Origin of the sequence: Chryseobacterium sp. G0162 (genome assembly GCF_003815715.1) — a bacterium.
In the GTDB taxonomy this organism is placed as follows: Bacteria; Bacteroidota; Bacteroidia; order Flavobacteriales; family Weeksellaceae; genus Chryseobacterium.
In genome coordinates this window covers 4,744,338-4,975,023 of the sequence record NZ_CP033922.1, presented here as the reverse complement: position 1 = coordinate 4,975,023, position 230,686 = coordinate 4,744,338, and the positions used below count along the sequence as shown (strand labels likewise).

Below are 230,686 nucleotides of genomic sequence, written 5' to 3'. Positions count from 1 at the left end.
AATCTGTTGTCATTTTTATAGATTATCGCCTCGCTCCGGAACATCCTTTTCCCGCAGGTTTAAATGATTGTCTTGATACGGTACAATGGGTTGTAGAAAATGCAGATTCTTTAGGAATTGATCAGAACCAGATTGGAATTATTGGCGACAGTGCCGGAGGTGCATTATCAACCGCAGTTTCTACTCAGATTGGAGAACGGTTTAAGTTTCAGGTTTTGATTTATCCTGCTGTGGATAATCAGCTTAATACAAAAACCTGGGACACTTATGAAAACGGACCGGTACTTAATAAACAAGGTGGAGTAGACGCCTGGAATTGGTATCTTCCCAAAGAAGAAAGTAATAATCCGTTGGCAATTCCTGTTTTAATAAAGGATTTCAAAAATACCCCACCAACACTTATCATGATCGCAGAACATGATCCTTTGGCTGATGATGCTAGAAATCTTTCTGAAAACATGAAAAATGCAGGAGTATCTCTTACCACAAGCTTTTATAAAGATATGGTTCACGGATTTATGCATATGGGAGAAATTTTGGAAGAAACCCAGCTGGCCATCAATGAAATGGGAAGTTTTGCACAACAGCATTTTAAATAAATCAACCTACAGAAATAGCCATGAAAAAGTATGCCTATATTGGATGTTTAGGGTTTGTTGCTGTTATTACTACAGAGTTTGGGATCATTGGGATCCTGCCACAGCTTGCAGCGTATTACAAGATCAGTATCGATAAAGCAGGATATCTTTTAAGTGCTTTTGCTTTGATTATTGCTCTTACAGGACCTTTTATGACTTTATTTACCTCAGGAATTGACCGCAAGAAGATCATGGCAGCAGCTATCTTTATGTTTCTGTTCACCGGGATTGTTTCTTCTTTTTCACCACCATTTTGGTTACTGATGGTCGTGAGAATTCTTCCTGCATTTTTACAGCCCGTATATATTGCAACCGCATTGTCTGTAGCGGTATCCGAAGCCGATCACACTAAGAAAAATGAAATGATGAGCATTGTTTTCAGTGGTGTGGCTATAGCAATGGTTACTACGGTTCCTTTTGCTACCTGGATTTCAGCACTTTATTCGTGGGAATATTCATTTATGATACAGGCAGTCGTGAGTTTGGTTGCGTTGGGGACCATTTATTTTCTTCTTCCATCAATGCCTGTCAAGGAGAAAAAGTCATATGGAAGCCAGATCAGCATTTTAAAACAGCCCCCGTTTATTTTAAGTACACTCACTAATTTTTTTATGATTACAGCCTGGTTTTCCACCTATAGCTATTTTGCAGATTACCTGGGTAAAGCTAAGGGAATGGATACCACCATGGTAAGTTATATGTTATTTTTATTTGGAGTTATAGGCATTATTGCCAACAGGATGGCGGGTAAAATGCTTAATAAAAATATAACAGCAACATTGGCGTTTTTTCTTTCCGGGACAGTATTAATTCCTGTATTATTATTTGTTTCGGATGGAAATTTATGGGCTACTATTATTGTCATCGCAGTTTGGGGATTCCTATATTCACCAAGTTTCCTGAATGCTTCTACCTATATGATCTCTGCAGCACCTGATGCTTTGGAATTTGCCAATAGTCTCGCCACTTCTTTCGGTAATCTGGGAGTTACTTTAGGAACGACTATTGGAGGATGGATCATTATCACCCAAGGAGTAGCGTACACACCTTGGATAGGTTTTGTATTTGGGATTCTTGCGTTCCTTATGATGGTATTGAGAAGTATATTTGAAAAGAAGAGACCACTTCTTCAAAGTTGTCCGGAATAAATGTAACAAATTTTATTACATTAAAATAAATTCGTATCTTTGTTATACTCAATTCGAATTAAAATTAAATAGAATGAAAATAGAAATCTGGTCGGACGTGATGTGTCCGTTTTGCTATATCGGGAAAAATAACTTTGAACAGGCCTTGGAAAAATTGCCATTTAAAGATGAAGTGGAAGTAGAGTGGAAGAGCTTTCAGCTTGACCCAACTTTAGATTCTGATAAGACTCAAAATACGATTCAATATTTTAGAGAAAAAAAAGGAGTTCAGGAAGCTCAGGCTAACCAAATGCTGGCTCAGGTTACGCAAATGGGAAAAGGAGCCGGAATTGATTTCAATTTTGAAAAAGCATTAATTACCAATACATTCAGTGCTCACAGACTTCTTCATTTGGCTAAAAAGCATAACAAATCCAATGAAATGGAAGAAGCATTATTTATCGCTCATTTTATTGATGGCAAAAATGTAGGAGATCCTGAGGTATTGATTTCCCTTGCTGAAAACCTGGGCATTGATAAAGAAGAAGCCAGAGAAGCCATTACTTCTGACCAATTGGATTATGAAGTAAATCAGGATATTATGGAAGCAAGAAACAATGGAGTTTCCGGAGTTCCTTTCTTTGTTTTGAACGGAAAATATGCCGTTTCCGGAGCACAGCCTGTAGAAGTATTTGAAAATGCATTGCAGCAGACTTATAAAGAGACGGTAAGTCCTTTTAAAGATCTTTCAGGAAGTAACGGTGCTTCCTGTGATACAGATGGATGCAGCATTTAATCATATAAACCCCAAGCTATTTTAGTTTGGGGTTTTATTTTTATTATAATCTTGTGAAAGGCTATTTATTTTAATGCAAAAGATTAAGAAACTTTATAATGATTTGTATCTTTGTAAAACAGTATAAATCTATATTTTTCAATGATTAAAATTAATAATGAATTTCATTTTCCTATTGCAGACAGTCTTTTTGTTTTTGCACTGGATTCTGAAGCAGGAACGGTATTTGACGGGAAAAATAAATTAATAACAGGCATCGGGAAAGTAAATGCAGCGATAGAATTGACAAAGGAAATTCACCTTAGAAAACCTAAATTAATTGTGAATCTGGGGTCTGCAGGAAGTAAGGGTTTTCATAAAGGAGAAGTGGTTTGCTGTACCAAGTTTATCCAGAGAGATATGGATGTGAGAGGCCTAGGTTTTAAACTGTATGAAACCCCATTATCCGGGGTTCCGCCTGTTTTGGAATATGGTCTTAAAATGGACACTTTAAAAGAAGGAATCTGCGGAAGTGGTGACAGCTTTGAAATGAACCATTCTGAAACGGATTATAATATTGTAGATATGGAAGCCTATCCTTTAGCATTAATTGCACAAAAAGAAAACATTCCATTTCTATGTTTAAAGTATATTTCTGATGATGCGGGAAGTGATGCTGCCGATGATTGGAGTGTACAGGTACATCTGGCATCTGAAGCATTCAGAAAAATATTATTTTCATAAAACTTTTTAAAAATGGCCTCAATTATCATCAATAAAGCCTCTGCGGAAGATATGGATATTATCCAGAAGCTTGGTGTCCAGACATTTTCTGAAACGTTTTCAGAAAACAATACGGAAGAAGCCATGGAAAAATATCTTAAAGAAAGCTTCAATATTGAAAAAATAACTTCTGAACTTAAGAATCCTGATTCTCATTTTTATATTGCCTGGGAAGAAGATGATCCGGTAGGTTATCTGAAAGTGAATTCCGGTAAAGCACAGACCGAATTACAGGATGATACCAGCCTTGAAATTGAACGGATCTATGTAAAGAAAAGTCATCATGGTAAGAAAATTGGGCAGCTCCTTTACGATCAGGCATTGAAAACCGCTCAACATCTCAAAAAATCATATCTGTGGCTGGGAGTCTGGGAAGAAAACCTGAAAGCCTTACATTTCTACAAAAAGAACGGTTTTGTTGAGTTTGATAAACACATTTTCAGGCTTGGAGATGATGAACAAACAGATCTGATGATGAAGAAAACTCTGGAGTAAAAGTTTCTATACATACTCTAAAGTGCTTTGCTAGCCTTCCTGTAACCAACATGTTATTTCTTTGATACAATGAACAATTCAGAATTCCTACATCAAATCAATACCTATTATCCATTATCAGAGGAAACAACCAAAGCCTTAGTGGAAATCTGCAGTGAGGAAAATTTTCAAAAAAATGAACTTCTTCTGGAATCCGGGAGTATGGCCAGATATTATTATTTCGTTAAATCCGGTTTAATAGGGTACTACACAACAGATGAAGAAGGAAATAATATCTATAAGATCTTTTTTGAGGAAAACAGTTTTGTAGCTTCCACTTCTGCCATTATTAAAAATGAACCCAGTGATTTCAGCATCATTGCCCTTGAAGACTGTTCCGTTATTAAATATCCGGTTAAAACTTTTCGCGAACTAGTGGAAAAGCATCATGATCTTGCGTTATTTCAAATTAGATATCTGGAAAAGAACTGGGTGGTAAAAAAGGAGCCGCTTGAAGTTTCCTTGAAATTTGAAACCGCAAAACAACGGTATATACTATTGCTTGAAAATAAATCTCTGCATGATAGACTAAAGCAACATCATATAGCTTCCTATTTAGGAATAACTCCTACACAATTGAGCCGTATAAAAAAGGAAATCAACAAATAATTTTATCAACTTTCATAGTTATATCTTAGATATAATCTTTTACTAATAGAATAATTTTTCTTAATACAGCTTTTGTATGGTATATTTTATTAATTTTACATTAAATCCCTATAGTGGGAAATAAATGAATTTAATAAAACCAAAATCATGAAATTAGGTCACACTTATTTTTATCATCCGGAACATGCGGAAACCAATGAGTTTGTTATTGAACAATTTGAACAGAAAAATGTGTCTATGCAAAAAATTCAAAATGCATTAGGGCGAAGCAATCGATTTATTGCAACTGAAGATTCGGAAGAGACAACATTATCTATGGGAATACATGCAGCAAAGGGAGCCCTCAGAGAAAGCAATACTTCCATTTTGGATATTGATATTATTGTATTTGTAACCAGCACTTCAGAACATCTCATCCCCTGTGATGCGATCAAGATTCATCAGGCATTACAGGGAAAGGCGAATACACTGTGTTATGATATCAATGTCAATTGTATCGGAGCTTTTGTAGCCTTGGACCAGATTACAAAATATCTATCGGTATCTGATACAGCTCAAAAAGCATTGATAATATGTTCTGAGAAATTATCAAGTATATTGGACTCTGAGAATCCTGTAACAGCATTTTGTTTTTCTGATTCATCTTTTGCTTTTATTGTAGAAAAAGATGATTCTACTTCAGGATTAATGGATGTTCTTTACCATACAGACAGTAGTATTTGTAATACGGTATTGTTTCCTCCTAAAGGATATTCTTGTTACCATCCGAATGATGTTACTTTATGGGATAATAGCTTCGATGGAAGTGGTAGTGTCAATTTTGCACTGAATGATATGAACGGTTTTTTAGAACGTAATCATTTAAATATTGAAAAAATCGACCTGTTTTTATTTTCTCAATTTTCATTAAAAAACATCAATATTATTGGTGAACATTTTAATTTACCGCCAGAAAAAATTCCGTTCTATTCAAGAGAAGTAGGGTATACCGGCTCTTCCAGTCCATTTCTGGCTTTGCATCAATATCAAAAGAATGTAAGAAAACTCCAGCAAGGAGAACATATTCTGATTTGGACATTGGGGGCAGGCTATCAGGCAGGATTAATGCTATGGAAATACTAATTCCAGCAATAGTATAAGAAATCAATTGACAAAAGCTTCAACATTTGTTGAGGCTTTTCCTTTTTTTCCGGTGCAACTTTGTATTGTTATAAGATCACACGGATGCATTGATTATGTAAACAAAAAATCTTAAATTTAGGTAACATGTATCTGATGGTCAGTCATTATTAATTAAATATTTTTAAAGCATGAAAAAGTTAATCAACATTGTTGTTGTTCTGACTGCCTTTGCACAGTTTTCAGCACAGAAGATCATTCATCAGGAAGTTTTCAGTCCTAAGATGAATAAAAAGATCAAAACGATCATCATCACTCCAAACGTACAACCCAATACAACATATCCATCGGTATATATTCTTCATGGTTTCAGTGGTAATCCAGACAGAATACTAAAGGAAGATATTCCAGATATCGTTAAGAAAGCTCAGGAGTATAAAACCATTTATATATTACCTGACGGAAATTACAGTTCCTGGTATGTAGACAGTCCGATCATTAAAGACTCCCAGTACCAAACCTTTATCGGAAAAGAATTGGTTGATTTTATTGACAAAAATTATCCGGTAAAAGCTGAAAAGAGATTTAGGGGAATTTTGGGATGGAGTATGGGCGGTTATGGAGCTACAAATATTGGGGTCACCTATAACAAGACATTTGGAATTGTAGGAAGTTCATGTGGCGCTTTAGATTTTAATGCTTTTGGAGAAGGCTATAATAAATATATGGTTAATAAAGTAATAGGACCATTGGAATCTATAAACTCTAATTTCTTTACAGACAACAAGATTAAATTAATGGCTACAGCCGGACAACGTTATATTTTCGACTGTGGAACGGAAGATATTCAGATGATCGGACAAAACAGAAAATTCCATGCAAAACTTACTGAACAAAAGATACAACACCTGTATACAGAATCCCTAGGAGCTCACGATAATCAATACTGGAGCCGCTCACTTTCTGAACAATTAACCCTGTTTGATAAATACTTCAAATAGTACAGATCACGAACACTTCTTGCTACAGGACTTATTATTTATTTAAAACCGAAAGAAGAAGAAACTTCATATCAACAATAAATAAATACCAAGCCTCTATCATTGTAGAGGCTTTTTTATCTTTATCTAAAATGGAGGATATTCTGGGAAAGGATCTCTATACTTTTATCCATCTCCTCAAAACTCAGATCTCCAAAGCCCAGCCTCATCGCGGTAAGATTTTTATTCTGATAAAGCAGGGTTTTAGGAATAAAAAGATTATCCTGAGCACATTTCCGGCTCAGTTGCATCAGATTAATCGGAATATTCCATTCCATCCAGATGGCGAGACCTCCGGAAGGTTTTTCAAAAGCAATCACATCACCAAGGTTTTCTTGGAGCAAAACACTGAAATAATCCCGCCTTTCCTGATAAACTTTTAAGGATTTTTTCAGATAACGGTTGATTTCTCCTTCTTCAATCATTTCGCCCAGTGTTCTTTCCATCAGAATATCACCTTGGCGGTCAATAATTCCAAGGTGTTTCCGCATTTCCACCATCAGATTTTCAGGAGCTACAATAAATCCGGTTCTGAATCCCGGCGCCAATGATTTCCCGAAAGATCCTATATAGATCACCATTCCGTTTGTATCAGCACTTGCCAAAGGTAAGATTGGACTTTTATCATAATGAAATTCATAATCATAGTCGTCTTCGAGAATAACAAATCCATATTCATTCGCTAAGTCCAGCAGTTCCAGCCTTCGTTGCGCACTTAAAGCTACAGTAGTAGGATAGTGATGGTGTGGAGTAAGATACAACATCCTTATTTTCTTCTTATGACAAGCTTCCCTTACACTTTCTACGATAATTCCATCTTCATCAATCGGAAGTGTGACAATATTTACTCCTGCTTTCTGGAAAATCATATTCACTGAGAAATAACTCAGATCTCCAACCAGTACGGTATCACCTGGAGACAAAAGAATTTCGGAAACAATATAAATACTCATTTCCGTACTTCGGGTAATCAGAAGGTTGTTCTTAGAAATGGGTAATCCACGGGATAAGTTGAGATACCTTGACAAATGTTCTTTAAAAAATTCACTTCCGTCATGATTATAATGTCCAAGTCCTTTTTGGCTAGACTTTCTCTTAAGAATAGAACTATAATATCGTGAATGTTGCCCGATTTGGGTAAGTCTGATATCCGGAACCCCATCATTAAAAACATATTCACAATCCGAATGTTCAAAAGGGTTATCCAGAATATTGGAAGTCTTAAAAGTAAAGCCTGTCAATTGAGGATAGTTCTGAAGACTATTATCCTCAAAATCTTTTACTTTTACGGGTTTTTCCTGGTCTTTCCCGATGACAAAAGTTCCTTTGTTAGGAAAACTTTCCACCCAGCCTTGTGCAGACAGTTCATCATATACTGCCACGGCCGTATTTCGATGCACATCCAGTATTTCACTAAAAGCTCTGGTTCCGGGAAGTTTTGTACCAAAAGGCAAAAAACCTCTTTGAATCGCATTCACCAATTGATTAGCTATTTGTAAATAGATAGAAGTCTCTGATTTTCTATCTATTTTAATAAAACTTTCATAAGGAATCTTAACCGGACTATCCATAATATAAAAACTGGCACCATAGAACCATCCGGCAATATACTACTTTTGACATCAAAATAAAAATCTATGGAATTTCATCAACTCCTCAAAAAAATAGTACTGGATGGCAGTACCCATGCCAAATGGCTGAATACCCTTTCCTTTATGGAAAATGCCGGTGCAAGAAAAATATCAAAATGTGAACATCCGGTAATGGTTACCCTAATTCAGCTGAAACATGCTGCTGAAGAACATCGCCATGCTTATTATCTTAAAAAACAGATCGGAAAAATAGATCCGGAACTTTGCAAAACTTATGAAAATAGAGAGCTGCTAGCTCCCACAGCAACAAGACAATATCTGCATTCATTGGATATTAAAGCCTGCAGATATCTTCAGGGTGTTTTCCGGCTTACAAAAGAAGAACTGAAATATGCTGCTTATCTCTTTGTTACTTATGCTATTGAAGTTCGAGCTGATGAGCTTTATCCGGTTTATCAGGAAATCCTGACAGAAGAATCTTCAAAAATAATGGTAAAATCTATTATCCTGGAAGAAGAAGGTCACCTCGAAGAAATGATTCATCAGCTTAATGAATTCTCTGAAGACTGGCAATTGCATGCAGATCATATTCTGGAAATAGAAAATGACCTGCACCAGCAATGGATTAATGCTATTACGGAAGAAGTAGCTCAATTGAATTATGCTTAAAAACATCAATCGCTTTCAGGAGGAACTCTACAAAAGAGAACAGAACGGAACATTAAGAACTTTAAAGCCAAAAGCTGAAGGGATTGATTTCTACTCTAACGATTATTTGGGATTAGCAAAAAATAAGGAACTCCAAAAGATAATATTGGAGAAAATCAATGAATGTCCTCAATTGCTTTCAGGAAGTACAGGCTCCAGATTGATTAGCGGAAACAGCGGAATAACAGATTTTACAGAGCGTTTTATCGCTGAAAAACATCAGTTTCCTTCTGCATTGCTTTTTCCTTCCGGTTATAATGCCAATTTAGCGTTGTTTTCAACGCTTCCCAACCGTCATGATATGATTATTGTGGATGAACAGATTCATCGTTCCGTACATGACGCTTGTAAAATGTCAAATGCTCGAAAATTAAAATTCAGGCATAATGATCCGGAACACCTGGAAAGCATTTTAAAAAAACAGGAAGGACATTGTTATATCGCTATTGAAAGCCTTTACTCCATGGAAGGAGATATTGCCCCTATCAAAGAGATCGCTGCACTGGCAAAGAAATATGAAGCCGGTTTAATCGTTGATGAAGCTCATGCTTTTGGAGTTTTTGGATATGGATTGGTAGAAAGATATGGCTTAAAGGATCAGGTTACAGCCAATGTAATCACTTATGGCAAAGCATTGGGTGCTCATGGTGCTGCCATCCTTTGCAATGACACTTTAAAGTCTTATCTGGTTAATTTTGCATCTCCCTTTATTTATACTACTTCCGCACAGGATTTCCAATGGATGAGGATCAAAACAGGATATGATTTTTTAGAAAATAATCAGCAGTTATCCATACGCCTTCAGGAAAATATAAAAACATTCCGGAGCCAGGGATTAGCATCTCCATCTTCTGTAATAAGTCCGGTTCAGGCCATTATCATTCCCGATAATCAGAAACTAAAGTCTTTACAGAAAGAACTATCAGATGAAGGATTCTTAACCTATGCCATATACAGCCCAACGGTAAAAGAAGGAAGTGAAAGACTCCGGATCTGTCTCCACAGCTTCAATACAGAAGAGGAGATCATCAAACTCACAGGAATTATCAAAGATTTCATGTAAAGAAATTTATAAAATATTGTTTTACACTTCGTATTACAAAACCCTAGAAACCTAATGAAACTATTTATAACAGGAATAGGAACCGAAATTGGAAAAACCGTCTGTTCCGCCATTTTAGTGCAATATTTCAAAGCTGATTACTGGAAGCCCATACAATCAGGAGATCTGCATTATTCAGACAGTCATAAAATTGAAATCTGGACAGACCATACATTCTGCCATCCTGAAACGTACCGCCTACAATTGGCTGCTTCTCCACACCAATCCGCAAGAGAAGAAAACATACAAATCAATCTTGATACGTTCCAATTGCCGGAAACTCAAAATTCTTTAATCGTAGAAGGAGCAGGAGGACTTATGGTTCCGCTTTCAGATGATACTTTTATGATTGATCTGATTGAAAAGTTAAAACTTCCCGCTGCATTGGTTGTGAGAAACTATTTAGGTTGTATCAATCATACCTTACTATCAATAATAGCCCTAAAGCAAAGAAATATCCCACTGGAATACCTGGTTTTCAACGGAGATTTTCCAGAAGATACAGAAAGAGTAATCTCTAATTCCATCACAGAAGAAACAAAAATTATCAAAATTCCTGAAATCGAAAGTACGGATAAGGAACATATTACAACGACTGCAAAACAATTAAAAATAACAAAACTATGATAATGGATAGAACAACAATCAGAAACAACTGGACTAAAGAAGAAATAGAAGAAATTTATCATTTACCGCTTATGGAACTTATTTATAAAGCGGCAACCGTACACCGTGAATGGCATGATCCATCCGAAGTACAGATCTCCACTTTATTATCAATCAAAACCGGAGGCTGTCCCGAAGATTGTTCATACTGTGGACAAGCAGCGCGTTATCATACGAATATCAAAGTACAAGCTTTGTTACCTACTGAAACGGTAATTGCTCATGCTCAAAAAGCAAAAGACAGCGGCTCATCCCGTTTCTGTATGGCTGCTGCATGGCGTGAGGTACGTAACAACCGTGATTTTGACAGGGTTATCGATATGGTAAAAGGAGTAAATGAACTTGGCCTGGAGGTGTGCTGTACACTGGGAATGTTGACTGAAGAACAGGCTATAAGGCTTCAGGAAGCAGGATTATATGCTTACAATCACAATCTTGATACTTCTGAGCAGTATTATGAAGAAATCATTTCCACCAGAACATTTGATAATAGAATTAATACGATCAATAATGTTCGAAAAGCAGGAATCACGGTATGTTCAGGAGGAATCATCGGACTTGGAGAAACACACAGAGATAGAATTTCCATGTTACTCACTTTAGCAACAATGCCTAAACATCCGGAATCAGTTCCTATCAATGCATTGGCTAGAGTAGAAGGAACTCCGTTGGAAGATAACGAGAAAGTGGATACATGGGAAATGGTAAGAATGATTGCCACCGCAAGGATTGTAATGCCTTCTTCTATGGTAAGGTTGAGTGCAGGACGTATTGAGATGACCGAAACAGAACAGGCATGGTGCTTCATGGCAGGGGCAAACTCTATCTTCACAGGAGAAAGAGAAACATTACTGGTAACTCCTAATCCCGGAGTTTCTGAAGACATGCAAATGCTGGAAACCCTGGGGTTAAAACCAATGATGAAAAAAGAAACCTGCTGTTAAACAATTATAAAGAGATGTTAGAGTTTCTGGGTTTTAATACACAGCATTTTCTATAGAGCCCTTGCAAACGTTGTATTAAAAACAGAAACTCTTATCTCAAAATCATCAATATATGGATACAATAACACCAACAAACCTCCAACAAAGAGATAAAGCCGTCAACTGGCATCCTTATACGCAAATGAAGTCTGCTGACAATATCATTCCTATTGTAAGTGGAAAGGGTCTTTATCTTTATGACAATGAAGGTAAAAAATATATGGATGTGGTTTCTTCATGGTGGGTAACCCTGCATGGACATTCACATCCTTATATTGCTCAACGCCTATTTGAACAACTTAATACCTTGGAACAGGTTATTTTTGCCGGATTTACCCATGAGCCCGCTACTCAGCTTTCAGAGAATTTATTGAAGCTTTTACCTGACAATCAGAAAAAAGTGTTCTATTCTGACAATGGATCTACCGCTGTGGAAGTAGCTTTGAAAATGTGTATTCAATATGCCCACAATCAGGGAAAAGAAAAAACCAAAATCCTTGCTTTTAAAAATGCCTACCACGGTGATACCTTCGGAGCAATGTCTGTAAGTGGAAAAAGCTATTGGACGAAACCTTTTGAAAGCAGACTGTTTGAAGTAGTTTTCATTGATACTCCTACTCCAGAAAACCTGCAAAATTTACAATCACAAATTGAAGCTATTGCTGATGAGGTAGCTTGTTTTATTTATGAACCTTTAGTTCAGGGGGCAGCAGGAATGCTTATGTATAATGCAGAAGATCTTAATACCCTGATGAAATTCTGCAGAGAACAGAAAATTCTGATGATTCAGGATGAGGTTTTTACAGGGTTCGGAAGAACCGGGGAGCTTTTCGCGGCCAATTATCTTACCGAACAACCGGATATCATGTGTTTTTCAAAAGGACTGACTGGGGGAACCATGCCTATGGGAATTACAACATCTTCCAAAGCAATTTATGATGCTTTCTGGTCTGATGACAAACATAAAACTTTATTCCATGGACATTCATTTACAGCCAATCCTTTAGCCTGTACCGCAGCTTTGGCCAGTATGGAATTATTACTAAAAAAAGAAACCCTAATGAATATTAAACGTATCTCCCAACAGCATTCAGCGTTTGTAAAAGTTTTGACTGAACATCCTAAGGTTGAAAATGCCCGCCAGATCGGAACTATTTTGGCCTTTGATTTTAAAACCGGACAGGGAACTTCTTATTTTAATGAAATCGGAAAAAAACTTTATAATGAGTTTTTACAAAGGGAAATTATCATGCGGCCTTTAGGAAATGTTCTTTATCTGGTGCCTCCTTATTGTATTTCTACTGAAGAACTTGATACAGTCTACCACAATATTCTTGAAGTTTTGGATCTGTTTAAAGACTAAAAGCCATTCTAAGAATTTAATTCATTTCCCCAGGCATGAAGCTCGAAAAGGATAGGCCCCAGCTTTTGCCCTTTCTCTGTCAGTTGATAATAGACTTCCGGAGGAAAATTATACACTTCAATCCGTTGAACAATATGATCTTCCTCCAGTTGTTTAAGCTGTTCTGCAAGAACTTTTTTGGATACTCTTGGCATATTCCGCCATAATTCCACAAAACGGACCTGATTTTCTTCAAAAAGATTATGGAGGATTAATGGTTTCCATTTTCCCGAAAGAATATTCAGACTTCTTCTCAGTCCACAGTTTTTAAACTCTTCAAAATTCATAGGTTACTTAGATGTAAATGAATAACCTTTTGGTAACCTTCGATTGTTTTGCCTGAGTTAACCAATAGATTTGCTTTACAAACTTAAGCAAATGAAATTACAATTATGGCGCAATGCAACATTGCTATTGACTATTGGTGACCTCTCCATTCTGGTTGATCCGATGCTTGGAAAAAAAGGTTCTTTGGGAAAATTCCCAATGACAGATAATGAATTACTGAACCCTTTGCTGGATCTTCCTTTCAGCCGGGAAGATTTAATCAAAAAGCTACAGATGGTAGATGCAGTTGCCATTACTCATTTACATCCGGATCATTGGGATTCTGCAGCCATAGAGATGATTGATAAACAAACAGTAATTCTCTGTCCTTCTGTGATTTTAGATCAGATCGAAAAACAGGGTTTTCAGAATGTTATCGCAGTCAACGAGCAACTTCTCTGGAACAATATTGATATCTCCTTAACAAAAGGACAACATGGAACCGGAGAAATTGGTGATAAAATGGGAGTAGTCAACGGATTTGTTCTTAAAAAAGACAATCAATCCGTTTATATTGTGGGAGACAGTATCTGGTATGATGGTATCGCAAAAGAAATTGAAAAACACGAGCCCAGGCATATTATTGTAGCAGGAGGAGCCGCTACATTTTCTGTAGGAGATCCTATTATTATGACTAGTGAAGACATTTTCAAAGTCTGCGAACATGCTCCGGAAGCAAAAGTTTGGGTAACCCATTTGGAAGCTGTAAGCCACTGCAAAGAGGACAGGGCATTTATTCAGGAAAAGATTTATGAAAAAGAATATGAAAATCAATGCTTCATTCCTGAAGATGGTGAAGAAATAAATTTGTCCATTTATTAGAATAATCTGATTACAGGAGAAAGTATTTCCTTTTTAAAACTGGGTTTTCAATAAAAAATGAGGCTTTTCAAATAGAAAAAGCCTCATTTTATTTACAATTAAAACTAAGAACAATTAATCCTCTACACATTTATTTCTCGCAGCCCTCAATCCAAAGTAAAGCATAATCAATACTGCAATGCTCAGAAAATAGAATGAAGTATTCCAGGAAACATCCCAATCATGCAGCTTCCCAAATACCGGAGGCCCGAATGCAGCAATCAGATAACCTACTGACTGTGCCATTCCTGAAATTTTCACTGCATTGATGCTGCTTTTCGTTCTTGTAGAGAAAAACAGAATGGATAAACTGAAAGACAATCCATTGGAAATCCCGATAATGACAGCATTTACATAGATCCATTGAGATTTCAGAAAGACAAACATCATGGTACTTCCAAACATTAGAGCACATATAAACAGAATCATAATTCTTTGATCCTTCATTTTGCTGGCGATGATCGGGCAGCAGAAGGTGATAGGAATCATAGTGATCTGAATGACAAAAAGGACCCATCCCGAACTTTCACCCGGCATATTGTAATCTGTAAGAAATGAAGGTAACCAGGCAACCATACAGTAATAAAACAAGGATTGTAATCCCATAAAAATACTGATATTCCATGCTTGGGAAGACTTAAACATATTAAAATCAGAAGTTGCCAAAGCCGTTTTAGGCTGGTTAGAATTCTTTTTGTTAAATAAAATTTCAAGAATCAATACGACAAATCCAAGTGCGGCAATCACCAGCCATATACCCAGAGAGCCACGCCATCCAAATCCGGTCCATTCACCGATTCTCACACTAAAACCGGAAGCCAAAGCAGCTGTAAGGTTCATAGAAACAGCAAAAATTCCTGTCATTAAACCAATTTGTTTCGGAAAATTATTCTTAACATATCCGGGAGTCACTACATTTCCGATACAAATTCCCAAACCGATAAATACCGAGCCAACAAACAACAGCCAAAGTGAGCCTGAAATTCTCAGAAATAATCCAAAACTTAAAATAATTAATGAATACATCAACAGTTTGCTGATTCCAAACTTATTAGAAAACCTGCTCACCAAAACCGAACAGACGGCAAACATAAAAAGTGGAATAGAGGTTAAAAGACTTACCTGGAAATTATCCAGCTTCAAAGCATCTCTTACATCTCCCAGGACCGGGGATACAGCGACAATAGGCGACCGAAGATTGCTGGAAATTAATATAACCACCAACACATTCAGAAACATTAAAACATAAGAAGCATTCTTTTTGACTTCGTTCTTCATCATAGTAAAAACTTTTGTACAAAATTAGTATAGTAATTTTGTTTAATTTTGCCAAAGTTTTAACCTGAAACGACATGAATGCTAACGACAGTATAAAAATAGATGACCTTAATAAACCCTATTTTGTATGGTTTGAAGAAAACTGGATTCATGATAATGTTCTCCATCAGCATGAAAAGGGCCAATTGGTATACGTAGAAAGCGGATTTCAGTATATCACCATTGAAGAACGTATTTATCTTCTTCCTCAAAACCATGCAGCCTGGATACCTCCGAATGCCATTCATAAAACTAATTCCCATTCTGAAAAGATCAAACTGATGATTATGTTTGCAGACACAGATCAGAAAAATTCATTTTATGATGAGGTGAACGCATTTTCAGTTCCTTCCGTATTGAGAGAAATGATAAAGTATGCTGAAAAATGGTCCAAGCTGATGAAAAAAGATGCGGATGAAATGGTATTTTTAAAAGCATTATTTAATGAGCTTCCTCATTTTGTAGAACATTCCCTGAAACTTCATCTCTGCCTGCCTAAAGATAAACGCTTAGAAAAAGTCATTGAACACCTTCATCATTTTTACAACACAGAAATTAAAATAGAAGGGCTGGGAGAGTTGGCATTGCTCTCTTCCCGAAGTCTGGAGCGCATATTTAAAAAGGAAACCGGTCTCACCTTGAGTAAATATCAGCAAATGCTCCGTATCATTAAAAGCCTTGAACTTTTGAGTTCAGGAAATCTGACCATTTCAGAAACAGCTTATGAAGTAGGGTATAAGAGTGTACAGGCTTACACTAGAAGTTTCCAGGCGGTGATGCAGTTCAGACCTACAGATTTTATGAAAAACATTAACTTAGGTATAGGAAAAGGGATTTATTAACAATTAAAAATCACTGTATTCATCTATGGTAAGGTATTAGAAAATTATTTTATAATAAATAATTCCCCTTTTGTCCATTTATCATATCAATAGTATATTCTTTATTATATAGCTTATAAAAGCAAAAAGGCCCCCAGTACTGGAGACCTTAAAAAAACACAAATGATGAAAAAAAATTATTTCGATTCACAAATATAAGCAAAATTTATATTATGCAGCGCATCGTATGTGCTTTTTAATTAAAAATTATTTATTTTAATTAAAAATTATCATTCATTAATAGATACTGGTTTTTCTTAACATTTTGAAATTTAACCCTATCATATAAATGACTCCACCAAACACAATCCATTCTATAATAGCACTTACAACATAAATACTTCGGATTCCATACAACATTGGTATAATAAGAAGGGCAGGAATATATAATACCAGTTGTCTTAAGATACTGATTACGGTAGCAGGTCGGGCATTTTCTACAGAAGGAAACCAGACCATTGCCATAAAAATAAATGGTAAAGCTGGTAAAACGCTCATATAAATCCTGAAATCAGTTAGCTGGCTTGGCTGAAAAGATACATTGGGAATCATTACAGACAATACCTCTGATGGACAGAACATCACAAAAAGCCAGAAAGGAATCAAAATGATAAGCCCTGTAAAAGAGAAAAGACGGTATGCCTTGATGCTTCTCTCATATTTTTCGGCTCCGAAATTCATGCCTGATACAGGCTGCAAAGCTCTCATCAATCCCCAAAGTGGAGTATTTAAAAGAATATAAAACCGGTTGACTGCCGTAAAAAAGGTGATATCTGTATCTTTTCCATATTTGGCAATTACATTGAAGACTACAATATTCTGAACCACAATCATAACCATCATGATAAACCCGGGCATTCCCAGGGAAAGAGCTTCCCTTATAATGGCTTTGTCATACTTTAAGGACCAAAATCGGGTAACAAAAGAAGCCTTTCCGGATGCATAATACCAAACCCCTAGTACCGTATAGATCATCATGGAGATATTGGTAGCCCAAGCTGCACCGCTTACTCCACCACCAAAAGAATCAATAAATAAAGGCTTTAATGCCACATCTACAATCAGACCTACGGCAATCATCCAGGCAGCAGTTTTCATTTTTCCTTCTGCGCGGATCAACATGTTCAGTGCCAGCCCATGAATCCAGAAAAAGCTTCCAAGAATGGTGGCTCTGAAATATTCCACCCCTAACGTTAGAATTTCGCCTCTTCCTCCCATCATATACACCAGATCTTTGGCGAAAATATAACAGGGAATTGTAATGACAACAGAAAAGAGCAGGGTAAGAAAATTAACGGTTCCCATAGCTTTGCTTAGTTTATCCTTTTCACCTGCACCAATCCAAATACTTACGGCAGCTCCTAAACCTGTACCAATCAAGGTCCCAAATCCCTGGGCAAATTGTGCCAGGGGATAGGCGACGCCTACTGCTGCCAAAGCTGTATTGCTAATTAAATGACCTACAAAAATTCCGTCAAGAAAATTATTCAATCCATAAAGTACCATTGCAATAACTGCCGGCCAGGACATCTGCCACATTACTTTATGCATTTTTCCGTTTAAAATAAGCTGTTTCTGTTGTTCCATTGTTGATTATAAATGAGTTGAATAGAGTGCATAATATAAAGGAAGCCAGAGCTAGGAAGAAGGAAATTATAAGGTATAAAAACCATTAAATCTACATTACTCATTATCAACAAAAATAATCTCAAACTTCTTTCTTCTGACTTCCCATGAACACTCACTTTAACAATTAAATTAGTGATATTTATCTATGTAAGAATTATTCTCAATAACTTTAAACAAACTTAGTCTTCAAAATTCTAACTCGAGATCCCTAAGACGGAATAAAAACTCCGCAAAAAGGAATATTGATTAATTAAGTATAAACTCAGCAAGTATTAAAGCGAAAATTTTTAACACTTTAAGCATTTATTTACTCCATTGTGATTCTACTCATAAAATAAAATGGATAAATTCTTTTAATTTGAATAAAAAGAAGTATGAAGCCAAAACAGATTAAAGGGGTTCCCAATCAGCAATCAGGTGGCTTTCATGATACAGAAAGTTATGCAAAATTTGACCCTGAATTCCTTTCATTGAAATTTGAGATATTAAAAACAAGGTTTTTCTCAATTAATCAATGGAAAAGTTATTGTGGAGAAGCATTTGCTGCTTTTAAACTCTATGATCTCAAAGGTATTCCGGTTGAACGGGAGCCACAAAAAGGGGACTTTGTAAGAATTAATATTCCGGGACCCGGAGAAATGGAAGCCAAAGGATTTGACTGGGTCGAAATTACCGATATCTGTTATTTTGAAGATACTTATTCTGAAAGTATTCTAATGACCTGCCGGCCTTCTCAGAACCCTACCCAAAAAAGTAGTCATATTGCTCACTTTTATAGCTCAAAAGCCACTTCTACATTCATGATTCAAAGAAATGCCACTTATTTAAAAGCCGCTGTGTACGGACGGAATGAATCACCCAATTTTAACGCTACCTTTATTGATATCAGCAGGAACCTAATGATTGCAATAGGAGGTATGATGGGAGTTGCTAAAATTCAATGGAAACAACTCACTGATGGATTGCTAGATTTTGATTGAATTTTCACTTAAAATACGAGCGAAAACAATAATGGATTAAGCCCGAGAATATTTTCCATTAATGAGATTTGTTTTGCTGCCATCCGGTAAACTTTATCACTTTTTGATCCTTCCCAAAAGTTTATTCAGACCGTAGAAGATTTTGGAATACAGATAAAAGACCCAAAAACCTCTTTATTAAACAAAAATTAATCTTCTTGTCTTTTCTCAGGAAAAATTTAAGCCTTATATTTGCAGGGATGTTAAAATGGTTCTCCATAATATGTTCAATGATGTATGTACTGGCTACCACCAATGCGGGGGAAGTATTGAAGGTGCCTATGTTTGTAGAACATTTTATAGAATATGAAGGGAATCTTTCGGAATTCGTCATGGAACATTATGACAACCATAAAAAAGATGCTGACTGGGATCTGGATCAGAAGCTACCATTTATCAATCCTCCCATTGTATTGACAGTACATGCCCAGCTTCCTGATTACACCTTTGAAATCAAAAAACCTAAAGAAATCAGAATTCCTCAAAAAAATAGCATTTATCAGGAAAAGGATTTCTCAAACCTTTACCTTTCCAATATTTTCCAGCCTCCACGGCTTTCTTAATTGATGTTGAAGTAAAAATGAATACTTTAAGTTTTACTTAAGGTAATCAATTGTTATTGTTTATCAATCAATTTTGTAGTACAATATTATTCTGCTTGTTTTTTTAATAAAAAGTACAATTAGAGTTGTGAAATTCTTTGATTTTACTCTTTTGCAAACTTTTTATCTGGTATTATTTTAAGCTTAAGTAAACATTCTAAAGTATTTAATAGCTTTTGTAACTTTTGTGGTTCAGATACAAAATATAAGCAGTTTATAAAAGACTACAGATTTACCCATTAATAATTTTTCATGTTAAACAAAATTATTGAGTTTTCTGTAAAGAATAAACTCATCATTGCTCTGTTCACCATAGGCTTAGTCCTTTTCGGAGTATATGAAACCACTAAACTACCTATTGACGCTCAGCCTGATATCACCAATAATCAGGTACAGATTATCACCACCGCACCGTCTTATGGAGCCGCAGACATTGAGCGTCTGGTAACATTCCCCATCGAGCAGGCAACCAGTAACATCAGTGGAATCACCGAGCTTAGAAGCCTTTCCAGATTCGGGTTGTCGCTGGTCACTGTAGTTTTCGATGATAATACCGATGTGTATTGGGCCCGCCAACAAGTTCAGGAACGTCTACAGCTCGTTCAGGATAATATTCCGGACGGAATTGGAAAGCCCGAACTAGGACCTATTTCTACAGGATTGGGAGAAATCTTCCAATATGTGGTAAGGGCCAAGAAAGGCTATGAAAATGTGTATGACGAAACAGAACTGAGAACTATTCAGGACTGGGTTGTGAGAAGACAGTTATTAGGAACCAAAGGAGTGGCAGATGTCAGCAGTTTCGGGGGAAAACTGAAACAGTATGAAATTGCTATTAATCCTAATAAGCTTCAGGCTTTTAATATCAATATCAATGATGTTTTTGCCGCTTTGGAAAAGAATAACCAAAATACAGGAGGAGCTTATATTGAAAAGAAGGAAACGGTTCTTTTTATCCGCAGTGAAGGTCTTTTGGGAACAGCAGAAGATATTGGAAGTATTCAGGTAGCAGAAACCAAAGAAGGAATTCCGGTTCACATTAAAGACGTAGCGTCTGTAAAAATCGGATATGCGACAAGGTATGGTGCTATGACCTATAACGATACCGGAGAAGTATCCGGAGCCATTGTATTGATGCTTAAAGGAGAAAATGCTAACGAGGTAATAGGCAATATTAAACAAAGACTAGAGAAAATCCAGGAATCTCTGCCTGAAGGTGTTGTAATTGAGCCTTTCCTTGACCGCGCTAAAATGGTTAATAATACCATCAGTACAGTAAAAACCAACCTGATGGAAGGGGCCCTGATTGTAGTCTTCATTCTTGTTTTATTCCTTGGGAACTTCAGAGCCGGATTATTGGTTGCTTCCGTAATTCCTTTAGCCATGCTGTTTGCCATTATTATGATGAATATCTTTGGTGTTGGAGGTAACCTGATGAGTCTTGGAGCGCTAGACTTCGGTCTTATTGTAGATGGAGCAGTTATCATTGTGGAAGCCGTTCTGCATCAATTGGCTCATAAAAAGCATTTTGGAAAAGACAATATATTAAGCAAAAAAGAAATGGATGGGCAGGTTTCCAGTTCAGCCACCAAAATGGTTAACAGTGCTGTTTTCGGGCAGATCATTATTCTTATTGTGTACCTTCCGATCTTTACTCTACAGGGAATTGAAGGAAAAATGTTTAAACCAATGGCCCAAACCGTAGCATTTGCACTTATTGGAGCGTTTATTCTTTCCCTTACTTATATTCCTATGATGAGCTCATTGGTATTAAGCAGAAAGAAAAAGGAAAAGGACAATATTTCCGATAGAGTAATGGCTAAAGTAGAATCAGGACACCAAAAGTTCCTGATGAAAGCATTGAAATACAGAAAAACAATCATTCTGGGAGTTCTTGTGCTTTTTGCAGGTGCTGTTTTCACATTGTCAAGAATGGGTGGAGAATTTATCCCATCGCTGGAAGAAGGAGATTTTGCTGTTGAGATGAGAATTCTTCAAGGTAGTAATATCAATGAGACCAAAAAAATAACGACGCAGGCTTCCGGTATTCTTTTAAAACAGTTTCCAGAAGTACAAAAGATTGTTGTAAAGATCGGAAGCGCAGAAATTCCAACAGAACCAATGCCAATGGATGCGGGAGATATGATTATTGTTTTAAAGCCTAAAAAAGAATGGACTTCTGCAAAATCATTCCCTGAACTTTCGGAAAAGATGAGCAAGGCATTACGTGTCATTCCCGGATTAACAACAAGTTTCCAGTTCCCTGTACAAATGCGTTTTAATGAATTGATGACAGGAGCCAGACAGGATATAGTTTGTAAAATTTACGGGGAAGATCTTGACAGTCTTACTACATATGCCAAAAAACTGGGAAGTATCATTAATACGGTAAAAGGAGCTCAGGATCTTTATATAGAGCCCGTTGAAGGAGCTCCACAGGTAGTTATTGATTACAACCGTTCTGAATTATCAAGATACAATATTTCTGTTGCCGAGATCAACAGAGTGATCAATATGGCTTTTGCAGGACAAACTGCCGGAGCATTGTATGAAGGAGAGAAAAAGTTTGACATCGTTGTTCGTATGGATAATGATTATAAAAAAGATATTACCAGCATCCAAAATCTATTGGTTCCGACAGCTTCCGGAGAGCAGGTGCCCTTATCCCAACTGGCGAAAGTAGAACTTAAAGACAGTCCGAACCAGATCCAGAGAGAAGATACCAAAAGAAGAATCATCATTGGATTTAATGCCAGAGATAGAGATGTGCAGAGTATTGTGGAAGAACTTCAGCAAAAAGTAGGAAAAAACCTGAAATTCTCGCCAGGATATACCATTGCTTATGGAGGAACTTTTGAAAACTTAAACGAAGCCAAAGCAAGATTAGGAATTGCTGTTCCTATTTCTTTAGTCATGATTTTCTTACTGTTATTCTTTGCATTTGGATCTGTAAAACACAGTTTATTAATCTACACTGCCATTCCGCTATCAGCCATTGGAGGGGTGTATTTTCTCGCCCTGAGAGGAATGCCTTTCAGCATCAGTGCCGGGGTTGGATTCATTGCCTTATTTGGGGTAGCTGTACTTAACGGAATTGTTTTGATATCAGAGTTTAACCGTTTAAAAAAGAATGGAATAACCAATACCAGCAGAATTGTACTAATGGGAACAAGAATCAGACTTCGTCCGGTTCTGATGACTGCCTTTGTAGCTTCATTAGGATTTCTGCCAATGGCTATCAGCAATGGAGCAGGAGCTGAAGTACAAAGACCTTTGGCTACAGTAGTAATTGGTGGATTGATGTTGGCCACCCTTTTAACCTTATTTGTTCTCCCAATCCTTTACGTCTTATTTGAACATATTAATAAAGATAAAATGAAATTCTCTAAAAAAATACACTATAAAAAACTGTCTGTTTTCTTACTATTCGTTTCTTTCGGTAGTCTTCAGGCTCAGGAAAACATAACGTTTGAACAGGCACTGGAAAAGGCATATCAACAAAACGGAACGCTTAAAAGTTCAAAACTCATCACTCATTATCAGGAGAAACTGAAAGCCAGTTATCTTGACCTTCCACAGCTGGAAGTTACAGGAGCAATCGGGCAGATTCAGGGAGAAGAGACCGACAATTCATTTGGAATTTCACAAAGATTCAGCTTTCCAACTGTTTATTCGAAAAGAAAGCAGATGCTGGATGCGGAATGGACAGCAAGTATTATCAGTCAGAACCTTACAAAAACACAGCTCACCAAAGAGGTTACAGATGTTTTCTATAGAATTTTAGTCCTTCAGGAAAAGAAAAAAGTATTGGAATACATCAGTCAGCTATACTCCAATTTTGCAGATAAGGCTGGTTTAAGATTAAAGAAAGGAGAAGCCAACATTCTAGAAGAATCCACCGCAGAAATTCAAAAAGAACAGGTAAAAGTACAACTGAACTCCCTTGAAAATGATCTGAATATTGCAAAACTTCAGCTTCAGTTGCTCCTGCAGTCTGATATTACCTATCAACCCGTTGCCAATAAACCCACAATGGATGTAGGACTTCAGATTTCAGAGGAAATGGTAAAACAACACCCTGAACTGAAGTATCTGCAACAGCAGATCAAAGTAGGAGAGGCTGAAGTACAGCTTGAAAAGAGCAGACTGCTTCCTGAACTTTTGATTGGCTACACCAATCAGAGTATGAAAAACATTAACAATAACCGTTTTAATTCTGTACAGGTTGGAGTAGGAATTCCATTGTTTACCAAAGGTCAGAGAGCTTTAGCCAAAGCCGCACAGGCAAAAATTGCTATTTCTGAAAATCAATACCAAAGAAAAGAAATTGAACTTAAAAACAGATTGGGACAACAACTCAGTAACTATATAAATCAGCAGAGGATCATTGAAAATTACGAGCAAAAACAGCTTCCAAAATCTGAAACGATCTTAAAAACAGCGCAAAAGCAGATGGATGTAGGAGAAATTGATTATTTAAACTGGGTAATACTGGTGAATCAAGCCGTCAAGACCAAGGCAGATTACATCGACAGCCTGGAAAGACTGAATCAGATCGGAGCAGAACTTAATTTCTTAATTTCAAAATAACAGCGTCATGCAATTCAAAATAATATCAATATACAGCCTGGCTTTAGTATTTGCTTTATCATCCTGTTCAGGCAAAAAAGAAGAGGAAAAAACAGTCTACGAAAATACAAAATTTGCAAAGGGAGAGGAGAACACGGTTCATCTCACCAATCAGCAAATTCAGTCTGTAGGAATTTCGATTACATCTCTTCAGGACAGGAACATGGAGAAACTGGTACGTCTGAATGGGAAAGCAGAGATAGCCCCATCTCATATCAGCTCTGTTTCAAGCATTATGGGCGGACATATCAAAGCGATCAATGTCATTAATGGAAGCCGCTTCAGCAAAGGTCAGGTACTGGCAATTGTAGAAGATCCGCAATTCATACAACTTCAACAGGATTATCTGGTAACCAAAGCACAACTTGATGCTGCAAGACTCAACTTTAACCGCCAGAAAGACCTTAATACAAGCAAAGCAAGCAGTGATAAAACGCTACAAACCGCTCAGGCAGATTATTCAACTCTCAATGCCACTTTAAGAGGTCTTGAAGAAAAACTAAGGATCATCGGAATCAATGCGAAAGGTTTGAATACAGGAAATATAAGAAGTAAAATTAATGTTTATGCGCCATTCAGTGGTTTTGTAAGCAAAATTCTGGTCAATAACGGGCAATATATTAACCCCGCAGATACCTTATTTGAGCTAATTAATCCGGCTGGATTGCTTCTGGAATTAAAGGTATTTGAAAACGATGTTAATGATATAAAAGTAGGACAGGAGATTCTGGTTTATAATAATCAAAATCCTGATATGAAGTCCAATGCTAAAATTGTAAGTGTAGTTCCAAGTATTGAAAATGGAGGTTCTGCAACGGCTGTAGCTAAGTTATCATCTGTTAACTCTGAATTTGTAAAAGGAATGTACGTCAATGCCGAAGTCAATATCAGCAGCCGATATACCCAAGGACTTCCCAATGATGCTGTAGTTTCTTTTGAAAATAAAAATTATGTTTTTGAAGACCTTGGAAAATCAAAATATAAGATGATTCCTGTAGTCACCGGAATTTCAGACGACCAGTTTACAGAAGTTTTAAAAGCAGATTTCTTACAAGGTAAAAAGATTGTACAGAAAGGAGCGTATAGCCTTCTGATGATGCTGAAGAATAAGGCAGAGTAATGGCTTACTATCCATACATTTAATCGAAAAGGTTTTGTTTACTAAGTAAATGAAACCTTTTTTTATATTAATACCGTACTAGATTTTACTGATTACGCGGATGATTGTCATGTTTTTATCACCACGAATTCACGAATAATTTTAATTTATGTGTAAACTCTATGTGGCTATGGGGTAAAAATTAAATTATTATTTAAACCACATAGTCACATAGAATATTGTAGTAGGAAAAGTGGCTAAAAAAACTGTTTGGATAAAGTCTATAATATTTATGCATTTTTGAAGAAAATAACACCCTGATAAAATGATTTTTAGCATATTTTCAATATTACAGATGCTATTTAATGCATAATTAATTAAAAAAACAATACTTTTAAGCAGTGAATTAGTTGAAAGAATTTTTAGTTGCATTAAGTAAAGAACTTTTATTGAAACATAATGACAACTAAACCGTTACACAATTTCCATATTCCGGTAATGGGATTGGCTTATACCATAGACAGCCCGATCCGCGTTGCACAATATGGAATTTCTTCTGTGATTTCCATCATTGACGATGAAATTCTGGAAAAAATGAAAAACTTTTACAACAAAAAGTTTAATCTTGATTATTCTGGAATTTCAACAAAAACAGAGGATTACAGAGCCAAAAGAATTACTGCTTATCTGGACATGGTAGATGATATCGTGAATGAAAAATTCGAAGCTTTCAAACAGGAAATCAGTAAAAATAAAGAGGCACTGAAAGACTTTGTGGCCATGTTACCCAATACTTCAGATCTGAAAAACAGTCTTCAAAACCTTATTGTACAAAAAGATAACTGGAGTGACAGTATCAAACACTTTATTGAAACAAATCTGCTACCCGGAAGTATTGATGTCAATATCATGACAAAAGTTGATAAAGACAACTATAAAAAGAACGAGCAACTTCCTGTAATGTACAATGATGCTCATGCTTCGCTGCGTGGATTTGCAAAGAGTAAATTATCTTCCTCAATGGTTCTTTCGGCAGGAATGAATCCCCGTCTGTACAGTTACATGGAAGAATTTGATGATTTTTTCCCTGATGAAAACGGAATTCTGAAAAAGAAAATCATTCTTAAAGTAAGTGATTTCCGCTCTGCGATGATTCAGGGAAATTTTCTGGCTAAAAAAGGCTTATGGGTTTCAGAATACAGAATAGAATCAGGATTAAACTGCGGAGGCCATGCATTTGCTACAGAAGGAATGCTTTTGGGACCTATTATGGAAGAATTCAGACAGAAAAAGAATGATCTGATCCAGTCTGCTCATTCATTAATGATAAGTGCATTAGAGCAAAAAGGCAAACCTGTTGTCTCCAAACCTTTAGAAATGAAAATTACCGTACAGGGAGGTGTAGGTACTTCTGAAGAACATGATTTTTTATTGTCCAATTATGACGTAGACAGTGTGGGATGGGGCTCTCCATTTTTATTAGTTCCTGAAGCCACTTCTGTAGATACCGAGACCAGAAATCTTCTTTTAAATGCTAAGGAAAATGATTTTTACCTAAGCCAAATTTCACCTTTGGGTGTTCCTTTCAACACTATAAAAGGAACTTCTAACGAATTATTAAAACAGCAGAAAGAAGCCAAAGGAAGGTATGGAAGCTCATGTCCAAAGAAATTATTAGCATTAAGCAAAGAATATTCTCCTGAAGGCACCTGTACTGCTTCTAAGAAATATCAGGATATGAAGTTGAACGAACTTTATCATCAGAAAGAAACACTTTCTACAGAAGAGTTTGAAAAGAAAAAAACTGAAATTACAGATAAAGCCTGTCTTTGTGTAGGACTTGTAAACGCTGCTTACATGGAACAGGGAATAGAGATTAAGGGCGAAAAGCAAGGTGTTGTCATCTGTCCGGGACCCAATATTGCCTTTTTTGATAAAGAAGTTTCTCTTTCGGAAATGGTAAAACATATTTATGGCAATACCAATATTCTGCCTGATAACAACCGTCCTAATATGTTCATCAATGAACTGAAAATGTATGTAGAGTATCTGAAAAAGGAAATCGAAAACACTTCCATACAAATTACCCAGTCTCAAACAAAGAAATGGAATGCATTCAAAAAGAATATGCTGGAGGGAGTAGAATATTATCAAAACCTATTCAACACATCTGCATTCTTTAAACAAGGATTACAAACGATTAATCTTCAATTACAGGAATACAGACAAATTCTGATAGCACTTGAAATTCCTCAGATTGAAAAGCAATAGATTATCTCGCAGATAGTTTGAAAAATACACCACAATGAATGGATTAATTATTTTATTTACTTGAATTAGCTTGCATAACTCTATGTCTCTATGTGGTTTTAAAAATTTAACCACAAAGTCACATAGAATTAGTACGAAAAGAATACTAGAGTTATCTTGTGTAAAAAAAATACACAATACAGATAAAACTTGTGCCTTTACGTTAATCCAACAATTACAGCAGAAACAGTCTTCTATAAGACTGTTTTTTTATTATCGCATTCTGCAAAATAAATGAGGAATCATCGGCTTTTTCATTTATAATAACTATAGAGCATATGGCTATTTTGAATAGTGATGAAGAATAATATTTGCTACCTTAGATTTCAGTTAGTAAAATTATTTTTATGGAAAAAAGAAAGATCAAAAACACGGATTTAGAAGTAGCTCCTATTAATTTCGGAGGAAATGTTTTCGGATGGACACTGGACGAAAAACAATCCTTTGATATCCTGGATCAGTTTACAGCAGCCGGATTCAATTTTGTAGATACCGCAGACACCTATTCATGGTGGGTAAACGGAAGAGGTGGACAATCTGAAGAGATCATCGGAAAATGGATGAAAAGCCGTAACAACCGTAAGGATATTGTTCTGGCTACCAAAGTAGGTTCTGAGACGAAGGAGCATGGCTACGATATCAGTAAAAAACATATTTTAAGGTCTGTAGATGAGTCTCTGCAAAGACTTCAAACTGATCATATTGATCTTTATTATACGCATTTTGACGATCATACCACTCCGGTAGAAGAAACACTTTCTGCCTATGATGAAATTATCAAAGCTGGAAAAGTACGTTATATCGCAGCATCTAACCTTTCTCCTGAACGTTTAAAAGCATCCTTTGAAGCCTCTGAAAAGAATAACCTTCCTAAATATGTTGCATTACAACCCCATTATAATTTATTGGAAAGAGAAGGTTTTGAAAAAAACTATGCTCCTTTAGTTGAACAATTTGATCTGAGTGTATTTCCTTATTGGTCACTGGCAGCAGGATTCTTAACCGGGAAATATCGTGATGAAGCAGATCTTGCCAAAAGTGCACGAGGAGAAGGGATAAGAAAATATTTAAATCCAAAAGGAACAGAAGTGTTAAAAGCACTGGATCAGGTGAGTGAAAAACATCATAGCAATCAGGGGACAGTGGCTTTAGCATGGCTGTTATCCAATCCATTGATTACTGCACCTATTGTAAGTGCTACCAGTTCTTCACAACTTGAAACGTTATTCAACGCTCCGAAACTTACTTTAGATCAGGAAGATATTGACTTGCTTAATAAAGTGAGCCATTAATTTTTAAACTTCATTATTAGATTAAAAAATCCGTTCAGTATTTGAACGGATTTATTTTTTAACGCAGAAGGCATAAAAGTTTTTAACAATAAGTTATTTTAAGATACTACTACTGTTTGAAAGGTGGTTTAACTCTTTAATCTGAATACTCCTTCAACAATTTTCTATAACTCATCAGAATAGAAGACTTGGAAATAAACCCAATAAAAACATTATTTTCATTGACAACAGGAAGATTCCATACTCCGGTGTCATCAAAAATTTGAAGGATTTGAAGAGGCTTATTTTCAGGATGGACTATCGCAGGAGGAGCCTTGATAATCTGAGCAACCGTTTGGCTAGTGTCAATTTCTTTATTAAAAAGATAGGGCCTGATATCATCCAGCGTTAAAACACCTTTTAATGCTCTGGTCTCATCTACGATAGCAAAAATATTTTTATCTCCGTTCTTTACCAATTCAAAGAGGTCTGTAATAGAAGCATTTTCCTGAATCGTCTGAGAATATTTATCGATAAAATCCTCTGTTCTTAGAGCAAAAAGTAAGTTTTTATCATGTTTATTGGTAAATATCTTTCCTTCATCTGCAAGGGATTTCAATTCCGGAGAAATAGGAGAGAACCATTTGGCAATAAGATATGAAATGATGGAAACAATCATCAAAGGAATAAACAGATCATATCCAAAGCTGGATTCTGCGATCAGGAATATTGCTGTAAGTGGGGCATACATTACGCCACTCATGGCTCCGGCCATTCCTACCAGAACAAGATTGGTAACCGGGACATCTGTAAATCCAATATGCTGGCAAACCAATGCAAATAAATACCCTAAGGTTCCACCGGCAAAAAGAGAAGGAGCAAAATTTCCTCCATTTCCGCCACTGAATATGGTGAATGAAGTAGCAAAAGCTTTTAATAGCAGTACGAGTACCAAAAAAACTATAATCGTCCAATCTCCAATTTCAAAATACCTGAAAAAGCTGTTTTCTATAATTGAATGTGTATTTCCGTTGGTAAAAGCCTTCACCGTTTCATATCCTTCACCAAATAAAGGAGGGAAAAGTACACAAAGCAGGGAAAGAACAGCTCCTCCAAACATGGCTTTACGCATTTTTGAAAGCTTAAGTCCTTTTATAAAATGCTCCACTTTTTGGGAGATAATCACAAAATATCTTGCATAGAGTCCTGTTACAAGGCCTAAAATAAGATAATAAGGCAGATTTTTATAGTTAAAAGCTTCTCTGGTATAAAATCTGAAAAGGACATCCTCCTGAAGCAGTATCCTGGACAAAAGACTTCCACAAACTGCTGCAACGACCAATGGAATAAAGTCTGTAAAAACCACTCCAGTCAGGAGAATTTCAAAGGCAAACATGATTCCGGCGATAGGTGCATTGAAAGCCGAAGCTATTCCGGCTGTGGCTCCCGCTGCCAGTAATAATGTACGTTCCTTATAATTGAGTCGGTAAGTCTGTGCATAATTTGATCCTATGGCAGCTCCGGTAACTGCAATGGGGCTTTCCAGTCCGGCAGAACCTCCCAGTCCAACGGTAACTGCACTTTGGATCACCTGTGAGTACATTTTTACAGAAGCTACGATGCTTGAATTTTGAGCAATTTCGTACAGTATTGCTCCAATTCCTTTTCTATCCTGGCCTTTAAACAATGTTAAAACAATCATTGTGGTCAGAACAATTCCTAAAAACGGAAAAACGATATAGAATAGGATCTGATATTCAAAATGAACTTTATTGGTAATAAAATAGTGAATATTATGTACCAGTGTTTTCAGAATAACTCCGGCTAAACCTGCTGTACATCCAACCAGGATTCCGGAAAGCACAAGAAACTGATTCCGGCTCAGCCTATTGTTTAGCCAATGCAGAATAAGCTCATAACTGCGTGCTTTTTCCAGTCCATATTTTTGGAAATCTCTTTTAAATTTTAGAAAACTTAGGTACTTTTTTTTGTTGTGAATTTTCACCTGGGAAGAATTTTAATGCGAGCCTCAATTTGAAACTGCTGTGTAAATTTATGAAATATCTTAGAGAAACTTACCCAAAACACGTTTTAAAAACTTCCCTAAGATCAGGAAAAGATTCTTATTTTCTATTCAGAATATCTTAAATTACTCATTTAATCTATTAAAAACCAGCTGTAATATTGATTTTCACATCCCTTATTACAGCTGATTTATATGATGTTACTGAGCTTCATTAATTTTTCTAGACATTCCTGAAAACAGAAATTTGGCAGCTGCTATTCCTAAAATTCCGGCGGCAGTCCATATCAATGGTTTTGCAGAAATAGTGAACAGTGATTTTCCATCAATTCCCATATTTCCTTTGGAGGGTTCTAATACATTTCCTTTTGATTTTTCATCTTTATTGGCTTTTTTCATCACCATTCGCATTGCTGCTGAAGAAACATACCGAACAACACCGGGAAAAATTTCATAAATACTTTTAAAAGCCACTGCTGACCAGTCCGGATAAGATGCTTCAGTAGGATTTTTTGCTGTTCTTACAATAGAAGCGGCCAGTTTTCTTGGGTCAAATGATGGAGGAGGAGTACTGAGTTTGATTCCTGAATAATTAGCGGCATGTTCTATTCCTGAAGATTTCTGGAAACCGGGATACAACGCACAAATATGGATATCCGGAAAATCTGACACTTCACCCTGCAATGTTTCAGTCATTCCCCGGATACCGTATTTTGAAGCAGTATAAGCTGTTCCATAAGGAGCCGGCATCCATCCGCCAATCGAAATATTATTAAGCAATACTCCTTTTTTCTGCCGTTTAAAAACGGGAAGTACCGCATGAGCTGCATGCATATATCCTAAAAGATTTGTTTTAATAATCTGATCGGTAACATCTACTGGAATTTCCTCAAATTTTCCAAATGCCAGTACTCCTGCATTATTCACCCAATAATCAATTTTACCACTGAACTGAATGGCTTCATTCACAAGATGGGCTACTTCTTCCGCTACAGAAACATCAGTAGGAACAGTAATAACATTAACTCCCAGGCTTCTGCATATTTCTGCAGTTTCTTTCAAAGCTTCTTCATTACGGGCTGCAAGAACAAGATCAGCTCCCTGCTCAGCAAAGGCTTCTGCGGTGGCCTTGCCAATTCCGCTTGATGCTCCGGTAATGACAACTGTTTCTCCAAAAAATGGAGGTTTTCTACTATTTTTCATATCAATATATTTAAGTGTGATTCATTTTATCTGGATTCAGGAAGAACCATTATCCGTATTTCTTTTGGGATACAAAATCAGTCTGATAGATGGATTATTCGTTATAAATAAACGGAACCAGTCAAAAGCCAGTTGAAGTTTATTTTTAAAGCCAACCAAAGGAATAATATGGATAAAAAGCCAGGTAAGCCAAGCTATAAATCCTTTGAAAGAATGCTTCGGAAGATCCACTACAGCATTATATTTCGAAATAATAGCCATACTTCCTTTATCATTATATTGGAAAGACTTCAATACTTTTTCATCTTCTATCCTCTTAAAGTTTTCTGCAATATTTTTCCCCTGCTGGATGGCTACCTGAGCAAGCTGAGGGTGCCCGTTAGGATATTTTTCTTCAGAAAGCATAAGGCAAATATCTCCTAATGCATAGACATTTTCCATTTCATCTACTTTATTGTAAGCATCTACCAATATTCGTCTTCCTTTACCAATACTTTTTTCGGGCAATCCAGCAACTTCACGACCGATTACTCCGGATGTCCAAATCAGGGTTTCTGTTTCAATTGTTTTACCATCACTTAAAATAACTTTACCATCTACATAATCCTTCACAGCTACATTCAGAATAATTTTCACTCCCAGCTCTGTGAGCTTTTTATAAGCAGTTTCCTTGGCCATATCGCTCATAGGAGAAAGGAGAGAAGGAAGGGCATCTACCAAATAGAGATGGGAAAGTCCAAATTTTATTTCCGGATATTCTTTCTGGGCAATGTATTTTCCCATTTCAGCCAGCATTCCTGCAAGTTCAACACCTGTAGGACCACCACCGGCAATGACGATATTCTGAAGCTTTTCAGCTTGTTTTACATCCTTATTGCGGGCGGCTTCTTCAAGGGTTAACAAGATATGGTTTCTCAGATAGAGCGCCTCTTCTATATTCTTCATTGGAAGAGCATGCTTTCTCACATTTTCCATTCCGAAGAAATTAGATTCCGTACCTAAAGCCAGAACAAGATAATCATAAGACAAAGTTCCTGTATCTGTTTCTATAATTTTTTCGTCAGTTTTGATCCTGATCAGGCTCCCCATATGAAATTTTACATTTCTATTATTGGAAAATAGTTTCCGGAAAGGATAACTGATATTGGAGGCTTCTATAAAAGAGGTTGCCACCTGATAAATCAATGGTGGAAAGAAGTGATAATTATTTTTATCAACCAGGGTAATTTTGAATCTGTTGTCGCTCCTGAGGGATTTGATAAGATTAATACCTGCAAACCCTCCTCCTACGATTAGAACATGCTTTTTCATATTAAGTGGATATTGAAGTGGTGTAGTCTAATTCATTCAAGAACAAGACCAAAGGCTTCAAAACATAAAATATTTAACATAATATAAGAAATCCCAATATCTCTATAATAGAAAGGATTTCAATGATAGAACTTACTTTTTCTTTTGAGGTCTGCATGATGTTTGCAGCGGTATAGATAACACCATAAAAATATTTTAATATGAAAACGCCGCTTTTAACAGACAAACACAGGTTAGGAATAGGAGGAGTTGCTATAGGTACTGCTTTTGAAAATATAACGGATGAAGAAGCTCATAATATTCTTCAAACTGCCTGGAATTCAGGAATTAGATATTATGATACCTCTCCCTGGTATGGGCTCACCAAAAGTGAAAGAAGATTTGGAGATTTTCTTAAAAATCAGGATCATAATGAATTTATATTTTCCACAAAAGTAGGAAGACTCTTTCATCAGGTTCCTGAATCTGAGGTACCGCCTACCATGTGGAAAAATCCTCTGAACTTTGATTTCGAACATAATTATACTGCAGATGCTGTAAAAAAATCTATTGAAGAGAGTCTGCAAAGAACCGGATTAAGCCATATCGATATTGTTTACATTCATGACCTGTCTGAAGATCAGGTAGGTGACCGCTATCCTTATTTCTTGAAGCAGGCTAGAGAAGGAGCTTTTAAAACTCTTTCCGAATTGAGGGATCAGGGAGTTATCAAAGCATGGGGAATGGGAGTCAATAAAATTGAGCCTATTCTAGACTGTATTGAATCTGCAGACCCTGATATTTGCCTTTCTGCTACCCAATACTCTATATTGGAACATGAAGATGCAGTGGACAGACTTCTTCCGGCAGTAAAAAAAGCAGGAGTAAAACTGGTTTCTGGAGCAGGATACAATTCCGGATATATTACAGGACGTGAACGGTATAATTATACAGATGTGATTCCAAAAGGTATGGAACAAAAACGGGCAAGAATAATGGCCATTGCAGAGAAATATAAAATCAATATTGTTGATGCAGCTCTTCATTTTGTACTTGCTTCAGAAGATTTTGTTTCTATTATTCCCGGTGCCAGTAAACCTGCACAGGTACAGAGTAATCTGGAAGCACTGCACACTCAGATTCCTCTTGGTTTTTGGCAAGAATTGAAAGCAGAAGGATTGATTTATGAAAAAGCAGAGGTTCCTCAATAGAACATCAATTTGTTTTTCATTCAATGTATTCTCAGGCTTATTTTGTTGGAAATTCAAAATTTCTTCAAAATTTAATCATAGATTTATCGCATGAAAATTCTAATTATTGAAGACGAAGCAGAACTCGCCAAGAGTATTTCCGAATATTTATCTGTGGAAAATTATCTCTGTGAAAATGCTGCTACTTTCAGTGAAGCCATGACCAAAATAGATATGTTCGAGTACGACTGTATCTTATTGGATATTATGCTGCCCGATGGAAATGGGCTTAAGATTCTGGAGGAATTAAAGAAGCAAAATAAACAGGACGGTGTTATTATCATATCTGCCAAAAATGCTCTGGATGACAAGATTGAAGGTTTAAAATTGGGCGCGGATGATTATCTTACCAAGCCTTTTCACCTTTCTGAGCTGATGGCAAGAGTCTATTCTATTATTCGTAGAAAACAGTTCAGCAGTTCTAATGTTGTAAAGCAAAATGAACTTCAGATTGACCTTCTGGCAAAAACAGTAGCAGTAAATGATGAAATTATTTCTTTAACCAAAAAAGAATTTGATCTCTTAATCTATTTTATAGGGAATAAGAACAAAGTAATCTCTAAAAGTACTCTTGCAGAACATCTCTCTGGTGATTTTGCCGACATGCTTGATAATCATGATTTTGTATATGCTCATGTAAAAAACCTCAAGAAAAAATTATATGATGCGGGATGTGGGCATTATCTTAAAACGGTCTACGGGACGGGGTATAAGTGGGAAGCTTAAATGAGTCGCGGGATTCATGGTTCGTGATTTGGGATCTAAAAAATAAGTTTCCAGCTCCATTCGAAGTGAAAAAATAATAAAATATTTTCAACCTTTTAACGGGTAAGATCACAACCAATAAAATACTAAATTGCATACAGTAAAAATAGATCTCCATGTCAAAGTACACCAACTTTACATGTTAAACATTAAACCTTGAACTACACCATTTGAAACCTCTACTTAGCAAAACCACCAAACCTTTTATCATCTACGTCCTTATCGTTCTGATGATAAGTATTCCTGTGTATTATTTTGTAGTGGATACCATCTGGCAGGATGAACTGGATGAACATAATCAGATTATTGTAGAGAAAACGGCCTATAAATTCAATCATTTACAGCTTTCCGATGAAAAACTGGAACAGAGTATAGATCTTTGGAATCATATTCAACCTGAAACCGATATTGAGAGAATTACCAAAGATCAAATAAAGAAAGACAGTGTTTATATTACAGAAAAACATCTGCCATTTATCTCTGAGCAAAAAAAAGAACGTTATCGATGCCTGAAAAAGGTAGTATATATTCATGATAAACCTTATCTGTTTACTGTAGAAACCAATATTGAAGAGTCTCATGAAACAATTGGGATCCTTGCAATGGTCACGGTATTCTTCTTTGTAATAATATTGGTAGGAATTCTTTACCTGAACAGAAAGTTCTCCGCATCAATCTGGAAACCTTTCAGAAGTACTCTTAACCAGCTAAAAACCTTTAATCTTAACAGCCAGAGTAAAATAGATTTCCCAACATCTGATATCACAGAATTTCAGGAACTGAATCAATCTGTTCAAAAACTGATAGAACGTAATATCTCTGTCTATAAAACTCAAAAAGAGTTTACGGAAAATGCGTCTCATGAACTACAGACTCCACTTGCCATTATTAAAAACAAGCTGGATCTTTTGCTGCAGGATCAGGATCTTACTGAAAAGCAATACCGCATTGTGGAGGATATGAATAAAGCACTTACCAGAAGTTCCCGTATTAATAAGAACTTATTGTTGCTTGCCAAAATAGACAATCATCAGTTTGATAATTCTGAAAGTATTTCATTTGACCATATCCTAACACAAAGTATTGACATTCTTGAAGAACATTTTGAGCAGAAAAATATAGCTCTGGAGAAAAATATAGCCTCTAATGTTAAGGTAAATGGTAATAGCAGTCTCACTGAGGTTATGATTAATAATCTTATCATCAATGCTATCCGACATACCACTCCTAATGGATTGATCTCAATAAGGTTGACGGATTCTGTCTTTGAAGTTTCCAATTCGGGAACTCAACAACTGGATGAAGAATTATTATTTAAACGGTTTTCAAAATTATCAGCGGATAGTAATGGAAGTGGGCTAGGTTTATCTATCATCCAGGAAATCTGTAAATTTCATCACTGGATCATCAGCTACAGGTTTGAAAACGGCTATCATATTTTTTCTGTCAGTTTATCATTTTCTTAACATTTACAATCTAAAAATTCAAAATTAATTCTAAATCGGTTGGCATCTTTGTACTGAAAATATATACGTACTGAAGTGTAAATTTTATTTAGAAATGATTTTAAAAATTGCCCTTTTATTCGCAGGAACCATTCTTGCATTCTGGATCAGCGCTATCTGTGGAGGCGGTGCAAGTCTCATTCTGATTCCGATCCTGAATCTTTTGCTTCCTACCTCGTTAGTTCCTTTTTCTTTAACAATCGGAACGTTTACCAGTTCAGCTTCTCGTATTGCAGTATTTAAGCAGCATATCAACTGGAAAATATTTTTATGGTTTGTTCCATTTTCTATTCCGGCAGTGCTGTTGGGTGCTTATTTGATTAAATATGTAAACCCTAATTATCTGCAGTTAATCGTAGCATTCTTCCTGATTGCCAATGTGCCCCAACTCTTTGCTTCTAAAAACAAAACTGAGGAAACTGGAAAAGAATATCCAAAATCGGCATTGGCACTTATTGGTTTTTCTGCAGGTTTCATTTCGGGAATCACAGGCGCTGTAGGATTGCTTTTTAACCGTTTTTATCTAAAGTTCGGACTTAAAAAAGAAGAAATTGTAGCCACCCGTGCCGCCAATGAAATTTTTCTTCACCTTATTAAGCTTATCATTTATATTTCATTAGGATTATATTCTAATATGGCTCTATGGCTGGGAATTGCCATTGCAGTAGCTGCTATTGTTTCTTCTTATACCGTGAAATATATTCTGCCTCACCTTAGTGAAAACTTGTTTAAAAAGATAGGATACGGTGCCATGGTAATTTCTGGAATTACTTTATTTACAAGCACATCGGGAAAAATTGTTCAGCAGGATCAAATTGAGATCAACTCTTCATCTACAGCAAATAAAAATGTTTACACCATGTCCTGGAGAAACACGCGTGTGGTTATGGAATATAAAGCTCAAGGAGGAATAGAAATAGAAAAGAGTGTGCAACCTGACGAATTGTCCGGACATCTGAAAGAACAGTATCATACACTCATGGAACATTATGATGAAGTTCATGTTGAGAAAGTATATGTATTAGGAAAAAAGACCTCTCATGAATTTTATTGTTATAAAGACAATGTGCTTACAAAGTATAAGGCTTAACGATATAGAAACATGATGATGAAGCATTTTATCATTAAAGATAGAATGTGATAAATTCTCTCGCAGATTTTGCTGATGACACAGATTGTATTAGTTAATCAGTATAGTTTTTATCTGCCACGAATGAACAAATAAATTTGATTTTCACGAGTCTTAAAACAATTAATGTGTGTTAGGAAATAGAAAAGTGTACAAAACTTAACCTTTTGAAGGTTGGCCCCAATAAAAATAGATACAATGAGAACCGCAAACAAAGTAGCAGCAGTCACTATACTTTTCTGGCTTATGAAAATTGTAGCGACCACCTTAGGAGAAACCCTTGGAGATTTTATTTCCATGACCTTGAATTTGGGTTATTCTAAAGGAATTCTCATCACCTTATTCTTTTTTATTTTTATATTATCCATACAGCTCAGTGTCAAAAAATATATTCCGGCAGTATACTGGCTGGTAATCATCGCAACGACTACGCTGGGAACAGAAATTTCAGATTTTATTGACAGAACATTGAAAGCCGGGTATTTAGCTGGTAGTTTAATACTTCTTTCCGGGCTCTTATTTTCACTTTTTTTATGGTATAAAAAATATCATACCCTTGAAGTATATCCCATTTCTGAAAGAAATAAAGAATTCTATTACTGGACAGCCATATTGTTCTCTAACAGTCTTGGAACTGCATTCGGAGATTTCCTGAGTGATAATTTAGGACTGGGATATATGACCGGAGCTTTTATTACCGGACTTATCATCCTGATCGTCGTACTGCTTCATTATTTTACCAAGATCAATCATGTCGTTCTGTTTTGGATTGCCTTTGTATTTACAAGACCCTTTGGAGCTACTTTTGGGGATCTTTTAACCAAACCGATTGCAAAAGGAGGGCTTGATCTGGGAACCATTAATGCCTCTTTGGTATCTCTTGTCTTAATGACAGTGATGATTTTTATTTCACAGCGAAAACAAAACAACAAACCATCTTTTCAAAATTAAAATTCCATACTATAAATAATAAGTAATTAAAGCCCAAAATATAATGAACAGATCGAAATTTTTACTTTTCCCAACTGTTGCTATCTCTTCTATGATTACAGCGCAAGTCACATCAGTTACTTTTTCCGGAAAAGTGACTAATAAGGATAAGGAAGCTCTTCCTTATGCCAACCTTATTTTAAAAAAGGAAAAAGATACAGCGTTTGTAGCCGGAACGATTACCAATGAAGAGGGAAGGTTTTCTATTGCTGGGGTAAAACCTGATCATTATTTTCTGGAAACTTCTGTAGCAGGATATGATGTATACAGACAATCTGTTTTTATCGGTAGTCTTTCTGAGTTTTTAGAGATTCCGACAATAGAACTTAATCGAAAACAGGAAAAGGAAACAAAAATCGAAGAAGTAGTGGTATCTGCTTCTAAAAAAAATGAACTGGATAACAAGCTTGATAAAAAAACGTATTCTGTAGCGGATAATATCAGCCAAAGTGGAGGATCCGTACTGCAAAGTATGCAGAACCTTCCCGGTATTACTGTACAGGATGGAAAAGTACAATTGAGAGGAAATGACAAGGTAACCGTTCTTATTGACGGTAAGCAGACCGCTCTTACCGGATTTGGAAGCCAGACAGGACTTGATAATATTCCGTCTTCAGCTATTGATAAAATTGAAATTATCAACAATCCTTCTTCAAAATATGATGCCAACGGTAATGCCGGAATCATCAATATCATTATGAAGAAAAATAAGCAGAATGGCTGGAACGGAAAAGTAGGCTTTACCACAGGGCTGGGTTCATTGTGGGTAAGAAAAGAGAACTTACCAACCATCAGACCTCAATATACATTGACTCCTAAAATTAATCCGTCTCTTTCCCTTAACTATAGAAAAAATAAGGTCAATCTATTTCTACAAGCCGATAATTTATACACGGAAACGCTGAATAAAAATGAATTTGTAACCCGTACTTATGATGATGGAACGGTTATCAATTCTCAGCTGAAAAGGAACAGAAATACCAATTTCTTTACTACAAAAGCAGGATTAGACTGGAATATTGATGAACACAATACGTTGACGGTTTCAGGAATGTACGGAAGTGAAAAAATTATTGACCGTGGAGATCAGCCATTTTTTAACGGAGATCAATCTCAGCGCCTTCGTCTGTGGCAATTTCTGGAAGATGAGCTGAAAACGACAATCATGGGGAGTGCCTCTTATCAGCATAAGTTTAAAGAAGCAGGTCATTTATTAAATGTTGGATTCAATTATACATTTCACAGGGAAGATGAAAAATACTTTTATGATAATTACTTACCTGCTTCTACCGGAACCGATGCTTTTAAACTTTTGTCAGATGAGCAGGTATATGATTTCAACGTAGATTATATTAAGCCGTTAAAATATGGAAGAATTGAAACAGGAATTAAACTGAGAAGCAGAAGTATCCCTACCAATATGAACTTTATTCCCGGAGCAAATTCAGTACTGGATGTATCGGCTGGGGGTAAAGCGGACTATAAAGAATTTATTCCGGCCGTCTATGGAAACTATATTTTTGAGAATGAAAAATGGGAAGCAGAACTTGGATTAAGATTAGAATACGTAAAAATTGAATATGATGTGAACCCTAATCATCCTACTTATAAAAGTGATGGATATAATTATACTCAGCCATTTCCCAATTTTAGATTAGCTTATAAACTTAACGATCGTAACAAGTTTTCAGTATTTTATAACAGAAGAGTAGACCGTCCGAATGAGGTAGATATCAGAATATTTCCAAAATATGATGATGCCGAAATCATCAAGGTTGGAAATCCGGCATTAAGACCACAGTTTACGAATTCCATTGAATTGGGATATAAATATAATTGGGATAACGGATATTTATATTCTGCCCTGTATCACCGCTTTGCGAATGGAACCATTACCAGGATCTCCAGCATTGTACCAGGCAGTAATCTGATCTATGCCATCTTTCAAAATGCAGACAAAAGTTATAATACAGGGTTAGAAGCAATATGGAATCAAAAGGTTTCTGATGTATATTCATTCAATATTAATGGAAATATCTATCGCAACCAGATCAATGCCTTTACCGTTCAAAATTTATACCCTGAACCTAACACATTTTCTGCTGATAGACAAACCGCAGTGTCCGGAAATATAAAGCTGAATAATATTTTTCGTTTTTCAAAAGGGCTGAATCTTCAGGCTACAGCAGTTTATCTGGCACCGGATGTTATTCCTCAAGGAAAAATAAAAGCAAGATTCACTATGGATATTGGATTGAAAAAAGCAATTCAGAAAGGAAAAGGAGAGCTTTTCTTAAATGCGTCTGATCTCCTCAACACTATGGTTATTAAGAAAAATATTCAGGGGATGGGGTTTGCCTATACCAGCAATGACTATTACGAAACCCAGGTTGTAAGACTGGGATACAGTTATAAGTTTTAATTTAAAACCAATCTACGTCAAATGAAAAGGTCCTGTCAAAAATTACTGATCTATTTACTAGTTTTCACCTCAGTTATTAGCAAAATCAATGCTCAGAATAATGATACTATTATTGTTGAGCCTAAGCAAGATAGCCTGTCTGCTATCCATACCAATAAACTGAATTATAAAAGTTTGATTATTCCTGCAGTGTTTATCAGTTATGGAGTAGCGGGTTTAACATCAGATAAGCTTAAACAGCTTAATTTTTCTACCCGTACAGAGATTAATGAACATCAACCGGCACGAATGAACCTGGATAATTACACCCAATATGCTCCTGCAGTGATGGTATACGGATTGAATGCTATAGGAATAAAAGGAAAACATAACCTGAGAGACCGAACGATTATCTATGCTTCTTCACAACTGATTTCTGCAGCGTTTACTATGCCTTTAAAATATCTAGTCAAAGAGGAGAGGCCCGATGGATCAAACACACTTTCTTTTCCCTCCGGACATTCTGCGACGGCTTTTTCTTCAGCTCAGTTTATGTTCAGAGAATATAAGGATACCAATTTCTGGCTCAGCCTTTCCGGATATCCGTTCGCTATATTTACAGGAGTATATCGAATGTTGAATGATAAACATTGGCTGGTAGATGTTGTTGCAGGTGCTGGGTTTGGAATTCTATCCACAGAATTGGCCTACTGGCTTTTCCCAAGGATCGATACTATGCTGCGTGGAAAAAGTAAAACTAAAAACCTCTCAAGTTCTACGATGGTTATGCCTTTCTATCAGAATAAAATAGTAGGAATAGGATTGGTGAAGAATTTCTAAGTTAAAGCATTAAGATTTTTCTAAACACTCCTAAATACCAATAATTATTGATACAAGAAATCGGCGGCCTATGGCCGCCGATTCTTTATACTCAGACTAAAAAATTACTGTATGATTTTTTAACACAAAATTTTAGAACACTTATGCTATATTTTTAAAGAAGCAAAGATGGAATCAACAGAGTTGATTCGATGAAGCAGATAGATAACATTCGCTTCACCAGAATCAATATCCATTTAAATAAAAACTTTGCGTTAAATTTAAAATTAATACAACATACTGTCGCACAACTTTTAGCGTCTGATCCAAAATTGTACTATAGATTTGCTTGATAAAAAGGAATCAATTTATCCAATGCAATTTTTACAGGCTCCGGCTGGTCATACAGCTCATAATGTGACCATCCTTCCGCAATAACAAGCTCTTTTTTCTCTGATCGGGCTCTTCTCATAATTTCCAGCCCGTCTCTGTAGGCTCCAAAACCTCCTGGCCTATCTCCGATAATCACCATCAAGGGCTGTGTCAACAAGACTTCTGCCAGATGAAAAGCATCCCAACCCACTGCAGCGCTGCTTCGGGAATATAAATAACTGGTGGCTCCGTGAGGTTTTTCTCCTCTTGAGGTCTTATAATATTCTGTAGCCTCCAGTACATCAATATCTTTAATTCCTGCTGCTTTTCCAGCTTCCACAGATGGTGGTAAAAACTGACCTACCAATCTTTCAGCACCTCTTACTTCTGCAGTACGCTGTTCTGCAATTTTTTCCAATGCTTCAATAGGATTCCAGTTTCCAAATGCTTCTCTCCAAAGTCTTCCATAGTTAACCCCTGTAACGCTTCCTATAGCTTTGATACGGCGTTCTGTCATTGCTGCATTGATGGCATAACCACCACCACCACAAATACCCAAAACACCAATACGGTTTTCATCTACATAGGGAAGGGTAGCAAGATAGTCACATGCACAGCGGAAATCTTCCACTCTTAATGTAGGATCTTCAATGAAACGGATGTCTCCGCCACTGGCACCCTGAAATGAAGCATCAAATGCCAATACTACAAATCCTGCATCTGCCAATGCTTGTCCATACACATTTCCGGAAGTTTGTTCTTTACAGCTTCCTATCGGATGGGCACTGATGATGGCTGCATATTTTTTATTCTCGTCAAAGTTAGGTGGGAAATACAGATCTGCTGCTACGTCCCAGTTAAGGTTTTTGAATGTTACTGATTGAATCATAATACTTGTTTTTTAATGATTAACACTGTGATTATTTTATGATACAAATGTACAGTCGCCCATTTTCAAAACAGGTAGACATATTACCTGAAAACGGATACATTTTACTGATGGGCTTTAAAAAAATCATTTCATATGCCAAACTAAATCTAACAACACCTGCTAAAAATGATAGAATTACCGGTATTTATTCTTTGATAAACCCTATTTTTGCGCTTCTAGATTCAATAAACTAAAAACCATGAAATTCAATTACAAAAAAACGCTGCCTGTATTGGCTGGGCTCTTTTTCTCAGGCTTTAGTATGGCACAGGCTCCAGCTATAGAGTGGCAAAAATCTTTAGGAGGAACAGGAAGTGACTATGCAAGCTCTATCATTCAAACAGCAGATGGGGGGTATATGATTTCCGCAACTTCTGCTTCCAATAATGGTAATGTAACCGGGAATCACGGAAATTCAGATTACTGGCTCATAAAATTAAATGCAACAGGAACTCTTCAATGGCAAAAATCTTTGGGAGGAACAGGAAACGACTATGCAAGCTCTATCATTCAAACGGCAGATGGCGGATATGTGGTTGCCGGAACTTCCGAATCAAACAATGGTGATATAACAGGAAATCATGGATTTACAGATGGATGGGCTTTAAAATTAAATTCTGATGCCGGAGTTATTTATTGGAAAAAAGCTTTTGGAGGAACCAATTATGATGCTATCAGTAAAATGATCTCAACAACAGATGGTGGATATCTATTTGTGGGAAGCTCTTCTTCAAATAATAATGGTGATGTACCCGGAAATAATGGGTATATAGACTATTGGATCGTAAAAATAAATTCTGATGGAAATGTCCAATGGAAAAAATCTTTAGGAGGAACAGGAGATGACAGAGCTACTTCCGTTGTTCAAACTACAGACGGTGGGTATGTAGTTGCCGGATATGCCGAAAACAACAATGGTGATGTAACAGGAAACCATGGAGGGAAAGATTACTGGATCATAAAATTGAATTCTGATGGCGGAGTGATTTATTGGAAAAAATCTTTAGGTGGTTCCCATCAGGATTTAGCAACATCTATTGTAAAAACTTCAGATGGAGGTTTTATTGTAGCAGGTCATGCTTTTTCTAATGATGGAGATGTAACGGAAAATCATGACGGAACTGATTACTGGGTTGTAAAAATAGATGCAACAGGAAACATCCAATGGCAAAAAGCTTTGGGTGGAAGCAAAGCTGACTTGGCTTCTTCTATTATTCAAGCCACTGATGGTGGGTATTTGGTTGTGGGAAGCACCGCTTCAAATGATGGTCAGGTAACAGGATATCATCCCCCTTCAGGATCAGGTACCGGAGAAATACCTCTTTCTTATGATTATTGGGCTGTAAAACTTACTCCTACAGGAAATATTCAATGGCAAAAATGCTTTGGAGGATCGGGAGTTGATAGTGCGAATTCTGTCATTCAAACTACAGACGGTGGATATATAATTGCCGGAGGCTCTAATTCAAACAATGGCGATGTAACAGTAAATAACGGAAATGATGATGTTTGGGTTGTAAAACTTGCTCCGGAAATTCAATTGGCTACTAGCGAGGTTGTGAAAGATGTCACAGCTACGATAAATGTTTTTCCTAATCCTGCAAAAGATCATATTACATTAAAACTTGATTATTTCACACCATCTATGGAAGTTACCATTACAGATATGTTAGGAAAAACTGTTCATCAACAGAAATTAGAAGGATTAAGAACAAAGATCAATACAAGTCATCTTGAAAAAGGGGTTTACTTTTTGACTCTCCCAAATGGGACACAAAAACTAACTAAAAAATTCATTATAGAATAATATTTATACTAAAAATGATAGAAACCACACTTTTTGTGTGGTTTTTTGCATTATATAAGGCTTCTAATGCTTATATATAATTTTCATTCTGATGAAGGAATAATCTAAGCTATAGATGAGATTCTTCTTTTGTCAGAATGACACAGCAGAATCACTAAACAATAGATCTTATTATAAAATTGTATATACTTACCTTATTAATTATTATTCAAATAAATTTCCTCAGACTACTTTTGCTTTTCGGATGATCTTTGCCAGCAGGGCTGGGAAGAAGCGTTTCAGATAAACGCCCAATACTTCTTTGCCGCCAATGGCTTTTTGATTCTTCTTTTTTTCAATGGCATTCAGCATTTTTTTTGCAAAAATATCCACAGGCATTCCATTATGGGTTGCGTCATCCATTGTTCCCTGTGAAGAGCCGTCACCGGTTACCGCATGAATGGAAATATTGGTTTGTATAAATCCCGGACAGATAATCGTTATCGAAATATTTTGAGTGTATAATTCTGCACGCAAAGCATCAAAGAACCCATGAAGAGCATGTTTTGCAGCTGCATAGCCACTTCGCATCGGTGCCCCGAAAATTCCCATAAGACTTGAAACTACAGCAACCTGTCCTCCTTTATTTTGAATCATATAGGGCACTACCGCTTTAGTTAATGCTACTGTCCCGATAAAATCAACATCCATTAAGCGTTTATCTACTTCAATATCAGTTTCCATCGCTAAAGAACGCTGGGATAGCCCTGCATTATTAATTAAAATATCTATTTTCCCAAAAATTGCTATGGCTTTAGCAGCTATTGCAGGCATTTCTTTATAGTTCTTCAGATCTAATGGGAGTACCGCATATTGATTCACGGTAATCCCGATACTTTCTGCCACTTCATAGAGCTGTTCTTCACTTCTGGAAGAAAGAATCACTTTTGCATTGCTATTCTCTACTAATTCTTTTACCAAAGCTTCCCCAATTCCTGACGAAGCTCCTGTAATCCAGACTACTTTATCATTGTAATAGTTGCTCATTGTATGTCTTTATTCATTTGAATTATCATTTTAATCCGGCAATATACTTTCCGGCTTTCATTCCTGAAAAAATACATCCACCTAAAAATGTTCCTTCCAATGCCCGGTAACCATGCATGCCACCACCTCCAAAACCTGCTACTTCACCTGCTGCATAAAGTCCTTCAATAGGGCTATCGTCTTCTTTTAAAACCTGTCCGTTCAGATTGGTTTTTATCCCACCTAATGTTTTTCGGGTTAAAATATTAAGCCGTACTGCAATTAAAGGTCCATTTTCAGGCAATAAAATCTTATGCGGAGCAGCAACCCTTCCAAGTTTATCTCCTAAATAACTTCTGGTACTCCTGATATAATTAACCTGTGTATCCTTTGAAAATTTATTATCCAGTTCTCTGTCTCTGGCTTCGATCTGGGATTTTATCTTTTCATAGTTCAGAAGATGATTACCTGCCAGTTGATTCATTTTCTCCACCAGGTCTTTCAGATTATCTGATACAATGAAGTCTTTACCATGCTCTTTAAAGGCTTCTACAGGACCGGGAGCTTTTTTGCCAAAAATCCTTTTCAGAAAAAGGGAATAGTCTTTATTGGTAATATCCGGATTCTGTTCTGAACCAGAAAGTGCAAATTCTTTTTTAATGATTTTTTGTGTGAGAATAAACCAGGAATAAGAATATCCTGTATCCTGAATGTATTTTAATGTTCCTAAGGTATCAAATCCTGGCAGGAAAGGAGCTGGAAGACGTTTTCCTTTAGCATCAAACCATAGGGCAGAAGGTCCCGGAAGTATTCTTATCCCATGATTCGGCCAGATGGGATTCCAGTTTTGTAGTCCTTCCGTATAATGCCACATCCTGTCACGGTTGATGATATCAGCTCCTGCATCTTCAGCAATACCAATCATTTTACCATCCACATAAGCAGGAACTCCACACACCATATTTTCCGGAGGTGTACCTAATCTTTCGGGCCAGTTCTTCCTTACCAATTCATGATTGGCACCTATACCTCCTGAGGCAATGATAATATGAGTTGCGGAATATTCAAATGGAGAGATAATGTTTCTATTGGTGGCAACACCTCTTTCCTGAGCATCATTTTCCAGAATATCACCTCTCAGACCAACTACTTTTCCGTTTTTGACGATCAGTTCTGTAACTCTGTGCCGGAATTTCATCTGTAACAATCCTTTGTCTTTCGCTTTATATGCTTTCTCAACAAAGGGTTTTACCACACCTGTTCCTGTTCCCCAGCTTACATGAAAACGGGGAACAGAATTTCCGTGTCCGGTGGAAGATCCATCACCACGTTCTGCCCAACCTACCATAAACATCAATTTGATTCCCAACTTAGAAATGTACTCATACTTTTCACCCGCTGCAAATTTCAGATAGGCTTCTGCCCATTTGCGGGGCCAGTAATCTTCATCACGATCAAAACCTGCGGTACCTTTCCAGTCCTGTAAAGCCAATTCATAAGAATCTTTAATTCCTATTCTCCGTTGTTGGGGTGAATTAATCAGGAAAAGTCCTCCGAATGACCAGAAAGCCTGTCCGCCTATGTTCTGTTCAGTTTCCTGATCCAGAAGCAATACTTTTTTTCCGGCATTGGTGATTTCCATGGCAGCAGTAAGCCCTGCCAATCCGGTTCCTATAATAATCGCATCAGGCTGGAATGTTTCTTCCATGATAAAGGTATTTTTTTAGTTCACAATACTTTATATAAATGTATAAAATATCTGGATTTAAATAAGCAAAGTACTTTCAAAAATCATAAGAAATTAGCATACATAGCGACAGGATTAGAAATCAATGAAAATGTTTTAGGTAAAAGGCCCAAATTCAACACTGGCGCCAAGCTCTTCCAATTGCTTACGGTCATATTCAAGCCATTTGCTGTAGCCGGTTTTGAATAATATTTTTGGCTTTTTACTGAGTTCGAGAGCTTCGGTTCCGGAGATACCGAATTCTTTTTTCAGTACAGCAATAACCTTCATTTTATTGGGGCCGATATCAGTAATGTACAAACTGGCTTCTGAGCCTAATAATTCATACGTTTCTATTGGCTCCGGGTCATATTCTTCCTCTTCTTCAATACTTGTATACACTTCTTTCCATAAAGGGTTTCCCAGATCTATATTTTCATTACAATAATCAATTAAACTTCTTTTATCAGCTCTTAAATTCTGAATATCATTCAATACTTTCTGAAATGCTTTTAAACTTTCAGCTACTTGTATTGGCTTCCAATCTCCTTGTCCGTGATATGCGAAATATACAGGGAAATCATTTTTAGCTTCATTCAAATCAATAAAAAAAGGATCTGCAAAATAATTAGAAGCCAAAACAACCCAATCCGGTTTAAAACCTCCCGGAACATCATCTGTCAGAACTTTATTTTCCACCGAATTGTAATGGTACCCATCCTGGAAATAATAAATATGTTCCGCAGAAGCATAATTTTCCGGTAAGGCAAGCCCTTCAATAATGACAGATTCTTTCAAAAACTGCAGAATAGGAGGAAAAGAAGCTATTGCCTGAGCTAAAATTGTATTTTCTTTTTGTTTTTTCTCAATATCCGCCTCTGAAATGGTATTTTGTATTTTTTCAAAAGGAAATTTTCGTTGCATCCAATGCATCAGATCCCGATCCAAAACTTCAAAATACTTTTCCTGTAATGTTCCATACGAACTCAGATAGACTTTTGTATTTCTGCCATCTTTTGATATAACAGCAACCTGTCCTCCGGAATCGTCTGCAATAGGAATATATCCGGGAATAAATTCTTCAAATTCATAGGTATCATAGCGTTCCTGAATATCTTCCATAGTACGGAATACACGGACTACATCAGCAACGATCTCATCGTTGAATTTTTTAGTAAAAACTTTTATAAAGTTGGTCCAATGTTCAGGAGGATTGATCTTCATAGAATAAAAAGAAAACTTATTTTAAATCAAAAAAGGTACTCTTAAATACCTAAAACCACAGCCCATGCTTGGCTATGATTTGTTTTTCACCACTAAATTACAAAAAGAGAATTCATTTGATGTTTTATCTTTGTTAAAAATCATATTACAATGGAAGAACCTAAACCTTATCCGGTATTTGCCATAGATAAAGATGGAAACCGATTCAGCATTGACGCAGCATCTATTATCATACAGCTTGAAGAAGAGGAGATTGAGATATCGTTACTCCCGCCACATCCTGTTTTCCAGGGAAAACTGACATTGACTACAGGTTCTGCTATTCAGGGACGTGAGCAGGAGAGAGGAGCAGGCACCCGACTGATTATAGAACCGGGAGCTTCTAATGTAGTCCATATTACTCCAAAAAAGAATGAAAACCTCTAAAATGCCTGTAATAATCAGGAAACAGACTCTGGAACCTTTTAAAGTTCAACAAATCATTTATATATTTGTGAAAAATAGAAGTATGAAGTATTTGTTTATGATGGTGTGCTTTGTGTGCTCCATTTTCAGTCAGGCACAACAAACACAGGATCCGTGGAAAGACAGCCAGCTGATGGATCCGGCATTATTAGCCTCAAGAATTGTAAAGCACAAGACTAAGGATTTATTAATCATTTCTGTAGGTCCTGAAGCTATCATTAAAGGTTCGGTAGACATTGGTCCGACCCATGAGCCGGAAAACCTGGAAAAATTAAGAACTTATCTTAAAGACATTCCTAAAAATAAGGAAATTGTAATCTATTGTGGATGCTGTCCTTTTGTAAAGTGTCCGAACATCCGTCCTGCATTTAATGTATTGATGGAGATGGGCTTTAAAAACGCCAAGCTTTTAAATCTTCCTAAAAATATAAAAACCGATTGGCTGGATAAAGATTATCCAACAAATGATTAATATGAAAACAAGTTTTATTATATTGTTTTTGAGCCTGTTTTCTGGATTTGCATTCGCTCAAAACAAAATTGAAATAGGGAAGAAGGCTCCTGAAATAACAATGTCTAAACCGGATGGCTCTTCATTTTCACTTTCAAGCCAAAAAGGAAAGCTTATCCTTATTGATTTTTGGGCAACCTGGTGTGCTCCGTGTGTAGGAGAACAACCTGAACTGAAAAAGCTGTATGAAACCTATTCGGATCAGGTGAAAACCAATAAGTTTGAAATTGTGGGTGTTTCTTTGGATAAAAATAAAGAAAGCTGGCAGAAAGCTATTGACCGATTTACGATCAACTGGATACAGATCAGTGATTTAAAATTCTGGAAGAGCCCTGTTGCAAAAGCTTATGAAATAGATGAACTTCCTTTTAATGTTATTATTGATGGCGAAGGGATCATTATTGCGAAGAATCTTCATGAAAAGGAACTTGAAGAATTTTTAAAGAAAAATTTAGGTCAAAATTAAGACCGAAAGAATAACAATACAAAAGAGTGGTCAGGATGGCCACTCTTTTTACATTGACAGCTATTTGTGCATTAGAATCGACGCTGAATTTAGCTATTCTCACCAATCAGAAAATTATAGAGGGAAAATGTTTCCCAATTGATGAGTTTTTTCAGTCAAGTTTCATTAATTTCTGTAATTAATACTGTAAAAATAAGAATTTAATTTATAAAAATCACAATTAAGGGAATAATTAAAATGTTAATTTACCTTTAAATAAGCAATAAATCATTAATAAAAGAGGAGTAAATAAATAGAAATATTTGTTAACTATCAGAAATAAAATAAGTTATAACAGATCATAAAGAATAATTTTTAATCAATGAAAAGAATTTCGTATGCTGTTAAAAGCAATTGATATACGATAAAACCTACTATTTCTACATGATAACTACCTTAGTTTCATGAAAAATAACTACTACCTGAGACTTGCACTCTCTGTTATTCTGTTTATGCATAGTGTAATCTCTATTTTGAGTGGAGATGTCAATCGTTTTGGCATGAACTATCTGGATATGATAGGATTCTCTCCAATAGGGCTGTATCTAGCCTGGATAGTAAAGCTTACCCATTTTGCTTCCGTTTTCCTTATTTGGATAGATCGGTGTATAAAGCCTGTTGCTATTTGTAACATCCTGATTTTTGTGTTAGGGATCTACTTTATTCATTGGGAAAATGGTTGGTTTGTGGTAGGCGGAGGAACTAATGGGATCGAATTTAATGTTCTGTTAATCTTCAGTTTTATCAATCTCATGTTTCCTAAAATCATCTTAAGGAATAAAGTAGGGTAGTTTATAGATAGATCGCAGACATTGATAGACTATATATTTCTATATTTGACTGAATCTTATTATTTTATATTTTTAAATGGCAATAAGTGTAACATCAGATCGTAAATCTAAACTAAAAATTCATCTGTTTTTTTGGATATTGTATTATATTCTGGAAGTTTATCTTGACTTTTACTGGTCCAGATACCAGTTTCCGGATTTCATCTGGCAGTTGAGACTTCAGAATACGCTTATTCTTGAATTGGGTTATTTATTGATTAAAATTCCTCTTGCCTATTCCTTGTTGTATGTGTATGAAAAGATACATTTTACTAAGGTTATTCAATGTATTTTCTATGTTCTGATCGTGATACTGGCAGTTTTAGGACACCGGGTTTTCACTCATTATATTATTTATCCTTATATCTATGGCGTTATAGAGACTTTAGACAGCAAACAGCCTTCCGGATTTATCAACGGTCTGGTTGCTTTCAATTCCTTTATGGATCTTATTTTTATGGTAGGACTGGTTTTCGGGGTAGAGATTACGAGGCAGAAAAACATGCTGAAAGAGCAGATTTCTCAATTGAAATCGGAAAAGCTGGATCAGGAACTTACGATGTTAAAAGCCCAGATCAATCCTCATTTCCTATTCAATACACTGAATAATATCTACGGAATGGCTCTTAAAAAGGCAGATGAAACCCCTGATGCTATTCTCCAGCTTTCCAAAATCATGCGGTACAATATTTATGAAGCTGCTGAAAAAAATATTTCTATAGAAAAAGACCTTGAGAATATTAAGGATTATATACAGATTCAGAAAATAAGACATCATCATCTTAGTGTACATTTACAGGAAAATATTGACAATCCTGCTCAGGAAATTTCACCGCTTATCCTGATTCAGTTTGTTGAAAATGCTTTTAAACATGGTATTTCCGAAAGTCTCGGAGATTCTTATATCACCATTGATATTGAACTGAAAGACGGAATTCTTACCTATCGTATTGAAAATTCCAAGGAAGAAATACCCCATCAGCATTCTACAAAAATAGGACTTAAAAATATCCGCCGCCAACTTGAACTGCTTTATCCTAAACACAAGCTAACTGTGAATGACAAAAGTGACCGATATATGGTTCAACTCAAAATTGATTTCAATGATACATCCAGCCTCTAAAAAATACAATTGCATTATTGTAGAAGACGAACCCATTGCTGCAGAAATACTGGAAACTTTTATTTCCCGTGATCCGGAACTGAATTTTATAGGAAAATGTTCCAATGCTGTACATGCAAGCAACCTTTTGAGCACTCATGAGGTAAACCTTATGTTTTTAGATCTTCATCTTCCAGTGGTGAAAGGCTTTGATTTTTTGAAACAACTGAAAAACCCTCCATTTGTCATTGTAACAACAGCCTATCATCAATATGCAATAGAAGGTTATGAACTGGATATTGCCGATTATTTACTGAAGCCCATTCCTTATGAACGGTTTGTTACAGCTGTTGGTAAGTTTAAATATTTAATGGAAGCCGAAGATGCTTTGCTGGAAATAGCTGAGCGTGACCATATTTTCATCAGCAGTGGTAAAAAACAGATCAAAATTATTCTTCAGGATATTTTCTATATCGAAAGTTTGAGGGAATACATTCATATTCACACTAAAACAGAAACTCTCACTTTTAAAATGCCAATAAGCAGGATGGAAGAAACCCTGAATCCCAAGATGTTTACCCGCATCCATAAATCTTATATTATTTCCAAACCTAAAATAGAGGTAAAATCTGCAACTATGGTACAGATTAAAGGGAAAAAACTTCCGATTGGGAGAACTTACAAGCCGTTTATTGATTGGTAGCCTATTTGATTAAACTTGATCCCTATTAAAATCATTCATAGACCCTAATTTCTCTTTGATAGATGTTTTTTTCAATTTGATAATTATTTATTGATCTTTGAAATAATAATAAATGATTAGAGAGTAAGGGGCAGGAGGAAATCATGCTGAAGGAAGTCCAACTATCTTATCTCAACAAAATGTTTACAGATCAATTTACAGAAAACATCTATTATTGATGTGAAATTTTATTACGAAGGTACTAAGCAATAATAAAAGTAAATATAATGTAGTTGGTTTATTATTCTAATGTTGAATAATGGTTTGGCTTAATGATTAGCAATAATCTTAAGCCATTTTTTATTTAAAAAAGTTTAAGTCCAACGATTCCCACTACGATCAATAATGCGGATAATAATCTCAAAATACTGGCCGAATCCTGAAAAAATACAATTCCCACCAATAACGTTCCTACTGCACCTATTCCCGTCCATACAGCATATGCTGTTCCAATGGGAATACTTTTTTGAGCATACCAGAGAAATCCGCCACTAACCGCCATACATGCAATCGAAAACATAATCCAACTCCATTTATTATTTTCAGGCTGCTGAGATAGCTTAAGACCTAACGGCCATCCGATTTCAAAAATTCCTGCAATAATTAATGCAATCCAGTTCATATTATTTATTTTAATGATTAGGAATGAAAATCTATTGGATTAAAGAATTACAATTCAGCTTTAATGTTCATTATAATAGACTGTTTCACCCCTTTTTAATTACCATGCAAAGGTACCTGGATCTTTTCATATTCAGAGCGATAAACTAAGTGACCCTGCAAAAAAGGCAGATAAATCGTATCATATTAAGAATGAAACGATAAAATCTTACCTCCAACCTAAGGTTGAGTAACCGGAATATTGATATCTTTAAGCTATAAAAATGAGAACAGATGTATCTTATTTAATTTACTTCAAATATGTTAACAGATATTATTATTTCAAATCTAGATGTTATTTTTTGTGGAATTAATCCCGGTTTAAAATCTTCTAATGATGGGCATCATTTTTCAGGGAGAAGCAACCGTTTTTGGAAGGTTCTTCATCGGTCAGGGTTTACCTCTTACGAAATTGAAGCAGTAAATGATACTGCAATTTTAGACTTTGGATGTGGTTTGACAACAGCGGTTGCAAGAGCTACGTCACGGGCAGATGAGCTATCAAAAGAAGAATTTGATGATGCACTTGAAGCTTTTACAGCCAAAATAACGGAATTTCAACCTCAATATATAGCTTTTCTTGGTAAAGCAGCCTATAAAGCATTTTCTAAAAAGAAAGAAATTCAATGGGGATTGCAGCCAGAGGATTTTTGTGGTGTAAAAGTTTGGGTGCTGCCTAATACCAGTGGTTTAAACCGAGGCTTTTCTCTGGATGATCTTGTTGTTTATTATAAAGAGCTTTATCAGGTCATTCATCCTTAAAATCTATTTTGTATTGGGTTTGCTCACATATTTATTCCCTTTCACAAAAAATCGCCAGGGTAACAGTGCATCTTCCTGTGCATAAGCAACTCCTATACGAGGTCCGGTAACAATATTATCGGAAGAATACTGAATCCCATGATCTTCAATCCAGATTTCAGTTCCGTTCAGATCTTTTTTATTCAATGAGCGGTCAATCCCCAATGCTTTAGCAGCAGATCCGGGACCGGCCGAAATCGCAGCTTTGGAAGCCGGCATATTTCTCCTGAGTTCCATAATTTCCATCCCGATTAACGGCTCAATAGCTCTCACGAGAACCGCATGCGGTTCATCATCCACAGAAGTCACTACATTGAAAAGATGATGAATTCCATAGCATAAGTACACATAGGAAACTCCTCCATGGCTGTACAATGTTTCTGTACGATCTGTACGCCTTCCACCATAAGCGTGAGAAGCTTTGTCTGATATTCCATTGTAGGCTTCAGTTTCTACGATGATTCCAGCTGTTATTTCGTCATTAATTTTTGTAAAGAGCACTTTACCCAGAAGATCCTGAGCCAGAAAAAGAACATCTTGATTGGAATAATAGGAAAGTGGTAGTTTCAACTCGTTGATTTTTAAGAATTCTACCCCCAAAATTAATGATAATTTGTTAAATGAAAGGCTGGAAGATGGAAGAGGGAGGCTGGAAGTTATTATTTCGTTTATTACATCTGAATAACATTTTTAACTTCTATAAAGCACCATTGAAAAACAGTAAAAAAGAAAAAGACTTGAAGTTATCATTTTATTTATAACATCCGAATGATATTTTTAACTTCTATAAAGCACCGTTGAAAAACAGTAAAAAGCCAATTACCTGAATCCTTGACCTCAAGTACTTCCAACTCCCAGCCTCCATCTTCCTTTCTCCAACAAAAAAGCCCCACATTACTGTGAGACTTCTATTGCATAACTTATCTTCCTCCCGGAGGACAATGTTCTTTTAAGTATTTGGTAAACATCGTAGCCAGGTGCAATGATGTTCCTTCACCTTCACTGATAGAGTGGGTTCTGTTAGGATAAGACATCAGCTGAAACTGCTTGTTATACTTTACCAATTCATTAATATAAACTTCTGTATTTTGATAATGTACATTGTCATCGCCTGTTCCGTGAACCAATAAAAGATTTCCTTTGAGATTCTTGGCATACGCTAATGGAGATCCATTTACAAAATCTTCTCGGTTTTCCTGTGGAAGGCCCATATAACGTTCCTGATAGATATTATCATAGAATAATTGGTTGGCTACCGGAGCAATGGCAATTCCGGTCTGGTAAATATCAGGATATTGCCCTAACAGGTTTAGAGTGGAAGAACCACCACCGCTCCAGCCCCAAACAGCCACTCTTGAAGTATCCACATAAGGCCATTTTGCAAACAATGCTTTGGCTCCCATAGCCTGATCACGGATATTAAGCTGTCCAATTTTACGGTAAATCGATTTTCTCCATTCACGTCCTTTAGGAGCAGGAGTTCCACGGTTTTCAAGAGAAACATAAAGATAGCCGTCCTGAGCCATATCTCCTGTATACAAACCATTCTTTCCTGCGTAGAAACTGTCTGTTACCGTTTGTGATCCCGGTTCTCCGTAAACCATGAAAACAATCGGATATTTTTTATTAGGATCAAAATCTTTAGGCTTTACTACCCATCCGTCTAATGTAGCTCCGTCTTGGGTTGTTATCTGGAAAAACTCAGCTTTAGATCTTGCCGGATCTGCTTTTAAAATACTCTTAGCAGCTACAAGCTCTTTATGTTGCGGCAATGATACCACAGCACCTGCTGAACGCGAGTTTACGCTGCTATTGTTAAACATAGCAATTTTTCCGTTGGGAGATATGGTATATTGATTTGATCCGGTGTACGCTTCAGGAGTTATCTTGCTGGCTTTTCCGCCTTGCATACTTACTTTATACAAATATTTCTGAGTAGCATTATCAGGGGAAGCCAAAAAGTAAATCAGCTTGTTCTGAACATCAAAAAACTCAGGCTTTATCACATCAAAAGCATCTTTTGTAATCAACGTTTCTTTACCGTTCATATCTATCTTATAAATATGTCTCCATCCGTCTTTTTCAGAAAGCCACAGAAATTCTTTACCATTGTTAATCCAATCCCAGCCACTTGGGTCGTTCTCATTCCAGCGGGATTTTATATCAATCCATGCATTATCTGTTTCTGTATAAATGGTTTTACTGCTTCCGGACTGAGCATCTGCTACCATAATTTTACTCTGATTCTGTTTTCTGTTCAGTTGCTGTAGAATAATAGATTTAGAATCCAGCACCCATTCCATTCTGGGAATATAATGTTGTACTTCGTCGCCTTCAATGTTTGCTTTCTTCGAAGATTTTGAGGCAAGATCATAGAACCAGATGCTGCATCCTGAAGGATTTTCACCTACTTTCGGATATTCTACAGGAACAGTAAATGAATACAGACTGTCTGTATTATTAATCATCAGGAAGTTCTTTGTCCCTCGTGCATCCAGCTTCCAGTAAGCAATTTTGCTTCCGTCAGGAGACCATCTGAAGCCATCCTGAGTCCCAAATTCCTCTTCATAAGCCCAATCGAAAGTACCGTTAATCATTCTGTCTGTACCATCATTCGTAATTTTAGTAAGCTGATTATTGGAAAGGTCTTCAATGTAAATGTTGTGTTTAGATACATAAGCCACCTTTTTACCATCAGGAGAGAACTTGGCAAACATTAATGATGATGTGGGCAGATCTTTCCCAAGCTGAGTGAGCTTCTTAGTATTTTTATCAAAGATCCAGTAATCTCCACGCGTATTATCCCGCCAAACTTTCTGGGTATTGGTAAAAAGCAATAAGCTTTTGCCATCCGGTGATACCTGAAAGCTCTGTACTTCTAAAGCGGTAGCACTTCCGGAAGGAATTAATTCATTATTACTTAAAAAAGACTGATCCTTTCCAGGATTCAGTACATCAATAATCCCAACGCCATTTTTAGTGAATGAATAATAAGCATTGCCATCAGGAGTCCATTGCGTCTTTTGTGCAGCCAATGGTGACAGACACAGGAAGTATAAAGCAATAGCCGTTATTTTTTTTATATTCTTCATATATTGAATCCGAATTAAGCTAAATGTTCTGCTCTGTAGTTTTCAATTTCATCAACAGTAGTAATCAGTCCGTTTCCTAGAAGTTTATAACCATCATCAGTAATCAGGAAATCATCTTCTACACGTACTCCGCCGAAGTTTCGGTATTCATTTACTTTATCATAATTAATGTATTCTGCATTTTTATTTTCAGCCTGCCAGATATCAATAAGCTCAGGAATCATATAAATACCAGGTTCTACGGTTACTACATATCCGGATTCTAAAGCTTTTCCTAAACGTAAAGATTTAAGTCCAAATGTTTTAGTGTCTTTTGGCTCTTCTTCGGTATATCCAATATACTGTTCTCCAAGATCCTCCATATCATGTACATCCAATCCCATCATATGTCCCAGTCCACATTGGAAAAACAGAGTATGAGCATTGTTTTTTACGGCCTCTTCAGGATTTCCTTTCATCAATCCCAGATCAACAAGTCCTTCTACCAGATATTCAGAAGCTTTCAGATAAATATCTTTAAATTTAACTCCAGGCTTCAAAAGATGATGAGCATTATTGAATGAATTCAGCACAATCTCATAGATCTCTTTTTGTTTTGTGCTAAAGGTTTTGCTTACCGGAAATGTTCTGGTCAAGTCTCCTGCATATCCCATTGCCGTTTCTGCACCTGAATCATTAAGGAAAAGGTCTCCTTCCTTCAACGTATTAAGACGGTAATGATTATGTAATATTCCTCCGTTTATAGTAACGATCGGTGGATAAGACATCTGGCATTCTTTATTAGCAGCAAGGTATTGAATCGCATTGGCTATTTCATATTCTTTAATCCCTGGTTTTGCCATTCTCATCGCCAGTAAATGCATTTCATTAGATACATTTACAGCTTCTTCTATTTGTACAATTTCCTGAGCTTCTTTTATAGAACGTTGTTTTACAACAGATTTAATCATCTCCACAGAAGGCTGCAATTCTGCTATTTTAACTCCTAAAAGATCAGTCAATAAAATTTTATTGGAAGATTGATAGGGTGGAAGGTAGTGTACTTTTCTGCCTGATGATTGTGCTTTTAAAAGATATTGAGAAAGTTCTGCATATGGTAAAGTTTCCCGCACCCCCGATTTTTGACTTTTCTCTTTCAACGTTTCTTGTCTGCCCATCCATACGATGTCATCAATACTCAACTCATCTCCAAAAACAATGGTCTTATTTTCATCAATATCAATAATAGCCGCAATCTTTGGTTCCTGAATTCCGAAATAATACAGAAAAGTACTGTCCTGACGGAAGTAATAAGGATTATGTTCAAAATTAACAGGATTTTCTATATTTCCTAGAAACAATAGAATTCCACTCGCCACATTGTTCTGTAATACGGCTCTTCTGTCTTGATAAGTCTTTGATGAAAACATATATTATGAATAGTTTTTATTTTAAAAGGTTAAAGTTACGATTTTGTACTATTTACAACCCTTTATTCATTAAAATAATAAGTATGTAAAGTTTGGATTTTAATTTGATATTTAATGTTCATATTTTGCTTACATTCGGCAATATTTTAACATTCCTAATCATTGATCCCTTTAAAATATTGATTATATGAAGAGCCTCCAGTTTTCAGTTCCTGCCGACACCAATAAAAGCATCCGTATTCAGGAAGATATTATGCCTAATTTCTATCCCTATTTTCATAGACACACGGAAACTCAAATCATGTGGATTCTTAAAGGGCATGGTACTTTGGCGATAGAACAAAACCTTTTTACCTTTGAATCCGGAGATATTTTCTATCTGGGAGCCAACCAGTCACATGTTTTTAAAGGAGCTTTTAATGAAAACGAAAAACAAAAGGTTCATGCCATTTCTATATTCTTTGATCCTGATAAAAAAATAGCAGCTTTTTTTGATCTTCCTGAATTTGAAGAGCTTAAAAATTTTATTGAACATTCAAAAACAGGATTTCAGATTGCTTCAAAGCTAAAATTGAGTGTGGGTGAAAGCATGGCAGCTTTACAAAAAACGCAAGGCATAGAACAGATCATCGATTTTATAAAGATCTTAAACCACCTGATGCAGAACAGGCATTTACATATTCCTTTATCCTCAGAAAAGAACCTGCCTAATCATATTTCGGATAATGACCAGCGAATTATAGATGCTCAGAATTATATTAAGAAAAATTTCACCCAGCATAAACTCACCCTTGATCTGATTGCGAAAGAAGCTTGTATGACTCCACAGGCATTTTGCAGATCTTTTAAAAAACGTACCAGAATTACCTATATTCAATATCTTAATGAATTACGAGTGCAGAGAGCCTGCAGATTATTAACCTCCAGCAGCATGTATAACATTTCTTCCGTTGCTTTTAACAGCGGATTCACCAGTCTTACCAACTTCAACCGGGTATTTAAATCCATCATGAAGTACTCCCCAAAAGAATATCTGAAGCATTATAAAGAGGCTACTACAGACCACGAATAAGCACATGTTAAAATACGGTTAGAATACATTAAAATATTAACATTTACCGTTTTAAAATTCACTTAGTTTTGAATAAATATTATTTGATATGAGTACAAAACTAAACTGGGAAGGGATTTATCCTGCTGTATTAACTCCTTTTACAAAAGAAGGAAAGATTGATTTTGAAATGTTTGCAGTCAATACAGAAGCCCAGATTAAAGCCGGAGTTCATGGAATTATCCTTGCCGGAACATTAGGAGAAGCCAGTGTCTTGGAAACCGAAGAAAAGTTTGAACTTCTCCAATATGCTAAAAAAATGACACAAGGCAGAATTCCCGTTATTCTTAACCTTTCTGAAAATACAACCAAAAATGCAGTAGGCTTTGCCCAAAAAGCAAAAGAACTGGGAGCGGATGGATTAATGCTTCTCCCTCCAATGCGTTACAAAGCAGACAGCCGTGAAGTGGTAGAATATTTCAAAGCAGTGGCTAGTGCTACAGATCTTCCTATTCTTATTTATAATAATCCTGTTGATTACGGTATTTATGTCACCTTAGAAATGTTTGATGAGCTTATTGAATATCCAACCATTCAGGCAGTGAAAGAATCTACCAGAGATCTGGCTAATGTAACCAGAATGATCAATCGTTTTGGAAAAAGGATTAAAATTCTTGGTGGTGTAGATACTATTTGCCTTGAAACATTAATGCTTGGTGCTGACGGACTTGTTGCAGGGTTAGTAGATGCTTTTCCCAACGAAACAATGGCTATGTACAACTACGCCAAAGCAGGAGAATATGATAAAGCAGTGGCTATTTACAGATGGTTTATGCCATTGCTAGAACTGGATATTCATCCTAAGCTGATCCAATATATTAAACTGGCTGCTACTGCCGAAGGAATCAGCAATCCATACGTAAGAGCACCCCGTCTTGAACTTCAGGGTGAAGAAGCTGAAAAAGTCAATAAGATCATCGAAGAAGGTAGAGCTAACCGCCCGACATTAGACTAACTCCAAAACAAAAGCTATGATTGAAGAAACATCAAAAGAAAATATTGATCTGAGCATTCAGATGGCTTCTGAAGCTTATCAATTCCTGAAGAATACAACGATAAAAGAACGGGCAGCATTTATGAATGCCGTTGCCGATCAAATTGAAACTTTAGGAGAAGAACTTTTAGCCACTGCACATACTGAAACTTCATTACCTCTGGCAAGACTTAAGGGTGAAAAAGCCAGAACCGTAGGACAATGGAGAAGTTACGCCAAAGCAGTAGCCTCCGGAATATACACTGAACCCAGAATTGATCTTGCCCAAGCTGAAAAACAGAAAGGAGATCTCAGAAAGTATAATATAGGATTAGGGCCTGTAGTGGTCTTTGGAGCCAGCAATTTTCCGTTTGCTTTTTCCACGGCAGGCGGTGATACTGCAAGTGCCATAGGAGCAGGATGTCCTGTGATTGTAAAAGCTCATCCGGCACATCCTAAGACCTCTCAAATCATGGCTGATGCAATAGTAAATACTGTAAAAGAATTTGGTTGGCCTGAAGGTATCTTCAGCCATATTACAGGAACTTCCTATGAAATCGGAACTTATTTAACACAGCATCAGAATATTCAGGCAGTAGCATTTACCGGTTCATTCAATGGCGGAAAAGCACTGTTTGATATCGCCAATCGTCGTGAAAATCCTATTCCCGTATTTGCTGAAATGGGAAGTATCAACCCGGTATTTGCATTTAAAAACTTGATTGAAAATAAAGCAGAAGCATTAGCTAAAGAATATATCAGCTCACTAACATTAGGTGTAGGGCAATTCTGCACCAATCCGGGAGTGTTTATTGCTGTCAAAGGAGAATCTCTGGACCGGTTTGTCTCTACGGTTAAACATGAAATTACAGGTATTGCACCTGCCAATATGCTTCATAAAGGAATATATGAAAACTTTGAACATCATAAAGGAAATGCAATAGCGCAACCTGATATTGAAGTCATTACATCCATAGAAACAGAAGAAGGAAAAGGAAGTGCTGCCATTATTAAAACCAATGCTCAGAAATTTCTCGATAATCCTGCATTGAATGAAGAAGTTTTCGGCCCATTTGGTATCATCGTCACTTGTGAAAACAAAGAAGAGCTTATACAGATCGCTAAAAAACTAAAAGGACAGCTAACCATTACTGTAGCAGCTACTTCAGATGATATCCATGAAAATGCGGAACTGATTCATCTTTTGAAAGATAAATGTGGAAGGCTACTGTTCAACGGAATGCCGACTGGAGTAGAAGTTGTTTATGCGATGCAGCACGGAGGGCCATTCCCATCTACCACAGATTCCCGTTTTACTTCAGTAGGCCCGGATGCCGTTAAACGATTCGTTCGCCCCATTTCTTTCCAAAATTGGCCGGATGAATTTTTACCCGACGAACTGAAGAACGAAAATCCATTACAGATTAGCAGAATGGTGGATGGAGAAATTCACTCAGGATCATTAAAATTAGAAACCGTATGAACAGAACATTTTTTTGTATAGATTCCCATACCTGTGGCTGTCCCGTACGTCTAGTAGCAGGAGGTGGACCGATTTTAAAAGGAAACTCCATGATGGAGCGCAGGCTTCACTTCATGAAAGAATATGACTGGATTCGAAAAGGGTTAATGTTTGAACCTCGCGGCCATGATATGATGAGTGGAAGTATTCTTTATCCTCCCGTTGATGAAGAAAATGATATTGGAGTTTTATACATTGAAACCAGTGGCTGCTTACCGATGTGCGGACATGGAACCATCGGAACCGTTACCATTGCTATAGAAGAAGGTTTAGTCGTTCCTAAAATTCCGGGAAAATTACGTTTAGAAACCCCAGCTGGGCTTATTCTTATAGATTATATACAGGAAGGAAAAAAAGTAAAATCAGTAAAACTAACCAATGTAAAATCTTTTCTCTATGCTGAAAATCTTGAAGTAGAATGTCCCGATCTAGGTCACATAAAAGCCGATGTCGCTTATGGCGGAAACTTTTACGCTATTATTGATCCCCAGGAGAATTTCAGAGATATTTCAGATTTTATGGCAAGTCAGCTTATCCATTATGGAAAAATTATAAGAAGGCTGCTTAATGAAAAATATGAGTTTATCCATCCTGAAAATGAACACATTTCCGGATTAAGCCATATTCAATGGACGGGAAACCCTACAGATCCCAAAGCCAGTGGGCGAAATGCCGTATTAGTAGGGGAAAATGCCTTAGACCGCTCTCCATGTGGAACAGGAACATCAGCAAGAATGGCTCAATGGTATGCTAAAGATAAGCTAAAAGAAGGGGAAAAGTTTATCCATGAAAGCTATATCGGTTCCCAATTTATTGGAAGAATTGAAGGCACCGCTACCGTTGATGGCAAACCGGCTATTGTCCCTTCAGTAGAAGGCTGGGCAAGAATTACCGGCTATAACCAGATTATTATTGATGATGAAGATCCTTATTGGCAGGGCTTTCAGGTAATGTAAAGTTTGTAAAAAGTATGACACAAAATAAAGGTAAAGCACTTATTATCGGTGCAGGAATAGCAGGACTCAGTTCAGCATATTATCTTTTACAAAAAGGCTGGCAGGTAGAAATCCTTGAACAGAATGATCTTACCAACAATTGTTCTTACGGCAATGCAGGAATGATTGTACCCAGCCATTTTACTCCATTGGCAGCTCCCGGAGTTTTGGCACAGGGCATTCGATGGATGTTTGATAGTAAAAGTCCGTTTTATGTGAAACCCTCGCTCAGTACACAATTGTTATCATGGGGATTAAAATTTCTGAAACATTCCAATCAGAACCATGTAGACTATTCAGCAACAGCCATCAGGGATCTTAATCTGGCAAGCAGCAGTCTTTACAATGAAATTACCCAAAAACCTGAATTCGATTTTGAACTGAATCAAAACGGAATTCTGATGCTCTATAAAACGGAAAAAGTAGCAGAAGAGGAAACAGAACTGGCTCATAAAGCTATCAGTTTAGGATTAACAGTTGATATTCTGGATAAAAATGGAATTCAGGAACTGGAGCCCAATGCTCAACTGGATGTCATTGGGGGAGTCAATTACAAATGTGATGGCCATATGAATCCGGTAAAGCTGATGAAGCAAATGATCTCTTATCTTAAAAACAATGGGGTCATTTTTCATACACAGCATAAAGTAACAGGATATGAAATTACAGGAAACACCATAAATGCAATCATAGCGAATGGTAAAAAGTTTTCAGCAGACCGTTTTGTAATGACCGGAGGTTCATTTTTGCCGGAACTTGCGCAAAAAGCAGGGATTAAAATTCAATTGATGCCAGGGAAAGGTTATTCTTTTATGCATACTCCAGAGAACCCAATCCATAAATTGGAGCATGCCGCTTTATTATTGGAAGCAAGAGTAGCGGTAACCCCTATGAATGGACAAATCCGTTTTGGGGGAACCATGGAGCTGGCTTCCCATCAGAATAAAATTAATATGAAGAGGGTAGAGGGAATTGTACAATCTATTCCCAAATATTTGCCAGATTTTAAGGTTAAATTACCCAAAGAATCGGAAATCTGGTTTGGTTACAGACCTTGTGCTCCGGATGGACTTCCATATCTGGGACAATCTTCCCAATTAAAGAACTTGATCATCGCAGGCGGCGGCGGTATGATGGGACTAAGCTTAGGACCCATTTTTGGAAAAACAGTTTCAGAACTTGCCAATGACCAAAAGCCAACGGTTGAGATAAAGATATTCAACCCTGAAAGATTTAATTAAAAAACATCACATAACCCACGAAATTATTATTTATGAAAACAGTAACTCTTGCAATACATTCTATTATGAAGATTGCATTTTTTAACGGGTTCTTATTTTGCTATTCCTGTGAAAGCGAAGAATCAGAACCATTGGAGATGGTAAAGTTGTTGACAAAAGCATAGAAAAATTGACTATTCAAATAATTTATTAACAAACAAATCCAAAAAATCATGAAAAAATTTAAATTACTACTACTTGTTTCCCTATTTCCAATAATAGGTTTTGCTCAGGAAAATAGACCTCATGAGTGTAAAGCAGATGAAATGATGAAAAATCATTTTGAACGGCACCCTGAATCTAAGGCTGAATATGAAAAATTTGAAAAATTCACCAAAGATTTTGTAAAAAAAATAGAATCAAACAAAACTCCATTGAATAAAAAGGCCAACAATCCCACCTACATCATCCCTGTGGTTTTTCATGTGTATGGAGAATCTCAGAGTAATGTAAAAGTAAATTACCAAAAAGTAGTTGACCTGCTGCAACAAATCAACTTAAATTTCAATGGAATCAATACCGATTCAAACACTATAGACCCTTACTTCCAGCCGATTAGGGGCACATTAAGTATTGAATTCCGCTTAGCTAAAATTGACCCAACCGGAAAAGCAACAAGCGGAGTGGTATTTCACCCTTTCAAAAGTGGATATGGCAACGGAGGCGGATATGATGCACAAATTGGAGCAGATGCATGGGATAATACAAAGTATATGAATGTGTATATACAAAATGATCTATATGCTGATAAAGATTTATATCAATCAGGAGTTGCCTGGTATCCGGATTCATACATGTCTTCAGTAAATACAGCAAGAGTTGTTTATAATGGCCGTTATATATATGATGCTGCAGGAACTGTGGCTTCAAACGAGTTTTCTGATACATTCACTCACGAATTCGGGCATTGGCTAAATCTTCAACACACGTTCAATGTTCTTTGTTCAACGGCGAACCCTAGTAATGATGGTGACGGAGTTGCTGACACCCCTGTAGAAAATAATTCTTCCGGATTAGGATGTACAACTGGAAACAATTGTCTTGGACAAAGAGTGAACGTTGAAAACTATATGGGATACAACGGTTCCGCTGGTTGTTATAAAATGTTTACCAATGGACAAGTTAACAGAATGTTAGCCGCATTAAATCACCCGTCAAGAATAAATTTATGGCAGCCTGCTAACTTAGCAGCAACCGGAGTTGCCAATACGCCACCTAAGTTAACTCTTAGCAACAGTACCTTTACAGAGAACTTAAACAATAATGGAGCCGTGTCATTAGATGGAACAGTAGCATCTGCCCCTAAATCAACGATTACGCTAAACGGAGCAACATTTGCCGTATCGAATGGAACAACTCTTAGTGCAGGAACACATTTCAATTCTTCATTACCAGCAGGACAAACAGCAACTATAGCCGTTACAAGCCCTACTACTGCTACACTTACCATAAATGGTGCGGCAACCAGTCATCCTAAAAGTCAGGTTCTGAATTCATCCATTACGTTTCTAAATCCGGCTATAACAGGAGGCGTAACTTCATTAGGATCAACAACATCTTTGGCATTAACTTTTTCTTACAAAGATCCTTATAAAATAGTTACAGGAACTCCTCTGGAAAGTTATGCCAATCCAACACCAACAACAGTAACAACCAACTCCGGAGCACCCTGGAAATATTTTATCATTAACCCGGAGCTTAGTGATGATGCAGGGTATGGTGCTTGGTACTATGGAGCCAATCAATTAAAATTGGAAACCTATTGGAAAGGATTAGTATGTGGGGTAGGGACAAGAAATATTAGTTTAATTCCGTCTTGCACCACTATAAGTAATGCAAATAATATAGGTTATCCAACGGGTACTCCTGGACAACTTGACGTATATACCCCTACATACACTACTTGGTCTGGCCAAACAGCTTATGTTGGTTTTAGAAACCAATTCGAAGGCTACAATATTAACGGCTATTTCAAACTGAATGTTGGAGCCAATGGTTCTGGTTATTCTGTAACTGACTTTGCCTATAATACACAACCAAATGGCAGTATTACAACGCCTTGTGCATTACCATTATCATCATTATCCACTTCAGACGTTGATACAACAAACTCAGAAACTTCCATTTATCCGAATCCAGTTTCTGATGTATTGAATATTAAAACAAATGGGAAAATTAAATCAATTTCTGTTTACGACATGTCTGGAAGAAAAATGAATGCTAAAGTTATTGGGGATAAGGTTGATGTTAAACACTTCCTAGGCGGAACTTATCTAATTGATATTGAAACTTCTTTAGGGAAATCTTCCCAAAAATTCATTAAAAAATAGGATCAAACGCTATATCAATACAATATTGAAGGTGTGCAGTATTCTGGAAATGGAACCCTTCTTGGCCACCAGCCTCCTGATTACTACTTCACAGCGGTTACAAACTGGCTTAAAGCTTTTTAAACAGATGCAATTAATAAAATAATTTAGTATTGATATATTAGTTATTCACTTGTTGAATAGATGATGGGCTTAATTTTTTAAGTCCATCTTTTATGTTATGATGAATATTACTCTACGCTAGGAATCGTTAAAATCTTAGCTATAAATAATATTATTTAAGTGTACTCTTTATATTTTACGACAGCTTCTGTCGCAGTACTGTAGTAGATTTGTAAAATCATGTAGGATCATTAAAATGTAATGAAATTCGGTAATTCATTACAAATATTTAGTGTTAAATCACATGGATATGATTTGTATTAACGAAAAAAAGTTAAATTTGCGCGAATTTAAAAACCTAATCATTAAACTCAAAAACAACACGGGAATGAAAAAAATTTATCTCGGTGCATGTACTGTATGCACGGTTCTGGGTATGTCTGCTCAGGAAGTACTCTGGCAGAAAGACATCCAATCCACTACCCAGGATTTCCTAAGTCAGGTGACTACGACCATCGATCAGCAGTATCTTATTACAGGAAGCTCTATACAGAGCGGCAAACTCCAACAAGGCAATAAACAAAACAACGGCTATGATTTCCATCTGGTGAAGCTGAATCAGCAGGGAGAACAGGCTTGGGAAAAGTATTTCTCAGGACAAAATCATGATTATTTATCCGCAACAGTAAGCACTCAGGATGGAGGATTTCTCTTAGCCGGAACTTCTTATTCAGGAAAAGGACTCGATAAGAAAGATGATTCCAAAGGTGGTTCCGATATCTGGCTCATCCGGATCAATGAATTCGGTGATGAATTATGGCAGAAAACATTGGGTACTTCTTCTGATGAGGAAGCTAAATCTGTTATTCAAACGACAGACTTAGGCTTTTTTGTCGCCGGAAATGTCCAGAACTCTTCCAAAGGCTATGGTTCTAAAGATGTCTGGATAACCAGACTCGACAAAGAGGGTAAAGAACTTTCTCAATTGATATTAGGCGGAAAAGGCTTAGACGAAGTCGAAAAAATGATTCCAACGAAGGACGGTGGAGCTTTATTAGGAATATATTCAAGAAGTTCCGAGGTTCGTGATATGGGTTCAGGAGCTAGAACCCGCGAAGAGAAGTCTTTAGGTGAACAATCTGTTAGTCCAACAGCCATTAGCCAAAGGCCAAAAGCCAGCAGCAACTTCGGCGAAGGCGACTACTGGATTGTCAAACTGGATAAAAACGGAAAAGTAGAATGGGAAAAGAACTTTGGAGGTAAGGGAGACGACCATATCAGAACCTTGGCATTAACATCAAGCGGTTATGTTATTGGTGGTGAATCCCGATCAGAACGATCAGGAAACAAAACAGTAGGTACCCAGGAAGGTACAGATCTATGGCTGATTGCATTGAATGAAAGAGGTGATGAGCAGTGGCAAAAGTCCTACAATTTTAAAAACCGTGATATTCTGATGGGAATGAGTGTAATACAGAGTCAAGATACGAGAGCCAAGAATCAAGACATCACCAAAGGAATTTTATTAGGCGGTTATACCCAGGCCGAGGGAAGAATCGAAAAAGATGATGAAACCTTCTGGATGCTTTATTTAGACAGCAACGGGAATGAACAATGGAGAAAACATATAACAGGAGAATCCAGACAAAAAGAAGAGCGGCTTTCAGATTTGAAATTAAACAGAGATGGTTCTATTGTATTAGCTGGGACCAGTGCCAAAGAACTGGGAAAAGAAAACTGGAAGATTGTAAAGCTTGGAGACAAGCAGGTAAGTGATTTGATTGCCAAATATGATATTAAGATCTACCCGAATCCGGTATCAGACTATGCCTATGTAGAAATCGGTTTTGATTTCAAAGAAGCAGATATTATGCTGTATGATATGAGCGGAAGACAGCTTCAGAACTTCAAAACCAAAAACAGAGTGACCAAGATGAATACCCAGGCTTTGGTACAAGGCGCTTACTTAGTAACCATAAAAACAGATAATAACAAAACAGCGAATGCAAAGCTGATTAAGAAATAAAAAAACATTAATCATGAAAAAAGTAATACTTCTGGCATCTGCATTGTCAGGCATTATGATATTAGGGCAAGCTTCCATAGATCCCGGAACAAAAAATGATATTCAAAAGATATTTCCTACTACTCCCGAAACGTACAGCATGTTTAAGGCTGGGGACTTTCCGGTAGATTACAGAACAGGAAAGCTGAATGTTTCCGTTCCTTTATATGAAATCAAAACACGGTACGGAGTGAGCATTCCTATTAGTTTAACCTATAATACAGGAGGGATAAAAGTAGATGAAACCTCGGGAGTGGCAGGATTAGGCTGGTCTTTAGCCATTCCGAATGGTATTTCAGTAGAAATGCATGGAAAAGATGATCTTGAAAACGGAGTATGGTTTCCTCAACAGCCAGGGGATTATGCAACTGGGGATTTAAACACTTTCCCACCAGATGTTTTCCAAAAAATGTCAAGTATAAAGGAGGGGGTTATGGATTCTCAACCCGATATTTATCATTATAATCTACCCACTGTTTCCGGCTCATTTATCAAAGATGCAAACGGGAATTTCCGGACTATTCCTTATGAGGATGTAAAAATTTCCTATGCGGATAATAAATTTACGATTATAGATTCTAAAGGGGTTATCTATACATTATCAAAGGGAAACTCAACCAGTACTATTACCACAGGTAGCCTTGGAGAATCCTATACCTCATCATTTATTCTTGGAAAAATCAAATTTCCTAATAATGAGGAAGTAAGTTTTAATTATGGAAAAAGAATGCTATATAGGAATATTACGCACAGTTTTACAGATGTTTATATTCCTGTGGAACAGAATAATGCAAATTGTGCAAATTCCAGAAAGAGTCAGCATTCGACAACCAATAATATGTACATAGATGCTTTACTTACTGAGATTGTTCATAATGATGAGAAGCTTACTTTCAATTATGCAAATACTATTCAGGGAATACAAGGAAGAAAAGATCTGGACGGAGCGACGGACAATACTTTTGTACTTAGTGAAATTATAGGGACGTACAAAGACAGAATCATAAAAAAAATGTCTCTTGAACATACTTATTTTGAGACTTATGGTGGAGATCAACCTTATAAAAATTTCAGGCTGAAATTGAATAAGGTGAAAAATCTATTGGATAATACAGAATATTCCTTCGAATATGATGAAAGTGGTAAACCGTCTTTGGGAAGTTTTTCCCAAGATATATGGGGTTATTATAATGGTCAAAGTAATTATGGACTCATTCCCAATATGCAGTATTTCAACAGAAATTATACACAAGGCGGAAATCGTAATGTAAATCCTCAATATTCACAGGCTTACATACTAAAAAAAATACAGTACCCTACCAAAGGATCGTCTTCATTTACTTATGAAAATAACAATGTCTGGCAGACACTGATTGTTCCACAGGAGGAAATAATTCCAAAATCAAATGTAATTGGGGTCTTGAACCCAGGTGCAGGTTATGCCGAAGAAACAGGACCTGAATTTTACCTTAACGAAGCTACAAATGTACCAGGAGAAACCATGAATTTTCTTGTAGATTGGACAAACAGTTGTGCTAATAATATTCCCGGAGGACCCGGATCTATACAGGTTACTAACGGAAATGGCTATTTAGAAGAACAACAGCCAACAGGGAGCTGGAAAAGAATAGCGCAGTTTAGGAATGATGTTCATGGACCTATTTTGGAAACTCCTGGTTCCCATAATCCTTCTTACAAAAAAAGACTGAGAGTGATGTTACAGTCCAATGATCCGGAAGCAGGTTGCTCAGTGTCTTTTTCTATTTCACGAAAAAGAGTGTTCAAAACTACGATTAATCAAAACGCTGTTGTTGGAGGGTTAAGAATAAAAAGCATTAATGACTTCGATGGCCAGACCAATTATACCAAAAGGACTTTTGAATATAATAAGCCGGGCAACTTAAGTACTCAGTCTTCAGGGAGTATCGCATCGCCGTTAGAATTTTTAAAAACCCATTATAGTGTAACAAAACCTACGGGTTCTAACCAGACAATTATGTGCAGCAATTATGCTTTAAGTGCAGATCAATCTATTAATTCAAGTCTTTCGGGAAGAGATGTGGTTTCTTATGAGTATGTCACTGAAAATACATTAGGAAAAGGTAAAAAGATGTATCAGTTTCCTGCAATTGGGGGTAATTTAGATATCACAGTTCCCGATATGGGCTGGAACCCTTATCAGTTTCTGAACAGGAATATACTGAATGAAAAATCATATTCCGAGGGCGGGGAACTGCTTCAGGAAAAAAACTACGAGTATGAAAACATGCTGCTGAAAAATCCTTTGTCTTCAGATCATCTTCCTGCTTCCCCTTATAGCCTGGCACTTTCCACGTCATTTGCTTTCTTTGAATTAAATAGTCAGACTTTCAGCAGAATTAATAATTTTTATGTGGTAGAATCCGGTAAATGGCTATTGACCAAGGCAAACAATAAAACGTATCTTAATAATATCCTTACTTCGGAAACAAATAATATCTATTCAGCAAGTGATATTAATAAACCCGTTAACCTAATTAAAACCCAAAGTCTTTCTTTTGACGGTTCAGAAGCGGAAGCCAATTTCCGGTATGCTACAGATCAAAACCATACCGATATGATCGCTGCCAATATGGTAGGCATCCCAATACAGACAGAAGGAAAAGAGAACGGAAAGGTAATATCCAAAAGTCAGACAGTATATGCTAAAAATGCTGCTACTAATAACATGATCTTACCAGTAGCTACTCAGAAATTTGATAAGGACAATCCATCCTCTGCTAAAAATACCATTGATTATAACCAATATGATGCTTACGGAAATATGCTTCAATATACTACAAAAGGAAGTACTCCTACAGCTATTATATATGGGTATAACAACAGTCTTCCGATTGCCAAGATAGAAGGTATTACTTATGATAAAGCGATGAGCCTGGCTGCAGATATTATTGCAAAATCTAATGAGGATACAGATGCAGACAAAGAGAAGGTATTAATGAAAGCTTTGGATGACTATAGAAACCAGCCTGCTTTTGAGAATGCCAGTATTACCACCTATACCTATGATCCGCTTATTGGAGTAACAAGTATTACTCCGTCTACAGGGCTTAGGGAGTTCTATAAATATGATACAGCAGGCAGGCTGCAATCTGTAGTAGATGCGAATAACAATATTCTGAAAGAATTAAAATACAACTACAAAAACTAACACAAATCATGAAAAAATATTTGCTCTTAAAAACACTTTTTCTGGTAGGGTCATTATCGCTGCAAGGTCAGGATCTTACACAGACAGAAAATTATGTATATAGCAGGACGTATTTAGAGCCTGTAGTATCTTCCAGCAATACCGCAAAACAGGTACAACAGGTTAATTATCTCGATGGTCTGGGAAGATCTAAACAGAATATCGCTATTAAAGCTACACCTTCAGGAAAAGATATTGTAATTCCTGTAGAATATGATGCTTTGGGAAGACAGCTTAAAAATTTGCTTCCATTACCTCAGCAGACTACTCAGAATGGGGGATTGTTTACCTCTCCTGATATGACGGGAGCTGTTTCTGTCTATGGAGCCGCTTCAAATTATTATGCAGAGAAGAAAGTAGAAAATTCGCCTCTTCAAAGGCTTCAGGAACAAGCCGCTCCAGGAGATCCATGGAAGATGGGATCGGGAAAAACCATACAATATCAATATGAATCCAATCTCAGCTCAGAAGTCAGAAAATTTATAGTTAATACCTCATGGACTAATGTTTCAGGGGTAGCAGTAGGTACTCCAGCCTTAAGTCTTTCTACAGAAAATACAGATTATGTATCAAATGGTTTTTACAAAGCCGGGACTTTGTATAAAAATACAGTGACCGATGAAGATGGTAATAAGGCAACCAAATTTACAAACGGTAAGGGGCAGGTTATTTTGATAAGAAAAAATGATGGAACCCAAAATATAGATACCTATTATGCTTATAATGAATATGGGCAAGAGGCATTTGTCATTCCCCCTTTAGCTGTAAAAGCGGTTGAAACATCGGGAAATACAATTACCTCTACCATACTTGATAATTTATGTTATCAATACCGCTATGACAACCAGGACAGGCTGGTGGAGAAGAAATTTCCGGGGAAAGGATGGGAATTTATGGTCTATGACCAGCAGGATAGATTGGTACTGATTCAGGATGCTAACCTAAGAACAACCGCCAATAATTTTGGAAGCAAAGGCTGGATGTTTACCAAATATGACCAGTTTAACAGGATTGTATACACTGGCTTTTTTGCCAATACCGCTACGAGGCAGGTTATGCAGAATGCCCTGAACAGTATGACATCCCAGAATATTGAAAATAGAGCGGACAGGAGTCCTATTGTGCAAAACGGGGAAAATATTTATTATACAAAAAGTGCCTTTCCTACAGGAAGTATGACCATTCTCTCTGTTAGCTATTATGATTCCTATCCACCGGGTATTAACACGCCTGCAAGACCTGATAACATATTAGGGCAAAACACTCTTGTTCCGTCCCCAACGGCTATGACGGTTAATGGAGTCACAACAAGCAGGAGTAGTAGTGGGCTTCCCACTGCCACTTATGTAAGAAATATAGAAGATACTGGCTGGACTAAGGATTATTTTTGGTATGATACAAAAGGGCGGCAAATTGGAAGCCATTCCATAAACTATTTGGGCGGATACACCAAAACAGAAACTGAACTCGATTTTACAGGCTTAGCAAAGCAGATTAAAACACATCATAAAAGACTTGCCGGTGATGCAGAAAAGATCATTACAGAAACCTTTGAGTATGATAACCAAAGCAGGCTGTTGACCCATAATCATAAAGTAGGAAATCAAGATGAAGAACCTCTCGCAATTAATACTTATAACAGCATTGGTCAGCTTATTAATAAAAAAGTTGGACTTGACGATGATGGCAATCCCCTGCAATCAGTAGATTATGCTTACAATATCAGGGGTTGGCTCACGGGTATTAATGACCCTATGAATCTGGGGCAGGATCTTTTTGCCATGAAGATTAAATATCAGAATCCGGAGGATACTGATTATGGTATTGCAAAATACAACGGAAATATTTCTGAAGTAGACTGGAAAACATCTTACGGAGATGGAATCTACCGAAGGTATACTTATAAATATGATAAACTGAACAGGCTTACAGATGGGATTTATCTTACTCCTTATTTAGCATCTTCTACCCATAATCATTTTTATGATGAAAAGATGTCTTATGATATCAATGGTAATATCAAAACGATGGACAGGTTTTCAAAGACACCGTCCGGGGTAGGATCTGCCTCGCAGATTGATGAATTGAAGTATGATTATGATGCGTCCGGATATTCTAATAAAATGATAAGAATTACTGATAACAGTGCCAATAGTTCAGGATATCCTATAGGTGGAAATCTGATTTCCTATGATGATAATGGGAATATGATAAGTATGCTGGATAAGGGAATTTCTTCCATACAGTATAATTATCTGAATCTTCCAAGACTTACAGTAGCGCCGCAAGGAAATACTTCTTATATTTACAGGGCCGACGGCACAAAAGTGAAGAAGCTCTTTGGCACAAAAGCTACAGATTATTTGGATGGTTTTCAGTATGAAAGCGGGATTTTAAAGTTTTTCCCTATGGCGGAAGGATTTTATAATGCAGAAAGGAATGAATATGTTTACCAGTATAAAGATCTTCTGGGAAATGCAAGGTTCAGTTACAGCAAAGCTGACGGAGGAGGAATAATGATTCAGGAAGAAAGTAACTATTATCCTTTTGGCTTAAAGCATGAAGGATATAACAGTAGTTCTTTCTTAACTGAATTCGGGACTAATTATAATTACAAATTCTTAGGTCAGGAATTACAGGAAAACGGATTCTATGATTTAGGAGCCAGATTCTATGTACCTGAATTGGGAATCTTTGGGCAGCACGATCCTTTAAGCGGCAAGACATTAGACCCTTATGGATATGCTTACCAAAACCCTATCTTCTTTGCAGATCCAACAGGTCTAGAAGGTGATCCAGTACCAGGTAGCTCAGGTACTGGTAACCCACAATCCATAGGAACAGCAACCAGTCCTATTGATGTGGGGGAAATTGTACTGAATGCTCCAATAAGAGCAATGGCCAATAGTAATCTGCCTAGTTGCTCTTATTGCTATACTGGTTCTGGAGTATCTGGAGTAAAAGGGGGATTACAGAATATCGGAATTCTTCCTCTTCCCCTTTCTCACGAAGAAGCTTTAAGAAGAGTAAGCATGCCAGTTCTTCACAATGGATCTGCCCAAATGATGGACAGTGTTTGGGATATTCTTGGAATCCTTGCAGCAAATACTGAGCCTGAAAATAGAGAGGCGGCACTGGGGCTTGCAGCAATTGCGATAATTACATCTGGAGGAAGAGCTGCACCTGGGATTATAAAGGCAGAGTCTTCTATTGTTAAAACAGAGATAAAGACTCTTTCCCGAACCAAAATGTCAAATATTTGGGGAGCAGGTCCTCTAAGAATTGACCCTAAAAATTTACCGAAAAATGTAACAAATGATTTCACTGAAATCTTAGCAGGAAGAGGAGTCCCAAGACTTGATGATTTTGGATTACAAAGAACAGTACAACGTAACTCCAAATGGAATGGGGCATTAGAATGGCAAATAAAAGATGTACCAGGTACCGTAGGGTTAAATAGCAGTCGAATTGTTCAACATCCAGATGGAAAATGGGGATTAGTTATCAATCATGATTATAATAAAATTATACAAATACCAACAAGCTCAGCAGTAAAATGGAAATAAATTTTTTATCAGAAGAAAAAACGCTATTATCAACAAAATACATAAAACTGATTCGTAAAAAAGATTTTGACAAAATAGTTATCAAAAGAGATGATATTAAGTCTATCAATCTTCAATTTGGAGAAGTCTCTAAGCAGAATATAATTATTAGAGTTTCGTTTAAAGGCCTTAAAACTTTTAAAAACGATTATTATTTTAATATCTCGGATATTTTAATTAAAAACAGAGAAATTATTCTAATAGGAGTCCTTGACGATCCTTTATGGATATATAATCAGGGATATATAGATAATTTTAAACTTCTCACTGACAAAAAAGAAAAAATAAAATGGTATGAATTAAATGATAAGCAAAAGTATTATTACTTAAGAGGATGTTGCCTATTGAATGGAGTTAGAGAAACAATAGATAACACGAATCCGATTATAGAAATTGACTTGTCAAAAGTCAGAGCAGATTTGGATATCTATTATGAAATTGGTAAAGCTTTTTTTAATTCATATGGATATTTTGGAACCGAAATAAATTCATTTATAGATTGTTTAATCAGTATCAGTCCATCAATTAAAAAAAGGGAAAAAACACCAATTTTAAAAATAAATGGATATAAAAACTTTGAGAAATATTTTTCAAACAATATTTTATTTGATGATTTTTACCAAGAATTTAGTAAGAGAGAGTTCGAAATTGTGAACTCCTGACCTGCTGCGCAAATTCTCCTGACTTTGAGCCATTAATAAAATCAATTATTTTCCAAATGCTCCAAAGTCGGTAGACTTCGGAGAGCAGGGTCCATGGTAAACATCCAGATTTAGCAAATGCATATTTAGGTAGTGCTATACCTTGGGGTGGTCCCGTTACAGCTGAACAACATAATGCTGGTGATAATAACAGTATGTATACCTCTTGGTCTACAAGTATTTCAGTGGCAAATTATTCTGCATCCAGAAGAGGTTCTGGAGGAATAATTCTAAAGCAAACATTTCATATATCAAGGCTTTCTTTTTATAATAGACATCGTGGAGAGCAGGAGGTTCAAGTTTTTGGACCTGTTCATGGTGCTCAGGTAATTAAACCTTGGGGTGCTGGTACTTGGACACCATATTTAAAATAAAATTATAATTTATGAATGATATTATAATAAACGAATTATTTGAAATCAGAAACTTTTTGGAGTTGGTTAAAGATTATGTCAACAAAATTAAAGGTCAAAAAGATATTTTTAAGTTTACATTTGTTCAAACAAGGGAACATTTATATGAAATTTATAATGATAGACTTGACTTCAGTATTTATTCTGGAGAATATTATGAAGGGTTAACCGAGGTCGTAAAGCGAATGAAATATTCAGATTTAAATAATGTAAAATTATCATCTATTGAAGGTTTTGAAAAAAGTTGTTCCATTTTCAGTAGTGAAGACTACAGTGTTATTCTTGGAATTATTTTTTATGATAATTAACATAATTAAGATTGTATAATATATATTAGTAGTGAACACATGGAGTTTGAGTAAGGTTTGCGGGAAGTGTAGTTTTTCAAGAAGAAAGTAACTATTATCCTTTTGGCTTAAAGCATGAAGGGTATAACAGCAGTTCTTTCTTAACTGAATTCAGGACTAATTATAATTATAAATTCTTAGGTCAGGAATTACAGGAAAACGGATTCTATGATTTAGGAGCCAGATTCTATGTACCTGAATTGGGAATCTTTGGTCATCACGATCCTTAAGCGGCAAGACACTAGATCCTTATGGGTATGCTTACCAAAACCCTATCTTCTTTGCAGATCCAACAGGTCTAGAAGGTGATCCAGTACCAGGTAGCTCAGGTACTGGTAACCCACAATCCATAGGAACAGCAACAAGCCCTATTGATGTGGGGGAAGTGATATTGAACTCTCCTGTAAAAGCGGTGGCATCCAACACACTATCTATAATGCCTTCTAATTGTTTAGTATGTAATGGAGGAGGGATTTCTGCACCTAGATTGCAGAATACCTCAACACCCAATATACCGGAAATCAGGAGATCTTATAAGGATTTTTATCCTTATCAACCGGATAATACCCCTGAGTGGTATGGCTTCGGAGGGCGAGCAAATTGGGGAATTGCAACAGCGGCTGCAAGTGTAGAAAATTTATCTGGGCAAACCAGAGTCACAACTACAGGTTCATCAATTAAGCTATATCGTCCTAATGCGAATGGTAATGTTTTTATTAAAAATGCATATACAAAAACTACAGCAATAAGTAAAATTGGAAAAGGGGTAGGTCGAGTATCTTTAGGTATTGGTTTCGCTATGGATATTAGAGGAGTTCAAATCTATAATAATGATCCTAGTTCTTTAAATGCAGTACACCCTAATAAAATGTTACTGAATACTGGAATGGGGCTTTTAGGAACAGAAGGAGGTGTCTACGGAGCTATAATTAGTACACTATATTTTGGAATTGATAACTACTATCCTGGAGGATGGGTTGGTGCTTCGGAGACTGCTGCTAGAACTGAAGCCTATGAACAACAAATGACAGGCCACCCACTTTTTAGTAATTCAGCATTAAAATTTTAATTATGAAAAAAATGAAACAAGCTTATTATTATACTTTTTATGTTTTATATAAAAGAGAGCAAAAGTCAATTACAATTTTTTCCTATGATTTTCTTTCTAGTCTATACATGATTATTATAGGTATTTTGTTAATAAGTTCCTTTACAAATTATTATAATGTTATTTTTTATACAAATTCTGGTGTGCTTTCAAAGAAAATATGGATAATAATAGTAATGGTTTTATTTATTTTTGATTACATACTTTTACATTATAAAGATCAATGGAAATATGTAGTAAAAGAGTTTGATAAATTACCAGATGAGAAAATAAAAAAAAATAAAAAAATAGTGTATAGTTTTATAATTTTAATAATTACTAATTTCATTTTTTCATTTTATGTATTGTTTGCACAAGCAAAAAGAAATCAGACCGGACCTTACGCACCAGAATTTGTTGCAAAAGAAAGAAGAGAAGATTCTTTGCAAAAGGCCCAACAAATTGAAAATCTTAAGAAAATATATGGTGAGGATAATAAAAAATAGAAATATAGATTTGTTATTTTAGCTATTAATCACGTTATGTAAAGTATATTATAAATAAATTAGGGTATTTCAGAAATACCCTAATTTTAGATCAATTTTAATTCACTAAAACTTATATTTTTTACAGGTCCCACAGGTGCTATATCTTGGAGGCTCTGGTCCTAATGGGCCACAATCCATAGGAACAGCAACAAGTCCTATTGATGTAGGGGAAATTGTTCTTAATCCTTCAATTAGAGCTGTATCTAGTAATAATTTGGCAATCTGCTCATACTGTATGATAGGTCAGGGGCAAAATCTTAGGCAGCAACTTAATATTCCAGCCCCCCTCAACTCTGGAAAAAAACTTTAAAGAGTGCAATGATGTGCAATGAACGGAAAAGTATTGCCTATACCCTCTGCAGATGTGTCAACAGGAACTGCAATTAGAAGTATATTAGCGAAATTAGCAGGTGGTTTAAGAGCTGGTTTATGGTCTCTGCCTTTAATTCTTAAAGGAGATATACAAAAAAAAGAACCAACAATTACTTTAATTAGAGGGGTTCATGATAAACATCCAGATTTTGCAAATGTGTATTTAGGAAGAGCTTAGACGCCATATTTAAAATAAAAAATTATGGAAGACAAAATAATACAAGAATTATATAGTACAAGAAATTACCAGATCAAGTTGAGTCTTATATCAATAATATTAAAAATAAAATAATTGTGGATTCTTTTGTTCAAACGAGAGAACATTTATATCATATTTATAATGATAGATTAGGTTTGGGTGTTCATTTGGATAACTCTTTTGAGGGGCATTGTGAGGTGGTAAAAAAAATGAAAAATTCAAATTTAAAAAATGTAAGATTATCTTATATTGATGGAGAGAAAAAAAGCTGTTCCATTTTTAGTAGCGAAGACTACAGTATCATTTTGGGGATTATTTTTTATGATAATTAATATATTGTGAATTCAAATTAGATATTAGTAGTTAACATTTGAATTTAGAATAAAGTTGGCGGAGAAGATATATCTTTTCAGGAAGAAAGCAATTATTATCCTGTATTCCATGGTCATCACTTTATTTTACCTAATTTTATTAATTAATTTCAAACTCAAATTATCCTATGTACTATAATAACGACACAATCATCATACGGGAGTTCACTCCTCAGGAACTTCATTTATTTTTAGATCTGTTTACAAACGAGAATGTTACCCGTTATCTGCCTTATAAATCCCCCGAAGAATTTAAACAAATGTTTGAAAAAGCATTGCTGGATTATAAAAAAGGGTCACTCAGCAGATGGGGAATATTTGATGCCCAGAATAACGCTTTTGTGGGAGTATGCCTCGCCAGAATTTTCGCTGAAAATGCCAACTCCATAGAAATAGGCTATATGCTTGGAGAGAATTACTGGGGAAAAGGGATTGGAACTCAGGTTTGTAAAGCACTTGCTGATTATTGTCTTTCAGCCGATCAGGAAAAGGAAATCGTTGCATTAACAGATCTTGATAATATTGGTTCACAGAAAGTCCTTCTAAAAAGTGGATTTAACAGATTAGAAAACCTGGAAAGAGAGGACAGAGCATTAGCATATTTCTTATTTTCAAAAGAGCAATAAATAAAAAGAGCTGAAAATGTGAAGAATGGCCTGTATTATACTTTACCACCGTTGCACTTTCAGCTTCCTTTACTTTTCCTGGGCTAAAAATATTTCAGGATCATTTATCTTTCGTTTCATTTATCAGATAATTTGTTATACCTTGCGTAGATTATGATGTCCAAACGTTGCAAATACGCGCTAAAAGCAATGGTCAGATTAGCAAGAAATTACAATCAAGGCTATCTGTCCACTTCGATTATTGCACAGGATGAAAACATTCCCAAAAAGTTTCTCGAGCAAATACTTCTTGAACTTAAAAGAACTAAACTTGTTAACAGTAAACAAGGAAAAGTAGGTGGATATTACCTGCTAAAATCACCTGATGAAGTATCATTGGCGGATATCTACCGTATTTTCGACGGGCCTATTGCATTAACCCCTTGCGTATCTTTAAATTTCTACGAAGCATGTGACGATTGCGTAGATGAAACAGAATGTTACCTTAGAAACGAGCTAATGATCGTTCGTGAGAAGACCAGAAAAAGCATGATGGAGGCCACTCTGACCAAGTTTATCGAAAAAAAATAATTTTTTTCATTTAAATTCTACTATTTTGATAGGAGTTATAGAATTTTATATATATTTGCATCAACAAATTGGAATGGAAATGGAAAATAGTCTGAAAAACGAATTCGAAAAATTGAAAGAAGAAATCCTAGGAGAGTCTTCTCAACAGGATATTTTGCAATCACTTATAGAAATATTTCCAGGTGAAGTAGTGTTTTCAACAAGCTTCAGTTATGAAGATCAGGTCATCACTCATTTAATAAAAAACCTGAATGTAGAGATTTTCACATTGGACACAGGAAGGCTTTTTGAACAGACTTATGAAACCTGGGCTTCTACAAAAGCATTCTTCAAAAAAGAGATCAAAGCGTACTATCCGGATACTGAAGAACTGAAAAAATTTGTATCAGAAAACGGCCCCAATTCTTTTTATCAGTCCGTAGAGCAGAGAAAAGCATGCTGTACCATTCGTAAAGTACATCCACTGAAATCTGCTTTGAAAGGATATAAAGTCTGGATTACCGGTTTAAGGGCTGAACATTCTCCAAACAGGCAGAATATGCCCTCATTGGAATGGGACGAAGATAATCAGATCATTAAATTTCATCCGCTTCTACACTGGAGCACTGAGCAAGTGACAGACTACGTAAAAACGCATCAGCTTCCTTACAATTATCTTCATAAAAAAGGATTTGTAAGCATCGGGTGCGAGCCTTGTACAAGAGCAATTCAGGAAGGAGAAGACTTCAGAGCCGGCCGCTGGTGGTGGGAAGATGCCAACAAAAAGGAATGCGGTCTACATATTCATCAATAAAAAAGAAAAACATGTCAACATATCATTTAGATTACCTGGATCAGTTGGAAGCTGAATCTATTTATATTTTAAGGGAAGTCGCAGGACAGTTTGAACGCCCGGCACTTTTGTTTAGCGGTGGAAAAGACAGTATTGTGCTGGCTCATTTAGCATCAAAAGCATTCCGCTACGGAAAAATACCTTTCAAGTTTGTTCATGTAGATACAGGACACAACTTTCCTGAGGTCTTGAACTTTAGAGATGAACTTGTTAATCACCTGGAAGTTGACTTGGTAGTTCGTAAAGTAGAAGATACCATCAAAAAGAAAGGGTTAACAGAGCCTAAAGGGAAATTCCCAAGCAGAAACTGGCTGCAAACCTTTACTTTACTCGATACTATCGAAGAATTTGAATTTGATGCCTGTATCGGAGGCGCCCGCAGAGACGAAGAAAAAGCCCGCGCCAAAGAAAGAGTCTTCTCTGTTCGTGATGAATTCGGACAGTGGGATCCAAAACTTCAACGTCCGGAATTATGGAGCATCTTCAACGGAAAAATCCATAAAGGAGAAAATGTAAGAGTATTTCCGATCAGCAACTGGACAGAACTTGACATCTGGAACTATATCCGAAGAGAAAAAATTGAACTTCCATCCATTTACTTCTCACATGACAGAGAAGTGGTAGATCTCAACGGGCAATGGATTGCTAATTCTGACCACGCAACCCTGGAAACAGATGATGTAATTACTGTAAAAAAGATAAGATACCGCACCGTAGGAGATATGACCTGCACTGCAGCAGTAGAATCTAAAGCAACAACCATTGATGCTGTGATTGAAGAAATTGTAGCCACAAGAATCTCTGAACGCGGCGAAACCAGAATTGATGACCGTGTCACAGAAGCGGCAATGGAAGATCGTAAAAAAGGAGGCTATTTTTAAATAAGTAATTAGCAATGAGTAATGAGTAATAAGTGATTAAATAACAACTTTTCTACTTATGACACTCACCATTACTCATTACCTATTATTCATTACTCATAAACAAAACAGATGGATATATTAAGATTTATAACAGCAGGAAGCGTAGATGACGGTAAAAGTACCCTGATCGGAAGACTGCTATACGATAGTAAAAGTATTTTACAGGACCAGTTAGAAGTACTGGAAAAACATTCTAAAAATAAAAATGATGACGGGGTAGACCTTGCTCTTCTTACGGACGGTTTACGTGCTGAAAGGGAGCAGGGGATCACCATCGATGTTGCATACAGGTATTTTTCAACCTCCAAAAGAAAATTTATCATTGCCGATGCTCCCGGTCACGTACAATATACAAGAAACATGATTACCGGAGCTTCCAACTCCGATTTGATGGTAATTCTGATTGATGCCCGTCAGGGAGTAATCGAGCAAACCAGAAGACATTCCATCATTGCTTCGTTATTAAAATTGAAGAAAGTAGCTGTAGCCATTAATAAAATGGACATGGTGGAGTATTCACAGGAAGTATTTGAAACTATTAAAGCAGATTATGCTAAAATTGCGGAAAGTCTTGGATTAAATGACGTAAGCTATTTTCCGATTTCGGCCCTTAAAGGCGACAATATTGTATCCAAGTCAGCTCAGACAGATTGGTACCAGGGAACTTCTCTTTTAGAATATCTGGAAAATGTTACCCTGAATGAAGAATTGAATACCGGCAGCCGTTTTCAGGTTCAGTATGTCATTCGTCCTCAGACTGAAGAATTGCATGATTACAGAGGATATGCCGGGCAGGTTTTAAGCGGAAAGTTTCAGAAAGGAGACCCAATCCAAATCCTTCCGGCAGGCATTACAACCGAAATTGCAAAAATCGAGATCAACGGAATTGAAAAAGAAGAAGCCTTTGAAGGACAACCTGTTGTTATTCATATAAACGACGATGTAGATATCAGCAGAGGAGATATTTTTGCTACCGAAGAACAGCTTCCTGTGATAGAAAAAGACCTTGAAGTTTTGCTTTGCTGGCTCGATCAAAAATCGTTGCAACCTGGTAATAAATACCTCTTACAGCAGAACAGCAGACTGATAAGAGCCGTAGTGAAAGAGATTGATTATAAAATTGATGTGAATACCCTTACCCAGGAAAAAGCAGAAGGGGATATCAAACTGAATGAAGTGGTAAAAGTAACCCTACGAACGGCACAACCTTTGGTCTATGATAGTTTTATCAATAACAAAAGAACAGGTTCTGCAATTTTGGTAGATGAAACTTCTAATTCAACGGTTGCAGCCTGCATAATTCAGTAAAGAACATGTCAGTTACCCATCATTTTATAGAAAGAATTCATCAGAGCAAACAGAATAAAACCCATGGATTCTTTGACAGAGCCAGAGTAAAGGTTTTTGTAACAGAATTGTATAAAGTATTGTTTCTTCCACAAGAAGTCAATACGCCTGATCAGCTGAAACAGGATTTAGCCCAACTGCACGATCATCTTTCAGTCCTGATTAATACAATCACAAGAGATAAAGACCTTACCGAAGTGCAGGTAAATGCTTTTTTTGAGGCCTTGCCACAAATTTATGGTCATCTCGTTCAGGATGCACAGTCTATCCTTGAATTTGACCCGGCAGCAGACTCTCTGGAAGAAATATACCTTGCGTATCCCGGATATTTTGCAACCTATGTATACAGGATTTCGCATCAGCTCTGGAACCAGGAAGTACCTGTTTTACCTCGTGTTATTTCAGAATATGCACACAGCAAAACAGGAATAGACATTCATCCGGGAGCAGTGATTGGAGAATATTTTTTCATCGATCACGGAACCGGAATTGTTATCGGAGAAACCACCGTTATTGGCGATCATGTCAAAATATATCAGGGAGTAACCCTCGGTGCCTTGAATGTCTCCAAAGAAAAAGCCAACCAGAAAAGACATCCGAATATTGAAGACCATGTCATCATCTATTCAGGAGCCACTATTTTGGGTGGAAATACAACTATAGGCAGGGAAAGCGTTATCGGAGGAAATGTGTGGATCACACAGGATGTCCCACCCAATTCCCTGGTCTATAATAAAAGTGAAATAAGAATAAAGGATAATAATCCCTTACCGGAATCATTAACCTTTGTAATATAAAACAGAAAAAACAAAAAATTGTATTGATATGAAATTTCAGAATGCACTAGAAACCATTGGAAATACACCAATTGTAAAGATTAATAATTTATTCAATTCAGATCATGAAATCTGGATCAAACTAGAAAAAAGCAACCCAGGCGGAAGCATTAAAGACAGAATTGCATTGGCAATGATTGAAGATGCGGAAGCAAAAGGACTATTAAATAAAAACAGTACCATTATAGAACCTACCAGTGGAAATACAGGAATAGGATTAGCTTTGGTAGCTGCAGTAAAAGGATATAAACTGATTCTGGTAATGCCGGAAAGTATGAGTATAGAGCGTCGTAAAATCATGGAAGCCTATGGGGCAGAATTTGTGCTTACTCCTAGAGAAAAAGGAATGAAAGGGGCTATTGAGAAAGCTAATGAATTAGCGGAAGAAACACCCAATTCTTGGATTCCGAGACAATTTGACAATCCTGCGAACGTAAAAGTACACGTTGAAACCACAGCTCAGGAAATTTTAAAAGATTTCCCTGAAGGATTAGATTATGTGATTACAGGAGTAGGAACGGGCGGACACATCACTGGGATTGCCAAAGCATTAAAGCAACAACTTCCCAACCTTAAAGTCATTGCAGTAGAACCGGAATTATCTCCGGTATTGAGCGGCGGAAGTCCTGCACCACATCCATTACAGGGTCTTGGAGCCGGATTTGTACCTTCCATTTTAGATATTACCCTTTTGGATGGAGTGATTACCGTAGGGAAGGATGAAGCTTATGAATATGCCATTAATGCTGCTAAAAAAGAAGGCCTTTTTGTAGGAATTTCTACAGGAGCCGCTTTAGCCGCTATCGCAAAACAATTACCGGAAATCCAACCCGGAGCTAAAATTCTTACCATCAATTACGATACCGGAGAAAGGTATCTTTCTATTGAAGGACTCTTCTAAAATCCTTTAAATAACACCGATTTCAATGAACACAACAATAAAATCACCTAAGGTTTACCTTATCGGTGCAGGGCCCGGCAGCCCTGATTTGATCACAGTAAAAGCCGTAAAAGCCATTGCCAAAGCAGACGTTGTTCTTGCTGACCGTTTGGTAAGTCCTGAAATTTTAGAGACTTATGTTAATAAAGACACAGAACTTATCTATGTAGGCAAAGAATGCAGTAAAAATGCGTCTACCCCTCAATCACTTATCAATACTCTAATGGTAGACTATGCGTTACAGAACAAAACAGTCGTAAGACTTAAAGGAGGAGATGTGTCTATTTTTTCTAATATTCTGGATGAACTTCAGTCTTTGAAAGAAAATCATATTCCATTTGAGATTATCCCGGGAATTACCGCTGCTTTGGGAGCTGCTGCTTATGCCGGAATGCCTTTAACAGCCAGAGGATATTCAACCTCTGTTCGTTTTCTGACCTATTATAAGTCTGAAATTCTTACAGAAGACTATTGGAAAGATCTTGCTAACACTCAGGATACCCTTGTATTCTATATGTCTAAAGGAAACCTGGCCAGTCTGGTAGAAAAGTTCATTGAACTGAATATTTCCAACGAGAAAAAAATCGCTGTGATTGAACAGGCCACAACTCCTTATCAAAAGGTGTATACCTCATCTTTTGAGGATTTTAGTAAAACACTTGGTGATAAAGCCTTTGCCTCACCGTCGTTAGTAGTGATTGGAAAAGTTGTGAATCTTCATGAAGAATTCTCCTGGCTTGAAAATGCAGAACAGGAAGGTCTTTATTTTAAATCAGTTGAAAACGGAAGCTTAGTCCCAAAAACTCAAAATTTCTTCGAATATGCTGTCTGAAACTAAATTAAATATTCTTAAACAGATCTCCAGTGATCTTTCCAGAGATGAATCTATCTGGGCAAGCGGATACCTTGCAGGATTAGCCGGAGCTCCTCTTACAGGGGTACAGCCTCCTTTGCAGGTAACATTACCGGAACAGAATACGGTTAAGAAAATCACCCTGGCTTATGGTACAGAAACCGGAAACAGTAAAAAACTGGCAACAGCTCTTGCCGGAATCATCAAGAAAAAAGGAATTCAGGTTAAATTAGCCGATCTTTCCCAATATAAGCCTAAAGACTTAGCTAAAGAAGAGTTTTTCTTTGTGGTTATCAGTACACAGGGAGAAGGAGATCCACCGGTATTGGCTAAGAAATTCTATGATTATATCTATGAAAATGAAATCAATCTCAGTACTTTAAAATTTGGAGTTCTGGCATTGGGAGACAGCAGCTATCCTCTGTTCTGTAAAACTGGAGAAGATGTAGATTCCCGATTTGAAATTCTTGGAGCACAGCGTATCATTCCATTAAAAAAATGTGATATTGATTACGAACAGGATGCCCAAAACTGGATTGATCATGTTTTTGAAGCGGTGAATAAAACTTCTGCCAACAGTGTAAAAAATATACCAGTGCAGAAAGCTTCAACAGGAAGAAAGAAATACCAGGGCATTGTATCTGCGATTATTAATCTGAATGATATCACCTCTGAAAAAGAAACCTATCACATTGAAATAGAAACAGAGGAAGCTTTAAGCTATCAGCCTGGTGCTGCGTTGGGAATTATTCCTTTCAATTCCAAATCTGTAGTGGATGAAATTATTGCTGTAACAGGTATTGATCCTAAAAAACAGGTCGAAACGGCAAAAATTACTGCCCCTGTAGAAGAGCTTTTACACAAACGTCTTAATATTAGCTATTTACTCAAAACTGTAGTGGCTCAATATGCTAAGATTACAGGACATTCTATCCCGGAAGTCCGTTTAAGCCTTCTGGATCTGCTTAGAATTTATCCTGTTAAAAATGCAGAAGAATTTGAAGAAGTAATCCAGATTCTGACAGCTCAGGCACCACGACTGTATTCCATATCGTCTTCTCCGGAAGCCCATGGCGAAAATGAGATTCATATAACCGTTGCCAGATCGGAATTCTTTATTGACCACCAGAAACACAACGGTCTGTGCAGCGGTTATCTCAGCGAGTTTAGCGAAGGTGGAGAGGTTGAATTTTATATTCAGGATGCAGGACATTTCAAATTGCCGGAACCGGATAAAGATGTCATCATGATTGGCCCCGGAACCGGAATCGCTCCTTTCAGATCATTCCTTTGGGAACGTGATGCCACTGGAGCGGAAGGGAAGAACTGGCTTTTCTTTGGAGATAGGAACTTTGTCTCAGATTTCATTTATCAGGCGGAACTTCAGGATTTCCTTAAAACAGGAAGCTTAACCCACTTGGATCTTGCCTTTTCAAGAGATACCGCTGAAAAAGTATATGTACAGCACAAACTGGAACAGAAAGCGCAGGAAGTTTTTTACTGGTTGGAAAACGGAGCATCAGTCTATGTATGTGGAACCAAAGATCCTATGAGCCGTGATGTAGAAAATACCCTGCTCAATATTATTCAGCATCATGGAAAACGCAGTCAGGAAGAAGCGGTTCATTACCTGGAAGAAATGGAGCTCAACGGCCGATATGCTAAAGATGTTTATTAAAAAGTACCCACACCCTTAAAAGAAAACAATTATGAGCCATAAAGATAATCTTTCCCCTGTAGAAAGAATTAAAACCCAAAGCAACGGACTCAGAGGAACCTTAAAGGAAAGCCTTGCCGATGATTTTACCGGAGCAATAAGAGAAGATGATCAGACTTTAATCAAGTTCCATGGTATGTACCAACAGGATGATAGGGACAGAAGAGAAGAACGTGTTTCTAAAAAACTGGAATGGTTGTATTCCTACATGATAAGATTAAGGCTTCCCGGCGGATTTTTAACTTCGGATCAATGGATCGGAGTGAATGATATTGCCAATGACCATTCTACAGGAACCATCAAAATAACAACCCGTCAGACGCTTCAGCTGCACGGTATTTTAAAATCTCATTTAAGACCAACCATTCAGAATTTTAATATCAATCACCTTGACTCCATAGCGGCTTGTGGAGACGTTAACAGAAATGTTACCTGTACAGCCAATCCATCAGAATCTCCATTGCACCAGCAGACTTATGAGTTAGCAGGTAAAATCAGTGAAATGTGTCTTCCAAAAACCAAGTCATACTATGATATCTGGATTGATGATGAATTAATGGTAGATCGAAAAACTGAAGAAGATCCTTTATATCAGGACAGATACCTTCCGAGAAAGCTAAAGATCGGAATTGCAGTTCCGCCTAACAATGATGTAGATGTCTTCATTAATGATATTGCCCTGATTGCTATTATTAAAAACAATGAAATCGTAGGATATAATATTGCTGCTGGAGGCGGATTGGGAGCAACGCACGGAAATGAAGCTACTTACGCTCGTCTTGCCTCTGTTCTTGGATTTGTAGACTCTGAGGAAAAAGCTTTACAAGCCGTTTATGAAATCATTACCGTACAGCGGGATTTCGGAAACCGTAGTGATAGAAAGCTTTCAAGATTAAAATACACCATTGATAAACTTGGGATCGATCAGTACAGAACCGAAGTGGAAAAAAGAACAGGCTTCAGTTTTGAACCTGCCAGAGCATTTAAGTTTGAACAGAGAAAAGACCGCTATGGCTGGACTCAAAATCATGAAGGGAAATGGTTTTACACTGTTTTCGTAGAACATGGAAGAGTTCTTGACATTGAAGGCTATCCTTTAAAATCAGGATTATTAAAGATTGCCCAGACTGCCCCTGTGAATTTCAGATTTACTTGTAATCAAAACCTAATCATTGCTGATATCAATGAAAAGGACAAAGCTGAAATAGAAAGGCTGTTACAGGAATATGGAATTTCTGAGGCTACTGAAAAAGCAAGTGCTCTACGCAAAAACTCTGTGGCCTGCGTTGCCTTGAATACCTGTTCATTGGCTTTAGCAGAAGCACAGCGTTATTTGCCTTCCCTGGTTACCAAAATAGAACCTATTCTTGAAAAACATGGTCTTTTGGAAGATGATATTACGATCAGAATGACCGGATGTCCTAACGGATGCGGACGTTCTCCCAATGCTGAGATCGGATTTGTAGGAACAGCTTATGGTAAATACAATCTTCATATCGGAGGCGATCGATTGGGAATGCGTCTGAATACAAAATACAGAGAAAATATCGGCGAAGAAGAAATTCTGACCACGCTGGATGAACTTTTCGGAATCTATGTAAATGAAAAGCATACAGAAGAAACATTTGGTGATTTTTCATACCGTTACTTACAAACCTTAAACTGAAAATATGACTAGCCTTTTTTATGACCTGAAAAAACTAAAAAAACATCAACCATTTCTTCTAAGTGAGCGAATGTGTATGTGTTGTTGATTTTCAATAATAACAAACATACAGGCTGTTTGAATTTTATTTAAACCACAAAAGTCACAAAAGCCTTAAACTCTTAAGCTATTTAAAGTGAAAAGCTTTGAGTATAGAAGTACACATAAGTTTTTAAAAATCTATAGCAATCTGTGTTAATCTGTGCCATCTGTGGGAAAATTTAAATCACAAAAGCTTTTAAACACTTAAGTCATTTGAAGTGACAAACCTTGAATATAGAAGCACTCTTTAGTATTATGAAAATCTATGATTTTCATCTTATATGAACTTTTATACTGCAGCATTTTAAACTTCTTAAGTGAACTAAAGTGTTTAAAATAATAACTTTTGTGTCTTTTGTGGTTTAAAAATTAAAGTTTCAAACAGCTCCATTCATCCTCACCTAAAATAGAAGAACAATGAAAAACAAAAGACAGAGATATTTTCTACCTAAAACAGGAGTTATAGTATTCACATTTCTATTCTGCACCCAGACAAAGGCACAACAGCTTATCGAATTAAGTGGAATCATCAGAAATACAGGAACCCAAAAGGGGCTTGATGCTGTGAAAGTACAGGTTGAAAATACACAGGACACTGCATCAACAGATCAGCTCGGGAATTTTAAGATCAGAACAAGAGTAACCATTCCTTTTCGCTTGATTATCAACAAAGACGGATTTTCCAGCCAGACCGTGGAAATCCTTTCGCTTTCCAATAAACTTACCATCGGGCTTAATCCTCAGAATACCATTATTGATGATGTCGTTATTTCTGCCTCCCGTATTCCTGAAAAAATATTAAAATCACCGATCGCGATTGAAAAGATTGATATTAAAACCATCCGGGAAAGCCCGGCAGCCTCTTTTTATGAAACCCTGGAAAACGTAAAAGGGTTACAACTTTTAACATCCAGCCTTACGTTGAAAATCCCTAATTCCAGAGGATTTAATTCTCCTAATAACTTCAGATTTATGCAGTTGGTAGATGGCGTAGATGTACAGTCTGCTACATTAGGAGTTCCACTCGGAAATGCAATTGGCCCTACAGAACTGGATATTCAGTCTATGGAAGTCACTCCCGGAGCAGCCTCTGCGTTATATGGGATGAATGCCATCAATGGCCTTGCAAGCTTACAAACCAAAGATCCCTTTACCTCTGAAGGAGTAAGTGTGTATTTTCGTGGCGGGGTGAATCATGTAGATAATTTCAATCACAAAATCAGTTCTCTGGGCGAAAGTGCCATCAGATTTGCCAAAGTATTTCATAAAAACTTTGCCGTAAAATTGAACGCCTCTTATTTTACAGGGGTAGACTGGATTTCAGATAATCATACCGACCAGAATCCGAATTCTTTAATTACTGCCAACCCGAATCTTGCTTTAGCCAATAATCCTGCGGAAGACCTTTGGAACAAATATGGTGATGAAAGAAACAATAGAGTAGCGGTAAAAGTAGATTATAACGGAAAGCCCACCACATTCAATGTTTCCAGAACCGGATATTTTGAAAAAGATCTTGTAAGCCCGGAAGTAAAGAATATAAAATTCGATGCCGGATTATACTATCGATTTGGAGATCAGTGGAAAGCTTCTTACGTATATCGTTACGGATTGCTTGACGGAACTTTTCAGCGAGGAAATAAAATCCGTTTGCAAAATGCCACCGTTCAAAACCATAAAGTTGAACTTACCGGAAAAGAATTGACGTTCAGAGCTTATGTGTCTATAGAAAACACAGGAGATTCTTACAATCTGAAACCTTTGGCTGACAATCTGGATCTAACCAATCTTTCCAACAATAACTGGAAGAGCATCTTCCAAACATCACTTCAAAATAATCTGAATGCAGGAACAACCCTCAATGAAGCTCTAATTCTTGCCCGTAGTGAAGCTGATAAAAATAGAGTAGTTCCCGGAACGGCAGCCTTTGAGCAGCTAAAAAATACGATTATCAGAATTAATAACTGGGATTCTGCCAATGCAGGAATTGCAGGAGCACCCGCAACGGGAGGAGCAAAACTGGAGCAGAAATCCAGATTTTATCAAGGCGAACTGACCTATGATTTTAGCCGGTTTGTAAAGATTTTTAATCTTCTGGCCGGAATAGACTATCGCTTGTATAGCATCACTCCTGATGGGAACAACTTTGTAGACTTCAACAGACCTGTTAATGAAAGAAATATTCCGTTATCCAACGGGACTTTTGGTAAGGATGTTATTTATCAGAAATATGGGGCTTTTGCCCAGATTACCAAGCTTTTCTTTGATGAAAAATTAAAAATCAATGCGGCTCTTCGCATCGACAGGAACCCTGAATTTGAAGCCAAACTCAATCCAAGAATAAGTGTTGTGTATTCTCCCGTTAAACAGCACAACTTCAGAGCCTCTTTTCAAAATGGATACCGCTTTCCATCCTTATTTGAAGCTCTTTCTTTCGTGAATAACGGAAATGTAAGAAGAGTAGGCGGTCTTTCAAAAGTAAATGACGGTTTGGGATATCTGGAAAACTCTTATACTCTTGCTTCCATTGACAGATTTACTTCAGCCGTAAATGCTGATGTAGATGCTGGAAAAAGCCAAAGCCAGGCTGCCCAGGACAATAAACAACTTTTAGCTGTTGCCAATCTGCAAAAATTGCAACCGGAAAAGATCAATTCGTTTGAAATAGGATATAAATCTGTTTTCTTTAACAACAAACTGGCGCTGGATTGGGATTTTTACTACAACATCTATGAAGGATTTCTTGGACAGGTAGAAGTAGCTGTTCCTAAAAACAGTCAAGTAGGAAGCAATGCAGCCGTTTTGGCGATGCTTGACAGAAGTAAACAAGACCGATACAGAGTATACACCAATAGCAACAGCATTTACAAAAGTTATGGCAGCTCATTGGAGATCCGATATAATGTGATTAAAAATTACAATGTCAATGCCAATGTATCTTACAACGATCTGGCTTCCAGCAATACTTCAGATCTGTTTATTACAGCTTTTAATACTCCAAAATGGATGATTAATGTAAGTGTAGGAAACAGAGAGATTATCAAGAATATTGGATTTACAGTGGTAGCAAGGTGGCAAAATGGTTTTGACTGGGAAAGCCCTTTAGCTTCAGGAAAAATTCCTGCTTACTATACTGTCGATGCCCAGGCTAGCTGGAAAATTCCTGAAATTCACACAAATGTAAAAATTGGAGCCACCAATTTACTGAACAGACGTTACTTCCAATATGCAGCAGGCCCTGAAATCGGAGGTTTATACTATCTCGCTTTTACGTATGACTTAAAACTGTAATGAAATGAGTAATTCCTTATATCCCGTATTTTTAAAACTTGAAACATTATCCTTACTCATTATCGGAGGAGGAAAAATTGCCCTCGAAAAACTGGAATCGGTATTGGGTAATTCTCCTGAAACGGTTATAAGACTAATCGCAATCGAAATCAGTCCTGAAGTGAGAGCCTTACAGCAAAAGTTTTCCAATATAACCTTATACGAAAGAGCTTATCATGATGACGATTTTAATGATACTGATGTCGCGATTATCGCTGTAAATAATATTGATTTAGCCTCACAGATCCGTGAAGATGCTCACAAAAAAAATGTATTGGTTAATATTGCAGACAAGCCCGACCTATGTGATTTCTATCTAGGTTCCATTGTTAAAAAAGGAAGTCTTAAAATTGCCATTTCCACCAATGGAAAATCTCCTACCATTGCTAAAAGGCTTAGAGAAACATTCACTGAAACCATTCCTGATGAAATGGACCTTGTGCTGGATAATATGCAGAACATCCGCAATCAGCTAAAAGGAGATTTTAACCACAAAGTCATAGAACTCAATAAGATCACCACACAATACCTGTCTGACGGAAAATTATCTCCTACAAAGTCTGATCTGGAGATTGAAAAGCTTATCAGTATTACTAAAACAGCCCAGAGAAAAGCCAATATCTATCTGGCAATTATAGGAGTGATGCTGCTTATCGGAATCTTTGGTCTTGTGGTATATCAGTTTGATCTTTCTAGTGACATTCAGACTTTCCTAAGCAAAGATGGTCATATTTTTTACTGGATGCTGTTTGCCGGTTTTATGGCTGAAATTGTTGCCGGATCCATGGGAATGGGATATGGAGTTATCTGTACTACTATATTACTTTTACTGAATGTTCCACCACCCGTTGTAAGTGCCAGTATTCACTCAGCAGAGTCTTTTACAACCGCTGCCGGAGGATTCAGTCATTATAAATTAGGAAATGTCAATAAAAAAATGGTTTGGGTACTGTTCCCGCTGGCTATTGTGGGATCTATCATTGGTGCATTAACTTTATCTCATTACGGAGAACATTACGCCCATATCGTAAAGCCGATTATTGCCTGTTACACCTTGTATTTGGGATCAAATATCTTGAGAAATGCCTTTAAAGAAAAAAATAAAGGCCGCATCAAAACCAAAAGAAGAACCAACCTGAGAGTACTGGGGTTTGTTGGTGGTTTTATAGATTCCTTTGCAGGAGGCGGTTGGGGGCCATTAGTTACCGGAACGTTAATTAAAGAAGGAAGAATTCCCCGTTATGTTGTGGGAAGTTCTACAGTTGCCAAGTTTTTGCTGACAGTAACCAGTGCCATCACTTTTATATTTACCATTGGAATTCATCACTGGAATATTGTGTTGGGACTTCTGTTAGGTGGAGTCTTTACCGCTCCGTTTTCCGCTATGCTTACCTCCAAACTTCCCACAAAGAAAATGTTTGTGGTGGTTGGGATAGTTGTTATTCTGATGAGCCTGGTAACAATTGTCAAAACATTTTTATAAGATCAGGATGTCAACAGTTTCCCTTTATGAAAATAAAGATATTCATCTATTTGTCTATGTGGTAAAATAAAATTCTTTCTAAAACCACATAGGCACATAGTTTTTTACGTAAAAAAATGGTAAAAAATAGAAACCTGGATAAGAATAACCGGATTTGTAATTAATATATTAAGTAATAGATAGGTTATTTTCTATCCTTTATCCCAATTACTTTTAAAGCACTAGATGTCAAAAAGATATCATCAAAAACGGTCAGCGACTCAACATCGTTGAAACCTGTAGGGATCAGATCGTTTTTATTGAATGATAACTCTATAGAAGTATCATAAGAAGCCACAATTCTTACTTTTGAATATCCATTATAGTCTACTCTAAAGCCTTCAAACATACAATTACGTTCTGCTTTCTGATACTCACCATACTCTTCAAAACCTGCCATATCTGTTCTCTCATGATCGTTGTCATTATGCTCCAATAATTTCCATGAAGTGTAATTTTTAGGTTCTTTCAATACATTTCCGTTGGGATCTACAGGAACAAACATTCCTAATGTAAGAGATTGTTTTAAAAAATTAGCATAATTATTCATCAAACTCAAGGTTTGAAGATCGGCATATCCTTCGTGGGCATAATATTCAAGCACGAAGGTCGTCATCGGAATCAGCTTATGAGAAGCATCAGTCGGCATATTTGTTTTTTTCTTTTGGGCCGATAAAAATAGTATTTTTATTTACGTTTCCCAACGTAACATAAAGAATCCAACAGTATTTATACCCATTCTGAATAACAATAAGGAAAGATTCCCATGCATTTTTCGTAACTTCGTCCCATAACAGGAATAATGGTAGTGAATACATCTTTGCAGGATATTGAAGTGGTCCTTAGTTTATATAAAATAGCTTCTGATTTTAAGAAAACCGTATCCGGTATACAATGGCCGGAGTTTGATCGAAATATGATTGAAACTGAAATCAGTGAAAACCGTCATTTTAAAATTACTGTAGATGGCCAGGTAGCCTGTGTCTGGAGTATTACCTTTGATGATCACCAGGTTTGGGCAGAAAAAAATGAAGACCCAGCCATCTATATACACCGAATTGCCACCAATCCCAATTTCCGCGGACAGAAATTTGTAGAACAGATCGTAGAATGGGCAAAACAATTTGCTTCTCAACACAACAAATTGTACGTAAGGATGGATACTACAGCGGGAAATCAGAGGTTAACAGATTATTATGTGAAATGTGGATTTACCTATCTTGGGGATCAAAAAATGACCGATACAGAAGGTCGTCCGGATCACTATCATAATGCTACAATGGCACTTTTCCAGCTGGATGTGTAAAGATTTTATTATTTGCAGACAGGCTGAACATCATTCAATAGAGTAACCAGCATTTTTCCAGGTTCTTCAAAAGGAATCAGGTGAGCTGAATTTTCAAACCATATTCCCTTTTTAAAAGGAGCTTTTACATTTTGAAGCCATTGATCCGTAGGCTCTGAGGGAGTGGTATAATCATGTCTGCCCATAAACATGAAAACCGGAATCGGAAATGATTTAATATTCTTAAAATCAGTATCAAGAAACTCCGGAAGTACTTTGGACAGGGTAAATAAACTTCCTTTTCCTATAGCTTCCGCATCATTATAGGAATACTCCGGAGATAGAAGCGGAGCCTGGAAGAAATACCTGGAATTGTTTCTGTACGCTGTTAAACCTCCGTAATATTGAGGCCATTTCCTTGCAATAATAATTCTCTGCCGCGTAATCGGGGTATTTCCCGGATAAGGCGCTATAGAAGCCAGCTCCTTTAAAGCCAAATCATTTTTCAGACGGGTAGCTTCTTTTACTGCAAAATCAACACTTAATCTTTCATTATCCCTGGTATTAATAATCTGCCCGATCCCAACATACGCATAGAATAGATCCGGTCTTTTTAACGCAGCCTTCATAGAGATTATTGTCCCCCAGCTATGTCCTATCAGAAGTACTTTTTTCTTTTTATATTTTTCTTTAATCAGTTCTGCAAGTTGTATAGCATCATCTACATATTGATTGATAGTAATCGTATTCTTTAAAATCAGCGTATCATTAGCATTATAGGTTTTACCGGATGCTCTCTGGTCATAATTCACTACCGTAAAATATTCTTCTATAGGCCGTTGAAACATCCACATCACCGGAGAAATAGGAGAGGCTGGTCCCCCATGTACAAATAAGATTACAGGATTTTCTTTATTCTGCCCACGAACATATACCCATTGTTGAGCACCGCCGATAGTCGCTTTATATCTTTCCTGAATTCCGTTAGGGCTTACGATCGAATCCAGATCCTTGATAATTTCCCTGGCTTCACTATATTCGTTACCTGTTTTGGGGGCCTGTCCGAACATTATAAATGGGAGTAATAAAGCAATAAACGATATAATTGTATGTTTCATGATTGGTGTCTGTATGATTCAGTAGAGTTTTAATATACAATATGTCAGATATATACATTAAAAGTTACAACTGAGTATCAATATTGAAGGACACCAGTGATTATATATAGTTTCTACTATAATTCATTCATTTTCAATTAATTTTAAAAAGCTTATCTTTACGCTAACCAAACAAATCACATTAATATGTCAGTAACACCAGAAGGGGCCAGGAAGGCTCAGCTATCTTTATCTGAAAGGGCACCCGTAGCTCATGCCGTTCTTTCAGGAGCAGAAAATATTTCAAAATACAGCAATGGAGTGTGCCACGATGTGGTTGCTTATGCCCTGTATATGAGAGGAGCCAGCATTAGTCCGGATCAATTAGCAGGTTCAGCAGGCCAAAAATGGTTAGAAACCTTCAACTATTCAGGAGGAAAAAAATGGGACGGATATTCTCCAATTCCCAAAGGAAAAGCCATTGGCTTCTACAGACCTATTGATAAAACATGGTTTCATTCAGCCATTACAACAGGAAACGGAAATGAAATCAGATCCGTTAATGGATTTTCATTAGGTTCTGCATGGTCTGTTCCGGTAGATATGAAATGGGTTCTTGGGAAAATCAATTCCGATGGAACGTTCAACTATGATGGAACTAAAATAGAAGTATATATATCTCCTTTATAGCGGATGTAAAAAATAAAGCCTCCTTAAAATAACTTTAAGGAGGCTTTTTTATGGTCAAAAAGTATATTTTGATTTATTATACCAGCATCATAAAGAAGAAAGAAGCGTTTCCTTTTATGCGCAGAAAATGCATCTCACCAGTAAATATTTGACTACAATAATCCGTAAACAGACAGGAAAGTCTATTCTGGTTTGGATCAATGAAGCAGTTATAACACAGGCCAAATCTTTATTGAAAACAACCAACCTGTCAGTAATGGAAATTGCTGATGTATTAAATTTTGCTGAATCATCATTGTTTTGTCGGTTTTTCAAAAGATACACCAGCATGACGCCTTCTGCATACAGAGGAAATTAAAGTATGTATCTGGAAGTTATGCCTTCATCGTGCATTTCGGACAAACACCACTGATAATAAAGTTATATTCTTCAGCAATAAAATGCTCTGGTAGACTAATTTCAGGGATTGCATTCTCAATACATGTCACTGAATGGCATTTTTTACAGTTAAAGTGAACATGATTATGAAAATGTTGTTCATGACTACATTTTCCACTGCATTTCGCAAAATTAACAACACCATCCACATTAACAATCCTGTGAATAGCTCCCTCATTTTCAAGACGTTCTAAAACCCTGTAAATCGTGACTCTATTGCAGAGCTCACCTAATTTCTTCTGAATATCAGAATGGCTCAGTGCTACCTCAGAGTCATTAATAAGGTTTAAAATTTCAGTTTTGGCGTGGGTATTTCTAACCTGTTTCATATTTTAATGCAACAAAGTTGCGTTATTTAATTTTTTATATATACATTTGCAACAAAGTTACAATAACAATTTTAAATCCTAATCTTTTTATGAAGTCAAAAATTCTTGATGCAGTAGGAATATCAGCCGCCGTTCTATGCCTGATTCATTGTATTATCTTCCCATTGTTGCTTATTATTCCTTTGGGGATATCACATAATCCTTATATCGACCTTGCATTTCTTATGATTGGAACCTTTGTGGTATACAGACAGACCAAGCAGATAACCAGCAATGGGCTGCAAATTTTATTCTGGGCTTCACTTGGATTCATTGCCATTTCAATATTGGTTGACTTTATATTTGAAATTCATCTGCCTTTCATCTATATAGGCGCAGTTGGACTGATTACAGCACATCTTATCAACTTTAAAAACCATAAACATTAAGAATACATGAAAAAGAAACTTCCTGTAACGGTACTTAGTGGTTTTTTAGGAGCTGGAAAAACAACTTTATTAAACCATATTCTACATAATAAACAAGGTTTAAAAGTAGCAGTCATTGTCAATGATATGAGTGAAATTAACATTGATGCCCGACTGGTAGAAAATCAAAACACTCTTTCAAGAACAGAAGAAAAACTGGTTGAAATGAGTAATGGATGCATCTGTTGTACATTAAGAGAAGATCTTATGGAAGAAGTAGAGCGTTTAGCTCATGAAAACCGCTTCGACTATCTTTTAATCGAAAGTACAGGAATCAGTGAACCTATTCCCGTAGCACAAACTTTTACCTATATTGATGAAGAAAGTGGAATAGATCTTTCCCGTTTCAGTTATGTAGATACCATGGTAACAGTAGTTGATGGCTTCAATTTCATGAAAGATTTTGCTTCGAATGAACGATTGATGGACCGTGATCTTACTGATATGGAGGGCGATTACCGTACCATTGTCAACCTTCTCACTGACCAGATTGAGTTTGCCAATGTGATTATTCTGAATAAAACAGATTTAATCGATCCGGAAACTCTTGGATTTTTGAAATCTGCACTTAAAAAATTAAATCCGGATGCTGCTATTCTGGAATCGGAATTTGGACAGATCGATCTGAAACATATTGTAAACACAAAACTATTTGATTTTGATAAAGCACAGTCCTCCGCAGGCTGGCAAAAGGAATTAGAGTCTGACCATCATACTCCGGAAACGGAAGAATATGGAATAGGTTCTGTAGTATTTAGAGATAAAAGACCCTTTCACCCGGAGAGACTTTGGGAATATCTTAATCATTATCCGGAAGGCATATTAAGAGCTAAAGGACTTTTCTGGCTGGCTTCCAGACCTGATGATGCATTGAACTTTTCCCAGGCTGGAGGCTCATTTCGCCTGGAGAAAGCAGGAGTTTGGTGGAGCAGTATGCCTTTGAGTCAAAGGGCACAATATGTTTCTTTTATAGAAAATCAGGAATTTATCGAAAGCAGATGGGATAAAAATTGGGGCGACAGAATGAATGAATTGGTTTTCATTGGACAATATCTAGACAAAGAGCAAATTTTACAAAATCTCACTCACTGTCTAATCAATGATATTGAAAAGGAATTATTTGACCAAAAATCAGATTTTGAAGATCCATTTCCAAAACATATTTAAATTTAACTATTTATTAATGCAACTAAGTATCATTAAATAGAAATATGAAATAATTTAGGGTATTATTTATACAATATATGGATAGAAGAAAATTTCTAAAAGGTTCAGTTTTACTTTCAGGATTATTATCCCTGTCACCCTCTGAACTTTGGAGTTCTAAAAAGAATATTGCTCTTCCAGAAACCGGAAAAGCAAAAAATATTATATTTCTAATCAGTGATGGAATGAGTCTGGGAACACTTTCAATGGCAGATCTTTATTCCAGAAATATTTTAGGAAAAGAAAGTCATTGGCTCAGTTTATATCATCAGAAAAAAGTTTCACGGGCACTAATGGATACTGCTTCTGCCAGTTCTGTTGTAACAGATTCTGCTGCCGCCAGTTCCGCTTTCGGAGGAGGAATAAGGGTACAGAACGGAGTATTAAATATGGGTGCTCATGGAGAAACCCATATTCCAATATGGCAAAAATATAAAAAAGCTGGAAAAAAAATTGGCTGTGTAACTACTGTAACCATTACGCATGCCACTCCTGCAGGTTTCTGCGTCAATTCAGCCAAAAGAAATGCAGAACCTCAAATTGCTGAAATGTATGCAGAACTGGGAATAGATGTTCTGATGGGAGGAGGAGATGAGTTTTTTAATCCACTAAAAAGAGAAGACCAAAAAGATCTCTATTCTGTTTACAGAAAAAAGAAATATCAAGTTCTGAAAAATCGTGCCGATCTAAAAACGATTAAAAAGGGAGACAAAATATTAGGAATCTTCAATACAGGAGCTTTGCCTTACAGTATTGACAGGGCTAATCTTTCTGAGTTCGAGAATACTCCGAATTTAGCAGAGATGACAGGAGCTGCTATTGATCATATGAAGGATCATCCGGAAGGTTTTGTTCTTCAGATAGAAGGTGGAAAAGTGGACTGGGCTGCTCATGCCAACGATATTGCTGCACTGATTCACGATCAGTTGGCATTTGACAATGCCGTGAAAACAGCAATAGATTTTGCTGAAAAAGATGGAAACACCTTAGTCATTATCACAACAGATCATGGAAATGCTAATCCGGGAATAATTTATGGGAATAAGGCAACTCAAAACTTTAATAGTATTTCATCCTATCAATATACCAATGAATATATTCTGAATAAAATCCATAAAGACCATTCAGTCAAGGATATAAAAGACTGGATATATGAAGCTAACAAACTGACATTAAGCGATGATGAAGCCAAACACTTGCAAAGTTTTTATAACGGACTCGAAAAAGAAGAAGGACTTTATAATTATAAGAAATTACCGTTCAAACTTTATTCAGAAATTCAGAAAAGCCGGAATTCAGTAGGCTGGATCAGCATGGATCATTCAGGAGATTATGTGGAAGTAGCAGCCTACGGGCCAGGAAGTCAGCTTTTACAGCCTTATATTAAAAATACAGATCTTCATAATCTAATGCTGGAAGCATCTCCTATATAATATAACGAGAAAGTATTTTCATATCATATTAACATTTTTATTTGGTTTTAAAACAGGCTCTCCAATTTAATTTGAAGAGCCTGTTTATTTGTCATGTTATTACATCATTTATTTCGAAGATTTTCTACGACGTGTAGACACTTTTTTATCCAATTCTTTGATGTCCTGTCTCAATTCCCTGAACATTTCTTTGAAATTGTAGCTTTCATAATCTCCCGGTTCAAAATCTTCCGGAAAAATTCCTGAGGCATACTGCCAGATTTCTACAATATCTTCAAACGCAATGTCATAAGGTTCATAGAAAGAGTTATCTGCACTTACACAGATCGCATTTCCTTTATGTTCCTTAAAACGTTTATAGGTAATCCCATCGTTTTGAGTAATAAAAACATAGGTTTTTCCAGGTTTCAGTTCGTCAATTCCCTCTACATATTTTCCCACAATATAAGAACCGTTTCTGAATGGTGGCATCGAATCTCCGTCTGCCGGAAATGCTCTGTATTTTCCATTATTTAAAAAGGGTAGGGCAATGCGTTGAAGGCTTTCAATATATCCCACATCACTGTATCCTTCCAGATACCCCATAGAAGCTTTCTGGGGAATGATTTCGATGGTATCATTTCCAAGATCATCCACAGCTACTGGCAGAACGATTCTATTATCCGGAAGCTTCAGCATATCCTCTGTTGAATACTTTTGGAGATCCACAGACAATAACAGATCTATACTGACATGAAAATATTTGGATATTTTAACAAGAAGCTCGATAGGAGGTTCTGAAATTCCATTTTCGTATTTAGAATATCTCACTCGGGAGATTGTAAGATCATCAGCTACATTTTGTTGAGAAACCTTTCTCTTGGCTCTCAGAGAGCGTATATTATTTGAAAAAATTGACATTGATAGAAGTATGTCCACAAAAATACGAATTTTGCCTCCTGTTATCAATAATAAAGAAAGCATTTACCACAAAACTTGGAGAATTTTATCATTTGTTAACTATAGACACTAAAATCGACAGATAAAATATCTGTTTTTAATGGCTAATCCCTTGTTTTTATCCTGAAAAAACTCATTTTGACAAATTTTTAATATTAACCCAAAAAAAGTTCGGTTATATTGAAAATATTAACTCTACTATTTAAAATTTGAGATATGTTTTTTAAAATTTAGTAAATCAATCAGATACAAACAAAAACGACATTACTAAAATTATCCATTTATATTAACGAAATATTAAATAATAAAATTGTTTAATTATTTTATTCAAAATAATATAAGTTTATTATTATTTATCATATATTTGTGATGTATTAATCATATAAAATTTTAATCATGAAAAATTTCAAAAAACTAGACAGAAACGAACTAAAATCTATTTCAGGAGAAGGATTACTTGATCCAATTGGAGGATTAATCGGTGGTCTAGGTGGCGTTGTTGGTGGCGTTATCGGAGGAGTAGGTACTATCGTTGGCGGTGTTGTTGGCGGTGTAGGTTCTACAGTAGGTGGTGTTATCGGCGGTGTTGGTACCGTTGTAGGAAACGCTTTATGCCAAACACAGTGTGTCGTTAATGGTGTAATCCACATCAAATTATTAGAGTGTGGTTCTACTTGCTAATCAGCAGCTCCATTAAAAGTTAAAAAAGTATGCCGCTCTTTTCAGAGCGGCTTTTTTATTTTAATAAAAAATAATATCAATAAACATCAATACATACCTATCTATCCTCTAGTTATTTAGCTTTAATTTCATTTATACATCTGTAAATCATTAAAGCAACTTTGTTGCATTAATAAATTTAATTATCTAGATTTGCCTGATAATTAAAGTAACATGCACATGAAAAAGACCCTTTATTTTTTGATGGGAAGCTCTCTTATCTACCCATCACTACTGAAAGCGCAGAAACTTAATCCTGAAAAAAAGAATGTAAAAGACATAGAGTCTATACAAATACAAGGAAAAACGGATTACAACAGTGTAAATATTTCGAGGAAGAAGCTGGATTTTATTCAATCCAATACTTTGGGGGAAACCCTGAGAAAAATCCCAGGTATCCAAAATTCCGGGTATGGCCCTAACTCTGGTGCTCCGGTTATCAGAAGCCTCAGCGGAAATCGTGTAAAAATACTGGAAAACGGAGTTGCAGTAAACGATCTTTCCGGGATAAGCCCAGATTTTAATACTGATATTGAAATGAACAGTGTTCAAAACATTACTGTTTATAAAAACTCCGCATCAGTCCTTTATGGAGGGAAAGGTATTGGAGGAGCTATCGATATTGAAACAGATTATGTTCCCCGTCAATTGCCCAATAAAACAATCAATTTTCGTGGACTCCTTGAGGGCGGAAGTAATAGTGGACAAAAACAGGCATTTTCAGCAAAAGGAGTTATCGCAAAAAACTGGGTATGGACGGTGGGAGCAGCCAACCAAAAACAAGAAATTGTAAGAATTCCCGGAAAATCTAAGGACAGCAGATGTTATGATCCCTCATTAGTAGGCTTCAACAGCATTTTGCAATCTCTTTGCCAGATAGAAGTAGATTCAAGGCACGTACTCAACAAAAGTCTCTTTCCATATATCAGTCAGTTTGCTATAGATCATATGATAGAATACGAACTTTCAGAAGGAGACCTATACACATTCAGTCCTACCTATTATAATCCTTCAGATAGTAAACATTATCCCAACCCAAAGAATCAACTGTATGTTTCCGGTCAGGATCCTGTAAAAGACCGCTATAAAGATGAAGTTAATAATATCAGAGATTACGTTCAAACAAAAGATGGAGAAATCCCCAACAGCCATTCGGAAAGCAATTCTTTTTATGTTGGAACAAGTTATATAGGAAAATCATTCTATGTAGGTGGAGCTTATCAAAACTCTTATTCATATTTTGGTGTTCCTGGCTATACTCTTCCCAAAATGCAGCAGCACACTCACGGAAAGCCTCAACCTAAAATAGAGTACCGACCTATCAATATCAGGAGTTTATCTCATAAAGCAATGTTTGAGTCCGGTTATCAATTTACAGGTTTCCCAATTTCCAGTATCAAATTAAATTATATGGGAGTATTTTCAAAAAACGCTGAACTTATTGATCGCCAGCGGGCCAATCAGTTTGAAGTGAATCAGCATAATGGGCGTTTGGAAATTGTACAACAAAAACTGAAATTCCTCAGTGGAACCACAGGTCTTGACGTTCAATATAGAGATATGACAGGAGATGGGAAACAGAGATACCTACCCAATACGATAAGCCGCGAAATCGGAATATTTACGATGCAGCATCTTGATTTCAACAGTGTTCAACTGGATCTAGGTTATAGGAATGACCATGTTCAGCGCAGAGCAGATACAGATAAAAAATACGTAAGAAGCCGTGGCCTTTCAGGAGGAAACCTCAGCGACAGGGATTTTACGCTTCACCAGCTTCATACTTCAGCACAGTGGAATATCTTTAAAAAAGCTTACTTAAAAGCCCAGTATAATCACTCCGAAAGAGCCCCGGAAGTGAACGAACTTTACGCAGGGAATAATCATTTCGCGATCCTGACGGAAGAAAACGGTGATGACAGACTAGATAAAGAAATAACAAAAACTGTAGAACTGGGAGCCGGAATCAATCTGAAAAATCTTCGTGTATCTGCTAACTGGTACCATACTTCCTATAAAAATTATATTTATCTCGCTCACACCGGAATTTCCCGGGAAGTTTTCCTGGTTAAAGAATGGCGTTCTGATGATACTGAAATCAACGGAGTTGAAGCAGAAGCTGCTTACAAAGTTGATCTTAACAAAATAGGAAAATGGGAAATAGGAGCTTATTATGATCTGGTAAGAAACATCAGTGTTGCAGACAGCTCAATAAGAAAATGGAGCGATGGTGATTATATGCCGAATATGCCTACCAGCCGTTTTGGATTTAATCTTGAAGGTAATATACAGAATTTCAGTATTAATATTGGTTTTGACCATTATTTAAAACAAAAATACTTAGGAAAGAATATTAATCCTGAACTTCCAATGCCTGCATTTTCATTGCTTAATGTCCGCGTTTCCTATAAAGACGATAGCTTAGGAATAGGAAATTTGGAATATTATATCGTAGGAAACAATCTGTTGAATTCTGAAGCAAGGCTTCAAAACTCACAACTAAAGTTCCTAAGTCCGCTACCAGGCATTAATATCTCAGCCGGAATAAAAATAACAATATAATCTATATTTTGGGGCAGAACATTTGTAAAACATAACTATTATTTACTGTGTATGCCCCAATTTTAATTCTTGCAACAGTGTGAAATTCAATGTCTAAATTTTTAACGGATACCTTTTTATAAAGTTATCCCTTGATTATTCTTTACTTCAGCCATTACAAATGTGCTATGGGTACTCCCTATAGAATCTACAGAGCCTAGCTTATTGAATACAAAATCCTGATAATGTTTCATATCCCGAACCTGAACCTTTAATAAGAAATCAAAATCTCCGGAAATATTGTAACATTCTGCCACTTCCTGAATTTCCAGAATTTCTTTTACAAAATCATAACCTACGGACCGATCATGAATTTTTAATTTGATCTGGCAAAACACCGTAAATCCACGATTAAGCTTTTCCGCATCCAGAACCGCCACATATCTTTTCACGAAACCTTCCTGCTCAAGCCTTCTTACCCGCTCAAAAACAGGAGATGGAGATAGATTAACTTCCTTTGCCAGCTCTTTAACTGTCAGTTTTGCGTTGTTCTGAAGCAGTTTCAAGAGTTTTAAATCCTTATCATCGAGTTGTTCCACAGAATATTATTCTTTTAGAGTTTAAAATCATCCAAATTTACAGAATTATATTCTATATAATATAATTTAAAAAGTTTAATTAACCGAATAAATTACTTTTAATTGCTATTATATTCTGTTTTAATAATTTTACACAAAATTAAAATCTTTTATCAGGCTTGATATTGATAAAAGATCAGTTCTTTACAATCTTCATCAAACAGGAAAGGTTTTACTTAAGGTAAATTAATAGGGAATCGTGTGAAAATCACGAACTGTCGCGCAACTGTAAGTAACACACCAAAGGTTTCTGTCCTTGGATATCCACTGCCAAAAGCGGGAAGGATGACAGAAACCGTTACAAGTCAGGAGACCTGCCTTTACTGAATTGACAATGCTTTCGCGATCTGAAGCTTTTGAGTCATACAGATGATATATTGCAGTACATTTTATCTCCGGATGAAGTAGTACCATGCATTTGTATCATTGATTTTCAAATTTTTCTATCCTAGCAAGCATTCCGAAGCATGAAAAGAGCATTTAAAATAAGTTTAATTTAAAATTTGTAAAAATGCAAACTCACATTCTGGGCTACCCGCGTATTGGTAGCAAAAGAGAACTTAAAAAAGCCTGCGAACAATATTGGTCAGGTAAAATTGTTTTGGAAGAACTTCTTACCGTAGGAAGAAACATCTGCAGTCAAAACTGGAACCTTCAGAAAGAAGCCGGAATTGATCTTATTCCATGTAATGATTTTTCTTATTACGATCAGGTTCTGGATATGAGTCTGGTAGTAGGCGCTATTCCAACGCGCTATCATGAAGTAGCCCTGAAAAAAAACAATTCTGAATTGGATCTTTATTTTGCCATGGCAAGAGGATACCAGAAAGATGAATTAGATATCACAGCCATGGAAATGACCAAATGGTTTGATACCAATTATCACTACATCGTTCCTGAATTTTATAAAAACCAGCAATTCAAACTTACTTCAGATAAGATTTTCAATGAATTTGCAGGCGCCAAACAGGCGGGGATCAATGCAAAACCTGTGATTATCGGTCTCGTTTCTTATCTGCTTTTAGGAAAAGAGAAAGAAGAAGGATTTGATAAACTGGATCTTGCCCACAATCTTCTTCCGGTCTATGTTGAGATTATCTCAAAACTACAAAGCCAGGGCGCTCAGTGGATTCAGTTTGATGAACCCTTTTTAGCATTAGATATCAATGAAAAAGCAAAAGAAGTCTATACTTTTGTGTATGCTGAACTTAGAAGACAGTTTCCGAAGCTTACATTCATTGTAACCACTTATTTTGAAGGATTAAAGAATAATTTAGCTCTTGCCACATCACTTCCTGTAAATGTTCTGCATATTGATCTGGTAAGAAATCCTGAACAACTCGAAGATGTTCTTCATTCTATTCCTGAACACCTGAGTCTGTCTCTTGGAATCGTAGACGGAAGAAACATCTGGAAAAATGATTACGAAAACTCTCTATCCTTTATTAAAAAAGCAACCGAAACACTGGGATCTGAAAGAGTTTTAATCGCTCCGTCATGCTCCCTGCTTCATTCACCATGTGATTTAGACTTTGAAACCAGCCTTAATGCTGAAATCAAAAACTGGCTCGCTTTCGCAAAACAAAAAGTAAAAGAAGTGGTTACCCTGAAAGAATTAGCTTCAGAAACTTCTGATGAGAATATTCTTCAGGATTTTGAAGAAAATAAAAAAGCGGTTTCAGATAGAAAAACATCTTCATTGATCCATAATGAAAATGTAAAACTCAGAGCGAATGCCGTGACTGAGAAAGATTCACAAAGAAAAAATTCTTTCCATATCCGTAAAGAAGAGCAACAAAAAGCATTGCAGCTTCCTTTATTTCCCACTACAACCATCGGATCATTTCCACAGACAGCAGAAGTAAGAACCTGGAGGGCAAAATTCAAAAAAGGAGAACTGACTACAGAACAATATGATGCTCTATTAAAAGAAGAAACCCAAAGAACCATCCGTTGGCAGGAAAGTATCGGAATAGACGTTCTTGTACATGGAGAATATGAACGTAATGATATGGTGGAATATTTCGGAGAGCAACTGAAAGGATTTACCTTTACTAAAAACGGCTGGGTACAAAGCTATGGAAGCCGTTGCGTAAAACCTCCGATCATCTTCGGAGATGTTTCCAGACCTGAACCTATGACCGTATACTGGTCTCAATATGCTCAGTCTCAAACCAATCAATGGGTAAAAGGAATGTTAACAGGTCCTGTAACCATATTACAATGGTCATTTGTACGCGATGATCAGCCCCGTTCTGAAACTTGTAAACAGATTGCTCTTGCCATTCGTGATGAAGTTCAGGATCTGGAAAAGGCAGGCATCAGAATTATTCAGATTGATGAACCAGCTATCCGTGAAGGCCTTCCATTGAGGAAAACAGAATGGCAAAATTACCTGAAATGGGCTGTAGAGGCATTTAAAATATCAGCAAGTGGAGTAGAAGACGCTACCCAGATTCATACTCATATGTGTTATTCAGAATTTAATGATATCATTAAGAATATCGCAGATATGGATGCGGATGTGATTACGATAGAATGTTCAAGATCTCAAATGGAGCTTCTACATGCTTTTGCAGATTTCAAATATCCTAATGAAATCGGTCCCGGAGTTTATGACATTCATTCTCCGAGAGTTCCTTCGAAGCAAGAAATGATTGAACTGCTGAAAAAAGCACAGGATGTAATTCCTGCTCATCAGCTTTGGGTAAATCCTGACTGTGGATTGAAAACCAGACATTGGGAAGAAACAGAAAAAGCTTTAATTGCTATGGTTGCTGCTGCTAAAGAAGCGTCTGTAGAATATGCATCTTAACTATTTTCAACCTCATAGAAAATCAAAAAAGCATCCGATTTGGATGCTTTTTGGTTATCATATAAATTTCTTTTACCAAATTATAATCCCATATGTAAAATAGGATATTCTTTACCCTGATTATCTAATGCTGATCTATCAAGAACACGGAATCCGATATATTGATAGAAGCCCACGGCCTGAGCATTTTGTTCATTCACATCTACTTTATTTACGTTTAGATGATTGATTCCATACTGAATCAGTTTTTTACCAATCCCTTTACCACGATAATCGTTATGAATAAACAGCATTTCAAGATTTCCTTCAGCAATTCCCATAAATCCAACTAAAGTTCCATTTTCTTCAAACCCTAATAAAATAACATGTTCAAAATAACCGGGAATCTCTTTTTTATAATAATTAAAATCTTCCTCTTTCAGAAAATCATGGGTATTGAGTACAGAACTTTCCCAGATTTTCATTAGCAGAGGATAATCTATTTCATGTATTTCTCTTATCATAGTCGTAAATTTTGAGTAGCAAAAATCGTATTTTTTACCTCTCAACCACTGAACCTGGGTTAAAAAATCCGTTTCCGTATTCTGCTTAATGCTTGTGGAGTAATCCCTAAATAAGAAGCAATATCCTTTAATGGAATACAATTGAAAGTATTTCCAAATTCTTCCATCATCTGTAAATAATACTGTTCGGGAGTGTATTTTATCAGGTCGATATTTCTATTCAAAAGCTTATTCAACAATCTGGCTGTCAGATTTTCAAAGACTGCTTTCAAACCAGGAATCGCTTCATATAGCCTGATAGCCTGTTCCTGATTAATCCTATATATTTCACAATCTGTAATGGTCTGCACATTAAAAGTTGACTTTTCCTGGAGGGTAAATGAAATATTAGACAAAGAAAAGGAGCCTTCCTTACAAAACCAGAAGGTTTGTTCCTCACCTTTATGATTTAAGGTCCAGCAACGTGCTATACCATTGAAAATAAAATAACTGTATTTCTCTAATTCACCTTCCTGAATAAGAAATGTGTTCTTTTTAACCCATATTCGTTCAAAAAACTGGTCAAAAAGCTCAGATTCAGCTGTATTAAATGTATTGAGATCAACATTGAACTCTTTGAATAATTTTTCTAAAAGCATTCTTTAAAAATGATAAAAAGCTTTTAACCAGATAGGAGATGAATATTGAATAGGAATCTTATATTCCTCCCATTACATACATATTTTCCATAGTCGGAACACTACTTCCGCCTTCTTTTTCAAGTGTGATGGCAAAAGCCTGTGCTTTTGAGATGGTAGCCAATGCAATCTGGCTATCTTTATTTTCGGCATACATTCCTGCATTTACAGGTTTTCCGTCTTCAATAGCCCAAAGCTGGTACTGCATCCCGGTTGGGGCTTTAGGAAGATTCTCAGCATTCAGGTAAACTTCTTTTGTCTTTTTATCCCAGAAAACCATGGCTTTGGCATCCTGATGCTTTTCTACGCCTTTTAACATTACCATTTGCATATCCGGATTAGAGAACATATTCAGTTTGTGATCCATCTTTTTCATAGCAGCATCCTGAGATTGCTTTTCTGCTGCCAATTTTGTCATTTCTTGCTTCGTAGCCGACTGGCTGTTCATCCAAAATAGATTGCCTGCAATACTTACAAGAAATAAAACAGATGCCGCAACAGCATAGGCTTTCCAATTAGTATTCTTCTTGGTTTCTCCTTCAATTTTAAATTCCTCCCGATCTTTTGAGACAGGAGTATTTACAGGAATAGAAAGGGTTTCTTCTTCAGTAGACTGTTTCTGCTGAATGGTATTCCAAATCTTAGATTTCAGATCATTTGGAGGTGTTACAGCCTGGGCAGTAGCCAGATCTTCCAAAGTTTTTTGCGCTTCTTCATAAGCGGCTTTCACTTCAGCATTGTTTTTCATCACACACTCCAAAATGCCTGCTTCCTCGGGAGAAGCATGACCTAGAATATAAGATTCTATAATTCCGGATGATATGTATTCCTTAGTGTTCAATTTATTGATAATCTTTTAGCAAATCTTTTAATTTCATCAGCGTATTACGCATTTTAGTTTTTACCGTTCCCAGCGGTATCTTCAGTTTTTCGGATATTTCATTTTGGGTATATCCCTGATAATAAGCAAGATTAATGAGTTCCTGCTTGTCCACTTCCAGTCCTTCAAGTACATTGTTAAATCCAATATAATCGGATGAATTATTGGTCGTTGAAAGTTCTGTAGTGTTATATACGAAATCTGGAAGTGATTGGTTTTTAAGTTCGTTTTGGAATCCTTTCGATTTTAGATAATCGATCGCTGTATTGCGGGCAATATTAATCATCCAGGTATAAAATCTTCCTTTGGAAGCATCATATTGATGAATAGAATTCCAAATTTTAACAAAAACATCCTGGAGGATTTCTTCCGTATATTCTTTAGACTGAACAATACGAAGAACAACACCATACAACGCACCGGAATAGTGGTCATACAGATAATGAAAACCGTTTTCGTTTTTTTCTTTCAGTAAAACGATAAGTTCCTCTTCTGAGCAGGTTGTTTTAATAACTTTTATTTTTCTATCCAAATGTAATAAAATAAAACATATTCTCAACAAAATCTGAATATTCTTTTATCCCGTATATGATATTAAGAGAAAAATTTAAAATAACTATTATGAAAAATCTAATATCAAAACTACTATTACTCTCTTGTATAGCAATAGCCACCGGAGAATATAAAGCACAAACAGATCTTTTTAAAACTAAAAATCCTTATTACTCCCATACTGCTGAATCTCCACTGAAGATTAGTAATTCGGAATGGAAAAAGATTTTAAAACCTGAACTCTATCAGGTTGCCAGAGAAGGAGCCACTGAAACTGCGTTCACTGGAAAATATTATGAACTTGATGAGAAAGGAACCTATTATTGTGCAGTATGCGGAAATGCCCTGTTTCTTTCTACTTCAAAATTTGCTACTACTTGTGGCTGGCCGTCTTTTTATCAACCCATTCGTAAAAATAGTGTTACCTACAGAAAAGATACTTCTTACAATATGATCCGAACAGAGGTTCTATGTGGAAGATGTGGTTCTCATTTGGGACATATCTTCGAAGATGGTCCGAAACCGACAGGAAAACGCTTTTGTATGAACTCTATTTGCCTTGATTTTATTCCAAGTAAAAAATAATACACTGATTTACAGTAATTTAAATTAAATTTTATTTTTTTTCAATCTAAAATAAAACCAAGCTCGTAAATGATATTAAAACACAAATTAACTATAATTAATTTAAAAAAATATTACAATGAACACACGAACAAAAATCACAGTTTTAGCAATGGTAGCTTTATCATTTGCTTTCAGTGGGAAGGTAAATGCACAAATGATGAAAGAAAAAACAGTAATGGTAGGAGGTGCTCCTATGTACCCTTCCAAAAACATTATTGAAAATGCTGTAAACTCTAAGGATCATAAAACCCTGGTTGCTGCAGTAAAAGCTGCAGGACTGGTAGAAACCTTAGAAGGAAAAGGCCCTTTCACAGTATTGGCTCCTACAGATGCTGCATTTGCAAAACTACCGAAAGGAACAGTAGAAAATCTTGTAAAGCCTGAAAATAAAGCAATGCTTACCAGCATTTTAACTTACCATGTTCTTCCTGGGAAATACAGTGCTAAAGAAATATGGGCAGCTGTAAAAGCAGGAAACGGAAAAAGCATGATGAAAACAGTGCAGGGAGAAGAGCTTACTTTCTGGACAAAAGGAAAAGATCTTTATATAAAAGATGCTAAAGGAAACAGTGCCAAAGTAACCATTGCAGATGTTAATCAATCCAACGGTGTTATTCACGTAATCGATACGGTTCTGATGCCTTAAAACCATAAGAATTAAAACAGCATATTGAGTATGCTGTTTTTTCTTCTTCTCACATATAATCAAACACTTAAAAAATTAATATTATGAAAAAAACAATTCATGTTTCTAATCAGGGTGCTACTCTTGATACAGGCAGAAGAAATTTTCTAAAATTGAGTGGAGTAGGATTAGCTATTGCAGGGCTTACCATGATAGGCTGTAATGATGATGATGATTTTCAGCAGATGAATAATGACCAGATTTTTGATCTTGGATCAGGAGATGTTGGCGTATTAAATTATGCTTATGCCCTTGAACAGCTGGAAGCTGATTTCTATACTAAGGTAGTTAATAATTTTTATGCGGGTATTTCCAGTATTGAAAAAGAAGTTTTTACAGATCTATACCACCATGAAGTTATTCATAGGGACTTTTTCAAGGCCGCGATCAGTGGAGTCACCCAGAATGTTCTTCCAAAACTTGATTTTCAGTACCCTAATGTAAATTTTAATGACAGAAATTCTGTATTGGCTACAGCAAAAGCATTGGAAGATACAGGAGTAGCCGCGTATAACGGTGCCGGAAAATACATCACCAATTCCGCTTATCTTGTTATTGCAGGAAAAATAGTTTCAGTAGAAGCAAGACATGCCTCAGCCATTAGAAATCTGATCAACCCCGGATCTGCAGATTTTTCAGGGGATGATGTAATAGATGCCAATGGACTTGACGTTGCCAAAGAACCTAAAGACATTGTAATGGTGGCCGGAGGATTTATCAAAAACCGCTTCACCTGGAAAGAAAGAGGCATTAATTAATTATTTATCTTCAAAAACTTACATTATGAATATTCTTAAATTATTAGATAAGCTTTCTTATGATAAATTTTTTACAACGGAAGCCTCAAGATTAGAAGCAATCACGAATATGTCATTATTCGGTAAAAAAGCAGCTGTAGCAGCAGTTCCACTTGGTTTGGGTGCCTTAATGGCAACTCCGGCAAAAGCGGAAACAGTGAATAAACAAGTCACAGGAACTGCATTAAAAAGTACTTTAACTGACGCCTTACAATTAGCTCTGGTACTGGAATATCTTGAAGATGAATACTACAGTAAAGGACTCTCTACCGCGGGACTGATTCCCAATGCAGACAGAACAGTTTTCATGCAAATTTCAAAACATGAATCGGCACATGTAAGTTTTCTAAAAAGTACCCTTACTTCTTTAGGAGTTACTCCGGGAGCTAAACCTACCTTTGATTTTACGGCTAATGGAAATTTCTCACCTTTTACAGATTACAATCAGTTTCTTATTCTTTCACAGGCTTTTGAAGACACAGGGGTAAGAGCTTATAAAGGACAGGCAGGGAACGTAATGTCAAACAAAGTGGTGCTTCAAGCAGCATTGCAGATTCATTCTGTAGAAGCAAGACATGCTTCACAGGTAAGAAGAATGAGAGCTAATAAAGGATGGATAGAACTTGCTAATGGCGGAAATATGCCTTCAGCAACCAATCCTGTTTATGCGGGAGAAGATAATACCAATCAGGCAGGATACAATACGGCAGCCTCATTTGGAGCAGCAGCAGGTTCCGCGGCTTATGATGAAATTTTGAGTGGTAGTGATGCACAGACTATTGCTTCTTTATTTATTGTATAGCAGCTAAAGAAATCTTAGCATTTACCGAAAAATAACAATTATTTTTTCTCCACAGATTTCTATATTTTTTATATTTGAAAATTAAAAGCATCCAATCGGGTGCTTTTTTGTTATACAGAATAATAGTTTTCACCGTGTTCCGTATTGTAAAACCGATCTGTTTAATCTGCAATAGTTTTTTTATTGAACAGAACCTAGTCAAAAATGCTTGATCAGATATAAACAAATAACGAAATTTTAATCCCTCTATAACATTCATTTTCATTAAAATACAGTCAGATTTCATAAAGAAAAAAGTTAAAAATAATTTGTAATAAAATTTAATACGACAAGTTCTGTCGCTGTGCATCTATATCTTTGTGTTAGAGATAAGATACAGAATCCCGGGAAGTTATGTCTTATTAAATCCAATTTTAACCTCAAATTATTTTTTAAATTATGTACAAAAAACAACTAGTAATCATTTTTCTTTTTCTATTTTTCATTTCTTATGCACAAAATGAATTTATCACTTTGTGGAAACCTAATGTAAACGGCACCATTGATAATGCAATATCTTTTGGAGGTACCGGAACAGACTACACCATTAGCTGGGAAGAAGTAGGATATCCTCAGCATAACGGAGTCCTTAGTTCTGTCACTTCTAATAGCAGCAGTTTTACAACTATTTCTTTTGGTACCTCTTTGCATACAAACCCTATACAAGCAACCTACAAGGTTAAAGTATCTAATGGTAATGGATTATTTTATGGATTCAGAGGGAGTCCTTATATGCATGCCAGTGGAAACCCAGAACTCTTCGAAGTGAGCCAGTGGGGAGATACCGTATGGCTTCAGCAATTCAGTCAGGGATTTGCAGACTGTCCGAACCTTAATGTAACAGCCACAGATACTCCTAATTTGACGCAAATAAACAATGTATCACAGATGTTTTCTAATTGTCCGTCTTTGATTGGAAATGATTCATTTTCTAACTGGAACACAAGCACTATCACGACTATGAACGGCATGTTTAACAGAGCAACATTATTTAATCAGAATATCGGGACCTGGAATACAGCGAAAGTCACAGATTTTGGGAATATGTTTTCTTATGCCTCAGCTTTTAATCAAAATATTTCAACCTGGAATACCTCTTCCGGAAGCAATTTCTATTCAATGTTCCAGGATGCATTAGCTTTCAATCAGCCATTAAATTCATGGAATACAAATAATGCTACTAATTTTAGTTATATGTTTTCTAATGCTAAATCTTTTAATCAGCCTCTTAGTAATTGGAATACAAGTAAAGTAACAAGTTTTCAGCAAATGTTTACCAATGCAGTCGCGTTTAATCAGCCCATTGGGAATTGGGATGTTAGTAAAGTTAATGATCCTTATGGATTTATGATGTTTAATGGAGCTTTACTTTTTAATCAGGATATTTCTGCCTGGAATATCAAGTTTCAAAACATTTATTCGAATTCAGTAAATTTTGGATTTAAAAATTCCGGGTTATCATGTATCAATTATAATAAATTTCTGATTGCAATCAGCAATAACCCTACATGGGCAAGCTCAGGACTCACATCTGGAAGCATAGATGCAACAGGGCTAATTTATTCTACATCGCAGACTATTATGGCGAGAGCTCAGTTGGTAAACAAAGGCTTTAACATTATTGGAGATACTTATAATGCTAGCTGCAACTCAAATTTATCAACCGCTGAAACAACAAAACAAGTTAAAACTCAAGCCTACCCGAATCCAACAACAGGTGTGATCACTGTGGATGCTACGGCTAACGAAAATGTTTATTTATATGACATCACTGGTAAACTCATTAAAAATATAACTTTAAATAAAGGAAGCAATCGTATTGATCTAACAAATTACCCATCAGGTAACTATCTATTAAAAGGGAATACTATTTTCACTAAAATAGTCAAGAATTAAGCTGCTTTTTTTAATTCAGGGATAGATCTCTGAAGGAGGTATTGATACAAATCAATCTCCAAGTCTGCAGACTCTGGAAATTGATTGTTCATATTGTAGTTTAAAATATTTCAAAAACCATATCCAAATTTATGGCATAATTTTAGTGACATAATAGACAATTTTAAATACATAATTATGAAAAAGATTATTATAGCAGCCTTATCTGTCTCAGTAATGGGATTAGCATTTTCTTGCAATTCAATGAAAAGTTCAACCAGTGGAAATGGAAGTACAGTAACTTCTTCTTCTGATTTTAAAGCAGGAAAATATGCAGGGAAAACACCTTCAGGAAATGTGGTGATTACCTTCAATGCCGACAATACATTTGCATTAGCAGAAACCCTATCAGGCAGTACAGATCCAATGTCAAGTACAGGAACCTGGAAATTTGATACAAATACAAAAAAAGTAATTCTTGTTTATAAAAATATTGCAGACAGGGTAACAACATTCTCTATTGTTGATGGAAAAACAATTCAGATGAATAGTGGAAGTGCATGGACTTCCCAGACCTCGGGTTCAGAATATAATCTGACTCGTCAATAAACGTAATAAACTTTTAATACACATCAATCCCGATAAAATTTTATCGGGATTGATTATTTTTATTAAGCACGGAAATCATATAGCAAGAACCTATATCAAGCATCAATCAAATTATGTCACACTATAACTAAACCATTTATTTATAGCTTTTTTTGATTAAATAACCTATTATTATTAGTAAGTCATACTTACTTTTCGGTTGAATGCTATAGGAAAGTTTTTTGCTTTCTGTTTTTTTGTATCAAAATATACAAGATGAATGTTGATAACAACTGGACAGTATTGATTGGAATTGTATTGGCAATGTATGCTGTAGCCATTATCTTTTTTGTAATAAGAGGTGCTAGGAAAGCCAATAATATGAAAGATTATGCTGTGGGAAATATGAGTTTTTCCCCTTGGATGGTAGGGCTTTCTTTGGCTGCTTCTATGACGAGTGCAGCATCATTTATTATCAATCCGGGGTTTATAGCACTATATGGCGTTTCCGGTTTTATTTCATTAGGTATTATCCTTCCTTTGTCAGCCTTTATTTCATTAACGGTTATGGCGAAGAGCTTTGCCAATGTAGGAGTACAGTTCAATGCAAAAACGATGGCAGAATGGATGGGAAATCGTTTTAAGAGCCAGGCTTATCGCTTTTTCTTTGCATTTTTAGGATTACTTCTCATTTCTTTTATTGTCTTGATTAATGTTGGAATTACCAATGTCATATCAAAAGCTTTACATATTGATCCATTTTATGTTCTGCTTATTATTACAGTTTTTGTCTTTGGCTATATGATGTTTGGAGGAGCCAATTCATTGATGTACACCAATAGTATGCAGGTCATTTTTAAGCTTTTAGTTGCCTTAATTATGTTAGGCTCCGGATTCTATCTTTTTAAAGACGGTATAGGAAGCTTTCTTGGCAAATTACATGATATAGATCCAAATCTTACCACCTTAACAAACAAAGAAAGTCCTCTTTTCCGGGATTTTTTTGAAATTGTGGTTTGTCAGATCATCGTAGGAGTGGCCATTATCTGCCAGCCTCATATTATCACCAAAACATTAATGCTGAAAAGTCCGGCACATGTCAATAAATTTTTGCTCAGTGCCATTGTATTTATGACACTTTTCTTTCTTGTGGTGGGAGTAGGGTTCTATGCCAGAATTATATATCCTGATCTTAGTATTAACGGACAGAAAATGAAGATGGATGAAATTATTCCTAATTATGTGGTTGCCCGTTTTTCAGTATTGGTGGGAATGATTGTTGTAGTGGGCTTAGTTTCGGCTGGGCAGGCAACATTGGAGAGCCTCATTCAATCTATTTCCAGCAGTATTACATTAGATATTTTAGAACCTATATTTAAAGAAAAGGTAGCCAGACACAACCTTTTAGTCAATAAATTTGTGATTATCATCTTAGCTGTGGTCAGTTTTCTCATTAGTTACCAGCAGATTATAAATCCCACCTTAAGTGTTGGAATTTTTGCTCAAATGGGCGTGTATGGCTATTTTGCAGCGGCTTTTGTTCCTATTATTTTTGGAACATTTGTTAAAGGAGTAAAGTTATCTACTGTATTTATAGCATCTGTAACAGCATTTGTAGTCCATTTTGGAATTTATTTTTTAGCCATTACCCCTTATATGAAAGGGCCTATCAAAAACCCTGGTGTTTCCGCAGCCATTGCGATTCTTATTTCTTTGCTGATCGCAATTATTTTACATATTTTTAATAGAAACAAAATTGAGTCATGAATGGTTTGGACTGGATAAGCAAATGGTCAAATTATCTTCCCCATAAGATTGCGGTGGTTGAATTGGATACTCAAACAGAATATTCGTATAGAGCAATGCATCGGTATTCTTTTGCGGTCACACAGATCTTAAAATCCAAATACAGAGAAGGAGATCGTATTGCTGTGCTTGCAGAACAATCAGCGTTGATGATTGCCCTTTTTTCGGCATGTCAGCGTTTGGGAATTATCCTGGTTCCCATTAATTATCGTCTTTCTGCAAAAGAAATATTTGAATTATTAAAGGACTGTGAACCCTCTCTAATTATTTTTAATGAAAATTTTAAAGATAAACTGACTTTTGCAAAAGATTATTTCAATTGCATCTCCAAAACCAATTTTGTAGATCATGTGTACAACATTGACGTTCCGGATGACTTCATCAGCTTTAATTTTACTATTAAAGAAGACTTGCCCATTTTTCTGTTCTATACTTCCGGGACAACCCAAAAGCCTAAAGGGGTTCTTTATACCAACAAAATGCTTTTCTGGAATAGCCTTAACACAACCATGCAGCTAGAACTGACCTCCCATGACAAAACAATAAATATACTTCCTCCATATCATACTTCCGGATGGAATGTCTTTGTCACTCCATTACTTCATAACGGCGGAACGATAGAACTCCTGAAAAAATTTGAAGCTTCTGACGTCCTAAGTGCATTAGAGAAAACAAAATCAACAGTATTTATATGTCTTCCTACAGTTCTTCAGATGATTGCTAAAGATCCCGATTTTGAGAAAACCAATCTTTCTTCTTTGCGTTATATCGTAACAGGGGGCGAGTTTATCACACAACAAGCCATTGAATTCTGGTGGAAGGAAAAAAATATATTAATACGCCCTGGTTATGGACTTACGGAAGCAGGCCCCAGCATTACCTCTCTTCATCAGGATATGATCTTTGAAAAACCTAATTCCATTGGAAAAGCAAACTTTTATGTTGAAATTGACATTAAGGATTCTAATGGTCAGTCTGTCGGAGATTATGAAACCGGTGAGCTTTGTATAAAAGGACCTATTGTAACCTCCGGATATTGGAATAATTCTGTGGCTACTAAAAATCAATTGAGAGAGGGGTGGTTTTATACAAGAGATTTAGCCTATCGGGACAGTGAGGGGTATTATTTTCTAAAAGGCAGAATGGATGAAATGTACATTTCCGGTGGTGAAAATATTTTTCCTCAGGAGATCGAACAACTTATTAACCAGTATCCTCATGTAGAAAAAACTATTGTATTACCGGTTAATCATGATGTTTGGGGGTCTGTTGGCGCAGCATTTATAAAAACAACCCAAGATCTGAAGCAAACAGATATTGAAAATTACCTCAAAGATAAGCTGGCTAAGTATAAATTCCCGAAACACTACATTTTTATAACTGATTTTCCAGCGACCAGTATAGGCAAAATATCCAGAAAAGAGTTATATAAATTATTTAACAAACAAAATAATAATGAACAATCCCACTTGTTATGAATAAGTTATTTTTATTGATATTACTCCCTATACTATCTCTCTGCAAGGCACAAAATAATACTTCAAAGATGGAATCTATGTTATCTCCGTACACTTTTAAAACTCATTATTCAACCCTTAAAGAAGGAAAACTTGCTTACATAAAGGAAGGCACAGATAAACCCGTCTTACTCTTTATACACGGACTCAGCAGCAATGCAGATGCATGGTCCCGGAATATTGAAAACCTTAAAAAGTATTATACCTGTATTGCTTTAGATCTTCCCGGATATGGAAAGTCCTATAAAAAAGCGAAGGAATTTACTCCTACTTATTTTGCCAAAATCATTAAAGAATTTGCCGATCAACACAAAATAAAACGATTTGTTCTCATCGGACATTCCATGGGAGGGCAAGCTTCTATAAAATTTACTGAATTATACCCCCAATATGTAGACCAGCTTGTATTGATTGCTCCGGCCGGGATTGAAGAGTTTTCAGAAGCAGAATCTTCTACTTTAAAAAACTTCACTACCAAAGACCTGATTATCAAAACTTCAGATGAACAGATTGATCGAAATTATTCCCTTAATTTCTATACGATGCCCAATGAAGCGAAAAAAATGGTTAGTGAAAGAAAGAAAATAAAAACGGCATATGATTTTAATGATCACGCATTGGCTATTGAAAAATCAGTAAATGGAATGCTGGATGATAAAGTCATTGATGGTATTAAGAACCTCAAACTGCCTGTTCTTTTCCTTTTTGCACAAAACGACCTCCTGATCCCCAATAAATTTCTTCATCCGTCAATGACGATCAATGATGTAGCCGGTAAAGCCCAAGAGATGATACCTAGCGCTAAGATCGTTATTATCCCGGAAAGCGGGCATTTTTTGCAGTTTGAGAAACCGGAAATTGTCAACAAGGAAATCCGTACTTTTATTTCGGCCTATTAACAGGATTCAAAAAGAAGTAAAATAATTAAAACACATCCATTATGAAACCAAAACTGAAAATTTTTGAAAATTTCAGTCACTCTATTCTTCCTCATGAAGCACTCTATCTAAGTAAGCTTGCCAATTTTCAGGATGAAGGAAAAAGAGAGATCTTCAATAAGGTTATTCATAATGCATTACATCCTGAAAATATTCAAGAATTTGATGATACGATAGATAAACGAAAGTATCACTATATCAAATCCTGGATTGAAGATAAGCTCTATATAATTGATGTGGACAAAATAGGGAATTGGCTGTTAGAGTTTAAACGAAAACTTTTTCTGGACCTTATAACACCTAAGGATGAAAAAGAGATGTTGGAATTTGTGAAAACCTATCATAAAATCGGCTTTAACTTTCAGAATCTTTACGAAATCATGAAAGAATACAGGTCTTATCTGATGATACGATTGCGATTTGAAGACCATCAGGTGATCTCTCAGTTTTTGGAAAAATTCAGGGAAGCCTATAAAAAATCCAGGGATATTCAGGAAAAATTATACCAGGCCACCATTGATATTACCGAACAATACACCTCCAAAAATCGTTTTCCCATTTATTGGGAAAGATGGCTTACAAAAGTATTCATGACTCCGGATATCAACGGCAGCAACCGTTACAAAGCATTTATTCTTCTTGCTTTTCTTTATAATACAGCAGGAAATGAAAAAAAACTTCAGCATATTTTCGATCATATTGACCAGTTTTTTAGTCATGGTGAAATGTATTGCAGAAGACTACTTTACAACTATTATTCCAGCAGGGTTTTGCTGTATTCCAAACAGAATGATCTTAAAAATGCTATCTATTATGGCAAACTTTCAATCCGACAGGAGAATGAAGATACTTTAATGTATGTCAACACCCTGGCTTCTATGTATTTTAGAGCCAATGCAATATCGGAGGCTAAAGATCTTTTGGAAAATTATATTTCATATTATGAAAACTCCCATAATTACTATCGGAAAATAACCTTTGTATCCAATCAGCTTCGGGTTTTTACTGAACTTCGCCAATTTCAGAAAGCAGAGAATATTGCTAAATACTTTCTCAATAAATACGAAGATGAGATTTTGCAGTATCGAATGCACTATTTTTTCACATTTTATACCCATTTGCTATTACATTCAGAAAAGTATGGGGAAATACTAAATCTTGAAAAAAAATATAAGCTGATTATGAATGAATCACAAAGAAAAATAAAACCTGATTATATTCCCAATCTTTTGTGGAGTATCTCATTGGCTCAATACATGGAGAACCAAATCTCCAAAGAACATCTTATTGAAAAAATATCCAAAACCATTGCCGATGTAAAGCTTACAAAAACCAATGCAAATTTCCTCAGAATTACGGCTTCTCATCTTTCTCAGAATTTACCTCAGTTAACTTCTGTTTTTAAGTCATACCTAACTTAAAATCTATTAATGGCAAGATATTTATGCATATTTATAAATATTTAATCATCCTTTAAGCTTTTAGTCACAGGAGTAAAAAAGCAGTGCGACAATTCTTTACTCTTACTTTCCATTTATCATTGTATTAATAAAAACAACCAAGTTATTATGAAAAAATACTTTTTTCTTTTAGCAATGATGAATACGGCAGCATATTATGCACAGAAAGACTCAGCATCAACCAAAACAAGAGATATAGAAGGAATTACAGTGACAGCCAGCAGAAAAGCTCAAAAAATCACAGAAGTTCCGGCTACTGTAAATATTATTAATGCTAAAGATATTCAGGAATTTACCAGTTTCAATGTTGGGGAGCTGGCAGCCAGGCAAAAAGGAGTAGATTTTGTACGGTCAGGCGTTTTGGGAACCGGAATTAATATAAGAGGGTTCAATTCTGCATTCAATTCCAAAAATTTACAGCTTACGGATGACCGTGTTCAGACCCTTGTAGCAACAGGACTTCCGTTTGGAACATTTTCAACGGTCATAAAGGAAGATATAGAAAAAGTAGAAATTTTATTAGGTCCCAACGGAACTTTATACGGACCTAATGCTCATAATGGGCTGGTCAATACGATCACCAAAAATCCTTTCCGTTCTCAAGGGACAACGCTTACTTTTGGAGCCGGAAACCAGAATGTCTTGACAACAAGAGTACGTCATGCACAGGCATTAAACAAAAGTTTGGCATTTAAAGTTGCTTTAGAACATACCCAGGGAACAGAATTCAATTACGTTGATTCCGTATATGTTAATAATAAGGCCTATCCTGAATTAGATTTGAACAGAGACTTTTCTTCAACCAAATTTAATGGGCAGCTGAATTACAGGCTTCCAGGAAAATCAGAACTGGTAGCTTATTACGGACACAGCAATAATAATAACCTTGCCGTAACGAGTGCCGGGAGGAACCAAATTAAAGACTGGAATATTGATGAACTTCAGCTGAAATATATTCACCCTAGATTTTTCCTCAATACTTATTATACATGGAGTAATACGGATAAAACGTATGCAATCAATCAGAGAACACAAAATTATGTTTCTATGGTCAACGCAGGTTTTTCGGATGCAGAGGCAAGGGAGCGTTCATATACACAGCAATGGTTTCCGGTACCTGCACTTCCTTCGGGGGAGTATTTTTAAACCGGGGAGCCTTATTTAAAGATAATTCTAAAAGATTTAATGCCGAAGGGCAGTATAACAATACCTGGGGAGCATTGAGTGTGATTGGAGGGGTACAGTTTCAAAGAGATATGGCTTATACAAAAAATACATATATGCTGGATTTTGATGGTCCTATCAATGTAAATCAGTTAGGAGTTTATGGCCAGGCTGAATATAAAATAGACGGATGGGGGTTCTTAGGGGCTCTGCGTCTGGATAAACATGATTATTATGGCAGTAATTTGCTTCCCAAAGCGGCGATTACCAAAAAAGTAGGGGATGGACATTTCAGATTAACGTATGGAAAAGGAATGGCCGTACCTTCTATCATGAATCTTAAGGGTTATTTATTCGGTGGACTTGTACTGGGGAATGGGGAAGGATTCTCTTTATCAGACGGGACTCAAATTGCCTCATTAAAAGTAGAAACCATTAACTCTTTCGAGGTAGGATATAAAGGAAACCTGGGCAAGAAATTTTGGTTAGATGCCAATGCTTATTATAATATGTCAGAGAACTTTATAGGACCTCTTCTTAATATTGCAACGGGCGGCAGGACTGTAACAAAAATGGGAAATACCCCTTTGTCTGATATTCCTGGTGCTAATCCGGCGATGGTACTTACGTATTCTAATTTTGGAAAAGTGAAAACGTATGGTTTTGATATAGGATTAAATTATTACTGGACCGATCATTTAAAAACAGTCATCAACTATTCTTATTTTGGACGGGATATTGATAAAAACGATTTGGCCAATGATGGAGATCATAACGGAAAAGTAACAGATACTGATATCCCGATCAATACCCCAGCCAACAAATTTTCTTTAGGTTTTAATTATACTACCCCCCAATTTTTTGGTGCAGTGTATGGAAGGTTTGTTCAAAAATATGATTTCTTTTCAGGGATTAATATTGCCGCCAAGACACAGGATTTAGATGGGGATGGAAAGAATGATATCTTTGAAAATGCCAGAAATGGAAGAACCTGGAACTATGGACAGTTAGGAGGTTTTACAGTAGATCTCAATGCCGGATACAATTTTAGTAACGGCATATCCATTGGAACGAATGTGACCAATTTGTTTAATGCAAAAGTAAGAGAGTTCGTTGCTTCTCCCGTCATTGGAACACTGGTTTCTGTAGAGTTCAAATACAACATTGATTTTTTCAAAAAAAATAATTAAACTTTCTATGGCTTTGATAAATGTGAATGGAGTAGATATTAATTATATTGACTCCGGAAGTGGAACGCCTGTCGTACTGCTTCATGGGTTGGGATCATCCAATAGAGACTGGGATCTTCAAATCCCGGTATTAGCCCAAAAATTTAGAGTTATTGCTCCTGATTTAAGAGCTCATGGTCATTCAACCAGAGTACCAGAAAAACAAGGAGTTGAATATATGATGGAAGATATTTTCCAGCTTCTTAAAAAAACAGGAATTTCCAAAGCAAATATGGTAGGCTTTTCTATGGGCGGAGCAGTTTCGTTTGAATTAGCGTACCAACATCCTGAAATAGTGGATAAAATGATTATTATCAATTCCAGCCCTGATTTTAATAACTCAAACTCTACAGGAATAGATCTATTAGCCGAAAGAACTGAAGTAATCAAGACAAAAGGATTCCATGCTTTGGCAGAAAAAATAGCAACAGGAATGTTTCCTGAAGAACATCAGAAAACCTGGAGAGAAAGCTTTCAAAAAAGAGTAGTAAGCAATGATGAAGATGCCTATCTTCTTACTTTCGGGGAATTAATGAAATGGGGACTTGGTACCCGTTTGAAAGAGATCTCTCATAAGACCCTGATTATAACTTCAGATCATGATTATACTTCAGTAGAATATAAAAGAAGTTATCAGGAAAAAATGAAAAATGCAGCATTGGTCGTCATAAACAATTCTCGACATGGTGTAGTTTTGGACGGAGCAGAACAATTGAATCGTGAAATATTAAATTTTTTATTAAATGGCTAAGAATGTAGTTATTACTGGTAGTACCAGCGGAATTGGATTAGGAGTAGCAGAAGCTTTTGCTAAAAATGGAGATCATGTGATTTTTAATGGTTTAGAGCGTAATGGAGCTGAAATTGCTGCAAGTTATGCGGATCAGTATTCCATAAAAACAGGATTTATTCATTCAAATCTAATAACACCGGAAGGAGTTCAGCAACTTATTGATTATAGTTATGAAACCTTAGGAAGTATTGACGTTCTTGTGAATAATGCTGGAATTCAATATGTTTCTCCTATTGAGGATTTTCCTGTCGAAAAATACCAGCAGATTATTGCACTTAATATGAATGCTGCCTTCTACGCCTCAAGAGCCGTTTTTGCGAAGATGAAACACCAAAGATTCGGAAGAATAATTAATATCTCTTCAGTACACGGAATACGTGCCTCTGAATACAAATCAGCTTATGTTATGGCAAAGCACGGAGTAATAGGACTTACCAAAGTTCTTGCATTAGAAGGAGCTTCATACAATGTTACCTCTAATGCCATCTGTCCTGGCTATGTAAAAACGCCTCTTGTGGAAGGACAAATTGCTGATCAGGCCCAGGCACACCACATGAGCGAACATGAAGTCATAGAAAAAATAATGTTACAAAAGCAAGCTGTAAAATCATTCATTCCGGTGGAAAAAATTGCTGAAATGGCACTGTTTTTAGCCGCAGAAAATGCAGCTTCCATATCCGGTGCCCATTTTGTGTTAGATGGAGGATGGAGTGCCCAATAATACCAGCAATGATGATCTTCTAAAGAAGTCGGATTTGATAGAGTAGGATGGAGTAGAGGCTACATACTGTTAATAATTACCTGTTTCAATTCAAGAAAATTTTTCTTCACCTAATAAAGTGGGTGTATACCTTACTCTTAGCTCAATGATGCAAATGTAAATTTATAAAGCATGCATATTTTGGCATGAAATTATCTAAATACAATGATCTATTTACACATATGATGGCTTTGACTGTAAAAAATGACCCTGTAACAAGGTTGAAATTTGAACTAATGGACAGATATTTAGTTCTCATGATTTTTATACTAATCTCTTTTACAGCAATTTACAAGTTTCACATCCAGGACAAAATGATTTTCCATTATCTGATTTGTGGAATACTATTTTTAAGCATTACTTATTTTTTTTCACGAAAAAGATATTCTCAAAATCTAATTGTCAATACCTACATGATCCTTGCGCCCATCTATAATATTTTTGTAATGGCGGCTTTTTGGAATGATTCTATAGCAACTTTTTTCTGGCTATTACCCATTCCTTTGGGAGCCCATATATTTTTTTCAAAAAAAGCAATGATTATGTATATAGTCTATGCCTTAATCACCATCGTCATTGCTATCGTTGTTGCGTACAATCCATCAATATTGGGCGGTATTGGATTCAGTTTTTTTAAGCATACTCAAAAAGAAATTATGTTTAGTGATACTTTTTTATTCATTTCAAACATCCTAGTTATAGCTTTACTTATTTATTACAAAGGCAAAATAAGAAAACAGGAAATGTTTCAACAGCAATTTGATTTTATAGAATCTCAAAAAGAGATCATTAAAGAACATAAAAATCAAATTAAAAGAACATCGAAAAGCCCCTCAGATCAAATAGATACTGAAATTATGAAAAATGTATTTGATAAGATTGAGGTTATCATGACTCAACAAATGCTTTTTAAGGATGTTAAATTGAACCTTTCAAAAGTAAGTGTCTCATTAGACGTTAATAGCGCATACATTTCTAAAGCTATTCGTTATAAAGGGTACACAAATTTTAATACGTTCCTGAACATGTATAGAATTAATTATGTGAAAAAGCTATTTTCCCAAACAGATTTCCAAAAATCGACCTTAATGTACGTGTATACGGAAGCAGGGTTTTCTAATCAGTCAACCTTTAACAGAGTTTTTAAGCAATTTGAAGGAATTACTCCTTCAGAATATATTCAACAAAAATTGAATACTCAAGAAGATGTATAATACATTGTAAAAAACTGGACTAAATATTTTTTAGAATAGAAACATTGTTTAATATTTTAATAATGAAAGCTTTAAAGCTTTGAGAAAGAGAAGTTTCATTTGAGATGAAAAGTCCGTAAAATATTCTATTTAACATAATATAAATTATAGGAAAAATATATTATTACAGAAAAAGAGTACATAATAACTTCATTTATTGCTTTATAAGCCTTTCTACCGTATAATCCAAAGCTTTTCCTGCTTCAATCTGTATATCAGGCATTACACCATGTCTGTCATGCTCTGTGGCTCCAATATTAAAATCTATTGTAGATGATATGTTCAGAAACAGTTTTGAATTGGGCAACTGTCTATTTACAACTTCTCCAGGCGAAATTATAAATCCCCCGGTTTCTGATCCTATAATTTTCCCGGCTTTATAAAATTTGAATGCGTTGGCAAAATCTGCTGCAGATGAAAAAGTCTGGCCGCTTGTCAGCAGATAAACATTTCCTGTAAAGCGTTCATTCTTATCCTTAGGCTCAATTATATTTTTCGAGTGATCTATAACACCTACAGTTCCGGATATTCCCTGTAAATAATTTTTTAATTCCGTAGAATCGATTCCTGAGGATTTCCTCAAATATTCTTTACGGATATCACTGTATTTAACAAGCGTTTTTTCATACTGTGAAAATGGCTTGGATACCAAATATTTTAAAAGATCATCACCAAGCTCAGAATTTCCGCCGCCATTGTCCCTGATGTCAATGATAAGATTCTGAATGCCTTCAGCCTTTAATTCTAAAAACATTTGCGCTAAAAAAGGTCTGAATTTCTCTATATCAGCAAACTGTCTGAAAGTAAAAACTGCGTAGTTTTTCTCCTTTGTAACCTCATAATAGTAACTTTTAGTAACTATATTACGGGAAGTTATGGATTTCTTCTCTGATTTTCTTATTAAAGGAATCTCTAATTTTTGCCCCTGATCAAAGGTTATTTCCAATATATTTCCCTTGGTAAAGAACAAATTATAATAGTTATTGAAAAAATATTCACTTAGTTCTAATCTGCTTTTTTTGCTTTCACCACTGGTATAGTGCTGCAATAACTCTAAAATTTTTGTTGAATTTATGCTATTTATATCAGTGATTTCCAGCCCTTTTAAATCCTCTGTAAAAGCTTCATGATAACTTGATTTAATGGACTTTACAAAAACACCATCTTCCGAAACTCTCACCGAAAATGGAAAAATAAAGTAATCTGTTTTGCTTATATAATCTGAAATATTCAGTTCCGTATGACCATCTTCGAGCATCACCATCACAGGCTGAAATGCTTTATAAAAATCAACGATGCTTCTTTTTTTCTGTTTTAAAATATCCTTTTCAGTCTTCTGCATCTCAAAAATGAATTTTTTCCTGGAAATTCCGCTGTAAGGATCTACACTTACTTCATCAATACTTTTAATCATAAAACCCACATCTTCCCTCACCTGCTTTGGGGTCATCTCAGCAGTCTGCGCCAAAGCAATACAGGGCAAAATAACGAATGAGTAAAGGATTTTGCGAAACATAGGCAGTAAGTTTTTAATATATTATGTTAAGTTATCAGGTTGGAAGATGGTAGTTACTTTTAATCGGATACTGCTGATAATCTGCAAAACTACTGTAAAATAGGTTAAAAAAGAGAAAATTGTCCTCACAACACTTCAAGAACTTCCCTCTTCCTACATCTAGCTTCCAGCCAAAATCTCTATCCCCCAAACTTCTCTGCCAAATATCCCTTAACTACTTCAAGGAACTCATCTTTCGTCATAAACCGATCCAGAAATTCTTTAAGCTTACCTTTATTATCAAGCTCATCAAAATAGACCTCATGATCTGTGCTGTAAACGGTTGGATTAGACTGATCAGGATCTTTCGTACAGATGAAATAATGATCCGGATATCCGTAGGAATAGAGAATACAGAAAAATTCAGGTTTAGAAATCCCCACAACCTCCTGTACATAGTTTTCATCAATCAAATCCTCAAATTCTTCCTGGTCTTCTGAGCCTTCTTTAAAAGGAGTAAACATCCAATCTTTCACAAAATATTGTCCATACGCTGAGTCATGCGCTGAAAAATAATGCGACATCAGATTCTCATAGAATTTGTCCTGTTGATTCTGATAGAATTCCTTATTCTCTTCATAAAACTGGTCAATCCCATAAACATCCCAGTCTTTATCATACAAATAGTGAGGAAATTTAATCTGTTTCCAATTCTCTATAAAGCTTTGATCTGCATGTACAGCATCTGTATTTCCACCTAAAGCTTTGATTTTATTAATGATAGTATTGTTCATTTTTTATTTTTTCATAGGGTTATTCAGACCTCCATTCCACAATGTATCTGTTATTTCTTCCTGGTTATACTCATAGTAATTACCGTTTTTATCTTTGTGAGACTGAAATAATTTAATATCATATCTATTGAAATTCAATTTTAAAAAATCAGGAAAATAACTGCTTCCAAAACATATATAATGATAAAACATCCCTTTAAAAGACAAATCATCTGGGTCAGGAACTTCAAAAGTCTTCATTCTTCTTATGATTTCGGTAAGCTCATCCTTAGTAATATCTGTGACTATTTGAGGATCTGGTAAGCTGATATCAAAAGATAGATGCTCTGCTCCATCGCCTTCCCACCATTCCCAAAGATTAAACCAGGACATTTCTTTTCCAGTCATGGAATGAAGCTTATCCTCCAGTTTTTTATATTCTTTATTGTCTTCGTCTCCATGTTCATCACAATAGTCTGTATATTCCAAAATAAGTTTTAAAACTTCAGGATATCGTTTTTCCGCTGTTTCAAAATCCGGTTCTATTTCATCTCTTAACTTCATTATTCAGTTATCTTCAAATATATTATGTTAAATTACCCAACCATAAACCTCTTAGGAAAGCCTTTTCTGCTCTCAACAGTAAAGAATTCATCAAATTCACATGAATGATTTTCGTAATATTGATTTAACTGATTCAAAAAGTCTTCAAGATTGTCAGCAATGACGTTTCTGTCATTATCTCTATTCCAGAATTCAAGAATTTGACCTTTATTTCCGGTAAAAATCCCTTTTAAATCATAACAGATATAATCTCCGCCACCATTATGGAAAATGGGAAGCCAGTTTTCATTCCACAAGTTTTCAATCTCAAAATCTGTCCCTATCATCGAAGTCATTTCCTGAGCAATGTCCAAAGCCTCTTCCAAAGGAATCAACATAGAATTATTCACAAAAGAATCATAACAATCACTTGCCTGCCCGTTTTTCCACCTATAAAGCGCTCTCAGATCTTCAGGAATCCGGATACCATATTGTTTTTCAAGCCTTTGAATATCCTTTTCAGCCAATGGTGCCTTTAAATGATTATAAAATTCCGGTCTTAATTTCTTAATATGTAAATCTAATGTCTCAAGTATCTTTTCCATTGATTTCTTTCTGTCCATTAAAAATACAAAATCTTGCCACATGACAAGCTCTGTCTGGGTAAAAGGCAGTAATTTTATCCTAACCAAAAATAGAATATTATGAAACCTAAAATGATCTGGGCCAATCTGGCGGTTGCCAACTTGGAACGTACTCAAAAATTTTATGAAGCAATAGGATGTAAACCCAATAATCCCCATACTTCTGATGAGTTAGTAAGCTTCTTTTTCGGAGAAAACGATTTTATTATTCATTTCTTTCTGAAAAATATATTAGAAACTAATGTAAAACAGGTAACATTTGGTGATTCCCAAACCTCTAATGAAATCATATTTACCGTGTCTGCAGAAACTAATGAACAGGTAGACCAATGGGCTGAAGAAGTTGAAAAAGCTGGCGGAACCTTAGTCTCAAAACCTGAAGGTTTTGGAAACAATTATTATGGTTTTGTCTTTGCAGATCCTGATGGTCATAAATTTAATGTCTTCAAAATGTAAAAACTCTAACATTTTAGCCTAAAATGAAATTTGCCCATAAATCGCCTGTAATTTCACTCAGATAGCATAGGTACTGGATTGAAAATACGGCTTATTTGGGCTTCTTATCACTTTTTTGTATTTCAGGGCTTTTCTGTGGTTTTTGAAAGATTTTATAGAAAAAACATACTGATTTCGTTGGAGAAAACAAGATGATAATTTAAAATACCGCATGTAAGTAAATTCAATAGAGATGGGCTTTAGCCTATCCGATAAAAAAATACAATCAATTTGGCTTTAGCCAAAACTTATTAAAACTGTTTAACATTTTAAAGCAAACGGACACTTAAGCTAACTCAAGAGTCCGGTTCTCTGTATTATAAATCGAGAAATAGAATTTCATTTATCGCATTAGTTTAATTTTAACGCAAAGTTTTATCATTCTTCTTGGGTATCTTTAAGGAAGCAAAAGTGGAATCAATTTCATTGATCCTTTCTAAGCGAACGCATAGCCATACAGCTTCATCAGCGATTTATCGCAATTCTTAGCATCCTTAAAAATAAACCGGTTCAATCAATTTTCTTTGCGTTAAAAAAAAACAGAATTTTATCATAGTCATTAATAAACTGATAAACAGAATTTTATTTATTGAATTAATTTAATTTCTAACGCAAAGTTTTATGATGACTCTTGGGTATTTTTAAGGAAGCAAAGATGAAATCAATTTCATTGATTCTTTCTAAGCGAGCGCATAACCATACAACTTCATCAGCGATTTATCGCAATTCTTAGCATCCTTAAAAATAAACCGGTTCAATAAATTTTCTTTGCGTTAAAAAACAGCATTTTATCATAGTCATTAATAAACTGATAAACAGAATTTTATTTATTGAATTAATTTAATTTCTAACGCAAAGTTTTATGATGACTCTTGGGTATTTTTAAGGAAGCAAAGATGAAATCAATTTCATTGATTCTTTCTAAGCGAACGCATAGCCATACAGCTTCTTCAACGACGAAGTCGCTCCTTTGCTCACTTAAAATAAAACGGTTCAATCAATTTTCTTTGCGTTAAAAAAAATAGCATTTTATCATAGTCATTAATAAACTGATAAACAGAATTTTATTTATTGGATTAATTTAATTTTTAACGCAAAGTTTTATCATACTTCTTGGGTATTTTTAAGGAAGTAAAAGTGGAATCAATTTCATTGATTCTTTCTAAGCGAACGCGTAGCCATACAGTTTCTTCAACGACAAAGTCGCTCCCTTTGCTCACTTAAAATAAAACGGTTCAATCAATTTTCTTTACATTAAAAAAATTGAAGATATATTTCTTCAGATTATTACATAATCCCAAATTAATTCCTTATCCTTTAATAGAATACTATTTATTCATCCCTAAACCGTTATACAACTGTACCTGCCATATTCCCACTACCTCTTTAAGCATGACAAAGGTAAATGCAGCATTATAACTGTTAGGAAATACAGTGATTTCAGTATCTATAAAATCTGATGACTGTGGAATAGGTTTTAATCCAAAAGTCTGAAATAAAGCAACAGATCTTTTCATGTGAAAACCAGAAGTCACCAGATATAGGTTTGAAGCTCCCATCTTTTTCAAAATCTCATTCGAAAATTTTGCATTCTGATAGGTGTTCATGCTTTGATCTTCTTTAATAATATCAGCATCTTCTACCCCCATCCTTTTAAAATTTTCACTGAAAAGTTCTGCCTCACTTTTCTTTCCTCTTCCTTTTCCGGAAATTATTATTTTACAAGGCTGATTATTTTTCTTAAACTCATGATACAGCTGATAAGCGGTTACCATTCTTGAATAAGACATGGTGTGTAATTTTTCTGTATGGTCAATATCTACAACACCGCCACCCAATACAACAATAACAGGAATCTGACCCACTGTATTTTTTACATCAGGTGTATTGAGATAGCTTTCCTGCAGATATCCGGAAGTTAGTTTTCCCAGAAACCCATTTCCTATAAAGATAATCATCAATACGGTTGTTATAAGAATTCCTATTCTCCATTTTTTACTCTTATTCTTCCTTCTCAGCAGGGCGATAATGACTACTGCAAGAAATACTAAAAAATAAGGTTCTGTAAAAAGCTGTAAAACACGAAATAAAAGGTCTAATAAAAATTTCATCGATGATACTATTGATTAATGCTCAGAAAACATTGGCTTTTCAAAGATAAGGTTATTTCATGACTAGTGCTTTTCTCACTGTATTTCAATGATTTATTAAGTGATAACTTTTGTGTTAACTTTAAAATACTAAGATTTTATTTTTTAAAACACAAAGTTTATGGTTGATTCCTATTTTAAGTAAGCAAAGAATTAATCGATTTTCAATCGCTTGGATAAAGCCGGCTCTTATCCATAATCTTCACCAGATAAGTTCACTTGACTACCTTTAGCTCCTTAAAAATACGTAATTACATTATAAAACTTTGCTTCTAATTATCCATATCCATCTGTGTAATCCGTGAAATCCGTGGGAAAAATCTACTGCATTTCAATTGTTTATTAGAATTGATTTTATTTTTTTAATAATTTTAGCCAATTAGAATCATTATATACAATGGATTATCAGATATTCCAACCCCATCCGGAACTGGCTTCACTCATCAAGTGCTACTGGACGCTGGACAGTCCCAAAGAAGACATTCCCCAAACCCAAACCATTGTTCCTGATGGCTGCATGGAAATGATCTTCCATTATGGAGACTTATACAAACAGTATATTGATGGAAAAGCCGTTGTACAGCCAAGATACTGTGTTTTCGGGCAGCTTACTGAACCTTTAAGAATTGAACCTACAGGCATTACCGGAATATTTTCTGTCCGTTTTCATCATAATGGTTTTCTGCCTTTTGCCACCATTCCCATCAAAGAAATGGATGATAAAGCAGTTCCCCTAGAAGACCTGTTTGGAGCTGCCGGAACTGAGTTGGGAGAAAAGATTTTCCTATCCAACACCATACAGGAGAAAATAGATCTGGTAGAAATCTTCCTGAGTGAAATACTGAACACAGAAACCATTGACAAGATTGTACAATCAACCGTCGATATTCTGTTGCAAGTCAATGGGCAAATCTCTGTACATGAACTCTCCCGGCAGACCAATATCAACCGCAGACAATTGGAACGCAGATTCTCTTCAGCAATTGGTATGAGTCCCAAACAGCTTTCCAAAACCATAAGACTTCAGTCAACGCTCAAGCATCTTCTCCATAAGGAATATATTAACCTTACGGCACTTGCTCACGACGCTGAATATTATGACCAGGCTCACTTTATCAAAGATTTTAAAGAATTTACAGGGCTTACCCCAAAAGAATTTTATGGTGATAATCTTCAGATGTCTTATTTATTTTATGGTACAGATTCCTGATGTCGCATTTTTACAATTTTAAGATCATTCCTATCCTGAACTTTGCTGAGATAAAATACGACAGCAATGAAAACAAAACTCATCCCTGCCATCATCACTATCCTGATGATGGGGAGCTGGGCTCAGCAACAAGGTGAACTCAATAAACTGGAATGGCTTCTCGGAACCTGGGAAACCCAAACACCCAAAGGAAGCCTCTATGAAACCTGGAAAAGAAAAGGCCCTACCGAATTTCAGGGAAAAAGCTATTATCTGAAAAATAAAGACACCCTTTTATTCGAGTCTGTCCGATTGATAGAAAAGGATAAAAAGCTGCATTATATTGTTTCTGTAAAGCATCAAAACCATGAGCTTCCCGTAGACTTTGCGACCAAAGAAATCAAAGATCCCACTTCTCTTGTCTTTGAAAATCCGGCTCATGATTTCCCGCAAATGATTGCCTATAAAAAAAAGGGAAAAGATTCTCTGATGGCAGAGATTTCAGGAATGATGAACGGAAGAATGGCCAGCCAGAAATTTCCGATGCGAAAGGTTAAATAGGATAAAAACTAAAAAACAAAATTACGGGAATCCATAATTTTATATCAATCAATGATGATATTTTAGCAAAAATTTAATTCAATGAAACTAGTATCAGAAATTTTGGGAAGAAAATATCATTTATCTTATGACGTAATAAATTGCGATGATGATTTTGAAGGTAAATATGAACAAGCTAAGGAATGTATACTTATATGTTTGAGAAGACATGGAGCAACAAGTGTTAAAAGTCCATGTGAGTCTACAATCATTTTCATATACCCGAATGATAAATTTGATATTGAAAAGCTTGGAGAAGAACTAAAGCCTCATTTTTTCTTCTCTCTTTGCTTAGTAGATAAGGATCAAAAATCACATCATTTTGAGAAAGTTCACCGTAATCTTGAACTAAATGAAAGATTACAAAAAATGTGGGAGGATATTAAATCTACAGTTAAGCCCAATTAAATGAAAATAGAAACCCCTTATGAATTAATTTCATAAGGGGTTTTTCTCTTACATTAAATAAATAATTCAAAAAAAACTTGCGTAGCTAAATAACTACACATATATTTGTAGTCAAATAACTACACAATGAATTTAAGAAGAGATGTATTCCAGGCGATCGCAGACCCTACCAGAAGATCTATATTGATGTTGGTGGCTGCTCAATCCATGACTGCAGGAGCCATTGCTTCCAATTTCGATACCGCAAGACCAACCGTTTCCAAGCATCTTCAGATCCTTACAGAATGTGAACTGTTGAGATCTGAACAAAACGGCCGTGAAATTACTTACCACCTTAATCCTAATAAAATGAAAGAAATAGCCGATTTTATAGAGCCGTTCCGCAACATGTGGGATGAGAAATTCAATAAGCTGGAAAGTGTGATGAAAGCGTACCATGACTTAAAGAATGAGTAAAGTAAATCGTCAATCGTTGGTGAAGGGATAACAACCTTAAACGCTCTCACCCTCCCACTCTAATACTCTAATACTCTAATACTCTAATACTCTAAAACACCAAAACCCTCAAACTCAAAATATGGAACTAAAAACAAAAATCCACGCAGAAGATGGCAAACAGGAAATCTTCATTATCAGAGAATTTGATCTTCCTGTAGAATTGCTTTTCAAGGCGTATACAGAAGCCGAACTTTTTGAACAATGGATGGGAACCAAAGTGACCAAGTTTGAAAATAAACAACATGGAAGTTACCGTTTCGAAACTTCTAATCCTCAGGGAGAAGTAATGTTTAGTGCTAACGGAACCATTCATGACATTGTTGAAAATGAGAAAATTATAAGAACTTTCCAAATGGAAAACACCCCTTTTCCGGTTCAGATCGAGTTTTTAGCATTTGAAAAACTAACGGATACCACCAGCAAAATCACAATCCAGATGATATACAAATCCGTAGACTTCAGAGATCAACATCTGAAAATGCCATTTGCTCAGGGAATTAATATGGCGCATAATCGTTTGCAGGAAATGTTTGAATAGATATCAGATTTCAGATTTCAGATACTGAAAATTAGAAGTTTAAATACCCTCGACTCAATCACTCTCTTCCTCCCAAATTTACAAATTTAAAGCTCCCACTCTAATACTCTAATACTCTAATACTCTAATACTCTAATACTCTCAAACCCTAAAACCCAACTCCATGAATCCAAAAGTTAATTTTTTCTTCGATAAAGCCACACAGTGGAAAGAAGAATTTGAAGCATTAAGAACCATTGCTCTAAGTACCGAATTGGTAGAAGATTTAAAATGGGGATGTCCGTGTTATACCTATGAAGGGAAAAATATATTCTTAATTCACGGATTTAAAGAATATTGTGCCCTACTCTTCTTTAAAGGTGCTTTGATGAAAGATCCTGACCAGATTTTAATTCAGCAGTCTGAAAATGTACAGGCAGCGAGACAAATTCGTTTTACAGATCTTCAACAAATTAATGATCTTAAAAAAGAACTTCGGACGTATATGTTTGAAGCTGTGGAAATTGAAGAATCCGGAGTGAAGGTTGAAATGAAGAAAACCAAAGACTTTGAAATGGTTGAAGAGTTTCAAAACAGACTCGATCAGGATGCTATATTAAAAGATGCTTTTGAAGCCTTAACACCAGGCCGACAAAGAGCTTACCTACTCTACTTTTCCTCTGCCAAACAATCCAAAACCAGGGAAGCAAGAATCGAAAAATGCATTCCTCAAATCCTTGAAGGAAAAGGCCTTAACGACTAATCACAAAAACAAAATTACTATGGAAACATCAAACAAAACAGAAAAAAGAAAAAGAATCATTTATTGGATTTTCACCCTCTGGATGGCTTTAGGTATGATCTCAACAGCCATTGTTCAGCTTATGAAAAATAAGGATGAGCTTGCCAATTTTACCAATCTTGGCTATCCTGCTTATCTTATGACCATTATCGGTGTATGGAAAATTTTGGGAGTCATTGCCATTCTCATCCCGAAACAGCTACTATTAAAAGAATGGGCTTATGCGGGATTTTTCTTTGTGATGTCCGGAGCAGTGATCTCACACCTTATTGTGGGAGATATTGCCGGAAGAACCTTCCCTGCTGTATTGCTCTTTGTGCTGGTTATTATTTCATGGTATTTCAGACCTGCCAACAGAAAAATCTCTCTCAGCGACAACTAATACACAATTAAAAATTTTATGCAGATAATTACATTGATTTTGTTGGAATATCGCAAAGACGCTAAGAATTAAAACCTAATGCTGTTTTTAAGGCGCAAGAAAATCTAAGATTTTCAGCAAATATGAGATAAAACTATGTAGCATTCAATTTTATCGGAGATAAAATCATTGCGCCTTAAAAATATTATCAGCCTCAAAAGTCTCTTGCGCCTTTGCGATTGCCAAAAACAAAAACCAATTCATTCAAAAGAACAAACAGTAAAAAAAGAATGGGCTTATGTTGGATTTTTCTTTGTAATGTCCGGGGCAATACACACGATTAAAAATTTCATCCAGATAATTACATTAATTTTGTTGGAATATCGCAAAGACGCTAAGAATTAAAACCTAATGCTGTTTTAAGGCGCAAGAAAATCTAAGATTTTCAGCAAATATGAGATGAAAGTATGCAGCATTCAATTTTATCGTAGATAAAATCTTTGCGCCTTAAAAATATTATCAGCCTCAAAACCTATTGCGCCTTTGCGATTGCCAACAACAAAAACCAATTCATTCAAAAGAACAAACAAAATTTAACATGAAAAAGAAATCATTAACTCCCGAACAAAGCGAAGCCCTTTTAAAAGTACTGAAAACCCGTTTTGAAAAAAATATGCCCCGCCACAAAGGACTGAAATGGGAAAATATCCAATCCAAACTGGAAGCCAATCCTGAAAAACTCTGGTCTTTAAACGAAATGGAAGAAACGGAAGGCGAACCTGACGTAGTGGATTATAACCAAAAAACAGATGAATATCTCTTCTTCGACTGCTCTCCGGAAAGCCCCAAACGCAGAAGTCTTTGCTACGATTATCCCGCATGGGAATCAAGAAAAGCTAACAAACCGGAAAGCAATGTTATTGATAAAGCATCAGAAATGGGTATTGACATTTTAACCGAAGAACAATACCGCCACCTTCAGGAGTTAGGAAAGTTTGATCAGAAAACATCCAGCTGGATACAAACACCTGCTTCAATCAGAGAACTTGGAGGCGCTGTTTTCTGCGACAGACGCTACAATACGGTATTCTATTATCATAACGGTGCAGATTCTTATTATGCGGCGAGAGGATTTAGGGGGAGTTTGAGGGTTTGAGAGTGTTAGGGTTTGAGAGTGTTAGGGTTTGAGAGTGTTAGGGTTTGAGAGTGTTAGGGTGGAAATGAAAAATCTTTGATTTTTCAAAACTTATGTGCACTTCTTTATACACAAAGCTTGTCTCTTAAAATAACTTAAGTGTCTAAAAATTTTTGTGACTTTTGTGGTTGAAAATAGCATCCTGGATTTTTACAGAAATCAAAGATTCGACATACTCAATGAAAAAGTGGATGCAATAAGAAAATCAACGATTTTCAAAGCTTATGTACACTTATCTATACGCAAAGCTTTTAACTTAATAAACTAAGCATTCAAAAACTTTTGTGACTAAACAATAATTTAAAACCATTAAGATATTTTAAATGTTCGCTAATTTTGCAGCCAGGGAGACTCCACGCTCCAGAATATAATATTAACCCCAAGAAAATTCTGTGCATAATTCACAAATTCTTCTTTTGTAAAGGGCTTTTTTGTTTTTGTATTGATATAAGTTAATGTGGGCTCCTGGACTGCCATAGCGACCAATGGTAATTTTCCTTTATATTGATTAAAAAACGGATAAGAGTTTTTCATCTGAGCCTTTTTATCAGGAACAATGTCCGGGCCGCCCAACCCTATCTTATTTTTATCGGCAAAATCAAATAATCTGGACATATACTGATGATCATTTTCCCATTCACACGGAAAGAAATTGACATATTGTAATACATGAGATTCTTTGAATGCTTGACTTGCAAATTTTAAATTATCCAACTCAGCCTGAAAATATTTATCACAACTAAAGCAGGTTTTATCTTTTTTCATTTCAATATCTATTGAGGTTTCAGGAAGATTAATTCCCTGAATTCTCCCATCAAACCTTTTCCCCAGCTCTCCAATCAGCTTTTGATACCTTGCTCTAACTGCAGGATTCCATTGCTGGGTTACCCAACCACTTCCAACAGGTTTATTCTCGCCCGGATTATCATATTGAGCCACCAATCCACCGGTATACTCCTTCTCCTTCAAAATATAATCAGGAACATATCTTGCCTGAGGCTCAAAAAATCTATCCTGAAGCTGGATAAACAATTTTTTATTTAAAGAAGTTAAATACGCTAAATCTTTTTCAATACCTGAAAAATTATAAACATCTTTTGAAGTCTCCAAAACTCTCCAGTTATAGACAATCTGTACTCCGCCAATATCTTTTCGTACAATCATATTTTCTATATTCTGCAGATCTCCCGATGAAGTATAAATATAGTTTTGAGGGGTTTGCCCCATCAAAAAATTTACGCCTAAAAATAATAATCCTAATCCCAGCTTTCTGACAGTTTGCTTCATAATATGAATTTAAAAATAAAATAATATGAATCATTTTCCGTGCCCAAGTGAATGATATTTTTAAACTTTTATAAAATATCCATTAATATATAAATAGTATCACTAATTTAGCGCTTCAAAATTTGATTTTAAATAACTAAGGATATGAAAAAATTAATCTTATTAGGTGCTGTTTCAGCTTTTTTAATCAATTGTAATAAAAAAACTGAAGCTCCTGCTCCTAAAGTGAATACTGATACTATTGCAGTAGAAGAACCTGTAGTAGATACGCTGGGGCCAAAATCATTCTGCTATGTAGGAGTAACTGGAAAAGACAGTGTTTTCGCTTCTATTGACGACAACCTGGGAACCATTACCGGAAAACTGTCGTATAAAAACAGTGAAAAAGACAGTTCAAAAGGAGACGTAACAGGATTTAAATCTGGAGATACTCTAAAACTAACCTACGAATTCTCTTCTGAAGGTAAAAAAAGCAAAAGAGATATTTACTTCTTACAGAAAGACAATGCTTTAACAGAAGGTATCGGAGATCATAAAGAAGAAGACGGACAGTCAAAATATGCAGACGACAAGAAAATCAGCTATAAAGACGGACAAAAGCTAGGTGCAGCTGACTGTAAAGTAGTGAGCAAAGCCGTAAAATAAACAAACTCTATTGAAGTCAAATAAAAATGCTGTTCTCAACACCTGAGAACAGCATTTTGTTTTATAAATTGTAAACCACAAACATCTGCGAAATCTGTGCAATCTGCGAGAAACTTATACCATTATTAATCTAATAAGATCATTGAGATTATTCATTTCATTCCGTTCAGAATGACAAATTAAAATTCCAACAAAATAGAACCCCTAAGCTTCCTTCTCCCAATAATTTTCTACAATATTCCTAATGAACCCAACATATAATTTTAAATGGTCTGGCTGGCTAAATATAGAAAACTGATCATGAGTCGTATGAAAGCTCATATAAAAAAGCCAGAACCCAACTGCAAGATATGGTACCGAAGCCAGTTCCTCACGACTCACTGCACGATATTCCTTATATCCATCTAGAAAAATATGATAGGAGTTTTGCAATTCTTCATCAGTCATTCTTCTTGCAGATACATCCAGTACAAAATGTAACCAAAATGTCATGATATCATTAACGAGACAACCATATCCCATAAAATCAAAATCGAAAAAGGTAACTGTATCGTGATCAAAATGAAAATTTTTAGGCAAAAAATCAAAATGACAATATCCTTTTGAGAATTCTGAGGTATCAAAAGCCGCCCACTTACGTTCTAACTGAGCAGCGATCATCTGCAGCCATTCATAATCTTCAGGGTTCTCTGTAAAAAAAGGCTTTAACCTTTCCAAAGGTTTAAAAACAGTAGTTTGAAGGTCAAAATTCCATCGTTCATATTCTACTTTAAAATCAGAAGACACATTATGAAAGCGAGCCATTTCATTTCCCATCATACGAAGCTGATTGTCGTTCATAGCTCTAACAACTCTGCCTTTAGCATAAGAAAACAGTACAGCATACCTTTCTCCTTCTATAGCATTCAACTTTAAAATGGTCTGTCCGGAAAGATCAGCTATCGGATAAGAAACAGATACCTGCGCATCTTTCAATGCCTGTAACAACCTTACTTCCTCTTTGATATGATTCAAACTTCGATGGGAAGAACGATAAATACGAAGGATAAAGGATTCGTTTTCCGATTCTATCAGATAAGTATCTCCCACTCCTCGAACCAGAAGTTTACATCGAACATCTTTTACTCCATATTTTTCAGCAATAAGTACAGATAAAGCTGTTGGGCAAAGTGTTGAGTAGGTTGCAGAAAAAATAGAATTCATAGTATTTAATAGTTTTTTATGTATAGCTCAAATCCATATCTCACAGAAATGAGCTTAAATGTATTTTCAGGCTTCAAAACTCACATCTTCCTTCTTCCAGCCTCCTTTCCTATAACTCTTCTCTAATGATTTCAATAAAACTATTAACAGCCTCGTCTCCTGTACTCCATGAGGTAATCAGACGGATAGCAGAAAACTCTTCATCTATTTTTTTCCAGACATAGAATTCAAAGCTTTCTGATAAAATCTGGATAAGATCATTACTTATAATTGGGAAAATCTGATTGGTATAAGTATCTGAAAGAAACTCTACTCCTTTTTCCTGTAATGCATTTTTTATTTTCATTGCCTGTTGGTTGGCATGTTTAGCCAGGTCAAAATACAGGTCATCTTTCATCAGTTCCATAAATTGAATCCCCAATAACCTTCCTTTTGCCAATAACGCTCCTTTTTGCTTGATATTAAAAGCAAAATCTTCCTGAAGTGCAGGATTATTAATCACAATGGCCTCTCCTATCAAAGCTCCGTTTTTCGTTCCTCCCAGATAGAAAATATCCGTTAATTCCGCTACTTTTTCCAGCGTAAGATCACTGATTTCAGAAGTTAATCCGTGTCCCAGCCTTGCTCCATCCATAAACAGGTAAAGACGGTTTTGTTTACAGAATTCAGAAAGTTCTTCCAGCTCTTTAGCCTGATAAATCGTTCCAAGTTCTGTAGAATTGGAAATATAAATCATTTTGGGCATCACCTGATGCGGAACATTGCTGTGATTTTCCAACACCGGAATAATATCTGATGGTCTTAGTTTTCCATCTTCCGTTTCAATGCTTAAAATTTTGTGACCTGTGGCTTCAATAGCTCCCGTTTCGTTGTTCAAAATATGTCCTGTAGAGGCTGAAATAGCGCATTGATAAGGTTTTAAAACTGAAGAAATAACAATTAAGTTCGCCTGTGTACCTCCGGAAACCAGATAAACATCAGAATCGGTTTTATTGATTTTAGCCTTAATTAATTCCTTTGCTTTTAAAGAATATTCATCTTCTCCATACCCCGCTTGCTGATCAAGATTATATTGTAAAAGTGCCTGTAAAATGTTCGGGTGACATCCCTCAGAATAATCGTTTTTAAATGAAAATTTCATAGAGTAAAATTAAAAAATTGAAATAAAATGACCTTATGAAAAATGCAAAAATTAGCAATTGAAAATGATAACAACAAAAAAGGCTGCCTTTTCAGACAACCTCTTGTTTCAACATCTGTTTAACTATTCCTTAATAATTTTAGATTGGTGAATTAAAACTTTATTATTCAATAATTTAAGCATATATACTCCCGTTTTGAACCTTGAGAAATTGATCTGCGGATTGGTCATTATATTGCTTTCAATAAGCTTTCCAGATACATCATATATCTCATAATGAGTAATTTTCTCATCACTTCCCACATTAAGAATATCTTTTACCGGATTGGGTGCAATTCCGATTTGCTTTTTGATAGCCTCCTTGGTTACTAATGTAGATGTTATTTTCAGAATTATATTATTCTCACTCAGCTGATAACATATCCCAGCCTGATTAAGCTCTGCTATAGTTTTGTTCATCAGGCTACTTTCAATTCCTGTAAAAGAAACTCCATAAACAGTATAAGTTCCCAAAGGCAGTGTTGTAAAATTAGCCGTAGCACTCGTTCCCGCTATAGAATTTGTTACTGTATTGACAGCAATATAAGTATAATTTATTCCTGCCGGGCTGTCAATAATATTATAAAATTGCCCAACTCCATCAATACTTAAATCGGCACTTTGTCCAACTGGAACATTATATATGTTTTTAACAGTCATATAATACTCTACACCTTTTTCAAGATATGCACCAAGATATCCCAAAAATGAAAAGCTAGTTCCAGTACCTAAATATACTCCTGATGAAGAAATAAAATTAGCCGCTAAAACCTGATTCCCTTTATATATTGTTGGCACAAGAATTTTAGAATTAAGATCAGTCCAACTCAAAGCATAGTTTCCTGTTTCCGTTACTTTAAAACGAACAGGAAGCAAAGCTGTACTAGCTAAAACAGCATAGGGAGCCGTCATTGCCTGATTATAAATATAAAGAGGAAGCGAAATCATATTACCTGCTAAAAAGCTCAGTGATTTCGAATTGTAAGTTTGATTAGCTGGAGTCTGTGGCTCCAAATTTAAGTTAGCTTCAGGACTTCCCTGTATAGCGGTAAACTCTTTCTTACTTTCTACAATAACAGATGGGTAAACTTTACAGTCTGTATCAATAGTAAAATTGGTATCTGAGACATCAAAAAACTCCGCAAATTCATTAATAACAGCCGTAACCTTAATTCTTGCTCGATTTGTATAATTAACTGATGGTAAAACTACAGCAGCACTGCCATTATTAGGCACATCAGAAGCCAGTACATAAGGAAAAGTGACTCCACCATCAGTTGATAAAAGGATATTAACTGTGTTTTTTAAGACATCAGTCTGGTTTACGCTCCAGGTTACATTCATATTAGCACCGGTATTTGAAGTAATATTAGAATTAGGATAGGTAACTGATAGAGGCCCCTGATCTGTTACCGTTACCAAAACCTGATCAGAATCCACTCCGCCTGAAACTACGCTATTATCCCTCACCGTAAATCTCATTTTAATGATTCTTGGTACCAGAGATAACGCTTCAGCAGCATTTACTGGAGGTATATTCTGATTATCCAACACAAATCTCATTTTTGGAAAATATCTCTCAGTAGTTTTAGTACTCTGTTCAGACCTAAATAATGGAGCTGTTGTACTATTAACTGAAGGTAGACCAGACAATCCGTTTATTGCATTTCCAAATCCTCCTTTATCATAAACAGTAGCTATATCAACCTGATCCCAGGTATATGATAAATTCTGATCTTCTGCATCACTTCCTATACCTTTTAATTTAAACGGAGTATTCTTTGGAATACTGACAGCCGTATTTCCGGCACTTGCAAAAGGGGGGGTATTATCGATTATGACAGAATTATAACACGTTGAGTTAAATTTCAATGTATTTAATATCTGATCTAAACTTCTGGCATGGAAATAATCAAGATTGTTCCTTCCGGAATTAGTCTGATTCACCGGAACCGAACAATTAGTTCCATAGCCCATTATCGTAGACCCAGCTCCGGGTTCTACTGCAGAATTAAAACTCCATTGATCTGTACAGGCTTCACCATAGGAAGGATATCCTCCCATAGCATTAAAAGTGTGACCAGCTCCAAATTGATGCCCCATTTCATGAACAATCAAATTAACCATCATAGATTTTGGTGCAGTAACAACCCACTCGCTCCATGCTCTTGCTTTAATAGGAGCGTTACAAGGCTGGGGAGCAGCTTCCCCTCTTCCACCTCCTACTGTTCCGGGCATGATGTTGAAAGTATGCCCAATATCATAATCAGCATGAACTAATGTTCCATTTGTATTCATTGTAGTAAATCCCACCTGGGAATTTGTAGAAGACGCAAAATTGGGATCGATAGTAAAAGGATCTGTAGATCCATCTGTAAAAATCAAAGTTTTATTGAGTGTCTTTTCAATCAATTGAAAAGAAACAGACAGTTCTGATTCATAAATCTGGTTGATTAAATTTACCATAGCAACCACTTCCCCCAGAGCGGCATCCTGATTTCCGAAAGCTGTAGTAAATTCCCCTGTAGTAGCCACAGCCAATCTAAACACTCTCATAGTATTACCATAAGGGAAACCAGTTACAGACTTATCAGTATTTAATTTTTCAGCTACTGCACGGAGGTTTTCTTCAAATTCGCTTTTATGAGTCTTACAGGTAAAATTTTCACCAAACATCTCAAAAGAATTATAAATTCTATATTCTCCTGTATTAGTTTTATAAGGTTCTATAATGAAATAACCATCACCTGATTTAATCATAGCAGTCATTTTATTATCTGCCAATGTCAACTTTATTTTGGATTTCCGGTCTTTCGAATATCCATCAAAAGTGATAATATTATTCAGCCTTGTACTTAAGAGATTATTTTCGGATAAAATAAATTCCTGCCGGCTTCCATCAATGAGTGGCAAAGTAATAGACTGATTACTAACCTTTATCGTTTTCCTTCTACTCCCTTCTACACTTTTCTTAAAGCTCTCTACATTAAATTTAAAAGTAGTTCCGGGGAGACGGTCAGTGTTTAATCCATTTTTATCCAATATCTGTGCGTTCATTAGAAAAGAGGCACAAACTGAAAGGAATGTGATTTTTAGTTTCATGGTTGTTATTTTTTTTCTTAAATATATACATAAATCACCAACGAAATACATGGAATTTTTTAAATTCATTAAAAACTCCATCTGCTGAGTATCAATTGTCCTTATTATATATTTCTTAGTAATAAAAAGATATTTTAAGCTCTTTTAGAGTTTTGTAAACATATAATTCATCTTTGCAATGGCTAACTTTAATATTATTTTGTTAGATTTGTAGTGAAAATCATCTAACATTTTGAAAACAACCCTAACAGAAGAAAATTACCTGAAAGCTTTGTTTCATTTAGTTGACAATGAAGGAAAGGTGACGATTAACGAACTCAGCAAATTTTTAAATGTAAAAATGCCGAGCGTTAACAATATGATGAAAAAGTTTGCAGAAAAAAAATGGGTCATTTACGAGACCTATAAACCACTGATCGTTACTGCCAGCGGAAAACGTGAAGCAGCGTTAGTCGTTCGCAAACACAGACTTACTGAAATGTTTTTGGTAAAAAAAATGAATTTCGGCTGGGAAAACGTTCATGAAATTGCAGAACAGCTGGAACATGTCCATTCCCAGATCTTCTTTGATAAAATGGACGAAATTCTGGATTATCCTAAATTTGATCCCCACGGAGAACCCATTCCTGATAAAGATGGGAACATTATTGCTCAGGATCTTCAGAAACTAAGCAGCTGTGAAGAAGGAGAAACTGTTATTTTTGCTTCTGTTACCCTTTCAGATGATGCTTTTCTAACCTATTTAAATGACCGAAAACTTCTTCTTAATACCAAGGTAAAAGTTATTAAAATTGAAAGTTTTGATAAATCGATGACCCTGGAAATTGATGGTCAAAAAGAAATTCTCAGTAAAAAAGCCACAGAAAAAATATTGGTAAAGAAATAATCGCCATAAGGGCCGCTTCAACAATGAAGCAGCTTTTTTTTGCCACGAATACACGAATTTTTTATTGAAGTTCCCACATAGCATAGACCCATAGATGATAGTGTAAATGAAATTATTCGTGTATTCGTAATATTTTTCAATGGTATATAATTTTATCGGAGATAAAATCTTTGCGCCTTAGAAAATATGATATTAAAGAAAACTTGCGCCCTTGCGTTTTCCAACAATCCCCCTCAAGTAATAATCCCTCTTCCACAACTGTTAAAAAAAGGTTAAACTTCTTCCCTTAAAAAACTTCGAAGATTAATTTTACTACGTTTGCAAAATATTCCGTTGAGATTCATCTTTCTCATAAGTACCAAAATTTTAATTATTACCTTAAAAATTTATGAAAAAAAGCATTCAGTTTTTTATTGTTTCGATGTTGTTGAGCCCTTTTGCAGGTGCCCAGGTAAAAGATTTTGTAATCGAACCACCCATTAAAAAGAACTTATATATTTATAAAACATTTGGAGTATTCGGCGGTAAAGAATATTCTGCGAATTCAGTATATCTTGTTACTAAAAAAGGGGTTATTTTATTTGATGTTCCATGGGAAAAAGTACAATATCAAAGCCTGATGGATACCATCAAAAAACGTCATAACCTGCCTGTTATTGCTGTGTTTGCTACGCATTCCCATGATGACCGCGCCGGAGATTTGAGCTTTTTTAATAAGAAAGGAATTAAAACCTATGCCACTACTAAAACCAATGAGTTTCTGAAGAAAGATGGAAAAGCAACCTCTAGTGAAATCACCAAGATTGGAAAACCTTATCGTATTGGTGGGGAAGAATTTGTGGTAGATTTTCTTGGTGAAGGACATACTGCTGATAATGTAGTAATATGGTTTCCAAAATACAATGTACTGGATGGCGGATGCCTTGTAAAAAGTAACTCAGCTACTGATTTAGGGTATATTAAAGAAGCCAATGTAGAAGAATGGCCAAAGACCATGAAGAAACTGCAAACTAAATATTCAAAAGCTACACTTATTCTTCCCGGACATGACGAATGGAAAGGCGGTGGACATGTAGAACACACTTTGGACCTTTTGGAAAAGAAATAAACCGTTTTCTTATAATCAATAAAAAAATCCCGAATTTTCATTCGGGATTTTATATTTTATAACTAGTATTAGTCTAGTACACTCCAACCTCTTTTTGGGTTGGTGTTGGTAGAAACCTCCTGTTCGTTGACAATAATATTTTCTTTTCTCTGACCAATGTAATCCAGTTCGCTCAATTTAGAGAAAATAATTTCTAAACTTCTTAGCATCTGTTGGATATACAATAATGGCTCTCCACAATTATGGTGATCGTAATTTGTTTCTGCTACAATAGAAAGTTGGTTCAGTAAAGTATGAGGCGCAATTTCACTCCACTCTAAACTATAGTTCAGCATTTCTTCCAATTCGGCAGGAACCAGAAGTTGTGTAGAATTATATAAATGAAGGGCTAATCTTGCAAAAGATTCAATTAAAAATACCGGTGGCTGATAAGGTGTAATATTTCTGAATTGGAAATACATATCGCCAAAAGTAGTTACCATTGTATTACAAACAAACTTAACATTCTGAGCTAAGGCTGTATTCTGGTTCTTGTGAGAAGCTTTCTGAATGATTTTGAAAGCATATTGCTGCAGATTTCCAATAGATTTTGCAAAACTACTGTAATATTCTACCAAAGCCGGATGGCTCTGAACCGAAGTACAAGGTGGAATAAAATTAGAATCTACCTGGGCAATGTTTGCCTTTAAGTCTACTTTTCCGATAATCAGATAATTTCCTCCTGAATAGCTGCTGTTCAAAGACGTTACAGGAAGAAGCTCAATATGGTGATTCGGCTGTGCATTCGGATGACGTGGCGGAATTTCTTCAGGATCAATATCACCAAAAGGAACTTTATCAAACGGATTTACAGAAATCAAAATATAGTATTCTCCATCAGCCTGCTCTTCACTCATTGATTTTGCCAATGATTTTACACTGATTCTTCTGTCGCTTAATTCAATACGGTAACCTGCCATCGTAACAGCGCTGCATCTTTTGATTACCAACTGTACATCATTAGTAGCAGTATTATGAACATCAAAAATAGTACGGTCTGTATACTCAGTAGAAATAGGCAAAAGCCCATAGTTATATGTAGTAATCCCAATTGAATTGGAATCTCTGATGGTATCAATTAAGAAATTATCCTGATCATTTAGGTGTCTTTGGGAAACTTTCATCCCATCCACCCAGTTGATTGCAAAATGTTTAATAGGCTGTATCATGTTTAATACTTTTTAATTTTTTGTGTTTATGATTTTCTTGCGACTCCCTCCTCTTCATGTTGAATGACTCTCTTACAAATAACCACTTCATTTTCAGAAATGCTGTTTGTAGTAATGTCCTGGTCGAAATCTATATATTTTCTAAAGCTAAAAAACGATTTTTTAGTGTAGAAAATCCAATAATAAGGTTCTCTTACTTCATCTGAAAGGTGGATAATAGATCCTGGATTTTTATGGTTGTAATCATCTACCACTCTGTAAAACCAGTCTCCAAAAGTGATTCCAGTGGGAAGAGTCTTAGCTTTAATTCTGAATCGGTTTGAATCTTCAAGGTTTTTACTTAATTCAACATTCAAAACCATCAGGCGGTCAAAATCTGCCCCTTCAAAATCAGGAAGCTTTTGTTCCGGAGAATATCTCCAGGTTTTATAAATATCAAAAGGAATACTGATAAACTGAATATAGCAATAATAAAATACCATAGGAACTACAAAGATCAGCATACTTGTAGCCGCCATCACAGCATACCCCGTATCTTTACTCATCCAGTTGAATAATAGGGTAAACAAATAACCACCCAATACAATACACGTCAATGAAAGTATAGATTCAAACAAAATATTCATTGCCAGAGAATCAATATGTTTTTTGAAATATTTGTGTAATAAGTTAACGTGAATAATCCCAAAAATAAGGTAAATAACCTGTGCAATGAGATACCAGTATGGATTAAAAAGATTCCCGGCAAATCCAAAAAAACCTGGTAAAGCCAGACATAAACTGCACAGAAGAACATATATAATAATTACTTTAATTTTGATCGCAGGTTTGTTTCTCCTGATAATTCCCAGAATAAACATCATGATGATTGCGATTAAAGGCATTAAAATATACCTTAAAAAAATACCTTTTACTGAAGAAATTTCCATTTGTTTCTTTTCGAATTTATACTTTGTTGGTAGTTGTAAATATAATAAAATAATTTAGAGGAATGTAGAGTATCCAAGGCGGCTGGCATTTCTTTCATCATCCTCAAGACTGAACGAGTATTCCAGCTTTTCTGTAACAAAATTCTCTTCTATATCCACGGTTACAGGAAGAAAATAGTCATACAATGTCTCTAGAACCTTTCTGAACGGACTTCCCGGAATATATTTTTTCATTTCTTCATAAGGGATCGGGCCCATATTCACCACCCAGTTTCGTTGTCCGTCCATATGCCTTCCACTTGGAATATAGGTCACCCCCAATCTTGAATTCCCCAGCAACATTGAATCGTCATTTTTTTCTATTTCATCAATAACATTGGGAGAAAAGGTTACCTTAACCGGAACCTGAAGAAAAGCAGTCATACATCTTTCAAACCACCTTTTATCTCCACGGATCTGGTGGAAAAACGGCAGAATATGCATAAATATATAGGCACTTTGCTTATCCAGCATATCGATAAGCGGCCAAAGTTCACTTACCGTTTCCAGTAAAGCATCCGTATTGCTTGTAATATCAAATTCAGACTCTTTAAGAAGAGCACTGATCTCTGTAAAGAAAACTTCCAGCTCAAAAGGACGGAAAAATTTACGCGCGTCATCCTCTACTCTTTTCTGCTTTCTGATCTCTCTTACTACTGTATCTACGTTTTTTCTGGAAGCTCCGAGAGAAGGTGGGTGAAACAATCCTTCAGGAAGGTAATCATAAATTCCTTCCCTGTAACTTTCTATCGTAAAAACTTCCTCATCAAAACCTAGATAACTGCTCGAAATGCTTTTAATATCTTTAAGATAAGCACGATCGTTCACACCGACTCTTTCAATAAATATATTGCTTACCGTCCGATGGTATTTTAAAAGATTAACAGCTACAGCCTCTGCTTTAAAGTCTGTCTGCAGCTTATTATAGTTCATATCTACAATATTATTCTCATGCATAGTGTTTCCTGTGATTATGACTTGTAAAGATAATATATCTCATAAGTTTGAAAAAATATTTTGGCAATAATTTTATTCTAAAAATACTAATTTATTGACATTAAAAGGAATAATTTTCAGTAAATTCCGTAAAAATACGGTAATATGCAAATTTGTCTTGGGTTTAAAGTTCAAAGTTCAAATCTCATAATCAATGAGTTATAATTTCTGAATTCAAGGTTCGAGGGCTAAGCTTGAGGCTTTCCTATGAAATTCCAATTCCAATTCGTATCCTTAATTATTATACTTCGCACCCCGAATCCTGTCCCTAGCCTCATATTCACACCAAAGATTTGTCTCCAAACCTAACACAATTCCCGATTTTATTCAGATTAAGTTTTATTAACATCATTCTTTGAATAAATTCAGGATAATGTATGCTCATTCGGAAAGGTGGATGTATCTTTGCAGATTGAAAATTGTTATTTAAAATGAAAAGTATTTATTCTAAAATTCTGATTTTAGCATTCATTTCCTCTTCACTTTATTCTTATGCGTGGGGATTGACGGGGCACAGAGTAATTGCAGACATTGCGGAAAATCACCTTTCCAGAAAGGCTAAGAGAGAAATCAAAAAAATAATGGGCAAGGAACGTCTTGCGTACTGGGCTAACTGGCCGGATTTCATCAAATCTGATACTACGGGAGTTTGGAAGCAGGCTTCATCATGGCATTATGTAAACATTGATCCTCAAACTGATCTTAAGGCTTTTGACCAAAATCTAAAAATGCAGGCAGGACCAAGTCTTTACACTCAGGTAAATACCTTATCCAGCCAGATTAAAGATGAAAAAACGTCGGCAAAAGACAGAAAGATTGCTTTGATTTTCCTTATTCATATTATGGGAGACCTGGCTCAGCCGCTACACGTAGGAAGAGCAGAGGATCTGGGAGGAAATAAAATCAATGTTACTTATTTTGGAGATAAAACCAATTTACACTCTGTTTGGGATGGTAAATTAGTAGATTCTCAAAAATACAGCTACACAGAATATTCTAAACTTTTGGATATTAAATCTAAAGAAGAAGTTGCACAGATTCAATCTGGAACGCTGGAAGACTGGTTGTATGATTCTCACAAAATTGCCAACAAGATCTACGCACAGACTCCTGACGGATCAAAATTATCTTATGATTACCAATACAAATTCAATGATACTCTTGAAAGACAATTGTTATACGGAGGATTGAGATTGGCTAAAGTATTGAATGAGTTATTCTAATTGAAAATAAAATTCTTATAGATACAGATAAAAACGGGACTTCGGTTCCGTTTTTTTGGCTTAAAGTTCTAGATTTAAAGTTTGATGTTGTATGTTCTATGAAAATTATTGTTTTAAACCATCCCGTCAAAAAGCCTTTGAATTTTTGATACCTTCCAAAGGATAGGAATAATAGCAGCCATTCCCAATAAAAGATATAAGAAATTTACTTTTCTGTATTTCTCTTGCTTAGAAAATATTATTTCCGACTTTTAAATCCTGTCCTGGAGCCTTCTATTCACATTCAATTAAAATATTTAATAAAAAAGTAAAACTTGTGTAACCTTTTTATATTTCCATACGTACATTATATAGTAACTCTTTTTTGAGGATAAAATAAATGAGACAATTAAAAATCACTAAGCAGGTTACCAACAGGGAAACTGCTTCATTAGACAAGTATTTGCAGGAAATTGGTAAAGTGGAACTGATTACTGCGGACGAGGAAGTAGAATTGGCACAAAGAATACGTGCTGGCGACAGAGCCGCATTGGAGAAATTAATCAAAGCCAACCTTCGTTTCGTAGTTTCTGTATCTAAGCAATACCAAAACCAAGGTCTTTCCTTACCCGATTTGATTAATGAGGGTAACTTAGGATTAATGAAGGCGGCAAAAAGGTACGATGAAACTAGAGGTTTCAAATTTATCTCTTATGCAGTATGGTGGATCCGTCAATCAATTTTACAGGCGTTAGCTGAACAATCAAGAATTGTAAGACTTCCGTTGAACAAAATTGGTTCCATCAATAAAATTAATAAAGCATACGCTCACCTTGAGCAGGAAAATGAAAGACCCCCTTCTCCGGAAGAATTGGCTGAAGTTCTTGACATGAGTGAGGAAGATATCAAAGAATCTATGAAAAACTCCGGTAGACACCTGTCTATGGATGCACCTTTAGTAGAAGGTGAAGATTCTAATCTTTATGATGTATTACGTTCAGGAGAATCTCCAAGTCCTGATAAAGATTTAATGCTTGAATCTCTTCAGATTGAAATCGAAAGAGCATTGAATACTTTAACTCCAAGAGAGGCTGATTTGGTAAGATTATACTTTGGATTGAACGGAAAACACCCAATGACTTTAGAAGAAATTGGTGAAACTTTCGATCTTACAAGAGAGAGAGTTCGTCAGATCAAAGAAAAAGCAATTAAGAGACTAAAACACAATACCAGAAGTAAGATCCTTAAATCTTATTTAGGTAAATAATTTTAGCGCAAACAATTTTATAAGCGGAGTCTGTTTTCAGGCTCCGTTTTTTTTATTTTTGTAGATATAGCATTTGTAACAATTATTAAAACCCTATCAACTAATAGATAAGACATCAATTTCCACCAATACAATATAAACTTAACTAAAATCACAATGAAAAAAATACTTTTCGCAATAACATTGGCTTTATTTGTACTTTCCTGTAGAGAAAGTCAGCATCAAAATCCTCCCATTATAGAAAATGCTATTGATAATGCAGAATCTTCTGTATCAGGATCTTTTGAAAGCTATCGTAATGATAATCTTATTGATAAAACTTATTCTGAGCTTATTAAAAATGATAAAAACCTTAAAGCACTTGATGATAAAATACTGAAAGCGCAAAAAGAAAGTGCCGAGCTCTTAAAAACATATAATGAAATACTTGGCAAATCTGAAGCGTTTTACAAAGAAGCCGGATATTCAGCAAAATCTATTACAGATTCTTTGATCAAACAGCAAATTGAAAAAGAAATTCAAACCAGTGCAGATCAATATAGTGTAAAAACCAAGAATATTATTTCACTGATTGCACAAATTAATAAAAACAATATCAATCTGAACAACTTATATACTGCCTTTAAAATCAGAAAAACGCTTTCTGAAATTGAAAAGTATCAAAACGCCCATCCTTTAAAAACAGACAGTTTGGACGCTTTTATCAATAAACAGAACAAACTGTTGGAAGAATTAAAAAATATAAAATAATACCTTTTATGAAATATACTACGAAATGGCTTACTGATAAAACACGTGTTGAAGAACTCGTAGATTTTTTTATCACTCATAAAACCGATTCCTACATCTCTCACAGTGAAATCATGTATGGCAGGGCTTTGGATTCCGAACACTGGAACCCAGATCTTAGAACCGTCTTCACGGAACAGCTTATGAACGATTATGATTATGATGGGACTTCAAAACTGAATATTTTAATCGCTGAAAATGAAGAAGGGAAAATTGTGGGAATGTTGGTTTTCAATGTAATCAACAGTCCGTTTAAAAAATATGCTATTCTGGAAGATATGCTTTTGGATCAATCAGTAAGAGGGCAATCTCTCGGAAGCAGGCTTTTGGAGGAGGTGATTCAGGAGTCCAAAAACTGGAATATAAGTTTTATTATGCTGGAAAGTGGTGTTGATAATCATGGTGCCCATCATTTTTTCGGTAAGTATGGTTTCCAGAAAGTATCTGAAAGCTTTATGCTAACATTATAGACTTTTCAGAATACTATCTTATACAACTGACATAACTCTAAGCTATCTTATTATAATTCAGGTATTTTCAACAACGAATACATCAATTATTTTATTAGTGAATCCGGAACAAAAATCAAATCAATCTCATGAATACCATTTCAATCATCGGAGCCGGAATTGGCGGACTCACCTTAGGAAATGTTCTAAAACAAAATGGATACGATTTTACCATCTACGAATCTGCACCGGAAATAAAACCTGTAGGCGCTGGGATCATGATGGCTGTAAATGCCATGCAGATCTTTGACAAACTGGGTTTAAAAGAAAAAATTGAAAAAGCAGGAAACAAAATTCACAGAATCACATTATCAAACGAATCTATGAAGCCTTTTTCAAAAACGGAAATTCTTGAGCTTGAGAAACAATATAACTCTTGTAATGTTGCTATCCATCGGGCAGAGTTACAGCGAATTCTTGCCGAAAACCTGAATGAAAGATCTATTCAACTGAATTATTCCCTACAAAAAATTGAAAAAAAGGAAAATTACATCTTGGATTTTGAGAATGGAAATCAGATAGAAAGCACTATTGTTTTTGGGGCTGATGGTATAAAATCTTCTATCCGGGATCAGATCTTAAAAGCCGGTTCTATAAGAAGTTCCGGACAGAAATGCTGGCGGGGATTGGTAGATTTTGAATTACCTGAGCAATACCATCACGAAGCTTTTGAAATGTGGGGAAAAGGAAAGCGTTTCGGCTTTGTAAAGATCTCCGAGAAAAAAGTGTATTGGTATGCGTGTATCAATGAAAAAAGCTTTAGCAGATATTCAGAAATTGCATACATTTTTAGAGACTTTGATGATTTGGTGTTGAACCTCATAGAAGCTACAGCAAAAGAAAATATTATCTGTAACAGTATTTCGGACCTCACTCCTATCCCAAAATGGTATACTGAAAATTTATGTCTGATTGGAGATGCAGCTCATGCCACTACACCCAATATGGGGCAAGGGGCATGTCAGGCCATTGAAGACGCTTATGTTCTTGGCAGATTATTGGAAAAAAACAAAGACTTCAATGCTATTTTTGAAGAGTTTCAGAAAATCAGAAGAAAAAAAGTAGATTATATTGTGAATACAAGCCGTAGTATCGGAAAAATTTCTCAATGGGAGCATGGAAATTCATTGCGGAATTTCATGATGCGTTTAATTCCTGAAAGCATCAGCCAAAAGATGGCAAAGAAAATTATTGAATTGGATATATAAACCTAATCTTCACAATTTCAAATAAAAAGAATAAAAAACCATCATTTTCTATGGAAATAAATGACTAAATTAACCAATATCAAAAATCAAAAAAATATGAAAAAAATCTTTTATGTATTGCTCCTTGTCATGGGAATGACTACCGCACAGGCACAAGATGTCCCATTGCTGGACAGAGGATTATTCTTTGGGAATCCTGAAATTTCCGGCGGACAATTAAGCCCGGATGGAAAATGGATTTCATTTACGAAAGAATATGGAGGCATCATGAATATATGGGTAAAAAAAATTGACGAATCTTTTGAAAAAGCACGCCCATTAACAGACAGCAAGCGTCCATTAAATGGATATTTCTGGTCAGAAGACGGAAAATATATATTGTATGTAAAGGATAAAAACGGAGATGAGAACATGAATATTTTTGCGGTAGATCCAATGGCAAAGGCTACAAACGGAGTTCCTGAGTCAAGGAATCTGACCCCAATCAATGAAGTAAGAGCTCAGATCTATATGGTAAGCAGAAAAGATCCTGATCTATTGATGGTCGGATTGAATAATCGTGATAAAGCATGGCATGATCTATACTCATTAAAAATTTCTACCGGCGAGCTGAAAAAGGTCTTTGAAAATAAAGACCGTATTACAGGATACAATTTTGATTGGGATGAAAAGCTCAGAATTTTAAACAGGACGGATGATAAAGGGACTACCCAATTCCTTTACAAAGAGGGTGATAAACTGACTCCTATCTATGAAACATTGGTAACCGAAGAAGCTTATATTCCAAACTGGAACGAAGACAATTCTAAGTTTTACCTGGTAACCAACAATGGGGCTCTGGATAAATCAACATTATTTATGATGGATCCAAAAACCAAACAAACAACGAAAATAGAAAGTGATCCTAAAGAAAAAGTAGATTTCGGCGGACTGTTTATGGACAGAAATACCAGAAAAATGATTTCCACTTCTTATACCGGAGATAAAACTGATTATTACTGGAAGGATAAAACATGGGAAGCCAATTATAAATTTTTAAAAAGCAAATTTCCTGGAAGAGAGGTTGATTTCTCAAGCTCAACAAAAGATTATTCTAAGTTTTTAATCTCTGTTTGGGGTGATCAATATGTTTCTGAGTCTTATTTCTTCGACACCAAAACAAAAGAGTTAATTTTCCAATATACTCCAAGACCAGAACTGAAAAAAGTTGAAAAATATCTGGCTTCTATGACACCAATTCGCTATAAAAGCAGTGATGGACTTGAAATTCCGGCTTATTTTACTTTACCATCTGGATCTTCAGGTAAGAACGTACCTGTAGTAGTTCTAGTTCATGGAGGACCAAAGGGACCGAGAGACTATTGGGGATATAATTCAATAGTACAGTTTTTGGCGAACAGAGGATATGCTGTACTGCAGCCTAACTTCAGAGCAAGTGGCGGATATGGGAAAAAATTTCAAAATGCAGGAGATCTGCAATGGGGAAAATTGATGCAGGATGATATCACCTGGGGAGTAAAACATCTGATTGAAAAGGGAATCGCTGATAAGAATAAAGTTGTTATTATGGGGGGAAGCTACGGTGGTTATGCAACACTGGCAGGTCTGGCCTTTACTCCGGATGTCTATGCTGCGGGAGTGGACATTGTAGGACCAAGTAACTTATTTACTTTATTAGATTCTGTTCCCGCATATTGGGAAGCTGCCCGCGCATCTTTATATGGTATGGTAGGTAATCCTAATACTGAGGAAGGAAAAAAAATAATGCATGCAGCAAGTCCTTTATTCAGCGTAGATAAAATCAACAAGCCATTGCTGATTGTTCAGGGAGCTAATGACCCTAGGGTAAAACAGGCTGAAGCAGACCAGATCGTCATTGCCCTTCGCGATAAAGGGAAAAAAGTAAATTATATTTTAGCTGATGATGAAGGACACGGATTCAGAAAACCGGTTAACAGCATGGCGATGTATGCTGAAACAGAAAAGTTCCTTTCCGAAGTTATTGGCGGAAGATACCAGAAAGATATGCCTGAAAATGTAGCAAAACGTCTGAAAGAAATGACGGTTGATATTACAAAAGTGACCTACACTCCGGCAGCAAAAAATCAGGAAACAAAACCTAAAAAATAAACAGTAAGGTTTAATAAACAAAGCCATCTCTTCATTGAGATGGCTTTTTGTTTTCTACTCATAGATGTTCTGCCTTTATCCTTCTACCTGTCTTCTTTATGGATTGACTCTATCCAGTCAACAACTTCTTTGATCTTTTCATCAGAAAGTTTTGCATCATGATGGAGATAGAGGTATGAAGAAAGTGGCATTTTTCCTAGCTTTATCTGATTCTCAACAGCTTCTAGTTTATTAGATTGTTTCCTTTGGCTGTAAAGTCCCCATTCGCTAAAGTTCAGCTCCTTCTTTCCTTCTTTGATATGATTTTCAACAAAATAGCTGAATGGCTGAATGTATGCATAAGTGGGATAATTCGTTCCATTACTATGGCAATCGTAGCATGAAGTTCTCAAAATAGATTGTACTTTTCTAGGAATCTTATACACTTTTGAAATGTCAGATGAAGGCACCTGTCCATAATCAATATTACGAACAGGCTGAATCACCTGAATTATTAAAAAGATAAAGATAGACCCCAAAAATATTCTTTTAAAGAAGAGGCTCATCCGTCTATAAAACCTTTTTTACAGATCCACAGTTAAGCATTTTTGTCCCTTCATAAGGATTGACAATTTCTTTTGTCTCACTAATCCAGGTTCCTCCTTTTCCATTATTGTACATAGGGCAAAAATCCTGATATAATTTTATCCCCCCGGTTCCTACTTCTTCAATCAAATCTGTAATATCATTACTCAGGGAGAGCAAATGCTCTCTTTGATGTCCTATATCATCAGAGTTCTCCCCAATATGTTCTGCATTTTCTGAAGCACTTTCCAGAATATCTCGCAATTCTGAGTTGTTTTTTACATTGATCTTACTGATATCTATTTTCTTTAGTATAGAAAACAGGCTTTTAGCAGCATCAGAAGCTTTTTGAGAATTATCCTGAGCTAAAGCATTTTTTAAAGGAAGATATCCTTTGATCACTTGCTGTATAGGAAAAGCTGAAAGTTCAACGGTTTCCTTTTTATTTTCTGTCGAGTTTTCTTTTACTTCCTGGTTTTGATTTAAAGCTACAACAGAATCGGTTTTCTCGATGCTTTTGATTTCCGGCTCTGCTGCCTTATTTTCAGATACTTTATTTTCGGGTTTAGTACATGAATATAATGTAGCACCCACTAACAATACGGTTATTATATTTTTCATTGTTTCTAACTGATTTTATAAAATAATGTGATTAAAAATTAGTAGGTTAAGGTAACACCGGCACCCCAGCCCATTTCATTATCATAGTTTCCGGAAATAGATAGATATTTCTGAACAATATATCTTATTCCTGTTGAAAACTCTCCATCAGAATTGACACTGAAATTTCCTCTCAATCTTCTGGAAAGCGGAATATCCTCTCTGCTGAGTTCCAACAATACTTTTCCGTTCTGGTCTACACTTGCATCTGCAGTAATCAACATCGGTAAAACATATTGCATCCCGACCATAAATGAATATCTGTTTTTTGAAGCTTTCTGTTGGCCAAACCAGGTTTTCTTCCCATGAAAATCCATCCCCATATCTTCTGCCATCTGTCGTTCCATGATCTCATGGTTCTTCTGAGCTCTGAATCCTGCATAAGGAAGTGCCCATTGGAATTTCCCTAAGAATCTTCCCACTTTCACACTTCCATCAAAATGATCGAAGTTCCAGTTGGAGTGAAACTCATTCAGGTTCGCCCATCTTGGCCCGAACATCGTCATGGTTTCCGCATGAATTTTGTTGCTTGCCACATCCAGCATTGCCATAGAGCTTACCATTTTATTATCTTTTAAAAAGTTTTTCCAGGCGAGCTTTCTATTCGGAAGCTGTGGATTCGGTTTTGAATTTTCATAACTGAAGATTCTCCCCATCCCAGCCATCATATGGTATAGAATATGACAATGGAAAAACCAGTCTCCATCCTGATTGGCTGCAAATTCCAGAGTAACAGTTTCCATCGGCATAATATCTACTACATTTTTCAACGGAGAATACTCTCCTTTTGAGTTAATCAATCTGAAGTCGTGCCCGTGAAGGTGCATCGGGTGGCGCATCATGGAATTATTATATAACTTGATTCTTACAATCTCCCCTTTTTTTATCAGAATTTTATCTGTTTCCGTAACTGTTTTATTATCCAGCGTCCACAAATAATGGTTCATATTTCCTTCCAGGGTAAATTTCATTTCACGAATGCTGTCGGTAGGAAGAATTGTTTTTTCAGGAGATTTTAAAATATTATAAGATAACCTTTTAATGGTCTTTTCCTCTTTCATATCCATCCCTTCATGTTGAGAATGATCTTCTTTCTTGTCTTCTTCCTTTGTTTTCACTCCCATCATTTCATTAATATGTTTCGCCGTTGTTTTTCTTTGACTTTCAGGAATTTCCGGATACATCACTTCATTCATATCCATCATTTGATTTCCCATCGTCATGGTCATTGGCTTCATATTTCCGCTCATTTCCATCATCCCGTTCATCATTTTCATCCCTTCAAAGAGCATTAATCTTGGCAAATTAGGTGCATCTACTTTTTCTCCGGAACCCAGCCATAGTGAAGCATGTCCTATCCTATCTTCTGAAGTCGCACGAAACTCAAAGTTTTTATTTTCAGGAATGGTTACTTCAATATCATAGGTTTCTGAGACCCCTACAATCAATCGGTCAATCTCTACCGGAACCACATCATTTCCGTCATTTCCTACTACTTTTATTTTTCCGCCGCCATAATTCAGCCAGAAATAAGTGGATGAACCGCCATTGGCTACTCTTAGTCTTACTTTATCTCCTGCTTTCAGGTTAGAATAATCAGAACTTGGAGCTCCATTGATTAGGAATTTATCATAATAGACATCACTTACATCCATGGCTTCCATTCTTTTCCATTCATTCAGGGCTTTTGTCCCGAAGTTTCCGGATTTGATGGCTTCCCAATAACTCTGAACTGCATTTTTCTTCACCGCATACCAATCCGTATTGGCCATATGAAGTCGACGAGCAATCTGCATGGGATCATCATCACTCCAATCTCCTAACAGAACAGGAATTTCAGCATTATACTCTGTTTTCGGCTCTCCTTCTCTCTTTTTAAAGACAAGAATTCCGTTCATTCCTATCTGTTCCTGTAAAGCTTCATGTGAATGATACCAATAGGTACCGTTTTGGGAGATTTTAAATTTATATAAATGCGTCTCTCCAGGTTTTACAGGTTTTGTGGTAAGATATGGAACCCCATCCTGTTCATTAGGAAGAATGACTCCATGCCAGTGAAGTCCTGTATTTTCTTTAAGCATATTATGCAGGTAAATTTCTGCAGTATCCCCTTCTGTAAAATACAATGTAGGAGCCTGAAGTTTACCGTTAATCGCAATGGCCCGTCTGTTTTTCCCTGTAAAATTGACAATGGTATCTTTTACATACAGATCATAACGAACTTTCTTTCCACCAAAAGTAAGTTTTCCGTTTTCGGAATTTCTTTTTAGAACTGATTTTTCTACTTTAGGATCTTCAACCACATCATGTTGATGGTCTTCTTTCCTTTCCAGTTCCATACCGCATTTAGGACACTTTCCCGGCTTATCCGAAATCACTTCAGGATGCATTGGACAAGCATAAATGGTTTGAGATATAGACTTTAATGAAGATGAAACTTGGGATTGATTAACTTTTACTTCTTCTGGTTTTGCTTTCGTTTCTACTTTAGGCACAGATTTCACTACTGGCTTTGTCACAACTTTGGGCTGTATTACCATCGTTTTCTTTACCAACGTCATTTTACACTTCGGGCAGTCTCCAGGTTTTGAAGAGACTACTTCGGGATGCATAGGACAGGTATAGGATGTCTTTGTGGTTTGTGCGAACGTAAAAACAGAGAACAAAAGCACCAGAAACATTATTAGTTTTTTCATAATATTCCGAACTTTTTAGAAGTTGCAGGACTTAAAGTTAAGAATTACCTAAACCCCACAACTTATTGTTTTAAATATTAATACAATATTTATTTAATTTCTGACTTTACACTTCCGCATGAAAGCATAGATTTTCCGTAGTATGGATTCATGATCTGTTTTTCATCACTTAACCAACTACCATCAGCCATTGGGCAATATTGTACATAAACCGGTTTTTCGGATAGCTTAAACTCTTTGGTAAGAGCAATCATATTATCTGAAAGGTTAAAGAAGGTCTCTCTTTGAGCAGCAACATTTCTTGCTTCTGAAATGACAGAAGCATCTTTTCTAAGAATATTAAGATTTCCTTCAGAAACTAACTTATAGTCAATGGCAGAAGCCGTTTTAATAAATTCTGTAGCAGCTTTTGAAGTTTTATCTGCATCATCTGAAGCCAAAGCAGATTTGATTGCAATATAATTCTGATAAAGTTTTGAAACCTGAGCATCTTTTTTAGATTGCGCTGATAATGAAATAATTGAGAATAAAGATAAAGCTGCTGTAATGATATACTTTTTCATTGTTTTAAATTTTAGAATTAATTTTTTAAATAAAGAATAAGGGTAACGCACAGGAAATGCGTCAAGACATGTCGTCTGAATCCATGTTATATAACATCGAAAACGACGGACGGATTCTAAATTCTAAAATTACAATGATTGATATAGATAGGTACCGGTGTATATTCCGGTGGTCCGTTGATCTGGATTTGTGTAAATTTAGTGGCAGAGAAAGACTTGTCTACAAAAACAAAATGATGGGTTACAGGAATTTCTGAAACCTGTCCCAAAAAATCAACGTTTAGCAAATCAGACTTCTGAGAATAATCAACTTTTACAACTTTGATTTCTGTCTTGCAGCATCCCTTTTTATCCTTGACTCCACATTTACCACAAATATCATCAACTTTCTGGCTCACAGAAACAAATTCCTTCATACAATAATGAACACTAAATGCTGCTCCGGAAGAGAATCCGAAGTAGAAAATAGAGAATAGTATGGCTAGAATCTTTTTCATTATTGAGACAAAGTTAGAAATATATGTTAAACCATTGTTATAAAATTTTGTAATCTTGTTATAAAATTCAGGCAAATAAAAAATCCTCTGAAAAATAATTCAGAGGATTTTTGCTTTATATTCTCTCGCAGATCATGCAGATTGAACAGATTTTTATAGTTTGAATTCCAGCTTCACGTTGAAGAAACGTCCTGTAAGGCGCACTGGAACCGGATACATATAATTGGTATTATAATCTGTGATCCATTGATTAGCAACGGTATTATTGATATTAAATGCGTTGAAAACCTGCACTCCTAAAGATAATTCCTGGAAATTACCCCAGAAACCTGATTTTTTATTTTTATCCTTTGGATCAATAAATACTTTTGTCAATCCAATATCCACTCTTTTGTAAGCTGGTAACGTTTTCTGATAACTGTATGCTGAGTTGAAATCCGGCTGCCCGTTATCATTAAACATGACCGGAGATCCAGTTGGTAATCCCATTGCATAGACCAAGGTAAGGTTTACCCTCATGGATGGGAACTGCGGCATATAATCCTGATAGAACATCGCTACTCTGAATCTTTGATCTGTAGGTCTTGGGATATCTCCTCTACCATCAATATTTTCATATACTCTGGCATAACTTGCAGATAGCCAAGAATCTACTCCCGGAACAAATTCCCCGAATAATCTGGTATCAATTCCATAAGCATACCCTTTCGCATTATTTTGTCCGGAGTAACGGATTCTCACATTATCCATATAATACGGAATCAAATTATCCATTTTCTTGTAATAAAGCTCCGTTGTCAATTTAAACGGTCTGTCATACATATAGAATTCATAATCATTGGAAAGGATTGCCTGAATAGATCTTTGTGACTTGATATTCGAGTTGAAATTTCCGTCAAGATCTTTAATCTCTTTATAAAATGGAGATTGGTAATAGATACCTCCGGAAAGTTTAAATAACATATCGGTATCCCAATCTGGTTTTATCGCGAACTGAACTCTTGGAGAGAATATAGTCTCTTTGTTGAAACTCCAGTTAGATACTCTTACACCAGCATTCAAGAATACTTTGCTTGCTCCCCAATAGAATTTTTGGGAATACTGAGCATAAGCAGATAATCTTGTGGGTTCAATATTATTTTTCCCGGCAATATAATAGAACATTCTCAGATCTCCTGTTGTAGTTCCTGCTCTTGGATCAATCACTTCCGGCCTTGGTAAGCTGTATCCTGCAGAATCTACCAACTTCCATTCATTGGTAAGATCTTTAAGGTTTTCTTTTTCGTATTTAAATCCAACCTCAATGTCTGTATTGACATTAGGAGAAAACTTCGCTCTGAACTGTGTTCCGTAAGTTCTTACAAATAGATCATTTCTGGCATGCTCTGTCTGACCTCCCACATCATAACTGGAAACAGGTTCTTTTGTGATCGGATCAAATGTCTGCAAATCATATTCTGAGCGGATGGTGTAATATTCTCTTTCTCTGTTCTGATAAGCAAACGCATCCAATGTAAGTTTCCACCTATCTGCCGGCTTATAGTTCATAGAAAATGTACCCATCATATTTTTATACTGGTCATTTTCTTTACCTCCATATCCTATATTTACAGTGATAGGCTGCTGAAGGCTTCCAAAAGTCACACTTTTCGCCTTAGGAATCATCTCATAATCATTCTTAGAATAATATCCGATAAATGACATGGAAAACTTATCGTTAACATGATAATTCAGATAAGACTGAAAATCCCAATACGTAGGATTAAAATCTGTATCTTCTTTTAAGGTATTAAGAACGAGATTGGTATTTCTGTATCTTCCTGAAAATAATGCCGTAAACTTCTTATTCTTAGAAGCCAAACCGGTTGTTAACCTACCTCCAATTAAACTGGCTTCACCGGAAACCTCAAATTTTTCAGGTTCACGGTAATAGATATTTAAAGCAGAAGACATTTTATCACCATATTTAGCTTCAAATCCTCCTGCAGAAAAGTTCACTGTTGAAACCATATCCGGATTGATGATACTCATCCCTTCCTGCTGAGAATTTCTGATCAGGAAAGGTCTGTAGATTTCAATATCATTGATGTAGATAAGGTTTTCGTCATAGTTTCCACCACGTACCATATATTGGGAAGATAGCTCAGTATTGGAGTTTACGGAAGGCAGGGTTTTAATCAGTCCTTCTATTCCACCACTGATAGAAGCTACTGCTTTCGCTTCTTTTACAGAAATTCTTACATTGGTAAGGTCATTGGTTTTTCCTGTTGTTTTTTTCTGGAACACAACTTCCTCTATATCGGTCACTCTAGTGGTCGCCGTATCCTTTTTTCTTTGTTGAGAGAAAATCAGAATAGGGACCATAAGGCTTAGCGGTAAAACTAGTTTTTTCAAAAGAAATATTTTAGAATTTCTAAAATTAATGTTTTTTTAACAATTACAAAATCGATTCTCTAATTCTTGTTAATTTTTGTAACAAATCTTCTAATAAATCTAGTCTTAACATGTTGGCACCATCAGACAATGCGGTTTCCGGAGTTGGGTGAGTTTCAATGAAAATTCCGTCTGCTCCTACTGCAATTCCAGCTTTGGCAACGGTTTCAATAAGATCTGGTCTTCCTCCTGTTACTCCAGAGCTTTGGTTAGGCTGCTGTAATGAATGCGTAACATCCAGAATCACAGGCGCATATTCTCTCATGGTAGGAATTCCTCTGTAATCTACGATCAAATCTGTATATCCGAAAGAATTTCCTCTTTCAATGATGGCTACTTTCTGGTTATCAGAATCTGTAATTTTCTGAACCGCAAACTTCATGGATTCCGGAGAAAGGAACTGTCCCTTTTTCAAAGACACACATTTTCCTGTTTTTGCTGCTGCCACTAATAGGTCTGTCTGACGTACCAGAAATGCAGGAATCTGAAGCACATCTACATATTGCGCAGCTAATGCTGCATGCTCATTTTCATGAATATCTGTAGTCGTAGGAATATTGAATGTTTCTCCTACTTTTTTAAGGATTTCAAGAGATTTTTCTTCTCCGATGGTTGTAAAAGAGTCCACACGGCTTCTGTTCGCCTTTTTGAAACTCCCTTTAAAAATATAAGGAATATTATACTTGTCTGTAATATTGATTACTTTTTCAGCAATTCTCAATGCCATATCTTCTCCTTCAATAATACAAGGTCCGGCAATAAGGAAAAAGTTCTTTGAATCTTTGTGCTGAATATTATCTAAATACTGAATCATTTTGTTGTAATTAAAAAGTTCAGTAAAAATACTGAGAAAGTTTCAGAAATGGAAATTTTTAAGGTTTAAGGTTTAAGGTTTAAGGTTTAAGGTTTAAGGTTTAAGGTTTAAGGTTTAAGGTTTAAGGAAAGGTAATGCCTCTATTCCAGCAATCGCTATTTTATGGGTTAAGCTTTGATTAAAGTTTCCGGATTTTTATTTCCCGCAGATTTCACGGATTTACGCAGATGTTTGTGAATATTTATATAAATATTAGTGGTATTAGTGTTCTATAAATAAAAGCAGTTGAACGATCTGTTAAAGAATATGCAGCATATCATTTTATCGAAGATAAAATCCTTACGCCTTAAAAACAGTATATATTTAAAAAAGCCTAGCGTCTTTGCGATTTCCAACATATATAGTATGATTGCTTCGCTCTGCTCGCACTGACAAAGATCACAGATATTTTAGGTTTTGGCTAAAGCCAATGGAATTTTGATAAAAAAAGAACGGGCTAAAGCCCGTTCCTATTGAATTACACGATATCTTTTATTCTGTTAACAACACAGGTTTCTCAAATTCTGTATGTGCTGTAACTGAAATCTACGCCATTTTTTTCAAAATCTTCTCAAAAGTATTGACATTCCTGCTAGTCATTTGATCTTTTAGGCTTTTCTTTCCTAAGACTTTTCCAAATGTAGAATCCAGAGTATTTCCTTTAGGAACCTGCCAGTAGAATATATCATTGACAATTTCTGCTTTTTCATTTTCAGCCTGAGCCGCCTTTTCAAATTCTCCCATTAAAACATTTTCTATCCCTGGCATTCCAACAAAACCGTAAATATGAAGATCCCCATTTTTTTCAAAAGGAATACTATTCCAAAAAACGGCTGTCTCTTCATGAGATTTGATGAACAGGAAAGCTTCATAGGAAAAATACTCAGACATTGCCTTTTCAAGAATTATTTTTAATTCATCAGCCTGTTGATCAGACGAAAAAACAATATTTCCGGAAGCCAATATAGAAGCCACCTCTTTCATTCCGGCTTCCTTAAAAACCTGGCAGACATCTGCCATTTTCATATTTGTTCCTTTTACATTGACACCGCGGAGAAAAGCACAATACTTCATAGGTTACTCGTTTTGAATGTTTTACAGTTCAAATTTCAATCTTCTTAATCCACTCTAATATACAAATTATAGTCTGTTCCGGAAGGCTTCAGATTATAGATCTTTTCCAGTATTTTATTGTCACTTTTCAGATGATCTTTGACCCTAAATTCCTTCAATAATTTATAATGGGTTTGATAATATACTGCATTGGTACCTTCATATAGATTCTGGTATGAAAGTAAATATTTTGGTTTCCTATTTTTAACTGTGTTGATCCAATAATTCGTTTTATCTTTTTTGATCTCCTCCTGAATCTGTTTGTCTACCAGCCCAACTTCATCAATAGTTTTTAGTCCTGAAAAATAAGGAACATACCCAGCAGGTTCCAATAAAATCCATTGATTTTTATCTTTTTCATACTTGTTAAGAAATGTACCTATAGTTCTTCTGTAGTTCCATTCCCCATTTCCAGTGGCAATGGCATGAATGGTCTGGAAAGCCAGCATCGGAACAATATAGAATATAACAAGCAAAGACAGCCATAAGTTTCTTCTTTCTTTCTGTTCCAATACAAAAATAAGAACCGGAACGAAAAGCAAAAGCTGTGGTACCCAATAATACCAGTCAAATAAGCTTTTTTGGGAGATAAAAATAATCTGTTTTACCCATCCGAAAATAAAGATCATCCATAGAAAATAATTTCTCTTTTCTTTTTGTCTGATAAGGTAAATAAAGCAAAGTATTTCAAAAATAAGAACGATCACCGTAATTGGATTAAAAGCTCCCGGAACTTTCAGCATTCCCCAAAAGTTTCCAAAACTTACCAGAAAATAGTCAAGATGTTCCCCGAAAGTCAGTTGTTGCTCATAAAGAAGTTTTTTCGCAGTAATGGTATTATTAACGACTTCTCCAAAATAAAACCAGTTGAAAGCAACCGTTGATAGCACTCCTAAAATTCCACCAAAAATATAGTTCCATCTGATTTTTTTAGTCCAAAACAGATCAACCAGAAATACAATTCCAAGAAATATGACGGTATCAATTCTTGTAAACATAATCAGGATCGGAAGAAGAGTTAACACCCATTTTTTTCCTTTGTTGAACCCATAATATAACAGGGACATTTCCAGGAAAAATAAAAGTCCGTACTCCATTCCAAGGATTGAAATCTTAATGGCAGGAGGCAGGATTCCAATTAGAAAGATAAAAATAGCCTTATGCCAAGGATTTTTAAGAACCAGATGAGATAAGAATAATGTTCCTATGGTGAACAATATGGAATTAAAAATTAAAAGAGGTTCAATAAAATATTCTTTACCAAAAATAAGGTTGAAAATATAAGATACAAAAACATATAAATGGGTAGTAGAAGCAGAGATCTTAGTATTACCATTGAACCCAATTACTCCGTAATCCAGTACATTCTGGGCTACTCTCCAGGTGATGAAGGCATCTTCCTGAATGTAATGTGTTAATAAGAAAAGAAGTTTAAAAACTACCGTAACGATTACGGCATAAATTGGGAACCTGCTTTTTTGTGTTTCTGCCATTATGCATTTTTAGTTCCACAAATATAATCTTAAAATTCAGGAATCCCAATAACAAAAAAACGGAACCGAAGTTCCGTTTTTAAAAGTATTTTATTGTGTTGCTTTGATAATCGCTGAAGTGATCTGATTTTCTTTTTCCTTAGAATAAGTTGAATCAAAAGGTTCCATTACATCAAATAAATATTGGTAGAATGGAGTGATCTTTTGAACATCTTCAGATTCCTTCATTGCTTTTTCTTTGCCCATCTGCTGAAGTTCCTTCACAAAAGCATTGAATTTCTTATCAATCGGCTCAATGGATTTTACCAGATAAGCATAGGCTTTTTCTTTTTGTCCTATCTTCATATAAGCATCTGTAACCGCTGCTACTACAAGAGAATATTCCATTGGCTTTGTTCTCATCTGTCTTCTCACATAGCTTTGATCCGCTTTAGAAAGACTTAAATAATAATCATACTCATCAAAGATTCCTTTTTTAAGTACTTCTGCCAGCTGTAATCCTTTTTGCTCCTGTCCTGCGATGATATATCCGGTTACAATTGAGCTTAATGAACGTGGATCATTGTATTTTTCAGCAGGAATTTCTTTTGCTGCAAGATCCAGGATTTCTAATGCTTTAGCTTTCTGTCCGCTTAATGCTAATGCTGAAGCAGCTCTGCTTGCTGACATTCTGTAGCTGATGATATTAGAAGTTGCAGTTTCATCAAAGTGAGCATTCAGATCTTTAAAGTTCCCCCATTTGAAGTTTTTCACTACATTATAAAGATTGTTAGCATCTACTCTTCCCATATCTCCATCTGCTGATGGCAGCGTTTGAATCGGAATTAATCTGTAACTGAATCCGTCAAACTGAAGATAATCGTTAAGATAGAAAATATTTTCACTGTCATAAATACCTCCTGAAGAGAAGTTAATCGGACGTTTCCAATCGAAATTCGCCAATAGATCCATTAGAATCAGGTTGTTTTTATACAATGTATTTCCCTTGTAAGTAATCATGATCTGATTGGCTACATTAGGAAGATCTGCCTGATTAATAATGCCTGCTTTTAAAGCATTTTCTTTATTGACAGGGAGAATAAATTTGTTTACCGGAAGAATGTTATACTTTTCATATTTCTCTTCTCCGAAGTACATTTTCAATAACTGATCTTTTTCAGGAGATTTAAATTTGATAAACTTAATCGCATCTTTCAGGGTTAAAGAATCCTGTGTAAGGTACTTTCTGAAGTCCTTGAATTCTGTATCCGGAACTCCTTGTTCTTTTAGCATAGAGAAAACACCTTCCCAATCTTCCTTCTTCATCATATAGATCTGGTCGTTTACACCATCTCTGTAATCCTCGTGAGTCAGTTCACTTGGGATGCCCATGGCGTTGTATGTTCTTCTTTTGATCTGATCAAGGTTCCAAGGCGTTGAAGCAAGCGTAAAGTTAACCACTTTTACATCATCTCTGAATCTTTCCGTCTCCTGGATAGCCCAAACCGGATAAGTATCGTTGTCACCATATACGAATAAAATATCGTTCTTTGGTAATGATTTTAATACCGAATATGCATAGTCATAAGCTGTATATCTGTTACTTCTGTCGTGAACATTATAGTTCTGGAATCCCATCATGAAGGGAACTCCTAATAATACAACTCCTAATGCAATGTTAGCCCCATTGGACTTAATTTTAGACTGTACGAACCATAAAATAGCTCCGGCACCCAATCCAATCCAGATGGCAAAAGCGTAGAATGAACCTACCATTGCATAATCTCTTTCTCTTGGTTCGAAAGGTTTTACTCCTGTATAGAAAATAATTCCGACACTGGTAATAATAAATAAGGATAATAAAGCATAGAATCTTCCAAAATCCCTGTTCAATTGGAAAAAGAACCCGATTAAACCTAAAATTAATGGAAGGAAGAAAAATGCAACTGTGCTTTCATTCTTAAATTTGGCAGGCATTTTATCCTGATTTCCTACGTTTACATTATCAATAAAAGGAATTCCGGAAATCCAGTTTCCTTTGGTGCTCTCCATATTTCCTTCAAGGTCATTCTGTCTTCCTACATAGTTCCAAAGCAGGTATCTTACAAAGTAATATCCGTTCTGGAAAGAAATAAAATAATCCATATTCTGAAGCAATGAGGGCTTCTGAACATTGATAAGATTATAAGGTTTTACCTTTAAATAATCTGCAGCTGTAATAGATTTATCATCATATTTAGCTCTCAGTTCATCAAAAATCTGCTTAGCCTGAGGGTTATCTGCCACATCTTCATTCGCATAATTGAATGTAAAATCAGGGGCTCCGTACATTGAAATGTAGTTGGCCATTACATCTTTATCCTCATTGAACATTCTTGGCATTAAGCTTACCTGAGACTGGCTAAAAATATAATTGAATCGGTCTCCGGTTTTTCTATAGGTCCCGGTTTTTTCATCTTTTTCATAAATCTCTCCGGTCTTTTTTGTTTTAAAGCTTCCGTCTTCGTTCTTTTGAATTCCGTTAGCATCAAGGAAAGCTGTATAGTTTTGGCCATAAATGGTTGGCCAGTCTCCATATTGCTCTCTGTTATAATAATCCAGCATACCAATGGCAGTATCCGGGTCATTAAGGTTCATTGGTGGATTCGCATTAGCTCTGATCGGAATAACCATCCAACAAGAAAAACCAATCATCATAAAAACTACAGATAAAGCAGCAGTTTGATAAATATTCTTTTTTGCTTTTCTCGCATACTTAATCAGGAAATAGCAGATCACTACCATTAAGATAAATGCTGCAATAGTTCCTGAGTGGAAAGGAAGTCCAAGACCATTCACAAAGAAAATCTCCAATCTTCCGAACATTGTCATGATCAAAGGGAAAATAATTTTGAAAACGACGATCAAAATCCCTAATGTAATAAGGTTCGCCCAAATAAAATTCTTCCACGTAAACTTATAGTTTCTTGCATAATATACAAGACATACCATAGGCGTTGCGAGCATACACATCATGTGCACTCCAACGGAAAGTCCTAAAACGAAGAAAATAAGGATAACCCATCTCTCACTGTCTGCTGCCTGATACTCATTTTCCCATTTGGTAATCAACCAGACCAAAAGCGCGATAAACATAGAAGCCATAGAGTAAACCTCTCCTTCTACCGCCGAGAACCAGAAGGTATCTGAGAAGGTGAAGCACAATGCTCCTATTGCTCCGGCAAACAAGATAGAGATTTCCTGATGTTTTGTAATTTCTTCAAAATCTTTGTTGAGCAATCTTCTCACAAAATGAGTAATCGTCCAAAACAAAAATAAAATAGTCAGCGCGCTGAACAATGCAGACATCGCGTTGATTACGATGGAGTAATTTTCGCCTTTCCCTAATGCAAAAATGGCTGCCACGGCACCCACTATCTGGAATAAAGCCGCTCCGGGAGCATGCGTTACTTCAAGTTTTACTGCAGAAGAAATGTACTCACCACAATCCCAAAAGCTGAAATTAGGTTCTATCGTGGACAAGTACGTGAAAAACGCAATGACGAAAACCACCCATCCTAAAACGGTGTTCCATTGCCTAAAAGTCCAATTTTTCATAGTATTAAATCAATTATGCGAAAATAAGGCTTTTATATTATTTTATATTGTTTTTAACAAATTTTAAAAACTTGGCGCAAAATTTGCGATTATACTCCTGCTAAAACTGTAAACAGGAAAAATATTTTTTACGAAACGATGCCCTAGAAATCAAACAAAAGTTTAGTAATTATTTATTTTTTTGTATTTTTGCAGTCAGATTTTTATTGAAAATAACAAATAATGAGTAATGTTTACGATAATATTCTTGGCCTAATAGGACATACTCCTATGGTGAAGCTAAATACTGTTACAAAAGATATTCCAGCAACCGTTTATGCCAAGTTAGAATCATATAATCCTGGACATTCCACCAAAGACCGAATCGCACTTCATATTATTGAGAACGCAGAGGAGAGAGGCTTATTGAAAGAAGATTCCGTAGTTGTAGAAACTACATCGGGAAACACTGGGTTTTCTATTGCAATGGTATGTATCATCAAGGGATATAAATGTATTCTCGCTGTAAGCGACAAAACAAAACCTGAGAAAATTGCTTATCTAAAAGCATTAGGAGCGACTGTATATATATGTCCTGCCAATGTACCTGCGGATGATCCAAGATCTTATTATGAAGTAGCGAAAAGGATCGCTTTGGAAACTCCCAATTCTATTTACATCAATCAGTACTTTAATGAACTGAATATTGATGCCCATTACCAGACCACCGGTCCTGAGATCTGGGAGCAGACAGAAGGTAAGATCACTCACCTTTTTGCCTGCACCGGAACAGGAGGTACTTTATCTGGTTCAGCAAAGTTTTTGAAGGAGAAAAACCCGGATATTAAAATTATCGGGGTGGATGCAGATGGTTCTATATTAAAAAGCTATCACGAGACAGGTGAGATTCACAAGGAAGATGTACACCCTTATCAGATCGAGGGAATGGGAAAAAATTTGATCCCTGCCGCTCTTCTTTTCGATAAGGTAGATGAGTTTGTAAGGGTAAATGATGAGATGTCAGCCTACAGAACCCGTGAAATTGCTTTGAAGGAAGCTATTATGGGAGGGTATACTACAGGAGCTGTCACCCAGGGACTGATACAATATGCAAATTCGCACGAATTAACCGAAAATGATATGGTTGTATTAATCTATCCTGACCACGGTTCAAGATACATCACTAAAGTATACAGTGATAAATGGATGGCCGAACAGGGGTTTGTTAACAACTGTGTCCACAATTATGACGAAGTCTTCAAGACTGAGTTTATTAAATAACAATAAATAAAATCACGATATAATAAAGCCTTTTGCGTGTTCTACAAAAAAGGCTTTTTTACTTAAAAATTACGATACAATGTTGGATATTTTTGAAAGAATAAAAGAAAATCCAGGACCTCTTGGACAATTTGCAGATTACGGAGAAGGATATTTTATTTTCCCAAGATTAGAGGGACCTATCGGCCCGAGAATGCAGTTTCAGGGTAGAGAAGTAATTTTCTGGAGTGCCAATGATTATTTAGGATTGTGTAATCATCCTGAAGTAATTGAAGCAGATGCCAAGGCGGCTGCAGAATATGGAATGTTCTATCCGATGGGAGCAAGAGCGATGTCTGGAGAAACAGATCAGCACCTTCAGTTGGAAAGAGAATTGGCAGACTTCGTACAAAAAGAATCAGCATATTTATTGAATTTCGGTTACCAGGGAATGGTTTCTACGATTGATGCCTTGGTAAGCAGAAACGATGTTATCGTTTACGATATGGATTCTCATGCCTGTATCGTGGATGGAGTAAGACTTCATTCTGGTAAAAGATTTACCTACAAGCATAATGATATGGAAAGCCTTGAAAAAAACCTTCAGAGAGCTACCAAAGTAGCAGAAGAAACGGGAGGAGGAATCCTTGTGATTACTGAAGGAGTTTTCGGGATGAGAGGACAGCAAGGAAAAATCAAAGAGATTTGCGAGCTTAAATCAAAATATCAATTCAGACTTCTAGTAGATGATGCTCACGGTTTCGGAACACTAGGTAAAACGGGTGCCGGAGTAGGTGAAGAGCAAGACTGTAACGATCAGATCGACGTATATTTCTCTACTTTTGCAAAATCAATGGCTGGTTTCGGAGCATTCCTTGCGGGTGACAAAGAAATCATCAGATACCTGAAGTTCAACCTAAGATCACAAATCTTTGCAAAATCTCTTACGATGCCAATGGTAATCGGAGGATTGAAAAGATTAGAGCTATTGAGATCGAGACCAGAAATCAAAGCTAAACTTTGGGAAAATGTAGAAAAACTACAGAGCGGATTAAAAGAAAGAGGATTCAACATCGGAGATACGAATACTTGTGTTACTCCGGTAATGATGCAGGGAACTCCTGTAGAAGCTACTCTATTGGTAAAAGATCTTAGAGAGAATTACGGGATCTTTACCTCAGTAGTGGTCTATCCGGTAATTCCTAAGGGAATGATTCTTTTAAGACTGATTCCTACCGCTTCTCATACGGATTCAGAAATTAATGAAACTCTGGCCGCGTTTGAAGCGATTCACGATAAACTAGTAAGTGGTTACTATAAAGAGCAGGAACAATTATTACTGCAGGAACAGGGATTAAGTTTTAAACCGATCTAATCTTTAACAAAATAATAAAAAACCACTGATTGATTCAGTGGTTTTTTGTTTTAAAAACTATACACTATAAAATGCAAATAAAACTTAGAGGTTATTTATTGGGGGTTTTGTCGGCGGTTTCATATGGATTGATTCCGATTTTTATCCTACCGATTAAACAGGCTCATTTTTCAATGGATATTACACTGTTTTACAGGTTTTTCTTTTCAGCCATAATAGTGGGTGGATATCTCATTTATTCTAAACAAAACTTCAGAATCAATAAAAAGGAAGCTTTAATATTAGCTATTCTGGGAGTATGCTATGCTCTTTCTTCTGAATTTTTGTTCATAGGATATGATTTTCTTACCCCGGGAATTGCTTCTACAGTTTTATTTATTTATCCCGTTATTGTAGCATTGATTATGTTTTTCTTTTATAAAGAGAAACTCACCAAATTATCTATTGCTTCATTATTTCTTGCCTTTGCCGGCGTCATTGTTTTATGCCTGAAAGGAAATGGTTTTGAAATCAATTTTGCAGGATTGGGAATCGTTATGCTCAGTTCATTGTTTTATGCCCTTTATATGGTAATTGTCAATAAATCGAAACTGAAAGTTTCCGGGTTTAAACTTACCTTCTACTCGATGCTTTTTACGTCTGTATTTTTTATGAGCAAGTCTGTTATTGGACATCAATCATTTGCAATCCCTTCGATAACTATTTTTATTAACTTTCTTATTTTTGCATTTCTTACTACAGTTATTTCCAGTTTATGTCTGGTGTATGCTATTAAGAGCATTGGTTCTACTCCGGTTGCTATTTTAGGTGCACTGGAGCCTGTTGTCGCTGTAATGGTAAGTGTCTTTATGTTTAATGAAAAGTTTACCACCAACTTACTGATTGGAATTACACTTATTTTACTGGGCGTAATACTGAATGTTATTTCTGACCGGAAGAGCACAGTTCACTTGTAAAGCGTTTAAAGTAATTTATAAAAATAGCCCCGGAGAACAGGAATTCTCCGGGGTTTATATTTTGTAGGATGGAAGTTATGATAATCTTCCAGCCTCTAGCTTCACTCATCATTATTTTCCAAATATTTTTTTGAAAAAGCCTCCGGAATAATTACGTTTATTTTCTGCTTCGGCAGTTTTCAGATTTTCTTCTGCTATAGGTGAATGATTGTACTGTAAAGACAATTTTAGATTTTCTGCTGCTTCAGAATATTGAGCTAAGTCTAATTGTGCTGTTCCTAAATGTTCATAAATCTCCGCAATAATTTCAGCGGTTACTCCATCCTGTTGAGGCAAAGCCTGAAGAGCCAGCAAAGCATATTCAACCGTCTTTTCATTTTCCTGCAAATGATACCCACAGTGAACCGCCCAATAACAGCACCAGAAATCTTCATTTCCTAAAGCTATACTCTGTTCAAAACTTTCAAATGCCGTTGCTTCATCACGAAGTTTCGCAACCTGAATATATCCCATATTGTATAAAGCCACCTGCGCAGATCTTATCTTATTTTGTTCTGACGCAAAATGTATAGCATACTGCAAACATTCCAGCGCTTTTGCATAGTTTTCTTCTTCTAAAAAAATATTGGAACGGCTGATGAGTATACTTGGATTATCCGGCATTTCCTCCAAAATACGATCAGCTTCTTTTGAAGCCATAGCTGGATCTGGTTGTATTCCTGTCTGTTCTTCAATTTTTGATTTATGGATATAAAAATTAGTAAAGCATCGTACAATTTCCGGATGGGTCAGTAAAGGATCTGTCGTATCTAATTCATGATAACTTTCCAACCCTGCATTAATCCATTCCATAGCAGACGTATCATCTTTCAATTCCATATAACTGTAACAAAGCTGGTCTATACTATTAAAGTAGGTTACAGAATCCATGTCATTTATAAAATCCTCCATGAACTGTTCCCCATCTGCTATAGCTTCTTTGAGATATCCTGCTTCTAAGTACGCATTAAATCTATTCTGGAGAATGTACATGAAATAACTGAATTTCATCCCTTCCGTAGTGACAGCAATAGCTTCATCATATTTTTCCTGGCTGATAAGCTCTGCGGCTAAATTATTACAGCACATCGCAAAGGTATGAGGATCTTCATTATAGGAATCTCCGTTTCTTTCAACCAACGTTTTATGATAAAGACGATAAGCTACAGTATAACAGTCTCTTTTCAATTGGGTAAGTCTCTCCTTTTCAAATTCAGATATTTGAGGGTTTTGGTTGAGAATTCTATTAATTTCAACACCAGCGTTATAGGCCTCCATGGCTTCGGAAGTTTCGGGATTTACATCCAGCAACAGAAAATCAGGATTAACATTTTCTTTATTATTAATCATAAACAGTCTCACCTGTAAAGTTGGAGATGGTACCAAAGACATTGCTTTTTCATAATAAGGAACTGCTTCCTCCCATTGATCCATCCAATAGAAAGCAGAACCGGCATGACGATGGCACCAAGGGTGATTCGGACTGATACTGATTCCCTGTTTGCTCCATTCTACACACTGAATAAGAGCTTTTTCACGGTTACTCGTAAATATTTCGTAATGATCCAGAGCAATGAGTCCTAATATGGCGCAAAGATCAGAATCCGGAGAAGTTTCATTTAAAGAATTAGCCCAGAGGTAGATTTCCTTAAGCTCTTCTCTATCATCCGGAAGAGCATGCCCTTTGATCCAGTTTTTAGCAGCAACAGCATAGTTTTTCTGACGGAATGCTTCAATGGCTTCCTGATGTAATGTATTCACGGTCTTATCTTTAGATTTATATATTCTTTTCTTTCAGCTACTCTTCATTCATTGCTGTAAAAGCTTTTCCTATTTTAGGATACCATTCTAAAGATTCTCTAAAGAGATTCCAATCGTAAAGAAAGTTCAGGAAATGCATATTTACTATCTTTACACTACAGATATCCCATTTCAGGATTGTTGATGCATTAAGTATATTGTGTTTTTTTTCATCATTTGTGAGGTTTAATGTTCTATTTTCAACCCATCAATAGTAATAACATTACAGCTTAGATTCATGAACATCCCACTGTACTCTCCCATCGCCTGATCGTTCATAATATCCATTGTGGCCGATTGAAAATCAATTTTTCGGGAAGGTAATTTCCCATAAGTATCTGTTACTGTAATCTGACCATCCAAACCTGCTTTGTTTTGGATAAATGCTCTTAAAAAAGGAATATCCTGTTTTTCAAAATCCAATGATATATAAAATGCTTTAGCCTCCCCTGATTTATTATTCTCAGGGGTTAATAAAGTTCTGTTATAGGATATGGTATAGGATTTAATAACAGAAACAATCTGATTTTTTCCATCTTTCACAGATACTTGAATTTTCATCCGCTTTTCATCTGTCTGCTGGGAAAGCAGCATTTTGGCAGGAAAAAATAAAATAAGGAAAGTCAGGAATTTATATATAGTTTTCATGGCTATTGCACTAATATTCTATGCAAGATTAAATATTCGAATGACTATTTGCCAGCATCAATTGGTATATATACATTTTGAATTGGTATTTGGTAAAAAACTGGTGACAATGTGTTTAATTAGGTTCAAATTTTCCCTTAAAATCAGCATTTTAAAACCAGTGCTATTTTGTTAATCCTTCCACAATGTATAATTTAGCCCAATCTATCAACTGAAATGATCAAAAAAAACGACATAACCCAACTTCTATTTTGCTTTATATTTTGCTGGATTTCCTGTGGCTCCATAAAAGCTCAGCAAGTATCTTCTGCCGAACATGCAGCCAGTGAAGGATATTCCAAAAGGTTTACTGACTCGTCAGCAAGTCTCAAAATGCAGATGGCAGCTCTTCAAGTTTCTCAAAAAACAGGAAATAAAGAAGATGAAGCGATTTGTAGTGCGTATCTTGCCCTAACCCATAAACGTCTTCTTCATCTCAAGGAATTCACAAAATACACAGAAAGGTCCTATGACATTGCCAAGTCTTTAAAAAGTGATCGTGCAAAAGCTTTTGCTAATGCTGCGATGGGATATCTCAAATCATATACTGATGATAAGTCACAGGCTCTTACTTATTTTTTGAAAGCTTATGCTTTATTTAATACAATGCAGAGCTACGACCAATCTGCTAAACTCGGTGCGGATATCTCTTACCTCTTTTCACCAGATTCTCCTGAAAAAGTTAAAAAATATGCTGATGAAGGACTTTCATTCGCGGAAAAATCTGGGAATCCTGAAAGTATTCTTCATGCAAGACTGGCGGTAGGAAATTATCTTTCTGATCTCATTGTTTCAGGAAACACCGGTCGTTGGCAGGATGCCATTTTGTTTTTTAAACAAACCATTGCTTTTATAGAAAAAAATGAAGCCAAAATAGATAGTAAAAGTAATATCGGAATTGCCTATATCAACCTTGCTGCTTTATATATGAATGGGCCTAAGCCAATTGATGAAAATTCATTTTTATCTGCATTGGAAAAAGCTTTACTTATTGGGAAACAGTATGGTATCAAAAGCGTATACCGAAGTTCTATGGGGTTACGCGGACAGTATTATGTATCAAAAGGAGAATACAGAACCGCAGAACATCTTTTTAAAGAAGGAATTACCTATCAACAGACTCTGCCCTACAAAGACAATTATCTTTTGGCAGCATTTTATGAATGTCTGAAAAATATTGCAGCAGAAGAAAAAGACTATAAAGCCTATCTTGAATACGATACATTTTTTATCAAATATAATAAACTAAAGTATGACGAATCAACTCAGCAGATCCTTCAGAATGCTGATGCCAAATATGAATCAGAAAAGAAAATAGCTCGTATTCAGCAACTGGAGCAGGAAAATAAACTTCAGAAAAAAAATCAGTTATTAGGATATGGAATTTCCGCAGTGTTACTTGTGGGACTTGTCTTTATGTATCGGTCTTACTATTTCCGACAGCGTTATCATCAGAAAAGAGAAGATTTCCTTCAACAACAACAAACCAATAATGAACTTAAAATGGAACTTTTGGAAAAGGAAACATTGGAAAGCTTAGCGGAAAAACTATCTCTTGAAAGAAGACTGTTACAATCTCAGATGGATCCGCATTTTATCTTTAATGCATTAGGAAATATCCAGGGAATGATTCTCAGAAAAGATACAGATCTTGCAGTATTGTATCTTGGAAAATTTGCCAAACTCAGTCGAAGAGTACTAGAACAATCCCGCATGGAAACGATTACTCTTGAAGAAGAAATACATACGTTGGAAAACTATATTGAACTTCAGCAGCTTCGTTTAAATCGAAGTTTTGATTACCAAATACAATGTGAAGAATCTGTAGATCAGCAGCTTCATATTCCTCCACTTTTAATACAGCCATTCGTTGAAAACGCCATTGAGCATGGATTAAAACCTTTAGAAGCCTTCCAAAAAGGAGTATTATTCATTAATTTTGAAGAAAAGCCGGAAGAAAACCTTCTCATTTGTACAATCAGGGATAATGGAATCGGACTTACCGCTTCCAGAAAGCAGAAAACAGATGATTCTCATCGTTCTCTTTCGACTAAGATTACGGATGAGAGATTGCTTCTTATGCTTAAAGATAATTCAAGGGCAAAACTTGAAGTAAGGGAAATGACCATTGATAAAGATGGTCAGCAAGGCTGCATGGTAACATTATTTATTCCAATATTATAAAATATGTACAAAACAATAATCATAGAAGACGAATATCACTTACGGGAAGCTTTGTCCATTATGTTGGAAATGATTGCTCCGGATAAAATCCAGATCATAGGCTATGCTGAAAGTGCTGATGAAGCAGCAAAACTTATTAACAGGCTACAGCCTGATCTTGTTTTTATGGATATTATGTTAAAAAATGGAACAGGATTCGAGGTACTTCAACAAATTTCTTACCGGAAATTTCATTTGATTTTTACAACGGCTTATGAAGAATACGCTATTCGGGCATTCAAATTCAGCGCTTTGGATTATTTACTAAAACCTATTGATGCTGAGGAACTTGAAATAGCAATTAACAGAATTTCAGGAATAAAGGAACGTTTTCTTGAAGAACAACAGGTACATGAACTCAGTCATAATATGCACAGAACTCCCCAAAGAATCATCCTCCCTACCCAGGAAGCAATGCATGTGGTAAAGATCAACCAGATTATGCATTGTGAAACTTCCGGTTCCTATACTACTTTCTACCTAAATGATGGAAAGAAAATCATGATTTCCAAACCTCTTAAAAACTATGAAAGCATTCTCCTCCCACCTGATTTTTTCCGGGTACATCAGTCTTTCCTAATTAATACCAATTATATTGTAAGTTATTCCAGAGAAGGGATGGTTGAAATGGAAAACGGAGCCAGTATTCCGATATCAAGGGCAAAGAAAGAAGCTTTTTTTAAACTGATGAAGGAAGAATAAAATTACCGGAATATCATTTTTTGCCAACATCTACTGAATACCAATTGAAAGTTGCCATTAACCAATCAGTTATTGATAGATGAAATCTACTGTTCTACCTTTGACAAAAAATATTCAATATGAACAGTAAAACAATTTCTATTTTAAGTTATGTAACAATTATCGGATGGATCATTGCTTATGTTAAAAGCAAAGACTTGCATGCTAAAAATGACCTGGCTAACTATCATTTGGAACAAGGGCTAGGATTCTTCTTATTAACTGTCGTTATCAATGTTCTTCTTTCCATCGTAATCCCCATTCTTCCTGCCTTATCTTTTTTAAATTATATAGGATTGATTTTATTAATCTTATGGGTATTTGGGATTATTAATGCTGCCAATGAACAGAAAAAACCTATTCCGGTGATCGGAAAAATGTTTGAGAATAAATTTGGCTTTTTAGCAAAATAAAACTTATCTCCTTATATTGCATCTATCCTATTTTCTCTACAATAAGTAGATGCAATAGGCTTAAAGTTTATGAAAGAATTACAACAACTCACAAAAGATCAATTATATACCCGACTTAAAAATCACTCAGAAAGTTTTTATTCTACAGTTTCATCAACATTGGATTTCACTTTTTTCGAAGACCACTCTTTAGAGGAAGAAGATCTTTCAGAATTTATTGAATTGTTGGATGAGGAAATTGCGGAAAAGATAAAAGCAGCTTCTTTAGATTCCAATAATGATGATGATACGCCTACGATTATCCTTGCAGAAAACGAAGAACCGAACACTTTTGATTTAACTACAGAAGACGGAGAAGGATATAAAATCATCTTATCCGAGCAAGACATTGACCTTTCCGAAGATCTTTTTGTGGAGGATTACGTTGTACTTATTGTTATCGGAAATATACAGGCCAAAAATATCATTGTTAATGGTTGTCTTTATTGTTCAGGAAATATTTCCTGTAATATTTTGTTTGGAGCATCCGGCAACGATAATGAAACGTATAGTAATGGAAATATAACCAGTTCCCTTATTGCAGAAAACGGACATTACACTGTTGCAGAAGGCAGTATACATTCAACATATTTAATAAGTCTTCACAATGTAATTGAGGGAAAAACAGGCAGATTTATAGAAAATATAAGTTTAGATGGTTCTCATGAAGCCGAATTTTTACATCCTGAACTTATAGATGAAAATGGATATTTTGACGAAGAATCTTTTCTTAATTTCATCAGTAATCATACTGTTGATACTGTATTTAAATAGCTATAATTTATTTTTAAACGCAAAATTAAAATAATTCTAACGTTTTATTTTAGAGAGCTAAGGAACCGACTTAGTCGTTGAAGCTGTGTGGGTATGCGCTCGCTTAATAAGAATCAATGAAATTGATTCCATCTTTTGCTTTCTTGAAATATTCAGCTTAATTATAAAAAACTTTGCGTCAAAAATAGTAGATATTTATTTTTAAACGCAAAGCTAAAATTATTCTAATATCTTATTTTAGGGAGCTAAGGAGCTGACTTCGTCATTGAAGAAGCTTTATAGCTATGCGCTCGCTTAATAAGAATCAATTTCATTGATTCCATCTTTTGCTCCCTTAAAATATCCAACTTAATAATAAAAACTTTGCGTCAAAACAAAATTCAAAATATCTACCCATCCTTTTACCTTATTGAAATTCTAAAAAACTACACTATTTAATTCGTGCATTCGTGGCATAAATTTTTAAGTCACAAATGCAAAAATTTTTCTTTTTTTGGTAATACTATAACACTATACGATGATCTACGAAATCAGTGAGATCTCCGAGAAAATAATTCAAAGCATACAGGTATTATTTCAACCCTGTTTATAATCAGAGCAAAAAATTTTTTTCTAAAAAAACTTTAGAATAACTTTGCAAAAAATTTCTGTTGAAAGACCTACTTCTTATTACTCCGCCTTTTACCCAACTTAACACTCCTTATCCGGCAACTGCTTATATTAAAGGATTTTTAAATACCAAAAATATTTCCAGTTATCAGATTGATTTAGGAATAGATGTTATTTTGGAATTATTTTCAAAAGGTGGATTACAAAAGGTTTTCAATAAAGAAATTGATATTCATAATGCTTCTGAAAACGCTCAGAGAATCTATGCGTTAAGAGAAGAATATTTAAAAACCATCGATCAGGTTATTCCTTTTTTACAAGGGAAAACACCAACATTGGCGAGGCAGATCTGCAGCATGAACTTTCTCCCGGAAGCTTCCCGTTTCAACCAATTGGATGATATGGAATTTGCCTTCGGAAACATGGGTTTACAAGATAAAGCTAAACATTTGGCGACTTTATATCTGGAGGACATTTCAGATTATATCGTTGAAAATATTGATGCTGACTTCGGTTTCAGCAGATATGCTGAGCGTCTTGGAAAGAGCGCCAATTCTTTTGATGAATTGTATTCAAAATTATCCGATCAGCAAACATTTATCGATGATTTTACTTTAACAATTCTTCAGAAAAAAATAAAAGAAGTTCAGCCTAAATTGGTTTGTTTTTCTATTCCTTTTCCTGGAAACTTATATTCGGCTTTCAAATCCGCACAATTTATCAAGAGAAATTACCCGCATATTAAAATCGCAATGGGCGGAGGTTTTCCCAACACAGAATTAAGAGAAATAAAAGATCAAAGAGTATTTGAATTCTTTGATTTTATTACTCTTGATGATGGTGAAATTCCTCTTGAGCTTCTATGTGAAAATGTTTTTGGTCATTCTGGGCAAAGTGAAGAATCTCAATATAAAAGGACTTTTTTAATTGAAAATCAGGAAGTCGTTTATAAGAACAATTCCAAAAGGCACGACTATAAGCAGTCGGATATTGGAACTCCAGATTATACCGATTTAAAACTGGATCAATACATTTCTGTTATTGAAATAGCCAATCCAATGCACAGTTTATGGAGTGACGGAAGATGGAATAAACTAACGATGGCCCATGGATGTTATTGGGGGAAATGTACATTCTGTGATATCTCTTTAGATTATATTAAAATTTACGAACCTATCTCTGCCAAAATTCTGGTTGATAGAATGGAGGAACTCATTAAAACTACAGGAGAAACCGGTTTCCATTTTGTAGATGAAGCAGCACCTCCTGCCTTGATGAGAGAAGTAGCCCTTGAAATTTTAAGAAGAAATCTTGTCGTTACCTGGTGGACGAATATCCGTTTTGAGAAAAGTTTCACCCGTGATTTGTGTTATTTATTAAAACTTTCAGGTTGTGTCGCAGTTTCCGGTGGATTGGAAGTGGCAAGTGATCGCTTGTTGAAATTAATTGATAAAGGGATTTCTGTGGAACAAGTTGCAAAAGTGACAAGAAATTTTACAGAAGCCGGAATTATGATCCATGCTTATCTGATGTATGGCTACCCAACACAAACCATTCAGGAAACGATTGATTCTATGGAAATGATTCGTCAGTTATTTGAAATGGGAATTTTACAAAGTGGTTTTTGGCATCAGTTCGCAATGACTGCTCATTCACCAGTTGGACTAAATCCAGAAGAATTTGGAGTTACTCCCATCAAGCAAGAAATTCTATTTGCAAATAATGATATTGACTTTACAGACAAAACAGGGATCGATCATAATAAATTTAGTTCAGGTTTAAAAAAATCTTTATTCAATTATATGCATGGAGTTAATTTTGAACTTCCTCTTCAAGAGTGGTTTGATTTTAAAATTCCAAGAACAACAATTCATCCCGATTATATTCATGATAGCTTATTGGAAGATGAAGATTTTAAATTCAAAGGAAATTCAAAAATTGTCTTTTTAACTAAAAATGTAATCGCTGAGAATCGCATAAAAAATAAAAAGAAATATTCTGGTACATATACGCTTCTTACATTCCACCTAAAAACCAATATTGTTAAGGTGGAGATGGAACAGGACAAAGCAGAATGGCTGACGAGCATGTTGGAAGAATATTCAATAGACAATCAGAAAAAACCTACAGCTCAACAACTTAAGAATCATTTTGAAGAGAATTTTGAAGATTTCGAATTGTTCTGGTTCTCAAAACCAATGCAACAATTGAAGGAAAATGGAGTAATTTTGAGTTTATAAAATTGCAGCAATTTTTCTCAGGGATTTTCTAAATAGCAGAATTTTCTAAATGCAAGGGTAAAAATAGGTTTTGGCTAAAGCCAATGGAATTCTCCTTTTATAATTAAACGGGCTAAAGCCCGTTTCTATTGAATAGCTTTATATCTGCTAAAAATAAAATATCCATAATTTTTGCCATTCCGGCTTCTCTGATTATTATATCATATTTTATAAGAAAATTCGTGTATTCTTAGCATCTATTTTCTGCCGCGAATACACGAATAAAATATATTAATAGATAAAAATGAAACTAAAAAAGCTTTTCCAAGTTTTTTTTATCAATATTTTTTTCAGTAGACTTAATTAGGGGTATCTTTCGTAACAGGTCCTACAGATACTTTTTCCTGAATTTTAATAAAATTCGGATCCATAATCGCCATACGTTCTGCAAGCGCTTTATAGGTTGGATATTTTAAAATAGATGCTCTGCCGGACATTTCTTTGAAAAGGGTAAAAGACTTTCCGCCAGCCGTTTTCAATTGTTTTGTTGTTGTAATATATTTCCCGATGAGTTTACTCTTTGCATCATAGATCTCAATATCAATAAAGCTTTTATCTATAATTTTATCATCTGAGCCAAAACTTACGGGTAAATTGGTAAAATATCCCACAGGAACACCATTACTGAGAATTTCACCTACCTTGTTTACTTCAAGATTCAGTTTATCGATCTTTTTTCTGATGGTATAGGCATCCTTCGTCTTACTGTCCAGTTTCCTTTTCGGAACATTTGAAAACAACTCATCCAGGGTCTTTACATTGATGCCTTTATTATCTATAATTTTAAAGTCTTTCACGGAAGTATAAACCGCAGATTTTTCTTCCCCGGAAAACGCAGAAGGTGAAGAATAGTCGACTTCGATGGTTTTATCCCTGTTATATACCCTATTGATTTGTATATAACTGTCCCTCACAGAATCAACAATACTTTTATCAATAAATTTTATAGTGTACAAAGGCGTTTCCTTTAAGTCCATGAAAGTGTATTCATTGGACTTATTTGAAATTTTAGCCACCGGGATTCCATCTAAATTGATAATTCCTCTTTTGGTTTTAATATTCTGAGCATTGAGGAATATACCCAAAATTGTAAAGAATATGATTATACTTTTCTTCATAGAACCAGATTTTTACATGAAATGAAATAAAAAAAGTGTAACCAAAGTTACACTTTTTTGAAAATATATTTAGCTTTTCATTTAATTATTCGCAAAGGATAATTCCTTTGTTATGATTAAATTCCACAACACCGCTTTTGATAGAATATGAAAAGATAGAATCTTTATCATTTTCCTTGGTAAGGTTTTTAGCGTAAGCTTCATTTACAGAGTTTGTAAAAAGCTTCACTTTACCACCAACTAAAGAAGAAACGATTCCTGCGTGGTTTTTCATGATGTGGAATTCACCATTCTTTCCAGGCAATAACACTGAGTTTACTTCTCCTTCAAAAACTACGTATTCTGGTGTTAAAATTTTTATATTCATTTTAATTTAGATTAAAAGATTAAAAGATTGAAAGATTAAAAGATTTTGACATATTGAATGTCTCTCATCTCACGTCTAAGAATCTTATGTCTAATTATTAAGCGTTTTCAGCTAACATTTTTTGTCCAGCTTCGATAGCTTCCTCGATGGTTCCTTTCAAGTTGAAAGCAGCTTCTGGTAAGTGATCTAATTCACCATCCATAATCATGTTGAATCCTTTGATAGTATCTTTGATATCTACTAATGATCCTGGAATACCTGTAAACTGTTCTGCTACGTGGAAAGGCTGAGATAAGAATCTCTGAACTTTTCTTGCACGGTAAACAACTGATTTATCTTCTTCAGAAAGTTCTTCCATACCAAGAATCGCGATGATATCCTGAAGTGACTTGTATCTTTGAAGAATTTCTTTTACTCTTTGAGCACAGTTATAGTGATCGTGACCGATAACTTCTGGAGAAAGGATTCTTGAAGTAGATGCTAATGGATCTACCGCTGGGTAAATACCTAATGAAGCAATCTTTCTGTCAAGTACCGTCGTTGCATCTAAGTGAGCAAACGTTGTAGCAGGAGCCGGGTCAGTTAAGTCATCCGCAGGTACATATACTGCCTGTACTGAAGTAATTGAACCATTTTTAGTTGAAGTAATTCTTTCCTGCATCGCACCCATTTCAGAAGCAAGAGTTGGTTGGTAACCTACCGCTGATGGCATACGACCAAGTAGTGCAGATACCTCAGAACCAGCCTGTGTAAAACGGAAGATGTTGTCTACGAAGAAAAGTACATCTCTACCTTGCCCGCTTTCTCCACCATCTCTATAGTACTCAGCTAATGTAAGACCAGAAAGTGCTACTCTAGCTCTTGCACCTGGCGGCTCATTCATCTGTCCGAATACGAATGCAGCTTTAGATTCTTTCATAGCCTCTAGGTCTACTTTTGAAAGATCCCAACCTCCATTTTCCATAGAGTGCATAAAATCATCACCATACTTGATAATTCCTGATTCAAGCATCTCTCTCAAAAGGTCATTTCCTTCTCTCGTTCTTTCACCTACTCCGGCAAATACAGAAAGTCCTCCGTGTCCTTTTGCAATATTGTTAATCAACTCCTGAATCAATACAGTTTTACCTACACCGGCACCACCGAACAATCCAATTTTACCTCCTTTTGCATAAGGTTCAACTAGGTCGATTACTTTAATACCTGTAAATAAAACTTCTGCTGAAGTTGATAATTGATCAAATTTTGGAGCTGGTCTGTGAATTGGAAGACCACCATCCTTAGATATATTTTTAAGTCCGTCGATAGCATCACCAACAACGTTGAATAGTCTTCCGTTTACAGCCTCACCGATTGGCATAGTAATAGGATCTCCATATCCGATTACATCTTGACCTCTCTTAAGACCATCAGTAGCGTCCATTGCAATACATCTTACTGTATCTTCGCCAATATGTTGTTCTACCTCTAAAACTACTTTTTCACCGTTTTCTTTTGTAATTTCTAACGCGTCATAGATTGCTGGAACTGCTTCCACATCATTAAAGACAACGTCGATTACCGGACCAATAATTTGAGAAATTTTACCTTTAATTTGGTTTGCCATTGCTAAATTTTTTCTTGGTGCAAATATAGTGATTCTTCGTAAACACGCAATTGGTAAAAAAAAGATTTTTATCATGCTTTTTAATAAAAGAACCAAAGAAGAAAAACTCCTTTGGTTCTAACCTATCAATATTTTTTATTATTATTTAATTGCTTATTTCAGATAATCAATTAAATACTTATTTTTTTATAATCTTAACCACTTTTTGTGAACCATCTTTCATTTCCAACTTCAACATGTATATTCCGGAGCCAATCTCCTTTACATATAATTCTGATGAAGGCTTATCAAAAGTTTTAATCAATTTTCCAGAAATATCTGTAATTGAAATGGATCGTACATTTTCAATCTTATTAATACTGATTACCTCTGTAAATGGATTAGGATATATTTTTACTGCATTATTCCTATTTGTTACTTCTGCTGTACTTAGCTGTGAAGTCGTTACACTAATATCATCAACTTGCAAATAAAACTGATCAGCATCTGAGTAACAGTTAAATCCCATGTAATATGCTCCAGTAGTTTGAGGTATAAATGTTACGGTCTCCGTATGAATATCTTCATCCGCAATATCCGGATAATCTGCTAGTTGATTGGTCATTGAAGAGCTATTAGGATTCATTCCGTAAGCCACTTTTAGCTTTTCATCAAATCCGCTTCCTGAATAGGTGAATGTCAATTTATATTCTACTCCACTTACAAGATTCAGACCTGGGGTAAAAAACCAGGCATTAGCATCATTGGAGGAGTGATATTTATAGGTTAATGCCTTACTGTCAATACCGGTAAAGGCATTCTGTCTGGTAGTCCAGTCATTCCCTGAACCTGCATTTTCTATGGTAGAACAAGTGGGCAATGCCGGCGTTGTTACACTTTCAAAATCTTCAGTATAGGGTAAATTCAAAGGATTGCACTGTGCACTTATTTGAATTCCTAAAACAACTGCACCAATAAATAGTTTTTTATTCATAATATTTTCTTTCTAAAATACAAAAACAATCAATATAATGCAATTTTAAATGAGAATAAATCAATGAAAATAATAAAACCATTTAAATATAAATAATATTTCAAATAATTAAATTATATCATTATGAATAATTTTAAAGGCTTTATATTTGCAAATCAAATTTTTTCCGTTTTGAAAGTTTTCAAGAATTTTAAAGATTATTCCTCTCAAAAGCCTTTAGCATTGTCTTTAGGGATGTTTGACGGGGTACATCTTGGACATAAAAGTATTATTGATGAGCTCATTAAGGTAGGAACAGAAAACAATCTGGAAACTGCTATTCTTACTTTCTGGCCACATCCGAGATTTGTTTTTAATCCCAATGAAGATTTAAAACTTCTGAATACCATAGAGGAAAAACAAGAACGTATTGAAAAATACAGCATTGATAATTTGTTTCTGAAGGAATTTGATGAAGAATTCAGAAATCTTACCGGAGAAGAATTTGTACGTCAGATCTTGATTGATAAACTTAATGTAAAATATCTTATTATAGGATACGATCATTCTTTCGGAAAAAATAAAAGCGGAAATTTTGAACTTCTTCAAAAGCTGTCTAAAGAACTTGATTTTGAAGTGGAACAGATGGAAGCCATTAATATTCATGAGAATAACATCAGTTCAACCAAAGTTCGTAATGCACTTTTAACTGGCAATATTAAAGAAGCCAATGAAATGTTGGGATACTCCTACCCTGTTTCCGGAACGGTGGTTCATGGAAAAAAAATTGGAAGAACTATTGGATATCCAACGGCCAATATTGATACGGAATCCATTAAACTTTTGCCTAAAAAAGGAGCTTATATTGTTGAAGTGGAAATAAAAGGTCAACAATACAAAGGAATGCTGAGCATTGGAACAAATCCTACGGTCAATGGAGAAAAACTAACCGTTGAAGTATATATCCTTGATTTTGATAAAGATATTTATAATGAAAAGATCACTGTGAGATTCAGAGACTTTCTTCATGATGAAATCAAGTTTGAAGGATTAGAGAAACTTATTGAACGGCTTGATGAAGATAAGCGACTAACAGAAGAATTTAATTTTTAAGATACAAAAAAGGCTATTCATCACTGAATAGCCTTTTAATTTTTTATTTCAAAATCTTTACGTAGATCTTTTGGGTGTCACTATTTAATTTCACATTAGGAAACGCTTTATCGTGGTCAATAAAAATATCTCCTTTTTCGTTGGCTTTTCCGTTACCATCAGAATCCCATTCAGTAGCAATATAATATTTTACTCCATTCGTAGGTTTTGGATTGATCTTGCTTTCCGCATCCTGTGGTACTGATAGTTCAATGGTAAAAGGAATTGTTTTTCCTTCAAATTCTTGTTCGGTAATTAATGTTGCAGGGGCATCTTGAAGGCCTTCACTCACTCCGTATAGACTTACTTTAAGCTTTGGATTTTTAATTGTGAATTTCTCTGTCCCTGTAAATTCAATCTTAAGATTTTCTGATTTCACACTCTCGGTACTTTCAGGAGTAGCTGGCTGCTCTTTTTTCTCTGTTTTATTACAACTTGATAATGTTAAGGCACCGGCTGCCATGAATAATAAAAGGTAGTTTCTCATATGTTCTTATTTTAATTAATTTCAGTTTAATATTTCACAGATACTTGATAACAAAATCCGTACCTGAATCAATTTTACTTTACATCAGGAATTAAAATTTTTAAGAATTATTAATGGTATGCTGTACTTTTTTGGTAAGCGACTTAAACACTAAATCGTAAGAATGATCTATTAATTTAAAAATTAAATCTCTTTTTAACCCATCCAAATACACTGAGTTCCAATGGATTTTATTCATATGATATGCTCCCGTAATCTGAGGATATTGCTCCCGAAGTTCCGCACTCCATTCCGGATCTGTCTTTACATTGATCGACAATGGCTGCCTTTCAAGACCCATCAACAGAAACATTTTGGTATCCACCTTCAATACAAGGGTTTCATTATCAAATGGAAAACTTTCTGTAACCGCTTTTTTAGTAAGACAATAGTCTAATATTTCGTTGGCATCCATAGATTTATAAGTAATGAGTAATAGGTAATTAGTAATATGATTAATGATAATTGAGTTTTTAAAATACAATCAGATGTTTAAGATATTCTTTTATCTTTTATCTTTTATCTTTTATCTTTTATCTTTTATCTTTTATCTTTTATTCAAATTTAGTAAATTTAAGAAAGAAAATACCATTATATCAAACCCGATTGTTATGAAAGCTTTAGTAATAGGTGCCACAGGCGCTACAGGAAAAGACTTGGTGAATCAGCTACTTAATGACAAGGCTTTTGAAGAAGTCGATATTTTTGTAAGAAAACCGGTTGACATTAAGAATGAAAAGCTAAAAGTTCATATTGTAAATTTTGAAAATCCTGGAGAATGGAAAGGAATGGTGAAAGGAGATGTTGCATTTTCATGTCTGGGAACAACTTTGAAAGATGCTGGAAGCAAGGAAGCTCAGAAAAAAGTAGATTTTGATTACCAATATGAATTTGCCAAAGCAGCCAGAGAGAATGATGTAGAGGATTATATCCTGGTTTCTGCTTATGGAGCCAATCCAAAATCTAAGATTTTCTATTCTAAAATGAAAGGTGAGCTGGAAGAAGCTGTAAAACAATTACATTTCAATAAAATCACCATTTTTAAACCTGGAATGCTGGAGCGAAAAAGTTCTGAGAGAACCGGTGAAGTTCTGGGCAGCAGGATTATAAAATTTGCTAATAAATTAGGCTTATTCGAAAGTCAAAAGCCTTTACCTACAGATATTCTAGCAAAGGCAATGATTAATTCTTCTAAGATAAAAAGTAATGGATACTCCAGTATTAAACTGGGTAATATTTTTTGTTTTGCGGAAAAGGGTATTGATGGATGATAAAATATTATACTAAAAAACCTGTGTAAATCCGTGCAATCTGTGGTAATTTTTATTTAACCACAGATTTTCGCAGATTGGCACAGATACTTTGATTTAGTTTGTTTTTTTAAGATTCGGAACAAAATATAATTTATTTTGTGGTCTTACTTCCCATGCTTTGTCCCAATTTCTCATATTCAGTATCATTAGGTTCCCAAAGCTCTATTTTATTTCCCTCAATATCCATTATATGAACAAACTTTCCGTAATCATAGGCTTCAATTTTGTCCAGAATGGTTACGTTTTCTTTTTTTAACTGCTCAACCAACTTTTCAAGATCGTGAACCCGATAATTAATCATAAAATCTTTTTCTGAAGGTTGGAAATATTTTGTTTTTTCACTGAAAGGACTCCATTGGCTGAAACCTTTTTTAGAATTATCTGCTCCTTGATACCATTCAAAGACAGATCCATATTCATTGACTTCAAAACCTAAATGTTCTTTATACCATTCTCTCATTTTTTTGGGATCTTTGGATTTAAAAAAGATTCCACCTATCCCTGTTACTCTTTTCAGAGCGTCAGATTCTTTTTCTGTCACTGCTTTAAAGGCAAATCCTGATAAAAAAGCTGCCAGAATGCAAACTGCAAAAAATATTTTTTTCATGAGTTATTGTTTATTTTAAAATAAAAAAAGTGGATGTAATCATCCACTTTGTAAAAATATACTTTTTTATTTCTTATTTCAAATATTTTGTAATTGACTCACTTGTAGGTTTTGTAGTACTTACAAAACTATCAATCAGCTTTCCATTCTCATCAACCAGGAATTTGGTAAAGTTCCAAAGGATAGCTGTATTTTTTACTCCGTTCAACTCCTGTTCTGTTAAATATTTAAAGATAGGTGCCGTATCATCTCCTTTTACAGAAACTTTCGCTGCCATAGGAAATGTCACACCATAGTTTTTCTGGCAGAATGTTCCGATTTCAGCATTGGTTCCAGGTTCCTGTCCGCCAAAATTATTGGCTGGGAAGCCTACGATTACCAGTTTGTCCTTATATTCTTCATATAGTTTTTCAAGGTCTGCATACTGAGGAGTAAAACCACACTCAGAAGCTGTATTCACGATCAGGATTTTCTTTCCTTTGAAATCTGCAAAGTTGATCTCCTTACCATCAAGGCTTTCAACTTTAAAGTCATATATTGTTTTTCCCATAAGTTCTTTGGTTTTAGCTTGAGAAATTTCACTTTTTTGATTGGTGCAGCTTTGCAGAAACGCGATAAAAGAAAGCAGCATTAAAAAAATATTTTTCATTTCTTATAAATTTAAGCAACCGAAGCTGCAGATGAATTAAAACTTAAAAATATTGGCAGGAAAGACCTTGTTAATATCTATTCTGTTAAGAAGCATCACATAGTCTCCATCTTTTTTAGGACTTGAAGATTCTATTCTGAAAGGCATCGTAAGGTTTCCTACTTTTTTATAATCGGAATATACTACCGTTTCTTCTTTTTTAATCTCCTTTAAAAGCATGTAAGTTGTTGTATCAAAATAATACATATTCTTATTCACATTCTTTGTTAGTTCCACTTTATGACAATAAATCTCCCCCACTTTTTCTTTTCCAAGATATTTAGCATCAAAGCCTTTATTTTCCCAGTCAATAAAATCATTATCAAAGTTTTCCGGTACATATTCCGGATATACCTGAAGTTTATTGGCGGCATAGTTCATCGCATAACCTTTGTTTCCGTCAAAACCTTCAATTGCAGTTTCTTTTCCTCCAATTACAATAATCGTTTTGGTAAGATTAGGGCGCTGTTGATATATTTTTATAGGATACTCATCCTTAATTCCCAATACCACTTTTCCTTGCAGCAATACGGAGTTTAAAAGCTTCCAATTGGTTAAACCTCCGGATAATTCAATATTTTTATCTATAATTTCCTTTGCGGTTTGAGCATAGTACAATGAACTCGTAACGGTAAAAAGGAGTAAGTATATTATTTTTTTCATTTAATTTTATTAAAATAGTTATTTAAAGAAGAATTAAAAATCAAGTCTAACTTGCTATTTTTATTTTGAGGAACCTGATTTTCATTTATATATTTAAAAATCATTCCCGGATCTTCTTTAAAACCTAACGTTTTTGTAAGATATAATATTTTATTTTCAAATTTTACAGGTGACAATTTTGAAATTTCAAAACTGAACGGTAAAATAATACTTATAAAATAAGACCTTTATCAAAAACTTATTTATCAATTCAAATATAAGGGGAATTGGGATAAAAAGCAAAAGACTGAGAAAGTATGAGTCGTATTATTATTCTCAAGTTCTCTCGTTTTTCAAATTAAATCAGCTTTCTTGCTTTTTCCAGGTCTTCCGGTGTATCGATGCCTACTCCAACGAAATTGGTTTCTATCATTTTGATTTTCATTCCATATTCCAGATAGCGGATGCATTCGATCTTTTCGGATATCTCCAGGGGTTTCATTTCAAGTTTAGAAAATTGTAATAAAGCTTCTTTTCTGAATGCATACACTCCAATATGCTTAAAGTAGCTCACATCATAAGAAACTTCTCTGTGAAAAGGAATTGCGGAACGGCTAAAATATAGGGCAAAACCGTTATTATCCGTTATTACTTTTACATTATTCGGGTTTTCTATTTCTGTTTTTTCGGACAATTTTATTTTAAGGGAAGCCAGGGAAATCTCCTGTTGATCGTCTTGTTTAAAAACTTCAATCAACTGCTTCAAAGGTTCCAGTTTAAGGAATGGTTCATCTCCCTGAACATTAATAACGATGTCACAATCTATATTTTGTACAGCTTCAGCAATACGGTCACTTCCTGTTTCATGCTGTCCTGTCATTACAGCTTTTCCTCCGTTCTTAGTGATTTCATTCAGGATAATTTCAGAATCAGTTGCTACAAATACTTCATCAAACAGTCCTGTTTCCACAACATTTTGATAAGTAGTAGTAATAACAGTTTTTTCTCCCAGAATCTGCATCAGTTTTCCCGGAAAACGGCTTGCTTCATAGCGCGCAGGGATAACAGCGATTATTTTCATTCAGTAAATATTAATTAAGTCTTTTCAAGCCAATATCTCCAAAAAAATGAATGATATGGCTTATTCAGACCAAAAATAGTGAAAACTATTTTAGTTTGTTCTATAAAATGTGGTATTCTAACCAAATTCTCTATTAAACGCTATAATTTTATCTCTTTTAAAAAAAACAAAATTCCCACATTCTTATTGAAGATGTGGGAATCGGGTATAGATTTTTATTTAAATGAGTCAGTTGTTAAAAAGATAGCTTTACGCCTACCATATTGTATTCCCATTGGCGGGATGCCATAAGGTCAAATTTATATTTTGTTTTTCCTATTGTTCCTTCTGAGGTTGTATACCTGCTTTTTGATATGGTTTTTCCAATAAAATATCCCATTAATAATGCTAAAGGATAATCTGATGCCCAGTGAACTTTACTTTGCATCATCTGAAAACATAAAGCTCCGGCTAATGTATACCCTACAGGTTTTATCCATCGAGCATCCGGATAATTGTCTGCAATAACGGTGATCCCAGCCATAAAGGTTGTTAAGTGTCCGGATGGCATAGCATCATAATTAGAAGTATATTTTCCAAATGCTGAAAAACTTGGGAACGGATTCCATGCCCCTCCTTTATTTCCGTTTTCTTCCGCAATAAACGGACTTTCTCTTCCGGTGATTCTTTTGATCGTTTGGGTGAAAACTCCGGAAAGAATTAAACTTTCCATTAATCCACTCGCTGTTGCCTGTGCTCTGTAATCATTTTTAATTAAACCATAGGCTCCGAAACCGATTCCAAGAAATACTAATGTAGATCCATTTCCTATAAGATACAATGTAGATCCGATATCTTTAGGAATTTTGAAAACACCACCCAATTTGGTATAGTTGTTATCTTTATCCATACCCCATCTTTCACCCAACTCTCTTGAGTTATCGATGAGTTTCTGATCAAAAGGCAAAAGGATCAGTGTTGAAGCAACGGCACCTCCTAAATAGTAGGCATGATCTTTTGCTACAAAATCTTTATTGGTATCAATAAAATTTCGCGGAAGCTTGGTTACAAAATCCAGAAGTTTAGGTTTTGGATATGTTCTGACAGAACCGTCTTTCAGAGTGTAAGTTTGTACTTTAGGTAAGTCTGGTACTGGCGACAGTTCCTTTACCTGTAACGTATCTACTTCTTGCGAACATACCAGTATAGACATTGGCAGCAGCAAAAATCTCAATTTTTTCATCGTTGTTGTTTTCAACCCTGTTTATTCTTAGCTTATAAAAGCCCCAAAGATAAATCCTTGTTGACTTTACTACAAAATGTTTACTTATTTTTTAATATTTATTTAATTTTTTTATAAAATACCCATCTAATTTAGTTTATATAATTGATAAAGAAGATGATTCCATAGCCCCATAAAATATAGAGAAATGAGTATAAAAAGCTGAGTCCAACGCTTTTAACCAGATCTCCTTTACATTTTCCAGCGTTTTTAAACACATAACAATGTTCGAAAAAAAATACAATCCTAACGTGATAAAAAGGAAAAATGCTCCTGCCAGAATAGAGGTCGATAAGATAGAATTTTGAAATAAAGATCGGTGATCTTCTTTTCCGGAAAGCCAAACACTGATAATCACTACTGTGATAATAGCCAGTGTAGAATAAAATAAATATTTTGTTTCAATAAAGGATTTTCTTGGAAATTTCATGAGTTATTAAACTATAAAAATGCTTCGACTCCGCTCAGCGTGACAATGGTATTAAGATTTATAAGCCTTAACGATGTCATGCTAAACGGAGTCGAAGTATATATTTATTTGAAGTTACTTCAAGTTATTCAAAGCTGTTTCCAATTTCGGAAGCATTACTTTGATCTCATCAACAGCTAATCCTCCAACGGAAGCACGGAACCAAGGCTCTGATTTATCTTCTCCGAAAGCTGAGAATGGTACTAAAGCTACCCCTGCTTCATTGATTAGGTAGAATACAAGATCAGAAGAGTTTTCAATTACCGCTCCATCCGGTTTTGTTTTTCCTATATAATCTAATTTAATGGTAAGATAAAGAGCACCCATCGGTTCGATACTGTCTACCGCTAAACCTTTTCCTTTCAGATCCTGAACTCCTCCGTGAAGAACTTTTAAACTTTCTTCAAGTTTTCCTTTGAAATCTTCTACGAATACGTTTACATTTTCAGGATTTTCATAGAATTTTGCTGTAGCTTCCTGCTCTGGTTTTGGCGCCCAAGCTCCAACGTGCGTAAGAAGAGCCTTCATTTTATCAATAATGTGTGCAGGACCGAATCCCCATCCTACACGTACTCCTGTAGCAGCCAAACATTTTGAAATTCCATCAATATATACAGTATATTCCTTCATTTCAGGGAAAAGAGAAACCGGATCTACGTGTTCTGCACCAAATGTAAGGTTAGAATAGATTTGGTCATACATAAGGTATAACGGTTTTTCGTCTGCTCCTCTTTTCTTGTTTTCAGCAATTACCAATTCACAAATTTCTGAAAGTTGCTCTCTTGTGAACATTGTTCCTGTTGGATTCAATGGTGAGCAAAGGGCTAACAAAACAGCTCCCTCCAAATGAGGTCTTAAATCATCTGCTGTAGGAAGGAAATTGGTTTCAGGCTTTGTTTTTACTTCTATAGCATTGGCAGAAGTAAGGTAAGCATAATGGTTGTTATTCCATGATGGTGTAGGATATATTACTTTATCTCCTTCATCTACAATGGTTTTGTATACTGCATAGATCAAAGGTCTTGATCCAGCCGTAATCAAAATATCATTAGGAGAATAGTCCAGGTTCCATCTATTTTTTAAATCCTTGGATACCTCTTTTCTTAAAGATAAAAGTCCGTTGGCAGGTGGATAGTTTGTCAGGTTATTCTGATAGGCTTTCTGAATTTCTTCCTTCAGCAATGCTGGAATAGGATAGATATTAGAATTCAGGTCACCAATAGTAAGATTGGCAATTTGTGCACCTTTTGCTTTTAGATCATTTACTTCGTTACCAATTTTTACAATTTCAGAACCGATCAGGTTCGCTGCTAATTTTGAAACTTTCACTTTATTCTTATTTAAAATTTACTAATATTATCTTCTCAGATTAATTTTGTCTTCTATTTGATCCACAGGAACGTGGGCATCGTAAGCGGCTATTAGTTCTTTAGTTTTTTTCGCGGTAGTAGAATTTGGATATTTTTTGATGAGTTTGTTATATGCTTCTCTTTTATCATCATAAATTTTTCCTTCCTCACTATCATAAATACGATCACTGTCCATTCCCAGAAGATAGTCCAGCAAATAATCGTTATATATATTTCTTGCAGCCTTTATCAACGGGCTTTTAGGATATTTATTAATAAAATTCTCCCAAGCGATCAATCGGTCTCCCAACTCTTCCCAGGTAATTAAGAGGCCACCATTCACAGCATAATTTTCCTTATTATCTTTTGCCTTCTGTAAGATGTAAGCATCATAATCAGGAGTTACCTTATTCTTAAAAACAGACTCATAATATCCCGGCAACGAATGAATTTCTGTAAGACCTTCTCCCATCTCGCGGAATTCAAGACCTACTTTATTCAACTCGGCGGCCATTTTCTTTATGTGATCCGGCAGATTATAGGTCTCAGGTCCTGTATGATAATCGATATATTTGTCAAGCACCTCAGTTTGAGACGTATTCAAACAATCGGTGTACTTATCTCTGATTTTCACATAAGCTTCATACACTTTATTGTTCTGCTCCAGACTGTTTCCTGCAATCTCTTTATTTATTTTAGTACGATACCATTGTAAAGCTGTAATATAATCTTCCGTTTTATTTTCTGAAGAACACGCTGTATCAATGGGTTTATACTGATTCTCTTTGGTTTCGTTTTTAGCTATTGAGTCATTTGCAGGTTTTACATCAGAAACCGTAGTTTCCTTTTTACAGGAAACTACAGCTACAGACAGCATAAAAACTGCTATAATTTTTTTTATCATTCTTCTTTATCAGTAGATTAATCCAGCTTTAAGTCTGTTTTAACGGCCTGAATTTTAGCTTCTAATGATTTCAGTTTATCTTTAAAGTCTGCTTCAGAAGAGATGGCATCTTTTACTGAAACATAGAATTTAATTTTTGGTTCTGTTCCTGAAGGTCTTACGCAAACCTTTGTTCCATCTTGTGTATAGTAAATCAATACGTTAGATTGTGGAATTTCGTTCATTACTTTTTTCTCTCCTGTAGAAATGGTAAGACTTGTCTGCTCTTTGAAATCTTTTACTTCTTCCACTAATGAGCCAGCCAATTCTTTTGGTGGATTTTCACGGAAGTCTTTCATCATATTCTGAATTTCTTCAGCACCTTGTCTTCCCTTTCTAACAATATTGATTAATCCTTCAAAGTACATCCCCAGATCTTCATAGATTTCGATCATGTACTGATACATTGTTTTACCGTTAGCTTTACACCAAGCAGCAATTTCACAAGCCAAAAGGATACTTCCACAAGAGTCTTTATCACGAACAAAATCTCCAGTCATAAATCCGAAACTTTCTTCTCCACCGCACACAAATTTCTGAGTTCCTTCAGCTTCACGGATCATTTTTCCGATCCATTTGAATCCTGTAAGACCCACTTTGCATTCAACACCAAATTTTTGGGCAATATCATAGAAAATATCAGAAGTTACTATTGTTGAACCGATGAATTCTTTACCTGTAATTCTTCCCTGCTTTCTCCATTCGTTCAGAATGTAATAAGTAAGGATAGTATTGGTTTGGTTTCCATTCAATAACTGCATTTCACCCTCAAGGTTTCTTACAGCAATTCCTAATCTGTCACCATCCGGGTCTGTTCCGATAACGATATCCGCATTGGTTATTTTTGCCAGATCCATTGCCATTTCCAACGCAGCAGGTTCTTCCGGGTTTGGAGAGTCTACAGTTGGGAAATTCCCACTTGGGATCATCTGCTCTTTAACAAGATCTACTTTTTTGAAACCTGCTTTTGCCAGCGCTTTAGGAATCGTAGTATAAGTGGTCCCATGAATAGAAGTGAAAACAATATTTAAGTTTTCTTTTCCTTCATTCTGGTACGTAGAATTTTCAATACATGCATCAATGTAAACATCATCCTGCTCCTCTCCGATCCATTCAATCAGATCATCATTCCCGTTGAATTTGATTTCTTCAAATTTTACAGAATATACTTCTTTGATGATCGCTTCATCGTTTGGCGGTACAATTTGTGCACCGTCATTCCAATATACTTTGTAACCATTATATTCAGGTGGATTGTGAGAAGCCGTTAAAACGATTCCTCCGTTACATTTTTTATCACGAACCGTAAAAGAAAGTTCAGGAGTGGGTCTGTGATCTTTGAAAAGCAATACTTTAATTCCGTTTGCCGTTAAAACATCTGCTACCAGTTTTCCGAATTCTTTTGAATTATGGCGAACATCATAGGCAATGGCTACTTTAATTTCCTCTCCCTTGAACTGTTCCAACATATAATTAGCCAATCCCTGAGTCGCCTGTCCTAGCGTATATTTATTTAAGCGGTTGGTTCCTACTCCCATAATTCCACGCATACCTCCTGTTCCGAATTCCAATTCTCTGTAAAAAGAATCTTCCAGATCCGGGGAATTGCTGTCGATTAATGCCTGTACTGCCTTTCTCGTTTCTTCATCGAAGGTCTCACTTAACCAAAGTTTCGCTTTTTCTAATGTGTTCATATTTAGTTTAGTTTGGAAGCTGGAGGCTGGAAGAGGGAGGTAGTTTTTGTCCCAGTTCAACCTTTCAGCTTTTTGATTTATTATTTTGTCTTTTATCAGGCTGGAAGTAGGAAGCTGGGAGATGGAAGATATGCATTCCCTAATTCAGACTTCTGCCTTTTATTTAATTATTCTATTTTTGGCTTGATTAAAAAGTGAAAAATGAAGTTTGGTAAACTAGAATTACCTCCAGCTTCCGGCTCCCATCTTCCAGCCCTCTAATCTAATTTCTTATTCTCAACTTTTGTTGTTTTCTCTATTTTAAATGCTCTGATCGGATCATTATAGTAAATAAATTTTGCTGTATTCTGAATATTTCCTTTCAAAGAGTCTTTTACATTCACTTCAGCATAGTTTCCATTTTTGGAATCGATATTCAGATTGGTAATTTTCCAATAAGGAGCAATTAGACTTGCAGTATCGGAAATTTTTATCACAGCATCTTTGGATAATCCTAAAAAGTTAGCACGGCTTCTGTTATGCATTTCTACCTCTGCTCTTCTTGTGTTGACAAATCCCATGAAGCTTGCATTATTTTTCATATTCAGTCTGAAATTATCTGTTTTAATTTCACTTGAAATATTCACTTCTACTGAGTCAGAAACGGCTACTTTCTCAAGATTATATTTTGAATAGATGGTTACATTGTAAAAATCTACACCTTTTGTTCCTCTTTTTTCCTTAATAATAAGGGTTTTGTCTTTTACATCTACATCCAGATTACTCGCTACGTTGGGATAGGTTTCTATTTCCACGAAGTTTTTCGGGCCTTTGGCATAAAATACACGGAACTTACCGGTCAGATCCAGATTTACAAATTCCGGAACATCCACATCTTTCTTCTCAATATTTCCTTTTGGAGATACTTTTCCACAAGAAACTACTGCAACCAACATCAATGTGTATAGTACTTTTTTCATATTTAATTTTAAATATTCTATTGACGATCATTTACCGAAAGTTTTCAGGACTTTCAATAATATCTTTTAACAAAAATAGGATTAAAATTTCTAAAAATCTTTGTCTTTTGACAATAAAATACCTGATAATTTTCAATTTTTTAGTTTCCAGGTGAATGCTATTTTTTGTATTTCATTCTTTTATAAAACCATGTATTAGGTTTCTCAGAGATTGATGACAACAGCAAATATTCTTTATTGATATAGGCGATTTTCATTTTTACTGTATCTTTACCTTCATTGTATTTCATTTTCAGCAGGGTATCTTTATTTTGGTAATTTCCCGTAAGCTCTTTAGAATTAAAGGATTTATTTTGATGAAAACTCAAAATGCCTGTTCCGTACTTAGAATGGTTCTGTTTATTTTTCAAGGTATCGATCTTTGGCACTGTTCCTTCATATAGTTCTATAAATTCCCATGAACCTATCAGTTTATTAGATGAACATGAGGATATAAACAATAGGATTACAATAATTAACAGTCTTTCTATATTCAGCATTTAATATTATTTAATGGTTATTTTGGAAGTAAAAATAAATAAAAAACACCCTATTTACTATGGGTGCTTTTCTTTATATTCTTTATATAGGACTTATTTAATTTTAACGCAAAGTTCTCTGATCAATAATGAGAGTAACATTCATTTCATAACTTCCCTTAAAGTTCAATTTTATTTTATCTGCTTTTTTTTCAAGGGTATACAATGCTGATTCTCCATTCTCTGTGACTTCTGAATTATAAAAACTATAAATAGACCACACGATCTTTTTTGGCATTATATCCGTAAATGTGTTTCCTGATCTTCACTTCATCTTTTTTATCCGCTTTTTCATCAGCAACATATCCTTCTTTATCAATCATCTTATTCACCTTATACACAAGAGTATAAGGTTTGGAGGGCTGTGCTAATGTATTAATGCACAACAGGAATGCGATAAGATAAATTATTTTTTCATCTTACACTAATATCGGAAAATAAAGAATCAGTTCCAAAAGTCAGGAAGCTGAGATCAGAAAAAATCCCTCAAAAAGACTATTTCTTCCTGAGGGATTCCATTATTTTAAATTGATATAATACAGTTATTTTAATTCACTATATCACTTCATCAATATTATAATTCTTATGCTCACGATTTGTCCTGATAATCATTTCTCCCAGGAATCCCGCTACAAACAATAACGTTCCCATAATCATCATGGTTAAAGCAATGTAGAACCAAGGATTATTAGTGATTAAGTGGCCATAAATTCCTCTGGCTACATCAATCAGTTTGGATACTCCCAGCCACAGTGCTGAAAGGAAACCAAAGATGAACATCACGGTTCCTACCGCTCCGAAAAAATGCATAGGCCTTCCTCCAAAACGACTTACAAACCAAAGAGTTACCAGATCTAAAAATCCTCTAACAAATCTTTCCGTTCCGAATTTTGAAGTTCCGTAAGGTCTTGCCTGATGCTGTACCTCTTTTTCCGTAATTCTTCTGAATCCTGCATTGGCAGCCAATACCGGAATGTAACGATGCATGTCTCCATATACATCTACAGATTTTACCACTTGTCTTTTGTAAGCTTTCAAACCACAGTTGAAATCGTGAAGATAAACTCCTGAAACTTTTCTTGCCGCTGCGTTGAATAGTTTTGACGGAATATTTTTCGTCATTACATTATCAAAACGTTTCTTTTTCCAACCGGAAACAATATCGTAATTATCATGAATCACCATATTGTACAGTTCCGGAATCTCTTCCGGAAAATCCTGTAAGTCTGCATCCATGGTAATTACCACATCTCCGTTTGTTCTTTCAAAAGCGGCATGAAGAGCCTGTGATTTCCCATAATTTCGGGAAAATTTAATCGCGTGGATTTGAGGGTACTGTACTTTTAAGTTCTCAATAATACTCCACGATAAATCCGTACTTCCATCGTCCACAAACCAGATCTCGTAAGATAAGCTATTGGTTTGGCAGACTTTATCAATCCTTGAAAAAAGCTCTTCCAGAGAGTCTTCTTCGTTCAGTAACGGAATAACTATAGATAAGTTCATTTAATTTTAATAAAAATTAGTCTTGATTTGTTTCTTCGGGCTGATAGATACTTCTTGTTCTGAAAAATGCTCCGAAAAACACCGACAAAACTACGTAAAATATAAGAATTGCTGCAAAATATCCTGAAAAATGACTTGCGGTAAGCATATCTTTTCCTTTTACAGCTTCCGGACTGAAGCTCTGAAGCCTCTCATTATACTTCTGATCCAGCTCTTCAATATCTTTCTGATGCTTTAAAATTTTTCTCGCAGAGGTATATTCTGTATCCAATTCCGACTTCTGTCTTTGAACATATTGATAGTTCAAGAGCTTTTTTGCATCGGTATCTGCAAAGTTTAAAAAAGCATAAATACTGAAAATCGAAAGAATTCCTCCGATGAACATCGGAACGAATGCTCTTTTGAAAGCTTCCCTAAAAGTGACCACTCTATGGTTGTTCCAATAGATTTTTACAGACCAGAATGCAGCTCCTGCATACAGAACAGGCAATACGAAAGCATTAGCTTTCAGTGAGATATCAAAATAATTGATTCCTGAAAAAAAAGTGTACACTACAAAAAAAACGATCATTGTAGCGATAAAAAGTATAATTCCTAGTGTTGATGGACTTTTCGTCATGTTTAAATTTTTAGAAAAAAGTTGAAAAATTATCCTCCTAAATGTCAGCTGATTAGCTCTACTACTGCATTTTTTCGACAAATTTTCTTTAATAAAGTTTTGAAGTTTACAAATATTTCCTACCTTTGCAACGGCAAGTCCTAAACAACCAGCTCCTGAGAATCCTCCAGGGTGGGAACGCAGCAAAGGTAATCGGTCGTAGCGGTGTGATTTAGGTAGCTTGCCATTTTTTTTTGGTTTAAAGTGAAGAGAGAGGTAATTGAATAATTATCTTTTTTTGTTTTTAATACCTTACGCATCTGTTTCATTTTTCTAATTATTATATTACCTCAGTCTTATTATCGATTAAAATTCGAACGTTTCTCCTAATTTTGGTAAAACAAGTTCTACATTTTTATCAGCGAAATGCTTTAATGCACTTTCATGATTGATCTCAATAGCTGGAAACGTATCAAAGTGACATCCGATTACTTTTGGAGTCTTTAATAATTCTGCTGCGGCAAAAGATGCTTTTCTTGGGCACATTGTATAATGGCTCCCGATTGGAAGGATAGAAAGATCAATATTCCCGTATAATCTTGGGAATAGCTCCATATCTGCCATTACACCTGTATCTCCAGCTAAATACACATTCTTACCTTCAGGTAATCTGAAAATATAGCCTACAGGAACACCACCATAGCTCCCATCTGGGAAAGAACTTGTATGATGAGCCGGAACCATAGAAATTTTAAGATCGTCGATTTTTGCCGATCCTCCTAAGTTCACATCATCTTTATTTTTAGCTTGTGTAAAATATCCACATACTTCCGGCACTCCAATTACGGTTGCTTCAGGATAATGCTGTAATACTTCTGCTACATCTGCAATATGGTCTCCATGGGCATGGGTCAACAGGATGTAGTCGATTTTTTGAGCGGCAATATCAAAACCTGATTCCGCTTTTTTGTAGTTGTAGAAAGGGTCACTTAAAATTGTTTTGTCCTTGTAGGTGAACAGAAAACAATTTTGCCCTAAAAATTGTATTTTCATTGTAAGTTTAATTTCAATTATTATTAAACACAAATGACTCAAATGCTTTCACAAATAACACCATAAGGTGAGTGACATTCGCGAAAAGATTCGTGCCATCCGTGTTTTTTTAAAACGCAAAGCGTTATTTATTTACTCTAATTATTTCGATGGGAACTTATCTTCAATAAGCCTCAAATTAATTCCATGTTCCAGATAAGCTTTGCAACCGTCTAAAACCGTCGTAAAACCACCTGTATTGTCGTTAATCTGTCTTAGGAGATCTTCACCCGTCTGGCTGAATCCATAGCTTTTAATCACAACAAGAGTTCCGTTTTCCATGGTTTTAAACTCATAGTCTACATGTACTGAAGGCTCTCCCCATTCTGTTTTAATCAGTTGGTTCGAAATAATCTGATGCACGTTTACCACGTTTTTCACACCATACATTTCCCACTCCCAGGTTACCGTTTTTCCTTCTTCTAATTTTCCGGTAGATTTGGTAAACCAGAAATTAGTAGTTACTTCAGGATTGATAAATGCTTCAAAAACATCTTCAATCGGTTTTCTGATAAGCATTTGCGCTTCAACATAGACATTGGAACTCATGATATACTATTTTAGATTTAGTTAAATAAATTAAGTCCGGCAGCTGTAAGAATAGCCATTACAAACGTCATAATTCCAACCTGCTTTAAATATTGATCTAATTCTTTCGGCTCTTTTACCGACATGATATTTCTTCTCAGTTTTGCTAATGGAAACAATAGGATCATTACAATGAATACATAGTAATTTTGCTGTTGTATAAATCCGTTTACTCCTAAAAAGATAAGGATGAGTACCAATGGAAGCTGTAAAAGGATCATTTCATAGATCATTGCATTTTTGAATCCGATTCTTAATGCGAAACTATTCTTTCCTGATAGCTTATCACTTTCGATATCTCTCATATTGTTAAGGTTCAGAACAGCCATACTCATCATTCCTACTGCAGTTCCCGGTAACAGCATATCCCAGCTAAATGTTTTTGTAAACAGGAAATAACTTCCGCATACGGAAACCAATCCAAAGAAGATAAATACAAAAATATCTCCCAATCCCATATATCCGTAAGGCTTCTTCCCTACTGTATATCCGATTGCAGCCAAAATACATGCTACTCCCAAACCTATAAAAATATAGAATTCATTCATATAGTTTGGAATGAAAGCCACATACAACAACGCAATTGTAGCAACAAATGATAACGCCGAAAAAAGAATAACAGCATTTTTCATCTGCTTTGCTGTAATTTTTCCTGAGGCTACAGCTCTTGCCTCTGCTTCATTGATTCTCTTTGCATCAGTTCCTTTTACCCCATCGCCATAATCGTTGGCATAGTTTGATAAAATCTGATATAAAAGGGTTACCAAAAGGGCTAATGCAAAAATTTTCCAATCCCAGGTTCCGCCTTCTCTGTATAACCTCCATTTGGCAATGAAAGCTCCCATAATAATCCCGCTTAATGACAGCGGTAAAGTTCTTAGCCTTGCGGCTTTTATCCAATCAGTCATAAATTTATAAGTAATGAGCAATGGGTAATAAATAATGAAAAAAATTGCTTCTTATTTATTACTCATTACCAATGTTATGATATCCATTGATCTTCTCCGAAATTCGGTTTTCTTTTTTCAAGAAACGCATTTCTTCCTTCCTTAGCTTCTTCGGTCATATAAGCTAAACGGGTTGCCTCTCCTGCAAACACCTGCTGTCCAACCATTCCGTCATCGGTAAGGTTCATTGCAAATTTCAGCATTCTGATAGACATTGGGGATTTTCCTAAGATTTCCTGAGCCCATTCATAAGCTGTATCTTCTAATTCTGCATGAGGAACTACTTTGTTTACCATTCCCATTTCAAATGCTTCCTGGGCGGAATAATTTCGTCCTAAAAAGAATATTTCACGGGCTTTTTTCTGTCCAACCATTTTTGCCAGGTAAGCCGATCCGTAACCACCATCAAAACTTGTCACATCAGCATCAGTTTGCTTGAAAATAGCATGCTCTTCACTCGCTAAAGTTAAGTCACATACTACATGAAGTGAATGTCCACCTCCAACAGCCCATCCCGGAACTACTGCAATTACCACTTTCGGCATGAATCGGATCAAACGCTGAACTTCCAGAATATTTAAACGATGTCTTCCATCTTCTCCAACATACCCCTGGTCTCCTCTTGCTTTCTGATCTCCTCCACTACAGAAAGCCCAACCGCCGTCTTTCGGACTTGGTCCTTCTCCTGAAAGCAAAACAACACCTATTGAAGGGTCTTCAGAGGCGTCATAAAAGGCATCATATAATTCTGAGGTTGTCTTTGGTCTGAATGCATTACGTACTTCCGGTCTGTTAAAAGCAATTCTCGCTACACCATTACATTTTTTATAGGTAATATCTTCGTATTCCTTAGCGGTTTTCCACTCGATCATTTTGGTAAAATTTTTCTCAAAGATACGGAATTGCAGAGAATTTCTAGGGATGAAATTTACCGATCCTCTTCAGAAAGAATAGAAATTTTGAATGATAAATTTTAGGCAATGAATCTTGATTTTTGCTAAAAACAAAAGCCGAAACACTGATGTTTCGGCTTTTTATTATTAAATTATTAATGATTACTTCGCTGCTGCGCTTAGCTCAGCTTCTTTAGCTTTCATTTCTTTAACTTTATCCATATTTTTAGTTACTACATAAATTTCCTTTAGTGTACTAACTGCATCAATATTCTTAGGATCTGCTTTATACCAGCTTTCTGCAAATGGTAAAGCTTTTGCAAATCTTTCTCTTCTTGCATCAATTAATTTAGTAGCTTCATCCGGCTTGTCCTTTCTCAGCGCATTGATATCGGCTACAATTTTAGAGTCATCTCCAATGGTAGTATATACAAGGTTCTGATAAGCGTTTGCAAAATCAGGTTTAAGTTCAATTGCTTTTTTGAATGATTCTAAAGCATCATTAACTGTAGCCGGAGTTTTTGCCTGCATTACTCCAAGGTTATACCAGTTGGTTGCATCATTAGGATTCTTCGCTAATTGTTCTTTCAAATTAGTAACAAATTTATCCATGTTTCCAGATTGAAGATAAGCCGTTGTCTGACTTTCTTTCAACTTGGCATTGTTAGGATATTTAGCCAATCCTTTTTCAATGATTACAAGAGCTTCATTTGATTTTTTAGCATTAAGAAGCAATAAAGATAAAGTTTCATATAAATCTACTTCTACTCCTGCGGACTGCTCAGTTTTGAAATCAGAATAATCAGAATTCTTTTTCATAAGCTCCCAAGTAGCTTTATCCAAGTTTACTACATTTCCGCTTTTCTTTTCTTTAGCAGTATAAGTTGTTTCTACTCCTGTAAATCCGGAATTTATAAGGTCTGTGTATATTTTAATAGCCGGATCACTTTCGTTAGCTAATGCATGACTAAGTCCTGAATAATACATATATATCTTATTATCCTGACCATTCGCTTTCAATAAGTCGTAAACTTCTACAAACTTAGGTGCTGCAGCTGTATAATTTTTTGCATTATATGCATCCATAGCAGCTTTGTTAGCAGCCTGAAGCTTAGCATTTACATCTCCTTTCTGCCCAAAAACAAAAGCAGATGCTACGATCGCCATACCTAAAATTAGTTTCTTCATAATAACTATTTTATATTAATTGTACATTTATTCTTCAGAACCAGAATTCTCATCTTCCTCAGCCTGAGGGTTTGTATTATCATTTTCCAGGTTATCAAATAAGGACTCCATTCCTTCCTGAACTTCTCCTTCAGTTTCGTCAACTCCTTCAATACCATCCATCTCTTCAGAATCTTCTTCTACATCTTTATCCATTTCTACTTTTGCAATGGCTGCAATTTCGTCATTCTTCTTAAGATTGATTAGTTTTACCCCTTGTGTATTTCTACCCATCACTCTCATTTCATCCATTCCCATTCTGATAGCAACACCAGACTTATTGATAATCATCAATCCATCTTCGTCTGTTACGTTTTGAATAGCAATCAGATTTCCTGTTTTCTCGGTAATGTTTAGGGTGATAACTCCTTTCCCTCCTCTGTTTGTAATTCTATAGTCTTCTACCGCAGTTCTCTTACCATATCCTTTTTCAGATACTACAAGTACGGTTTCGTTCTCTACGTCATTCACAACAATCATACCAATAGCTTCATCATTGTCTTCCATCGCAATACCACGTACCCCAATAGAGCCTCTACCTACTTCTCTTACTTTTTCTTCAGGGAAACGGATACACTTACCATTTTTAGTAGCAATCATGATCTGGGAAGTACCATTTGTAAGGTAAGCTCCTAATAATTGGTCATTATCTCTAATTTCAATAGCATTTACTCCATTTACCCTTGGTCTTGAATACGCTTCCAATGATGTTTTCTTGATGGTACCGTTTTTAGTTACCATTACTACACTCATTTGGTTTACATATTCAGAGTCTTTCAGGTTGTTGGTTCTAATATATGCTTTGATTTTATCATCCGGTTCAATGTTGATAAGATTCTGTACCGCCCTTCCTTTTGCCGTTTTAGAGCCTTCAGGAATTTCAAATACTCTTAACCAGTAACATCTACCTTTTTCGGTAAAGAATAACATATATTGGTGGTTCGTTGCAGATACAATATATTCAAGGAAGTCAGAATCCCTTGTTGTAGCTGCTTTGTTTCCTACACCTCCTCTACTCTGAATTTTATATTCTGAAAGTGAAGTTCTCTTAACATATCCTGCGTGAGAGATTGTAAGGACTACTGATTCATTTGGAATAATATCTTCAATAGACATTTCTCCTCCTGAATAATCAATTTCAGTTCTTCTTTCGTCACCATATTTTTCTTTGATTTCGATCAGCTCCTCCTTGATAATCTGGAATCTTCTTGGTTCACTCGCAAGAATATCTTCCAAATTAGCAATCTCTTTCATAATTGCATCATATTCATCACGGATCTTATCAAGCTCCATTCCGGTAAGACGAGCTAATCTAAGATCAAGAATTGCCTGAGCCTGAATTTCTGAAAGTTCAAATGCTTCGATCAGGCCTTCTTTTGCAGCCTGAGGATTAGCACTGTGACGAATGATTGAAATTGCTCTGTCTAAAGCATCCTGACCTCCAATCACCTTCATGAACCCTTCAAGAATATGTGCTCTTTCTTTTGCTTTTTTAAGCTCAAACTGAGTTCTTCTTACAATTACCTCATGTCTGTGCTCTACAAAGTGATGAATGATATCTTTAAGATTCAATTGTTCTGGTCTTCCATGTACCAACGCAATGTTATTTACGCTGAAAGAAGTCTGAAGAGCTGTATATTTATATAAAAGGTTTAGAACTACGTTCGGAATTGCATCGTTTTTCAATTCATATACCACACGAAGTCCTTTTCTGTCCGATTCATCTCTGATCTCGTGGATACCAGGAATTTTCTCATCTTTAACAAGTTCCGCAGTTCTGGCGATCATTTCCGCCTTATTTACCTGGTAAGGAACTTCTGTTACGATAATTGCATTTCTGTTTCCGATTTCTTCGAAATTAACTTTTGCTCTCAGAACAACTCTACCTCTACCTGTATGGAATGCATCTCTTACTCCGTCGTATCCATAAATGATACCTCCTGTTGGGAAATCCGGAGCAACAATATGCTGCATCAACTCATCGATCGTAATTTCTTTATTATCAATATATGCACAAATGGCATCTACAGATTCAGAAAGGTTGTGTGGCGCCATATTGGTTGCCATCCCTACAGCAATACCTGAAGCTCCGTTTACCAAAAGGTTAGGAACCTTTGTAGGCATTACAGTCGGTTCCTGTAAGCTGTCATCGAAGTTATTCTGGAAATCAACAGTTTCTTTATCAAGGTCAGAAAGAACCTCATCAGAGATTTTTTTCAACCTTGCTTCAGTATAACGCATTGCTGCCGGCGGGTCACCATCCATGGATCCGAAGTTACCTTGTCCGTCAACCTGAGGATAACGTAAGCTCCATTCCTGAGCCATTCTCACCATCGCGTCATATACAGAGGAGTCTCCGTGCGGGTGGTATTTACCCAAAACATCCCCAACAATTCTCGCAGATTTTAAATATTTTCTATTCGAAAAAACCCCTAATCCATACATACCATAAAGTACTCTTCTATGAACGGGTTTCAAGCCGTCTCTTACATCCGGTAACGCTCTTGAAACGATAACGGACATCGAATAATCGATGTAAGACGACTTCATTTCATCAACAATGTTGATAGGAATCAGTCTTTCTCCTTCTTTTTGCATAAACAAATTTTATTATAATGATTGTCAGACCATTAGCTGTAAGTCTGAAAATTATTTATTTCCAATTTTTATTAACGGGCTAATTTACGAAAAAAATGCCGATTTTTGTGCTAGAATTTATCCACAAAATCTTAAAAATTCTTAAAATATGAGCGTATTAAGTATAACTTTCCACTGCACGAAAAATAATCTGGAAGAATGGGAAAATTATATTGATGAAACCCTGATTTTAATGACCGAAAATCTGATGGATGTCGACAAGTATATTCTATCTGAAGTTCATAGTGATTATATTGATGAAGGAAAAAATTACAATCTCCTTCTGGTATTTGATAATGATGAACTGAGAAACGATTTTCTTGAAAGTGAATTGAAAAATATCGCAGAGCGAATTGAAAATAAGTTCGGACCGGAAGTAATGATTTTTGACACGCTTCTGAATCCAAAAAAATTGAGGCTGTAATGATAAAAGCAAAAGCACTGAAATCTTCAGTGCTTTTTTTTATCTAATCTATTATCTATGAAATCCGTTATGATGGCCTCCGCCTCCATGGTGATAATATCCGCCATGATGGCCACCACCATAAACATATACTCTTTCTGTATATCTGGGACCGTAACCATAATATCTTGGTCCGTAATATCCATATCCATGCGTTCTGCCTCCATAATATCCATCTACTGCACAAGATGACAGCGTGAGTATTATTGCCATGACTCCAAGAGCCTTAAGCATTGTTTTCATTTTTTCAACTTTTTGTTCTGTATTAAAATAATCAATGTTGATGCCAAATCATTCAAAAAAATATCTTATTTTAAAATAAAAAACACTCCTTTTGAAGGAATGTTTTATCATAATTTTTTAATAGCCATTTCTTTTTTTCACCTGTCCAGGAGCATAATCTTTTGCGCTTCCGCCATATATTTTTTTAGCTTGTCCTGGTGGAATTTTCTTGGTCTGATACCCTCCATTATCATATGCCACACAGGAAGTAAGCATCAATACAACCATTAAAATGCCTGTAATCTTAAACATACTTTTCATTATTTCTACTTTTTCCAATTTAATGAATGATCTACAACAAGGTTCAAGCCAAGTTATTTAGTATTCAATCTTTGGAGTGTAGAGCTTAAAGTTGAGATATCCTGTAAGCAACTTTCCCTACCTCATTATTCATCAGATAATTTCGCTTCGTTTTTCCATCATAACAAGGTCTTTCCATTCACCGTTCAGTTTTCCTATTTTTTTACGAACACCAACCATTCTGAATCCGTTTTTCTGGTGAGATTTGATTGCCATTTCATTTTCGGAAAAGAGATTGGTCTGCAAGGTCCAGAATCCATGGTCTTCGCTATCCAGTATGATCTTTTTAAGCAATATCGAGCCCAATCCCTTTCCTTGATATTCATTATCGAAGTAAATGCTGACTTCTGCCACTCCTTTAAAAGCTTCTCTTTTGCTTACCGGTTTAAGGGCGCACCATCCTATCACTTCATTATTTTCGTTTTCCAGCACCCAACGGCAATCATTGAAATATTCCATACTCCAGGCTTCAGCAGTGGGAACTTCTGTTTCCAAAGTAGCAATACCGCCCTCTACTCCCTGTCTGAAAATTTCCAACACTCTTGCTTCGTCATTGGGAAGCATTTCTCGTAATTCGTAATTCATAGGATTAATGATATTTTCTTTTGTATTTTCTTTTGATTCGTGCATAATGGGTTTGTTTGCTTTTCTCATCCTGAGAGACCACACTTATATTCCCATCTACCTCTAATACGGATAATTTAACATTTTTGATATCTTCGATACCGTGTTCTCTAATGGCTTCTTCCAGTTCATTTTCCGTAATTTTAACCCGATTTAAGGCGGTCTGATCTGCCACTCCATCTCTTATTAAAATAACGGGTTCATCCTGCATAAAAGCTTCAAAGGAGCGATTGGAGAACATCAGTCTTTTTAAAATAAAATTGGCGACAAATAAAACTAAAGCTGCAATCAAACCTCCCTGCAATGAAGTATCCGGACCTACCATTGCATTCTGTACGGCGTTAGATATTAAAAGTAACAAAACAACATCTCCCGCATTGAGCTGAGAAAGCTGATTCTTGCCAAACAAACGAATAGCGATTACCATAAAAAGGTAAACACACAGGGAACGAACTGCAACGTTGAGAATAGAATCCACAATTTTTTTATCTATTCAAATGTATTGATTTTTTGGTATTGATGAGAAAAGTATTTGTTGTATTGTAGAAGATTGTAGCACATGGCAGCAAAGGTTATATAGTATAAATACTATCCCTTATTGTTATTCCTCCTGCCAGTATTGAAGATCGGTAGGTTTTTGAAGCGGGATTCTGCCTTCCCATTTGGGAACTACAAATCCCTTAGGAAGAGTGTATTTTGAAACATCATATTTTCTAGTCTCATTATTCAATTTCGCTAAGCGGAACTTCATTATACGTTCTTTTGAGGTGGAACTTTGCAACCATATTGTTCCAAACGTATAATTCTCAGAAGGATTCAACTTATCCATTACATACACAATATGGATATTTTTATTCTTTTGATAAAATGACTCAAAAGTATTTTGAAAATCAGCAGGAAAAACAATCTCACCTTTATACCATTGTTTATTATCTTCTGATATCCATTGAACTACTGTATGAACTGGAAGTTTTCCTTCTTTTACTCCAGCATTAATATGGTTAGACAGCCAATCCTTATAAGGAATAATAAATTGATTTTCATTTAAAAATATATAGCTGCCGTCCTTTGAAAAAGCAGTAACCGATTCGTAAAAATCACGGTCCTCCTCACTGCTAAAGCCTATATCATATTTGTATGTTTTCTCTCCTTTTTCCCAAACTGAATAAGGAATACCGTGAAAATAGCGGAATACATTAGCAATTTTAAAACCTTCAGACACCTTCTCGTGTTCTTCTACATACTTTTTGTAATTCTTATCATTTTCTCTCCAGATTCCTATATTCTTTGCTTTAAAATTTGTGATTTCAGTACTTGAATCTCCACCTTTCATCCAAACAATTACATTTCCACCAGGTGCCATTCCTGTTACTATTTGAGTATAATCAATTTTTTCACCATTAGATCCTACTATTTTATTTTTAAATAAATTTAGCATTTTCTCTCTTGGTAATTTATGTCCTGTTTTATAATGTATTCCATCTGCATCACAGATCCAACTTACAGATATACTATCAGGAACAGGTTTATTGATATCTCCTCCCGTATAGCCACCACTTGTTAAACCCCAGCCAGGCTCTATACCTGCTGCTGAAGTGCCGGCAACACTTTTTCCCTTATAAAAGTATTCTACAAATGGGCCTGACGCCCCATAATAGATTGGTGCTGAAACTCCAGCATTCCACTCAAATTTATCCTTTGGCTGGCAATTTACCATCAACAGCAAACCTGGTAAGAATAATATTTTATTTTTTATTCGGCTTATCTTTATCATACATTATTGATCTAAGGATACCATTTTTCTCTTTCATAATAGACACTCCCATCTTTATCGACTTTAGGCGCTACCGGTTGATTGACAAAACCTAGACTTTCCAAAAGGTGATGATCTCCTGTTTTTACCCCTATTGCTGCCAATCCACCAAAGTTAGCAGAAAGATGAATATAATGGTTACAAATATGTTGATATATTTCCGATGGTATTGTATAATTACCAACCCCTTCTTTTTTACCTTCCTCCAGCATTATCTCCATATATTGTTTCAATATTTTATATTTATCCGTATCTGGAATTTCATATTCAAATTCATGAGGAACTTTAGGGTTTGCTATTTTATAATCATCATAAAAAGGTACTTTGTTATCTATCCCCTTCTGCAACATCATGTACATTGCTACCAGGCTGTATTTATTGGAAATATACCGGGAGTCTTCCAGGATATAATGGTCTGATTCTTTGGTCTGGTATATCTGATAATAAGGACTTGTAGATACTGTTTTTTCTTTATCCAGGAAATCCGGTTCTGCTTTAATTTCCCGTGTTCCAACTCCTGCACCGGTCACTGTTGTTTCCTTAACGTGGTCATAGGTATTCCTAAACACAATCTCTTTTTCTGTAGAAATACGCCGGTTGATATAAAACTGTCTTATTTTTTCTTTTTCCTGAAGCGTTTTATGATCTCCTACTTTTACATCAAAATAATCCAGTACCGCGGTATATTTATCCAGATGGGCATATCCCCCGCCTATATCCGAATGCGCTCCCAGCATTGATAAAGTATAGCCTTCTTCTGTAGGGGTTAAAGCAAAATTCTTCCGCCATTCATTGTGTGCTGTAATATGAAATATTTTTTTGATCCCCAGTCCTGAGACCTTGGTTTTGATCTTCTGCAGTGATGCCTGTCCCAGAAAAGCGGCAATACTGTAAGGAACCGTTAAAGGACTGGTCGCCAATGCCCCTGCTACTTTATACCCTAAATTTTCTTTCACTACCATATCTGAAACTACCGTATCAAATATTCCCAGAAAACGAATTTCTATGGTAAAAGTATCTCCCACAGGTTTATACCCTGCTTTACTCAGTCTTTTCCCAAAAAGACCACCTGCATGCTCAGAAACATAAGTGACTCTTGGACGTCCCATCTTGGTATCCATCTCATCTCTCATCACCGTATCATATTTTGCAGATTTCTTTACTTCATTACAAAAATGCCTTGCTGCGGCAGCACCCCGGCTGAACCCAAAAACATCAAATACAATCTTATTTATTTTCTTGTCTTTAGAAATTTGCTTAAACTCATTGGCAATTACATTTTTAATCCCTTCCTCCACTCTGCCTATCACTCCCCAATCACCTCTTCCTGCACAAGAACCCGCAATATCATCTTCTTTATCCTGTTTTGTTCCTATCCCTTCTACATATTGTTTTAAAATAGCATATTCTCCATATTCCGGATACTCATCATCTTTAGCTGCCTCTAATTTCTCCTTATAAAGATCAAACAATTTTGCTACGTTTGAATAGGGATTCCAGTAGCTGTCACGGTCTGAGATTTTTATTTTTTTCTGTTTTCCGGTTTTGGGATCTTTGATCGTTTCGTAATATTCCTGGGGAACGGTGTCATTTTTATAATAGGTTTCTCCGGAATTGATTTTACTGTAATAGGTTTTATCAGAATTATACCTGTTGTTGCCTGTTCCGTCAAAAAACATCCCGATAAAAACATTTACGGAATCTTTGGGTTGATAACCTGCCGCTCTTTCCACCGCTGAACCATGATGGATATCTTTATCAGCATTCAGGTTATTCAAACCTGATGCATTAATATTAGTATTTCCTTCAGAGTACAGATTATACCCCTTTTGGGTCACCTTGGTATACTTTCCGTTTACAATTCTTGTTCTGCTCATAGGAAAAGTATTAATGATTATGTCCTTTTTCGCCACTGTTCATAAAGATCGAGCTTTTGGTATGGCTAGTAAAATTTTCTTCTGTACTGAAATTCATTTCTTTTCTTGAAATTTCATTACGTTCCTGTTTTACTTCGCTGTGTACATCTCCTTCTATAAACTCTGTCAGTTTTCCGGTTATAAAAACCTGAGAATCTCCTATTACAGAAGAGGTTTTAATCATTCCTATACTCTCACTATGGTTCATGGTAACGGTATCCGTTTTATTCATCCCAACACTGGTAGACATATTTTGTCCGACATTGATATTGAGGTTTCCGCCCGCATTGAAGTTGATATCATTGGGAGCAGATACGGTAATATTTCCTTTTCCATCCATGAAATAATTGTTGCCGCTTGGATCTACAATATTCACACTGCCTTCAGCATCGTTCATCAGAATACGGATTCCGCTTCTGGTCTGAATCGATTTAAGGTGATTATTTATCCCTCCTCCCAGAGCAACACCGCCATGAAACATTCCTCCCATTACGAAAGGACGATCGGGATGATTATGAACAAATCCCACCATTACCTGATCTCCTACTTCAGGAATGGCTACATACCCTCTGTTTTGGGTGATCTGATCTGTTCCACCCGCATCAGGACTCATTACTCTGATAAAATCTGTAGTTTCATTGAGCTGCCAAAGAAATTTCACCCTTACACGTCCTTGCCCCAAAGGATCTTCATTGGAAACGACCACTGCTGGCTGGGTTTCTGCAAAAGGAACTGTAAATTCAGGTTTGGGCATATATCCCGTATCAGAAGCAATGGCTTCAAAACTTCCTTTATAATGGCCTAGGGTATCAATCTCATGAATAACCTTGGTCATCATGAGTTTGGTGAAATACCCCGTTTTGTTGGAATCAGGTTTTCTCAGATAAAGATCTGCTGTGCAGCCGGGATAAAGAAAAGGCATTGTGGTATCACCGGATACTACAAATACATCAACACCTTTACTTCCCCATGCTCCGGTTTGAGAATTCACTACATCCATATCAGTAGCTGCCCGGATAGGCGCCGATTGAAGAGAAGGGGTCTTGAAAATACTTTCATTATTTATATAAGCGGTTTGAGCAAGATTTCCCATATGTTTTAACGGAGTTTCTCCCGAAGTCAACATCGTATTTTTACTGCTGTTATATCCGTAATAATTAGGTTGAGCATGAATTGCCCTAAGTTCAGTATGAATATTTGAAGTATTACTTCCACTTATCAGCTCAAGAGGAGCAGCCGGAGCCGGCATATTTCCGAAATGCAGCACTTCTCCATCATAGAAAAACTGTTCACCATAAGCCTCGGCAATTCTACACAAGTAATTGTAATGGGTTTCGTTATATTGTGTACTGTAGACAATTTGTGACGAGGCTTTGGCATTCACTCTGAAGTCATACCAAAACGGATCTATTCCCTGCTTGATTACCTCATCAGCTATAATTCCGGTATTCACAGGCTGTGCACCTCCAAAACTCTGGGTATGGGCTGCACCATCCAGAAGAATAGTAGGGCTGAAACCTTTTAAAACAATATTTCCCAAGCTGTGAGCTTCCTGACTGAAACCTACCTTGGTAATAATTCCTACAAAAACCCTCTCAGGGCTGTTTTTCGTTTCGAAATCTTTGTAAGCAATTTTTATCGTAAGGCGTTTTCCCAAAAATGTATTGGCCTGTTCCAATTGATGACCTTGTTTTTCGGATAAGGCATCATGAGCCAATGTTAATTCAAACTCGTGATGTGTTATTGCACTTTGCTTTAATTTGAAATGTTTAAAACTTGAAATAATTTCGCCATTGATTACTGCGGAAAGTTTAACAATACGGTTAATTCCTGCTGTATTATTTTCTTTCACTGCCTGGGCATTATCAGGAGCACGGTATCCCCCAGTAAAGGATACACGTTCTGAAGTCGTGTTTTTTTTCATGCTGTGTTTTTTGTGTTAATTAGGATCTAATTATCACAAATATAGGAAATAATTTAAATTTGAATATATTAACCCAGGAAATTTAAGCTTTTGATCAGAAGTTACTCTACAACTGATGGCTTGGTATATCTTTTGGATGAAAAAACCAATACTCTATTATGATGCGACTCCTTTTCCTATATGCAAGTTTTCTTATATGCTTTACAGCTTGCAGCAAAACACAATCTCCATCAACTGAAAAAAAACTGATTACTGAAAAAGTAAATCAACTTTACAGCCAATATGGAAAATCTAATGATATGATTTACAATCAACCAATACCTGATGAATTATTTTCTCCGGAATTAAAAAAGGCATTAGAAAAAGCAATCAATGCTTCAAAAACAGATATTGAAAAAGTGAAAAACAGTAATCATCCGGATGAAAAACCGTTGATATTTGAAGGGGCGATCTTTTCCAGCCTGTATGAAGGATATACCCATTATACCATCAAAAATATTATTATTCATGATAAAATGGCAAAAGCACTTGTTCAGTTTGAATATGATATGACCTCTCCAAAGGTGTTATGGACTGATACATTGCAACTGATTGACACTGAAAAAGGATGGAAAATTGATAATATTGTTTTTGATTCAATAGGAAGTTCCAAGGATCTTAAAACGAGTCTGAATGATTTTATCCAATATGCTCAACAATAAAAAAGCCGCTTTAAAAAGCGGCTTGATTTTTTATGGGCACTGAACGATTGGAATTTCGCTGCAAAATACTTTATTTGCCCATTCGCAATAGGTACAATATTTTTTTGGCTCTCCTCCGTACACTGACTTCAAATCTACTTTAGTCAGCTTTTTTAAATTTTTCATATAGTTCTAATTTTATGGTTTTGTAAAATTAAAACGAATATTATTATCCATTATTACAATTTAATGCTTATATATTTCATTATTCACACTTTCTAACTAAATATAGATTCCTATACATATTATCTGTTATGGATTTCTACAGTAACAGGCATCACATAGGTATATGCCACCATATTGTCTGTCAATCTATTGCGATCTACTCTATAATCCAGTTCGCTCAAAACAGTTTCAATTTCTTTGCTTACCGTCTTACAATCACCATTAGAATGAACATTTACAATTTTTCCGTTTTTAGCAATATCAAATTTTACCACTGAATTGACCGTTCCTTGTTTATATTCAGGATTATCCAGATCAAAATTGGCGATTAGTTTATTTCTTATATCACTAAAAGTTTCACTTTTACTTAACTGAATTTCTTGGATTGTATTCTTATCTGTGGTTTGTGCTTTAGTTTGGTTCATTATAGTAGCTAATCCGATAACGAAAAGTGAAGCCATCAATATTTGAATTTTATTTTTCATAACTAACTGGTTTTAAATATTATAATAATTTTATCCTTATCTCTTAACCAAAGTTATTAAAAATAATTCATATTAAATTCACTTTCAGTTAACATTGAGTTAACATTGGATATTAAATTATTGATTTACAGTTAATTAAATTTGACAAATAATTTAAAAATTAATATTGGAATGTTGTTTATATCCTGAAATATTTAAAATTTGAGACTTTTAATTCCTATTTTCACTGTAAATGAATGATATTGTTAACAAAAAATCACCTACAATAAACGGATTAAAATAAAAACTAAACTCAGGTTAATAAAGCAGTTTATTTTCCTCTGCAATCGACTTCAAAGCATGTGTAGCCTAAGTTAAAAATAAAAAAAGAATCTGCTTGCGCAAATTCTTTTGATATTTAGGTTAATATATTCCTATTCCAATTCCCTCTTCAAAAACTTCCCGGTTAAACTCTTCTTAGACTTCACAATCTCTTCCGGAGTTCCCTGAGCTACAATCTGTCCACCGTATTTTCCACCTTCCGGTCCTACGTCAATGATATGGTCTGCCAGTTTAATCACATCCATATTATGTTCAATAATGATGAATGAGTTTCCTAGTTCTACCAATTGATTGATTGCGTCCATCAGGATTTTTACATCCTCAAAATGCAATCCTGTGGTAGGTTCATCAAGGATATATAATGTATTTCCGGTTTGTCTTTTTGCTAACTCAGTAGCTAACTTGATACGCTGTGCCTCTCCTCCGGAAAGTGTTGTGGACTGTTGCCCAAGCGTAATATATCCCAATCCTACATCTTGTAAAGTTTTCACTTTAGCAAAGATTTTTGGAATCGGTTGGAAGAATTCTACTGCTTCATCAATTGTCATATCCAATATGTCGGAAATGGATTTTCCTTTGTAACGAACTTCAAGGGTTTCTCTGTTGAAACGTTTTCCGTTGCAGGTTTCACAGTGAACATATACATCCGGAAGGAAGTTCATTTCAATTACTTTTAATCCTCCCCCCTGGCAGGTTTCACATCTTCCCCCTTTTACGTTGAAAGAAAACCTTCCCGGTTTATACCCACGGATTTTACTTTCAGGCAATTCTGCAAAAAGGTTTCTGATATCTGTAAACATTCCCGTATAAGTTGCCGGATTTGAACGTGGAGTTCTCCCGATCGGTGTCTGATCTACGTCTACAATTTTATCAATATTATCAAGTCCTTCGATCTTCTTGTATGGTAAAGGTTCCTGAACGGCTCTATAAAAATGCTTATTAAGGATTGGATATAACGTTCCATTAATTAAAGAAGATTTTCCACTTCCTGAAATTCCGGTGACTACAACCAGTTTTCCAAGCGGAACATCCAGCGTAACATTTTTAAGGTTATTTCCTGTTGCTCCTTTCAGAACAATATTTTTTCCGCTTCCGGCTCTTCTTTCTGCTGGAATTTCGATCTTTCTTTTTCCGTTGATATACTGAGCAGTGATAGTATCTGCTTTTAGAAGATCTTTTGGTTTTCCCTGCCAAAGTATTTCTCCACCGAACTTTCCGGCTCTTGGACCAATATCCAACACCTCATCGGCCTCTAAGATCATGTCTTTATCATGTTCTACTACTAAAACAGAATTTCCAATATCTCTAAGGTTCTTTAAAGAATGAATCAATCTTTCGTTATCTCTTTGGTGAAGGCCAATACTTGGTTCATCAAGAATATACAAAACATTCACCAGTTGAGATCCAATTTGTGTTGCCAGACGAATCCTTTGTGATTCTCCCCCCGAAAGGGTTTTTGAACTTCTACTTAAACTTAGATAGTCCAAACCAACATCCAACAAAAACTGAAGTCTGGTTTCAATCTCTTTTAATATTTCGTGGGCGATGATTTTATTTTTCTCAGAGAATTTATCTTTAACATCGGTCAGCCATTCTTTTAAATCTGCCAAGCTTAATCCATTGACCTCAGCAATATTTTTCCCATCAATTTTGAAACTTAAGCTTGAGGGCTGAAGACGGGTTCCACCACATTCCGGACATATTTCTTCTGTAGTGAAGTGTCTTTCCAATAAAATAGCTTCGTAGGATTCTCTTTCATCAATAATTTCCTCCATAAAGGCGATCAAACCGTCAAAGCTGATCTTGATCTTCTTGGTAATTCCCGCATATTTAAGATCCTTATTGAATTCCTTATGACATCCGTTATAGATATAATCCAAAGCTTCTGCCGGGATATCCTGTAATGGAGTTGTCATTCCTAGTCCGAAGATTTCAAGAATATTCTTGATCTGTGCCAGAATCCATTTATTAGACTTAATATCTTCCAATGGCAGCAAACCTCCCTGGTTGATTGACAGTTTAGGGTTATCAATGAAATAATCTGTGTTGATCTTTTTGATTGTTCCCAGTCCTTTACAATTTGGGCAGCTACCTTTTGGAGAGTTGAATGAGAAAGTATTAGGTTCCGGTAATGCTAAGGAATGACCTGTTTCAGCATCCATCAGGTTTTTAGAGAAATACTCAATATCTGTACCTCCCAGTTTCTGAATTCCGATGATTCCTTCTCCCATTTCCATCGCAGTACGCAGGGATTTTTCCATTCTTCCTTCTGAAGCATTTTCTCCTATGATCCAACGATCGATCACAATATCAATATCGTGGGTTTTATAACGGTCCAGCTTTAAATCATATTCAATATCCTGTAGCTCACCATCAATTCTTGCCTGTCCATACCCTTTTTTAGCCATTTGAACGAAAAGTTCATGATAATGTCCTTTTCTGGAGCGTACAACAGGAGCCAACAACATGATTTTTTCTCCTTTATAGTTTTCCTTAATGGTATCAAGAATCTGATCTTCGGTATAACTTACCAGCTTCTGTCCTGTAGACAATGAATAAGCATCTGAAACTCTTGCATACAAAAGACGGAGAAAGTCATACAGTTCTGTAACAGTACCTACAGTAGAACGAGGGTTTTTATTGGTTGTTTTCTGCTCAATGGCAATAACGGGTGAAAGTCCTTCAATTTTATCTACATCCGGACGCTCCAATCCACCCAAAAACTGACGGGCATAAGCAGAGAATGTCTCTATATAACGACGCTGGCCTTCTGCAAAAATAGTATCAAAAGCCAATGAAGATTTTCCACTTCCGGAAAGCCCGGTAATCACTACCAGTTCATTGCGCGGAATTTTAACATTAATATTCTTTAGATTGTGTTCACGTGCTCCGTAAACTTCTATATATTCTGTTGATTTGCTCATAATTTGAAATGACTTTGCCTGAAAATCACAACGTGCAAAATTACGGAATTTTATGGAATTTTTTTTAATCTGAAAGGGTTAAAATTTTTATAATAAGACTTTATTTTGAACCGGATCCTGTAACAATGCTTATATAGCTTTGGGCTAAAGCCAATGAATCTGTTATGATTGAAAAAACTGGCTAAAGCCCGCTTCTATAGAATTTATTTGACACAGATTACGCTGATTTTCATAGATGATTATAAGGAAGTTTATTTTAAAAATTGCAGTTTAAAAAAAATTTGAAACGCATCCTAGTAATTATGGCTTCCTTACATAGTACTCCCAAACAGCGTTTCCTATGTCAGCAATGATCTTTTCTGTATCTTTCATTTCTTCATTGATGTTTTTCAAATAGACAGATAAAATGAAATGTTTTCCGTTGGGAAGTTTTACAATTCCTACATCGTTCATAGCGGCTCTGATATTTTCATCATTTCTTCCTGAAATTCCCGTACGATGGGCTAATTCTGTTCCAGCAGGCAAACCTGCTTTCATCCAGGTAAGTCCTCTTGAAGTTTCTACCATGATCTGATATAAATATTTTGTAGTCTCTTTTTTTAGTATTTTCTTTTTGTAGAATTTTTCTAAAAGATTGGTGGTAGCTAAAGGAGTTGATGTATTCACAAAATAGGATTCAAAGCTATTCATTTGCTGTTCATTCAATCGGATGGTGAAGTCTTTGATGCCCTGTTGGTTGACGAATTTCTGTACTATGGGAGCTCCCCCTACTATCTTCAGCAGAATATCACAACCATTATTATCACTATGGGAAACGGTGTATCTTAATAACTGATCTAATGTCAAAGGCATATTTCCTTCCGGATATTCTTCTCTTATCGGACTCCATGTTTCTGGTAGTAATTCTTCTTTTTTAATAAAAAATTTCTGATCCAGTTTTAATTTTCCTTTATCTACCTGATTTAAAACAGCCAATGCAATATGGAATTTAAAAACACTTAGCATAGGCATTGTTTGATTTGGATTGATGCTAAGCGTATCTTGATCTTCAATACCTTTTACAGAAACCCCAACAGTTGCATTTTTCGTGGATATGATGGTATTGATTTTACTCCTTAGATCATTCATTGTCTGACTTTTTAACTGAAGGCTGAAAAGACAAATCGATATAAAAAGTACTGTTTTTTTCATTTAAATAACTAGTTTTTATTGTAATACATTTTGAAATTTAAATATAAAAAAATGCCGCATATCCTACGGCATTTCATATTTTAAAATTGATTGTTGATTTTATAACGAATCAAAAAAGGTTATTTCACAAAGCTATTGTACGCTCCCAATACACTTTCATAGGAAGAATCGACTTGCTGGATATCATTATCCTGAATTTTCCCTTTCTCTTTAGCGTCTCTGATTAGTTTTCTGTACAAATCTAAAAAGTTAGAAGCATTTTTATTGAAACTTTCAAACTGAGATTTTTTATAAGAATATTGCTGATCTTTCACATCAAAGTTTAGCTTAGTGTTAGCTTCTAGCGCTTTGGCATATTCATCATACTTTTTCTGAGCTTCCGCTTCATTGAATTGCCCTGAATATTGTCTCCCTAAAAGGTCAATTACGGAATCTAAAGAATTCATCACGTTTTTAGAAGAGATAATATACTCTTTCATTGGATGATCTTTCAAAATAATCTCTTCTGCTGCATCTGTAGCGGGTTTGATCTTCATCATAATATTCTCCCCAGCTGCATAAAAAGCATTTACATCACCCTCAATTTCTTTTCTGATGGCCTCTGCTTTTGCTCCTTTATCATCTTTATAGTCTTCAGAAGTCATATAAGACTTAAGTTCCTCAATCTTTTTATCTATATTTTCTTTTTTATCCTTATAAATATTGAATTCTTTTTCAATAGCTGCCTTCTCTTTATCAAAACCTGATGGAACTTCCTTAATTTTTGAAAAAGAGTAATCCATTGAGCTCAAAACAATGGGCATAATCAAGACATTTTCTCCCTTTGATTTAGCAACTGCCTCATCTGCATATTTTAAGATCCTTTCAATATGTTTGGATGTATTTTTATAAGAATCTATAAAATTGTTATTAAAATCAATAATAGCATTTGCGTCTGCTTCTCCTCCCATATTTAAAACTGCATTACCAAGTTTTCCGGCACCTTTTTTACAGCTTACCACTGTAGCAGTTAAAGACAGGGCCATTGCAAGTACAATAATCTTCTTCATATTTTTTGTTTTTAATATTTTAAAATTACATATCCTGAAATTCAACATCTTCATTGGTTACCTTCACCAAATATTCAATTCCATCTATTGCTTTGGCAATGATTTGGTTTCTGGTGATGTTTGCCATATTTTCCCAATATGCTCTTCCGTAGAAAGAATAGTTTTGCGGAACAATTTCAATCTCAACGGTTCTTACGAAACCTTCTTTAGGTTTGTTACTAATCATTGTTCCTCTTCTTACCCTTACTTCTCTTAATTCATCCTTCAGAATCATTCGGCAATAGTTTTTGACATCTTCAAGGGAAATAATCTTATCTCTTGTAGTCAAAGCATATTTATATGCCTGAATACTGTCAGTTCCTTTTTGCTCTTCAGCTCCACCTAAGGTTTCTGTAAGCAGTACTACAGTCTGTGATTTCAATTGATTGGAAAGTTCTGTTCCCGGACGCATGTGATTGGCTAATGTACAATGCGTGATCCAGAAAGACGCATAGGTATGATCTGTTTTTTCTACAGGTTCCATGATTACGTAGTTCAGCTCCTGTCTGATGTTTCTCTTGGCATTGTTTACTTTCTGTACCATAGATTTCATCTTGTCAGACATTTCACTGAGAACACCTTTTACATTATCTCTGTTTAAAAGGGAAAATGCTGCGATCTCATCTCTTGTCAGTTCCAGCACATTGGCAATCATATCCACTGCATTTCTGCTTGTGAAACGCTCCATTCCTCCTTTTCTCACCGTATATAATCCTTTTTTAAGATTATCAGCAGGAGTAAATGGTATTTCGGTATATTTTCTCCCATCTCCATCCTGCACCTCATCCACATACAGGAAGTGCTCTCCTTCGTCCGTTACTAAAGGAATATTGTTTCCCATAATATCAAGGCTGTATTCCGTTTTTTTCCAACCTCTGTTGTAAATTGGAAATGCATTCAGAACAAATGAGAAGTTATCCAGGATTTCTGCGGAAAACTGTGGTGGGAATTCAAAAGTAAGCCATAAATAACGCTTATTGTCCAGATATTTTACAATCTCTTCTTTTCCGGCAAGGAAGTCCAGGTTTTGTGGAAGTTGTCCCGGTTCTGAGAACAAGCTA

At 35.7% G+C, this 230,686-nt stretch carries 204 protein-coding genes, 1 other RNA gene and 1 riboswitch (2 of these 206 only partly in view); of the genes, 118 read left to right on the top strand and 87 right to left on the bottom strand.

The features are described from left to right. The 8 genes from EG344_RS22260 to EG344_RS22225 form a co-directional block, all read left to right on the top strand. Positions 1-599: the 3' portion of an alpha/beta hydrolase gene (locus EG344_RS22260; RefSeq protein ID WP_123911483.1), read on the top strand. The gene continues 322 nt to the left of window position 1, outside the view; only the last 599 of its 921 coding nucleotides appear in the window; the start codon falls outside the window, past its left edge; the stop codon is at positions 597-599. A gap of 20 nt (positions 600-619) precedes the next feature. Beyond that, positions 620-1,786, top strand: a complete 1,167-nt coding sequence (locus EG344_RS22255; RefSeq protein ID WP_123911482.1) for an MFS transporter — start codon at positions 620-622, stop codon at positions 1,784-1,786. A gap of 73 nt (positions 1,787-1,859) precedes the next feature. Next, on the top strand, positions 1,860-2,561 hold the full coding sequence (locus EG344_RS22250; RefSeq protein WP_123911481.1) for a DsbA family protein: 702 nt from the start codon (positions 1,860-1,862) through the stop codon (positions 2,559-2,561). Between the two features lie 141 nt (positions 2,562-2,702). After that, positions 2,703-3,284 carry a nucleosidase gene (locus EG344_RS22245; RefSeq protein ID WP_123911480.1) on the top strand — a complete coding sequence of 194 codons (582 nt, stop codon included), beginning with the start codon at positions 2,703-2,705 and terminating at the stop codon, positions 3,282-3,284. 12 nt (positions 3,285-3,296) lie between these two features. After that, positions 3,297-3,818: a GNAT family N-acetyltransferase gene (locus tag EG344_RS22240; protein WP_123911479.1), complete on the top strand. Its 522-nt coding sequence runs from the start codon at positions 3,297-3,299 to the stop codon at positions 3,816-3,818. A gap of 69 nt (positions 3,819-3,887) precedes the next feature. Beyond that, entirely contained in the window at positions 3,888-4,466 is a 579-nt protein-coding gene (locus tag EG344_RS22235; RefSeq protein WP_123911478.1) for a Crp/Fnr family transcriptional regulator, read from the top strand. 147 nt (positions 4,467-4,613) lie between these two features. After that, complete coding sequence (locus tag EG344_RS22230; protein WP_123911477.1) at positions 4,614-5,588, top strand: 3-oxoacyl-[acyl-carrier-protein] synthase III C-terminal domain-containing protein; 975 nt, start codon at positions 4,614-4,616, stop codon at positions 5,586-5,588. Positions 5,589-5,776: 188 nt separating this feature from the next. Further along, positions 5,777-6,586: an alpha/beta hydrolase gene (locus tag EG344_RS22225; protein ID WP_123911476.1), complete on the top strand. Its 810-nt coding sequence runs from the start codon at positions 5,777-5,779 to the stop codon at positions 6,584-6,586. Between the two features lie 122 nt (positions 6,587-6,708). On the opposite strand, the gene EG344_RS22220 is transcribed toward EG344_RS22225, so the two are convergent. After that, positions 6,709-8,196 (bottom strand): PLP-dependent aminotransferase family protein, encoded by a 1,488-nt coding sequence (locus tag EG344_RS22220; RefSeq protein ID WP_123911475.1) that lies wholly within the window; start codon positions 8,194-8,196, stop codon positions 6,709-6,711. Between the two features lie 66 nt (positions 8,197-8,262). Between EG344_RS22220 and EG344_RS22215 the strand changes: the two genes are divergently transcribed. From EG344_RS22215 to bioA, 5 genes are all read left to right on the top strand, one after another. Then, positions 8,263-8,886, top strand: coding sequence for a hypothetical protein (locus tag EG344_RS22215; protein ID WP_123911474.1), 624 nt, complete (start codon positions 8,263-8,265; stop codon positions 8,884-8,886). After that, positions 8,879-9,988 (top strand): aminotransferase class I/II-fold pyridoxal phosphate-dependent enzyme, encoded by a 1,110-nt coding sequence (locus EG344_RS22210; RefSeq protein ID WP_123911473.1) that lies wholly within the window; start codon positions 8,879-8,881, stop codon positions 9,986-9,988. The genes EG344_RS22215 and EG344_RS22210 overlap by 8 nt, the downstream gene beginning before the upstream one ends. 54 nt (positions 9,989-10,042) lie before the next feature. Next, complete coding sequence (gene bioD, locus EG344_RS22205) at positions 10,043-10,654, top strand: dethiobiotin synthase (RefSeq protein ID WP_123911472.1); 612 nt, start codon at positions 10,043-10,045, stop codon at positions 10,652-10,654. Then, positions 10,651-11,637 (top strand): biotin synthase BioB, encoded by a 987-nt coding sequence (gene bioB, locus EG344_RS22200; protein WP_123911471.1) that lies wholly within the window; start codon positions 10,651-10,653, stop codon positions 11,635-11,637. Before bioD ends, bioB begins: the two co-directional genes overlap by 4 nt. A gap of 112 nt (positions 11,638-11,749) precedes the next feature. Next, positions 11,750-13,039 carry an adenosylmethionine--8-amino-7-oxononanoate transaminase gene (gene bioA, locus EG344_RS22195; protein WP_123911470.1) on the top strand — a complete coding sequence of 430 codons (1,290 nt, stop codon included), beginning with the start codon at positions 11,750-11,752 and terminating at the stop codon, positions 13,037-13,039. An 8-nt stretch (positions 13,040-13,047) separates the two neighbouring features. On the opposite strand, the gene EG344_RS22190 is transcribed toward bioA, so the two are convergent. Beyond that, entirely contained in the window at positions 13,048-13,365 is a 318-nt protein-coding gene (locus EG344_RS22190; protein ID WP_123855877.1) for a winged helix-turn-helix transcriptional regulator, read from the bottom strand. A 91-nt stretch (positions 13,366-13,456) separates the two neighbouring features. On the opposite strand from EG344_RS22190, the gene EG344_RS22185 reads away from it, so the two are divergent. Then, a complete protein-coding gene (locus tag EG344_RS22185; RefSeq protein WP_123911469.1) occupies positions 13,457-14,227 on the top strand; it encodes an MBL fold metallo-hydrolase in 771 nt (256 codons plus the stop codon). Positions 14,228-14,341: 114 nt separating this feature from the next. On the opposite strand, the gene EG344_RS22180 is transcribed toward EG344_RS22185, so the two are convergent. Then, complete coding sequence (locus EG344_RS22180; protein ID WP_228412801.1) at positions 14,342-15,547, bottom strand: CynX/NimT family MFS transporter; 1,206 nt, start codon at positions 15,545-15,547, stop codon at positions 14,342-14,344. A 71-nt stretch (positions 15,548-15,618) separates the two neighbouring features. Between EG344_RS22180 and EG344_RS22175 the strand changes: the two genes are divergently transcribed. Then, positions 15,619-16,425, top strand: a complete 807-nt coding sequence (locus EG344_RS22175) for an AraC family transcriptional regulator (protein ID WP_123911468.1) — start codon at positions 15,619-15,621, stop codon at positions 16,423-16,425. A 276-nt stretch (positions 16,426-16,701) separates the two neighbouring features. Here EG344_RS22175 and EG344_RS22170 read toward each other — a convergent pair whose 3' ends face one another. Further along, positions 16,702-18,051: an MATE family efflux transporter gene (locus EG344_RS22170; protein ID WP_123911467.1), complete on the bottom strand. Its 1,350-nt coding sequence runs from the start codon at positions 18,049-18,051 to the stop codon at positions 16,702-16,704. A gap of 416 nt (positions 18,052-18,467) precedes the next feature. Here EG344_RS22170 and EG344_RS22165 point away from each other — a divergent pair, with 416 nt between their 5' ends. The 6 genes from EG344_RS22165 to EG344_RS22140 all read left to right on the top strand — a co-directional run bounded on the left by EG344_RS22165 (position 18,468) and on the right by EG344_RS22140 (position 29,044). Continuing rightward, complete coding sequence (locus EG344_RS22165) at positions 18,468-19,073, top strand: hypothetical protein (protein WP_123911466.1); 606 nt, start codon at positions 18,468-18,470, stop codon at positions 19,071-19,073. Positions 19,074-19,342: 269 nt separating this feature from the next. Then, positions 19,343-19,675 (top strand): hypothetical protein, encoded by a 333-nt coding sequence (locus EG344_RS22160; protein ID WP_123855882.1) that lies wholly within the window; start codon positions 19,343-19,345, stop codon positions 19,673-19,675. Between the two features lie 291 nt (positions 19,676-19,966). Then, entirely contained in the window at positions 19,967-24,304 is a 4,338-nt protein-coding gene (locus tag EG344_RS22155; RefSeq protein ID WP_123911465.1) for a CusA/CzcA family heavy metal efflux RND transporter, read from the top strand. Between the two features lie 7 nt (positions 24,305-24,311). Then, entirely contained in the window at positions 24,312-25,463 is a 1,152-nt protein-coding gene (locus EG344_RS22150; RefSeq protein WP_123911464.1) for an efflux RND transporter periplasmic adaptor subunit, read from the top strand. Between the two features lie 438 nt (positions 25,464-25,901). Then, on the top strand, positions 25,902-27,713 hold the full coding sequence (locus EG344_RS22145; protein WP_123911463.1) for a hypothetical protein: 1,812 nt from the start codon (positions 25,902-25,904) through the stop codon (positions 27,711-27,713). A 386-nt stretch (positions 27,714-28,099) separates the two neighbouring features. After that, complete coding sequence (locus EG344_RS22140) at positions 28,100-29,044, top strand: aldo/keto reductase (protein ID WP_123911462.1); 945 nt, start codon at positions 28,100-28,102, stop codon at positions 29,042-29,044. A gap of 136 nt (positions 29,045-29,180) precedes the next feature. On the opposite strand, the gene EG344_RS22135 is transcribed toward EG344_RS22140, so the two are convergent. The 3 genes from EG344_RS22135 to EG344_RS22125 all read right to left on the bottom strand — a co-directional run bounded on the left by EG344_RS22135 (position 29,181) and on the right by EG344_RS22125 (position 33,560). Then, on the bottom strand, positions 29,181-31,028 hold the full coding sequence (locus EG344_RS22135) for a chloride channel protein (protein ID WP_123911461.1): 1,848 nt from the start codon (positions 31,026-31,028) through the stop codon (positions 29,181-29,183). Between the two features lie 219 nt (positions 31,029-31,247). Beyond that, a complete protein-coding gene (locus EG344_RS22130; RefSeq protein ID WP_123911460.1) occupies positions 31,248-32,249 on the bottom strand; it encodes an SDR family oxidoreductase in 1,002 nt (333 codons plus the stop codon). A gap of 36 nt (positions 32,250-32,285) precedes the next feature. After that, a complete protein-coding gene (locus tag EG344_RS22125; protein ID WP_123911459.1) occupies positions 32,286-33,560 on the bottom strand; it encodes an NAD(P)/FAD-dependent oxidoreductase in 1,275 nt (424 codons plus the stop codon). Between the two features lie 200 nt (positions 33,561-33,760). Between EG344_RS22125 and EG344_RS22120 the strand changes: the two genes are divergently transcribed. The 7 genes from EG344_RS22120 (at position 33,761) to EG344_RS22090 (ending at position 42,419) form a co-directional block, all read left to right on the top strand. After that, the gene (locus EG344_RS22120) at positions 33,761-34,750 is read left to right on the top strand and encodes an aldo/keto reductase (RefSeq protein ID WP_123911458.1); all 990 of its coding nucleotides are present in this window, start codon (positions 33,761-33,763) and stop codon (positions 34,748-34,750) included. Between the two features lie 90 nt (positions 34,751-34,840). Next, positions 34,841-35,515, top strand: a complete 675-nt coding sequence (locus EG344_RS22115; protein ID WP_123855891.1) for a response regulator transcription factor — start codon at positions 34,841-34,843, stop codon at positions 35,513-35,515. Positions 35,516-35,724: 209 nt separating this feature from the next. Beyond that, the gene (locus EG344_RS22110; protein ID WP_123911457.1) at positions 35,725-37,020 is read left to right on the top strand and encodes a sensor histidine kinase; all 1,296 of its coding nucleotides are present in this window, start codon (positions 35,725-35,727) and stop codon (positions 37,018-37,020) included. Between the two features lie 94 nt (positions 37,021-37,114). After that, the gene (locus EG344_RS22105; RefSeq protein WP_123911456.1) at positions 37,115-38,149 is read left to right on the top strand and encodes a sulfite exporter TauE/SafE family protein; all 1,035 of its coding nucleotides are present in this window, start codon (positions 37,115-37,117) and stop codon (positions 38,147-38,149) included. Positions 38,150-38,386: 237 nt separating this feature from the next. Beyond that, positions 38,387-39,139, top strand: a complete 753-nt coding sequence (locus EG344_RS22100) for a hypothetical protein (protein ID WP_123911455.1) — start codon at positions 38,387-38,389, stop codon at positions 39,137-39,139. A 43-nt stretch (positions 39,140-39,182) separates the two neighbouring features. Beyond that, entirely contained in the window at positions 39,183-41,600 is a 2,418-nt protein-coding gene (locus EG344_RS22095; RefSeq protein WP_123911454.1) for a TonB-dependent receptor domain-containing protein, read from the top strand. A 21-nt stretch (positions 41,601-41,621) separates the two neighbouring features. Next, positions 41,622-42,419 carry a phosphatase PAP2 family protein gene (locus EG344_RS22090; RefSeq protein WP_123911453.1) on the top strand — a complete coding sequence of 266 codons (798 nt, stop codon included), beginning with the start codon at positions 41,622-41,624 and terminating at the stop codon, positions 42,417-42,419. Between the two features lie 316 nt (positions 42,420-42,735). On the opposite strand, the gene EG344_RS22085 is transcribed toward EG344_RS22090, so the two are convergent. Further along, entirely contained in the window at positions 42,736-43,659 is a 924-nt protein-coding gene (locus EG344_RS22085; protein WP_228412800.1) for an alpha/beta hydrolase, read from the bottom strand. A gap of 241 nt (positions 43,660-43,900) precedes the next feature. Between EG344_RS22085 and EG344_RS22080 the strand changes: the two genes are divergently transcribed. Beyond that, positions 43,901-45,508 (top strand): T9SS type A sorting domain-containing protein, encoded by a 1,608-nt coding sequence (locus tag EG344_RS22080; RefSeq protein WP_123911452.1) that lies wholly within the window; start codon positions 43,901-43,903, stop codon positions 45,506-45,508. A 222-nt stretch (positions 45,509-45,730) separates the two neighbouring features. On the opposite strand, the gene EG344_RS22075 is transcribed toward EG344_RS22080, so the two are convergent. The 3 genes from EG344_RS22075 to EG344_RS22065 all read right to left on the bottom strand — a co-directional run bounded on the left by EG344_RS22075 (position 45,731) and on the right by EG344_RS22065 (position 49,463). Continuing rightward, positions 45,731-46,534, bottom strand: coding sequence for an SDR family oxidoreductase (locus tag EG344_RS22075; RefSeq protein ID WP_123911451.1), 804 nt, complete (start codon positions 46,532-46,534; stop codon positions 45,731-45,733). A 25-nt stretch (positions 46,535-46,559) separates the two neighbouring features. Next, on the bottom strand, positions 46,560-48,221 hold the full coding sequence (locus tag EG344_RS22070; protein ID WP_123911450.1) for an FAD-binding dehydrogenase: 1,662 nt from the start codon (positions 48,219-48,221) through the stop codon (positions 46,560-46,562). Between the two features lie 135 nt (positions 48,222-48,356). Next, entirely contained in the window at positions 48,357-49,463 is a 1,107-nt protein-coding gene (locus EG344_RS22065; protein WP_123911449.1) for an SMI1/KNR4 family protein, read from the bottom strand. Positions 49,464-49,613: 150 nt separating this feature from the next. Between EG344_RS22065 and EG344_RS22060 the strand changes: the two genes are divergently transcribed. The 6 genes from EG344_RS22060 (at position 49,614) to EG344_RS22035 (ending at position 53,579) form a co-directional block, all read left to right on the top strand. Next, positions 49,614-49,889 carry a hypothetical protein gene (locus tag EG344_RS22060; protein ID WP_123911448.1) on the top strand — a complete coding sequence of 92 codons (276 nt, stop codon included), beginning with the start codon at positions 49,614-49,616 and terminating at the stop codon, positions 49,887-49,889. A gap of 82 nt (positions 49,890-49,971) precedes the next feature. Then, positions 49,972-50,400, top strand: coding sequence for a rhodanese-like domain-containing protein (locus EG344_RS22055; RefSeq protein WP_123911447.1), 429 nt, complete (start codon positions 49,972-49,974; stop codon positions 50,398-50,400). A 1-nt stretch (position 50,401) separates the two neighbouring features. Next, on the top strand, positions 50,402-50,905 hold the full coding sequence (locus EG344_RS22050) for a TlpA family protein disulfide reductase (RefSeq protein ID WP_228412799.1): 504 nt from the start codon (positions 50,402-50,404) through the stop codon (positions 50,903-50,905). Positions 50,906-51,348: 443 nt separating this feature from the next. Beyond that, positions 51,349-51,735 carry a DoxX family protein gene (locus EG344_RS22045; protein WP_123911445.1) on the top strand — a complete coding sequence of 129 codons (387 nt, stop codon included), beginning with the start codon at positions 51,349-51,351 and terminating at the stop codon, positions 51,733-51,735. Positions 51,736-51,811: 76 nt separating this feature from the next. Beyond that, positions 51,812-52,897 carry a sensor histidine kinase gene (locus EG344_RS22040; protein WP_123911444.1) on the top strand — a complete coding sequence of 362 codons (1,086 nt, stop codon included), beginning with the start codon at positions 51,812-51,814 and terminating at the stop codon, positions 52,895-52,897. Next, positions 52,878-53,579, top strand: a complete 702-nt coding sequence (locus tag EG344_RS22035; protein ID WP_185145575.1) for a LytR/AlgR family response regulator transcription factor — start codon at positions 52,878-52,880, stop codon at positions 53,577-53,579. The genes EG344_RS22040 and EG344_RS22035 overlap by 20 nt, the downstream gene beginning before the upstream one ends. 343 nt (positions 53,580-53,922) lie before the next feature. On the opposite strand, the gene EG344_RS22030 is transcribed toward EG344_RS22035, so the two are convergent. Next, entirely contained in the window at positions 53,923-54,240 is a 318-nt protein-coding gene (locus tag EG344_RS22030; protein ID WP_123911443.1) for a DMT family transporter, read from the bottom strand. A 299-nt stretch (positions 54,241-54,539) separates the two neighbouring features. On the opposite strand from EG344_RS22030, the gene mug reads away from it, so the two are divergent. After that, complete coding sequence (gene mug / locus EG344_RS22025; protein WP_123911442.1) at positions 54,540-55,040, top strand: G/U mismatch-specific DNA glycosylase; 501 nt, start codon at positions 54,540-54,542, stop codon at positions 55,038-55,040. Positions 55,041-55,043: 3 nt separating this feature from the next. On the opposite strand, the gene EG344_RS22020 is transcribed toward mug, so the two are convergent. The 3 genes from EG344_RS22020 to EG344_RS22010 all read right to left on the bottom strand — a co-directional run bounded on the left by EG344_RS22020 (position 55,044) and on the right by EG344_RS22010 (position 59,580). Next, positions 55,044-55,649 carry a DNA-3-methyladenine glycosylase gene (locus tag EG344_RS22020; RefSeq protein WP_123911441.1) on the bottom strand — a complete coding sequence of 202 codons (606 nt, stop codon included), beginning with the start codon at positions 55,647-55,649 and terminating at the stop codon, positions 55,044-55,046. A 350-nt stretch (positions 55,650-55,999) separates the two neighbouring features. Next, positions 56,000-58,171, bottom strand: coding sequence for a S9 family peptidase (locus EG344_RS22015; protein ID WP_123911440.1), 2,172 nt, complete (start codon positions 58,169-58,171; stop codon positions 56,000-56,002). A 14-nt stretch (positions 58,172-58,185) separates the two neighbouring features. Further along, positions 58,186-59,580: an aminopeptidase P family protein gene (locus EG344_RS22010; protein ID WP_123911439.1), complete on the bottom strand. Its 1,395-nt coding sequence runs from the start codon at positions 59,578-59,580 to the stop codon at positions 58,186-58,188. A 187-nt stretch (positions 59,581-59,767) separates the two neighbouring features. Here EG344_RS22010 and EG344_RS22005 point away from each other — a divergent pair, with 187 nt between their 5' ends. The 27 genes from EG344_RS22005 (at position 59,768) to EG344_RS21875 (ending at position 96,034) form a co-directional block, all read left to right on the top strand. Next, the gene (locus EG344_RS22005) at positions 59,768-60,652 is read left to right on the top strand and encodes an AraC family transcriptional regulator (protein WP_123911438.1); all 885 of its coding nucleotides are present in this window, start codon (positions 59,768-59,770) and stop codon (positions 60,650-60,652) included. Between the two features lie 88 nt (positions 60,653-60,740). Beyond that, positions 60,741-61,646 carry a dihydrodipicolinate synthase family protein gene (locus EG344_RS22000; RefSeq protein WP_123911437.1) on the top strand — a complete coding sequence of 302 codons (906 nt, stop codon included), beginning with the start codon at positions 60,741-60,743 and terminating at the stop codon, positions 61,644-61,646. A gap of 16 nt (positions 61,647-61,662) precedes the next feature. Then, complete coding sequence (locus EG344_RS21995) at positions 61,663-63,147, top strand: aldehyde dehydrogenase (NADP(+)) (protein WP_123911436.1); 1,485 nt, start codon at positions 61,663-61,665, stop codon at positions 63,145-63,147. Next, positions 63,144-64,142: a 4-hydroxyproline epimerase gene (locus tag EG344_RS21990; RefSeq protein WP_123911435.1), complete on the top strand. Its 999-nt coding sequence runs from the start codon at positions 63,144-63,146 to the stop codon at positions 64,140-64,142. The genes EG344_RS21995 and EG344_RS21990 overlap by 4 nt, the downstream gene beginning before the upstream one ends. Positions 64,143-64,156: 14 nt before the next feature. Further along, positions 64,157-65,422, top strand: coding sequence for an NAD(P)/FAD-dependent oxidoreductase (locus EG344_RS21985; protein ID WP_123911434.1), 1,266 nt, complete (start codon positions 64,157-64,159; stop codon positions 65,420-65,422). Between the two features lie 212 nt (positions 65,423-65,634). Continuing rightward, positions 65,635-67,791 (top strand): zinc-dependent metalloprotease, encoded by a 2,157-nt coding sequence (locus EG344_RS21980; RefSeq protein ID WP_123855915.1) that lies wholly within the window; start codon positions 65,635-65,637, stop codon positions 67,789-67,791. Between the two features lie 490 nt (positions 67,792-68,281). Next, positions 68,282-69,919, top strand: coding sequence for a T9SS type A sorting domain-containing protein (locus EG344_RS21975; protein ID WP_123911433.1), 1,638 nt, complete (start codon positions 68,282-68,284; stop codon positions 69,917-69,919). Positions 69,920-69,932: 13 nt separating this feature from the next. Beyond that, positions 69,933-73,148: a hypothetical protein gene (locus EG344_RS21970; protein ID WP_123911432.1), complete on the top strand. Its 3,216-nt coding sequence runs from the start codon at positions 69,933-69,935 to the stop codon at positions 73,146-73,148. A gap of 8 nt (positions 73,149-73,156) precedes the next feature. Continuing rightward, complete coding sequence (locus EG344_RS21965) at positions 73,157-76,753, top strand: DUF6443 domain-containing protein (protein ID WP_123911431.1); 3,597 nt, start codon at positions 73,157-73,159, stop codon at positions 76,751-76,753. After that, positions 76,744-77,454: a hypothetical protein gene (locus tag EG344_RS21960; RefSeq protein ID WP_123911430.1), complete on the top strand. Its 711-nt coding sequence runs from the start codon at positions 76,744-76,746 to the stop codon at positions 77,452-77,454. The genes EG344_RS21965 and EG344_RS21960 overlap by 10 nt, the downstream gene beginning before the upstream one ends. A gap of 424 nt (positions 77,455-77,878) precedes the next feature. After that, complete coding sequence (locus EG344_RS21955) at positions 77,879-78,214, top strand: hypothetical protein (RefSeq protein ID WP_123911429.1); 336 nt, start codon at positions 77,879-77,881, stop codon at positions 78,212-78,214. A gap of 475 nt (positions 78,215-78,689) precedes the next feature. Then, complete coding sequence (locus tag EG344_RS21950) at positions 78,690-79,322, top strand: hypothetical protein (RefSeq protein WP_123911428.1); 633 nt, start codon at positions 78,690-78,692, stop codon at positions 79,320-79,322. A gap of 2 nt (positions 79,323-79,324) precedes the next feature. After that, positions 79,325-79,846 (top strand): hypothetical protein, encoded by a 522-nt coding sequence (locus EG344_RS21945; RefSeq protein WP_123911427.1) that lies wholly within the window; start codon positions 79,325-79,327, stop codon positions 79,844-79,846. A gap of 370 nt (positions 79,847-80,216) precedes the next feature. Next, a complete protein-coding gene (locus EG344_RS21940) occupies positions 80,217-80,438 on the top strand; it encodes a hypothetical protein (protein ID WP_123911426.1) in 222 nt (73 codons plus the stop codon). A gap of 116 nt (positions 80,439-80,554) precedes the next feature. Continuing rightward, positions 80,555-80,791, top strand: coding sequence for a hypothetical protein (locus EG344_RS21935; protein ID WP_123911425.1), 237 nt, complete (start codon positions 80,555-80,557; stop codon positions 80,789-80,791). A 167-nt stretch (positions 80,792-80,958) separates the two neighbouring features. Beyond that, positions 80,959-81,456 (top strand): GNAT family N-acetyltransferase, encoded by a 498-nt coding sequence (locus tag EG344_RS21930; protein WP_123911424.1) that lies wholly within the window; start codon positions 80,959-80,961, stop codon positions 81,454-81,456. Between the two features lie 189 nt (positions 81,457-81,645). Beyond that, on the top strand, positions 81,646-82,026 hold the full coding sequence (locus EG344_RS21925; RefSeq protein ID WP_262697401.1) for an RrF2 family transcriptional regulator: 381 nt from the start codon (positions 81,646-81,648) through the stop codon (positions 82,024-82,026). A gap of 79 nt (positions 82,027-82,105) precedes the next feature. Next, complete coding sequence (locus EG344_RS21920) at positions 82,106-82,819, top strand: phosphoadenylyl-sulfate reductase (RefSeq protein WP_123911422.1); 714 nt, start codon at positions 82,106-82,108, stop codon at positions 82,817-82,819. An 11-nt stretch (positions 82,820-82,830) separates the two neighbouring features. Then, positions 82,831-83,739, top strand: coding sequence for a sulfate adenylyltransferase subunit CysD (gene cysD / locus EG344_RS21915; protein WP_262697399.1), 909 nt, complete (start codon positions 82,831-82,833; stop codon positions 83,737-83,739). A gap of 111 nt (positions 83,740-83,850) precedes the next feature. Beyond that, the gene (locus tag EG344_RS21910) at positions 83,851-85,089 is read left to right on the top strand and encodes a sulfate adenylyltransferase subunit 1 (RefSeq protein WP_123911420.1); all 1,239 of its coding nucleotides are present in this window, start codon (positions 83,851-83,853) and stop codon (positions 85,087-85,089) included. Positions 85,090-85,094: 5 nt separating this feature from the next. Next, positions 85,095-85,925 (top strand): serine O-acetyltransferase EpsC, encoded by an 831-nt coding sequence (gene epsC / locus EG344_RS21905; protein WP_123911419.1) that lies wholly within the window; start codon positions 85,095-85,097, stop codon positions 85,923-85,925. A 28-nt stretch (positions 85,926-85,953) separates the two neighbouring features. After that, the gene (cysK, locus tag EG344_RS21900; RefSeq protein ID WP_123911418.1) at positions 85,954-86,865 is read left to right on the top strand and encodes a cysteine synthase A; all 912 of its coding nucleotides are present in this window, start codon (positions 85,954-85,956) and stop codon (positions 86,863-86,865) included. 25 nt (positions 86,866-86,890) lie between these two features. Beyond that, positions 86,891-87,736 (top strand): uroporphyrinogen-III C-methyltransferase, encoded by an 846-nt coding sequence (gene cobA, locus EG344_RS21895; RefSeq protein ID WP_123911417.1) that lies wholly within the window; start codon positions 86,891-86,893, stop codon positions 87,734-87,736. Beyond that, complete coding sequence (locus EG344_RS21890) at positions 87,726-89,435, top strand: sulfite reductase flavoprotein subunit alpha (RefSeq protein ID WP_123911416.1); 1,710 nt, start codon at positions 87,726-87,728, stop codon at positions 89,433-89,435. The genes cobA and EG344_RS21890 overlap by 11 nt, the downstream gene beginning before the upstream one ends. A gap of 31 nt (positions 89,436-89,466) precedes the next feature. Next, positions 89,467-91,140 (top strand): assimilatory sulfite reductase (NADPH) hemoprotein subunit, encoded by a 1,674-nt coding sequence (gene cysI / locus EG344_RS21885; RefSeq protein ID WP_123911415.1) that lies wholly within the window; start codon positions 89,467-89,469, stop codon positions 91,138-91,140. Positions 91,141-91,638: 498 nt separating this feature from the next. Continuing rightward, positions 91,639-94,512 (top strand): TonB-dependent receptor, encoded by a 2,874-nt coding sequence (locus tag EG344_RS21880; RefSeq protein ID WP_123911414.1) that lies wholly within the window; start codon positions 91,639-91,641, stop codon positions 94,510-94,512. A gap of 4 nt (positions 94,513-94,516) precedes the next feature. Then, the gene (locus EG344_RS21875) at positions 94,517-96,034 is read left to right on the top strand and encodes a TSUP family transporter (protein ID WP_123911413.1); all 1,518 of its coding nucleotides are present in this window, start codon (positions 94,517-94,519) and stop codon (positions 96,032-96,034) included. 184 nt (positions 96,035-96,218) lie between these two features. Here EG344_RS21875 and EG344_RS21870 read toward each other — a convergent pair whose 3' ends face one another. Beyond that, entirely contained in the window at positions 96,219-96,722 is a 504-nt protein-coding gene (locus EG344_RS21870) for a hypothetical protein (protein ID WP_123911412.1), read from the bottom strand. 153 nt (positions 96,723-96,875) lie between these two features. Here EG344_RS21870 and EG344_RS21865 point away from each other — a divergent pair, with 153 nt between their 5' ends. Beyond that, a complete protein-coding gene (locus EG344_RS21865) occupies positions 96,876-97,379 on the top strand; it encodes a GNAT family N-acetyltransferase (RefSeq protein ID WP_123911411.1) in 504 nt (167 codons plus the stop codon). 8 nt (positions 97,380-97,387) lie between these two features. Here the strand turns inward: EG344_RS21865 and EG344_RS21860 are convergent, their stop codons facing one another. After that, positions 97,388-98,476: an alpha/beta fold hydrolase gene (locus tag EG344_RS21860; protein ID WP_123911410.1), complete on the bottom strand. Its 1,089-nt coding sequence runs from the start codon at positions 98,474-98,476 to the stop codon at positions 97,388-97,390. Between the two features lie 186 nt (positions 98,477-98,662). Between EG344_RS21860 and EG344_RS21855 the strand changes: the two genes are divergently transcribed. Continuing rightward, complete coding sequence (locus EG344_RS21855; protein WP_123911409.1) at positions 98,663-99,145, top strand: hypothetical protein; 483 nt, start codon at positions 98,663-98,665, stop codon at positions 99,143-99,145. A gap of 148 nt (positions 99,146-99,293) precedes the next feature. Continuing rightward, a complete protein-coding gene (locus EG344_RS21850; protein ID WP_164464489.1) occupies positions 99,294-99,503 on the top strand; it encodes a helix-turn-helix domain-containing protein in 210 nt (69 codons plus the stop codon). A 16-nt stretch (positions 99,504-99,519) separates the two neighbouring features. Here EG344_RS21850 and EG344_RS21845 read toward each other — a convergent pair whose 3' ends face one another. Then, positions 99,520-99,912 (bottom strand): Fur family transcriptional regulator, encoded by a 393-nt coding sequence (locus EG344_RS21845; RefSeq protein WP_123911407.1) that lies wholly within the window; start codon positions 99,910-99,912, stop codon positions 99,520-99,522. A gap of 89 nt (positions 99,913-100,001) precedes the next feature. On the opposite strand from EG344_RS21845, the gene EG344_RS21840 reads away from it, so the two are divergent. From EG344_RS21840 to EG344_RS21830, 3 genes are all read left to right on the top strand, one after another. After that, complete coding sequence (locus EG344_RS21840) at positions 100,002-100,340, top strand: MerC domain-containing protein (RefSeq protein ID WP_123911406.1); 339 nt, start codon at positions 100,002-100,004, stop codon at positions 100,338-100,340. A 6-nt stretch (positions 100,341-100,346) separates the two neighbouring features. Beyond that, positions 100,347-101,546, top strand: a complete 1,200-nt coding sequence (locus EG344_RS21835; RefSeq protein ID WP_123911405.1) for a GTP-binding protein — start codon at positions 100,347-100,349, stop codon at positions 101,544-101,546. 77 nt (positions 101,547-101,623) lie between these two features. Further along, on the top strand, positions 101,624-103,018 hold the full coding sequence (locus tag EG344_RS21830; protein ID WP_123911404.1) for an alkaline phosphatase: 1,395 nt from the start codon (positions 101,624-101,626) through the stop codon (positions 103,016-103,018). A gap of 108 nt (positions 103,019-103,126) precedes the next feature. On the opposite strand, the gene EG344_RS21825 is transcribed toward EG344_RS21830, so the two are convergent. Beyond that, positions 103,127-103,918: an XRE family transcriptional regulator gene (locus EG344_RS21825; RefSeq protein ID WP_123911403.1), complete on the bottom strand. Its 792-nt coding sequence runs from the start codon at positions 103,916-103,918 to the stop codon at positions 103,127-103,129. Between the two features lie 435 nt (positions 103,919-104,353). Here EG344_RS21825 and EG344_RS24100 point away from each other — a divergent pair, with 435 nt between their 5' ends. Together EG344_RS24100 and EG344_RS21815 are read left to right on the top strand one after the other, a co-directional pair. Next, positions 104,354-104,638 (top strand): bacteriocin-like protein, encoded by a 285-nt coding sequence (locus EG344_RS24100; RefSeq protein ID WP_066694205.1) that lies wholly within the window; start codon positions 104,354-104,356, stop codon positions 104,636-104,638. A 219-nt stretch (positions 104,639-104,857) separates the two neighbouring features. Continuing rightward, positions 104,858-107,239, top strand: coding sequence for a TonB-dependent receptor (locus EG344_RS21815; protein WP_123911402.1), 2,382 nt, complete (start codon positions 104,858-104,860; stop codon positions 107,237-107,239). A gap of 116 nt (positions 107,240-107,355) precedes the next feature. On the opposite strand, the gene EG344_RS21810 is transcribed toward EG344_RS21815, so the two are convergent. Next, positions 107,356-107,817, bottom strand: a complete 462-nt coding sequence (locus EG344_RS21810) for an Lrp/AsnC family transcriptional regulator (protein ID WP_123911401.1) — start codon at positions 107,815-107,817, stop codon at positions 107,356-107,358. Between the two features lie 189 nt (positions 107,818-108,006). Then, positions 108,007-108,193, top strand: a riboswitch (cobalamin riboswitch). 174 nt (positions 108,194-108,367) lie between these two features. Between EG344_RS21810 and metE the strand changes: the two genes are divergently transcribed. Then, complete coding sequence (gene metE / locus EG344_RS21805) at positions 108,368-110,671, top strand: 5-methyltetrahydropteroyltriglutamate--homocysteine S-methyltransferase (RefSeq protein ID WP_123911400.1); 2,304 nt, start codon at positions 108,368-108,370, stop codon at positions 110,669-110,671. An 80-nt stretch (positions 110,672-110,751) separates the two neighbouring features. Here metE and EG344_RS21800 read toward each other — a convergent pair whose 3' ends face one another. From EG344_RS21800 to EG344_RS21785, 4 genes are read right to left on the bottom strand one after another with little or no spacing between them, the layout of a single operon-like run. Then, positions 110,752-111,174 (bottom strand): GNAT family N-acetyltransferase, encoded by a 423-nt coding sequence (locus EG344_RS21800; protein WP_123911399.1) that lies wholly within the window; start codon positions 111,172-111,174, stop codon positions 110,752-110,754. A 59-nt stretch (positions 111,175-111,233) separates the two neighbouring features. Beyond that, complete coding sequence (locus EG344_RS21795; protein WP_123911398.1) at positions 111,234-111,812, bottom strand: Crp/Fnr family transcriptional regulator; 579 nt, start codon at positions 111,810-111,812, stop codon at positions 111,234-111,236. Between the two features lie 58 nt (positions 111,813-111,870). After that, the gene (locus EG344_RS21790) at positions 111,871-112,692 is read right to left on the bottom strand and encodes an anti-sigma factor domain-containing protein (protein ID WP_123911397.1); all 822 of its coding nucleotides are present in this window, start codon (positions 112,690-112,692) and stop codon (positions 111,871-111,873) included. Between the two features lies 1 nt (position 112,693). Then, positions 112,694-113,263, bottom strand: coding sequence for an RNA polymerase sigma factor (locus tag EG344_RS21785; RefSeq protein ID WP_228412798.1), 570 nt, complete (start codon positions 113,261-113,263; stop codon positions 112,694-112,696). A gap of 89 nt (positions 113,264-113,352) precedes the next feature. On the opposite strand from EG344_RS21785, the gene msrB reads away from it, so the two are divergent. The 15 genes from msrB to EG344_RS21710 all read left to right on the top strand — a co-directional run bounded on the left by msrB (position 113,353) and on the right by EG344_RS21710 (position 129,577). Further along, positions 113,353-113,868 (top strand): peptide-methionine (R)-S-oxide reductase MsrB, encoded by a 516-nt coding sequence (msrB, locus tag EG344_RS21780; protein WP_123911396.1) that lies wholly within the window; start codon positions 113,353-113,355, stop codon positions 113,866-113,868. A gap of 118 nt (positions 113,869-113,986) precedes the next feature. Next, complete coding sequence (locus EG344_RS21775) at positions 113,987-114,556, top strand: fasciclin domain-containing protein (protein WP_123911395.1); 570 nt, start codon at positions 113,987-113,989, stop codon at positions 114,554-114,556. Between the two features lie 83 nt (positions 114,557-114,639). Beyond that, a complete protein-coding gene (locus EG344_RS21770; protein ID WP_123911394.1) occupies positions 114,640-115,353 on the top strand; it encodes a ferritin-like domain-containing protein in 714 nt (237 codons plus the stop codon). Between the two features lie 25 nt (positions 115,354-115,378). Beyond that, positions 115,379-116,194: a ferritin-like domain-containing protein gene (locus EG344_RS21765; RefSeq protein ID WP_123911393.1), complete on the top strand. Its 816-nt coding sequence runs from the start codon at positions 115,379-115,381 to the stop codon at positions 116,192-116,194. Positions 116,195-116,632: 438 nt separating this feature from the next. Further along, a complete protein-coding gene (locus EG344_RS21760; RefSeq protein ID WP_123911392.1) occupies positions 116,633-118,129 on the top strand; it encodes a BspA family leucine-rich repeat surface protein in 1,497 nt (498 codons plus the stop codon). 177 nt (positions 118,130-118,306) lie between these two features. After that, positions 118,307-118,717: a copper resistance protein NlpE N-terminal domain-containing protein gene (locus EG344_RS21755; protein ID WP_123911391.1), complete on the top strand. Its 411-nt coding sequence runs from the start codon at positions 118,307-118,309 to the stop codon at positions 118,715-118,717. Positions 118,718-118,972: 255 nt separating this feature from the next. After that, positions 118,973-120,463, top strand: coding sequence for a sodium:solute symporter family transporter (locus tag EG344_RS21750; RefSeq protein ID WP_123911390.1), 1,491 nt, complete (start codon positions 118,973-118,975; stop codon positions 120,461-120,463). Next, complete coding sequence (locus EG344_RS21745) at positions 120,460-121,980, top strand: class I adenylate-forming enzyme family protein (protein WP_123911389.1); 1,521 nt, start codon at positions 120,460-120,462, stop codon at positions 121,978-121,980. Before EG344_RS21750 ends, EG344_RS21745 begins: the two co-directional genes overlap by 4 nt. 68 nt (positions 121,981-122,048) lie before the next feature. Then, positions 122,049-122,918 (top strand): alpha/beta fold hydrolase, encoded by an 870-nt coding sequence (locus tag EG344_RS21740; protein WP_164464488.1) that lies wholly within the window; start codon positions 122,049-122,051, stop codon positions 122,916-122,918. 41 nt (positions 122,919-122,959) lie between these two features. Continuing rightward, positions 122,960-124,378 (top strand): hypothetical protein, encoded by a 1,419-nt coding sequence (locus tag EG344_RS21735; protein ID WP_123911387.1) that lies wholly within the window; start codon positions 122,960-122,962, stop codon positions 124,376-124,378. 147 nt (positions 124,379-124,525) lie between these two features. Then, the gene (locus tag EG344_RS21730) at positions 124,526-125,563 is read left to right on the top strand and encodes a TonB-dependent receptor (RefSeq protein ID WP_123911386.1); all 1,038 of its coding nucleotides are present in this window, start codon (positions 124,526-124,528) and stop codon (positions 125,561-125,563) included. Beyond that, positions 125,521-126,771, top strand: a complete 1,251-nt coding sequence (locus EG344_RS21725; protein ID WP_123911385.1) for a TonB-dependent receptor domain-containing protein — start codon at positions 125,521-125,523, stop codon at positions 126,769-126,771. The genes EG344_RS21730 and EG344_RS21725 overlap by 43 nt, the downstream gene beginning before the upstream one ends. A 7-nt stretch (positions 126,772-126,778) precedes the next feature. Further along, positions 126,779-127,561 (top strand): alpha/beta fold hydrolase, encoded by a 783-nt coding sequence (locus EG344_RS21720; protein WP_123911384.1) that lies wholly within the window; start codon positions 126,779-126,781, stop codon positions 127,559-127,561. Continuing rightward, positions 127,554-128,324, top strand: a complete 771-nt coding sequence (locus EG344_RS21715; protein ID WP_123911383.1) for a 3-hydroxybutyrate dehydrogenase — start codon at positions 127,554-127,556, stop codon at positions 128,322-128,324. Before EG344_RS21720 ends, EG344_RS21715 begins: the two co-directional genes overlap by 8 nt. Positions 128,325-128,599: 275 nt before the next feature. Further along, entirely contained in the window at positions 128,600-129,577 is a 978-nt protein-coding gene (locus EG344_RS21710) for a helix-turn-helix domain-containing protein (RefSeq protein WP_164464487.1), read from the top strand. 193 nt (positions 129,578-129,770) lie between these two features. On the opposite strand, the gene EG344_RS21705 is transcribed toward EG344_RS21710, so the two are convergent. The 4 genes from EG344_RS21705 to EG344_RS21690 all read right to left on the bottom strand — a co-directional run bounded on the left by EG344_RS21705 (position 129,771) and on the right by EG344_RS21690 (position 133,032). Beyond that, positions 129,771-131,132, bottom strand: a complete 1,362-nt coding sequence (locus EG344_RS21705; protein ID WP_123911381.1) for a S41 family peptidase — start codon at positions 131,130-131,132, stop codon at positions 129,771-129,773. Positions 131,133-131,311: 179 nt separating this feature from the next. Continuing rightward, on the bottom strand, positions 131,312-131,905 hold the full coding sequence (locus tag EG344_RS21700) for a hypothetical protein (RefSeq protein ID WP_123911380.1): 594 nt from the start codon (positions 131,903-131,905) through the stop codon (positions 131,312-131,314). A 3-nt stretch (positions 131,906-131,908) separates the two neighbouring features. Beyond that, positions 131,909-132,448 carry a hypothetical protein gene (locus EG344_RS21695; protein WP_123911379.1) on the bottom strand — a complete coding sequence of 180 codons (540 nt, stop codon included), beginning with the start codon at positions 132,446-132,448 and terminating at the stop codon, positions 131,909-131,911. 32 nt (positions 132,449-132,480) lie between these two features. Further along, positions 132,481-133,032: an SMI1/KNR4 family protein gene (locus EG344_RS21690; protein WP_123911378.1), complete on the bottom strand. Its 552-nt coding sequence runs from the start codon at positions 133,030-133,032 to the stop codon at positions 132,481-132,483. A gap of 99 nt (positions 133,033-133,131) precedes the next feature. On the opposite strand from EG344_RS21690, the gene EG344_RS21685 reads away from it, so the two are divergent. Next, a complete protein-coding gene (locus EG344_RS21685; protein ID WP_123911377.1) occupies positions 133,132-133,527 on the top strand; it encodes a VOC family protein in 396 nt (131 codons plus the stop codon). A 1,367-nt stretch (positions 133,528-134,894) separates the two neighbouring features. Here EG344_RS21685 and EG344_RS21680 read toward each other — a convergent pair. Beyond that, the gene (locus EG344_RS21680) at positions 134,895-135,677 is read right to left on the bottom strand and encodes a YdcF family protein (RefSeq protein ID WP_123911376.1); all 783 of its coding nucleotides are present in this window, start codon (positions 135,675-135,677) and stop codon (positions 134,895-134,897) included. 436 nt (positions 135,678-136,113) lie between these two features. Between EG344_RS21680 and EG344_RS21675 the strand changes: the two genes are divergently transcribed. The 8 genes from EG344_RS21675 to EG344_RS21640 all read left to right on the top strand — a co-directional run bounded on the left by EG344_RS21675 (position 136,114) and on the right by EG344_RS21640 (position 141,247). Further along, positions 136,114-136,926, top strand: a complete 813-nt coding sequence (locus tag EG344_RS21675; protein WP_123911375.1) for a helix-turn-helix domain-containing protein — start codon at positions 136,114-136,116, stop codon at positions 136,924-136,926. A gap of 66 nt (positions 136,927-136,992) precedes the next feature. After that, on the top strand, positions 136,993-137,466 hold the full coding sequence (locus EG344_RS21670) for a DUF6265 family protein (RefSeq protein WP_123911374.1): 474 nt from the start codon (positions 136,993-136,995) through the stop codon (positions 137,464-137,466). Between the two features lie 81 nt (positions 137,467-137,547). Next, the gene (locus EG344_RS21665) at positions 137,548-137,913 is read left to right on the top strand and encodes a hypothetical protein (RefSeq protein WP_123911373.1); all 366 of its coding nucleotides are present in this window, start codon (positions 137,548-137,550) and stop codon (positions 137,911-137,913) included. A gap of 126 nt (positions 137,914-138,039) precedes the next feature. Next, the gene (locus EG344_RS21660) at positions 138,040-138,369 is read left to right on the top strand and encodes an ArsR/SmtB family transcription factor (RefSeq protein ID WP_123911372.1); all 330 of its coding nucleotides are present in this window, start codon (positions 138,040-138,042) and stop codon (positions 138,367-138,369) included. 121 nt (positions 138,370-138,490) lie between these two features. After that, a complete protein-coding gene (locus EG344_RS21655) occupies positions 138,491-138,949 on the top strand; it encodes an SRPBCC domain-containing protein (RefSeq protein ID WP_123911371.1) in 459 nt (152 codons plus the stop codon). 163 nt (positions 138,950-139,112) lie between these two features. Further along, a complete protein-coding gene (locus EG344_RS21650; RefSeq protein ID WP_123911370.1) occupies positions 139,113-139,691 on the top strand; it encodes a YdeI/OmpD-associated family protein in 579 nt (192 codons plus the stop codon). A gap of 19 nt (positions 139,692-139,710) precedes the next feature. Then, positions 139,711-140,112 (top strand): DoxX family protein, encoded by a 402-nt coding sequence (locus tag EG344_RS21645; protein ID WP_123911369.1) that lies wholly within the window; start codon positions 139,711-139,713, stop codon positions 140,110-140,112. A 577-nt stretch (positions 140,113-140,689) separates the two neighbouring features. After that, positions 140,690-141,247, top strand: coding sequence for a DUF4256 domain-containing protein (locus tag EG344_RS21640; protein WP_123911368.1), 558 nt, complete (start codon positions 140,690-140,692; stop codon positions 141,245-141,247). Positions 141,248-141,616: 369 nt separating this feature from the next. Here EG344_RS21640 and EG344_RS21635 read toward each other — a convergent pair whose 3' ends face one another. Beyond that, entirely contained in the window at positions 141,617-142,573 is a 957-nt protein-coding gene (locus tag EG344_RS21635) for a hypothetical protein (protein WP_123911367.1), read from the bottom strand. Positions 142,574-142,717: 144 nt separating this feature from the next. Between EG344_RS21635 and EG344_RS21630 the strand changes: the two genes are divergently transcribed. Continuing rightward, positions 142,718-143,218: a hypothetical protein gene (locus tag EG344_RS21630; RefSeq protein WP_123911366.1), complete on the top strand. Its 501-nt coding sequence runs from the start codon at positions 142,718-142,720 to the stop codon at positions 143,216-143,218. Between the two features lie 204 nt (positions 143,219-143,422). Here EG344_RS21630 and EG344_RS21625 read toward each other — a convergent pair whose 3' ends face one another. From EG344_RS21625 to EG344_RS21615, 3 genes are all read right to left on the bottom strand, one after another. Beyond that, entirely contained in the window at positions 143,423-144,421 is a 999-nt protein-coding gene (locus EG344_RS21625; protein WP_123911365.1) for a phosphotransferase enzyme family protein, read from the bottom strand. 109 nt (positions 144,422-144,530) lie between these two features. Continuing rightward, complete coding sequence (locus EG344_RS21620) at positions 144,531-145,562, bottom strand: threonine aldolase family protein (RefSeq protein WP_123911364.1); 1,032 nt, start codon at positions 145,560-145,562, stop codon at positions 144,531-144,533. Between the two features lie 123 nt (positions 145,563-145,685). Then, positions 145,686-148,703 carry a zinc-dependent metalloprotease gene (locus tag EG344_RS21615; protein WP_164464486.1) on the bottom strand — a complete coding sequence of 1,006 codons (3,018 nt, stop codon included), beginning with the start codon at positions 148,701-148,703 and terminating at the stop codon, positions 145,686-145,688. A gap of 232 nt (positions 148,704-148,935) precedes the next feature. On the opposite strand from EG344_RS21615, the gene EG344_RS21610 reads away from it, so the two are divergent. Together EG344_RS21610 and blaIND are read left to right on the top strand one after the other, a co-directional pair. Further along, entirely contained in the window at positions 148,936-149,589 is a 654-nt protein-coding gene (locus EG344_RS21610) for a metal-dependent transcriptional regulator (RefSeq protein ID WP_123911362.1), read from the top strand. A gap of 388 nt (positions 149,590-149,977) precedes the next feature. Continuing rightward, positions 149,978-150,697, top strand: coding sequence for an IND family subclass B1 metallo-beta-lactamase (gene blaIND / locus EG344_RS21605; protein ID WP_123911361.1), 720 nt, complete (start codon positions 149,978-149,980; stop codon positions 150,695-150,697). Positions 150,698-150,765: 68 nt separating this feature from the next. On the opposite strand, the gene EG344_RS21600 is transcribed toward blaIND, so the two are convergent. From EG344_RS21600 to EG344_RS21590, 3 genes are read right to left on the bottom strand one after another with little or no spacing between them, the layout of a single operon-like run. Beyond that, a complete protein-coding gene (locus EG344_RS21600; protein WP_123911360.1) occupies positions 150,766-151,905 on the bottom strand; it encodes a hypothetical protein in 1,140 nt (379 codons plus the stop codon). A gap of 26 nt (positions 151,906-151,931) precedes the next feature. Continuing rightward, positions 151,932-152,834: a TssN family type VI secretion system protein gene (locus EG344_RS21595; protein ID WP_123911359.1), complete on the bottom strand. Its 903-nt coding sequence runs from the start codon at positions 152,832-152,834 to the stop codon at positions 151,932-151,934. Between the two features lie 54 nt (positions 152,835-152,888). Beyond that, entirely contained in the window at positions 152,889-153,830 is a 942-nt protein-coding gene (locus EG344_RS21590) for a type VI secretion system baseplate subunit TssG (protein WP_123911358.1), read from the bottom strand. A 470-nt stretch (positions 153,831-154,300) separates the two neighbouring features. Between EG344_RS21590 and EG344_RS21585 the strand changes: the two genes are divergently transcribed. From EG344_RS21585 to EG344_RS21560, 6 genes are all read left to right on the top strand, one after another. Continuing rightward, positions 154,301-155,092 (top strand): S1/P1 nuclease, encoded by a 792-nt coding sequence (locus tag EG344_RS21585; RefSeq protein ID WP_123911357.1) that lies wholly within the window; start codon positions 154,301-154,303, stop codon positions 155,090-155,092. A 379-nt stretch (positions 155,093-155,471) separates the two neighbouring features. Then, on the top strand, positions 155,472-156,338 hold the full coding sequence (locus EG344_RS21580; protein ID WP_002979276.1) for an RNA polymerase sigma factor RpoD/SigA: 867 nt from the start codon (positions 155,472-155,474) through the stop codon (positions 156,336-156,338). Positions 156,339-156,494: 156 nt separating this feature from the next. Further along, entirely contained in the window at positions 156,495-157,088 is a 594-nt protein-coding gene (locus EG344_RS21575) for a hypothetical protein (RefSeq protein ID WP_123911356.1), read from the top strand. 8 nt (positions 157,089-157,096) lie between these two features. Continuing rightward, the gene (locus tag EG344_RS21570) at positions 157,097-157,597 is read left to right on the top strand and encodes a GNAT family N-acetyltransferase (RefSeq protein ID WP_123911355.1); all 501 of its coding nucleotides are present in this window, start codon (positions 157,097-157,099) and stop codon (positions 157,595-157,597) included. A 128-nt stretch (positions 157,598-157,725) separates the two neighbouring features. Further along, the gene (locus EG344_RS21565; protein WP_123911354.1) at positions 157,726-158,844 is read left to right on the top strand and encodes an FAD-dependent monooxygenase; all 1,119 of its coding nucleotides are present in this window, start codon (positions 157,726-157,728) and stop codon (positions 158,842-158,844) included. 96 nt (positions 158,845-158,940) lie between these two features. After that, entirely contained in the window at positions 158,941-160,974 is a 2,034-nt protein-coding gene (locus EG344_RS21560) for a S9 family peptidase (RefSeq protein ID WP_228412797.1), read from the top strand. 83 nt (positions 160,975-161,057) lie between these two features. On the opposite strand, the gene EG344_RS21555 is transcribed toward EG344_RS21560, so the two are convergent. The 10 genes from EG344_RS21555 to EG344_RS21510 form a co-directional block, all read right to left on the bottom strand. Next, positions 161,058-161,519, bottom strand: coding sequence for a heme-binding domain-containing protein (locus tag EG344_RS21555; RefSeq protein ID WP_123911352.1), 462 nt, complete (start codon positions 161,517-161,519; stop codon positions 161,058-161,060). A 4-nt stretch (positions 161,520-161,523) separates the two neighbouring features. Then, complete coding sequence (locus EG344_RS21550; protein WP_123911351.1) at positions 161,524-162,159, bottom strand: DUF3347 domain-containing protein; 636 nt, start codon at positions 162,157-162,159, stop codon at positions 161,524-161,526. Positions 162,160-162,197: 38 nt separating this feature from the next. Next, a complete protein-coding gene (locus EG344_RS21545) occupies positions 162,198-164,894 on the bottom strand; it encodes a multicopper oxidase domain-containing protein (RefSeq protein WP_164464485.1) in 2,697 nt (898 codons plus the stop codon). Between the two features lie 89 nt (positions 164,895-164,983). Further along, a complete protein-coding gene (locus EG344_RS21540) occupies positions 164,984-165,457 on the bottom strand; it encodes a DUF3347 domain-containing protein (RefSeq protein WP_123911350.1) in 474 nt (157 codons plus the stop codon). A gap of 116 nt (positions 165,458-165,573) precedes the next feature. Beyond that, positions 165,574-165,954, bottom strand: a complete 381-nt coding sequence (locus EG344_RS21535) for an HYC_CC_PP family protein (protein WP_228412796.1) — start codon at positions 165,952-165,954, stop codon at positions 165,574-165,576. A gap of 153 nt (positions 165,955-166,107) precedes the next feature. Continuing rightward, complete coding sequence (locus EG344_RS21530; protein ID WP_123911349.1) at positions 166,108-168,348, bottom strand: TonB-dependent receptor plug domain-containing protein; 2,241 nt, start codon at positions 168,346-168,348, stop codon at positions 166,108-166,110. A 43-nt stretch (positions 168,349-168,391) separates the two neighbouring features. Beyond that, positions 168,392-169,201 carry a 3-deoxy-8-phosphooctulonate synthase gene (kdsA, locus tag EG344_RS21525; protein ID WP_115971458.1) on the bottom strand — a complete coding sequence of 270 codons (810 nt, stop codon included), beginning with the start codon at positions 169,199-169,201 and terminating at the stop codon, positions 168,392-168,394. A gap of 585 nt (positions 169,202-169,786) precedes the next feature. Beyond that, positions 169,787-170,314: a DUF1697 domain-containing protein gene (locus tag EG344_RS21520; protein ID WP_123911348.1), complete on the bottom strand. Its 528-nt coding sequence runs from the start codon at positions 170,312-170,314 to the stop codon at positions 169,787-169,789. Positions 170,315-170,358: 44 nt separating this feature from the next. Further along, entirely contained in the window at positions 170,359-171,846 is a 1,488-nt protein-coding gene (locus tag EG344_RS21515) for a hypothetical protein (RefSeq protein WP_123911347.1), read from the bottom strand. 90 nt (positions 171,847-171,936) lie between these two features. Beyond that, entirely contained in the window at positions 171,937-175,422 is a 3,486-nt protein-coding gene (locus EG344_RS21510) for a DUF2723 domain-containing protein (RefSeq protein ID WP_123911346.1), read from the bottom strand. 222 nt (positions 175,423-175,644) lie between these two features. On the opposite strand from EG344_RS21510, the gene EG344_RS21505 reads away from it, so the two are divergent. The 3 genes from EG344_RS21505 (at position 175,645) to EG344_RS21495 (ending at position 178,992) form a co-directional block, all read left to right on the top strand. After that, entirely contained in the window at positions 175,645-176,682 is a 1,038-nt protein-coding gene (locus EG344_RS21505) for a PLP-dependent cysteine synthase family protein (RefSeq protein ID WP_123911345.1), read from the top strand. Positions 176,683-176,764: 82 nt separating this feature from the next. Then, positions 176,765-178,036 (top strand): aminotransferase class I/II-fold pyridoxal phosphate-dependent enzyme, encoded by a 1,272-nt coding sequence (locus EG344_RS21500; protein ID WP_185145615.1) that lies wholly within the window; start codon positions 176,765-176,767, stop codon positions 178,034-178,036. A gap of 71 nt (positions 178,037-178,107) precedes the next feature. Continuing rightward, a complete protein-coding gene (locus EG344_RS21495; RefSeq protein WP_228412795.1) occupies positions 178,108-178,992 on the top strand; it encodes a DMT family transporter in 885 nt (294 codons plus the stop codon). A gap of 111 nt (positions 178,993-179,103) precedes the next feature. Here EG344_RS21495 and EG344_RS21490 read toward each other — a convergent pair whose 3' ends face one another. Beyond that, a complete protein-coding gene (locus tag EG344_RS21490; RefSeq protein ID WP_123911343.1) occupies positions 179,104-180,792 on the bottom strand; it encodes a tetratricopeptide repeat protein in 1,689 nt (562 codons plus the stop codon). Between the two features lie 225 nt (positions 180,793-181,017). Next, entirely contained in the window at positions 181,018-181,479 is a 462-nt protein-coding gene (locus tag EG344_RS21485) for a hypothetical protein (RefSeq protein WP_123911342.1), read from the bottom strand. A gap of 216 nt (positions 181,480-181,695) precedes the next feature. Between EG344_RS21485 and EG344_RS21480 the strand changes: the two genes are divergently transcribed. The 5 genes from EG344_RS21480 (at position 181,696) to EG344_RS21460 (ending at position 188,557) form a co-directional block, all read left to right on the top strand. Next, a complete protein-coding gene (locus tag EG344_RS21480; RefSeq protein WP_123911341.1) occupies positions 181,696-183,702 on the top strand; it encodes a sensor histidine kinase in 2,007 nt (668 codons plus the stop codon). Between the two features lie 3 nt (positions 183,703-183,705). Then, positions 183,706-184,443, top strand: coding sequence for a LytR/AlgR family response regulator transcription factor (locus EG344_RS21475; RefSeq protein ID WP_123911340.1), 738 nt, complete (start codon positions 183,706-183,708; stop codon positions 184,441-184,443). Positions 184,444-184,562: 119 nt separating this feature from the next. Then, positions 184,563-184,895 carry a DUF4870 domain-containing protein gene (locus EG344_RS21470; RefSeq protein WP_123911339.1) on the top strand — a complete coding sequence of 111 codons (333 nt, stop codon included), beginning with the start codon at positions 184,563-184,565 and terminating at the stop codon, positions 184,893-184,895. 69 nt (positions 184,896-184,964) lie between these two features. After that, on the top strand, positions 184,965-185,708 hold the full coding sequence (locus EG344_RS21465) for a hypothetical protein (RefSeq protein ID WP_123911338.1): 744 nt from the start codon (positions 184,965-184,967) through the stop codon (positions 185,706-185,708). Between the two features lie 650 nt (positions 185,709-186,358). After that, positions 186,359-188,557 (top strand): B12-binding domain-containing radical SAM protein, encoded by a 2,199-nt coding sequence (locus EG344_RS21460; RefSeq protein WP_123911337.1) that lies wholly within the window; start codon positions 186,359-186,361, stop codon positions 188,555-188,557. Between the two features lie 338 nt (positions 188,558-188,895). On the opposite strand, the gene EG344_RS21455 is transcribed toward EG344_RS21460, so the two are convergent. From EG344_RS21455 to EG344_RS21440, 4 genes are all read right to left on the bottom strand, one after another. Beyond that, positions 188,896-189,714, bottom strand: a complete 819-nt coding sequence (locus EG344_RS21455; protein WP_123911336.1) for a hypothetical protein — start codon at positions 189,712-189,714, stop codon at positions 188,896-188,898. A gap of 85 nt (positions 189,715-189,799) precedes the next feature. Then, a complete protein-coding gene (locus EG344_RS21450) occupies positions 189,800-190,081 on the bottom strand; it encodes a FoF1 ATP synthase subunit delta/epsilon (RefSeq protein WP_123911335.1) in 282 nt (93 codons plus the stop codon). Between the two features lie 97 nt (positions 190,082-190,178). Continuing rightward, on the bottom strand, positions 190,179-191,687 hold the full coding sequence (gene atpD, locus EG344_RS21445; RefSeq protein WP_123911334.1) for a F0F1 ATP synthase subunit beta: 1,509 nt from the start codon (positions 191,685-191,687) through the stop codon (positions 190,179-190,181). Positions 191,688-191,865: 178 nt separating this feature from the next. After that, complete coding sequence (locus tag EG344_RS21440) at positions 191,866-192,660, bottom strand: T9SS-dependent choice-of-anchor J family protein (RefSeq protein ID WP_123911333.1); 795 nt, start codon at positions 192,658-192,660, stop codon at positions 191,866-191,868. 171 nt (positions 192,661-192,831) lie between these two features. Between EG344_RS21440 and EG344_RS21435 the strand changes: the two genes are divergently transcribed. Then, positions 192,832-193,752, top strand: coding sequence for a bifunctional riboflavin kinase/FAD synthetase (locus EG344_RS21435; protein ID WP_123911867.1), 921 nt, complete (start codon positions 192,832-192,834; stop codon positions 193,750-193,752). 43 nt (positions 193,753-193,795) lie between these two features. Here EG344_RS21435 and EG344_RS21430 read toward each other — a convergent pair whose 3' ends face one another. Together EG344_RS21430 and EG344_RS21425 are read right to left on the bottom strand one after the other, a co-directional pair. Continuing rightward, positions 193,796-194,278 carry a hypothetical protein gene (locus tag EG344_RS21430; protein WP_185145574.1) on the bottom strand — a complete coding sequence of 161 codons (483 nt, stop codon included), beginning with the start codon at positions 194,276-194,278 and terminating at the stop codon, positions 193,796-193,798. A gap of 100 nt (positions 194,279-194,378) precedes the next feature. Then, positions 194,379-194,732, bottom strand: coding sequence for an MmcQ/YjbR family DNA-binding protein (locus EG344_RS21425; protein WP_123911332.1), 354 nt, complete (start codon positions 194,730-194,732; stop codon positions 194,379-194,381). 196 nt (positions 194,733-194,928) lie between these two features. On the opposite strand from EG344_RS21425, the gene EG344_RS21420 reads away from it, so the two are divergent. Continuing rightward, positions 194,929-195,588, top strand: a complete 660-nt coding sequence (locus EG344_RS21420) for an NAD(P)H-binding protein (RefSeq protein WP_123911331.1) — start codon at positions 194,929-194,931, stop codon at positions 195,586-195,588. 133 nt (positions 195,589-195,721) lie between these two features. Here EG344_RS21420 and EG344_RS21415 read toward each other — a convergent pair whose 3' ends face one another. From EG344_RS21415 to EG344_RS21350, 14 genes are all read right to left on the bottom strand, one after another. Next, positions 195,722-196,237 carry a VOC family protein gene (locus EG344_RS21415; protein ID WP_317126482.1) on the bottom strand — a complete coding sequence of 172 codons (516 nt, stop codon included), beginning with the start codon at positions 196,235-196,237 and terminating at the stop codon, positions 195,722-195,724. Between the two features lie 73 nt (positions 196,238-196,310). Continuing rightward, complete coding sequence (locus EG344_RS21410; RefSeq protein WP_123911330.1) at positions 196,311-196,886, bottom strand: glutathione peroxidase; 576 nt, start codon at positions 196,884-196,886, stop codon at positions 196,311-196,313. A 36-nt stretch (positions 196,887-196,922) separates the two neighbouring features. Then, on the bottom strand, positions 196,923-197,588 hold the full coding sequence (locus EG344_RS21405; protein ID WP_123911329.1) for a histidine kinase: 666 nt from the start codon (positions 197,586-197,588) through the stop codon (positions 196,923-196,925). A gap of 337 nt (positions 197,589-197,925) precedes the next feature. Continuing rightward, entirely contained in the window at positions 197,926-198,648 is a 723-nt protein-coding gene (gene kdsB, locus EG344_RS21400; protein WP_123911328.1) for a 3-deoxy-manno-octulosonate cytidylyltransferase, read from the bottom strand. A gap of 235 nt (positions 198,649-198,883) precedes the next feature. Next, positions 198,884-199,870 carry a phosphatase PAP2 family protein gene (locus EG344_RS21395; RefSeq protein ID WP_123856018.1) on the bottom strand — a complete coding sequence of 329 codons (987 nt, stop codon included), beginning with the start codon at positions 199,868-199,870 and terminating at the stop codon, positions 198,884-198,886. Positions 199,871-200,006: 136 nt separating this feature from the next. After that, a complete protein-coding gene (locus EG344_RS21390) occupies positions 200,007-200,339 on the bottom strand; it encodes a hypothetical protein (RefSeq protein WP_123911327.1) in 333 nt (110 codons plus the stop codon). Positions 200,340-200,453: 114 nt separating this feature from the next. Next, positions 200,454-201,707: a pyridoxal phosphate-dependent aminotransferase gene (locus EG344_RS21385; protein ID WP_123911326.1), complete on the bottom strand. Its 1,254-nt coding sequence runs from the start codon at positions 201,705-201,707 to the stop codon at positions 200,454-200,456. Positions 201,708-201,734: 27 nt separating this feature from the next. Further along, on the bottom strand, positions 201,735-202,631 hold the full coding sequence (locus EG344_RS21380; RefSeq protein WP_123911325.1) for a hypothetical protein: 897 nt from the start codon (positions 202,629-202,631) through the stop codon (positions 201,735-201,737). A gap of 17 nt (positions 202,632-202,648) precedes the next feature. Beyond that, the gene (locus tag EG344_RS21375; protein ID WP_123911324.1) at positions 202,649-204,364 is read right to left on the bottom strand and encodes a phospho-sugar mutase; all 1,716 of its coding nucleotides are present in this window, start codon (positions 204,362-204,364) and stop codon (positions 202,649-202,651) included. Positions 204,365-204,621: 257 nt separating this feature from the next. Beyond that, entirely contained in the window at positions 204,622-205,323 is a 702-nt protein-coding gene (locus EG344_RS21370; protein WP_123911323.1) for a GIN domain-containing protein, read from the bottom strand. A gap of 158 nt (positions 205,324-205,481) precedes the next feature. Then, complete coding sequence (locus EG344_RS21365) at positions 205,482-205,862, bottom strand: hypothetical protein (RefSeq protein ID WP_123911322.1); 381 nt, start codon at positions 205,860-205,862, stop codon at positions 205,482-205,484. 245 nt (positions 205,863-206,107) lie between these two features. Then, a complete protein-coding gene (locus tag EG344_RS21360) occupies positions 206,108-206,287 on the bottom strand; it encodes a hypothetical protein (RefSeq protein WP_123911321.1) in 180 nt (59 codons plus the stop codon). 169 nt (positions 206,288-206,456) lie between these two features. Further along, complete coding sequence (locus tag EG344_RS21355; RefSeq protein ID WP_123911320.1) at positions 206,457-207,407, bottom strand: glycosyltransferase family 2 protein; 951 nt, start codon at positions 207,405-207,407, stop codon at positions 206,457-206,459. A 16-nt stretch (positions 207,408-207,423) separates the two neighbouring features. After that, positions 207,424-208,026 (bottom strand): DUF4199 domain-containing protein, encoded by a 603-nt coding sequence (locus EG344_RS21350; protein WP_123911319.1) that lies wholly within the window; start codon positions 208,024-208,026, stop codon positions 207,424-207,426. Between the two features lie 131 nt (positions 208,027-208,157). Here EG344_RS21350 and ffs point away from each other — a divergent pair. Next, positions 208,158-208,255, top strand: an RNA gene (gene ffs / locus EG344_RS21345) — signal recognition particle sRNA small type. A gap of 116 nt (positions 208,256-208,371) precedes the next feature. Here ffs and EG344_RS21340 read toward each other — a convergent pair. The 6 genes from EG344_RS21340 to gyrA all read right to left on the bottom strand — a co-directional run bounded on the left by EG344_RS21340 (position 208,372) and on the right by gyrA (position 215,350). Beyond that, a complete protein-coding gene (locus EG344_RS21340) occupies positions 208,372-209,058 on the bottom strand; it encodes a metal-dependent hydrolase (RefSeq protein ID WP_123911318.1) in 687 nt (228 codons plus the stop codon). Between the two features lie 141 nt (positions 209,059-209,199). Beyond that, positions 209,200-209,646, bottom strand: a complete 447-nt coding sequence (locus EG344_RS21335; protein ID WP_123911317.1) for an SRPBCC family protein — start codon at positions 209,644-209,646, stop codon at positions 209,200-209,202. A 17-nt stretch (positions 209,647-209,663) separates the two neighbouring features. After that, on the bottom strand, positions 209,664-210,593 hold the full coding sequence (menA, locus tag EG344_RS21330) for a 1,4-dihydroxy-2-naphthoate octaprenyltransferase (protein ID WP_123856035.1): 930 nt from the start codon (positions 210,591-210,593) through the stop codon (positions 209,664-209,666). 74 nt (positions 210,594-210,667) lie between these two features. Further along, positions 210,668-211,504, bottom strand: coding sequence for a 1,4-dihydroxy-2-naphthoyl-CoA synthase (locus EG344_RS21325; RefSeq protein WP_115925838.1), 837 nt, complete (start codon positions 211,502-211,504; stop codon positions 210,668-210,670). Positions 211,505-211,687: 183 nt separating this feature from the next. Beyond that, positions 211,688-212,713: a tetratricopeptide repeat protein gene (locus EG344_RS21320; RefSeq protein ID WP_123911316.1), complete on the bottom strand. Its 1,026-nt coding sequence runs from the start codon at positions 212,711-212,713 to the stop codon at positions 211,688-211,690. Between the two features lie 27 nt (positions 212,714-212,740). Then, a complete protein-coding gene (gene gyrA, locus EG344_RS21315; RefSeq protein WP_123911315.1) occupies positions 212,741-215,350 on the bottom strand; it encodes a DNA gyrase subunit A in 2,610 nt (869 codons plus the stop codon). Positions 215,351-215,498: 148 nt separating this feature from the next. Here gyrA and EG344_RS21310 point away from each other — a divergent pair, with 148 nt between their 5' ends. Next, the gene (locus EG344_RS21310) at positions 215,499-215,813 is read left to right on the top strand and encodes a DUF4286 family protein (protein ID WP_123911314.1); all 315 of its coding nucleotides are present in this window, start codon (positions 215,499-215,501) and stop codon (positions 215,811-215,813) included. Between the two features lie 51 nt (positions 215,814-215,864). Here EG344_RS21310 and EG344_RS21305 read toward each other — a convergent pair whose 3' ends face one another. From EG344_RS21305 to EG344_RS21275, 7 genes are all read right to left on the bottom strand, one after another. After that, entirely contained in the window at positions 215,865-216,095 is a 231-nt protein-coding gene (locus EG344_RS21305; protein WP_228412794.1) for a hypothetical protein, read from the bottom strand. A 117-nt stretch (positions 216,096-216,212) separates the two neighbouring features. Next, the gene (locus tag EG344_RS21300; RefSeq protein ID WP_123911313.1) at positions 216,213-216,395 is read right to left on the bottom strand and encodes a quinol oxidase subunit 4; all 183 of its coding nucleotides are present in this window, start codon (positions 216,393-216,395) and stop codon (positions 216,213-216,215) included. Positions 216,396-216,527: 132 nt separating this feature from the next. After that, the gene (locus tag EG344_RS21295) at positions 216,528-217,064 is read right to left on the bottom strand and encodes a GNAT family N-acetyltransferase (protein WP_228412793.1); all 537 of its coding nucleotides are present in this window, start codon (positions 217,062-217,064) and stop codon (positions 216,528-216,530) included. Further along, a complete protein-coding gene (locus EG344_RS21290; protein ID WP_123911312.1) occupies positions 217,024-217,536 on the bottom strand; it encodes a DUF421 domain-containing protein in 513 nt (170 codons plus the stop codon). Before EG344_RS21290 ends, EG344_RS21295 begins: the two co-directional genes overlap by 41 nt. Before the next feature lie 123 nt (positions 217,537-217,659). After that, positions 217,660-218,832 (bottom strand): DUF2931 family protein, encoded by a 1,173-nt coding sequence (locus EG344_RS21285; protein ID WP_123911311.1) that lies wholly within the window; start codon positions 218,830-218,832, stop codon positions 217,660-217,662. A gap of 11 nt (positions 218,833-218,843) precedes the next feature. Then, entirely contained in the window at positions 218,844-220,748 is a 1,905-nt protein-coding gene (locus tag EG344_RS21280; RefSeq protein WP_123911310.1) for a phospholipase effector Tle1 domain-containing protein, read from the bottom strand. 10 nt (positions 220,749-220,758) lie between these two features. Further along, positions 220,759-222,711 carry a type VI secretion system Vgr family protein gene (locus EG344_RS21275; protein WP_123911309.1) on the bottom strand — a complete coding sequence of 651 codons (1,953 nt, stop codon included), beginning with the start codon at positions 222,709-222,711 and terminating at the stop codon, positions 220,759-220,761. A gap of 158 nt (positions 222,712-222,869) precedes the next feature. On the opposite strand from EG344_RS21275, the gene EG344_RS21270 reads away from it, so the two are divergent. Beyond that, the gene (locus EG344_RS21270; protein ID WP_123911308.1) at positions 222,870-223,412 is read left to right on the top strand and encodes a DUF3828 domain-containing protein; all 543 of its coding nucleotides are present in this window, start codon (positions 222,870-222,872) and stop codon (positions 223,410-223,412) included. Between the two features lie 30 nt (positions 223,413-223,442). On the opposite strand, the gene EG344_RS24545 is transcribed toward EG344_RS21270, so the two are convergent. The 6 genes from EG344_RS24545 to EG344_RS21240 all read right to left on the bottom strand — a co-directional run. Continuing rightward, entirely contained in the window at positions 223,443-223,577 is a 135-nt protein-coding gene (locus EG344_RS24545; RefSeq protein ID WP_123856045.1) for a bacteriocin-like protein, read from the bottom strand. A gap of 119 nt (positions 223,578-223,696) precedes the next feature. Next, positions 223,697-224,101, bottom strand: a complete 405-nt coding sequence (locus EG344_RS21260) for a hypothetical protein (protein WP_123911307.1) — start codon at positions 224,099-224,101, stop codon at positions 223,697-223,699. Positions 224,102-224,514: 413 nt separating this feature from the next. Continuing rightward, entirely contained in the window at positions 224,515-227,346 is a 2,832-nt protein-coding gene (gene uvrA, locus EG344_RS21255; protein ID WP_123911306.1) for an excinuclease ABC subunit UvrA, read from the bottom strand. A gap of 300 nt (positions 227,347-227,646) precedes the next feature. Continuing rightward, entirely contained in the window at positions 227,647-228,474 is an 828-nt protein-coding gene (gene bla, locus EG344_RS21250) for a class A beta-lactamase, subclass A2 (RefSeq protein WP_228412792.1), read from the bottom strand. Between the two features lie 182 nt (positions 228,475-228,656). Continuing rightward, positions 228,657-229,586: a DUF3829 domain-containing protein gene (locus tag EG344_RS21245; protein WP_164464484.1), complete on the bottom strand. Its 930-nt coding sequence runs from the start codon at positions 229,584-229,586 to the stop codon at positions 228,657-228,659. A 25-nt stretch (positions 229,587-229,611) separates the two neighbouring features. Continuing rightward, positions 229,612-230,686, bottom strand: partial view of a type VI secretion system baseplate subunit TssF gene (locus EG344_RS21240; protein WP_123911303.1) — the 3' portion only. The gene runs 809 nt beyond the window's last position; 1,075 of the gene's 1,884 nt are visible here — the last part of the coding sequence; its start codon lies beyond the right edge, outside the window; the stop codon is at positions 229,612-229,614.

Coding starts and splice junctions, on each gene's coding strand:
- EG344_RS22255 (WP_123911482.1), top strand. CDS start 620: ATGAAAAAGTATGCCTATATTGGATGTTTAGGGTTTGTTGCTGTTATT.
- EG344_RS22250 (WP_123911481.1), top strand. CDS start 1,860: ATGAAAATAGAAATCTGGTCGGACGTGATGTGTCCGTTTTGCTATATC.
- EG344_RS22245 (WP_123911480.1), top strand. CDS start 2,703: ATGATTAAAATTAATAATGAATTTCATTTTCCTATTGCAGACAGTCTT.
- EG344_RS22240 (WP_123911479.1), top strand. CDS start 3,297: ATGGCCTCAATTATCATCAATAAAGCCTCTGCGGAAGATATGGATATT.
- EG344_RS22235 (WP_123911478.1), top strand. CDS start 3,888: ATGAACAATTCAGAATTCCTACATCAAATCAATACCTATTATCCATTA.
- EG344_RS22230 (WP_123911477.1), top strand. CDS start 4,614: ATGAAATTAGGTCACACTTATTTTTATCATCCGGAACATGCGGAAACC.
- EG344_RS22225 (WP_123911476.1), top strand. CDS start 5,777: ATGAAAAAGTTAATCAACATTGTTGTTGTTCTGACTGCCTTTGCACAG.
- EG344_RS22220 (WP_123911475.1), bottom strand. CDS start 8,196: ATGGATAGTCCGGTTAAGATTCCTTATGAAAGTTTTATTAAAATAGAT.
- EG344_RS22215 (WP_123911474.1), top strand. CDS start 8,263: ATGGAATTTCATCAACTCCTCAAAAAAATAGTACTGGATGGCAGTACC.
- EG344_RS22210 (WP_123911473.1), top strand. CDS start 8,879: ATGCTTAAAAACATCAATCGCTTTCAGGAGGAACTCTACAAAAGAGAA.
- bioD (WP_123911472.1), top strand. CDS start 10,043: ATGAAACTATTTATAACAGGAATAGGAACCGAAATTGGAAAAACCGTC.
- bioB (WP_123911471.1), top strand. CDS start 10,651: ATGATAATGGATAGAACAACAATCAGAAACAACTGGACTAAAGAAGAA.
- bioA (WP_123911470.1), top strand. CDS start 11,750: ATGGATACAATAACACCAACAAACCTCCAACAAAGAGATAAAGCCGTC.
- EG344_RS22190 (WP_123855877.1), bottom strand. CDS start 13,365: ATGAATTTTGAAGAGTTTAAAAACTGTGGACTGAGAAGAAGTCTGAAT.
- EG344_RS22185 (WP_123911469.1), top strand. CDS start 13,457: ATGAAATTACAATTATGGCGCAATGCAACATTGCTATTGACTATTGGT.
- EG344_RS22180 (WP_228412801.1), bottom strand. CDS start 15,547: ATGATGAAGAACGAAGTCAAAAAGAATGCTTCTTATGTTTTAATGTTT.
- EG344_RS22175 (WP_123911468.1), top strand. CDS start 15,619: ATGAATGCTAACGACAGTATAAAAATAGATGACCTTAATAAACCCTAT.
- EG344_RS22170 (WP_123911467.1), bottom strand. CDS start 18,051: ATGGAACAACAGAAACAGCTTATTTTAAACGGAAAAATGCATAAAGTA.
- EG344_RS22165 (WP_123911466.1), top strand. CDS start 18,468: ATGAAGCCAAAACAGATTAAAGGGGTTCCCAATCAGCAATCAGGTGGC.
- EG344_RS22160 (WP_123855882.1), top strand. CDS start 19,343: ATGATGTATGTACTGGCTACCACCAATGCGGGGGAAGTATTGAAGGTG.
- EG344_RS22155 (WP_123911465.1), top strand. CDS start 19,967: ATGTTAAACAAAATTATTGAGTTTTCTGTAAAGAATAAACTCATCATT.
- EG344_RS22150 (WP_123911464.1), top strand. CDS start 24,312: ATGCAATTCAAAATAATATCAATATACAGCCTGGCTTTAGTATTTGCT.
- EG344_RS22145 (WP_123911463.1), top strand. CDS start 25,902: ATGACAACTAAACCGTTACACAATTTCCATATTCCGGTAATGGGATTG.
- EG344_RS22140 (WP_123911462.1), top strand. CDS start 28,100: ATGGAAAAAAGAAAGATCAAAAACACGGATTTAGAAGTAGCTCCTATT.
- EG344_RS22130 (WP_123911460.1), bottom strand. CDS start 32,249: ATGAAAAATAGTAGAAAACCTCCATTTTTTGGAGAAACAGTTGTCATT.
- EG344_RS22125 (WP_123911459.1), bottom strand. CDS start 33,560: ATGAAAAAGCATGTTCTAATCGTAGGAGGAGGGTTTGCAGGTATTAAT.
- EG344_RS22120 (WP_123911458.1), top strand. CDS start 33,761: ATGAAAACGCCGCTTTTAACAGACAAACACAGGTTAGGAATAGGAGGA.
- EG344_RS22115 (WP_123855891.1), top strand. CDS start 34,841: ATGAAAATTCTAATTATTGAAGACGAAGCAGAACTCGCCAAGAGTATT.
- EG344_RS22105 (WP_123911456.1), top strand. CDS start 37,115: ATGATTTTAAAAATTGCCCTTTTATTCGCAGGAACCATTCTTGCATTC.
- EG344_RS22100 (WP_123911455.1), top strand. CDS start 38,387: ATGAGAACCGCAAACAAAGTAGCAGCAGTCACTATACTTTTCTGGCTT.
- EG344_RS22095 (WP_123911454.1), top strand. CDS start 39,183: ATGAACAGATCGAAATTTTTACTTTTCCCAACTGTTGCTATCTCTTCT.
- EG344_RS22090 (WP_123911453.1), top strand. CDS start 41,622: ATGAAAAGGTCCTGTCAAAAATTACTGATCTATTTACTAGTTTTCACC.
- EG344_RS22085 (WP_228412800.1), bottom strand. CDS start 43,659: ATGATTCAATCAGTAACATTCAAAAACCTTAACTGGGACGTAGCAGCA.
- EG344_RS22080 (WP_123911452.1), top strand. CDS start 43,901: ATGAAATTCAATTACAAAAAAACGCTGCCTGTATTGGCTGGGCTCTTT.
- EG344_RS22075 (WP_123911451.1), bottom strand. CDS start 46,534: ATGAGCAACTATTACAATGATAAAGTAGTCTGGATTACAGGAGCTTCG.
- EG344_RS22070 (WP_123911450.1), bottom strand. CDS start 48,221: ATGGAAGAAACATTCCAGCCTGATGCGATTATTATAGGAACCGGATTG.
- EG344_RS22065 (WP_123911449.1), bottom strand. CDS start 49,463: ATGAAGATCAATCCTCCTGAACATTGGACCAACTTTATAAAAGTTTTT.
- EG344_RS22060 (WP_123911448.1), top strand. CDS start 49,614: ATGGAAGAACCTAAACCTTATCCGGTATTTGCCATAGATAAAGATGGA.
- EG344_RS22055 (WP_123911447.1), top strand. CDS start 49,972: ATGAAGTATTTGTTTATGATGGTGTGCTTTGTGTGCTCCATTTTCAGT.
- EG344_RS22050 (WP_228412799.1), top strand. CDS start 50,402: ATGAAAACAAGTTTTATTATATTGTTTTTGAGCCTGTTTTCTGGATTT.
- EG344_RS22045 (WP_123911445.1), top strand. CDS start 51,349: ATGAAAAATAACTACTACCTGAGACTTGCACTCTCTGTTATTCTGTTT.
- EG344_RS22040 (WP_123911444.1), top strand. CDS start 51,812: ATGGCAATAAGTGTAACATCAGATCGTAAATCTAAACTAAAAATTCAT.
- EG344_RS22035 (WP_185145575.1), top strand. CDS start 52,878: ATGATACATCCAGCCTCTAAAAAATACAATTGCATTATTGTAGAAGAC.
- EG344_RS22030 (WP_123911443.1), bottom strand. CDS start 54,240: ATGAACTGGATTGCATTAATTATTGCAGGAATTTTTGAAATCGGATGG.
- mug (WP_123911442.1), top strand. CDS start 54,540: ATGTTAACAGATATTATTATTTCAAATCTAGATGTTATTTTTTGTGGA.
- EG344_RS22015 (WP_123911440.1), bottom strand. CDS start 58,171: ATGAAGAATATAAAAAAAATAACGGCTATTGCTTTATACTTCCTGTGT.
- EG344_RS22010 (WP_123911439.1), bottom strand. CDS start 59,580: ATGTTTTCATCAAAGACTTATCAAGACAGAAGAGCCGTATTACAGAAC.
- EG344_RS22005 (WP_123911438.1), top strand. CDS start 59,768: ATGAAGAGCCTCCAGTTTTCAGTTCCTGCCGACACCAATAAAAGCATC.
- EG344_RS22000 (WP_123911437.1), top strand. CDS start 60,741: ATGAGTACAAAACTAAACTGGGAAGGGATTTATCCTGCTGTATTAACT.
- EG344_RS21995 (WP_123911436.1), top strand. CDS start 61,663: ATGATTGAAGAAACATCAAAAGAAAATATTGATCTGAGCATTCAGATG.
- EG344_RS21990 (WP_123911435.1), top strand. CDS start 63,144: ATGAACAGAACATTTTTTTGTATAGATTCCCATACCTGTGGCTGTCCC.
- EG344_RS21985 (WP_123911434.1), top strand. CDS start 64,157: ATGACACAAAATAAAGGTAAAGCACTTATTATCGGTGCAGGAATAGCA.
- EG344_RS21980 (WP_123855915.1), top strand. CDS start 65,635: ATGAAAAAATTTAAATTACTACTACTTGTTTCCCTATTTCCAATAATA.
- EG344_RS21975 (WP_123911433.1), top strand. CDS start 68,282: ATGAAAAAAATTTATCTCGGTGCATGTACTGTATGCACGGTTCTGGGT.
- EG344_RS21970 (WP_123911432.1), top strand. CDS start 69,933: ATGAAAAAAGTAATACTTCTGGCATCTGCATTGTCAGGCATTATGATA.
- EG344_RS21965 (WP_123911431.1), top strand. CDS start 73,157: ATGAAAAAATATTTGCTCTTAAAAACACTTTTTCTGGTAGGGTCATTA.
- EG344_RS21960 (WP_123911430.1), top strand. CDS start 76,744: ATGGAAATAAATTTTTTATCAGAAGAAAAAACGCTATTATCAACAAAA.
- EG344_RS21955 (WP_123911429.1), top strand. CDS start 77,879: ATGAATGATATTATAATAAACGAATTATTTGAAATCAGAAACTTTTTG.
- EG344_RS21950 (WP_123911428.1), top strand. CDS start 78,690: ATGCCTTCTAATTGTTTAGTATGTAATGGAGGAGGGATTTCTGCACCT.
- EG344_RS21945 (WP_123911427.1), top strand. CDS start 79,325: ATGAAAAAAATGAAACAAGCTTATTATTATACTTTTTATGTTTTATAT.
- EG344_RS21940 (WP_123911426.1), top strand. CDS start 80,217: ATGAACGGAAAAGTATTGCCTATACCCTCTGCAGATGTGTCAACAGGA.
- EG344_RS21930 (WP_123911424.1), top strand. CDS start 80,959: ATGTACTATAATAACGACACAATCATCATACGGGAGTTCACTCCTCAG.
- EG344_RS21925 (WP_262697401.1), top strand. CDS start 81,646: ATGGTCAGATTAGCAAGAAATTACAATCAAGGCTATCTGTCCACTTCG.
- EG344_RS21920 (WP_123911422.1), top strand. CDS start 82,106: ATGGAAAATAGTCTGAAAAACGAATTCGAAAAATTGAAAGAAGAAATC.
- cysD (WP_262697399.1), top strand. CDS start 82,831: ATGTCAACATATCATTTAGATTACCTGGATCAGTTGGAAGCTGAATCT.
- EG344_RS21910 (WP_123911420.1), top strand. CDS start 83,851: ATGGATATATTAAGATTTATAACAGCAGGAAGCGTAGATGACGGTAAA.
- epsC (WP_123911419.1), top strand. CDS start 85,095: ATGTCAGTTACCCATCATTTTATAGAAAGAATTCATCAGAGCAAACAG.
- cysK (WP_123911418.1), top strand. CDS start 85,954: ATGAAATTTCAGAATGCACTAGAAACCATTGGAAATACACCAATTGTA.
- cobA (WP_123911417.1), top strand. CDS start 86,891: ATGAACACAACAATAAAATCACCTAAGGTTTACCTTATCGGTGCAGGG.
- EG344_RS21890 (WP_123911416.1), top strand. CDS start 87,726: ATGCTGTCTGAAACTAAATTAAATATTCTTAAACAGATCTCCAGTGAT.
- cysI (WP_123911415.1), top strand. CDS start 89,467: ATGAGCCATAAAGATAATCTTTCCCCTGTAGAAAGAATTAAAACCCAA.
- EG344_RS21880 (WP_123911414.1), top strand. CDS start 91,639: ATGAAAAACAAAAGACAGAGATATTTTCTACCTAAAACAGGAGTTATA.
- EG344_RS21875 (WP_123911413.1), top strand. CDS start 94,517: ATGAGTAATTCCTTATATCCCGTATTTTTAAAACTTGAAACATTATCC.
- EG344_RS21870 (WP_123911412.1), bottom strand. CDS start 96,722: ATGCCGACTGATGCTTCTCATAAGCTGATTCCGATGACGACCTTCGTG.
- EG344_RS21865 (WP_123911411.1), top strand. CDS start 96,876: ATGGTAGTGAATACATCTTTGCAGGATATTGAAGTGGTCCTTAGTTTA.
- EG344_RS21860 (WP_123911410.1), bottom strand. CDS start 98,476: ATGAAACATACAATTATATCGTTTATTGCTTTATTACTCCCATTTATA.
- EG344_RS21855 (WP_123911409.1), top strand. CDS start 98,663: ATGTCAGTAACACCAGAAGGGGCCAGGAAGGCTCAGCTATCTTTATCT.
- EG344_RS21845 (WP_123911407.1), bottom strand. CDS start 99,912: ATGAAACAGGTTAGAAATACCCACGCCAAAACTGAAATTTTAAACCTT.
- EG344_RS21840 (WP_123911406.1), top strand. CDS start 100,002: ATGAAGTCAAAAATTCTTGATGCAGTAGGAATATCAGCCGCCGTTCTA.
- EG344_RS21835 (WP_123911405.1), top strand. CDS start 100,347: ATGAAAAAGAAACTTCCTGTAACGGTACTTAGTGGTTTTTTAGGAGCT.
- EG344_RS21830 (WP_123911404.1), top strand. CDS start 101,624: ATGGATAGAAGAAAATTTCTAAAAGGTTCAGTTTTACTTTCAGGATTA.
- EG344_RS21825 (WP_123911403.1), bottom strand. CDS start 103,918: ATGTCAATTTTTTCAAATAATATACGCTCTCTGAGAGCCAAGAGAAAG.
- EG344_RS24100 (WP_066694205.1), top strand. CDS start 104,354: ATGAAAAATTTCAAAAAACTAGACAGAAACGAACTAAAATCTATTTCA.
- EG344_RS21815 (WP_123911402.1), top strand. CDS start 104,858: ATGAAAAAGACCCTTTATTTTTTGATGGGAAGCTCTCTTATCTACCCA.
- metE (WP_123911400.1), top strand. CDS start 108,368: ATGCAAACTCACATTCTGGGCTACCCGCGTATTGGTAGCAAAAGAGAA.
- EG344_RS21800 (WP_123911399.1), bottom strand. CDS start 111,174: ATGATAAGAGAAATACATGAAATAGATTATCCTCTGCTAATGAAAATC.
- EG344_RS21795 (WP_123911398.1), bottom strand. CDS start 111,812: ATGCTTTTAGAAAAATTATTCAAAGAGTTCAATGTTGATCTCAATACA.
- msrB (WP_123911396.1), top strand. CDS start 113,353: ATGAAAAATCTAATATCAAAACTACTATTACTCTCTTGTATAGCAATA.
- EG344_RS21775 (WP_123911395.1), top strand. CDS start 113,987: ATGAACACACGAACAAAAATCACAGTTTTAGCAATGGTAGCTTTATCA.
- EG344_RS21770 (WP_123911394.1), top strand. CDS start 114,640: ATGAAAAAAACAATTCATGTTTCTAATCAGGGTGCTACTCTTGATACA.
- EG344_RS21765 (WP_123911393.1), top strand. CDS start 115,379: ATGAATATTCTTAAATTATTAGATAAGCTTTCTTATGATAAATTTTTT.
- EG344_RS21760 (WP_123911392.1), top strand. CDS start 116,633: ATGTACAAAAAACAACTAGTAATCATTTTTCTTTTTCTATTTTTCATT.
- EG344_RS21755 (WP_123911391.1), top strand. CDS start 118,307: ATGAAAAAGATTATTATAGCAGCCTTATCTGTCTCAGTAATGGGATTA.
- EG344_RS21750 (WP_123911390.1), top strand. CDS start 118,973: ATGAATGTTGATAACAACTGGACAGTATTGATTGGAATTGTATTGGCA.
- EG344_RS21745 (WP_123911389.1), top strand. CDS start 120,460: ATGAATGGTTTGGACTGGATAAGCAAATGGTCAAATTATCTTCCCCAT.
- EG344_RS21740 (WP_164464488.1), top strand. CDS start 122,049: ATGGAATCTATGTTATCTCCGTACACTTTTAAAACTCATTATTCAACC.
- EG344_RS21735 (WP_123911387.1), top strand. CDS start 122,960: ATGAAACCAAAACTGAAAATTTTTGAAAATTTCAGTCACTCTATTCTT.
- EG344_RS21730 (WP_123911386.1), top strand. CDS start 124,526: ATGAAAAAATACTTTTTTCTTTTAGCAATGATGAATACGGCAGCATAT.
- EG344_RS21725 (WP_123911385.1), top strand. CDS start 125,521: ATGGTTTCCGGTACCTGCACTTCCTTCGGGGGAGTATTTTTAAACCGG.
- EG344_RS21720 (WP_123911384.1), top strand. CDS start 126,779: ATGGCTTTGATAAATGTGAATGGAGTAGATATTAATTATATTGACTCC.
- EG344_RS21715 (WP_123911383.1), top strand. CDS start 127,554: ATGGCTAAGAATGTAGTTATTACTGGTAGTACCAGCGGAATTGGATTA.
- EG344_RS21710 (WP_164464487.1), top strand. CDS start 128,600: ATGGACAGATATTTAGTTCTCATGATTTTTATACTAATCTCTTTTACA.
- EG344_RS21705 (WP_123911381.1), bottom strand. CDS start 131,132: ATGTTTCGCAAAATCCTTTACTCATTCGTTATTTTGCCCTGTATTGCT.
- EG344_RS21700 (WP_123911380.1), bottom strand. CDS start 131,905: ATGAACAATACTATCATTAATAAAATCAAAGCTTTAGGTGGAAATACA.
- EG344_RS21695 (WP_123911379.1), bottom strand. CDS start 132,448: ATGAAGTTAAGAGATGAAATAGAACCGGATTTTGAAACAGCGGAAAAA.
- EG344_RS21690 (WP_123911378.1), bottom strand. CDS start 133,032: ATGGAAAAGATACTTGAGACATTAGATTTACATATTAAGAAATTAAGA.
- EG344_RS21685 (WP_123911377.1), top strand. CDS start 133,132: ATGAAACCTAAAATGATCTGGGCCAATCTGGCGGTTGCCAACTTGGAA.
- EG344_RS21680 (WP_123911376.1), bottom strand. CDS start 135,677: ATGAAATTTTTATTAGACCTTTTATTTCGTGTTTTACAGCTTTTTACA.
- EG344_RS21675 (WP_123911375.1), top strand. CDS start 136,114: ATGGATTATCAGATATTCCAACCCCATCCGGAACTGGCTTCACTCATC.
- EG344_RS21670 (WP_123911374.1), top strand. CDS start 136,993: ATGAAAACAAAACTCATCCCTGCCATCATCACTATCCTGATGATGGGG.
- EG344_RS21665 (WP_123911373.1), top strand. CDS start 137,548: ATGAAACTAGTATCAGAAATTTTGGGAAGAAAATATCATTTATCTTAT.
- EG344_RS21660 (WP_123911372.1), top strand. CDS start 138,040: ATGAATTTAAGAAGAGATGTATTCCAGGCGATCGCAGACCCTACCAGA.
- EG344_RS21655 (WP_123911371.1), top strand. CDS start 138,491: ATGGAACTAAAAACAAAAATCCACGCAGAAGATGGCAAACAGGAAATC.
- EG344_RS21650 (WP_123911370.1), top strand. CDS start 139,113: ATGAATCCAAAAGTTAATTTTTTCTTCGATAAAGCCACACAGTGGAAA.
- EG344_RS21645 (WP_123911369.1), top strand. CDS start 139,711: ATGGAAACATCAAACAAAACAGAAAAAAGAAAAAGAATCATTTATTGG.
- EG344_RS21640 (WP_123911368.1), top strand. CDS start 140,690: ATGAAAAAGAAATCATTAACTCCCGAACAAAGCGAAGCCCTTTTAAAA.
- EG344_RS21635 (WP_123911367.1), bottom strand. CDS start 142,573: ATGAAGCAAACTGTCAGAAAGCTGGGATTAGGATTATTATTTTTAGGC.
- EG344_RS21630 (WP_123911366.1), top strand. CDS start 142,718: ATGAAAAAATTAATCTTATTAGGTGCTGTTTCAGCTTTTTTAATCAAT.
- EG344_RS21625 (WP_123911365.1), bottom strand. CDS start 144,421: ATGAATTCTATTTTTTCTGCAACCTACTCAACACTTTGCCCAACAGCT.
- EG344_RS21620 (WP_123911364.1), bottom strand. CDS start 145,562: ATGAAATTTTCATTTAAAAACGATTATTCTGAGGGATGTCACCCGAAC.
- EG344_RS21615 (WP_164464486.1), bottom strand. CDS start 148,703: ATGAAACTAAAAATCACATTCCTTTCAGTTTGTGCCTCTTTTCTAATG.
- blaIND (WP_123911361.1), top strand. CDS start 149,978: ATGAAAAAAAGCATTCAGTTTTTTATTGTTTCGATGTTGTTGAGCCCT.
- EG344_RS21600 (WP_123911360.1), bottom strand. CDS start 151,905: ATGATACAGCCTATTAAACATTTTGCAATCAACTGGGTGGATGGGATG.
- EG344_RS21595 (WP_123911359.1), bottom strand. CDS start 152,834: ATGGAAATTTCTTCAGTAAAAGGTATTTTTTTAAGGTATATTTTAATG.
- EG344_RS21590 (WP_123911358.1), bottom strand. CDS start 153,830: ATGCATGAGAATAATATTGTAGATATGAACTATAATAAGCTGCAGACA.
- EG344_RS21585 (WP_123911357.1), top strand. CDS start 154,301: ATGAAAAGTATTTATTCTAAAATTCTGATTTTAGCATTCATTTCCTCT.
- EG344_RS21580 (WP_002979276.1), top strand. CDS start 155,472: ATGAGACAATTAAAAATCACTAAGCAGGTTACCAACAGGGAAACTGCT.
- EG344_RS21575 (WP_123911356.1), top strand. CDS start 156,495: ATGAAAAAAATACTTTTCGCAATAACATTGGCTTTATTTGTACTTTCC.
- EG344_RS21570 (WP_123911355.1), top strand. CDS start 157,097: ATGAAATATACTACGAAATGGCTTACTGATAAAACACGTGTTGAAGAA.
- EG344_RS21565 (WP_123911354.1), top strand. CDS start 157,726: ATGAATACCATTTCAATCATCGGAGCCGGAATTGGCGGACTCACCTTA.
- EG344_RS21560 (WP_228412797.1), top strand. CDS start 158,941: ATGAAAAAAATCTTTTATGTATTGCTCCTTGTCATGGGAATGACTACC.
- EG344_RS21555 (WP_123911352.1), bottom strand. CDS start 161,519: ATGAGCCTCTTCTTTAAAAGAATATTTTTGGGGTCTATCTTTATCTTT.
- EG344_RS21550 (WP_123911351.1), bottom strand. CDS start 162,159: ATGAAAAATATAATAACCGTATTGTTAGTGGGTGCTACATTATATTCA.
- EG344_RS21545 (WP_164464485.1), bottom strand. CDS start 164,894: ATGAAAAAACTAATAATGTTTCTGGTGCTTTTGTTCTCTGTTTTTACG.
- EG344_RS21540 (WP_123911350.1), bottom strand. CDS start 165,457: ATGAAAAAGTATATCATTACAGCAGCTTTATCTTTATTCTCAATTATT.
- EG344_RS21535 (WP_228412796.1), bottom strand. CDS start 165,954: ATGAAAAAGATTCTAGCCATACTATTCTCTATTTTCTACTTCGGATTC.
- kdsA (WP_115971458.1), bottom strand. CDS start 169,201: ATGATTCAGTATTTAGATAATATTCAGCACAAAGATTCAAAGAACTTT.
- EG344_RS21520 (WP_123911348.1), bottom strand. CDS start 170,314: ATGAAGTATTGTGCTTTTCTCCGCGGTGTCAATGTAAAAGGAACAAAT.
- EG344_RS21515 (WP_123911347.1), bottom strand. CDS start 171,846: ATGGCAGAAACACAAAAAAGCAGGTTCCCAATTTATGCCGTAATCGTT.
- EG344_RS21510 (WP_123911346.1), bottom strand. CDS start 175,422: ATGAAAAATTGGACTTTTAGGCAATGGAACACCGTTTTAGGATGGGTG.
- EG344_RS21505 (WP_123911345.1), top strand. CDS start 175,645: ATGAGTAATGTTTACGATAATATTCTTGGCCTAATAGGACATACTCCT.
- EG344_RS21495 (WP_228412795.1), top strand. CDS start 178,108: ATGCAAATAAAACTTAGAGGTTATTTATTGGGGGTTTTGTCGGCGGTT.
- EG344_RS21485 (WP_123911342.1), bottom strand. CDS start 181,479: ATGAAAACTATATATAAATTCCTGACTTTCCTTATTTTATTTTTTCCT.
- EG344_RS21480 (WP_123911341.1), top strand. CDS start 181,696: ATGATCAAAAAAAACGACATAACCCAACTTCTATTTTGCTTTATATTT.
- EG344_RS21475 (WP_123911340.1), top strand. CDS start 183,706: ATGTACAAAACAATAATCATAGAAGACGAATATCACTTACGGGAAGCT.
- EG344_RS21470 (WP_123911339.1), top strand. CDS start 184,563: ATGAACAGTAAAACAATTTCTATTTTAAGTTATGTAACAATTATCGGA.
- EG344_RS21465 (WP_123911338.1), top strand. CDS start 184,965: ATGAAAGAATTACAACAACTCACAAAAGATCAATTATATACCCGACTT.
- EG344_RS21455 (WP_123911336.1), bottom strand. CDS start 189,714: ATGAAGAAAAGTATAATCATATTCTTTACAATTTTGGGTATATTCCTC.
- EG344_RS21450 (WP_123911335.1), bottom strand. CDS start 190,081: ATGAATATAAAAATTTTAACACCAGAATACGTAGTTTTTGAAGGAGAA.
- atpD (WP_123911334.1), bottom strand. CDS start 191,687: ATGGCAAACCAAATTAAAGGTAAAATTTCTCAAATTATTGGTCCGGTA.
- EG344_RS21440 (WP_123911333.1), bottom strand. CDS start 192,660: ATGAATAAAAAACTATTTATTGGTGCAGTTGTTTTAGGAATTCAAATA.
- EG344_RS21430 (WP_185145574.1), bottom strand. CDS start 194,278: ATGAGAAACTACCTTTTATTATTCATGGCAGCCGGTGCCTTAACATTA.
- EG344_RS21425 (WP_123911332.1), bottom strand. CDS start 194,732: ATGGATGCCAACGAAATATTAGACTATTGTCTTACTAAAAAAGCGGTT.
- EG344_RS21420 (WP_123911331.1), top strand. CDS start 194,929: ATGAAAGCTTTAGTAATAGGTGCCACAGGCGCTACAGGAAAAGACTTG.
- EG344_RS21415 (WP_317126482.1), bottom strand. CDS start 196,237: ATGAAAAAAATATTTTTTGCAGTTTGCATTCTGGCAGCTTTTTTATCA.
- EG344_RS21410 (WP_123911330.1), bottom strand. CDS start 196,886: ATGAAAAATATTTTTTTAATGCTGCTTTCTTTTATCGCGTTTCTGCAA.
- EG344_RS21405 (WP_123911329.1), bottom strand. CDS start 197,588: ATGAAAAAAATAATATACTTACTCCTTTTTACCGTTACGAGTTCATTG.
- kdsB (WP_123911328.1), bottom strand. CDS start 198,648: ATGAAAATAATCGCTGTTATCCCTGCGCGCTATGAAGCAAGCCGTTTT.
- EG344_RS21395 (WP_123856018.1), bottom strand. CDS start 199,870: ATGAAAAAATTGAGATTTTTGCTGCTGCCAATGTCTATACTGGTATGT.
- EG344_RS21390 (WP_123911327.1), bottom strand. CDS start 200,339: ATGAAATTTCCAAGAAAATCCTTTATTGAAACAAAATATTTATTTTAT.
- EG344_RS21380 (WP_123911325.1), bottom strand. CDS start 202,631: ATGATAAAAAAAATTATAGCAGTTTTTATGCTGTCTGTAGCTGTAGTT.
- EG344_RS21375 (WP_123911324.1), bottom strand. CDS start 204,364: ATGAACACATTAGAAAAAGCGAAACTTTGGTTAAGTGAGACCTTCGAT.
- EG344_RS21370 (WP_123911323.1), bottom strand. CDS start 205,323: ATGAAAAAAGTACTATACACATTGATGTTGGTTGCAGTAGTTTCTTGT.
- EG344_RS21365 (WP_123911322.1), bottom strand. CDS start 205,862: ATGCTGAATATAGAAAGACTGTTAATTATTGTAATCCTATTGTTTATA.
- EG344_RS21355 (WP_123911320.1), bottom strand. CDS start 207,407: ATGAACTTATCTATAGTTATTCCGTTACTGAACGAAGAAGACTCTCTG.
- EG344_RS21350 (WP_123911319.1), bottom strand. CDS start 208,026: ATGACGAAAAGTCCATCAACACTAGGAATTATACTTTTTATCGCTACA.
- EG344_RS21340 (WP_123911318.1), bottom strand. CDS start 209,058: ATGAAAATACAATTTTTAGGGCAAAATTGTTTTCTGTTCACCTACAAG.
- EG344_RS21335 (WP_123911317.1), bottom strand. CDS start 209,646: ATGAGTTCCAATGTCTATGTTGAAGCGCAAATGCTTATCAGAAAACCG.
- menA (WP_123856035.1), bottom strand. CDS start 210,593: ATGACTGATTGGATAAAAGCCGCAAGGCTAAGAACTTTACCGCTGTCA.
- EG344_RS21325 (WP_115925838.1), bottom strand. CDS start 211,504: ATGATCGAGTGGAAAACCGCTAAGGAATACGAAGATATTACCTATAAA.
- EG344_RS21320 (WP_123911316.1), bottom strand. CDS start 212,713: ATGAAGAAACTAATTTTAGGTATGGCGATCGTAGCATCTGCTTTTGTT.
- gyrA (WP_123911315.1), bottom strand. CDS start 215,350: ATGCAAAAAGAAGGAGAAAGACTGATTCCTATCAACATTGTTGATGAA.
- EG344_RS21310 (WP_123911314.1), top strand. CDS start 215,499: ATGAGCGTATTAAGTATAACTTTCCACTGCACGAAAAATAATCTGGAA.
- EG344_RS21305 (WP_228412794.1), bottom strand. CDS start 216,095: ATGAAAACAATGCTTAAGGCTCTTGGAGTCATGGCAATAATACTCACG.
- EG344_RS21300 (WP_123911313.1), bottom strand. CDS start 216,395: ATGAAAAGTATGTTTAAGATTACAGGCATTTTAATGGTTGTATTGATG.
- EG344_RS21295 (WP_228412793.1), bottom strand. CDS start 217,064: ATGCACGAATCAAAAGAAAATACAAAAGAAAATATCATTAATCCTATG.
- EG344_RS21285 (WP_123911311.1), bottom strand. CDS start 218,832: ATGATAAAGATAAGCCGAATAAAAAATAAAATATTATTCTTACCAGGT.
- EG344_RS21280 (WP_123911310.1), bottom strand. CDS start 220,748: ATGAGCAGAACAAGAATTGTAAACGGAAAGTATACCAAGGTGACCCAA.
- EG344_RS21275 (WP_123911309.1), bottom strand. CDS start 222,711: ATGAAAAAAAACACGACTTCAGAACGTGTATCCTTTACTGGGGGATAC.
- EG344_RS21270 (WP_123911308.1), top strand. CDS start 222,870: ATGATGCGACTCCTTTTCCTATATGCAAGTTTTCTTATATGCTTTACA.
- EG344_RS24545 (WP_123856045.1), bottom strand. CDS start 223,577: ATGAAAAATTTAAAAAAGCTGACTAAAGTAGATTTGAAGTCAGTGTAC.
- EG344_RS21260 (WP_123911307.1), bottom strand. CDS start 224,101: ATGAAAAATAAAATTCAAATATTGATGGCTTCACTTTTCGTTATCGGA.
- uvrA (WP_123911306.1), bottom strand. CDS start 227,346: ATGAGCAAATCAACAGAATATATAGAAGTTTACGGAGCACGTGAACAC.
- bla (WP_228412792.1), bottom strand. CDS start 228,474: ATGAATGATCTAAGGAGTAAAATCAATACCATCATATCCACGAAAAAT.
- EG344_RS21245 (WP_164464484.1), bottom strand. CDS start 229,586: ATGAAGAAGATTATTGTACTTGCAATGGCCCTGTCTTTAACTGCTACA.